We start from the raw sequence: 227913 nt of genomic DNA on the forward strand, positions 1-227913 counted from the left end.
TGCTCCTCGGGGGCGTCGATCGACAGGCGCTCGAACGGCTCGTGGACCTTGCCGTCGACGATGCGGGTGACCACCTGCGGCTTGCCGACGGTCAGCTCGAAGCCCTCGCGGCGCATCTGCTCGACGAGGATCGCCAGCGCCAGCTCGCCACGGCCCTGGACCTCCCAGGTGTCGGGGCGCTCGGTCGGCAGCACCTTGATGCTGACGTTACCGATGAGCTCCTGGTCGAGGCGGGCTTTCACCAGGCGCGCGGTGACCTTGTCGCCGCCGGAGCGGCCTGCCAGCGGCGAGGTGTTGACGCCGATGGTCATCGAGATGGCGGGCTCGTCGACGGTGATCCGGGGCAGCGCCTCGGGGTTCTCGACGTCGGCGAGGGTGTCGCCGATGGTGATGTCGGGGATGCCCGCGATCGCGACGAGCTCACCGGCGCTGGCCTCGGTCGCCGGGACGCGGGTGAGCGCCTCGGTGACCAGCAGCTCGGAGATGCGGACCTTCTGGGTGGTGCCGTCCTCGCGCATCCAGGCCACGTCCTGGCCCTTGCGGAGGTTGCCGGAGAAGATGCGGATCAGCGCGATGCGGCCGAGGAAGTTGGACGCGTCGAGGTTGGTGACCAGCGCGCGCAGCGGGCCTTCCTTGTCCGCGAAGGGCTCGGGCACGTGGCGCAGGATGACGTCGAAGAGCACGTCGAGGTTCTCGGCGTCGGGGACGTCACCGTCGGCGGGCTGCTCCATGCTCGCCTTGCCCGCGCGGGCGGAGGCGTAGACGACCGGCAGGTCGAGGATCGCGTCGTGGTCGGCGTTCTCGATGTCGCTGGCCAGGTCGAGCAGCAGGTCGTGGGTCTCCTCGACGACCTCGGAGATCCGGGCGTCGGGGCGGTCGGTCTTGTTGACCAGCAGGATGACCGGCAGGCCCGCCTCGAGGGTCTTGCGCAGCACGAAGCGCGTCTGCGGGAGGGGGCCCTCGCTGGCGTCGACCAGCAGGACGACACCGTCGACCATGGCGAGACCGCGCTCGACCTCGCCGCCGAAGTCGGCGTGACCGGGGGTGTCGATGACGTTGATGGTCACCGTGCCGTTCTCGGTCTCGCGGTGGATCGAGGTGTTCTTCGCGAGGATGGTGATGCCTTTTTCGCGCTCCAGTTCCCCGGAGTCCATCACGCGGTCGACGACCTCGGCCCGCTCGGCGAAGGCGCCGGACTGGCGGAGCATGGCGTCGACCAGAGTGGTCTTGCCGTGGTCGACGTGTGCGACGATGGCGACGTTGCGCAGGTCGGGCCGGGTCTTACCGGACGTCGACTTGCCGGTTTCGACCGCGAAGGCGCTGGCTGCGGGCACGCGTGGGCTCCTGAGACTCTTTTGAAGTGCGGGTGTGTTTGGCCGCGCAGCCCGGAGGCGGGCATACCGCGGCCGACTTTGGCCACACGCGGACTACACAAGGATACCTGTTGCCCGATTGTGAGCAGGCCCACGCCCCAAGATCGGTAAGCCTCACCTAACCTGGGTCGACTGCTCAGAGAGGCGACACGTGGGTAAGAAGACCCCGCAGGACATCGTGCGGAAGTGGATGAAGGCCGGCAAGGTCAAGAAGAAGTGCTGCCGGTCGAAGTCGCGGTGCAAGAAATGCCCGGTGCTCGCGCTGAAGAAGGCCAAGACGAAGCTGGCCGCGGCTGCTTGACGTTTTCGTTTCTGGCCGCGGGGCCGCCAAGTGTCCCCGCGGCTCTCCCCTAGCTGGCCAGCGCCTCGTTGATGATCCGCAGTTCCGGTGCGGTCTTCGTCGGTGAGAATTCGATCACTTCGTATTTCGCCAGGTGCTGGACGGAGAACGGATCCGTCGCCAGCAGGGCGTCCAGCTTTCCTCGCAGCATCGGCCTGGTGATGATCACCCCGCCGATCCGGGGGTTCCGCCTGCCGGAGGCGAGGAAATGGCCGTGCTCATACTGTTTGGCCAGCCATTCGACATGGTCTGGGAGCACGTAGTCGATCTCTTCGATGGGGGCTGTGTAGTTGAGCAATACGACGAACATCCCCCGACGGTAACCCCGATTTACGCCTTCGGCACACGGTCACCGGCGTGTCGATACGGTTTATTGACGCCTGGTGCCCGGAATGAGTGAAGTGATCGATTTTCCGTTGCGGCGCTTGACTTTTCCATTACTGACACGCCGGGGTCTTGCCAGTGCCGCTATGCTGGCGATCATGCGCACCGCAGGTACCCAGTGGTGGCCGTCACCAGGCGGCCCTTCGACTGTGCGCTGAACCAGACCACAGGCCGCCCGATCGGGCGGCCTTTTTCGTGTCCCCGCTCGGGCAACACCGAGAGGAACGACCATGACCCGACTGTCCGGTGTCACCCCGTCAGGCCACATCACCCTGGGCAACTACCTGGGCGCCATCCAGCGCTGGGCCGCCGAGGGCACCGAGCACGACCTGTACTTCATGTCGGATCTCCATGCGATGACGACGAGCCATAACCCAGGACGGCTCCGATCACTGGCGACCGAGGGACTCGCCGTGCTCATCTCGGCCGGGATCTCGCCGGAGCGGCTGTTCGTGCAGTCCGACATCGCCCGCGAGCTGGGCGCGCTGACCTGGATCCTCGAGTGCACCTGCAGCTACGGCGAGGCCGCGCGGATGATCCAGTTCAAGGAGAAGGCGAAGGGCCAAGCCGGCGTGCGGCTCAGCCTGCTGACCTACCCGACGCTGATGGCGGCGGACATCCTGCTCCAGGGCGCCTCGGAGGTCCCGGTCGGCGAGGACCAGCGTCAGCACGTCGAGCTCGCGCGGACGTTGGCCCGGCGGTTCAACACCACCTACGGCGAGGTCTTCACCATGCCGCAGGCGGTGCTGCCCCCGGCGGCCGCGCGCGTGCGCGACCTGAGCGACCCGACGCGCAAGATGTCGAAGTCCGCCCAGGACACGGCGGGCGTGGTGTCGGTGCTCGACGAGCCGGACCTGATCGGCCGCAAGATCCGCCGCGCGGTCACCGACGGCGGCTCCGAGGTCGTCTACTCCCCCGAAGACCGCCCGGGCCTGGCGAACCTCCTGGAGATACTGGCGGGCTGCACGGGCGGTTCCCCCGCGGACCTCGCGGCGGAGCACACCACCTACGGCTCGCTCAAGAACGCCACGGCCGAAGCGGTCATCGAAACCCTGCGCCCCCTGCGCGAGGCCACGAACGCCCTGCTCCAAGACCCGGCCGAGCTCGACCGCGTCCGCAAGGCGGGCGCGGCCAGGGCCTCGGAGCGCGGCGACCACCGCCTGACCAGCGCCCTCCGCCTGGTCGGCGCCGGCTGACCCCAGCTAAAAAAATCCCAATGCGGCATTGGTCAGTTTTCAACCCGCCAATGTGGCTTTCGTCAGCTCAAACCTGACGAAAGCCACATTGGGATTTTTTTAGCCGGGCGGGGTGAGGAGGAGGCGCAGGTCGGGGAGGAGTTCGCGGTCGGCGGGGAGCCAGTCGACGTCGGCCAGGTCGTCGGGGGTGAGCCAGCGTAAGGCTTTGTGCTCGACTGGGCGGGGCTCGCCGCTCAAGAGCGAGGCCGCGTAGATCCGCAGGACCTTGCCGCCCGGCAGCGCGATGTCCTGGCCGACGCGGGCGCCGACGAGGATGTCGACGTCCAGCTCCTCCTGGCATTCGCGGTAGAGGGCGACGCCTTCGGTTTCGCCGGGCTCGACTCGGCCGCCTGGGAGTTCCCATTGGCCCGCGTGGTCCGCGGGCCAGGCGCGTTGCTGGGCCAGCAGGGCGCCATCACGGACAACGGCGGCGCCGACGATCACAGTCACCCCGGAAAAGTACAGCCCTCCGACCAGGGCGGCGGCCGCGCCTAACGACCCGCCCGCCAGGTCACCTGGAAGCGGGCACCGCCTTCGGGTGACTCCCCGGCTTGGACCTGGCCGCCGCGGCGGCGCACGGCCTCGGCGACCATCGCGAGACCGAGGCCGGTGCCGCCGGACGCGCGCGCCCGGTCGCCCGAGACCCGGTAGAAGCGGTCGAAGACGCGTTCGCGGTGCTCGGGCGGGATGCCGGGACCGTCGTCGTCGACCACCAGGCGGACCATCGACGGCCGGGCCAGCACCGACACCACGATCTGGCCTTCGGCGTACCGGCACGCGTTGCGCAGCAGATTGCTGAGCACCAGCTCGACCTCGGCGTGCGTCGCCCAGGCCCACACCTGGCCGGTGACGCCGCTCAGGCGCGCGTCCGGCGAGCCCGCGGGCAGGCGGTCCAGCGCGGCGCGGGCTTCGGACACCAGCTCGACCGGCTCGGCTGGCGGCAGCTCGCCCGCGTCGGACCTGGCCAGCGAGAGCAGGCCGTCGAGCAGCGCGGACAGCCGCTCGGCCTCGGTGAGGATGTCGACCAGCGTCTCCTGCGAAAGCTCGGGATCCGGATTGGCGACGGCCACCTCGGCCTGCACCCGGATCGACGCGACCGGCGAGCGCAGCTCGTGCGCGGCGTCCCCGGTGAACCGCCGCAGCCGGTCGTTGGCCTCCTCCTGGCGTGACAGCAGCGCGTTGAACTCGGTCGCCAGCGCGCGCAGCTCGTCGTGCGCCTCCGGCAGCGGCAGCCGCTCACCGGAGGGCAGCGTGTGCAGTGTCCGGCCCATCCGCGCGACCGGGCGCAGCGCCGACCGGACGACCAGCCAGGTCGTCAGCGTCGCCACGAGCGCGCCCAGCAGTGCCGTCATGAGCAGCCAGAACGTGCCGCTGCGCACGGCGGACGCGAATCCGACCCGCCCCGCGTACGCGGCCACCAGCCGCTGCGAACCGTCCGGCGCGCTCACCACCGTGCCACGCCAGCGTGAGCCGTCGGTCTCGACCCGATCGCCCGCCTTCAGGTCGTGCACGACCCGCGAGGACAGCCCCGGCGCGGACTGGCCGTCGACCGGGTCACCCGCCGTGTCGAGCACGCGCACGGTCACCCCGGGCGGCGCCTGCGGCCGTTGCCCGGCGCTCACCGAGGCAGACGCCGAAGCGACCGCGGCCGCCAGCTCGTTGTCGACCGACCCCGTCAGCAGCGGCCCGAGTCCCTTGCCCGCGAGCAGGGACAGGCCCAGCAGGCAGGCGAACGTGATGGCCGCAGCCATCGACGCGATCCGGAACCGCAGCGACCTCCGCCACCACCACGTACGGATCAACCCGGGCTCATCACTTCGTCCAATTGCGCATCGGAAGCAAGATAGCCGTGACCCCGGACGGTCCGCAGCAGGGAACCGGCGCCCACCGCGTCCAGCTTGCGCCGCACATACCCGACATAGACCTCGACCACGTTGCGCGTCGCCGCCTGCTCGTCACCCCACACCGCGCGCAGCAGCTCGTCCTTGGTCACCACGGTCCCCGCGCGCCCGACGAGCACCTCCAGCAGCGCGAACTCACGCGGGCTCAGCGCGACCGGCTCGTCGTTCCACCGCACCTCGCGGGTGGCCCTGTCGACGACCAGCGCGCCGATGCGCAGCGGCCCGCGCGCGCCGTCGGAGCTCGCCCGGCGCAGCACCGCGCGGATCTGCGCGACCAGCACGACGAACGAGAACGGCTTCACCACGTACCCGTCCGCGCCGAGGTCGAGCCCGTCGGCCTGGTCGATCTCGCCGTCCTTCGCCGACACCAGCAGCACCGGCGTCCGCACCCCGCCCGCGCGCAGATGCTGCAGGATCCGGTACCCGGACAGGCCGGGCAGCATGATGTCGAGCAGCAGCACGTCGAACGAGCCGGTCTGGGCGAGCCGCAGCCCGCTCGGCCCGTCCGCGGCGGTGACCACGTCCATGCCCTCCGCGCGCAGCCCGCGCTGCAGCGCCTTGCGCACGCCCAACTCGTCGTCGACGACCAGCACCCGAGGTTTCACGTTTCTCAGCATGCCCGGTTCGCGCTGCTCACGCGCGCCCTCTCAGCGCCATCTCAGTTCGAGGCGCTGAGACTGAGCGGTATCTCAGCCTCGGGAGGGAAGCGTCGTGGCTGGGAGGCGAGCACACTGGAGCTCGTCGGACACAGGGAGAAACGATGAAACCGAAGACGAAGGCACTCACGGCCGCGGTCGTGGGCACCGCACTGGGGGCCGCGGGACTGGCCTTCATCGCGATGCCCGCCAGCGCGGGGGACGCGCCCACCCTTCCGGCGGTCAGCGCCGACGAACTCGTGCAGTCCGTGCTGACGGCGAAGCAGCCCGCGTTCGACGGCACCGTCAAGGTCTCGGACAACCTCGGCCTGCCGATGCTGGCCGCCGTGCCCGGCGCCGGCTCGCTCAAGTTCGACGAGGCGCGGCTGTTCAACAGCGGCACCGGCAGCACGAAGCTGTCGGTCAAGCAGGGGAACACCGAGGACACCACGGTCAACGACGGCAAGACCGTCTGGCACTACAGCTCGAAGACCAACACCGCCAGCAAGATGGTGTTCCCTGCCGAGCCGGGCAAGGTCACCGACAAGGCGGCCACCGACCCGACGGCCGCGACCGCCGACCTGCTCGGCAAGGTCAGGGAGAGCAGCACGGTCGCCGTCGACGGCACCGCCAGGGTCGCCGGCCGCGCGGCGTACGAGCTGGTGCTGACCCCGAAGCCGACGGAAAAGACGCTGCTGCGCGAAATCCGCGTCGCCGTCGACTCCGAGACACGGCTCCCGCTGCGGGTTTCGGTGCTCACCAACGGTTCGAGCGAGCCCGCGCTGCAGATCGCGTTCAGCGACATCGAGTTCACCGCGCAGCCAGCGGAGCTGTTCCAGTTCACCCCACCGAAGGACGCGAAGGTGACCGAGCAGCAGCCGAAGATCGACGACAACACCTTGGCGCAGGCCGAAAAGGCACGCCAGGACTTCAAGGTCGTCGGCGACGGCTGGGACACGGCGATCACCGGCAAGTTCTCGCCCGACCTGCTCAAGCCGCAGCAGCTGAAGTCGAAGGACGGCAAGACCGCCGACCCGAAGGCGCTGCTGTCGAAGATCGGCAAGCCGGTCAGCGGCGCCTGGGGTTCCGGGGTGCTGATCACCACCAAGGTCGGCACCGCGCTGGTGACCGACGACGGCCGCTTCGCCGCGGGCGCGGTGCCGGAGCAGGTCCTCTACGAGGCTCTGGCCGCCAAGTGACCACTGGCACGACGATGAGCGGCGCGGGCGTCTCGCAGGGGGCGCCCGCCCCGTCGGTCCCGCTGGCCGCGCGGACCAGGGGGTTGCGCAAGGTCTACCGGGGCACGGTCGCGGTGGACCAGGTCGATCTGGAGGTGCCGGAGGGCGCCGTGCTCGGCATGCTCGGGCCCAACGGCTCGGGCAAGACGACCACCATCCGGATGCTGCTGGGCCTGGTCCGCCCGACCGAGGGCGAGGTCGAACTGCTCGGCCACGCCATGCCGGACGGCGCCGCGCACGCGCTGCCGGACGTCGGCGCGCTGGTCGAAGGACCGGGTTTCCACCCGTTCTTGTCCGGGCGCGAGAACCTGCTGCGGATGGCGGCCGCGGAACCCCGGCTGACTTCGGCGGGGATACCCGGCGCGGTCGAGCACGCGATCGAGCGCGTCGGCCTCGCGGGCGCCGCGCATCGCCGGTATCGCGGTTACTCGCTCGGCATGAAGCAGCGTCTCGGGCTCGCGAGCGCGCTCCTGGTGCCCCGCAAGATGATCGTGCTCGACGAGCCGACCAACGGCCTGGATCCCGCCGGCACCAGGGAGATCCGGCGGATCATCGGCGAGCTGCACGCCGAGGGCGTGACCGTGCTGGTCTCGTCGCACCTGCTCGCCGAGGTCGAGGCGACCTGCACGCACGTCGCGGTGCTGCACGACGGCACCGTGGTCGCCCAAGGCGAGCTCTCGGAGCTGCTGGAGTCCGGCAGCCCGGCGCTGCTGGTGTCCACTCCGGACACCGACAAGGCCGTGGAAGCGTTGCGGGAGCACAGGATCACCACCAAGCTCAGCCCGGATGGCGTCCGCGTCGACCTGTCGTCGGCGACCGCGCCCGAGGTGCTCGCGATGCTGATCCGCGCGGAAGTCCAGGTGTACGAGGCGAAACGCGCGCGCACCGGCCTCGAGGACCTCTTCGCCAGGCTCACCCAGCACGATCCAGCCACCCCCGACGGGCTGCCCGTCATCGACGAAGGAGTGACGTCATGACGTCCGCCGTCGCTCCCGCGCGCACGGGACATGACACGGTCGGCCTGGTCCGGCTGCTGCGCGCCGAACTTCGCTGGATCTTCCGGCGCCCGCGCACGTTGATCGTGCTCGGGCTGCTGGCGGCGATCCCGGTGGTGATGGGGGTCGCGCTCACGCTGGTCGACCCGGCCGCCGCGGGCGGCGGCCCGGACAACAGCTCGGGCCCGCTGCTCTCGGCCGCGGTCGGCAACGCCTACGTGCTCCCGATCGCCGCGCTGACCATGACGCTGGCACTGCTGCTGCCGCTGGCGTCGGCGATGGCGGGCGCCGACGCGATCGCGGGCGAGGCCGCGCACGGCACCCTGCGCGGCTGGCTGCTCGCGCCGGTCAGCCGGGGACGGCTGCTGGGCGTCAAGGCCTTCGGCGTCGCGACGGTCTCGCTGGTCGCGACCCTCTCGATGGCCGCGACGGCCACGATCACCGGCCTGATCATCAACGGCTCCGACGCGCTGTTCACCCTCTCCGGCACCACGCTCTCCCTGTCGGAGGCGCTGGGCCGGGTGCTGATCGCGGTCGCCTGGGTGACCTTGCAGCTGTGGGCGGTCGGCGCGGTGGCGCTGGCGATCTCGGCGTGGACCGAACACCCGATGCTGGTGGTCGTCGCCGTGCTCGCCGGTGACGTGGTGTTCACCATCCTGACCTTCCTGTCGGCCGTGAAGTGGCTGCACCCGTTCCTGCTCACGCAGAACTGGTCCAGCGCGCTCACCGAGACACTGCAGGACCCGATGCCGAGCGGCCAGCTGGCCGAGGGCGCGCTGCGCGCGGCGTGCTACATCGTCATCGCGCTTTCACTGGCCTACTCGCGGCTCACCACCAGGGACGGCTGAACCGCCACTAGATCACCAAGGGTCGTGCGCCGTAAGGTCGGCGCACGGCCTTTTGTTCGTTTTGCCCGCGAATACGACAGTGGCGTGACAGCGGAGAGCGCTAACTTCCGAAATGGGGGTATTACCGAATACTGGGAGGAAACGCATGTCCATCATGGCGAAAGCACTCATCGGCGCCACCGGCCTCGGTCTGCTCATCACACCCTTGGCTTCCGCGGGCGTCGAAGCCAAAGGCACGTTCGTGTACGGCGAGACCGTGTATTCCGACCCGGCCAACGGGACGTGCCTCGGCCTGTTCAGCAGCAGCTCCACCCTGGTGAACAACGGCACGGACGCCACCGCGCGCGTGTTCACCGGCAGCGGCTGCACCGGAGCCTTCGCTTCGGTCCCCGCACACAGCCTCGGCGATTTCCCGCGCCAGAAGCTGTTGTCGGTTTATTTCACCTTCTGACGACCCAGTCTCAACAGGCCTTTTAAATCCAGCCTGAAATGAATACGGGGAGGAAATCACCTATGTCCTTGCGCAGGTTCATCCCAGTGCTCGCCGGCGCCGCCGGTCTCGGCCTGCTCATCGCGCCGCTGGCGAACGCGAGCACCGACGCGACCGGAACCTTCCGGTACGACGGGCAGACGATCACCAATCCGGTCGACGGCCACTGCTACCAGCTGACGTCGGGGACCGCGGGCGCCCACCGGATCGCCAACGCCACCAACAAGGTGGCGACGCTGTCCTCCGGGGCGAGCTGCCTCGGCCCGCGCATCACCAGGGTGGCTCCGGGCACGGGGGAGATCGCCACTCAGGAGGCGTACGGCTCGGTCATCTTCCGCTAGCTCGAACCGGTCTCCCTGGCCCGATCACCGCGATCCCATCCGGGTCGAGGGCCAGGGAGACCCGGTCGCCCACCTTGACGTCCGCGGTCACCGGCGCGACCGCGTCGACGGTGGCCTCACCGGTCACCACCACCAGCCGCACATGCTCGCGCCGGTGCACGACGGCGGTCACGTCACCCTGGATCCCCTTGTCGGCCAAGCGAAGCGCGTTCGGCCGCAGGCCGAGCTCCACCTCGCCGTCCCGCACACCGGGAAGGGTCGTTTCACCGAACGCGCACCGGACGACGCCGTCGGCCGCGGTGCCGCCTGCGATCGTCGTGACGCCGAGGAACCGCGCGACCGTCTCGTCGGCCGGGCGGCTCCAGACATGGCGGACCGCGCCCTCCTGCCGGATCTCGCCGCGGTCGAGCACCGCGACCCGGTCGGCGAGCGTGAACGCCTCCTCCTGGTCGTGCGTCACCAGCAGCGCGGTGATCTTGGTGCGGCGCAGCAGATCCGCGACATCGATGGCCAGCTGCTCGCGCAGCCCGGCGTCCAGCCCGGAGAGCGGCTCGTCCAGCATCAGCAGCCGGGGCTCCGGCGCGAGCGCGCGGGCGAGCGCGACCCGTTGCGCCTCACCACCGGACAGCTCGGTGACCCGGCGCCGCTCGTAGCCTTCGAGACCGACCAGCTTGAGCAGCTTCGCGATCCTGGCCGCGTGCTCGGCCTTGGGCACCTGATGCATCCGCAGCCCGAACGCGAGGTTCCCGGCGACGTCGCGATGCGGGAACAGCTGCCCGTCCTGGAACACCAGCCCGAAGCCGCGCCGGTGCACCGGCACCCCGCCGAGGTCCTCGCCGTCCCAGCGCACACTGCCCTCGACCTGCGGTTCCAGCCCGGTGATCGCACGCAGCAGCGTCGACTTCCCCGAGCCGGACGGGCCCAGCAGCGCGAGCACCTCGCCGTCGGCGATCTCCAGCTTGGCGTCGCGCACGGCCGTGAATGTTCCATAGTGGACGGTCAGGCCCTCGACCTCAAGCGCCATCAGAACTCCCCTACGGCCGTGTGCCCGCGCACGGCGCCGAGCCGGTCGATCGCCGCCACCGCCAAGGCTGTCACGATCATGAGCAGCGCGCACGCGGCGTAGGCCATCTGGTTGTTGAGCACGCCGGGCCTGCCGATCAGCGTGGCCACCGCGACCGGCAGCGTCGGCGACTCCGGCCGCGCCAGGAAGCTGGTCGCGCCGAACTCGCCGAGCGCGACGACGTACCCGAATCCGGCGGCCGCGACCAGTGACCGCAAGGTCAGCGGGAGGTCGACCTCACGCCACACCCGCGACGGGCTGGCGCCGAGCGTCGCGGCGGCCTGGCGCAGCCGCTCGTCGACCGAGCGGAGCACCGGCAGCACCATCCGCACGATCAGCGGGATGATCACCAGCGCCTGCGCGAGCGGTACCAGCAGCGGCGACGTCCGCAGGTCGCCGGGCAGCGCGTCCAGCGTCACCAGGTAGCCGAAGCCGACCGTCACCGCCGAAACCCCGAGCGGGAGCATCAGTGCGGCGTCCATCGCCTCGCCCATCCCGCGCGCGACCCGGCCGGGCGTGCGGCGCAGCGAAACGAGCACGACCGAGGCGAGCACGCCGATGATCATGGCGAGCATGGTCGCGTCCGAGGCCGTGCGCAGCGAGTTCGACGCCGCCTGCCAGCCGGTGACCTGCAGCGCGCCTTGCGCGCCGCGCCCGGCCAGCCCGGTGTACCCGGCGAAGCTCCAGCCGTCCACAGTGGACACCGAACGGACGAGCAGCGCGATGATCGGCGCGAGCAGGAAGCCGACCACGGCCAGCGCGGCCGCGACCACCCACCACTCACCGCCGACCGGCCGCCGCGCGGTGTCCTTGCCGGAGCGGAGCTTGAGCGCGGTCTCGCGGCGTTTGCGCGCCAGCGCGCCGACGAGCAGCGCCGCGAGCACGGCCGCGAACTGCACCAGCGAAAGCGCGGCGGCGCCCGAGAGGTCGAGCAGATTGACCGTGCGGAGGTAGATCTCGGTTTCCAGCGTCCGGTACTTCGCGCCGCCGAGGATCAGCACCACGCCGAAACTGGTGGCACAGAACAAGAACACCACAGCCGCGGCGGACGCGATCGCGGGCGCGAGCGTCGGCAGGGTCACCGAGCGGAACGCGCGCCACGGCGAAGCGCCCAGTGCGCGGCCGGCGTCGGCGGCGCGGGAGTCGAGATGCGACCAGAGCCCGGCGACCGTCCTGGCGACCACGGCGACGTTGAAGAAGGCGTTGGCCAGCACGATCGACGCGAGCCCGCCGTCCGGCCACAACGCCTTGAAGGCGAGCCCGACGACGACCGTCGGCAGCACGAACGGCACCAGCACCAGCACCCGGACCAGCGCCAGCCCCGGCAGCCGGACCCGGGAGAGCAGAAACGCGACGGGCAGGCCCGCGGCCACGGCGAGCACCGTGGACGCGGCCGCCTGCGCGAGGGTGAAACCGGCCAGTTTCCAGGTCTCCCCGGACGCGATGGCCGTCGCGACCCCGCCGCTCGTGAAGCCGCGGCCGATGATCGCGAGGACGGGCCACGCGAAGAACACCACCAGGAAACCGACCGGTACCAGCGCGAGCAGCGCCAGCCCGGTCGTCTGGCGGGTCAGCCCTCGAGTAGCGAGCGCCACTGGCCGATCCACTTTTCGCGGCCCGCCTGCACCTGGTCGGGCGTCAGCGACGCCGCCTTGTCGGGCAGCGGCGCGACCTGTGCCCAGCCGGGCGGCAGCTCGACGCCCTGCCGCGAGGGGTAGACGTACATCTTCTGCGCGACGGTGACCTGGAACTGCTGCGAGAGCAGGAAGTCGATGACCTTGCGCGCCTTGTCGGCCTGCTTGCCGCCCGCGAGCACGCCCGCGTACTCGACCTGGCGGTAGCAGGTGTCGAGCAGCGCCTTGCTGCGCGACTTGCCGTCCTGGCCGATCTCGGCGGCGGGCGACGACGCGTAGGAGACGACGATCGGCCGCGGCCCCTTGCCGGAGGAGCCGGAGAACTGCTGGGTGTACGCCTCTTCCCAGCCGCTGACCGACTTCACGCCGTTTTCCTTCAGCCTGGTCCAGTAGTCCGGCCACGCCGTCTCGCCGTACTTCGCGATCGTGGCGAACAGGAACGCCAGGCCCGGCGAAGAGGTGGCCGGGTTCTCGACGACGAGCAGGTCCTTGTACTTCGGGTCGGCCAAGTCCTCAAAGGACGCGGGCGGGGTGAGCCCCTTGCCGGCAAAGTAGCCGGTGTCGATGTTCACGCAGACGTCACCGAGGTCCACAGCGGACAGCCGATGCTCCTGGTCGACGGCGTAGCGCTGCGGCCCGCGGTCGGCCTCGGGGCTGGTGTAGGGCTCGAAGACGCCTTCGCCGAGCGCGCGCGACGCGAACGTCGAGTCGACGCCGTAAGCGACGTCGCCGATCGGGTTCGCCTTGGTCAGCACGAGCTTGTTGGTCAGCGCGCCGGCGTCGCCCGACTTCTGGACCACGATCTTGATCCCAGACTGCTTCTCGAAGGCGTCGAGCACCTCCTGCGGCGCGTCGAACGAGTCGTGGGTGACCAGGGTGACCGTGACCGGGCCCTGTGCGTTGTCCGACGAGCCGCCGACCAGCGTGCATCCACCGAGGGCACCCGCCAGGCAGACGACCGCCGCGGCACGCGCGGCACTGCTTTTCATTTCCCCTCCAGCGAATTCCTGTGGCAGGGGTGCAGCGTAGCCGTCGCTGTCCCACCATGGAGTCATGGCGGAACTATTGAGTGACTCAGAGGTCGACCAGGCACTCGCGCGGTTGCCCGAATGGCGGCGTGACGGCGACTCGATCGGGCGAAAAGCACAGCTGGCCAGCTTTCCGAAGGCGATCGAGGTGGTCGACCGGGTGGCCGACCTCGCCGAGGCGGCCGACCATCATCCGGACATCGACATCCGCTGGCGGACGTTGATCTTCCGGCTCAGCACCCATTCGGCGGGCGGCCTGACCGAGAAGGACTTCCAGCTCGCGGGCCAGATCGAGGAGCTGCTCGCGGCACACGGGTGATTTAGCGCACAGGCGCTAACGAAAGCGGTGATCAAGGCGCTGTGTACTGCGGAAACTCCCCCGTGGTTAAGGATCTGTCATGCACGCGCTCTCCCCCGCCCAGCGCACCTGGGTCACCTTCATCGCGACCGCGATCACCCTGCTCGCGCTCGTCGCGCTGGGCTTCGCCGCCTGAGCTACTCGGCCGTCTCGAAGGCGGCCCGGGCGGCCATGATCTCGGGCAGGTACTTGGCCGCCCACTCCCGGCAGGCCGCGATCGGCTCGAAGAGCGTCCGCCCGAGCGGCGTGAGCTCGTACTCGACCCGAGGCGGGATCTCCGGGTACGCGGTGCGCGTGATCATGCCATCGCGCTCCAGCGCCCGCAGCGTCTGCGTGAGCACCTTGGGCGTGACGCCCTTGATCGGCCCCTGCAGCTCCGAGAACCGCCGCGGCCCGTCCTCCAGGCAGATGATGATCATCCCCGACCACTTGTCGCCGATCCGGAACGGCGTGACGCTCGACGGGCAGGCCGGGTCGAACATGTCGGGATCGAGTGGCTCCAGCACTCTCCCGAGCGTAGTCAAGTATCGTTGAAGTAACCAGTATCCCGTGGATAGCGTCATGCTCAGAAGCAATTTTTCGAGCAGATGGGGTGTCCACACATGAGCAAGATCGCGATACTCGGAGCGGGCGGCAGGGCGGGCCGCCGCCTGGTCGCCGAAGCGGCCAACCGCGGCCACGACGTCACGGCCTTCGTCCGCGACCCGTCCCGGCATTCGTTCGACGTCCCGGTCCACGCGGCCGACGTGACCCAGCCACTCGACCTCTCCGCCTACGACGTCGCGATCAGCACGGTCGGCGACCTGAAGGCCGACGCGACCGAGTTCTACACGGCCGCGTCGCGCACCCTGCTGGGATCGGGGGTCGACCGCATCGTGGTCATCGGCATTTCGGTGCTCCTCAACGACACGGTCCACTCACCCGAGTTCCCGGCCGAGTACAAGCCGTTCTGCCTCGGCCACCTGGCAGGCTTGGACGTGCTGCGCGCGTCGACCGGCCCCGACTGGGTCTGGCTGGCACCGGTCGGCGACTTCGACCACGACGGCACGCCGCGCGGCGGCTACCGCTTCGGCGGCCTCCAGTACGTGCCGGACGAGCGGATCACGTACGAGGACTTCGCGCTGGCGGTGCTCGACGAGATCGAGACGCCCAAGCATCACCGCCAGATCGCCTCGGTGCTTTCCACTTAAGCGGAGCCCCACCAGCGACTTTTCGGTGTAATCATGTAATCATGAAGACTCTGTACGAGTGGGCGGGCGGCGCCGAAGCGCTGGACCGCCTCACCGAGGTGTTCTACCGCCACGTCCACCAGGACCCCGTGCTGGCGCCGGTGTTCGCGAACATGAGCCCCGACCACCCGCATCACGTGGCGCTCTGGCTGGGCGAGGTCTTCGGCGGCCCCGCCACCTACACGGCTTCGCATGGTGGTTACTCGGCCATGCTCGGCCACCATCTCGGCCTCTCGATCACCCCGGAGCAGCGAGCCCGCTGGGTCGGCCTGATCTCGGAGGCCGCGGACGAGGCCGGCTTGCCTTCGGACCCCGAATTCCGCTCGGCCTTCGTGGCCTACGTGGAATGGGGCTCCCGCATCGGAATGGAGAACTCCCAACCCGGCGCCACACCACCGCCGCACGCTCCGGTTCCGCGCTGGGGCTGGGGCGAAGCCCCGCCCTACGAGGGCTAGCTCGGAGCTTCGGCGAACCAGGGTCGTGAGCGTTGCGGGCGGTTCTAACCGCCCGCAACGCTCACGACCCCTTCCCTCGCCCGCCCGGGATAAAGCAGGCTTTATCCCGCCCCCCCCGGACGCCCGAGTGCGGAACACGCGGTGCCCGAGCGCGGGACACGGCATGTCTGAGTGCGGGACACGCGGTGCCGGGGTGTGGGGCACGGCCAGGCGCCGTGTCGACCTCTCGGGCACCTCGTGTCCCACGCTCGGGTACCCCGTGTTCCACGCTGGGGTACCTCGTGTTCCACGCTGGGGTACCTCGTGTTCCACGCTGGGGTACCTCGTGTTCCACGGTGCGGTGGGCCCGGGATAAAGCGGGCTTTATCCCGGGCGCGGGGTTGCCTCGACGTTGAGGTCGTGAGTGTTGCGGGCGTTTCTAGCCGACCGGCACTCGACAACCTCCCGCTCGCTCACAGAAGCGAAGTGAGGGGACCCCCGGGTGCGAACCACACACTCAAGGGCCCCCTCACTTCGTTGAGCCGAGCCCACGACGACGCAGGTCACCACATGCGCTCAGCCATGCAGCCAACCAAGAACATCGTCCAGCGCAAAGCAAAGCGCCGAACTCAAGTCGTCGGCGACATCCCCGACCACACCGTGCACGCCGAGCGAACTCCCGAGCTGGCAATAATTACTATGCTCACACCCTCTTGGCTCAGCCTGCGCGCTCGCACCGCCCACGAAGGCGAGCCCGGCGGCGAGTGCGGCGACGGTCAGCATCCTGCGGATCATGATCTCTCCCTGTGACGGCGGCGGACGATCTGCCCGGCGGCTCATCGATCATGACCGTGAAAACGGTATTCATCGCCGAGTTGCCCCGGATCGGTGGTCACCCTCAGGAGCACCAACCGGCCAGCAGGCCGGCCGCGTCTTCGTAGCTCATCGAACCGGTGGCCATCGCAATCACGAAGTCGTACGCGTCGTCCTCGGGCGCGTCCACGTCGAGGCCGTTCAAGCCGTAGAAAACGAACATCGCCATCCACGACAGCCGCTTGTTGCCATCGATCAGCGGATGGTTACGCACGATCGATTCGAGCAGCACCGCGGCTTTCTCATGAATGGCCGGATAAGCGTCCTGTCCCATCAGCGACGATTGCGGCCGATGCGCCGCCGCGTCGAGCAACCCCAGATCACGAACCTTGGACACGCCGAGATCGGACGCGAGCGTCAGCAGATCATCCAGCGTGAGGTACTCGATCGTCACTGCGCCAGGCGATCAAGCAAGGAGGCGTAGCGAGTGCGCCCATCCTGCGACAACGCCCGTACCCGTTCATCGCGCACGGAACGCGCGGCCGCCTCGGAAATCGCCCGGACGATGGCCTCATGCTTGCTCACGCCCTGCGCCTCGGCGAGCATCGCGAGCGCGCGCTCCTGCTCGTCGTTCAGCCTCAAGGTCATAGCCATGCGGTCGACGGTACCACTCTGGTATCAAGATCAACCCGCTCCTCCGGCTGGCCACACTTAGAGTCGGGGCATGCCGAGCAAGGCCTTGATCGCGTGGCTCCGCGACTCAGACCCAGCCCTACGCTGGCAAGTCGAGCGCGATCTCCTCCACGAACCGGCTTGGCAAGCCACCCGAGCCCGCGTTGCCACAGAAGGTTTCGGCGCACGTCTCCTCGCGCTCCAGGACCCCGATGGCCGGTGGGCGGGCGGCGCGTTCTTCCCGGCGGACTTCGACTGTTCCGAACCGGGCCAGCCCTGGACTGCGACCACCTGGTCCCTCAACGCGCTACGCGAGTGGGGCCTCGATCCCGCGGTCCTGCACGGGACAGCCGAACGACTCGCCGCGAACTGCCGCTGGGAGTACGAAAACCTGCCGTACTGGGGCGGCGAGGTCGACTGCTGCATCAACGCCTGGACCGTCGCGAACGACCTGTGGCTCGGCGCCGACATCACCGGCATCGTCGACTGGTTCCTCGAGCACCGGCTCCCCGACGGCGGCTGGAATTGCGAGTGGATCGAGGGGTCGGCGCGTTCGTCCTTCCACTCGACCCTCAACTCGCTCAAGGCTTTGCTCGCCTACGAAGCCGCGACCGGAGACTCGGACACGGCCCGCGCCGCCCGGCGATCAGGCGAGGAATACCTCCTGCGCCGCAACCTTGTCCGCCGCCTCTCCACGGGCAAGGCACCCGGGCCATGGGTGAACAACTTCGCGTACCCGTTTCGTTGGGCTTACAGCGCGCTCAACGCGGCCGAGTACTTCCGCCGGGCTTCGCTGCTCGACGGCACGCCACGCGACCCGCGCATGGCCGATGCGATCGAGCTGATCCGGGCGGCACGACAGCCGGACGGGACCTGGCTTCAAGGCGATCCGCACCCCGGGCGGGTGTGGTTCGAGGTCGATGTCCCGCCCGGCGAACCGTCGAAGTGGCTGACGCTCTTCGGAACCCGGGTACTCGCTTGGTGGGACCAGGGGTCGTGAGCGGTATCGCCGGTTCTAACCGGCCGCGCCACTCACGACCAGCCTAGTAACGCGGCATGTTCGGGATGGCTTTCTCCGCGACTCCGATGACTGCCTCCACTTTGGACAGATCGGTTGCCACATCCTCCGCCGTCATGGCAGGCGCTTCGGACGACCGGTAAGCGACTTCGTTGCGCCGGGAGCGCATCCGGTTGAACGGCCGCAAAATCGTGCCCAGCGGCGGATCGAGTTGCGCGAGAACTGCTTCATAGATGGCGATGTGGCCGCCACGGCTCGTCGCACGCAGTCCCTGATTCTGCAGAATCGCCGCCAACGCACGACGTGCGCCGTCATAGGCGAGCGTGTAAGCGCCTTCCGGATCCATTTCCAGCACTTGCCGTGCCGAAGCGACATGGGTGCGAGCCCTGGCGAGTTCAGCCTCGGCAGCCTCTTGGGAAGCCGGAACGTGTTCGATGGCGCCGCGCGCGATAAGAGCGTCAATCGTGGCGCGCCCTTGGTTCCACGAAGTCATCGGGTCTCCTGATCAAGATTCAACTGGACCAGCGGACGCTCACGAACGCTGGTCAGGAACGGATCCGTCGTGCTTGCCGCCCATGACTCCGGAGAGATCCGATGGACGTTCACCTCACGACTCAACCGGCGGCCGACCTGTTCGGCGAGATCGAAAAGCGCGTCCGCGTCGGGCGAGCCGACGACCAGGACGTCGATATCGCCCGGCGGCGGTCCCGGCTCGCCGTTGTAGCGTGCTGCCCAGGATCCGTAGATATAAGCCTGGTTGACTCCTGCGAGCTGGGACAAAGCATCGGCCAGCAGTGGCATCGGCCCGAACGTGACCGCGATGAGATCGCTCAACGGCCGATAGACGGGAGTGTTCGTACGGGCTTTGACGAGCCGGTTCCGCCCCATCCGCCGATCGTCGAGAATACCGCCGACGACCAGGCGATCGACCTCGCGCACGATGGCCGTGTGCGTGACGCCGCAGGCTTCGGCGAGCTCGGTGATGCTGTACTCGCGCTCAGGGTGAAGCAAAAGGAGCGCGAGCAGCTCACCCTGCGTACGTGAACGCAGCAGCGGCAGCATACTCGGCGTTACTTTCATTGGACGCACTATATCGTGCGCCCAATGAAAGTAACAACCAGTTACAAGCGATCACTTAACAGGACAATGGCCTGTTCGAGCTAACCGGCCAGGGACAGGTCCAGCAGCATCACGTGCAGGCCGACCAGGCCGTGGTCTGGATGGTCGAACCCCTCGGGAACCGTCCCGATGACGCGAAAGCCGAGCGACCGCCACAGGGCGACGGCAGCCAGGTTCGTCTCGACGACGGCGTTGAACTGAATGCTGCGATAGCCCGCGGAACGAGCCCAGTCGACGACATGGGCGCCGAGCGCACGCCCGATCCCGCGTCCCCGGTGCCGTGGATCGACCATGAAACTGGCGGTCGCGACGTGAGCGCCCCGCCCAGGACGGTTGAGGCCCATCTTGGCGCTGCCCAGCACGACCGGGCCGTCGGCGGCGACGACCGTGCGTCCCGGCGGCGACTCCATCCACCAGCCACGAGCCTGCTCCTGGCTCAGGCCGTCGGGATACGCGTACGTCTTGCCCTCGGCGACGATCGCCGAAAAGAAGGGATAGATCAGCGGCCAGTCATCGTCCGTGGCGTCTCGGATCAACACCGGGCACGGCTCAGACGTTGAACCGGAACTCGACCACGTCGCCGTCGGCCATGACGTAGTCCTTGCCTTCCATCCGGACCTTGCCTGCCGACCGCGCCGCGGCCATGGAGCCGGCCGCCGTCAGGTCGGCGAACGACACGACCTCGGCCTTGATGAAGCCGCGCTCGAAGTCGGTGTGGATCACGCCCGCGGCCTGCGGGGCGGTCGCGCCCTGCGGGATCGTCCAGGCGCGGGACTCCTTGGGACCGGCCGTGAGGTAGGTCTGCAGGCCCAGGGTGTGGAAGCCGGCGCGGGCGAGGGAGTACAGGCCCGGCTCCTCCTGGCCGACCGACTCGAGCAGCTCGCGGACGGACTCCTCGTCGTCGAGCTCCAGCAGCTCGGCCTCGACCTTGGCGTCCAGGAACACCGCGTCGGCCGGGGCGACGAGCTTGGTCAGCTCTTCGCGGCGGGCGGTGTCGGTCAGGACGGCCTCGTCGGCGTTGAAGACGTAGAGGAACGGCTTCGTGGTCAGGAGCGAGAGCTCGCGCAACGCCTCGAAGTCGACCTCTTTCTGGGCCTGGAACAGGGTGCGGCCCGCGTCGAGGATCTCCTTGGCCTTGACCGCGTTGTCGAGCGCGGGCTTGGCCTCCTTCTTGGTCCTGGCCTCCTTCTCGAGGCGGTGGAGCGCCTTTTCGAGGGTCTGGAGGTCGGCGAGGATGAGCTCGGTGTTGATGGTCTCGATGTCGCTGGCGGGGTCGATGCGGCCGTCGACGTGGATGACGTCCTCGTCGTCGAACACCCGGATGACCTGGCAGATGGCGTTCGCTTCGCGGATGTTGGCGAGGAACTTGTTGCCGAGGCCAGCGCCCTCCGACGCGCCCTTGACGATGCCCGCGATGTCCACAAAGGACACCACAGCCGGCACCGTCTTCTCCGAGCTGAAGACCTTGGCGAGCTCGTCCAGCCGGGGGTCCGGGAGCGGCACGACGCCGACGTTGGGCTCGATGGTGGCGAACGGGTAGTTGGCCGCGAGCACGTTGTTGCGGGTCAGCGCGTTGAACAGGGTGGACTTGCCGACGTTGGGCAGGCCGACGATACCGAGGGTCAGACTCACGGCCGCAAAGTCTACGGGCCTGTGTGAATCACCCGGCAGTGAGCCTGGAACGCCGTGGCGGATTTCCGCCAGTCAAGGCCTGGACCTGCTGGCATAGTGAATCGCATGACCGAACTGACACTGTGGCGCGACACCGAGCGCTGCTACCGCGCCGTCGCCTCGCGCGACTCGCGGTTCGACGGGCAGTTCATCATGGCCGTGCGCACCACCGGCATCTACTGCCGTCCGTCCTGCCCGGCCCAGACGCCCAAATCCAAGAACGTCAGCTTCTTCCCGACCTCGGCCGCGGCGCAGGCGGGCGGGTACCGCGCGTGCCGCCGGTGCCTGCCGGACGCCGTGCCGGGGTCGCCCGAGTGGAACGTGCGCGCCGACCTGGCCGCGCGGGCCATGCGGCTGATCTCCGACGGGCTGATCGAGCGGGAGGGGGTGCCGGGGCTGGCCAAGCGGCTCGGCTACTCCGAACGCCAGCTCGGCCGGGTGCTCACCGCCGAGCTCGGCGCCGGTCCGCTCGCGCTGGCCAGGGCACATCGGGCGCATGCCGCGCGGCTGCTGATCGAGATGTCCGAACTGCCGCTGACCGATGTCGCGTTCGCCGCGGGCTTCGCCAGCGTGCGGCAGTTCAACGACACCATCCGCGAGGTCTTCGCGACCACGCCGTCCCAGCTGCGGACCGGCAGGCGGGGTTACGTCGAGGGCGGCACCAAGCTCACGCTGCGGCTGCCCTACCGCGAGCCGTTCGACGACGGCGTCTTCGGCTTCCTCGCCGAGCACGCGGCGCCCTGCATCGAGAGCGGCGCGTACGGCCGCACGCTGCGGCTCGCGCACGGGACCGGCACGGTCCGCGTGGCGCCCGCCGACGGGCACGTGCGCTGTGAGCTGCGGCTTTCCGATCTGCGAGACCTCAGCAGCGCCGTCTCGCGGGTGCGCAGGCTGCTCGATCTCGACGCCGACCCCGAAGCCGTGCGGCGCGTGCTGCGCGCCGACCCGGCGCTCGCGCCGATGGTCGAGGCGGCGCCGGGGATCCGGGTGCCCGGCGCGGTCGACGGCGAGGAACTGCTGCTCCGCACCATGATCGGCCAGCAGGTCTCCGTCGCGGCCGCCCGCACCACGACCGCCCAGCTCGCCGAGGCGCTCGGTGAGCGGCTCGCCGAGCCCGACGACGAGCTGACCACGCTCTTCCCCACCTCCGCGAAGATCGCCGAGAACAGCACGGTCCTGCATGGCCCCCAGCGCCGCGTCGACGCCATCCGCGCGGTGGCGGAAAAGCTGGCAGGCAAGGAAATCGAGGTCCACATCGGACGCGACCCGGACGAGCTACGCGAGGAACTGCTCGCTTTGCCCGGCGTCGGCCCCTGGACCGCGGACTACGTCCTGATGCGCCTGCTCGGCGTCCCGGACGTCCTGCTCACCGGCGATCTGGCGTTGCGCAAGGGCGCCGAAAACCTCGGCATCACCGACCTCGGCGAGCGAGCGCAGGCCTGGCGGCCGTGGCGCTCGTACGCCGGAATGTACTTGTGGCGCAAGGCCACCGAGAAAGGAACGGCATGACAGCGCACTGGTCCACAGTGGACACCCCGATCGGCCCGTTCACGGCCGTCGTCGCCGACGACGGGGCCGTGCTGGCCTCGGGCTGGACGGGCGACGCCGGGGAGCTGACCTCCCTCATCTCCCCGGCGCTCCTCCCCGCCTCGGTCACCGAAAAACAAGACCTCGGTGAAGTCACCCGTGCGATCGTCCGCTACTACGACGGCGAACTCGACGCCGTCAGCGAGATCCCGGTCCGCCAAAAATCCGGAGAGTTCCGCGAACGCGCCTGGGACGTCCTGCGCACCGTGAAAGCAGGCCACCCCGTCTCCTATGCCGACTACGCGACCCTCGCGGGCAACCCCGCAGCGGTTCGTGCTGCGGCATCAGCCTGCGCCCGCAACGCGGCGGCGTTGTTCGTGCCGTGTCACCGGGTGGTCAAGTCGGGCGGCGGGCTCGGCGGCTTCCGCTGGGGCGTCGACGCCAAGCGCTGGCTGCTCAATCACGAGTCCAGCTGACCGTCAGGCCGACCTCGAGCAGGTCGCCGATCACCGGGCGGCCGTTCGGCACGCCGAGCGCGGACCGGCTGACCTGGCCGTGCGCCCGCACATCCACCCTGGGTCCCTTCGTCCGCACCTCGTCGACGATCAGCTCGATCTCGGCCGAGTCGCGGAACGAGAGCACGCCGGACACCATGTCCCCCGTGACCGTGCCTTCGAAGATGATCTTCGGGTGGCGCGCCGAGTCGAGAAAGCTCCGGCCGCGGACCTGCTTGTCCCGGTGCTTGTTGCCGGTCACGAAGCTCGCGGCGTCGATCTCGGCGAAGACGGTGACGCCTTCTTCGCCGACCACGCCACGGCCGGAGCGGACCTCGAAACCGCCGTGAATGGTGAAGATCCCGAGCTTCTTGATCGCGAACGTGATCGAGGACAGGCTGGGGACCAGCTGATAGGTGCCCACCTGGGGCAGCGTCGCGGCGGTCATGACTCGACCCGGTACAGCTCGACGTGGTCGGGGCCGGGCAGCAGCGCGGGGTCCTCGCCGGGCAGCAGCGGCAGCTCGGCGATCCGCTTGCCGCCCTCTTCGAGCGACTCGAGGGACGTGGTCAGCACGACCACCAGCTGCCGGCGGGCGCGCGGGTCCCACAGGCCCAGCACCCGGACGGTGCCGGGGAAATCCGCCATCGCGGGCGCCACCCGCTCCCGGTGCGCCCGGTCCCCGGCCTGCTTGACCGCGTCGCTCGCCGGACCGGCGAAGGTCAGGACACTGGCGAACGACGGCCGCTCGCCCGCGTCGCGCATCGGGGTGTCGTCGTCCACCCGGTAGCCGCCGCCCTCGGGCTCGTTTTCCCACAGCCGCAGCGTTTTCTCGCCCGGTCCGGCCACCTGCCGCAGCCGGATCTCCTCGGCGGCGCCGCCACCGGATTCCTTGCCGAATGTCGCGTACATGGTCCTCCTCCTTCGACGAGGACCACGATCTCCGTTCCCGCGCGCGGGCGGATCCGGGTAAGTACGGAGGCGGCTACGTAAGTCCGTGCGTGGCCGCCCACGCGGCCGCCTGCGTGCGGTTGGCGAGGCCGAGTTTGCCCAGCACGTTGGCCACATGCGTCTCGACGGTGCGCTCGGACAGCACGAGCTCGCCCGCCATCTCCCGGTTCGAGCGGCCGTCGGCGAGCAGTGCCAGCACCTCGCGTTCGCGCGGCGTGAGCTTGATCGAGTGGTCCTTGCGCAGCTCGGCGAGCAGCTCCTTCGCCTGGCGCGCGGCCGGGCGCATGCCAATGCGCTCCGCGGTGGCCAGCGCGCGTTCGGCGTACCCGGTCGCGCGGGTCAGGTCGCCGCGCGCTCCGCGTTCGCGCAACACGTTCGCCAGCCCGATCTCGGACAGCGTCCGGTACGGCAGCGCGCCGACGCGGTCTTCGAGCGCCACTGCGTCGGTGAAATGCCGGTCCGCCTCGTCGAGACACCCGAGCGCGGCCGAGAGCAGGCCGACGACACGGGACACCGAGCCAATGCACAGCACCGCCCCCGAGCCGCCCGCGATGCAGAGTCCGGTGTGCGGCAGCAGGAGTTCGAGGCAGAGTTCCATCGCGTCACGCTCGCCGAGCGAGGCGGCGAGGTCCGCGGAGTACGCGACCGTCGCCAGCCAACGGCCGTCGCGATCCAGTGAGCCCAGCACCGGGCGCAGGTCTTCGAAGTTCTCCCGAGCGGCCACCAGGTCACCCATGTCCGCGAAAAAGCGGCCGACCGAAGACCAGAAGATCGGCAGCCGGACGACCGGGCGCGCCGCCCTGACCGCGTCCACGATCTCGTCGTGGCGGCCTTGCAACAGCAGCATCTCCACACGGAACGCGGTGTCGACGCCGATCGCGCTCCAGTCCTCGGTGCGCTTGGCCCAGTCGAGCGCCTGGTCCGCGGCGGCGGCCGCGTCGGCGAACCGGCCGGCCACCAGCGCGCGCATCGCGCTCAGCCGGTGGAGGTGCCAATGCGCGAGCGGCCAGCGGATCCGCTCGGCCAGCACCTTGAGCGCGGCCAGTTCGACGTCGACCACCGCGAACGTCCCGAGCTCGCAGGAAGCGTCGATGCGCCACAGCCGTCCCCACAGCTCGGCGTCCTCCGGCTCGGGCAGCGCGATCATCCGGCGCGCCAGGTCGAGCCGTTCGCGGAGGCCTTCGGTGCCGCTGATCGCGTGCTGCCGCGCGCGGAACGCGTCGGCCAGCGCCAGCGCGTCGCCACTCGACTCGGCGAGCCGCAACGCCTCTTCGCTGCCTTCGATCACCTCGGCGAAACTCAGCGCCTCCGAGGCCGCGAGCGCGCGCTGCGCGACCACCCGTGCCCGGCAGGCCACCGCGTCTTCCGGCAGCATCGCGAGCGCGCGGTCGCAGAGCCCGAGCAGGTCGAGGTTCGCCGGGCCGCCGACCCCGTGCACGATGAGCGCCGCGCGGACCCACTGGTCGGGCCGCGTCGCGAGGTCCATCGCGGCGCCGCACCTGGCCAGCGCCGCGTCGATCCGGCCGCCGCCGTACTCGGCTTCGGCGGTGGAAAGCAGCAGCTCGCAGCGCTCCTCGTCGGCGATCCCCGGCAACGCGAGCGCGGCTTCGAGGATCGTCACGGCCCGGTCAGGGGCGAGCCTGACGGCATCGGCGGCGGCGCGGCGGCAGGCGGCGACGGCGAGTGCCCGGCTCGCGTCGTCGGTGGCCGACCGCAGCCGGTGCGCCGCGGATTCGCCCGCCAAACCGTTGGCCTCCATGGCTTCGGCCGCACGCCGATGCCACGCCAGGCGTTGCTGGACGGGCAGGTGCGTGTAGACGGCTTCGCGCAGCAGCGCGTGAGTGAAGCCGAACTTGGCGGGCATGTCGTCGACCAGGGTCAGCAGACCGGCGGCAGTGGCTTCTTCGAGTGCCGCGAGCGCCGTTTCCGGGTCCTCGCCGAGCGCCGCGATCTCGGCGTGCCCGCAATCGGTCCCCAAGACGCCCGCGATGGCCACCGCGCGCTGCGCCGCCGGGGACAGCTCCGCGACCCTGGCGCTGGTGATCGCGGCGAGGGTTTCGGGGATGCCGAAGGGCCAGCTGCCTTCTTCCGGCGCCGCTTTTCCCGCGATACCAGCGTGTTCGAGCGCGGTCAGCAGCTCGACCACGAAGAGCGGGTTGCCGCCGCTGGCTCGCAACAGCATCGGATGCCAAGTCGGATGCGCGGAGGCGGCGGCTTCGGCGACCTCCCCGGCTTGCCAGGCACGAGGGCTGATCCGGGTGACCGCGCCGGTCCTGTCCAAAGTGGTCAGAGTTTCGCGAAGTGCCGGGGCCGGCCGGTGAGTACCTACCAAGAGCAGGCCCGGTTTTCCGGCTCCCTGGCAGAAAAGCGTCAGCGTCGCCTCGTCGGCCCATTGAAGGTCTTCGAGGATCACGACAAGGCCTTGAGCCGCGGACGCGCTCAACGAGGCGAGTACCGAAGCGAACGCGAGCATGCGCTGGACACGGTCCTCGCCGACTTCGCGGAGGAGATCCAGCTCGGGGCGGCCTGCCAGCGCCTCCCACCACGGCCAGAGCGCCGGAGCGGTCTCTTCCTGCAACGTGCGGCCGAGCAGGACCGGGACATCCCGCGCCGCGGCGAGCTTGGTCAGCTCGGTGACCAGGCGTGTCTTGCCGATGCCCGGCTCGCCACCGACCATGACCACGCGGCCTTCACCACCGCGCGCCGCGTCGAGCGCTGCGCTCAACGCGGCCAGCTCGGGGTCTCTGCCGACCAACATGGGGTCAGTATTGTCTAGTCGTGAGTCTTGTTGCCGGTTCTGGCCACCCGGCAACCCGTTGCCTTCGGCGAGGACTGGCGGATGTGGACAAACCGAGCAGCCCGCGTCCCATTTTGGCGGATGCCACTGACCTGGGACAGCCTTTCGTGATCTCCGCTGGCAGGTCGTGAATCAAGAGGCTGACGCACCCCTTCAAGCGACTCAGCGGTGGCTGATTGCGCGTTGCCATGGCTGCTGCCTGCCGCGAGAGGTGCACTGCTCTGAACGCCAGGCCAGTCTCCTCCGCCTGTCCACTCGCCGATAGCTAACCAAATCTCGTAGTAGTAGAGCCACTCGATCGCCCATGGCAGGACCGTGCTGGCAAGAAGCATGTTGGACTTCCACTCACCAGGTTCATACAGGCACAGGCGGTTGCCAGGGTAGACATGCGGCAGCCCTTTTGCGTCGCGATGGAGACGCAGGATCGGTGCCAGGACCTCGACGTCTGGATCGAAAGGCGGCTGGTGAGCGATCTTGACGGTGTAGTGGCGAGACACGGGTGTCGGCTGAAGTTCCACTACACATGTCAATACACCGCGACGGATGCGGCATCGGCAGTCCGCTATGGCCCTGCGGAGCCCCAGAGCCTGTTGTGCTGCCGTGAGAACCGCCCTACCGCTGCGTCTGACCATGGAACGTATGGAAAGGGACGGGAGAGGTTGAGCGGCTGGCAACGGTGAGTGCTCCGGCGTTGCGGGTCATCCCAAGTTTGCCCGCGTCGCGGAGTTGCTTGGTCTCCAGTCCCATGCGTCGAGCGGACTTGCGGAGCAGCCCGAGGTCGAAGGCTTCACCGAGGCGGTTAACGAGGTAGTCGAGGCCCCTGCCTGCGGAATCGCCAGCGCTGTCGAGAACAGTCGCGAGGGTGTCGAGCCACGAGAGGAACTTTTCGTGGCGCTCAGGGTATTCGTGCCACTTGTCAGCGAAGTTCTCCAACTCGTGAGCAGGGTTGCGCACCCACAACTTGTCACTTTCCTCAGTGATGTGCTTCGGCATGTTCCCAACGGCGTTAATGGTCGCGGTGAACAGGTCGTTCTCGCCAGAGTACGCGTGCGCGGCGAGCGTGGTGATGATGATCGACGGCGGCCGATCGTCGAGGTCGTCGGCAAAATGGAGTGCGCAATGCCACTTCATCACCTGCACCATGCGCTGGAGCGTGCTGCGCACCGTCCAGTTCGGGACGATAGGAACCCCGATCTCCTCAGCCTTGGCCTCCAGGGCGCGGAGCATTTCCGGAGACCGGTCTCGGAACCAGTCCGCGTAGCCCTTCGGGTTGCTGTGGTGCCACGGGCGCAACTTCAAGTCGGTGACCAGAATGCTGGTGGGCGGATACTCCTCGTCGGACACGCACGGCACCACGTCAAGGTGGAAGTTGTCGTAACTCAGGGTCCAGCAGCGCCGACTCTCGTTGATGGACAGGATAGGGCTTTCATCGGTGTCGTCGTCGGCCTTCTCCTTCTCGTAGGCCTCGAGCATGTCGCCAACTTCGTTCTTGAGCTTCTCCTGGGTGGTGCTGGTCTTCTTGACTGCCTTGTGGCAGACGATGTCGATGTCGTACTCGCCATCCTCGTTCGGAGGCCGAGTGACCGTACCGAGGGTGAACGACCCCTGCGGGTAGACCGACCAAAGATCGCCGCCCTGTTCGAGCAGCGACTCACCCACGTCTCCGTAACAGCTGACAGTCTTGTCACGCAAGCTCTCGGGAATGTCGAGGTGCTCAACGGCTCCGGTGAGCAACGTGGAGACAATGTCCTCCGTGGAGTCGGTCATGGACGTAGCGCTCCCTCGTAAAAGGTCAAGCTTCGGTGCTGGCGGTGAAGAAGTAGCCGGGCGAACTGGGCGCGCGGTCGTAGATGTGCAGCGGAGGGTGCGCGGCACGCAGGAGGTGACGGCCGATGGAGATGGCCGCGGCAGGTGGCACCGCAGGGAAGATCGGGATAGCCGACACACCGGGGTGATCTACCTCGATGGTGGACAGCAGGATGCGCCAGGCCTGGGAGAACTGATCCAACGCTGCCTTAGTGCTGATCAGTTCTGGGGTAGGCAGCATCGTGTTGGGGCGCAGTTCGTAGATCGTGTGGGAGTCGAGCACTTCGGGCGGGAGCCGGTTGATGTCGATGCTCCCTGAGATCGAGCACAGGATCGCGACTCGCGTGGGGTCTTTTCCGACGCGGAGTATTTCCGAACCGAAGCGGACCGTTGCGCCGAAGTCGTCAAAACCCCAGACCTTCTTGCCCTCGCGGCGTTTTGGATAGATGTCAACTTGAAGCATCTTGTCGAGATAGGTCCCCAACAGGACCAAGACCGGGATGCGCGCGAGCGCGAACACCGAAACATGGTTGACCGCTTCCTTGCGCACCTGCGTACACAAATGCCTCAAACCATCTTCCAAATGATTGCGAGCGGCCGCCCAGTAAGCCAGGCTGCTGATAGGTTCGCCGGGAATCGCACGAAGATCGATCTCGAACTCGTCGGCGCCCCGTAGAATCGAGTCCGGAAACCGGTTATTAGCCAGCAGCGCGGTCGTCACACTGGCGGAGGTGAGCTCGACCGGCCTACCATGGATATGCCCAACCACCCGTAAAACAGTAGTTCGGCTTTCGTGCCCGAGGCCCGTCAGCTTGCGGATGCGTTCCTCGTGCCTGCGCTTCATCGCAAGCAGCGTGTCCACATCAAATACCTCCCACAAACTCTTGTGGTCAATGACGCGGTGCTGGTCGTGGCACAGCAGCATTAGGTTCTCTGCTGAATTGCGTTGCTCAACAGGGAAATCGTGATCACCACGTGGTGAACCAGGGGCAGTGGACCAGCCCACGATGTGAGCCAGCTGTCCAATTGGGACCTCTTGGCCGGTGACGTTGTCCGCCAGCAGGTACCGGTTGCATATGGTGCATCGCCCTCCGGCTGCAACCCAAACCTGTCGCGCTACGGTGTCGGGAACCGTGCGAGTCTCGCCCTTCGGGCCAAACGCCCTCGTCGTGGCACCGCCGGGCATGGATCTTACCTCTTGATCGATCTGTTCTTGGTCTACGGCGTCGCGCGAAAGCGACTCTCAGCGGCCCCAGTGCAGGTAATACCGAGGCCGCACAGGTTCATTTGCGGTCGCGCGGCGGATTCGGGTCGTTGCCGGGAGCGATAGTGTCGGAGTCGCGGAGGCGGCCGTCACGGCCATGAATCCGCAGTTCACCGCCACCTGCATTGCCGACGATCTCCCTGCCGCGCGTAATGGCGTCGGCTTGCCGCTCGTGGTGGCTGCTCGCCCGCGAGGCTCCTGGGGCGACTACGTCCCAGCCGCCCCGTTCCTTGTTCGGCACGACGTGCCGTTCGTTGTCGTTGGCCACGTCAGTGACCTCCTAACCTAGGTATGGGCGTTCAGCTCGCGCCTTGAGCCCAGCCTATCAGCAACCGAGAAGTTTTATGAACCTGCCAGGTACATGAGACTGACCATCAAGCAAGATGGTTAACATGGGGCCTACTGGTTTACGAAATGCCGGGAGGCCGAGGTGCCGGTTGAAGATCTTTTTCATCAGCCCTGAGCTCGCGCGTGTCTGCAACGACGACCGGGAGCGCGTGCAAATTTACGGCGAGCCACTCGCCTCTAGGCTGCGTCAGCGCCTCGGGGAAATCTCCGCCGCTCCTCGCCTGGCCGATCTGCGTCGGCTCCCGGCGGCACGGTTGAGGCACGACTCGACGAGCCTTGACGGATCGATGCTCATCGCAGTCGGGCGCCTAGCCGACCTGCGCGTGCGACCTCGGTATGATCCACTTCCGATCTTGCCCGACGGCCGACTGGACGAAGTCGAGGTGCGAGAACTCGTGGTGGCCGCTGTCGCGATTGCGTCATGACGATGCAAGCACGTCTCTGCCTGGAAGGTATCCGATGACACTCGGCGCCGAATCGCTCGAGTACTCCCCGCATACGTCGGCCCCACCGGGGGAAACTCTGAAGGAGACACTTGAGGCCCTGGGAATCACTCAAGTTGACCTGGCCCGACGCACAGGATTCTCGACCAAGCATGTCAACCAGATAATCCAAGGCTCCGCTGTTCTGACGCCTGAGACCGCGGAAGTCCTGGAGCGAGTAACGGGCGTGCCCGCAGCACTGTGGAACACACTTGAAGCAGCGTGGCGAACTCAAGCCGTACGAGAAGAGGAAAACAAAAAACTCAGAATACACCTTGACTGGCTAGACAAGTTCCCACTCGCCGAACTGGTCACCCGAAAAATCCTGCCCGATAGAAGTAAGTCCGTCGAGAACCTGCGCCTTCTACTCAATTTTTTTGGCGTCGCGAACCCTGAAGTTGCGGAAGAGCTGTGGGCGGGTTATCGAATCGCCTTCCGTCGATCTGGAAATATCGAGCCGAACGACTACTCGGTGTCCGTCTGGCTCCGCCAGTCGGTGCGCGCCGCCCGAAAAATCGAATGTCAACCGTACCGGCGACATGAATTGATTCGCCTCCTGCCCGAGCTGCGAGCCCTCTGTAGGCGCAACCCGGAGACTTGGCTCACTGAACTGCCACTACTGTGTGCTCGTGCGGGCGTTGCAGTCGTCTTTCTACCTGCCTTAAAAGGCACTCACATCTCCGGGGCGACTAGATGGCTCACCACGGAAAAGGTCCTGGTCGCACTGACCGACAGACACAAAAAGGACGACCGATTTTGGTTCTCATTCTTCCATGAAATCGCGCATGTTCTTCTCCACGGAAAGCGGCTCACGTTCCTTGATGACGATCCGATGAAATATGATGAAGATCCCGCAGAGGACGAAGCTAACCGCTTTGCCGCCGAGATGCTAATACCGTCGAAGTACTCGTACGACTACGAGCGGCTGAGAATTAGACCAAAGCCTTTCGTGAAGATCGAGGAATTTGCTGCGATGGTCGGAATTTCGCCAGGGGTCGTTGTTGGGAGACTCCAGCACGACGGGGCGCTACCTTGGTCGGAGGGAAACGGCCTCAAACAAGGTTTTAAGCTGACTCTCGACGAACTTCGTTGAGGCGCCTGGGGAGAGCCAAAGCGTACTTGAGAAGTCACGACTCCATGGGGTTCAGGCGGTCTGGATTTCCAAGGTGGAGCCGGTCCGGGCCTTGCGGACGCGCAGGCGCGTGGGGATCCGGTGCCGGAGTTCCTCCACGTGGGACACGAGGCCGACGACCCGGCCACCCGCCCGCAGCTCGTCGAGCACGTTCATGACGATGTCGAGTGTTTCGGCGTCCAGGGTGCCGAAACCTTCGTCGACGAACAGGGTGTCGAGAAGCGCTCCGCCCGTCTCGGCGGCCACGACGTCCGCGAGGCCGAGTGCCAGCGCGAGCGAGGCCAGGAAGGACTCGCCGCCCGACAAGGTCTTGGCGGGGCGGACGGTGCCCGAGTAGTCGTCGAGCACGTCGAGACCCAGTCCTCCACGGGTGCCACGCGACCCCGCGGCGTCCGAGTGCACGAACGAGTAGCGGCCCTGGCTCATCGTGCTCAGGCGGAAGGTGGCCGCGAGCGCGACCTCCTCCAGGCGCGCGGCGAGCACGTACGAGCGCAGCGACATCTTGCGCGCGTTCTGACCGCGGCCGTTGACCACCTCGGTCAGGGCCTTGAGCTCTGCGAACTCCTCCTCCACCGGTGCCAGCTCCGTCATCGCCTCACTCATCTTGCCCGCGAGGTCCGACAATTCCCGCGACCGCAGCTCGGCGGCCTGGAGCGTGGAGACGGCGATCTCGGCTTCGGCCCGTGCGCGGCGGGCGGCGTCCATCGCGGATTCCAGGTCGACCACGGCGTCGGGCTCGACGCCGGCCAGCTCGGGTTCGGCGAGCACGGACCGCACGTGCGCCTCTTCGGTCTGCGCGGCGGTGAGCCGGGCTTCGAGGTCCGCGACGACCTGGGCGGGCTTGGCCGCGGCCTGTGCCTCTTCGAGCGTGGCGAACTCGGCCTGGCGCAACGCGGCGTCGACGGCCTCGCGCTGTTCCTCGCACTCACGCTCGGCGGTCGCGACGGCCGTCCTGGCCTCGGCCAGCGCGTCCAGCGCGCTGACCACGGCCAGGAGGTGCGCACGCCGGGCGCCGACGTCCGCGTGCTCGCCGCGGGCCACCTCCAGCCGCCGGTCGCGCTCGGCGATCTGCTCGGCCAGCGAGTTCTGGCCGGTTTCGGCCTTCACCAGGTCTTGCTCGGCCTGGTTCAGCTGATCGGCGAGCTGCCCTGACTCGGCCTCGGCCTGCCGCGTTTCGCGTTCCCATCGCGCGCGCTGCGCCGCCAGCTCGGACACCGAAGTCAGCTCGGCGCGGGCGGCCGCGACCTCGGCCGCGAGGTCTTCGCGGGTGCGGCCACGTAAGCGTTCTTCAAGCGCCGCAACGAGTTTCTCCGCGTCAAGCTTCGCGAGCTGCGCTCGCTCGCGAGCGGCTTCAGCACGCTTCTCGGCGTCTTCGGCGGCCTTCTCCTGCTTCTCTTCGACCAAGGCCAGCATCGGCATCGCAGGCGCGGGGTGCTCGGCGGACCCGCACACCGCGCAGGCCTGGCCCGGCACCAGATCGGCGGCGAGTTCGGCCGCCATGCCGTCGAGCCGCCGCTCGCGCAGATTCTGCCGGTGCTCGCGGGCGTGCTGGTGTGCGTCGACAGCTTCACGCAAGGCGGATTCGGCTGCGGCCAAGGACTTCTGCGCACCCGGAAGCTCTTCCGCGTCCCGCAACGCCTTGGCGAGTTCTTCGGCGGTCAGGCGCAATCCGTCGAGCTTCGCTTCGGCCGCGAGAGCGTCGTTCGCCTTGCCACGCAAGCGTTCCAGCCGCGCGGGAAGCTCCTCGATCTTGCCGGTGAGCTCCTCCACGCGCTTGCCCGCGTACCGCGCGGCGTCCGCGAGTTCGCTGACACGCACGCGATCCTGGCGCTGCTGCTCGGCTTCCGCGACGAGACCGGCGAGCGTGCCCGCCTCCTCGCGCAGCGCGCCCGCGGTGGCGCGGAGTTCGACCGCGGTCCCGGTCGCGGCCTGGCGCAGCGTCGCGAGCGCGCGCTCCTGGACCTGCTCGAGACGACGGGACTGAGTCAGCTGATCGACGCGCTTGCGCAGCTGGATGGCGGCATCCGCGACCCCGGCGGCCCGTTTCGCCGCCGCGACCTCGGCGCGCCACAACTCCCGCTGGCCCGCACCGGCGGCCAGCTCGGCCAGCTTGGCGTGCGCGGACTTGACCCGGCGGACGCGTTCGGCCATCGCCTTGCGCTCGTCGAGGACGGCCTCCGCCTTCTCACGGACCCCGCGCACCTGGTACTCGGCCAGCTTGGCGGCTTCGACCTGCGAGACGGCGTCGAGGCAGATGCCCGCGACCCAGTCGATCTGCTCGTCTTCCGGCGCCTCGGCCTTGGCGACCTGGGCGAACCGGGTCACCCAGTTCTGTGTGGCCTGCCGTTGTTTCTGCAGCTCCTGGAACCGCTCGGTGCGCAGGTTCACGAACCAGCGCTCGATGTCGCCGAAGCGCTCGGTGCTGAAAAGCCGTTCCAGCAGGTCCTCGCGCTCGGCGGTGTCGGCGCGCAGGAACCGGGCGAACTCGCCCTGCGGCAGCAGTACCACCTGGAAGAACTGCTTGTGGTTCATGCCGAGCAGCCGCTCGACGGTCCTGGCGACCTCGTCGTTGCGGGTGACGCCGTCCGCCGCGTAGCCGCTCGGCGCGGCGCCGACCCAGGTCAGCGACACCTTGGCCTGCTGCTTGGTGAAACCGTCGCCCCGGCGCTTCGGGCGGAGGTACTCGGGGTTGCGGACGATGCGCAGGCGCTGGCCCTGGACGGTCAGCTCCAGCGCCACCTCGGTGACCTGGTCGGGGTCCGCGAGATCGCAGCGCAGCCGCTTGGTCTCGCCGCGCGCGCCGGGCACGGAGTTGAACAGCGCGAAGGCGACCGCGTCGAGCAAGGTGGTCTTGCCCGCGCCGGTGTCGCCGTGCAGCAGGAAGAGGCCATCGGCGCCGAGCACGTCGAAGTCGACTACCTCGCGCCCGGCATACGGGCCGAAGGCGGTGACCTCCAGCCGGTGCAGCCTCATTACGACTCTCCTCTGCCCGAAGCGTCCATGGCCATCCGTAACAGGCCTTGCTCCCTCTCGTTGGGAGGCGCGCCACGGCAGTCGTCGAGGAAATTCCGGGCGATCTCCTCATCCGTCCGGTTTTTGACGGCTTCGGCGTACTTCAGCACCGAGCCGATGCCGCCGCCCTCTGGCTGCCAGTCGAGGTGGACCGCGTGCGGGAAACGCTCTTTGAGCTTGCGCATGGCGTCGATCGGGCGGACGCGGTCGGTCAGCGTGACCGACAGGTAGCACTCGACGAGATCCTCGAGCTCGGGGTTCACCAGCAAGTCCGCGAGCTCCCCGGTGGTGGTGGCGAGCTTGCGCGGGACGGGCAGCTCGTGCCGCCGGACCTCGCGCAGACCATCGGCGTTGAAGTCGATCAGCCAGACGGATTTGCGGTGCCGCGCTTCGGAAAACGAGTACGCCAGCGGGCTGCCGGAATACCGCAGGTGCTCGGCGAGCACCTGCGGGCCGTGCAGGTGTCCCAGCGCGACGTAGTCGATGCCGTCGAAGATCGCGCCGGGCACGTGCTCGACCGTGCCGACGGAGATGGGGCGCTCGGAATCACTGCACTCGCCGCCGATGACGAACGCGTGCGCGAGCACGACGGATCGGGTGTTTTCCCTTGCCTGAAGGTCTTCTTTGATGCGGCGCATGGCTTCGGAGAGCACGGCGACGTGTCCCTTGGCCTCGATGCCGAGCGCGTTGCGCGCCGGATCCGGCTCCAGGTAAGGGATTCCGTACAGCGCGACCGGGCCGTGCTCGTCTTCGAGCAGCACCGGCTCGTGCAGCCCGGCGATGGTGCTGCACAGGTGCAGCCCGCCCGCCCTGGCGAACTCGGCGAACGCGCCGAGCCGCGCGGCGGAGTCGTGGTTCCCTGGCGTGAGAACGATCTGCGCCCCGGCCTCGTGCAGCCTCGCGAGCGCCTGCGCCGCGACACGGACCGCTTCCGCCGACGGGACAGCGCGGTCGTAGACGTCACCCGCGACGAGCACGACGTCGACCCGCTCGTCGGCGACGACCTCCGCGAGATGCTCGAGGACGGCCTGCTGCTCGGCGAGCAGATCGGCGCCGTGGAAGGTGCGGCCGATGTGCCAGTCGGAGGTGTGCAGCAATCTCACGGGCATCACGGTAAGCGGCCGGAGCGACAACATGTGGGAGGCGGGCACCCGCGTGTCCCCCACATCATGTGCTACGCCGGAGTGTCGGCCAGGTTTTGTCGGTGGGCTGCGCCATGATGCGTAGGCGGTCGGACACGGATGGGAGTTGTTTTCGGGTGACGGTGTTTACCACGGCCGCGGTCGTGGTCGCGGTGCTGCTGGCGGTGGCGGTCGCGTTGCTGTGGCGGCTCTACAACGACGGCATGCGGCGGGCGGACGCGGCGGCCAAGCAGGTCGAGGCCGAGCGCGCCCGCGCGAACGAGCAGCAGCTGTCACTGCGCCGGTACGAGGTGGCGTTCGCGTCGATCAGCGGGCGCGGCGAGCTGGGCGAGCAGGTGCTGCTGGAGACGGCGCGTGCGCTCGGCCTGCGCGAGGAGCTGCACTTCACGCTGCAGACGGACCTGGCGGGCGGCGGCTCGGTCAAGCCGGACATGGTGCTGCACGTCGGCGGCGGCCGGAGCGTGCCGGTCGACGCCAAGGCCTCGATGGCCTGCTGGGCCGAGGCGGTCGAGACCGACAACCCGGACGAGCGGCTCGACGCGCTGCGGGTGCACGTCCGGCACCTGCGCTCGCGCGCCGCCGAGCTGGCCGGCAAGGGCTATCAGCGCTGGGCGGACGCCATCTACGGCACGATCATGTTCGTGCCGTCGGACGCGGCCGTGGTCGCCGCGCTCGACACCGACCCCGAGCTGCTGCGCTGGATGCTCGACCGCCGCGTCTTCGTCTGCGGCCCGACCGGCTTCGCCGTGCTGGCCTCGGCGGCCCTGTTCGCGGCCAGCGACCGCGCGCTGCTCGAGGACGTCGAGCAGGTCCGCGCGGGCGCCGCCGCCGCGCACCGCGCCGCCGGCAACGCGGTGGACGCCGTCAACCTGTCCAGCACCCACCTCCAGCGTTTCCTCTCGGCCCGCCGCCGCGAACTCGACGCCCTCGAGACCTTCCGCTCCACGGTCGGCCCGCTCACCGACGCGGCGGCGGCCCCAGCCCCGGTCACCCAGATCCGGCGTCCCGACGAACTCACCGGCTGACCGCTGGTCAGCCTCACCAAGGAGTGAATCCGGCAGGGGTGTTACCCAACCAGGAAGGAGTGCTAGCAGGATCTTCACAACCAGGGGATACGGTGTGGACTTGTGACCGCGATACGCGATCGCCAGAGCGATCCTGATGCCGACGACATCCCCGTTCCGTGGGACGAGCGTCCCATCATCAGCGACCGGCGCGGTCTGCCCTGGTGGGGGGCGGTGCTGGTCGGTTTCGGCATGGCCGTCCTCGGCGCCTTCATCGACCAGAAGCTGCAAGGGCACCTGACCCTGCTGTTCCAGGCTTGCTACTGCCTAGGCGCCGTCGCCGCCGTGTGCGCCGTGCAGCGCCGCGGGCTGTTCGGGCCGATGGTGCAGCCGCCGCTGGTGCTGGCCGTGACCGTGCCGGGTGTGGTGCTGCTGGCCGCCGACCTGTCCCAGGACACCGACATGCTGTCGAAGGCGCTCAAGATCGGCCGCCCGCTGATCGACGGGTTCCCCACGATGGCCATCACCACCGGCGTGACGCTGGCGATCGGGATCTTCCGGATCTTCCGCGAGCGCGACCCGGACGCCGGAGTCAAGGTCAAGAAGGGCACCAAGCCCGCCAAGCGCGACGACGACGAGGAGCGCCCCGCGCGCAACACCGCCGCCTCCCGCGTCCCGGCGGGCGCCGCGAAGACGCCGGAACGCCGCCCGCGCCGCCCGGCTTCGGAGACCGGCTCCGCGCCCGTGCGCCGCCCGCGCCCGGCCGACGACGCCGCGCCTCGACGCCGCACGCCCCGCGAAGAACCCCGCCAGCGTCCGCGCGCGCCCCGTGACGGCGACGAGCCGCCCCGCCGTCGCGAGCCTCGCGGCGACACCCCGCCACCCCGGCGCCGCACCCCGCGCGCCGAACCACCCCGGGGCGACAACCCGCCGCGTCGCGCGCCCCGGCGCGAGCCGCCGCAGCGCCGCCCCTGGGACGAGGACTAGGACCACACAAAGGGCCCCCTTGGAACGTTGAGCGTTCCAAGGGGGCCCTTTGTGTGGTGCTTACTTGGCCTTTTCGGCGCGCCGGATCTCCGGGGGCAGCGCGAAGGCGATCTTCTCGTTGGCCGTGGTGACCTCGTCGACGTCGGAGTACCCGTGCTTGTCGAGCCACGCGAGCAGGTCCATCACCAGCACCTCGGGCACCGAGGCGCCGCTGGTGACGCCGACCGTGGTGACACCCTCGAGCCACGCCTCGTCGACCTCGTGCGAGAAGTCGACCAGGTGCGAGGCGCGGGCCCCGGCCTTGAGCGCGACCTCGACCAGGCGCTTCGAGTTGGACGAGTTCTGCGAGCCGACCACGATCACCAGGTCGCACTCGGCCGCCATCGCCTTGACCGCGACCTGGCGGTTGGTCGTGGCGTAGCAGATGTCGTCGCTCGGCGGGTCGGCCAAGCCGGGGAACCGGTCGCGGAGCTGGTCGACCCGCTCCATGGTCTCGTCGACCGAAAGCGTGGTCTGGGACAGCCAGATGACCTTCGACGGGTCGCGCACGGTGACCTTGTCGACGTCCTCGGCGGTGTCCACCAGCTGCACGTGCTCGGGCGCCTCGCCCGCCGTGCCCTCGACCTCTTCGTGGCCCTCGTGGCCGATCAGCAGGATGTCGTAGTCGTCCTTGGCGAACCGGTTGACTTCCTTGTGCACCTTGGTGACCAGCGGGCAGGTGGCGTCGATCGTCTTCAGGTTCCGCTCGGCGGCCTCGGCGTGCACCATCGGCGAGACGCCGTGCGCGGAGAACACGACCAGCGCGCCCTCGGGCACCTCGGTGGTCTCGTCGACGAAGATCGCGCCGCGCTCGCGCAGCGTCTCGACCACGTGCCGGTTGTGCACGATCTCCTTGCGCACGTAGACCGGCGGTCCGTACAGCTCGAGTGCCTTCTCGACCGCGATCACCGCGCGGTCGACGCCGGCGCAGTAGCCGCGCGGCTTGGCCAGGAGCACCCTTTTGCGCCCGTCGGCGCGCGGGACGTCGACGGTGCCTGCGGGCTCGATTCCGGGGCTTGAGGAGCTCATGACCTCTAGGGTACGGGCTCACTTCGTGTGCGCGGAGTCACGTCCGTGCCCCCGACACACCCATTCGGTTGGGCAGGATGGCGTAGATGCGGCAGGCTAGGGGGATGAAGCCACTCCCGCTCCCCCTCCGGGTCGCCGCGGGCCTCGCCGTCACCACCGCCGAGCGGGTTCGTGAACTTCCCAAGCAGCTGCTGGGCCTGCCGGTCACGGCCGTGAGCCAGGTGCTGCAGTTCTCCATGCGCGTCCAGCAGCACGTCACCGAGCTGGCGATCAAGGGCGACGACGCGCTGTCCGCGCTGCGCCCGGTCGAAGACACCCCGAGCTGGGCGACCTTCGACGAGGACGTCGACGTCCCGGCGCCGCGCCCGGAGACCAACGGTCACGCTCAGCCACTACCCGAGTTCGACGAGTCACCTGATCCGTGGGCCGAGGAGGAGCGCGCGCTCGCCGAGGACCACCGCGACGGTGAGAACGACAGCGCCGAGGGGCCCGCGGGCATCGCCGGCTACGACGAGCTCACCCTGCCGCAATTGCGCGCCCGCCTGCGTCAGCTGTCGCTGGAGCAGCTGGAAGAGATCCTCGCGTACGAGCACACCCACGAGGCGCGCGCGTCGTTCATCGGCATGCTCGCGCGCCGCATCGGCAACGTCCACAAGACCGGCGACGAAGAAGGCCAGTGAGCGAAACCACCGCGGAAAACCCCTGGCCGGTCCGCACGGTCGCGCGCAAGATCGGCGATTGGGTGCACCGCCTCGGCGCGGTGTGGGTCGAAGGACAGGTCACCCAGATCTCGGCACGGCCGGGCACCTCGACGGCGTTCCTGACGCTGCGCGACCCGTCGGCGGACGTGTCGATGACGGTCACCTGTCCGACCGGGCTGCTGCGCACGGTCGAGCCGCCGCTGCGTGAAGGCGCGAGCGTGGTCGTCTTCGCGAAACCGGCGTTCTTCCTCGGCCGGGGCACGATCAGCCTGCGTGCCACCGAAATCCGCGCCGTCGGCATCGGCGAGCTGCTCGCCCGCATCGAACGGCTGCGCAAGCTGCTCGCCGCCGAGGGCCTGTTCTCCGCGCAGCGCAAGCGCAAACTTCCCTTTCTCCCCAAGGGGATCGGGCTCATCACCGGCCGCGCCTCCGCGGCGGAGCACGACGTGCTGGTCAACGCGCAGGCCCGGTGGCCGCATGTCGCGTTCAAGGTCGTCAACACGGCCGTGCAGGGCCCGACCGCGGTGCCGCAGATCATCAAGGCTTTGTCCACATTGGACAAAGACCCCGATGTCGAGGTGATCGTGATCGCGCGTGGCGGCGGCAGCGTCGAGGACCTGCTGCCGTTCTCCGACGAGGCGTTGTGCCGCGCGGTCTCCGCCGCGGGCACGCCGGTGGTCAGCGCGATCGGCCACGAGCCGGACACCCCGCTGCTCGACCATGTCGCCGACCTGCGCGCGTCGACGCCGACCGACGCGGCCAAGCGGATCGTGCCCGACGTCCGTGAGGAAACGCAGCGAGTCCGGCAGATGCGGGACCGGGGACGCCGCGCGCTGCACGGCTGGGTCGACACCCAGGCCCGCCTGCTGAACCAGCTGCGCAGCCGCCCGGTGCTCGCCGACCCGCTCGGCCCGATCGACCGGCGCGCCGATGACGTCGAGATGCATCGGGAACGTGGCCGACGCGCCGTGCTCACCACACTTTCGAGGGAACAGGCGGCACTGGCGAGTGCCCGGGCGCGACTCACCGCGCTCGGCCCGGCCGCCACGATGGCCCGTGGTTACGCGGTCGTGCAGTTTTACGACGAAGCAGGCAACCCGCACGTGCTCCGATCGGTCTCTGAAATCAAAGACGGCGCGAAACTTCGCATCCGCGTCGCCGACGGCGCGGCCAAGGCGGCCGTCCAGGGTGATCCGGAAAGCGAGTAAGGGTGCGGGAAACCACGTTCCTCCCGCTCACGGTCGACGCGGCCATCACCGCGCAGGCGGCCGCGGTGCTGCGCAAGGCGCTGGAGACCAACAACGCCGCGCTCGACTGCTGGACCTCACTGCTGGCGGGCTGCACGCAGGGCCGCGACCTCGGTCCGCGGCTGCGGCAGCTGTCGGCGGCGACCTCGGAGCACGTCGGTGCCCGCTGGTGGGCGGCGGAAGGTTCCGCCTATCGGCGCAAGGTCGCCCGCGCGCAGTCCGAGATCGAGGACGCGATCGCGGACGGTGACGGCAGCGAGTTCGCGCGTGCCTTCGTCGGCTACGACCACGCGATGGCCAGCGCGGTAGTCTGCGCGAACACCGCGAAGCACAGGAGCCCGAACGCGTGAGCAATGCAGAACTCGGCTACGAGCAAGCCCGCGACCAGCTGGTCGAGGTGGTCCGCGAGCTGGAAGCAGGCGGCAAGTCGCTCGAGGAATCCCTTGCGCTGTGGGAAAAGGGCGAACGGCTTGCGAAGATCTGCGAACACCACCTCGAAGGCGCGCGCGAGCGGATCGAGACCGCGCTGGCGTCGGTCGAGGAAGGTGACGACGACTCCGAGTGACCTTCGCCATGCGGGGATCCGGCCGGTATCTGAGAGACTGGGATCCCCCCGAGCACGGTGAACCCGGAGGCAAGGCATGTCCAGCGGCAACGAAGCCAGCACGACCAAGGAACTCCCCGACCGCAACCTCGCGATGGAGCTGGTGCGGGTCACGGAGGCCGCGGCGATGGCCGCGGGCAGGTGGGTCGGCAAGGGCGACAAGCTCGGCGGCGACGGCGCGGCCGTCGACGCCATGCGCCAGCTGATCAGCACGGTCTCGATGAACGGCGTCGTGGTGATCGGCGAGGGCGAGAAGGACGAAGCGCCCATGCTGTACAACGGCGAAGAGGTCGGCAACGGCGACGGGCCCGCGTGCGACGTGGCGGTCGACCCGATCGACGGCACCACGCTGATGGCCAAGGGCATGCCGAACGCGCTGGCGGTGCTCGCGGTCGCCGAGCGCGGCGCGATGTTCGACCCGTCCGCGGTGTTCTACATGGAAAAGCTCGCCGTCGGCCCCGAGGCAGCCGGGCTGGTGGACCTGTCGGCGCCGATCGCAGAGAACATCCGCCGGGTCGCCAAGGCCAAGCACAGCGGCGTGTCCGACGTCACCGTCTGCATCCTCGACCGGCCGCGGCACGAGCAGATCGTCAAGGAGGTCCGCGACGCGGGCGCCAGGATCCGCTTCATCTCCGACGGCGACGTCGCGGGCGCGATCGCGGCCGCGCGGCCGACCACCGGCGTCGACATGCTGATCGGCATCGGCGGCACGCCGGAGGGCATCATCGCGGCCGCCGCGATGAAGTGCCTCGGCGGCGAGCTGCAGGGCCGCCTGTGGCCGAAGGACGAGGCCGAGCGGCAGAAGGCGCTGGACGCCGGCCACGATCTCGACCGGATCCTGTTCACCGACGACCTCGTGACCGGCGAAAACGTTTTCTTCTGCGCCACCGGCGTCACCGACGGCGACCTGCTGCGCGGCGTGCACTACCGCTCCGGCGGCGCGACGACCCAGTCGATCGTGATGCGCTCGAAGTCCGGAACCGTGCGGTTGATCGACGGTTATCACCGCTTGAACAAGCTGCGCGCGTACGCTTCCATCGACTTCGACGGCCACCTCGACGCGGTGCCGGGCGATGAGGCCATCGTCCCGCCACTGCCTTAGGAGACCCTGTTTCATGAAGAAGCGTGCGCTGGCACTCCTTCTCGCTCTCGTCGCAGCAGTCGGCCTGGTGCAGCCCGCCTCGGCGGCGCAGCCGGACATCGTCGGCGGTGGTGAGGCCGACCAGGCCTATCCGTTCGCCGTGGCGTTGCTGCGGGCCTCTGGCAAGCTGTTCTGCTCGGGTTCGCTGGTCGCGCCGACCTGGGTGCTGACCGCCGCGCACTGCGTGGACGGCAAGAACCCCGAGGTGCTCAGCGCCCGCGTCGGCAGCCTCGACGCGACGCAGGGCGGCGAGATCGCGCAGCCGGTCGAGTTCGTCATCCACCCCGATTACAACGCGGTCGCAGGCGGCGACGTGGCGCTGGTCCGCCTCGACAAGCCGGTGCTCGCCGCGCCGGTCACGCTCGGCGCGGTCACCGTGCCCGGCACGCCGACCCGCCTGCTCGGCTGGGGCCAGACCTGCCCGACGCTGAGCTGCGCGCCGACACCGGCGAAGCTGCAGCAGCTGGACGCCACGATCGTCGAGGCAACGTCCTGCACGGCCGCCTTCGACCTCGACCACGAGCTGTGCGTCGAGAATCCCGGCGGCGACAAGGGCACCTGCTACGGCGACTCCGGCGGCTCGCAGGTCGCGAACGTCGACGGCGCCTGGGTGCTACTGGGCGTCATCAGCCGCCCCGGCAACGGGGACCCGATCTGCGCGACGGCCCCGTCGATCACGTCCTCGGCGGTCGCCTACGCGGACTGGATCAAGCAGAAGATCACCCCGCCCGCCCCGTAAAGACTCGTGAGTGTTTTGGCCGGTTAGAACCGGCCGCAACACTCACGACCCCCACCGCCGAGGCACCCCCGCGCCCGGCATAAAGCCCGCTTTATCCCCACCCCACCCCGCCCGGCAACACGGGATACCGGAGTGGTCACCACACCCCACCGGACCGTGGGACACGACCTACCCCAGCGTGGGACACGAGGTGCCCGAGAGGTCGACACGCCGCCTGGCCGTGTCCCACACCCCGGCACCGCGTGTCCCGCACTCCGGCATCGCGTGTCCCGCGCTCAGGCACGCCGTGTCCCGCGCTCGGGTACCTCGTGTCCCGCACTCGGGCGTCCGGGGGCGGGATAAAGCCCGCTTTATCCCGGGCGGGCGAGGGAGGGTCGTGAGTGTTTAGACCGGTTCTAACCGGCCGCAACACTCACGAGTCCTTACTCGGCGTTGGACGAGTGCCCCGGGAAGAGGTGGGCTTCGGGGTCGAGCTTGACCGCGATGTTGTTGACCGCCGTCGCCGCCTCGCCGAAGCCGGTCGCGATCAGCTTCACCTTGCCCGGGTAGGACGCGACGTCGCCAGCCGCGTAGACGCGATCCCGCGCCGTCGCCATGGTCGAGTCCACCGCGACCGCGCGGTGGTCGATCTCCAGGCCCCAGCTTTCGATCGGCCCGAGGTCCGCCGTGAAGCCCAGCGCCGCGACCACCGACTGCGCGGGCAGCACGACCGGCTCGGCGCCCTTGACCGCGATCTCCACCGAGTCGAGCGCTCCGTCGACGTCGATGAACTTGGTGACCTCGGCGTCGGTGATGATCCGGACGCCCAGCGCCTGCGCCTCGCGCACGATCGACTCGGCCGCGCGGAACTTGGCGCGCCGATGGACCAGTGTCACGCTCGCCGCCACCGGGTGCAGCGCGAGCACCCAGTCGAACGCCGAGTCGCCGCCGCCGACCACGACCACGTGCTGCCCGGCGTGCGCCTGCAGCGAGGGCACGAAGTGCACCATGCCGCGGCCGAGCCAGCCGTCACCCGCCGGGAGCGGGCGCGGGGTGAACTCGCCGATGCCCGCGCTGATCAGGATCGACCTGGCCTTCACGATCTCGCCGCCGTCGAGCACGACGTCGAAGCCGTCGCCGTTCTCGGTGACCGTCTCGGCCTTGCGCCCGAGCAGGTACGTCGGCTTCCACGGCGCCGCCTGGTCGACTAGGCCCTGCACGAGGTCACGGCCGCGGACCGCGGGGAAGCCGCCGACGTCGTAGATCATCTTCTCCGGGTACATCGCGGTGACCTGCCCGCCCGCCTCCGGCAGCGAGTCCACGATCGCCGTGGACAGTCCGCGGAACCCCGCGTAGTAGGCGGCGAACAGCCCGGTCGGCCCGGCGCCGACGATCAGGATGTCGAAAGGATCCCCCGTGGGCATGGGTGTGCCCCTCTCAGCCAGTGGTGGTCGGCGCTGTGATCGAGAACACGGCAATCCTATAGTGGCTAGGGGTGCTCAAGGCCACCACGCACCGCCCCCTAACTTGCGCGAAACTTGTGTCATGGCTGAACAGGACTACCGGATCGAGCACGACACGATGGGCGAGGTGCGGGTGCCCGCCGACGCCCTCTACCGGGCACAGACGCAGCGCGCCGTCGAGAACTTCCCCATCTCCGGCCGGGGCCTGGAGCGCGCCCAGATCCGCGCGCTCGGCCTGCTCAAGGCGGCCGCCGCGCGGGTCAACGCGAAGCTCGGCGTGCTCGACGCCGACGTCGCCGAGGCGATCGCCGCCGCCGCGGACGAGGTCGCCGAAGGCCGCCACGACGCGCATTTCCCGATCGACGTGTTCCAGACCGGGTCCGGCACCTCGTCGAACATGAACGCCAACGAGGTCATCGCGACGCTCGCGTCCCGCGCGCTGGGCCGCGACGTGCACCCGAACGACCACGTCAACGCCTCCCAGTCGTCGAACGACACCTTCCCGACGACCATCCACGTCGCCGCGACCGAGGCCGTGCTGAGCGACGTCATCCCGGCGCTCGAGCACCTCGCGTCGACGATCGAAGCGCGGGCCACGGAGTGGGCCGATGTCGTGAAGTCCGGCCGCACGCACCTGATGGACGCCGTGCCGATCACCCTCGGCCAGGAGGCGGGCGCCTGGGCCTCGCAGGTCCGCTTCGGCATCGAGCGGCTGCGCTCCGGCCTGCCCAGGCTGGGCGAGCTGCCGATCGGCGGCACCGCGGTCGGCTCCGGCCTCAACGCGCCCGACGGCTTCGGCACCGCGGTCGCGCTGGAACTGGCTTCGGTCACCGGGTTGCCGCTGACCGAGGCACGCGACCACTTCGAGGCGCAGGCGACGCAGGACAGCGTGGTCGAGACCTCCGGGCACCTGCGCACGGTCGCGGTGTCGCTGAACAAGATCGCGAACGACCTGCGCTGGCTGGGTTCCGGCCCGCGCACCGGCCTCGCCGAGATCGCGCTGCCCGACCTGCAGCCGGGTTCGTCGATCATGCCCGGCAAGGTCAACCCGGTCATCCCGGAGGCCACGCTGCAGGTCGTCGCCCAGGTCATCGGCAACGACGCGGCCGTCGCGTTCGCGGGCGCGGCGGGCAACTTCCAGCTCAACGTGAACCTGCCGGTGATCGCGCGCAACGTGCTCGAGTCGGCGCGGCTGCTCTCGGCCGTCTCGCGCCTGCTGGCGGACAAGGTGTTCGCGGGCATCACCGTCAACACCGACCGCACGCGCACGTACGCCGAGGGCTCGCCGTCGATCGTCACGCCGCTCAACAAGTACATCGGCTACGAAGAGGCCGCCGCCGTCGCGAAGCAGGCGCTCAAGGAACTCAAGACGATCCGCGAGGTCGTGCTGGAACGCGGCCACGTCGCCAGCGGCAAGCTCACCGAAGCTCAGCTGGACGAGGCACTCGACGTGCTCCGGATGGCACGCGGCGGCAACTGAGGTCGTGAGTGGTATGGCCGGTTAGAACCGGCCATACCACTCACGACCCCGAGCGAGACCAGCGCGACGCCGACCAGCTGGGCCGGCCGGAACCCTTGTGTGCCAAGGATGAGCGCGACCGCCAGGCCCGACGCGGGCATCAGCCCGATCAGCAGGCCCGCGCGATCCGCGCCCAGCTGCGACACCGCGAAGTACCAGAGACAGAACGCCAGCGCGGTGACGATCACGGCGAGCACCAGCAGCGCGGCGAGTTCGCGGCCGTCCGGCACCCGCCAGCCACCGATGAAGGTGCCCAGCACCGCGGCGCCGAGCGCGGCGGTCAGGCAGCTGCACGCGGCCGTGCCGAGCGGCCCCATCCGCCGCACCAGCACGGCCGCGAGCAGCGTGAACGACGCCTCGCACAGCATCGCGAGCACCGCCAGCGCCAGGCCGGGACCGTGGCTGGCGCCGCCACCGGCGAGCACCACGATCCCGGCGGCGGCGAGCACGGCGCCCGCCACGGGCGCCGCGGCCGGACGCCTGCGTTCGAGCACCGGCGTCACGAGCGCCAGCACCAGCGGGCTGCCGCCGAGCAGCGCCGCGACCAGCCCCGGTTCCGCGTACCGCTGCGCGAGCAGCAGGCAGGCCTGGAACCCGACCATCCCGGTCACCCCCAGTGCGACCAAGATCGGCAGATCCTTGAGGCCGGGCAGCGGCAGCCGGATGCCCCTGAGCCACGCGTACCCGAGCAGCAGCACCCCGCCGAGCGCGTAGCGCAGCGCTTGGCCGGTGAGCAGCGGATACGCGTCGAGCAGGCCGGTCACGGGCACCGATCCCCCGACGATCACCGCGGCGGAGATCCCGGCGAGCAGTCCTCGTGCGGCAGGCGTCATGCGACCAGCCTGGCCTGTCGAGTGGTCGAGGTGTCAGTGCCAGTTGGCGTGCCGGAAAATGGACCACTTAGCGGCGGCGCAACGCCTTGTCCGCCAGCGCCGGCGGTGTGTAGTCGGCGTCGAGACGGTTGAGGTCGGTGCCGGGCGGCACGATCTCGTCGATCCGGTCGAGCACGTCGCCGCCGAGTTCCAGATCAGCGCCTTCGAGCAGGTCGGCGAGCTGCTCCTGGGTGCGCGGGCCGATGATCGCGGACGTCACGCCGGGGTGCGCGCGCACGAACGCGAGCGCGAGATGGGTCAGCGGGCGCCCGAGGTCGCTCGCCAGCTTCTTCAGCTCGGCGACCACCTCCAGCTTGATCGCGTTCTCCGGCAGCGACGGGTCGAACTTGTGCTGCTGCAACGCCTTCCGGCCCTCATTAATGTCCACATCGGACGCTTTGTCGTACCGGCCGGAGAGCCAGCCACTGGCCAGCGGGCTCCAGGTGAGCACGCCCATCCCGTACTTCTGGGCCGTCGGCAGCACGGCGGATTCGATGGCACGGTTGAAGATCGAGTACGGCGGCTGCTCGGTGCGGAACCGCACGAGCCCGCGCTTCTCCGAAACCCATTGCGCTTCAACGATCTGCTCGGCCGGGAACACCGAAGAGCCGACCGCGCGCACCTTGCCCGCCCGCACGAAGTCGGTCAGCACGGACAGCGTCTCCTCGATGTCGGTCGTCGCGTCCGGCCGGTGGATCTGGTACAGGTCAACGTAATCCGTGTCGAGCCTGCGCAGACTGTCGTCGAGCGCACGGGTCAGCCAGCGCCGCGAGTTGCCGCCGTGGTTGGCGTCCGGGCCCATCTGGAAGTGCCCCTTGGTCGCGAGCACCACGTCGTCGCGGCGGCCCTTGAGCGCCTTGCCGACGATGCGCTCGTTCTCGCCGTCGGAGTACATGTCCGCGGTGTCGATGAAGTTGATGCCGCCGTCGATCGCGGCGTGCAGCATGTGGACGCCGTCCTCATGATCCGGATTGCCCCATTTGCCCAGCATCATCGCGCCGAACGCGTACTCACTGACGGAGATGCCGGTACCACCGAGAATTCGTCGTTTCATGCCACCGACTTTGGGCCGCGCGGCGGACCCGGACCAGGTCACAGTCAACCTGGGTCTGTCAGTACCAGGCAGGCGGCCGTCGTTTCCTGAATACTCGGAGCCATGAAAGAACTGGGTGATTTCCTCAAGGCACGCCGCGCGGCGCTCGACCCCGCCGAGCTGGGCCTGCCCCAAGGCGTCACCCAGCGTCGCGTGGCCGGGCTGCGCCGCGAGGAGCTGGCCCAGCTGGCGGGCATCAGCGTCGACTACTACACGCGGCTCGAACAGGGCCGCGCCCGCAACGTGTCCCCCGCCGTGCTCGAGTCGCTCGCCCGCGCGCTGCGCCTGCACGCGGATGAGGAGAGGTACCTCACCAACCTCGCGACCCCGAAACGCGGGCGCGCCACCAAGCCCAAGCCGCAACGCGTCCGCCCCGAGCTGCAGCTGCTGCTCGACACGATCCAGGCGCCGGCGTTCATCTTCGGCCGCTATATGGACGTGCTCGCCTGGAACGCGCTCGGCGCCGCGATCGGCTTCGACTTCGCTTCGGGCGAGCGCAACATCCCCAAGGCGTTCTTCTTCGACGAGGCCGCCCGCGACCTGCACCCCGAATGGGAAGCGGTCGCCAAGGAGGTCGTCGCGAACCTGCGCTCGGAGGTCGGCAAGTACCCGGACGACCCGCGCCTGGCCCAGCTGGTCGGCGAACTTTCCATGCACAGCGCGGATTTCCGCAAGCTGTGGGCCGGGCAGTCGGTGCGCGAGAAGGCCAGCGGCGTCAAGGTGATCAACAACCCCGTCGTCGGTGAGCTCCGGCTGAACTACGAGACGATGCGGCTGCAGGGCGACCTCGACCAGGGCATCGTGATCTACACGGCCGACCCCGGTTCCGAGTCCGAGAACGGCCTGCGCCTGCTCGCCAGCTGGATCGCTTCCGAGGACGCACCCAGCCCGTCGGCCCGCGAGACCGCCCGCTGACTTGCGCCCGCTCCTCCTGCTCGACATCGACGGCCCGCTGAACCCGTTCGCGGCGCCACCCGGCGCGCGCCCGGCGGGGTTCACCGAGCACCGGTTCCGCCTGTCCGGGTGGAGCAGGCGCACACCGTTGCGCATGTGGCTGAACCCCGATCATGGCCCTGATCTGCTCGCACTCGCCGAGCGCACGGGTCTCGAAATGGCTTGGGCGACCACCTGGGAGCACCGGGCGAACACCATGATCGGCCCCGCGATCGGGCTGCCCTCGCTGCCGGTGATCACCTTCGCGGGCGCGTCCTCGTCGTGGAAGTACCCAGCCGTCGCGCGCTATGCGTACGAGCGCCCGCTCGTCTGGCTGGACGACGATTTCGATCTCTATCCGGCGCCGCGGGACGCCTTCCTGGCCAAACGCGCGCCTCTCCCGACCGAGCTGATCCCGGTGAATCCCCGCGAAGGCATGTCCGCCGCACACCTGGCCGCCGTCGAAACCTGGGCCCGGACTTTGCCAGGGTCGTGAGTGCTGCGGCCGGTTCTAACCGGTCTAAACACTCACGACCCCAGGTGGTCCAAGAGTAGGGTCAGCATTGATGGGTACTGAGTGGACCACTTTGCGTGAGCTTCTGCTCCCGGCCGCGACGGGCGGCAGGCGGGGCAAGGCGGTCGAGTCCGCGCTCCGGGAAGCCGTGCGCTCCGGCGTGCTCGCCGCGGGGACGCGGCTGCCGTCGAGCCGCGATCTCGCCGGGCAGCTCGGACTGTCCAGGGGCACCATCACCGCGCTGTACGAGCAGCTCGTCGCCGAGGGGTACCTGCTCAGCAAGCACGGCTCAGGCACGACCGTGGCCACGCTAGACCAGCCAGAACCCAGTGGTCAGGCCGCCGAAGAACCGGCGCCCACCTGGGAGTTCGACCTCAGGCCCGGGCTGCCCGCGCTGTCCGCGTTCCCCCGCGCCGAGTGGCTGTCCTACGAACGGGAGGTGCTCGCCGCGGAGCCGGACCGGGCGCTCGGCTACCCCGATCCTGCCGGGCATCCCGGGCTCCGCGCCGAACTCGCGAGCTACCTCGGCCGGGTGCGGGCGCTCCCCGCGACGGCTGGCGACATCGTGATCACCAACGGCGCCGCGGAGGCGTTGAGCCTGCTCGCCAAGACACTGCACGCCCGCGGCCAGCGCCGGATCGCCGTCGAGGACCCCAGCCATCGCGGGCAAGCGGAACTCCTTGCCGCGCAAGGACTCCGGCCGATCGGGATCCCGGTGGACGACCACGGCATCCAGCCGGACCTGCTGTCCACATCGGACTGCGCCACGGTGATGACGACCGCGGCGCACCAGTTCCCGCTGGGCGTGCCGCTCGACCCGGAACGCCGACGCGCGCTGCTCGCGTGGGCGCGGGAGACCGATGGGCTCATCGTCGAGGACGACTACGACGCCGAGCACCGCTACGACCGGCCCGCGCTGGGCGCCGTCCGTGCGCTCGATCCCGACCGGGTCGTGTACCTCGGAAGCGTCAGCAAGGTGCTCGCGCCCGCGCTGCGGATCGGGTGGCTGGTGCTCCCGCCGGACCTGCGGCAGGAGATCGTCGCGGCGAAGTACACCCACGACCTCGGCTGCGCACCGCTGCCGCAGGCCGCGCTCGCCAGGATGCTGCGCTCGGGTGGCTACGACCGCCATCTCCGGCGGACACGGCGGCTCTACCGGCAGCGCCGCGACGCGCTGCTCGACGCGCTGAGCAGCCGGTTTCCCGGGTGGCGGCCGATCGGCATCGCCGCAGGACTGCACGTCGTCGTCCGGCTCCCTGACGGCACCAACGACGTGCAGCTCAGCCGCGAGCTGGCCGGACGCGGCATCAACGCTCCGAGCCTGGCGAGCTACGCGACCGGCAGGCTCTTCCCCGGCCTCGTGCTCGGGTACGCCGCCCTGACCCCGGACCGGCTGCGCGCCGCCGTCGACGCGATGGCTTAACAAGCGTCTTCGATGAGCACCTTGGCGACCGTTTTGGCGTGTGCCACCGCGCCGGGCACGACGCCGAGCGAAGCGGTCACCGTGGCGCCCTCCATCAAGATGAGCAGCGAATACGCCAGCCGCCGCGGGTCGCGGGCACCGGCTTCGCCCGCCAACGAGCGCAGGCAGGTGAGCATCCAGATCTTGTTCGCGCCGATGACATGCCGCCCCGGGTGCGCGCCGTCGGGCAGCTCGGCATGAGCGTTGACGAAGCCGCAGCCACGGTGGTTCTCGAGCGCCATCCAAGCGTCGAGCGCGTCGAACACGCGCAGCAAGCGGCGGATGGGCGGATCGCGCGGGTTGCGGTCGAGTGTCTTCGCGACGTGCTCGCGCCAGCGCTCGTCGCGGCGGGCGAGGCACTGCTCGACCAGTTTGTCCTTGGAGCCGAAGCGCGCGTACAGGGTCTTCTTCGTGACCCCGGCGCGCTGGGCGATCAACTGCACCCCGACCGCATGGATCCCGTTCTCGTAGAAGAGCCGTCCAGCGACGTCGAGCACCTTTTCCGCCGCCGGAGTGAGAGCCGAGCGCTTCATGGCGCACCTCCGGTCCCCTGAAATTGTCGGTCCCGAGGCGCATGATGTCGAACATGCTGCTCACCGACGTCGTCTCCGCGTCAGCCGCGATCGCCGCCACCCGCTCGCGCAAGACCAAGGTCGAGGTCATCGCCGGGGTGCTGCGGGCCGCCGATGCCGCCGAGCTGCCCGCGGTCACGGCGATCCTCACCGGCCAGATCCGCCAGGGCCGGATCGGCACCGGCTGGCGCACGCTCGCCGAGCTGGGAGTGACGCCTGCCCAAGAGGCGTCGCTGACCATCGGCGAGGTCGACGCCGCGCTGGCGGAGCTGTCCGTCACGGCGGGCGCTGGCTCGGCGAAGCGGCGCGCCGAGGTGCTCGGGGAGCTGTTCGGGCGGGCCACGTCCGAGGAGCAGGACTTCCTGTTCCGGCTGATCACCGGGGAGCTGAGGCAGGGTGCGCTGGAAGGCGTGATGGTCGACGCGGTGGCCGCCGCGGCCGGCGTCGCGGTGGACGTGGTGCGCCGGGCGTTCATGCTCTCGGGTGAGCTGCCGGTGACCGCCGAGGCCGCGATCAACGGCGGTGAGGCGGAGCTGGCGGAGTTCCGGCTTCGGCTCGGCAGGCCGATCCGGCCGATGCTCGCGTCACCGGCCGAGTCGATGGACGAGGCCGTCGCCGAGCACGAGGGCAAGATCGTCGAGTACAAAATGGACGGTGCGCGGATCCAGGTGCACCGCGACGGCGACGAGATCCACATCTACACCAGGACCTTGCGCGAGATCACCGGCAGCGTCGCCGAGCTGGTCGAGCTGGTGCGCGCGCTGCCGTGCGAGTCGGTCGTGCTCGACGGCGAGACGCTCGCGCTCACCGACGACGGCAGGCCGAGGCCCTTCCAGGAAACGCAAAGCCGCTTCGGCAGCACCCGCGAGGAGCAGGTCCGCGCGCTCCTGCTCCGGCCGTACTTCTTCGACTGCCTGCACCTCGACGGCGTCGACCTGCTCGACGCGCCGCTGGCCGAGCGCAACGTCGCGCTGCGCAAGGTCGCGGGCGAGCACGTCATCCCCGGCGAGATCAACCCGCCCGACCCGCAACGCGTCCTCGACGACGCGATGACCGCGGGCCACGAGGGTGTGATGGTCAAGGCACTCGACTCGCCGTACGCGGCCGGGCGCCGAGGCCGCGCCTGGCTCAAGGTGAAGCCGGTGCACACCATCGACCTGGTGGTGCTCGGCGCCGAGTGGGGTCACGGCAGGCGCACCGGCACCCTGTCCAACCTCCATCTCGGCGCCCGCGACCCCGACGGCGGCCCGCCGATCATGGTCGGCAAGACGTTCAAGGGCATGACCGACGAGCTGCTCGCCTGGCAGACCACCCGCTTCCAGGAGATCGAAACCAGCCGCACCGACTGGGTGGTCCACGTCCGTCCCGAGCTGGTCGTCGAGATCGAGCTCGACGGCGCCCAGGCCAGCACCCGCTACCCGGGCGGCGTCGCGCTCCGCTTCGCTCGCGTCGTCCGCTACCGCCCCGACAAGGACCCCGCCGACGCCGACACGATCGACACCGTCCGCTCCCTCCTCAAAGGCACCTAGTCTCCGGCGTGTCGTCCATCTGTGCACGCGTGTCGTCCAGCGGCGTACGCGTGCCGTCCATCTGTGCACGGCTGCCGTCCATCCGCGTCCGCGAAATCCGCGGCATCGGGCCGTACGGGAACGGACGGCACGCGTACACAGACGGACGACACGCGTACCTGGATGGACGACACGCGGGGGCGGGGTCAGCCGAAGAGGCGGTGGATGTGGTCGGAGATCTTGGCGATCAGGTCGGTGAACTCCGTGAGACCGCCCAGCAGGCCCTTCACCTTGGTCCAGCGGCTTTGGACGACCGCGGGGATGGCGACCTCGGGGGCTTGGGCGTCGGCGATGAGGTCGTCCAGGTTGTCCTCGACGACCGAGGCCTTGTCCAGCTGGGCCTGCGCGGCTTGGGAGCGCAAGGCGATCAGCAGCGCGGCCAGGTCTTGCGCGGCGACCGTGGCCTGGGGGCTGCCGACGATCAGGGTTCCGCTGTTGTGGCCGGTCTGCACGATCGGCCCGTCCGAGCTGCCGCTGATGGTGACGCGGTTGTTGATGCGGTCGCCCACTGGCGTTCTCCTCAGTCCTTGGCCCGCGCGGGCGGGGCCATCTTGGTGGTGATCGAGCCCGAGTTGGGGCCGGTCTGGGTGATCGGCGCGTTGTTGATGCCGATGACGTTCACGTTGTTGGTGGTGACGACCGCGGCCTGCTGCTCGAAGCGCGCCTCGGAGTACCCGGACTCGCGCAGGATCCGGGCGATGGCGGGCAGCAGCCTGCTCTCGATGATCTTGTCGTAGCGCTCCACGTCGAGCAGCTGGAAGTAGTTGCTGACGTTGGCCGAAGCCGCCAGCTCACGCAGGCTCAGGAGCGAGCCGTAGCGATCCGGGTCGAGCACACCCGCTTCCCGCTTGGGCTGGCGGACCCTGCTGAACAGGTTGACCAGCCTGCCGGGCACCGTGATCGGCAGCTTCAGCCACTCGAGGAGGCCGTCGAACAGCGGTCTCGGCGAGTTCGGGCGCATCTTGTCGACCACCTGGTACTGGGACCGGATCGGCGGCAGCACGCAGGGCGTCCATTCGAGATACAGCGTCGACTCGGTGACCGCCACGTGCAGATAGGTGGACACCACCAGCTCGCGGTTCCAGGTCTCGACCTGGAAGCAGAGGTAGTAGCGCGCCCATTCCTTCGGCTGCAGCCGGACGCGCTCGGCCTCGTCGTGGGCGAGGTGGCCGTACGGCGGGCGGTCGGCCGCCGGCAGGTACGCCAGCGCGTCCGGGGTGTGGAAGTGGTGGATCAGCTCGGTCGCCGGGGTGTACACGGCGCCGTCGACCTTCAGCTCACCCAGCCTGCCGTCGGGCGAGAGCACGCCGTCGCGGCGCAGATCCTCGACGGCGGCACGGATTCCGGCGTACATCGAGGCCGTGGTCAACGGCTTGTCGCCGGTGCGCTGGTCCTCCGGCAGCCGTTCCAGCGGGATGGCCATCGACCACGACTGGCGGCGGACGCCGGAGCCGACGAACGGGTTGTAGCCCCGGTGCACGATCAGCGGGGTGTCGCCGGCCGCCTGCCTGCTCACCTGCTGGTGCCGCTGCAGCTCGGCGCGGAAGTCCTCGGCGAACATGCTCGGCGCGAGGTCGTGGTCGGCAGGCCGCGGCGCGGCGCCCCGGCTGAACCGGCTGGTGAGCAGCTGCCAGGTGCTGAACCGCTCGCCGACCAGCACCGCCAGCACGATGAACACGAGGATCCAGGCGAACACCGACCGGACGGTCTCGCCGGTGGTCGAGCTGTACTCCGCCGCCGTGCGGTAGTAGCCGGAACTGCCGCCGCCGAACAACTCGCTGCCATACTGGGAAATCAGCCACAGCACCAGGCCGACGACCACCGCGGCGCCGATGATCTTCACCGTGCGGGAGCCGGAGTTGGCGCTCGAGCCCATCTTCGTGACGAAGTCCGCGCCACCGACGAAAAGGCCGAACGCGATCCAGCCGTAGAGCAGCGGGTTGTCCCACGACAGGATCACGAAGACCGCCATCAGGAAGAGCAGCGTCGCGTCCAAGACCTTCCGCCGGACCCGCGCGCGCACCGCTTCGGCGAGCACCCGCACCGAATCCAGCCCCGGTGACGGCGGGATCGGCCGGGTCGGTTCGACCAGGAACTCCTTGAGCGCGCTGGTCGCGTACGACGGGTCCAAATAGGACGCCGCGCACAGGTAACGCGTGGTGTCGTCGGGTCTTCCCGGTCTTCTGACGGGGATTTCGGTCATCTCGGATGGCCCCCTCAGGGCGTCGAACCACTGACCATCGCGGCGGCGATGGCGGCTGTCTCTGACCAGGTCGCGAGCGGGCCGTGCGCGTAGACGTAGTACTCGATCCCGCCTGCCCGCCAGTAGACGGACCGGACATGGCGGCGGCCTTCCGGGGCATTCCATTCGAATTCCCAGTCGACCGCCTCGTGCCCGCGCACGGAGGTGGGCCGCAGCCCGAGCAGCACATATCCGGATCGCTGCGCGACCTGGCGCTCATAGCGTTGATGGAACGTTTGGATATCGGCCGGATCCGCGGGCTCGGCGCCGCCGAATTTGAGAATCCGCTTCGGGTCACCCGGATCGGTCGCCTGCATGCTGCCGGGTTCCGGGACCGTTTTCGTCGGCCAGCCACGCGGAATGATCATGTCCAGCCCGGCGGGCGCGGAAATCCTTTCCCACTCCGGCGGTAACGTTTCCGTGCTCCGCACCGTCACAGTAGGCGGATAACTCGGCAAGGTGGTCACCGTCGTGATCGGTGGCGCGAAAGTCGTTGCGGGGGAAGGGGTTGACGGCGACACGAGCGACAAACCCTCCGGCGACGCCGAGGGTGAGTCGGGCTCATTCCCGGTTTTCCCGATCAGCACCCACGCCAGCCCGAGCAGCGTGCACAGCATCAGGTTCGCGATGACGGCGATGATCGCGAACCGGCTCGAACTGAGCTGGGCTGAACCCGACATGACGACCCCTGCGATTTTCTTCGACCAGGATTCCCCTTATGCAATTTGCAGACCGTATCATGCAGAACCGACCGGCCGAAGTAACGGTTGAAGGAGGTTTCGGGTGCCCGAATACGATTCGCAAACGATTCACGAATTAGAACGGTTATTAACCGTCAGCCCTTTTGATCAACAACTTCGGCTGCGGCTGGCGACCGCGCTCTACGCGCAGGCCTGCGCCGCCTGCAGTGTCACCAGGGACGGAAAGCTGGTGATGACCACACAGGCCCAGCGCGACACCTGCGGGCGCGCCGCGTGGCGGGTGCTCGAACTCCAGGTCGCCGATCCCGCGCTGGTCCAGGCCGCGACCGAGTTACAACGCGAGGTCCGCGAGGGTGATGACTGGATCTGGCATCCACGCGGCACCGGCACCCTGCTCACCGCCGTCGTGGTGCTCGCCGGGCTGGCACTGGTTTCGATCATGGTGCGGGCCGACGACTTCGTGCTGGCCGGGGTCGCCGCGGCGCTGAGCAGCGCGCTGCTGGCCTTCGTCGTACTGCGTTTCCGGCGGCAGAGCTGGCGGATCCGCGCGGAGCAGGCCCAGACCTCGATCTGGGAACACGGGATCTAGGCGCGTACCCGCCGAAAGGCATTCAACGGATCGCTGACGCCCGCGGTGATCAGCGACCGCCAGGCGCCGCGCCGCTTGTCGACCGGCTTCCCGGCGGCGACGCGGTGCATTTGCTGGGTGTGCCACTGGATTTCCAGCAGGCTGTCGGCGAGGCGGATGCCAGTCTTGGGGCACAGACGTTCGGCGCGGACGTCCGCACCGGCGAGCAGCCGCCGGGGCAGCTCCGGGTCGACGATCATCGGCCTGCCGAGCCCGATGACGTCGAGCGCGCCGGACCGCAACGCCTCGTTCATGCCGTCCACCGTGGCGAACCCGCCGGTCACCATCAGCGCGACATCGGAAACCTTGCGCGCTTTCGCGGCGTAGTCGAGGAAATAGGCCTCGCGGCGCACCGAGCTCGCGCGCGTCACCCCCATCATCGCGGCCTTCTCGTACGTGCCACCGGAAATCTCGAGCAGATCGAGCCCGGCCTCGCCGAGCTCGCGCACGACCTCCAGCGACTCCTCCTCGGTGAACCCGCCACGCTGGAAGTCGGCGCTGTTCAGCTTCACCGAAAGCGGGACACGCGCGGGCAGTTCGGCCCGGATCCGGCGGACCAGCTCCAGCAGGAATCGGCGCCGTCGGACGGCGTCGCCGCCCCACTCGTCGGTGCGCTGGTTCGTCAGCGGCGAAAGGAACTGCGAGATCAGGTACCCGTGCGCGCCGTGCAGCTGGATGCCCGCGAACCCGGCGTCCGCGAAGGTCGACGCGGCCAGCACGAACCGCTCGACCAGCGCCTCGACCTCCGCCGAGGTCAGCGCGCGCGGCGTCGCGAACACCGAGCGGATGCCGCGGTCGGCGAACGGGACGGCGGACGGCGCGACCGGCTGCCGAGACAGGAATCGAGGGCTCTGCCTGCCGGGGTGGTTCAGCTGCGCCCAGAGCTGCGCACCGGTGCTCGCGACCGACTCGGCCCACGGCTTGTAGTCGACCGGATCGGGCACGACCGGGATCGCGACGTTGCGCGGCTCGCCGAGCGCGGTCGGATCGACCATCACGTTTCCGCTGATCAGCGCGCCGGCGCCGCCTCGCGCCCAAGTACGGTAAAGGGAGATGAGGTCCACGCTCGGCCGGTTGTGGCGGTCGCCGAGCTGCTCGCTCAGCGCCGACTTCACGATCCGGTGCGGGAGCACGGCGCCACAGCGCAGCTCGAACGGCTCGGCCAGCATCACGACCCCTTTCTTACCGTCAGTAAGTCTACTCTCCAGTACGTACCGACGGTATGTCAAACGGTCGCTAAAGTCATATTTATGGCGGCAGTGGTACAGAACGTGGTCACTTCGGGCACCTTCGAGCTCGACGGCGGCAGCTGGGCGGTCGACAACAACGTCTGGCTGATCGGGGACGACACCGAGGTGCTGGTGATCGACGCGGCGCACGACGCCGAGGCCATCGCCGACGTCGTCGGCGACCGCAAGCTGGTCGCGATCGTCAGCACGCACGCGCACAACGACCACGTCAACGCCGCGCCCGCGCTCGCCGAGCGCACCGGCGCGCCGATCCTGCTGCACCGCGAGGACCGGGTGCTCTGGGACCTCACGCATCCCGGCCGCGCGCCGGACGGCGAGCTCACCGACGGCCAGACGCTGACCGTCGCGGGCACCGAGCTCCGGGTGCTGCACACCCCGGGCCACGCGCCGGGCGCGGTCTGCCTCTACGCGCCGGAACTCGGCGTGCTCTTCACCGGCGACACGCTGTTCCACGGCGGCCCCGGAGCCACCGGACGGTCCTATTCGGACTATCCGACCATCGTGAAGTCCATCCACGACAAGCTTTTCGCACTACCCGACGGCACCGAGGTCCGCACCGGCCACGGGGAGAGCACGACGATCGGCGCCGAGAAGGCCGCCTCGACCGGGTGGGACTGAGCGTTTGTCCCCGGACCTGGCCGAACTGCTCCGCGCCGCTCGACGCACGGCCGGCTTGACGCAGGAAGAGCTCGCGGAGCGCTCGGGCATCAGCGTGCGCGCGATCAGCGACCTCGAACGAGGCCGCGCCCGCGCGCCGCAGCGGCGCACCGTCGAAGCGCTCGTGACGGCCGCCGGGCTCGGGTCCAGCGAACGCCTGCTCATCCACCGCATCGCGAAGACCGCCAGGACCGGCCAGGAGAACGCGCTTCCCGGCTTCACCAAGGCCTTGTGCGAACCGCCGTGCGCGATCGGCGACTTCGCCGGGCGCGACGCCGAGCTCGACTGGCTGGTCGAGCTCGGCAAGGATCAGACGACGTCGACGGCCGTGCTCACCGGCCCGCCCGGCATCGGCAAGACCAGCCTCGCGATCCGCGCGGGCGCCACGCTCGCGCCGATCTTCCCCGGCGGCTTCCTGTTCCTCGAACTGGACGGGCTCGCCGAACGGCCACCGGCGCCGCCCCAGCTGCTGCGACGGCTGCTCGGCGCGCTGGGCGTCGAAGAGGACCAGTTGCCTCAGCAGCTCGACGACCTCGTGCCGCTTTACCGTGCGCTGCAACGGGAACGGCCGGTGCTGGTGCTGCTCGACAACGCCGCGGACGAGGCGCAGGCCCGGCCGCTGGCGGCCACCATGCCCGGTTCGTTCACCATCATCACCAGCAGGCGCGGGCTGACCGGGCTGGAGTCCGCGGCCTGGCAGACCCTCGACGGCCTGGACAGCGCCGAAGCGCTCGACCTGCTGGCGAGCATCGCCGGACAGGCGCGGATCGACCAAGAGCCGCTGGCCGCCGCGCAGGTCGCCGAGCTGTGCGGCCGGTTGCCGCTGGCGCTGCGCATCGCGGGCAACCAGCTGGCGAGCAGGCCGCGCTGGTCGATCCGCCAGCTCGCCGACCGGCTCGGCGAGAGCCGTTTTCCCGCATTGGAAGCCGGTGACCTGCGGGTTCGCGCGGCGTTCGACGTGTCCTACCGGCAGCTCAGCGAACAGGCCGCCACCGTGTTCCGCAGGCTCGCGCTGGTCGACGGCGAGCTGTCGGCCGAGGTGGCCGCCGTCGTCGCGGACTTGCCCGAATGCGTTGCCGCGGACGCGATCGAGGAGCTCGCCGACGCCAGCCTGCTCACCCCGATGGCGTCCGACCAGCACTACGAGTTCCACGACCTGCTCCACGCCTTCGCGCGTGCGCTGCTCGCCGACGATCCGCACGAAGACGCCCAGCGCCGCTTCACCGACTGGCTGCTCACCAGCGCCACCAAGGCAGGACTGCACTTCCTGCCGCCGACCATCCGTCCACATCGGACTGTCCGATCAGCACCGGTAGCGGCTATCGGAACCCGGCAGGAAGCCTTCGCCTGGCTGCAAAGCAGGCAGCGCGACTGGATCGCCGCGTTGCGCGTCGCCGCGAGTGAGGGCCGTCACGACGACGTGCTCGCGCTGACCGAGGCGATGCACTGGTACTCCGACCTCGGCGTCGCGCCCGAAATCTGGCCGGAGGTCTTCGAACTCGGCGTCGCCGCCGCGCGCGCGATCGGCAGCACGCGCGACGAGGCGGTGCAGCTCAACCTGCTCGGCTGGGCGGTCGGCGTGCTGCTCGAACGACGCGAGGAAGGCGTGCGGCTGTGCCGCCTGGCGCTCGCCGCGAGCGACAAGGCCGGTGAGCACGCCGAAGCGGGCTGGTCGCTGTTCTACCTGGCCTCGCTCGACCGGTCCATCGGTGACCTGGCCGCCGCGTCGGCGACCATCGACCAGGCCATCGACCGGTTCCTCGCCGGAGCCGACCCGCTCGGCGAGCACATCGCCAGGTCGGCGCGGGCCACCCTGCTGCTCGCCGAGGGCAGGCCGGACGAGGCCATCGACACGCACCGGCGCGCGGTCGCCTTCTTCCGCCGCCCCGAGCATCACCCCGAGACCGGCGGCGGCGCCATCCTGCTCGCCCACCGGCTGCTCCCGCTCGCCAACGCGCTGAGCGCGCGGCAGGAGTGGGAGCAGGCGCTGGCGGTGTTCACCGAGGCCGTCGGCCTGTTCCGCGAGGCGGGCATGCGCAGCGGCGAGGCACGCGCCCGCCACGGCCTCGGCTCGGCGCTCCGGGGCGTCGGCGACCTCGAAGCCGCCCGCGACGAGCTGGCCGCCGCGGTCAAACTGCTGCGCGAGACGGGCGCGGGCCACACGCGCGTGCGCGCGCAGCGCGACCTGGCCGCGGTGCTCGACGACCTCGGCGAGACCACGCAGGCCCGCGAAACCCGGGCGAACGCGCTCGAGTTCTGCCTGGCCTGGGGCACCCCGGAAACGCGCGCGCTGGCCGAGGAGCTGCGCGCCGAGACCGGCAGTTTTTGACCGGCGGATCTTGCCGGTCGTTCCACGTGGGCATCCGGTCGCTTTCACGGTGGACTCGGTGACGTGCCGCTCCCGATCGGGAGCGGTATCCGTGCACTGAGGAGAAACTCGACGTGAAATACGTCAGACCGGTACTGATCGCGCTGGCCGTCCTCATGGCCAGCACCGGCTTCAGCACGTCCGCACAGGCGGCGTCGCCCGGCTCGCACTGCGTCGCCGACACCGGCACCCAGTCGGTGCGGTGCTTCGAAACGGAACAGCGCGCGCTGAGCGCGGCCGCGGGCGTCACCGTCGCGACCTTCTACGAACACGGCAACTTCGGCGGCGCCAGCCTCACCGTCACCGGTGACACCTGCCGTGACGGCCAAACCCAGAACCTGAACTTCTGGCAGGGCTGGTGGAACGACAAGGTCTCGTCGTTCAGGACCTACGCCGACTGCTACGTCACCTTCTACGAACACGGCGACCTCCAGGGTGCGACCCAGGAGTGGTACGCCAACGACGAGGCCAACTTCGGCAGCGACTTCAACGACAAGGCCAGCTCCGCGTCCTTCAGCCGGGGCCCGTCCCGCGCGGAGCTGCTCAAGGACTGCGACCGCGCGACCAAGTCCTGTGACGCCAAGGTCGGCTGGAAGGGCAACGACTTCTGGGGTGACTGGCGCCGCGTCGACACCGCCTACAACTGCAGCTCCAGCGAGTCGACCCAGGTCGTCGGCAGCCGCGACACCCGTACCGGCAAGAACTCCGTCTCGCACGAGATCGGCGTGACCGCCGGCTTCCAGTTCCTGGTCGACTGGTCGGTCTCCTACAAGGCGACCTTCGGCAGCGAATGGGGCTGGGAGACCAGCGACATGGTCGAAACGCGCACCACGATCAAACCGGGTCACTGGGCCGGGCTGGACCGTTCGCCGGTCATGCGGGTCTCCGGTGGCGAATACGAACTTTGGTACGGCTCACGCAAGTGGGGCCACTACAACTGGTTCGTCCGCAACTTCAGCGGTGAAGGCCCCGCGCCCGGCGTGGTCGGCCAGACGAAGATCGTCGGCGCGAAGATGACCGCCGCCGAGAAGAAGAAGGTCTGCGGCAAGTCCGCGAACGAGGTCGTCCGGTCCGCCGCGGCGCCGGTCGCTCCCGCCGCTGCTCCCGCACCGGTCGCCACGGCCGCGGGCGCGCTGCACAGCTGAGCCGGGAGCGGGGCTGGACCGCCTCCCAGCCTCGCTCCCCTCCCCAGAGCGGAACTGTTCCCCCCAACAGTGCCGCTCTCCCCCGCTGAAGCGGTGGGCTCCACTGACCCCGGAGCTCACCGCTTCAGTTTCGGCGGCACCGGTGCCGGCCTGGCCTTGACCTTGGCTTCCTCGATCAGCGCGGCCGCCCACCCCGTCAGCCCGGCGATGTCGACGCCGTGCGGCGGCTCGGCGGCGAACGGCTCCAGATTCTCCGAGCCACGCCGCAGCAGCGCGGCCCCGCCGACGGCGTTGCCGCGCGCGATATGGGTCAGCCCGACCGCCAGCTGGGCGAGCGCGCGCCAGAGCTCGCGCTCGGGGCCGTCGGTCGACTTCCAGGAGTCCTCGAACACCTCGTGCGCGTGGAACGGTTTGCCGTCGTCGAGCAGCCGCTGAGCCTCGGCGAGCGCCTGGTCCGGGGTCCGCTCGATGCCCTCCGGCTGGCGTTCGACCCCCTCGGCGTCGTACGGGAGCGGCCTGCCGAGACCGTCCCGTGGCCTGGCGTTACGAGCCCGTCCCACTTCGTCACGATCGCGGTCGGCCATGCTTCGAGTCTGCCATGCGGTTACAGTGGTGACTCGTGCGCTTTCTTGATGGACATACCCCAGCTCACGACCTGACCTACGACGACGTGTTCCTGGTGCCGGGCCGCTCGGACGTGGAGTCCCGGTTCGACGTCGACCTGTCCACTGTGGACGGGACGGGCGCGACCATTCCCCTCGTGGTGGCCAACATGACCGCCGTCGCAGGCCGCCGGATGGCCGAGACGGTGGCCCGCCGCGGCGGCCTGGTCGTGCTGCCGCAGGACGTCGACCCGGCGGCCGTGCACGACATCGTCGCCTGGGTGAAGAGCCGCCACACCGTGTGGGACACCCCCGTCGTGCTGACCGGCGGTGACGCCGTCGCCGACGCGCTCAACCTGGTCAGCAAGCGGGCGCACGGCGCGGTCGTGGTCGTCGACGAAAACGGCAGGCCGGTCGGCATCGTCGACGAGAGCGCCTGCGCCGGTGTCGACCGCTTCGCGCGGCTAGCCGAGGTGGCCGAGCCCGCCGCCGTGACGCTCCCGCTGGACACCGCGCCGCGCGAGGTGTTCGAGCGGCTGCACGACCACGGCGCCAAGCTGGCGCTCGGCGTCGACGCCGACGGAAGGCTCGCCGGCGTCCTGACCAGCGTCGGCGCGCTGCGCGCGGAGATGTACACGCCCGCGGTCGACGCGGGCGGCAGGCTGCGCGTCGCCGCGGCCGTCGGCGTCAACGGCGATGTCGCCGCGAAGGCCGAGGCGGTGCTCGCGTCCGGCGTCGACGTGCTCGTGGTCGACACGGCGCACGGGCACCAGGAGAAGATGATCGCCGCGCTGAAGGCGGTCCGGTCGGTCTCGCCGAAGGTACCGGTGGTGGCGGGCAACGTCGTCACGGCCGAGGGCACGCGCGACCTGATCCACGCGGGCGCCGACGTGGTCAAGGTCGGTGTCGGGCCGGGCGCGATGTGCACCACGCGGATGATGACCGGCGTCGGGCGGCCGCAGTTCTCGGCCGTGGCCGAATGCGCCGCCGCCGCCCGCGAGCTGGGCAAGCACGTCTGGGCCGACGGCGGTGTGCGGCATCCGCGCGACGTCGCGCTGGCGCTGGCCGCGGGCGCGTCGGCCGCGATGGTGGGCTCATGGTTCGCCGGCACCCATGAATCGCCGGGCGACCTGCGCTACGACGAGCAGGGGCGGCCGTACAAGGAGTCGTTCGGGATGGCGTCGAAGCGGGCGGTCGGCGCGCGGACGCGGACCGACAACGTCTTCGACCGGGCGCGCAAGGCGCTGTTCGAGGAGGGCATCTCCGCGTCGCGGATGGCGCTCGACCCGCAGCGTCCCGGCGTCGAGGACCTGCTCGACTCGATCTGCGCCGGCGTGCGGTCGTCGTGCACCTACGCGGGCGCGCGCTCGCTCGAGGAGTTCCACTCGAAGGCCGTGCTGGGCGTGCAGAGCGCGGCGGGCTTCGCCGAAGGCCGCCCGCTGCCCGCGGGCTGGTGACATAAAGCGGGCTTTATCCCGAAACGGGATAAAGCCCGCTTTATCCCGTTTCTATGCGCCGTGGTCCTCCAGCATCTCGGTCACCAGCGCCGCGATGGGCGAGCGCTCGGAGCGGGTGAGGGTGACGTGCGCGAAGAGCGGGTGGCCCTTCAGCTTCTCGATGACCGCCGAGACGCCGTCATGCCTGCCGACCCGCAGGTTGTCGCGCTGGGCGACGTCGTGCGTCAAGACCACCCGCGACGCGGTGCCGAGTCGCGAGAGGACGGTCAGCAGGACGTTGCGCTCCAAGGACTGCGCCTCGTCCACGATGACGAACGTGTCGTGCAGCGAGCGGCCCCTGATGTGCGTGAGCGGCAGCACCTCGAGCATCCCGCGGTCGAAGACCTCGTCCAGCACGTCCTGGCTGACCAGCGCGCCGAGGGTGTCGAACACCGCCTGCGCCCACGGCGACATCTTCTCGCTCTCGGAGCCGGGAAGATAGCCGAGGTCCTGCCCGCCGACCGCGTAGACCGGCCGGAACACGACGACCTTGCGGTGCGCGCGCCGTTCCATGACCGATTCGAGGCCCGCGCACAGCGCCAGCGCCGACTTGCCGGTGCCCGCGCGCCCGCCGAGCGACACGATGCCGACGTCGGAGTCGAGCAGCAGGTCCAGCGCCACGCGCTGTTCCGCCGACCGGCCGTGCAGCCCGAACGCCTCCTTCTCACCGCGCACCAGCCGGATCCGCTTGTCGGCCGTGACCCGCCCCAGCGCGCTGGAGCTGCCCGCGAGCAGCCGCAGCCCGGTGTGACAGGGCATCTCGGCGACCTCGTCGAGCCCGAACTCGACCGGGTCGACCGAGCTGGTGTGGAACAGCGCGTCGAGCAGCGTCTGCGGCGCGTCGACATCGGCCATCCCGGTCCAGCCGGACGGCGTGACCTCCTGGGCGCGGTACTCGTCCGCGTCCAGGCCGACCGCGCCCGCCTTGACCCGCAGTGGGACGTCCTTGGTCACCAGGGTGACCCCGGGACGCTCCACGGCCAGGTTCAGCGCGCAGGCGAGGATGCGGTGGTCGTTCGAGTCAGTGCGGAAGCCGACCGGCAGCACCGACGGGTCGGTGTGGTTCAGCTCGACCTGGATGGTGCCGCCCTCCTCCCCGATCGGGAGCGGCGCGTCGAGCCTGCCGTACTGACGGCGCAGGTCGTCGAGCATGCGCAGGGCTTCACGGGCGAACCAGCCCAGTTCGGGGTGGTGGCGTTTCGCCTCCAGTTCACTGATCACGACGAGCGGAAGCACCACACAGTGCTCGGCGAATCGGGTCACTGCCCACGGGTCTGAAAGCAGTACCGACGTGTCGAGCACATAGGTGTGCGGCTGGGACTCGGATGAGGCTTTCTCAGTGCCAGAGGCACCGGTCGAAGAACGGCCAGAGGCCTTGCGGGGTAAACGCTGCGCAGTCACGACGGCATCTCCCTCGTGGGCGTGGGCACCACGCCCGCCACTCGCTGGGCCGGGCACTTCCCTGGCTGTCCGTTCTCCCTGACGGTTTGTCAGGTCGTACGGCCACGAGGGCCGGGTGCCGGCCCCCTCGCGCGCTTCATGAGTGGCTTCGCCACCCGATCTGCCACAGCCACGACCAGGGCCTCCCGCGAGGATCCGCATGGGACGCGAACCCTCACTGCGAAAGTTACCTGCGTTCCGGATTTCGTGCAGGCAGCCACACAGGTGATTCGCCGAACTGTCATCTCACTGTTGGTCGCGGGACATCAACCCGGGGTGGAAGTTACTCTGCGTGATGGACCACCCGTATCGGGAACACTCGTTCGAATGGATCATGGGACACTTGTGTAAACAATTGCGGTAAACAGGCGTTAGCACGCGACGATCATGACCGCATTCTTACGCGCCGAAAATGAACCCGAGCGAGTGAAGGACGCCATTCCAGCCTCACACAATGGTGTCATCGGAGCAGCATGACGGGGGAATCACTAGTAATTTTCGTGTTGCGGGACACACCACCGGACCTCCGGTGCCCCGGACCCCGATTCTCAATCTAGGAGTGTGTGCATAGTGAAGAAGGTTGCTGGCATCGTTGCCGCTACTGCAATTGGCCTGTCGGTGTTCGGCGGGACGGCGCTGGCCGCTCCGGCCGGCGAGCCCGCCGCCGCGACCCACAGCGACGACTGGCCGTCGTTCGGCGACGCCGCCTCCTGGTTCATGGATGGCGGTGGCGCGCTGGGCTACGGCGCGGCCGCCGTGGTCGCGGGTGCCTACACCGGCATCGCCACCACCCCGGCGCTGATCCTCCACTCGCTGAGCAAGCACTGAGCGCTTAGCTGAAAGCAGGGCCCTGGGCACCAGCCCGGGGCCCTGCTTTTTGGTTTCCTTCACGTTGATCGATAACAGCGTTACCGGAAACCGTTTCGCGATTAGCGGCGCCGCGCCGAATCAGTTGCCGAACCGGCGGTGTCGCCAAGCGTAATCACGCATCGCACGCAAGAAGTCGACACGGCGGAATGCGGGCCAGTAGGCCTCCGTGAACCAGAATTCGGAGTGCGCCGACTGCCAGAGCAGGAATCCGGAAAGCCGCTGCTCCCCCGAGGTCCTGATGATGAGGTCCGGGTCCGGCTGACCCGAGGTGTAGAGATGCTCCGAGATGTGGTCGACGTCCAGTATCTTCGCGAGCTCCCTGATCGACGTGCCCTCGTCGGCATGCTGGAGCAGCAGCTTCTTGACCGCGTCGGCGATCTCCTGCCGCCCGCCGTACCCGACGGCGACGTTGACCTCCATGCCCTTGCGGCCCTCGGTCTGCTCCGCCGCGGTGATCAGCCGCTTCGCGATGTCGTCCGGCAGCAGGTCGAGCGCCCCGACGATCCGCAGCTGCCAGGGGTTTTCCGGCTTGGCCAGCTCCTCTGTGACGTCGGCGATGATCTGCAGCAGCGGCCCGACCTCTTCGGCGGGGCGGTTGAGGTTGTCGGTGGACAGCAGCCACATGGTGACCACCTCTACCTCGGCCTCGTTGCACCAGAGCAAGAAGTCGGAGATCTTCTGCGCGCCGGCCCGATGCCCGTCCGCGACATCGGTGAAGCCTGCTTCCCGCGCCCATCTGCGGTTGCCGTCGAGCATGATGGCGATATGCCGGGGATGCCTGCCGGCGGCCTGCTGGATCAGCCGCCGCCCGTAGGCGCTGTAGACGATGCTGGACATGAAGGACCGGAGACTCACGCCAGAGGAGCCTACGCAAGTTAGTCCGTCGAGTGTGACTCGCCACGAGTACTGCCATTGAACCTACGGTCCCGTAACCTGGTCGGGTGACCTCAGTGACAGAGACCGATCCCGTAGTAGACACGCGTCCGCGCCTGCGCGGACACCTCCACTTCTGGTCGTTCTTCATCTCCGTCGCCGGTGCCGCCACGCTGATCTCGCTGGCCGCGTCCACTGTGTCCGCGCGAGCGGCGCTGGCCACCTCGATCTACGGCCTGACGGTGCTCGGCCTCTTCGGCGTGAGCGCGCTGTACCACCGTCGCATTTGGAGCCCCCGGGCGTACAAGTGGATGAAGCGCGCCGACCACTCGATGATCTTCCTCTTCATCGCGGGCACGTACACGCCGTTCGGCCTGCTGGCCATGTCACAACCGGCTGGCTACATCGTCCTCGCGGTCGTCTGGGGCGGCGCCATCGCCGGCGTCGCGCTGAAGATGCTCTGGCCGCACGCGCCGCGCTGGCTCGGCGTCCCGATCTACATCGCGCTCGGCTGGGTCGCGGTCTTCGTGCTGCCGGAATTGGCCGAGCATGCCGGGATCGCCGCTTTGGTCCTGCTCTGCGTGGGCGGGCTGTTCTACACGGTCGGCGCGATCTTCTACGCCTCGCGCTGGCCGAACCACTGGCCGGACACCTTCGGGTACCACGAGTACTTCCACGCCTGCACGGTGCTGGCGGCGACCTCCCACTACATCGCCATCTGGCTGGCCATGTACTCCTAGCCCGCGCTCGGGGGTCGTGAGTGTTGCGGCCGGTTCTAACCGGCCAAATCACTCACGACCCCTTTTTCATGCCGCCACTGTCCACCTCGGACGTAACGGATGCGTGCCTGCTCGCGTTTTCACACCAACGAGGAGGAGTGGGCCGATGTGGGAAAAGCGCATGGAGTGGCCACTCAACCTCGCCGCGCTACTTTTCCTCGTCGCCTACGCCTGGCCGATCCTCGACCCCACGCTGAGCGACACCGCGCGGCTCTGGTTCGAGATCATCACCTGGGGCTCGTGGGCGCTCTTCGCCTTCGACTACGTCGTCCGTCTCTCCCTCGCCGACGACAAGCGGACGTTCCTCAAGACCCACATCCTCGACCTGCTGATCATCGTGCTCCCGCTCATCCGCCAGCTCCGGCTGCTGCGCCTGGTCGCGGTGCTCAGCATCCTCAACCGCAGCGCCGCGCTCTCGCTGCGGGGCCGGGTCGTCGTCTACACCGTCGGGTCGACCGCGATGATCGTGTTCTGTGCGGCGCTGGCCGTGCTCGAAGCCGAGCGCGCCGCGGAGAGCCCGACGATCAAGGACTTCCCCGACGCCGTGTGGTGGGCGATCACCACGGTGACCACCGTCGGCTACGGGGACCGCTATCCGGTCACACACACCGGGCGGATCGTCGCGGTCGGGCTGATGATGGCCGGGATCGCGTTGCTGGGTGTAGTGACCGCGACGCTGGCGTCGTGGCTGATCCGCCGGGTCGCGGAGGCCGAGGAGACCGCGCAGGCGGTCACCCGTGAGCACCTCGACGAGCTGGGCAGGCAGATCGCGGAGCTACGCGAGCTCATCGAGCATGGGCGCGGCCAGGAACTGCTCGGGAACGGCGAAGGCGTCCACCAGCCGCCTGGCGTCCGGGCGGAGTTCCGCGCATAGCTTGTTGACGGCCGCGGTCACCGCCTTCGAGCCGGACGGTGTCAGGCGGCCATGTTCCATGAACCAGGCTCGATCGGCCTCGATGCTTGACAAGGCGTAGAGATCGCACACCTTGGACAGCAACGGGTCGTCGGCGCGCGCCGCGAAAGACTCCAGCACCAGGCGCTCGACGTGGGCGCGGCCCGCGCGCAGGACGTGGTCCTGCGCCGCGTTGAACGTGTCGAACGGGGCTTCACCCGCTTTCCGCAGGCGGCGGGCGAGGCTGTCGATGACGTGCTCCTCCCGCTCTTCGAACATCTTGCGCTGCCAGTCACAGTCGAGGAGCGCGTCGGCGTCGGCACCCCGGAGCATCGGGGCCTTCTCCCTGACCGAGTCGACGAACTGCTCGACGACGAACCGCGCGACCGCGACCGGGCTCAGCTCCTCGAAATACTCCTTGTAGCTGGTCAGCAGGCCTTTCGCGACCAACTGCAGCAGCACCGTGTTGTCGCCCTCGAAGGTCGTGAACACGTCCGTGTCCGCCTTCAGGTCGGCCAGCAGGTTCTCCGCGAGGTAGCCCGCGCCGCCGCACGCCTCGCGCGCGGTCTGGATCGTCGACGTCGCGTGCCACGTCGCCACCGCCTTGAGACCGGCGGCGCGTGCTTCCAGCTCACGCTGCTCTTCCTCGGGCGCGTCGGAGCCGAGGTCGTTCAGCTTGCCGACGAGATCCTCTTGCGCGAAGTGCAGCCCGTACGACTTCGCCAGTGCGGGCAGCAGTTTCCGTTGGTGCGCAAGGTAATCCAGCAGGACGACCTCGTCGCCGCCCGGCTTGAAGAACTGGCGGCGGCCCTCCGCGTAGCGCACGGCGAGGGTCAGCGCCCGTTCCGTCGCGGCCCCGGCACTCCCCGCGACGCTCACCCTGCCGCGGATCAGCGTGCCGAGCATGGTGAAGAACCGCCGGTTGTCGCTCTCGATCGGGCTCGAATACGTGCCGTCCCCGGCGACGTCGCCGAACCGGTTCAGCAGCGCTTCCCTCGGCACGCGGACGTGGTCGAACGACAGCCGTCCGTTGTCGACGCCGTTCAGTCCCGCCTTGCGCCCGCAGTCCTCGATCGTCACGCCGGGCACCCGGATCGGCACCACGAACGCGTGCACGCCACGGGATTCCCCGCCCGTGATCAGCTGTGCGAACACCACGGCCATTTCGCCGTCGCGCGCCGCGTTGCCGATGTACTCCTTTTTGGCGGACGCGTCCGGGGTGTTGATGACGAACGAGCCATCCTCGTAGGTCGCCGTCGTCCGCAGATGCTGGACGTCGGAGCCGTGCCCGTGCTCGGTCATGGCGAAGCAGCCCAGCAGGTCGAGGCTCATGATCTGGCGCAGGTACCGCTCGTGGTGCCGCGCGGTGCCCAGCAGCTGCACGGCGCCGCCGAACAGTCCCCATTGGACACCGGCCTTGACCATCAGCGACAGGTCACCGAACCCGAGCATCCCGAACGCGGTCACCGCGCCGCCGACGTCCGCCTTGCCGCCGTACTGGGCGTCGAAGCCCAGCGCGGGCAGGTCCGTCTTCGCCAGCGACTGAAGCTGCTCGAGCACCTGGGCGCGGTGCGCCTCGATCCCGAGGTCACCGGGGGCACGCACATCCGCGAAGTCGGCGACGTGCGCTCGCGCGGCCTGGCGGATCTCGGCCCAGCGGCCATCGAGGACGGTCGTCAGCGGATCGGTCTGGGGTTCGGACACGGCGCCTCCAAGGTCGTGCGGCAGAGTTACCCTGCCGCACGACCGGGAAAACCGCAGTGTGACCTAGATCGGCTTTCCGTTGATGGTCACGTTCGTGAACTTCAGGTTGTCGATGTACTTCAACGTGTTCGTCGTGTTCGAGACACCGGTGAACTTGCAGTTCGTCGCGGTGAACCCGTGCACGTGCGAGTTGGACAGGCCGCTGACGTTGAACGCCATCTGCCCGCACTTCGTCGCCGACGAGTTGGTGATCGTGAACGGCCCGAACGACGGGATGTGGTTACCCGTCTGGCTGTTGTAGGTCGGCAGTACGTACGCGATCGAGCGAGCGAAGGTCCCGGAAATGCTGTCCAGGTTGATGTTCTCCGAGAAACCGCCACGCTTCGTGTTCGACTTCACGTACAGCGCGAACTTCGTTTCACCCTTCACGGTGAGCTTGTACGCGTAGACGTTGCGGATGCCGCCCGTCTGCTCGCTGCCGCAGGTGATCGCGCCCCAGTTGCCGTTCATGACGCAGTTCGCGACCACCAGGTTCTGGCACGGCACGTTGACCCGGCGGCCGTCGTCGTCACGGCCCGACTTGATCGCGATGTTGTCGTCGTGCGCGCCCAGGTTCGAGTTCACGATGACCACGTGGTCGCACGACTCGGGGTCGCACGCGTCGGTGTTGGAGTGCGCGGTGCTCGCGTCGGTGGTGACGCCGTCGACCGTGACGTTCTTGCACAGCGTCGGGTGCAGCTGCCAGAACATCGAGTTCTTGATCGTGATGCCCTGGATCAGCACGGTCTCGCACGAGTACGGCTCGACGAACGCCGAGCGCATGGTGTGGCCGGAGCCGGGCACGATCCGCTTCTCCGGCGGGGTTCCCTTGGCCACCAAGGATTCCAGGTACGCGCGGTCGGTGCCCTTGTTCCACGAGGAGGTGCTGTTGGCGTCGAGCGTGCCGGTGCCGGTGAGCGCGATGTTCTTCTCTTTGAACGCGTAGATCATCGGCGAGCGGTTCATGCATTCGATGCCCTCGTACCGGGTCAGCACGGTCGGGAACTTCGACGAGTCGCCGCTGAACTTCAGCACCGAACCGGTTTCCAGGTGCAAGTCGACATTGCTCTTGATGTACACCGCGCCGGTGAGGAAGGTGCCCTTCGGCACGATCACGTGCCCGCCGCCCGCGGCGTTGCAGGCGTCGATCGCCTTCTTGATCGCGGCCGTGTTGTCGGTGCTGCCGTCGCCCTTCGCGCCGTACGCGGTGATGTCGAACTTCGCGTCGGGGAAGGTGGGAAGCGTGGTCTCCGCGACGATCTGGTTCGCCGCGGGCCAAGGCAGGTCGGGGACGTTGACGGTGTACTGGGCGGGTGCCGCCGCGGCCGAGCGGGCCAGCAGCGGGGCGGCGGCCGCCGCGCCCGCCACCGCGAGCCCGCCCTTGATCAGCTGCCGACGGGTGATCCTGCCGTCCATGAACGCCTTCTTTCGCATGCGAAGAAACGTGTTGTCATGACGGCGGAGTCACTACCGAAAGCACTGTATGCGGTGAGCCGACCGGTGGTCCATACCTCAGCCGAGGTCCGGTCCCTTCGCGCGCAGGTCGTCGACCTTTGACATGGCTTCCCGCAGCTCACCGAGCCAGCTGTCGGCGTGCTGGCCCACGAGCCGGACGGCCCACGCGAGCGCCTCGGACCGCGAGCGCGCGACGCCCGAGTCGACGAGCGTGTCCAGCACCAGGCGCTCCGGCTGCCGCAACCGGGTCATCACGGGCGCCGAAAGCGTCGTGAACAGCTCGGTCGTGCCGCCGATCTTGGCGCCCCAGGCGACCTTGCGCTGGTAGCGGTGCTCGGCCTGCCTGGCGATCTCGATGCGCGCGTCGCGGGTCTCCTCGCGGAACCGGCTGATCCGGCCCGACTCGGCGGCCGCACGCGCGGCGTCGTCCTCGTACTCGTCCGTCAGCGCGGGCAGCTCGCCGACGACGACGATCTCCTCGCGGTCGACCGTGACCTGGGCGGCGCCGGTGAACCAGCCGTCGGGCAGGCGCCCGCCGAACCAGCCCGCCGCGTCGTCCGCCGAGGGCACCTCACCCTGCTGCCAGCCGCCTCGGCCTTTCCAACCTCGTCCCATGGGGTCCTCCTGTAGCGATTACATGATTACATCGCTACTCACGCTACGCCGGAATCACCCGTTCAGGGGGTGCGTTCACCGTCGGCGGACAGCCTCGGCCAGCTCCTCGACGCTGGTGACCGGGCGGTCGCAGACGTACCCGCGGCAAACGTATGCAGCTGCGGCTCCGTCGATGAGAGGGCGGTCGTGCAGCAACGGGACACAGCCCGGTTCACCGCCCAGGACGATGCCGCCGCCATGGATGCCGCGGGCGGCCGTGGTGACCAGCGCCTCGCGCTCGGGACCGACGACGGCGACCTGGACGGGCCCGGACTGCATGGCCTCGGCGACGGTCAGCCAGTGGCCCGCGAACCTCGGCACCTTCGCCGCCAGCTCGCCGACGCGGCTCAACGCCTGCTCAGCGGCTTCGCGGTACCGTGCCGCATGCTCCGGGCCGGTCAGCGCCGAGGCCGTCAGCAGCGCCTCGGCCAGCGCCGACGCGCCGGCCGGGCTGGCGTTGTCCGTCGGGTCGGCAGGCCGCTGGACCAGCGCCTCGGCGTCGTCGGCGGTGTCGTGGAACGCACCCGGCTCGCCTTCGACGGCGAACCTGGCGAGCGCGACGTCGAGCAGCTTCGTCGCCTGGGTCAGCCAGCGCGGCTCGGCCGTCGCCTGGTGCAGCGAGAGGAAGCCCTGCGCGACGCAGGCGTAGTCCTCGAGCACGCCCTGCGCGTCGCCGACGACGCCATCGCGCGAGCTGCGGCGCAGGCGGCCGTCGACGAGGTGCACGCCGACCAGCAGCTCGGCGGCCCGGTATGCGGCGCCGATCCAATGCTCGTTCTCCAGCGCGACACCCGCCTCGGCCAGCGCGGTGATGGCGAGGCCGTTCCAGGAGGCGATGACCTTGCTGTCCTTACCCGGCTGCGGGCGGCCCGCGCGCACGGCGAGCAGGGTGGACCGGACCCGCTCGAAGCGCTCGTCGTCATCGGGGTCGCTGAGCAGGCGCAACGTGGACGCGCCCTCCTCGAAGGTCCCCTCCGCGGTGACGCCGAACAGCTCGGCCGCCCAGGCGCCGTCCTCGTCGCCGAGGTGTTCCCGCAGCTGAGCGGGGGTCCACACGTAGGTGAGGCCTTCGACGCCGTCCGTGTCGGCGTCCAGCGACGCCGCGAAGCCGCCCTCAGGGGTCACGAGGTCGCCGAGCAGGAAGGCGCCGGTGCCCTTGGCGACGCGCAGCGCATTCGTGTCGCCGGTCCGGCGTGCGAGGTGGGCGTAAAGCCTGAGCAGCAAAGCGTTGTCGTACAACATCTTCTCGAAGTGCGGCACGACCCAGCCCGCGTCGACCGAGTACCGGGCGAACCCGCCGGCGAGCTGGTCGTAGATGCCGCCACGGGACATCGCGCTCGCGGAATCCTCCACAATGGACAGAGCGTCGACCGAGCCGGTGCGCTCGTAGTGCCTGAGCAGGAATTCGAGGACCATGGACGGCGGGAACTTCGGCGCGCCGCCGAAGCCGCCGTGCACCTGGTCGACGTCCGCCGCCAGTTTCTCCGCCGCCGCCTTCAGGGTTTCGGCGTCCACAGTGGACGCGGGCAGCGGGCCGGTCCGCTCGGCGAGGTGCGCGATGATCTGCCCGGCGCCCTCGCGCAGCTCATCGGGGCGGTCCTTCCAGGCTTCGGCGACCGCGACCAGCAGCTGCGAGAACGACGGCATGCCCTGGCGCGGCGACGGCGGGTAGTAGGTGCCGCAGTGGAACGGTTTCCCGTCCGGGGTGAGGAAACAGGTCATCGGCCAGCCGCCCTGGCCGGTCATCGCCTGGGTCGCCGCCATGTACACGGCGTCGATGTCGGGGCGCTCCTCGCGGTCGACCTTGATGTTGACGAAGTTCGCGTTCATCAGTGCGGCCGTGCCCTCGTCCTCGAACGACTCGTGCGCCATCACGTGGCACCAGTGGCAGGCCGCGTAGCCGACCGAGAGCAGGATCGGCACGTCGCGCCGCTCGGCCTCCGCGAGTGCTTCGGGACCCCACTGCCACCAGTCGACCGGGTTGTCGACGTGCTGCAGGAGGTAGGGGCTCGTGGCGCTCGCGAGGCGGTTCGGCATGGGCCCAGGGTCCCACGGATCGCGTCGCCCAAAACTGTCGTACCCCTCTGAGAGACTTGTCTTGAGTGAAGGGGGAACCATGATGAATCCGTCGGAAACCGCCCTGACCAGCAAGAACGATCGCGATCTTCTCGCGGCGCTCACCTCTACGCACGGCCGCACCGTCCGGGAGGCGGCGGCCGTGCTCGGCGAGCCGGGCCGCCCGCTGGACGTGGCGGCGTTCCTGTCCACCGTGCCCGCCGCGTTGCTCCATCCGGAGAAGATCACGGCGCGGGCGGTGCTCACCCTGCTCGAAAAGGTCGGCGAGGAGGAGCCGATCGGCGCCGCGGTGGCCGCCGCGCGCGCGTTTTCCCATCCCCACGAACAAGTTCAGCGGCACGCGGTCGGCCTCGTACGGCGGCTGGCTGGCGAAACGTGGCCGCCTGAAGTCCGAGCCCAGGTCGGCGCGCTGTCCACGCCGGTGCGCCGCGAACTGGGCCTGGCGCCTGCCGAACGTGACGTCCCGATGGCCTTCCCGCCACCGCCCGCGCCGCGGTCACTGCCGCCGATTCCCCGTACCGCAAGGGAAATCGCCGACGCGGTGACCGAGATCCTCAGTCACACAGCGGATCCGCTGCTGCTGGAGGTCACCGTCACCGGCCTGCTCGGCGCCCGTGACGCCGATCTGGCCGAGCTGCGGCGGCTGCTCGAGCCGTCGTCGCGGGCGCGCCGGGACCACGATCCGGGCTGGAGCTGCCCGGTCGAGCCGTTCATGGATCTGGTGCGGGCGGTGGTCGACGGCGTCGCCCCACCAGCGCCACCGTCGTCGGCCATTCGCGGGGCCCGCTGGTGGCACAGCACGGTCTTCCTGCCACCGAACCCGTTGTCGATCGTGCTGCTGCGTTTGCACGAGCTGGCGAAGATCGTGGCCGAAGGAGGGCGGCCGCTGGTGACGGCGCAGCCGTCTTCGCCGGACGGCAGCGTCGAACCGGGAAGGCGGCTGCCCGGCGCCGAGCAGCCGCTCGAACGGCTGCTGACGTTGCTGCGGACGCCGCCGGAGCATCGCGCCGAGTCGCCGCTGCCTCGCTACGGGATCCAAGTGGTGTGCGGCGAGGTCGCCACGCATCGGTACGCGTCGTCGACCGGCCTGCCCGAGCGCATGGCGGTCGCGCGGCTGACGGCCGGGCTGGGTTCACCGACGCCGTCGGACCCGCGGACATTGCTGGTCGAGTCCGACGATCCGTTGCAGGAGGCCGAACTGCGGCTGTCGCCGAACCGATCGGCGCTGCTGCCGTCGGCGCTGGCGTACTGGCCGCTGGTGCTGCCGTTCGAGCCGGATCTGCTGGCGGCCCATTGGCTGCCGCACGTGTCGTCGGCGGCAGGCGACCGGGACGGTTACGGCGCGGCGACCGCGCTGAACTGGCTCGCCACGGCTCCGGTCGAGCTGGGACCGGCCGGCCCCGCCGCCTTCGCGGTCTCCTTGGGCGCCAAGGAGGTCGCGGCCAGGGTGGCCGCGGCGGAGGCCATCGCCGCACGCTCCGCCGTGTCCACAGTGGACGATATCGGCCTCTCGCTCGCCGAGCTGGTCGGCCGGGGCGTGATCAAGCCGAGCCGGGCGGGCCGGGCGCTCGGCGAGGTGGTCGAGATCGCGCCGAAGGCGGCGTGGCAGATCGCGGCGACGGCGCTGCCGCAGCTGCTGGCGGCGAACACCAGGGACACGCATTTCCTGCTCGCGGCGGCGACCGAGGCCGCGGCGAAGCTGGGCAGCGTAGCCGTGACCAGCGGCGAGCTGGAGGACCTCCTCCTGCGGACCGCGCAGTTCCCCACCCAGCGCGGCCAGGCCGCGCGCAACCTGATCGCCGAGGTGAGCGCATGAGTTTCGACCACACCCACCGCTACCAGGGCGCTTCATCGATCAACGACGACAAGCTGCTGCTGTCGACGGCGGAGCGGGGAGGCGGCCATCCCGAGTTCTTCTCGGGCAGGCTCACCAGCCCGGCCGAGTCGGCGACGGCGCTGCTCGCCGTCGCCGAGGTCGCGGGCAAGCGGTACTACACGCCACCCGCGATGCTCGCCGCGCTCCGGCGGCCCGCCGACCCCGTGGTCACCAGCGACGGGGAACGGCTGCGGTTCGAGTCGTTTTCCGCCTGCTGCGGGGTTTACGCCCGCTACGACCTGCTGGCGGACGGGCTCGACGGCGAGGTGCACGGCACCGGGACCACGAACGTCGACGTCAACGAGCCGCTGCGGAAGGCGCTGACCAGGGTCGGCGCGGCAGGCGAGCTGCGGCTGCACGTCGGGCCGGATCGCATGGTCGCGGTGACCGGTGAGGAGGCGCTGATCGAGAAGCGGGTCCCGCTCCCGCAACGCTGGCTGCGTGGCTTCGCCGAAGTCCAGGCCGCGTCCGCGCGCACCTCGCCGCGGATCGAGGTCAGCTCGGCCGAGGCGGTGCGGTTCCTGCGGGGCCTGCCCCGGCATTCGGGCCGGGCGCCGCTGTGGGCGGTGCAGGCCGGAAGCGGGCTGCGGCTGACCTCCAGGCCGTCACCACGCGCGGTCTGCCTCGCGGGCACCGAACGGCTGCGGGGGCTGCTCCCACTGCTGCGGTTCGTGCGCGGCCTGGTCGTGCACGGGCCGGAGGTCGACGCGAACAGCCAGCCGGCGCCGAGCGTGTGGGAATGGCGGCTCAGCACCGGCCGGGTCGTGCTGGCGCTGAGTCCGGAGCTCTCGCGCGGGTTCTCCGGTGAGGGCGGCGTGCTGTCGTCGTTGAGCGCGGAGGGGCTGACCGACGACGCGGAGCTGATCGCGGCGCTGCGGATCGGCTATGACGTGGCGGAGTCGGCGTACTTCCCGCGTGAGCTGCCGTTCGACCCGGCGAAGATCGAGTCGAAGCATCCTCGGCTCAAGCACGCGCGGCAGCTGGTCGCTGGCGGCCTCGTCCGGTCCGAAGTGGACGGAACGGCGTACGTCCGCAGCGGCGAGCTCGAACACCGGGTGACCGGCACCCGGTGCACGTGCCAGTGGTGGACGCATCACCAAGGCTCGCGCGGCCCGTGCAAGCACGTCCTGGCGGCGAAGATCTACCTCCGTGGAGGACCGATGCAACAAACCGCATGACGGGCGGGTGGTGATCAGTCAGGATCACTGGGTGCTTCTGACGATCACCACCACCCACGGGCCCGCGACGGACCTGGGTTTCCTCCTGCACAAACACCCGGAGAAGGCCCAGTCGTTCACGATCGCGGCCGGCACCGCGCACGTCTTCTACCCGCGGGCGACCGCCGAGCTCTGCACGGCGGCCCTGCTGGTGGAGGTCGACCCGATCGAACTCGTGCGCGGTGGCGCGACCACGCTCACCCAGTACGTGAACGACCGGCCCTACGCCAGCGGCTCGCATCTGGCGGTGGCGCTGCGCGCGGTCTTCGCCACGGCGATGTCGGGCCGCTGCGATTTGCGGCCCGGCCTCGCCGGGCAGGCGATCCCGCTGACGATCCGCGTGCCTTCGCTGACCGCCCGAGGCGGCGCCGAGCTGGTGCACCGGTTGTTCGAGCCGCTGGGCTGGACGGTCGAGACGAAGCCGGTCGTGCTGGACCCGTCGTTCCCGGAGTGGGGCGACTCGCGCTATGTCGACATGTCGATCATGGGCACGGTCCGGCTGGCCGACGCGCTGAAGCACCTCTATGTGCTGATGCCGGCGCTCGATGGCGACAAGCACTACTTCGTCGGGCAGGACGAGGCGGACAAGCTGCTGAAGGTGGGCGAGGGCTGGCTCGGTGAGCACCCGGAACGCGAGCTGATCACCAACCGGTACCTGGAGCGCCGCCGTACCTACGTCCGGTACGCCCTGGAGCAGCTCGCCGAGGCCGACGACATCCCGGCCGAAGCCGAGCCGAAGGTGACCGAGGCCCCCGAGCAGCGCCAGCCGCTCGCGGTGCAGCGCCAGGGCAGCGTCCTCGCGGCACTGCGGGCGGCGGGCGCGCACCGGGTGCTCGACCTCGGGTGCGGTGGCGGCGCGCTGCTGCGCGTGCTGATGGACGACCCGTCGTTCACCGAGATCGTCGGGCTGGACGTCTCGTCGGGCGCGCTCGATTCGGCGGAGCGGCGGCTGAAGCTGGACCGGCTCCCCGAGTTCCAGCGTGCGCGGATCACGCTGCGGCAGTCGGCGCTGACCTATGCCGACCCCTCGCTCGCCGGGTACGACGCGGCGGTGCTGATGGAGGTCATCGAGCACGTCGACGAGGAGCGGCTGCCCGCGCTGGAGCACGCCGTCTTCGCGGTCGCGCGGCCGCGCACGGTCATCGTCACCACCCCGAACTCCGAGTACAACAAGCACTTCGAGTTCTTGCCGGAGCATAGTTTCCGGCACGACGACCACCGGTTCGAATGGACGCGCGCGCAGTTCCGCGAGTGGGCCGAAGGCGTCGCCGCGCGGTGTGGCTACGACGTCCGGTTCCTGCCGGTGGGACAGGAAGACCAAGTTTCAGGACCGCCGACCCAAATGGCGGTCTTCACCGTTCGAGAGGAGGTGGCGGCGTGAAGCTGACCATTCCCGACATGTCCCTCATCGTGCTCGTCGGCGCCTCCGGCTCCGGCAAGTCGACGTTCGCGCGCACCCATTTCAAGCCGACGCAGGTGCTCTCGAGCGACACTTTCCGCGGCCTGGTCTCCGATGACGAGAACGACCAGTCCGCGACGGGCGACGCGTTCGACGCGCTGCACTACGTCGCGGCGAAGCGGCTCGCGGCGGGTCGTGTGACGGTCATCGACGCGACCAACGTGCAGAAGCCGTCGCGGGCGAGCCTGGTCAAGCTGGCCAAGGAACACGACGTGCTCCCGACCGCGATCGTGCTGGACCTGCCCGAGCGGGTTTGCCTGGCGCGCAACGAAGAACGAGCCGACCGGGCCTTCGGCGAGCACGTGATCCGGCGGCAGCGCAACGACCTGCGCCGCTCGCTGAAGTTCCTGCAGAAGGAGGGCTTCCGGCGCGTCCACGTGCTGCGCTCCGAAGAAGAGGTGGCCGAGGCGGAGATCGTCATCGAGCCGCTGCTGAACGACCGGCGTGAGGTCACCGGGCCGTTCGACGTGATCGGTGACGTGCACGGCTGCCGCGAGGAACTCGAAGAGTTGCTGGCGGTGCTCGGCTATGTCCAGGGAGCGGATGGCCTGGCGCACCCCGAGGGCCGCGTCGCGTTGTTCGTCGGCGACCTGGTCGACCGCGGCCCGGACACGCCCGGTGTGCTGCGCCTGGTGATGGACATGGCCGCGAACGGCAGCGCCATGGTCGTCTGCGGCAACCACGAACAGAAGCTCGTCCGCGCGCTGCAAGGCAAGAAGGTGACCGTGCGGCACGGGCTCGCCGAGTCACTGGAGCAACTCGCCGAGCAGGACGAGGAGTTCCGCGCGAAGGCGACCGCGTTCTGCGACGGCCTGGTGGCGCACTACGTCCTCGACGGCGGCAAGCTCGTCGTGGCGCACGCTGGCCTGCCCGAGCGGTTCCACGGCCGCGCTTCGGGGCGGGTGCGCAGCACCGCGCTCTACGGCGACACGACCGGCGAGACCGACGAATACGGCCTGCCGGTCCGGCTGCCGTGGGCGCGTGACTACCGGGGCGCCGCGACCGTCCTCTATGGACACACGCCGACGCTGGACGCCGAGTGGGTCAACAACACCATGTGCCTGGACACCGGGTGCGTGTTCGGCGGCAAGCTGACCGCGCTGCGCTACCCCGAGCGGGAAGTCGTCTCGGTCAAGGCCAAGAAGGTCTGGTACGAGCCGGTGCGGCCGCTCGGCCCCGGCACTCCGACCCGTCCGCACGCCGTGCTGGAGCTGGGCGACGTCACGGGCAAGCGGATCGTGGAGACCCGGCACCACGGCCGGGTGGGAGTGTCGGCCGAGCAGTCGGCGGCGGCGCTCGAGGTGATGAGCCGGTTCGCGCTCGACCCGCGCTGGCTGCTCTACCTGCCCCCGACCATGGCGCCGAGTGCGACGTCCGAGCAGGACGGCTACCTCGAGCACCCGGAGGAGGCGTTCGCCGAGTTCCGCGCGGCCGGCGTGCAGTCGGTGGTGTGCGAAGAAAAGCACATGGGCTCGCGTGCCGTCGTGCTGGTGTGCCGTGACGAGACGGTCGCGCCCGCGCGCTTCGGCATCGAGGGCGGCGGCGCCGTCTACACGCGCACCGGCCGTCCGTTCTTCGCGCCGGACCAGAACGCCCAGCTGCTCGACCGCGTCCGCGCGGCCGTCGGCGCGGCCGGTCTCTGGGAGGAGCTCGAGTCGGACTGGCTGCTGTTCGACGCCGAGCTGCTGCCATGGAGCGTCAAGGCGGGCTCGCTGATCGCCGACCAGTACGCGTCGGTCGGCGCGGCCGCCCAGGCCGTGCTGCCCGCCGCCGTCAGCGAATTGGCCGCGGCGGCCGAGCGTGGCGTCGACGTCACCGCACTGCTCGACCGCACCCGCCTGCGTTCGTCGGACGCGGACGCCTACCGCGACGCTTATCGCCGCTACTGCTGGCCGACGAACGGTCTCGACGGTGTCCAGCTGGCCCCGTTCCAGCTACTCGCCTCGGAAAAGGCCGCGCACCAAGAGCGTCCGCACGCCTGGCACCTCGCACTGGCGACCCGGCTGGCGGAAGCGGACGGCGACCTGTTCAAGCTGACCGGCACCCGCCTGGTCGACACCACCGACACCGCCTCCGTCGCCGAAGGCACCCGCTGGTGGCTGGACCTGACCGAAGCCGGCGGCGAAGGCATGGTCGTGAAGCCCGCGGCCAACCTGACTCGCGGCACCCGCGGCCTGGTGCAGCCGGGCGTGAAGGTCCGCGGCCGCGAATACCTGCGCATCATCTACGGCCCCGACTACACCCTCGAGGAGAACCTGACCCGCCTCCGCAAACGCGGCCTCAACCGCAAGCGTTCCCTCGCCCTGCGCGAATACGCCCTCGGCCTCGAAGCCCTGGACCGCGCCGCCCGAGGCGAGCCACTGTGGCGCGTCCACGAGTGCGTCTTCGCGGTGCTGGCGATGGAGTCGGACCCGGTCGACCCCCGCCTCTAAACCCCCGTCTACCAGCCAAAACCGCCCAACCCCAGCCCCCACCCTCCCGGGGGCTCCCCTGCAACCATCGTATCGCGCCGGGGAGCGGGAGTCGGGTTTCAAGATCAACATTGGGCCGGTTGTCCACAGTCGGCGAGTCTTGTGGACAACCGGCATAAGTTGATCTTGGATGGCCGGAACTGTCGGAGGTGCGAGATAGCGTGGATCTCGGGGGACCTTCAGCGAGGAGGTCGGCCAGTTCTGGCCGGAACGAGCGGGGCTTATGTCACGCTCAGCGTCACATGAGTGGCGTTTGTGTGGTCAGCGAAGGCGTGAATGGAGGAATCTGGTCGCCCAGCGGCCAGATTCCTCCACTCACGACCCACCGCTAGGGCGAGCAGCGGAGCGAGGCTGCGCCCCAGTCCGCGTGGTCCCAGGCGTTTCCGTCGCCGCCGTCGGTCACGCGCAGGCGCAGGGTGCGGACGCCGGTGACGTCGACGGAGACCGGGAGCGCCGCCGCGCCGCCCGCGATCGGGTCGGAGGCGAAGCGGCGCTGGTCGTCGCCGTAGACCTCGAAGGTGACCCGTCCTTGGCCGCTGGTCTCGTCGTCGATACCCGCCGAGGCCGTGAAGGACGTGCAGCGGCCGCCCAGGTAGACGTCCACAATGGACTCCGCGTGGACGCCGACACCGGTCGGGTAGGCGACGCCCGCGATGCGCATCGGGGCGCCGTCGCCGCCGGAGTTCTCGCCGTTGCTCTGGTCGCGTTCGACCGGGCCCCAGCCGTTCTGGGCCGTCAAGAACTCCAGCTTGGAGACGGCGACGTCACCACGCGGCGCCGGTGGCATGCCGGTGAGCTGCAACTCCGCGTTGGCCGTCACCTTTCGGCCGGAGACCGAGCCGGTCACTTCGGCGGTGACCGGACGGCGGCCGCCCGGTGAGTCGGGGCCGCGCGTGACGGTGACCGGCACCGAAGCCGAAGCGCCCGGCGCGATGCGGCCGAGCGTGCCCGACGACGACGCGGTCCAGCCCTGCGGCGCCTGCACCCGCGCGGCCGCGTTGTCGAGCGGGACCGGGCAGGGATTGGTGACGGTCAGCGTGGCCGTCGCCGTGCCGCCCGCTTCGATCGTGTCGGACGAACCTGCGAGCCGGGCGTCGGGTACGCAGACGAACGGGCCGGACGGTGTGCCGTCGCGGACCTCGGCGCGGGACAGGGGCCGCAGGGTCACCGAGTAGGCGTACTCGCCGTCGGGGCGGGTGCGGTACTCCGGCAGCGGCGGGTGGAACGTCTCGCTGACACCGCTGACCTCGTGGCTCACGTGCAGCGTGGTCCACCCGGGATTGCGCCGCAGCGCGAACGGGTACGCGGCGCGTTCGAGATCGTCGTACGGGCTGACCGCGACCTGCAGATCACCCGCGACCATCAGGCCGCCGGTGCGGCCGTCGGTGAGGGTGGCCCAGCGGACGTCGCCGTGGTTGCCGTAGTCCTGCGGGCGGTAGTAGTCGACGTACTGTTCGTCCACTGTGGACGAGTAGACGCCGATCGGGCTGCCTTCGGCGCGGTCGTTGTAGTTCTCGGCCGGCCCGCGGCCGTAGTAGCCGAACCGCTGGAACTCCGCCGGAATCCGCAGCGAGAAGCCGACACGCGGCAGATACGGCACCCCGCGCACGTCGCCCTGCGGGTCGACGCGGTGCTGGATGCGCACCTCACCGGTGCCGGAGACGCGATAGGTCATCGTCTGCGCCACCGAGGCGCCGGGCACCGCGGACGCGGACGACTTCACCGTCACCGAGACCTCGTCGCGGCCAGGCTCCACCTTGACGTCCGAGACGCTGGTCGTCAGCCGGTCGAGACCGGCCTTCCGCCACGACGCGTCTTCCGAATACATCTCGTTCGCGACCGGCGCGCGCCACACGTCCAGCGCGGGCCCGCCCTTGAGCAGTTCCGTGCCACGGACCCGCATCGACGTCAGCGAGCCCTTCTCGAAGCGGTACTGGAAGTCCTTTCCGGACACCACCGCCGTGTCGCCGGTCTGCTTGACGTCCACCGCGCCGCCCGGCTCCGGCGACGCGACGCCGGTGATCTGCTTGCCGTTGACGAACTGTCCGAACGCGACGATCGATCCGGCGGAAGACCAAGCGGTGGCTGACTTCTGCACCGCTTGAACGGTGACCGTGCGCTCGATGTTGTCCGGGTTCGGCGGCAGCGCGGGCCGGCGCACGACGGCGGTTTCCCCGGCGGCGAGACGCAAGGGCAGCGTTCCGCTCGCGATCACGCGGCCCGCTTCCTCCGCCTTCCAGGCGAACCGCAGATCGTCGGTGCCCGCGAACGCGCGCTCGTTGGTCACCTTGATGCCGTCCGGGGTTTCGGCGAACCGGATCGGCGCGTGCACCCACGCCAGCTGCGCGGTCTCCGGCTGCAGCGACCGCTCCGGCCCGACGACACCGTCGACACCGCCCATCCCGGCGCCGTAGGACAAATACGTCCCGCGGTCGTCAACACGGTCGAAGTCCAGTGCCAGCAACGCATTTGACTTTGGATCCGCAGCGAGCTCGGCCGGGGTCAACACCTTGTGGTAGACGCGGACCTCGTCGATCACGCCGTGTGCCATGCGCGTGGTCGACCATTCCTGCATGGAGTCGGCGTTGCGGCCGACGTTGACCGCGTGCGGGTCGCGGCCGATCGTGCCGGTCCAGTCGGCCGACGCGACCTCGGCGCCGTCGAGCAGGAGCCGCACGGTCTTGCCGTCGAAGGTGCCCGAGACGCGGTGCCAGTTGTCGTACCAGTTCGCGGGCACGGTCACGCGCGCGGCATGCCCGGCGACCGTGAATTCCAGTGTCTTCGCGTCGGCCATGCGCAGCGAGTACTGATTTCCCTTTGCCAGCACCGTGAAATCGCCGGACCAGGCGACGGGCTTCACCCAGGCGTCCGCGGTCAGCGCGTCCGACACCTCGTCCAGCCGCCGGTCGCGGTAGACCTCCACGAAGTCGTCGAGACCGGACAACGACAGCGCCTTGCCACGATGACCGTCCACTTGCGACGGCATGCCGGTCAGCCAGGAGAGGATCCCGCTCGGCGACGAATCCGGAGTGGTGCGCAGCGGCAGGCGGATGTTCTGCTCGGCCCAATCCCAGATGAACCCGCCCTGCGCGGACGGATTGCGCCGGATGACATCCCAGAACTCACGGAAACCACCGAGACTGTTGCCCTGCGCGTGCTCGTACTCGCCCATGATGATCGGCTTGGTGGTCGTCTTCACCGCTTCTTCGAGACCGGGACGCCCCTCGCCCGTCTTGAACGGCGTCGAGTACCGCGGCCCCGCGATGTCGGCGAACGGCGCGTCGCCATCCGGCCAGTTCGACTGGTGATACAGCGGGCGGCTCGGCTCGTTCTTGCGGGTCCAGTCGGCCATCGCGAAGTGCGCCTTGCCGAGCCCTGCCTCGTTTCCGGTGTCCCACATGAAAACGCTCGGGTGGTTCTTGTCGCGCTCGACCATCGCGACGTAGCGATCCATGAACGCCGTCTGCCACTCGGGGCGCTCGGCCAGGCAGTCGTTGGGGCAGCTGTCGTGATGATGCGTCTCGATGTCGACCTCGTCGTCGATCCACATCCCGTGCCGGTCGGCCATGTCGTACAGCGACGGGTCGCTCGGGTAGTGCGAGGTGCGGATGGCGTTGACGTTGAGCTGCTTCATCAGCTTGACGTCTTGCCAGGTCTCCTCGCGTGTCACGTGCCTGCCGCCGCGCGCGCTCGTCTCGGCGCGGTTGACGCCCTTGACGAGGATGCGCTTGCCGTTGACCAGCATCTGCTTGTCGCGGATCTCGATCTTGCGGAATCCGGCGGGCTGACTGGTCACCTGCGTGACCTGGCCGTTCGGATCGAGCAGTTCGACGACCACGGTGTAGAGGTCGGGTGTCTCGTCGGACCACTTGGCCGGGTTGGCCACGGGCGCGCTCAGCTTCGCCGTCTCACCCGCTGCGTCCGCGGTCGTGCTCACCACGGGTTTGCCCGCGGCGTCGTGCAAGGTCGCCCGCACGCGATAGGTACCCGTGTCTTTACGGCGCAGTTCGACGTCGACGCCGAGCGTGCCGCCGCGGTACTGCGCGTCCAGCTCCGCGCGGACGCCGATGTCCTGCACGAAGGTCTGCGGCGTCGAGTAGACGTTCACCGAGCGGAAGATGCCCGCGAAGCGCCACTGGTCGTAGTCCTCGAGGTGCGCGCCGGAGCCCCAGCGGTGCACCTGCACGGCGATCGTGTTGCGCCCCGGGTGCAGCTTGTCGGTGATCTCGAACTCGGCAGGCGAATAGCCGCCCTGGTCGTAGCCGGCGTACTTGCCGTTGACCCAGACGAAGTAGCCGCTGGTCACGCCCTCGAACCGGAGGAACTCGCGGCGGCCCCGCCAGTCGGCGGGCAGGTCGAAGCCACGCACGTAGGCGCCGGTCGGGTTGACGTCGTGCGGCACGGCCGGCGGCTTGTCCGGCCACATCTCGGTGGGGATGTTGCGGAAGATCGGGTGGTCGAGGCCGTCGGTCTGCCAGGTGTGCGGCACCGACACCGTGCGCCAGCCGGAGGTGTCGTAACCCTCCGCGTAGAACCCCGCGGGCACCTGCTCCGGCCGGTCGGACATGTGGATGCGCCACGCGCCGTCCAGCGACCGGGACCAGCGGCCCGCGCTGACATCGTTGTCGGCGGCCATGGCTTGCCGGGTGTCGTCGTATTGACGAAGCCCCGCGTGGTGCGGCTCTTGACCCTCGCCGACCATTTGCGGGTTTTCGAGGTAGTCGTAGACATTGCCCGGCGGGCCGGCGGCGGCGACCGACGGCAGCACGGGCGCGGCGGCGATCAGGATCGCGGAAAGTACGGGCAGGGACCATCGGCGGCGCATGGACGAACCTCGATTCCCACAGTGTCACCAGATTCGCACGCTCAGTAAGCGCACAAAAAGCGACATTAGGGAACCGAACTGATCAGAATCAATGATCAGTCCGCGTTCTGTCCGTTTTCTGACAGTCCTTATGACCCCGATGGCCGGTCAGGACTTGTGGTCGGTCTTCTCCGAAGGCTCAGCAGAGTCAGCGGGCTCGGCCTGCTCCTCCGGCTTGTCGAAGCTCTCCGGCACGCGCTTGAGGTGCTTGGTCATCGACCGCACCAGGAACGCGACCGCGATGAGGAACAGGATCAGCACCAGCAGCCCGACCGGTGACGACTTCCCGAAGTCCTCGCCCTGCCCGCCCTTGTCGCCGCCGCCCGGCTGCTGCTGGGTGAACACCAGCGCGGCCGAGGTCAGCGGCAGGACGGCGAAGGACGGCAACGCGGCACTCATGTGCCCACCTTCTCCCTGATTCCGGCGAACAGATCATCCTCCGGCAGTGTGCTGTCCACCAGTGAGCGGACCAGCTCGTACTCCTCGGTCGGCCAGGTCGCGCGCTGGATGTCACGCGGGACGGCGAACCAGCGGCTCTCCGGGTCGATCTGGGTGGCGTGCGCCTTGAGCGCCTCGTCACGCGCCTCGAAGAAGTCCCCGCATTCGACGCGGGTGGTCACGCGCTCCATGACGTCGGCCTTGTCCGGGTCCCACTTCTCCAGCCACTCCGCGTACGGCGACTCGATGCCCGCCTCGGTCAGCGCCTCGTGGAAGGCGACCATCCTGGCCCGCGAGAAGCCGTGGATGTAGTAGAGCTTCAGCGGCTGCCACGGGTCACCGGCGCCGGGGAACCGGTCCGGCTCGGCGGCGGCGTCGAACGCGGCCATCGAGATCTCGTGGGTGCGGATGTGATCCGGATGCGGATAGCCGCCGTTCTCGTCGTAAGTGAGGATGACGTGCGGGCGGAATTCGCGGATCGCGCGGACGAGCGCCTCGGTGGACTCCTCGAGCGGGACCACCGCGAACGAGCCCTCGGGGACCGGGGGCAGCGGGTCGCCCTCCGGCAGGCCGGAGTCGACGAAGCCGAGCCACTTGTGCTGCACGCCGAGGATCTTGGCGGCGCGCGCCATCTCCTCGCGGCGGATCTCGGTCATGTTGGCGAGCACTTCCGGCCGGTCCATCGCCGGGTTGAGCACGCTGCCCGCCTCGCCGCCGGTGCAGGTGACGACCAGCACCTCGTGTCCCTCGGCGGCGTACTTCGCCATGGTGGCGGCGCCCTTGCTCGACTCGTCGTCCGGGTGTGCGTGCACGGCCATCAGGCGCAACTTCTGGTCAGTTCCCACCACGACGCCAACGACCCCTTCTCTTCAGGTATTCCGGCACCCCCATGGGCACCCGCCCGCCCCCGCGCGGATACTCGGGGCAGACGTTTCAGCTCCATTGTCCTCATCAGTACGACAACTTCGATCGGAGGCCCTGGTTGGGCGCCGAAACCGCCGTCCCGGCCCGGCCGGAAGGCCGCTACGGACCCACGCGCGGCGCGAAACCGCGCCCGTGGGGACGACGGCTGTTCGGGATCATCGCGGTGGCGGTCAGCCTGGGTGTGGCCTATGTCGCTTACGCCAACCTCGGCACGGCGCCGATCGAGGCCCAGCGGGTCGGCTTCTCGGTCAAACCGGACAACGCGATTGAAATCGTCATGGATGTCACACGGGACGAGCCCGGCAGGCCGGGGGTGTGCATCGTGCGCGCCCGCGACCTGAGCGGGGCGGAGAGCGGACGGCGGGAGGTCCTCGTCCCGGCGGGCGGCGGGACCACGCGCCTCACCGCGGTCATCCGCAGTGTCGGCGAGCCGGTCACGGCGGATATTTTCGGCTGCTCATACGACGTACCACGCTACCTGTCAACCTCATAGCGGCCAACGGGGTGAAACGCGCGCTCAACGCCTGAGAACAGGCCAATGGAGCGGCGTCGGACAGTCGCGTCGTGTTATCCTGATCTACCGGCACGGCCCACGACGGGCCGTGTTTTTCCTTTATCTCAGCCACGCGTGCAAGCCATGCGCGCGTGGAGGCCGGCTTGTATACCCAAGCCTGGCAGGCCCAACGAGGAGATGGTGACCGTGAGCGACACCAAGGTGACCTGGCTGACTCAGGATGCCTACAACAGGCTCAAGCACGAGCTCGACGAGCTCATCGAGCAACGTCCGGTCATCGCAGCGAAGATCAATGACAGCCGGGAAGAGGGCGACCTCAAGGAGAACGGTGGCTACCACGCCGCCCGCGAGGAGCAGGGCCAGCACGAGGCCCGGATCCGCCACCTCCAGGAACTCCTGCGCGCGGCCAAGGTGGGCGAAGCGCCCGCCAACGACGGCATCGCCGAGCCCGGCAAGATCCTGACCGTCCGCTACGAAGGTGACGACGAAGACGAGCAGTTCCTGCTCGCCACCCGCGAAGAGGGAGCTCAGGGCGAGCTGGACGTCTACTCGCCCGAGTCGCCGCTCGGCAAGGCGCTGCACGGCGCCAAAGAGGGTGAGACCCGCGAATACGCACTGCCCAACGGCAGCCTCCAGAAGGTGACGCTGGTCAAGGCGGTGCCCTACACCGGTAACTGATCCGGTAACCCACACCTGCGATGCCCGGCCATGGTCTGACCATGGCCGGGCTTGCATGTGCACCTGGGTTTGGCCCAGGCCGAAAGCAAAGCCAAGCGTGCATGTGTATGGCTAATCTTTCGCTGTGAACCTTCCGATCTGCGCTACCTGCGGGATGCAGTACGCCGCGCCGCGGGCCGACTGCCCCATCTGTGAAGACGACCGCCAATGGGTGCCCGAGTCCGGGCAGCAGTGGACCGACCTCGAGACGCTCCGCGCCGGCGAGTACCGGGTCCGTGCCGAAGAAGAGGGCGAAGGCGTGATCGGCCTCGGCGCCGAGCCGCGGTTCGCGATCGGCGAGCGCGCGCTGCTGGTCAAGGCCGAGGGCGGCAACTTCCTCTGGGACTGCTTCGCCTACCTCGACGAGGACGTCGTCGCCAAGGTGGCCGAACTCGGTGGCATCACCGGGATCGCGGTCAGCCACCCGCACTACTACACGACCATGGTCGAGTGGGCGCACACCTTCGACGTGCCCGTCTACCTGCACGAGAACGACCGGCAGTGGATCGGCAGGCCCGATCCGTCGCTCGAGCTGTGGAGCGGCAGCAAGCTCGACGTCGCGCCCGGGCTGACGCTGCTCAACCTCGGCGTGCACTTCGCGGGCGGCACGGTCATGCACTGGGACCGCGGCGCGCTGTTCAGCGGCGACATCGTGCAGGTCATCCCCGACCGGTCGCACGTCGGGTTCATGTACAGCTACCCGAACTACATCCCGGAGCGGCCGGAGATCGTCCGGCACGCGGCCGAGCTGCTGGAACCGTACGAGTACGAGCAGATCTACGGCGCCTGGTGGGGCGCGGTCGTGCGCTCGGACGGAGCCGCGATCGTGCAGAAGTCCGCGCAGCGCTACCTCAAGCACGTCCTCTGACGACCGGGGGTCGTGAGTGTTGCGGCCGGTTAGAACCGGCCGGAACACTCACGACTCGCGCGCGGTGCGTTCGAGGAGGGGGCGGACGCGGGGCGGGACCGGGGTCGACAGCGCGATCGAGGTCGAGGTGCGCAGCACGTCGGGGACGCTGACCACCTCGTCGATCACGCGCTGGAGGTCGTCGTGGGTGCGGGCGACCATGCGGACGAAGAGGTCGCCCTGGCCGGTGGTCGCGTGGACCTCGCAGACCTCGTTGATCGCGGACAGCGCGGCGGACACCTCCGAGCGGCGGCCCTGGGCGATTTCGAGTACCGCGAACGCGGTGAGGCCGTAGCCCATCGCGGCGAGGTCGAGGTCCGGCGGGAAGCCCTTGAGGATGCCGCGGGCGGTCAGCCGGTCGAGGCGGGCTTGGATGGTTCCGCGCGCCACCCCGAGCCTGCGCGCACATTCGAGCACGCCCAAGCGGGGTGAGTCGGTGAGCAGCAGCAGGAGGCGCGCGTCGAGCGCGTCCAGTTCGGGCATACGCAGATTGTCCACTATGACAGCGTTTCCCCCAACCAGACTGGGCAGATTGCCCAGTGAAATCGACAGCCATTGCCCATCCTGACCGGTGGTCTCATCCTTCGGGTATGACGCACACACTCGATCCCGCCAGCGAAAGCGCCGCCGTTCTCGACGACGTCAGCTACGACCAGCTGCGTCAGCTCGTCGGACTCGTCGATCACGACGAGTCGCGTGACCCGTTCCCCGTCAAGGCGATGGACGCCGTCGTGTTCGTCGCGGGCAACGCGACCCAGACCGCGTGGTTCTACCAGGTCGCGTTCGGCATGCGGCTGATCGCGTACTCCGGCCCCGAGACCGGCCACTACGACCGCAAGTCGTACGTGCTGAAGTCCGGCTCCGCGCGCTTCGTGATCAGCGGCGGCGTGCGCCCCGACTCCGCGCTGCTCGACCACCACCGCCGTCACGGCGACGGCGTCACCGACCTGGCGCTCGAGGTGGCCGACGTCGACAAGTGCGTCGAGCACGCCCGCTCGCAGGGCGCGACCATCCTCGAGGAGCCGCACGACGTCTCCGACGAGCACGGCACCGTCCGCATGGCCGCGATCGCCACCTACGGCGAGACGCGCCACTCGCTGATCGACCGGTCGCGCTACACCGGCATCTACCTGCCCGGCTACGAGCCCCGCGAGAGCGCGGTCAAACGCCCCGAGGGCGCGCCGAAGCGGCTGTTCCAGGCCATCGACCACTGCGTCGGCAACGTCGAGCTCGGCAAGATGGACTACTGGGTCGACTGGTACCACCGCGTCATGGGCTTCGTGAACATGGCGGAGTTCGTCGGCGACGACATCGCCACCGACTACTCGGCGCTGATGAGCAAGGTCGTCTCGAACGGCAACCACCGCGTCAAGTTCCCGCTCAACGAGCCGGCGATCGCGAAGAAGAAGTCGCAAATCGACGAGTACCTCGAGTTCTACGGCGGCGCGGGCTGCCAGCACATCGCGCTCGCGACGAACGACATCATCGCGACCGTGAACGCCATGCGCGCGGCGGGCATCGAGTTCCTGGAGACGCCCGACTCCTACTACGACGACCCCGAGCTCCGCGCCCGCATCGGCGAGGTCCGCGTCCCGATCGAGGTGCTCAAGGAGCACCGCATCCTGGTCGACCGGGACGAGGACGGCTACCTGCTGCAGATCTTCACCAAGCCGATCGGCGACCGCCCGACCGTGTTCTACGAGATGATCGAGCGCCACGGCTCGCTCGGCTTCGGCAAGGGCAACTTCAAGGCCCTCTTCCAGGCGATCGAGCGCGAGCAGGAGCGTCGCGGGAACCTCTAAACCACCGTGTACCCCGCGGCCTGGAGCGCACGCGCGACTTCTTCGCAGTGCTCCGGGCCGCGGGTTTCCAGCGCGAGCGAGATGTCGACCTCGCCGATCGCGAGCGCGCCCGAAATCCGGGAATGCTCGACGTCGATCACGTTGACGCCCATGGAACTCACCCGCGACAGCACCGCGACCAGTGAGCCCGGCCGGTCCGGGACCCGCAGGCGGAGCTTGAGATAACGCCCGCCGTCGGTCATGCCGCGCTGGATGATCTGCAGCAACAGCAACGGATCGACGTTCCCGCCCGACAGGATGGCCACGATCGGCGGCGTGAACGCGCCGGGGTGCTGCATCAGGGCGGCGACGACGGCCGCGCCAGCCGGTTCGACGACCAGCTTGCGGCGCTCCAGGCACAACAGCACCGCGCGGGACAAGGATTCCTCGGTCACCGTCACGACTTCGTCGACCAGATCGGCGACGTGTGCGTAGCTGACCTTGCCTGGCTCACCGACCGCGATGCCGTCGGCCATGGTGTGCATTTCCTTGAGTCGTATCGGTTTTCCGGCCGCCAGCGACGCCGGATAAGCCGCGGCGTCCTGCGCCTGGACGCCGACCACACGCACTCCGGGCCGTGTCGCCTTGACGGCCGCTGCGACGCCGCCGACCAGGCCACCACCGCCCGTCGCGACCAGGATGGTCTCGACGTCGGGGACCTGCTCGAGGATCTCCAGTCCGACCGTGCCCTGCCCGGCGATGATGTCCTCGTGGTCGAAGGGGTGGATGAAGACCGCGCCCGTGCGCTCCCCGAACGCGATGGCCTCGGCGAGCGTCTCCTCCAGCACCGCGCCGTGCAGGTGGACGTCGGCGCCGTAGCCCTTGGTCGCGGCCAGTTTCGGCAGCGGCGCGCGCTCCGGCATGAAGACCGTCGACTTGGCTCCCAGCAAGGAAGAAGCCAGCGCGACACCCTGCGCGTGATTGCCAGCGCTCGCCGCGACGACGCCGCGCGCACGCTCCTCTTCGGACAGTCCGTGGATGCGGGTGTACGCGCCCCTGATCTTGAACGAGCCGGTGCGCTGGAGGTTCTCGCACTTCAGGTACACCGGGCCACCATGCAGGCTCCGCAGGTCGCTGGCGTGTTCCATCGGCGTTTTACGGGTCACTCCCTCGAGCAGCTTCCTGGCTTGAAGGATCTGCTCGATGCTCACCAGTCGCATGGGGCGGATCATGCCATTTCACAGGCTCCTCACATAACAAGGAAGTGAGGTCCGGGTATCCTTGGCTACGGCAACGATCGGTGATCCGGGAGTGACAATGGCACGGGGGAACGAAACGGGCGTACCGCGCCGGCTGCGCACGACCCGTTCGGCCGGTGTCGTTCCCCTGGTCGCGGCGGTCGCTTCGGCACTCGCGCTGACCGGGGCCGCCGTGTACACCGTCGACCACGCGACCTGCGGGGTTCCGGCCCAGTACATCCGCCACGACAACCACGTCGAGCTGGTCGGCGGCTGCGTCGACGGCTCCGAGGTCGACGCGCCCGCGCACCCCGCGCCCGCCGAGAACGCGTCCGGCGACTACAGCCGCTAGACACCACGAAGGCCCCCTTTCGCCTGGCGAAAAGGGGCCTTCGTCTGTCAGGTCTGGTTGAGGGAAAACCCATATGTGGCGTGCTCGTGGACTCGGCCTGGGTGAGGCCCTGGGGTCGTGAGTGTTGCGGGCGGTTCTAGCGGACCGGCGCTTGGCTACCTACCGCCCAAGTCTCAGTGCGAGTGGAAGGTTTGCTGCGTTGGATGCAGAAAATCTTCCACTCGCTCGGGCTCGTCCGCCGTGGCACGTGACAACCCACGCACCCAACAGGTCGTGAGTGTTTTGACCGGTTCTAACCGGCCGTACCACTCACGACCCCCATGGCCCTTGCCCTCAAGAGCCCAGCGCGGCGCGCAGGTCCGCGACGAGGTCGCGGCCGTCTTCGATGCCGACCGAGAGGCGCAGCAGGTTCGACGGGACCTCCAGCGTGGAGCCCTCGGTGCTGGCGTGGGTCATCTTGCCGGGGTGCTCGATCAGCGACTCGATGCCGCCGAGCGACTCGGCGAGGATGAACAGCTTCGTCCGCGCGGCGACGTCCAGCGCGGCCTGCTCACCGTCGACGTGGGTGAACGAGACCATGCCGCCGAACCGGCGCATCTGCTTGGCGGCGATCTCGTGCCCGGCGTGGTCGGTCAGGCCCGGGTAGTAGACCGTCGACACCTTCGGGTGCGCGGCCAGCATCTCGACGATCCGCTCGGCGTTGTCGCTGTGCCGGTCCATGCGCAGCGCCAGCGTCTTCATGCCGCGCAGGGTGAGCCACGCGTCGAACGGGCCGGGCACGGCGCCTGCGGCGTTGCGGATGAAGAACAGCTCCTCGCGCAGCTCGTCCTCGTTGATCACCACGGCGCCGCCGACGACGTCGGAGTGCCCGCCGATGTACTTGGTGGTCGAGTGCAGCACGATGTCCGCGCCCAGCGCGAGCGGGTTCTGCAGGTACGGCGTGGCGAAGGTGTTGTCGATGACCAGCCGCGCGCCGGCACTGTGCGCGACACCGCCGAGCGCGGCGATGTCGGCGATGCCGAGCATCGGGTTGCTGGGCGTCTCGCACCAGATGAGCTTGGTCTCGGGCCGGATAGCGGCCCTGACCTCGTCGATCTTGGACAGGTCGGCGACCGTGTGCTCGATGCCCCAGAGGCTCAGCACCTTGTCGATCAGCCGGAACGTGCCGCCGTACGCGTCGTTGCCGAGCACCAGGTGGTCGCCGGGGCGCAGCACGGTGCGCAGCACGGCGTCGGTCGCGGCCATGCCGGAGGCGAACGCGAGCGCGTGGCGTGCGCCTTCGAGCGCGGCCAGTGCCTCTTCGAGCGCGCTGCGGGTCGGGTTCGCGGTGCGCGAGTACTCGAAGCCGCCCTCACGGAGACCGCCGACGCCGTCCTGGGCGTACGTCGAAGTCTGGTAAATCGGCACGATCACCGCGCCCGTCCTCGGATCGGGCGCCTGACCGGCGTGGATGGCGCGCGTTTCGAAACCGAGCGCCGAGAAGTCATCGACCATACGGACCAGCGTACGGCCCGTGACCCGTCATCCCGACAGGTGGGATGACTACCAGGGCCGCGGGTTCTCGGGGTAGTGGGGCGGCTGCTGGAGCTGATAGCCGGGAACGCCGTAGGGCGGTGGCGGGCCCACCGGCCGTGGAGCCAGCCAGCGCGCGGTCGCGTTCAGCGAGGCGAGCACGACCGTGGCGACCGCGGGCAGCGCGGCGAGGAGCATGACGAACGCGGCGGGCATGATCCCGTGCGCGTAGACGCCGACCGCGCCGAATCCGATCGCGGTCGCGTACACCACGATCGCCAGCGCGGCGCCGATGATCACGTTGATCCGCCCGGCCGGTTTGCGCAGGAAGATCATGATCCCGCCGCCGATCAGCAGCCCGGCGAGTATCGGGTTCACGCCGACCGAGATGATGATCGACATCACGTTGGCGAAGGCACCGAGGTTGACCGCGCCCGCGATGGCGCCGACCAGGTGCACGAGGCCGCCGAGGATGGCGAGGACGGCCGCGGTGATCGCGGTGCCGCCACTCGGGGCGGACGGCGGCGGCTGCTGACCCGGGTACTGCTGGCCTGGGTACTGCTGCCCGGGATATTGCGGTCCCGGGTACGGCTGCCCCGGGTATTGCTGATAGGTCATGTCCCGGTCACCACTGTCCCGGCGGCGGATAACCGCCCTGCTGCGGCGGCGGTCCCTGCTGCGGGTAACCCTGCTGCGGATAACCGGGCTGCTGGGGATAACCCGGCTGCGGCGGGTAGCCCGGCTGCTGCGGGTAACCGGGCGGCTGGCCGTAGCCCATGGGGCGGCGCTTCATCGCGTACATGGCCTTGGCGTAGGCCGCCGAGCCCGGCAGCACCGCGAAGATCGCCGCCACGACGCCGACGATCAGGCCGAACCCGTAACAGGCATTCCACGGGCCCCTGCCGCTGAAGATCCCCTCCAGGTAGATGCCGTACGGGAAGTCATAGATCGCGGGCTTGAGCAGCACCACGATCTCCCAGACCGCCGCGCCGCCCATGATCAGGAACGCGCCAGCCGCCCGATAGGTGAGCAGCATGATCGCCCCGGCCAGTGCCGCGCCGGTGCAGATCAGCTCGACGAACCAGAGCGCGATGCCACTGCCCGGCATCACCGGCAGATCGGCGATCGCGGAGACCACCCCACCAGCCGCCAGCAGCACGAAGGCCACCGCCGCGATTCCTGCCACCGTGTGCGTCGCCGCGCCGGGCGGCCTGCCCTGCGGCGGCCCGTACTGCTGCGGCGGATACGGATATCCCATGTCTCCCCCTCCGGTTGATCACCAGCCCTGGGGATTGTATGCCGGTGGCTGTCCGTACACCTGAGGCGCGGAGGGGCGGAAGCGCAGGTACTTGAACGTCGGCGGCAGCACGGCGAGCAGGAGCACGAGCGGCGCGCCGATCACGGCCGCGGCGCGCACGATGTCCTCGGTCAGGCTGAAGCTGAACACGGCGGAGAAGTACTCGCCGAAACTGAGGTACAGCGTGGCTTCCAGCAGGATCGCGGCGATGGCCAGCAGCGAGCCGACGATGAGGACGATGGCACCGGCGAATGCGCGGAAGAACGTCATCAGCGAGCCGAGCAGCAGGCAGAACGCCGCGGTGAGCGCGACGCCGATGTAGATGAGCGCGCGGGTGTCCAGGTCACCGATGCTGAAGCCGGACGGCAGTGAGATGAAGACCCGGATCGGCAGGTAGGCGATGGCGCCGGCGACGAGAAGGCCCAGCAGTCCCGCCAGTATGGCCGTCGCCCCGCTCGGGCGGCGTTGCGGCGCGGGCGGGCCCTGCTGCTGCGCGTAACCATAGGGACCTGACACAACTCCCCCAACTGGCGGCAAGAAGACGGTGAGCGCCCACCCTAACGCTCACAACGCCCCTGCGGAGTAGGGAAAACCTCATCACAGCGAAAAAGTGATGCCCCGGTCGCGAGGCGACCGGGGCATCACTTTCGGTGATCAACTCACCACTGCTGCGGGGGCTGCTGCCCCGGCTGGCCGAACTGGCCAGGCTGCTGCGGCGGCTGCCCGAACTGACCGGGCTGACCCGGCTGCCCGAACTGGCCCGGCTGCGGCTGGCCGTACGGCTGCTGCGGCGGCTGGCCAGGCTGCCCGAACTGACCGGGCTGGCCCGGCTGCTGCTGGGGCTGCCCGTACTGCGGCTGCTGGAAGCCACCGCTGGCCGGGTTCGGGCCGCCAGGCTGGCCGAAGCCACCGCTGGGCGGGTTGAACCCACCCGGCTGGCCGAACTGCTGCTGGCCGGGCTGGCCGAACTGGCCCGGCTGGCCGAAGCCGCCGCTCGGCGGGCCGCCGAAGCCACCGGGGGCGCCACCGAGCGCCGAGCCGGAGCCGATGCCGACGAACTGCTGGGTGGCCGGGATGAGCCCGAGCGCGCCGACCGCACCGATCAGCAGGCCGAAGATCAGGGTCATCACGGCCCTGGTCAGGTTGCCGAGGTCGATGAGCAGGATGAGCGAGAAGAGCAGCAGCACGGCGCCCGCGCCGACGATCACCCAGGTGGCGAGCTTGTTCTTGAGGAACAGCAGCACGCCACCGCCGATCCCGGCGATGCTGCCGAGCAGCAGCATGATGATGTAGAAGTAGGCACGGCCGGGCACGCCGCTGCCCGCTTCGCTGGCCCGCTCGGCCGCGGCCTCACAGGTCGACCTGGGTACGCCGTTGGCGACGCACTGGTCGACCAGGCTGCTGGTGCTGCCGCCGCCCAGGTCGCCGAGGACCGTGATCATCAGGATCGCGCCGATCAGGCCGAGCAGCGCCACGACGCCGGCGGCGATCATGCCGAACAGCGCGTTCTGGCCGCCCGCGGCGCCGCCGGGAGGCGGGCCGAAACCGGGAGGCGGGCCACCGAAGCCCTGCTGCGGCTGGCCGAAACCACCCTGGCCCTGCGACGGGTCGAAGCCCTGCTGCGGGGGCGGGAAGCCCTGCTGCTGGCCACCGAAGGCGCCCGGGTTCTGGCCGTAGCCGCCGTAGCCACCGGCCGACGGGTTGTCCGCCGCGCTCGGCGGCGGGGCGTACGGGATCGCGGCAGGCGGCTGCGAGCCCGGCGGGACCAGCTGGGTCGACTCGCCGGGAGCCTCACCGCCGCCACCGACCGGGTTCACCATCTGCGTCGCGTTGGGGTCGCCGACCGGGGGCACCACCTGGGTGGCGCCGGCGTCGGCCGGACGCTGCGGCTGGACCACCTGGGTCGGCTCCGGGCTGTCGCCGAACGTGCCGCCTCCCTGTGGCTGGCCCGGCTGCACGACCTGGGTCGGCTCCGGCGAACCGAAGGGATTGTCTTGCTGCGGCTGGGGACCACTCGGCGGGCCCTGCTGTGGCTGGCCGCCACCCCAAGGCTGGTTCGGTGGCTGCGGAGCACTCATGTGGGACTTCCCCCTTGACGAGGACCTGAAAGTTCTGCTCGCCGGACACGCTAGTGCATGCCGAGGTAGGGCGCTGGTAACGCCCCACCCCGGTCCCGCGATCTGATCTGGTTACCGTCCTGCCAGAAAGCCCAGCAGGTCGTGCCTGGTGACCACCCCGGCGGGCTTGCCGTCGATGAGCACGAGCGCGCCGTCCGCGCCCGAGAGCGCCTTCATCGCGGAGCTCACCTGCTCACCGGCCCCGATGGTGGGCAGTGGCGGCGACATGTGCTTGTCCAGGCGATCCGCGAGCTGCGCCTTGCCGGTGAACAGCGCGTCGAGCAGGTCGCGCTCGTTGACCGCGCCGACCACCTCGGCCGCCATGACCGGCGGTTCCGCGCTGACGACGGGCATCTGGCTGACGCCGAACTCCGAGAGGATGGCGACGGCCTCGGCGACGGTCTCGTTCGGGTGACTGTGCACGAGGCTGGGCAGGCTGCCGCTCTTCTTGGTCAGCACGTCGCCGACCGTGGCGCCGGAGGACTCCGGCGGGAGGAAGCCGTAGGACGACATCCAGTCGTCGTTGAACACCTTGGTGAGGTAGCCGCGGCCGCCGTCGGGCAGCAGCACGACGATGACGTCTTCGGGGCCGCAGCGCTCGGCGAGCTTCAGCGCGGCGGCGACGGCCATCCCGCACGAGCCGCCGACCAGCAGGCCCTCTTCGAGCGCGAGGCGGCGGGTGATGTCGAACGAGTCGGCGTCGGAGACGGCGATGATCTCGTCGGCGACGCCGCGGTCGTAGGTCTCCGGCCAGAAGTCCTCGCCGACGCCCTCGACCAGGTACGGGCGGCCGGTGCCACCCGAGTAGACCGAGCCCTCGGGGTCGGCGCCGATGACCTTGACGCGGCCTTCGCTGGCCTCTTTGAGGTAGCGGCCGGTGCCGGAGATGGTGCCGCCGGTGCCCACGCCCGCGACGAAGTGCGTGATCTTGCCTTCGGTCTGCGTCCAGAGCTCGGGCCCGGTCGAGTGGTAGTGGCTCGCCGGGTTCTCCGGGTTGGCGTACTGGTTCGGCTTCCACGCGCCCTCGATCTCGCGCACGAGCCGGTCGGACACGTTGTAGTACGAGTCGGGGTGCTCCGGCGCGACCGCGGTCGGGCAGACGACCACGCGGGCGCCGTAGGCCTTGAGCACGTTGCGCTTGTCCTCGCTGACCTTGTCAGGGCAGACGAACACGCACTTGTAGCCCTTGCGCTGGGCGACCATGGCCAGCCCGACGCCGGTGTTGCCCGAGGTCGGCTCGACGATCGTGCCGCCGGGCTTCAGCTCGCCGGAGCGCTCGGCCGCCTCGATCATGCGCAGCGCGATGCGGTCCTTGACGCTGCCGCCAGGGTTGACGTACTCGACCTTCGCGAGCACCAGGGGTTGTAGCCCCTCGGTGAGCGCGTTCAGCTTGACCAGCGGGGTGTTGCCCACGAGATCGACAATATGCTCGACGTAATCCACGCCGACAGCCTAATCCGAGCGCGAGTGCGCTGGGGGTCTCCAGGTGCGCGTCGGGACGGCGGGCGGCGTGGCGCGAGGTCCGGCGGGACCCCGCGTGAGGAGTTATGCGACAGCCAAGCCGCTGTTCACGCCGAGTGCCCGCTGAAGGGCCGCAGCCACGCCGAAACGCCGTCCCGCCCTGGAAACTTGACCCAGCGCGAGGTCGCGCTTGATGAGGTTCAAGCAACCGGTGACCATTGTGGTCCCTTTCGGGGTTCGGTGTTTCACGGACTGGATTCAAGGCGCAGTCTATCGGGTAATTCGGTTGCGCTGGAAGGGTTCAGCACCAACTCGGCGTACCCGGGACGGTCCGGGATCGGACGTTCCGAATAACCCTGCGGCCATTTCCGGCGATGGCCGTGATCTGTCCGGGTAATGACGCCGACGAGCTTCGCTTGTGTTTTCTCGCCGAAGTCGACTTCGTTTTCAAAAGTCGCCCCGGTGAAGGTTTCTCCCATTCCCGAGAAGGTGACCGAGCGGAAGTCGGTCCCCCCGGTGAACTTCGCGCCCTTGAAGTCGGCCTTGCTGGTGAACTCGGTGCCGCGGAACAGGGTGTCGCCGATGAAGGTCGCCTCGTGGAACACCGCCGAGCGGATCCGGCAGTGCGTGAGCTTGAACTTCGTCAGCGTCGCGCTGACCAGGTCGAGGTCGATGTCCGGCCAGAAGAAGGCGTTGTCGTCGTCCTTGCCCGGCTGCAGGTGCAGGTGCAGCAGGCGCTCCGCGGTCTGCCTGACCTGGAGTTCCTGCCGGGCTTCGTCGTTCTTGTCGTCCGGGGTGAACGGCATGCGCAGGTACGCGCAGATGACGTTGACGATGGTCTGGCGCTGCGGCTGGTAGTCCTGCGCCAGCCGTTCGAGCGAGTAGAGCCCGGCGAGCCGCACCGGCGCCTTGTCGCTGCCGAGCTGGTCGGCGGCCTTGCCGTAGATCTCCGTGATGCGTTTCTCGGTGGCGTCGTGGTCCTTCTGCGCCAGGTCGAGCTCGGCCGACCGCTGCCGCCGCGCGGACAGCAGCAGGGCCGCCGCGCCGCCGGTGCCGACGACGATGGTCGCCGCGGTGCGCAGCGCGTCGAGGCGCGCGACGTCCTCCGGCCTGCCGCCGCCGAGCCGCCAGAGCAGCAGCATCGCGGCGAGGCCCGCTATTACCAGCAGCCCGGCGCTCCAGAGCACGATCGCGCGAATGGTCAGCACACGGTGCGAGTGACTCCCCACAGCCGGTGATTCTGCCACCGGGGAAGGTGGTGTGAGGTGTCTTCCTTTGACCCGCGCGACGTGGTGGACAAGTATGAGGTGAGCAACCGCTTAGCACGAAGGAGTGTTTCGCCATGCCCGAAGCCGTCATCGTCGCCACCGCGCGGTCCCCGATCGGGCGCGCCGGTAAGGGCTCACTGGTCGGCATGCGACCGGACGACCTCACGGTGCAGATGGTGCGGGCAGCGCTGGCCAAGGTGCCGCAGCTGGACCCGACCGCGATCGAAGACCTCATGCTCGGCTGTGGCCTGCCCGGCGGTGAGTCCGGGTTCAACATGGGCCGCGCGGTCGCCGTCGAGCTCGGCTACGACCACCTGCCCGGCTGCACCGTCACCCGCTACTGCTCGTCGAGCCTGCAGACCACCCGGATGGCCCTGCACGCGATCAAGGCGGGCGAGGGCGACGTCTTCATCTCCGCGGGCGTCGAGACCGTCTCGCGGTTCGCCAAGGGCAGCTCGGACTCGTGGCCGGACACGCACAACCCGCTGTTCGCCGACGCCGAGGCCCGTACCAAGGCGACCGCCGAGTCCGGCGCCGACAGCTGGACCGACCCGCGCGAGAACGGGCAGCTGCCCGACGTCTACATCGCGATGGGCCAGACCGCGGAGAACCTGGCGCGGCTGAAGAACGTCTCGCGCGAGGAGATGGACGAGTTCGGTGTCCGGTCGCAGAACCTGGCCGAGAAGGCCATCGCGGACGGTTTCTGGGCCAAGGACATCACGCCGGTGACGCTGCCGGACGGCACGGTGCTGTCGAAGGACGACGGGCCGCGCGCGGGCGTCACGCTCGAAGGCGTTTCCGGGCTGAAGCCGGTGTTCCGCCCCGACGGCCGCATCACCGCGGGCAACTGCTGCGCGCTGAACGACGGCGCGGCGGCGCTGGTCGTCATGTCGGACGTGAAGGCGCGCGAGCTCGGCATCACGCCGCTGGCCCGCGTCGTCTCCACCGGTGTTTCCGGGCTGTCGCCGGAGATCATGGGCTACGGGCCGGTCGAGGCGTCCAAGCGCGCGCTGGCCCGCGCGGGCCTGGGCATCGGCGACATCGACCTGGTCGAGATCAACGAGGCGTTCGCGGCGCAGGTCATCCCGTCGTACAAGGACCTCGGGATCGACATCGACCGGCTGAACGTCAACGGCGGCGCGATCGCGGTCGGCCACCCGTTCGGCATGACCGGCGCGCGGATCACCTCCACGCTGATCAACTCGCTGCAGCACCACGACAAGCAGTTCGGCCTGGAGACCATGTGCGTCGGCGGCGGCCAGGGCATGGCCATGGTCATCGAGCGCCTCAGCTAGCCAAAACCTGGTCGTAAAAGCCCGAAAGCCACTTTCGTCAGATCGGATCTGACGAAAGTGGCTTTCGGGCTTTCAACGGGTCAGTGCATGACCACGGGCTGGGGCGCCTCGTGGCCCTCGGGCAGCGAGGGACGCTTGGCCGGGAGCAGCAGCGCGGGCACCGCGCAGAGCGCGAGCAGCACGAGCGACCACAGGAACGTGGTGCCGAACGCGTCCGCGGCCAGTCCCGTCGCGACCGCGTGGGTCTGCGGGTTCATGATCGCGGCGGTCGCGGCCAGCTGGCCCTGGCTGGTGGGCACCTCGAACTTCCCGGCGAGCAGCGCCGCCAGGATGATCGACATGACCGCCGAGCCGATGGCACCCGCCGTCTGCTGGACGATGTTCGTCGCGGTCGACGCCCGCGCCATGTCGGCCGGGGTGAGCGTCTGCAGCGCAGCCGTGGTGATCGGCATCATCGTGCAGCCCATGCCGAGGCCCATGACGAACAGCGCGGCCATCAGCTGCCAGTACGGCGTGGTCGCGCTGACCTGGGTGAAGGCGATCAGGCCCGCGAGCATCAGCACGATGCCCGGCAACACGATCTTGCGGACGCCGATCCGGTCGGCGAGCTGGCCGCCGACCGGCATGGTCAGCATCGCGCCGATGCCCTGCGGGGCGAGCAGGAGCCCGGCCGTGAGCGCCGATTCGCCGCGCACCAGCAGGAAGTACGTCGGCAGCAGCAGCATCGCGCCGAAGAAGGCGACGCAGAACAGCGACATGGTCGCCATCGAGACCGCGAACGTCCGGTTGGTGAACAGCTTCAGGTCCATCAGCGGGTTCGGCACCTTCAGCGTGCGGAGCACGAAGGCGACCAGCAACACGATGCCCGCGAGCCCGGGCAGCCAGACGTCGACGGAGCCGACGCCACCCGCCGCGGGGACGTTCGAGACGCCATAGAGCAGCGCCGCGAGACCCGGCGAGACCATCAACATGCCCCAGAAGTCGAAGCGCTCAGCGGGCTCCGGGGCGTCCTTCGGCAGCAACCGCCACGCCAGCAGGATGGTGATGATGCCGATCGGGACGTTGATGTAAAAGATCCAGCGCCAGCTCACCGCGTCGACGAGGTAACCGCCGAGGATCGGGCCGCCGATCGGGCCGAGCAGCATCGGCACGCCGAGCACGGCCATCACGCGGCCGACCCGCTGCGGTCCGGCCGCCCTGGTCATGATCGTCATGCCCGCCGGCATCAGCATGCCGCCGCCGAAGCCTTGCAGCACACGGAAGATGATCAACGACTCGACGTTCCAGGACAGCCCCGCGAGCATCGAGCCGACGAGGAACAACGCGATCGCGATCATGTAAAGGCGTTTGGTGCCGAAGCGGTCGGACGCCCAGCCGGTGACCGGGATGACCGTGGCGAGCGCGAGCATGTAGCCCGTCGCGACCCACTGGATGGTGTCGAACGAGGTCTGGAACTCCAGGGTCAGCTTCTGTAGTGCGACGTTCACCACAGTCGTGTCCAGAATGGCCATGATGGCCCCTAGGACCACGACGCCGGCGACCTTGAGCACGCCCGCGTCGAGTTTGTCGTTATCCGGCCATTCGGAAGACATGCACGTCCAATCCTGCGGGCGCGGCGGACCGCACCACGAATTACTGAGAGCCCCCATGAAGGATGTGCACCCACAGTAACCAGAAACTGCTTGCAGACGCCAACGAATTCTCGGAGAACGAACGCGGGCCGGCACTTTCGGGCAAGCCCGCGTTCGCAGCGTGACTCAGCAGATGCTGTCCGTGGGCGCCGGGTTGCCCAAGCCGAACAGTGGCCGCAGCTTCAGCCCGATCCAGGTGCCGCCGAGCGCGAAGATCCCCCACAACCAGCCGTGCAGGCTGCCGACGGAGATCCCGCCGAGGTACGCGCCGATGTTGCAGCCGCCCGCCAGCCGCGCGCCGACGCCCATCAGGATCCCGCCGAGCACGGCGGCCAGCGCGGTGCGCCACGGAATCGAACTGTGGATCTTCCACGCGCCCGCCGCCGCGGCCGCCGCTCCCGCGCCGAGCACGATGCCGATGTCGGTGAGGCTGTTCTTGTCCTTCCAGATGGTGGTGGACAGCGACGCGGCGTTGGCCTTGATCCGCCAGAACTCCCAGGTCTCGGGATGCAGCCCGAACAGCTGCAGGATCTTCGCGCCCCACAAGGAGAACGCGCTGGTGATGCCCCAGATCCCGCCGGAGACCAGGTAGACCGCGCCAGCCAGCACGCCGAGCACCACGGCGCCGACGAGGATCGGCCACGAGCCGCGAATGATCCGCGCGGCGCCCTTGGCGGTCGGCACGACGTCGGTCGGCGGCGGCACGCGGCGCTTCTGCACGGCCTTGGTGACGAACACGATCCCGACCAGCACGGCGATGGTGATCGCCCACGAGCCGAACCAGCCGACGTGGTCGGCCAGCAGCACGCCCTTGACCTGCGGCCAGTTCTTGAGCAGCGGGTACGCGTAGGTGTAGAGCACCGAGCCGGTGATGAACCCGCCCAATGTCAGCACGATCGTCGACTGCCCCGAGCCGACCGCGAAGAGCGTCCCCGACGCGCACGCCCCGCCGAGCTGCATGCCGATCGCGAACAGCAGTGCCCCGACGAACAGCGCGAGCCCGATCGGGCCGACGTTCGTCACCGGTGTCGGCTTGCTGCCGAACAACCCGGCGCCGGTGCCCGCGATCAGCGCGATCAGCGTCGCGGCCGTGCCGAGCAGCAGGGTGTGCGCCCGCAGGCCCTGCCCGTTGCCGACCGCGATCAGCTGCCGCCACGCGGAAGTGAAGCCGAACCGGGAGTGGAACAACGCGAGCCCGAGGCCCAGCCCGAGCAGGAGCAGCACCCCGAATTTGGGTCCGTAACTCGCCCAGACGAACCAGTCCAAGCCGATGGAGACCACGACGGCGACGGCCAAAGGCACGACTTTGACGGGGTCCTCCGGCTTGGGCACCGGAGCGGCGCACGAGGTCGGGAAATCTAGTAGTTTTGTGTTCTCTGAGGGGATTTCGGTCGTCGCGGCCACCAGGACTCCAGGTCTTGATCGGCGAAGTGGGACGATCAAGGTTAGGGTCGCGAATCCCCTGGTCGCAGCTCGTCTCAAGGAGTGCGACGGCTCCCGTGGAATGGGACGTCTCGCGGGCACGAAAAAGCGGGCGCCCGCTTTTTCTGGACGCCCGCTTTCCGGTGGTTCTACTTGCTCGCCGCTTTCCAGCACAGCGAAGTCGGCGGAGTCGGGTAGGTGACGTACTTGTCGCCTTCCGTGCCCTCGCAGACGTTCTCGTTGACGGCGGACTCGACCTTCACGAACTCCACCTCGGCGGTGGGGTCGGTGCAGGCGACCTTCTTGTAGCCCTTGTCGCCGGTGCCGAAGTTCGCGACGCAGTCACCGGTCTTGACGTTGATGATCATGCACAGCTTGGCCGACGGCTTGAGCAGCGTCAGCTCCTCGTAGCCCTGCCCGGGGCACTGCGCGGTGCTGCTGTCGAGGCGGACGGCCACCTTGACGTTGGCCGTCGGGTCGTCGCAGCCGATCTGCTTCGGCATGTTGCTGGCGTCGATCTGCTTGAACTCCGTGATGTTCATGCAGTCACCGGCCTGCGCCGTGAACGGCGAGTCCTTGAGCGCCTGGAAGATGACGACACCGACGCCGATCGCGCCGAGCACGACGACGATCAGGATCGGCAGGCCGATCTTCAGGAAGAGGCGGCGCTTCTTGGGCGGCTGCCCTGCCGGGCCCGCGCCGAACGGGGCGGGCGCGCCCACCGGTGGCGGACCGTACGGACCCGGCTGTCCGACCGGCTGCTGACCCGGAGCCGGCGGAGGAGGAACGCTCACTATGACCTCACGAAGTTAAAGAAGTGTTTGTCGAGCGACATTGAACACGGCGGAGCGCGTCTCCCCTTCGCGGGCCACTCGTTGAGGCGAAACACCTACGGGCGACACACGCCCGGTCACGGACCGTCCACAAAGGCTCAAGCCCGCCTTCAACCCTGAGGGGGTCGTGAGTGGCGTTGCCGGTTCTAACCGGCCGGAACACTCACGACCCCCGGATGCGGAAAGCCCCCGCCGGGCGGACCCGGCGGGGGCTTTCGGAGCGCTGGAGATCAGTCGCTGTTGAGGTAGGACAGCAGACGCAGGATCTCGAGGTACAGCCAGACCAGGGTGGTCATGAGCCCGAAGGCGGCATACCAGGCCCACTTGGCCGGAAGACCCTCGCGGATCATCTTGTCGGCCATGTCGAAGTCGAGCAGGAAGCAGAACGCGGCGATGCCGATGACGACCAGGCTGAAGACGATCGACAGCGTGCCACCGGAGCGGATGCCCATGTCGACGCCGAAGGCCCAGAGGACCAGGTTCAGCAGCGAAAGGATCAGCACACCGACGACCGCGCCGATGATCCACTTGGTCAGCTTCGGGGTCACCTTGACCGCGCCGGTCTTGTAGACCACCAGCATCGCGACGAAGACACCCGCCGTACCGAGGATGGCCTGCAGCGCGATTCCGGGCAGGAAGTACTCGAGCACACCCGTGAGCGCGCCGAGGAACACACCTTCCGCGGCGGAGTACGCCAGCGTGAGCGGGCCGCTCGCCTTCTGGCCGAACGAGATGATCAGCGACAGCACCAGGCCGACGATCAGCCCGGCGATCCCGACGCCGATCAGCGCGCCGGTGAAGCCGGTCACCTTGCCGAAGGCGTTGGTGATCAGCTGGGTCTGCGCCCAGATCGCGGTGATGACGCCCGCGACCAGCGCAACGCCGAGGCTGATGCCGGTCTTGACGACGACGTCGTCGACGGTCATCGGCCGGTCGTCACCGCGGTCGGTCGGGGCCGGGGCATAGCCGGGGAAGCCGCCCTCTGGCTGGTTGAAGCCCGTGTTGGGCCCGTATTGGCCGTACCCCACATTGCCTCGCGGCAAGTTGCGGAACGCCGGATTGCTTGTGGAACGCACCTGATCCTCCTGGATCTCCTGGCACCTGCATCGGGACAACGAAGGGGAGGGCCCCGCAGTTCCCGTCGAGTAAAGCCGACTTTACTCATATCGGACACCGCCCGTCCCGCACATACCGTATGTCGCGTGGCGGCGGCGCCGATCATCCCCCTATTAGTAAACCCGTGAGTAACTTAACCCCGTAGCGGTGTGGTCACGCTAGGCCTTATGCAGCAGAATGCCCTAGGGACCTGGGCAGTGCGGCGGAAGGCGAGCGACATGGCGACTTATCTGGTGACCGGCGCGACCGGACTGATCGGGCGCCACTTCACCCAGCTGCTGCTCGCCAGGGAAGACGTCGACAAGGTCTCGCTCGTCGTCAGGGCGTCCTCCCAGGACAAGCTGGCGAAGCTGACGAACCAGTGGCCGCACCCCGAGCGCGTCCAGCTCGTCATCGGCGACCTCAACGAGCCGCTGCTCGGCGTGAGCGAAGACGCCCGCGAAGACCTGCGCGGGAACGTCGACCACATCGTGCACCTCGCCGCCCTCTACGACATCGAGGCCGACGACGAGACCAGCATCAAGGCCAATGTCGAGGGCACCCAGCACGTCATCGACCTCGCCGCCGACCTGCGCGCGGGCGTGCTGCACCACATCTCGTCGGTCGCCGTCGCCGGTGACCACGAGGGCATGTACTCCGAGGACGCCTTCGACGTCGGCCAGCGCCTGGTCACCCCGTATCACCGCACCAAGTTCGAGGCCGAGAAGCTCGTCCGCGAGCAGCACGAGGTGCCATGGCGGGTCTACCGCCCGGCGATCGTGCTCGGGAACTCGCAGTCCGGCGAGATGGACAAGATCGACGGCCCCTACTACCTCTTCCCCGCGATCAGCAGGCTCGCGGCGCTGCCGAACGTGCCGCTCGTCGGGCCCGACCTCGGCGACACGAACGTCGTCCCGGTCGACTACGTGGCCAAGGCGCTGCTCGCGCTGGTGAACAAGGACGGTCTCGACGGCCGCACGTTCCATCTGGTCAACCCGGAGCCGCAGCCGGTCGTGTCGGTGTACAACGCCTTCGCGAAGGCCGCGGGCGCACCGACGATCAGCGGCCAGCTCAACGAAGGCGTGTCCAAGGGCATCGTCTCGCTGGTGAAGCTGAGCGAGCACATCCCCGGCTTCACCATCGCGCGCGACGCCGTGCTCGAACGGCTCGGCATCCCGCCGGTGCTGCTGGAGACCATGTCGTTCCCCTCGGTGTTCTCGTCGAGCGCGACGCGCAAGGCGCTGGCGGGCACGGACGTCGAGGTCCCGCGCATCGAGGACTACGCCGCGACGCTCTGGCGCTACTGGCGTGAGCACCTCGACCCGTTCCGCGCGCGCAAGCACGGCCCGCGCGGTGAGCTCGACGGCCGCCGCGTGATCATCACCGGCGCTTCGTCCGGCATCGGCCGCGCGACCGCGCTGAAGGTCGCCGCGGAGGGCGGGATCCCGCTGCTCGTCGCCCGCCGCCAGCACGAGCTGGAGGAGGTGCGCGACGAGATCATCGCCGCGGGCGGGCACGCGTCGGTCTACCCGGCCGACCTGACCGACGAGGAGTCGGTGCACAAGGCGGTCGACGCCATGCTCGCCGAGCACGGCCGGATCGACATGCTGGTGAACAACGCGGGCCGCTCGATCCGCCGGTCGATCAAGCTTTCGTACGACCGTTTCCACGACTACGAGCGCGCGATGGCCATCAACTACTTCGGCGCGGTGCGGCTCATTCTGGCGGTGCTGCCGCATATGTCCGAGCGCAAGTTCGGGCACATCGTGAACGTCTCGTCGATCGGCGTGCAGGGCATCGCGCCGCGCTTTTCCGCTTACGCCGCTTCGAAAGCCGCGCTCGACTACTTCTCGCGGATCGCGGCGACCGAAACGCATGGCGACGGCATCACGTTCACCACGATCCACATGCCACTGGTGCGCACGCCGATGATCCGCCCGACGAAGATCTACGACGCGTTCCCGACGAAGTCGCCGGACCAGGCGGCGGACATGGTGCTCAAGGCGCTCAAGGACCGGCCCAAGCACATCGGCACGCCGGCGGGCCAGGCCATCGGTCTCGCGTACACGCTGACGCCGGGTCTCACGGATGCGGTGGCATATCAGGGTTTCCGCATCTTCCCCGACTCCGCGGCGGCGGGTGGCAGCGGCGGGCTGAAGATCGGGCGTGGCGAAATGCATCTGTCGAAGGCGGCGCAGGCGCTCGCCAGGCTGAGCCGCGGCTTCCACTGGTGATCTAAGTAACACAGAGCGATGAAGATGCGGCCGAACAGGCGACGGCTTACTGGAGCGGGTGAAAACCGGGTCCTATTTACCCATACCTGTGGCCGATAACAGCGGGTGCGCAGGTACCGTCGTCGCCATGGTTTCCGAGCGCGACAACGGCCTGCTTCCGCTACGCCGCGAATACGCACACGCGTGGCAAGGATTCGACCGGAACGAGGTCCGTCAGTACCTGGATCATCTCGAAGCGCATCTGCGGCGGATCGTCACCGATCGGGATGCCGCGATGGCGCAGGCGAGCACTTTGTCGCGCGAGCTGGAAAACGCCAGACGTGAATTGGCCAAGGCGACTTCCCGCATCGACGAGCTCATGAAGCCGCCGGAGCGGCTCGAAGATCTCGACGAGCGCATGCAGCGCACCGTGCAGCTCGCGCAGGCGCGCGCCGAGGAGATCACCAACCGCGCGCAGGCCGCGGCGGAGAAGACCTGGGCCGAGTCGACGCAGGCCTCGACCAAGCTCCGCGACCGCTACACCAAGCTGGTCGAGGCGCTCGAGGTGCACGCGGACGCGTTGCACGGCGAGCACGAGGCGGCGCTGGCCAGCACCCGCGCCGAGGTCAAGAAGCTCACCCTCGAGGCGGCGGAGCGCCGTGAGGAGCTGGACAAGGCCGCCGAGGCGAAGCGCCGCAAGATCGAGGCCGAGTTCGAGGCCTCGATGGCCGCGCAGCGCGCTGCGCTCGAAAAGCACATCGCCGATCAGAGCACGGCGAGCAAGAACCAGGCCGAGCGCCGCATCGCGGAGGCCACGGCCGAAGCGAAGCGCCGCGTCGACGAGGCCACCGCGGAAGCCAAGCGCCGCATCGACGAGGCGACCACCTCGGCCGCGCAGACGACCAACGCCGCCGCACGCAAGGTCGAGCGCCTGGCCGAGCTCCGCGAAAAGGCGCGCGCGAGCCTGCGCGAAGCCGACGAGGTGCTCAAGCAGAGCGAAGCGGCGCTGCAGCCGTTGAAGGAAGAGTCGTCCATCGCGGCCGCCTCGAAGCTCGTCGGCGCCGAGCCGGTCAAGCAGGCCGCCGCCGCTCCCGCCGCCACTGACAAGTCGAAGCCGTCCCCGGAACCCAAGGCGAACGGGCACAAGCCCGCTCCCGAGCCCGCCAAGGCGTAGCTCTTTCGCGAAAAGCCGTTTTCTGGAGTTGATGCGTCCGGGAAACGGCTTTCGCATGCCCGGGCCTCGCGCTTGGCGTGCGCGTTTTGAGCCGCTGGGCGGCCCGAAACGCACACGCCACCCGCGCAGTCACGGCTCACTCGGTCGCGAGGGGAAACCCTGCTCCGTCAGATGCAGCAGGGTTTCCCCTCGCCCAGCGATCAAGTCGGTCGCACCCCCACCGCGTAACCCCAAGCCCACCCTCAAGCCCCCATCGAGGCACGCCCGAAACTGTCGGACCCCAGCCGTACCTTTGATTTGGGGGGGTCCCCAGGGACCCCAAGGGGGACGAAGGTCCCCTGGATCAACGTTACCCAGGGGCACCGACAGTTTCGGGGTGCTGACGGGTGGTTATCGCCGCAGGTAGCCGAATGCGGCGCTGCGGCTCCCCTGGCAAACCCGCGAACTCGGAGCGAGTGGAGGAATCTGGCCGCTCAACGTCCAGATTCCTCCACTCGCTCCGAGTTCGGGACGGGCCTCGCTAGGAGTCTTGGGTGCGGGGCCAGGGTTTGCGTGACTCGATCTGCGCGGCGACGCCGAGCAGGCGGGCTTCGCCGCCGGGGGCGGCCACGAGTTGCACGCCCAGTGGCAAGCCCGAGGAGTGGCGGCCCGCCGGGATGGACATCGCCGGGTAGCCTGCCAGGTTCCACAGGCCCGCGAAGGGGGCCAGGCGCATCGCCGGGATCGCGTTGGCGAGCCAGGTCTGCTCGTGCCAGCGGCGGGCGCGGGGCGGGAGGGTCGCGAGCGTCGGGGTGACGAGGATGTCGTGGGCGGCGAAGAACTCCTCCGCGCGGGTGAGCCAGTTGAACTTGGTGTCGTCGCGGATGCGGCCCGCGCGGACCAGCGCGCGGCCGAGGCGCAGGTGGGTGCGGGTGCGGGGCTGGAGCTTGGCCGGGTCGAAGTCGTGGGCTTGCAGATGCGGGCCTGCGAACCAGCGTGCGAGGATGCCGCCGACCGCCGCGGCGCCGTAGCGCGGGGTCGCGTGTTCGACAGTGTGGCCCGCGGCGGAAAGCAGCGTGCCGATCTCGTCTACCGGGGCCGTGAGCTGGCGCGGGACCGGGGCACGGGTCAGTGGAACGCGCGTCGACAAAGCGATCCGGAGGTCGCGGGGTGGCTTGACCTCGGCCAGCAGCGGGTCGTCGGCGAGCACCGAGAGCAGCAGGGCCGCGTCGGCGACCGTGGTGGCGAGCGGGCCGTGGGTGGACATGCCGAACCAGCCCGCGTCGCCGGGTGTGGAGATCACGCCGTAGCCGGGTTTGACGCCGACGAGGCCGCACATCGCTGCGGGCAGGCGGATCGAGCCGAGGCCGTCGCTGCCGTGCGCGATCGGGACCAGGCCGGCCGCCACCGCGGCCGCGCTGCCGCCGGACGAGCCGCCGGAGGTGCGCGAGGGGTCCCATGGGTTGCGGGCGACACCGTCCGCGGTGTCGCTGAACGGCCAGATGCACAGCTCGGGCACGCGCGTGATGCCGACGATCACCGCACCGGCACGACGGAGGCGGCGGACGATCACGTCGTCGGCAGGCGCGGGTTCGCGGCCACCGGCCGCCGAGCCCCATTCGACGTATTCGCCGCCTATTTCGGAAACGTCCTTGACCGCGACCGGCACACCGGCCAGCGGTAAATCACCCAAATCGTCCCGCTGAGCGAGCAAGGCGGCCTCGGCGAGCGCCTCTTCGGCGCGCACTTTGCGGAACGCGCCGACCAGTCCGTCCGCCGCCGCTATCCGCGCCAGTGTCTCCTTGGTGACCTCGACCGGGTCGTTTTCCTTCGCACGCACCGCTTCCGCGAGCTCCACTGCCGTCAACGCCATGATCGCAGCTAACTACGAAACCGCCGCGCGGGGAAGACAAGTCACCCGTGTCCTGAATTGTCCTCCGAAATCCGTTTCCACAAAGGATCATCGGTGCGGTATTGACGCACAGCGTGACCCGAACCTACCGTTTTGGTTCGTTAGTAAAGTTTCCTAACCGACGGAGGCTGATATGCGCAGATTCCGGGTCGCCGCCATGGCGATCGCGATTGCCGGCAGCTATCTCGTACTACCGTCCGCACCCGCGATCGCGGCGACGACCACCTACCAGGCCGAGAACGCCACCATCGCCAACGGTGTCGTCGAGGCCAACCACGCCGGCTTCACCGGCACCGGCTTCGTCAACTACGACAACGCGGTCGGCTCCGCGGTCCAGTGGTCGATCACCGTCGCCGCGGGCAGCACCTCACTGGTGTTCCGGTACGCGAACGGCACCACGACCAGCCGTCCGATGACGATCGCGATCGACGGCGCCACCGCCGCGACCCCGTCCTTCGCGGGCACCGGCGCCTGGACGACCTGGACCACCGCCTCCGTCACCGCCACGCTGACCGCGGGCACGCACACCGTGCGCGCCACCGCCACCACGGCCAACGGCGGCCCGAACGTCGACGAGCTCACCGTCACCGACGCGGGCGATCCCGGCCCGCCGGGCACGGGCGCGCCGACCGCGGCCGAGCTGCTCGCGAAAGTCACCTCCTGCAGCCAGATCTCCAACGGCCTGTACAAAACGGACAGCGAGACCGGCAGGACGATCCCGGTGTGCGGGAAGAACGGCGCCGTGTTCTACAAGGCCGACATGGACATCGACTGCGACGGCCAGCGCACCACGCAGTGCAACGAGAACACCGACTGCTGCTTCCAGCCGGACACCGCGTTCCACCAGTCCGACGGCAAGCCGCTCAACGCGGCGACGCTGCCGTACGTGGTCGTGCCCAGCTCCAGCAGCACCTGGGACTACACGAAGTTCGGCATCCAGGGCGGCGGCGTGGTCGCGGTGATCTACAACAACCAAGTGCTCTACGCGGTCGTCGGCGACACCGGGCCGAGTTCGATCATCGGCGAGGCCTCGTACGCCACGGCCAAGGCGCTCGGCATCAACCCCGACCCCAGCAACGGCGGCACCGACTCCGGTGTCACCTACATCTACTTCAAGAACTCCAAGATCTCCCCCATCGAGGACCACGCCAAGGCGACCACGACCGGCGAACAGCTGGCCCGCACCTTCATCAACAACAACTGACCGACGGGATAAAGCGGGCTTTACTCCGCGGCGGAGTAAAGCCCGCTTTATCCCGGGGTCCTTTCGACCCATCACATCGTTCGATCTCCCCCGTTGGCATGACATCGTTGTCCGAAAGCCGACAGGCTTACCCGGAGCACCTTGACTCCCTTGTGCCACAGGGATTCCCCTGGTTGACCCCACCCAGGTGAAGGGCGAACGAAATGGCCTCATCCCTGTCGCGCACACTCGCCGTGGCGGTACTCGCCCTCGGCGTGCTCACCCCCGCCACGGCGAGCGCCGCCGCCGTCGCCGATCCGGCGTCCGTGGTGAATCCCTTCATCGGCACCACGAACCTCGCCGACGACTTCCCCGGCGCCGACGCGCCGTTCGGCATGGTCCAGTGGAGCCCGGACACCCCGAGCCGTCCCGACGGCGGCGGGTACGACTACAAGGATTCGAGCATCACCGGGTTCAGTTTGACCCATATGTCCGGCCCCGGCTGCGGCGCGAACGGGGACGTCCCGATCATGCCGACCACCGGCTCGATCAACACCGGCGCGACCGCCGGGTTCGCGCACAGCGGCGAATCCGCCGACGCCGGGTACTACTCGGTCGGCCTGAACTCCGGCATCAAGACCGAGCTGACGGCGACGACCCGGTCGGGCATGGGCCGGTTCACCTTCCCCGCCACCACGAACGCCAACCTGATCTTCAAGCTCAACGGCAGCCAGAACGGCACGTTCGGCACCAGCTGGCAGGTCGTGAGCACCACCGAGGTGTCCGGTTCGGTCACTTCGGGGCATTTCTGCGGCGCGGGCAACACCTACACCGTCTACTTCGACATGGTCTTCGACCAGCCGTTCGTGTCCAGCGGCAGCACCGCGGGCCCGAACGCCGGGTACGTCACCTTCAACACCACGGCCAACCAGGTCGTGCAGGCGAAGGTCGGCATTTCCTATGTCTCCAAGGCCAACGCGGTCGCGAACCGTGTCGCCGAGAACCCGAACTGGAACTTCGCCGCGACCCGGCAGGCCACCCACACCGCGTGGAACGCGCTGCTCGGCCGGATCCAGATCACCGGGGGAACCGCCGCCCAGCAACGCGTCTTCTACACCGCGCTGTATCACGCGTTGCTGCACCCCAACGTCTTCTCCGACACCAATGGCCAGTACATCGGCTTCGACAAACAGATCCACACCGTCCCCAGTGGACACGCGCAGTACGCGAACTTCTCCGGCTGGGACACCTATCGGACGCAAGCGCAACTATCCGCGCTCGTCGCGCCGCACGAGTCCAGTGACGCCGCGCAGTCCATGGTCAACGACTACGCGCACAGCGGCATGCTCCCGAAATGGGCGCAGAACAACGGCGAGAGCTACGTGATGGTCGGCGATCCGGGCACCGCGATCATCGCGAGCTATCACGCGTTCGGCGCGCGTGACTTCGACACCACCGCCGCGCTCGCCGCGATGGTCAAGGAAGCCAGCACCACCAACAACATCCGGCCGGGGCTGAACTACCTGACGAGCCACGGTTACCTGCCCAGCAACGGTTCCTACGGGTGCTGCAACTTCTACGGACCCGTCGCCACGCAACTCGAATACGACAGCGCGGACTTCGCTTTGTCCGCGTTCGCGGGCGCGCTCGGCGACACGGCGAACCAGAACAAGTTCGCCACCAAGGCCCAGAACTGGCGCAACACGTTCAACCCGGCCAGCGGGTTCATGCAGCCCAGGCTGCTCAACGGGGCATGGGCGGCCGGCTTCAATCCCAGCAGCGGCAGCAACTTCGTGGAAGGCTCGTCCTGGCAGTACACCGGGATGGTCCCGTTCAACGTCGCGGGCCTGGCGGCGGCCAAGGGCGGCACCGCGGCGATGATCTCCTATTTGGACAGTGTGCTGACCTCGTTCGACGGCGCGGGCGGCAGCCGGTCCGACATGGGCAACGAGCCGAGCCTGTACTTGCCGTGGGAGTACGACTACGTCGGCCAGCCGTACAAGACACAGCAGGTGGTACGGAAGATCCAGAACCAGATCTGGACCGACACACCGGGCGGGCTCGCCGGGAACGACGACCTCGGCGAGATGAGCGCCTGGTACGTGTTCTCCGCTCTCGGCATGTACCCGGAGACGCCGGGCACCGCGGACCTCGCGCTGGGCAGCCCGCTGTTCACCCAGGCGGTCATCACCCTGCCGACCGGCAACACGCTGACGATCAACGCGCCCTCGGCCGCCACCAACGCGCCGTACGTGCAGAGCGCGAGCTGGAACGGCGCCGCGTGGAACAACGCCTATCTCCCCAAGGCGGCGATCACCGGCGGCGGCACGATGACGTTCAACCTGGGCACGACCGCCAACACGTCCTGGGCGAGCGCGCCGTCGGCGGCTCCGCCTTCGTACGGCGGCAGCGCCAATGTCGTGACCGTGACGAGCCCGGGTGACCAGGCGTCGGATGTCGGCGCGGCGGTCAACCTCCAGATCGCCGCGAAGGACTCGGCACCCGGCCAGACGCTGACCTTCAGCGCGACCGGGCTCCCCGCCGGGCTGTCGATCAGCTCGTCCGGCCTGATTTCGGGGACCACGTCGGCCGCGGGCCGGTTCAGCGTGGTGGTCTCGGCGTCGGACGGGACGGGCGCGTCGGGCTTCACGTCGTTCGGCTGGCGGGTCGGGACGAGCGCGGGGGTCGGGCCGATCGTGTCCGGGGTGTCGCCCGATCTGTGCGTCGACGACAACAACTCGGGCACCGCCAACGGGACCAAGATCCAGATCTGGGCCTGCAACGGCACGAACGCTCAACAGTGGACGATCGCGGGCAGCACGCTGCAGGTGCTCGGCAAGTGCATGGACGTCTCGAACTCCGGCACCGCCAACGGCACCAAGGTGCAGCTGTGGGACTGCAACGGCACCGGGGCGCAGGTCTGGGAGAGCGACGGCGGCGCGCTGCGCAACCCGCAATCCGGGCGCTGCCTGGACGATCCGGGGTCGAGCACCACGCAGGGCACGCAGCTGCAGATCTACGACTGCAACGGCACCAACGCCCAGAACTGGACCCTGCCCTAGGTGGTCGTGAGTGTTCCGGCCGGTTCTAACCGGCCGGAACACTCACGACCTATCCTGGCGCCATGCGGATGATCGGGTTGCTGGGCGGGATGAGCTGGGAGAGCAGCGCGGAGTACTACCGGCTGCTCAACGAGCTCGTCCGCGACCGGCTCGGCGGGCTGCACTCCGCGAGGTGCGTGCTGACCTCGCTCGACTTCGCGGAGGTCGAGCGGCTGCAGGCCGAGGCGCGCTGGGACGAGGCTGGCGAGCTGCTCGCCGAAGCCGCGCGAGGGTTGCAGAAGGCGGGCGCCGACGTGGTTCTGTTGTGCACCAACACCATGCACAAGGTGGCCGCCGCCGTCGAAGCCGCGATCGATGTCCCGCTGCTGCATCTCGCCGACGCGACGGCGCGCGCGGTGACCACGGCGAACCTGCGGACCGTGGGACTGCTCGGCACCGCGTTCACCATGGAGCAGGATTTCTACCGCGATCGCCTCGCGCGGCACGGGTTGACCGTGCTCGTCCCGGACGAGCACGACCGCGCCGTCGTCCATCGCGTCATCTATGAGGAACTCTGCCTCGGGATAGTCCGCGAAGAGTCGCGCGAGCACTATCGGAAGATCATCGGAAAGCTGGTCGCGGACGGCGCGGAGGGCGTTATCCTCGGCTGTACCGAGATCGAACTGCTGATCTCCGCCGAAGACAGCCCGGTTCCGGTCTTCCCGACCACCCGGCTGCACGCCGAAGCCGCGGTCGCCTTCGCGCTCGAGACAGGAAACGCATGACACTCACCGGCGCGATCGCGCTCCCGGACGGCACCCTGATCCGCGGCCGGGGGCGGCGCGAGAAGTTCCCCGAGGGCCCGCTGCCCGACTATGGCCTGTACTTGGGTCGCGACCCGGACGCGCCCCAGCGGTTCAGCCTGCGGCGCCGTCCGGCCTGGCGTCCTGAGTGGCCGTCCACTTGGCTCGACTGGCCCGATTTCCGGGTGCCACGGGACAACGCCACGGCCGTCGCCGCGATCAAGCGCGCCTACGCGCTCGCGCGTTCCGGTGAGCAGGTCGAAGTCGCGTGCGTGGGCGGCACCGGGCGGACGGGGACGGTCATCGCCTGCATGGCCGTGCTCGCGGGATGTCCGGGCGACGAGGCGCTGGCGTGGACGCGGGAGCACTACCGGCCGCGCGCGGTCGAAACCCCGGGGCAGCGCCGCTGGATCACCTGGTTCGCGGCCCAGCTCGATGACGGCGGGGTGATCGAGCCGGGCCACACATCCGATGTTTAGTCGGCCAATTGGTGTCCCGTCAACAACGAATACCTGATCAGCGCATTCGGAAAACCTGTACTCGGTCAGCAAACATCTGATATATGACACACCGCTGGCCGGGACATCGACGTTTTGGCGGTGCCGCCGGCGGCCGGTGCCGACCTAGATTCGAGCGGTGAAATTAGACATCTTCACCGAAATCCAGGACCCCGGACCGAGACAGGCCGAGCGCGAGCACGCGCGCTTCACGCAGGCCATCGAACAGGCGAAGCTGGCCGACGAACTCGGCTATGACTGCTGGTGGCAGGTCGAGCACCACGGCGCGGACGAGTTCAGCCTGTCGTCGGCGCCCGAGCTGCTGCTCACCGCCATCTCCCAGCAGACGAACCGGCTCAGGCTCGGCCATTCGGCCGTGCTCGCCCCGGCCAAGTTCAACCATCCGATCAGGATCGCCGAGCGCGCGGCCACCCTCGACCAGCTGAGCAATGGCAGGCTCGAGATGGGTCTCACCCGCTCGACCATCCCGGAGTGGCGGCTGTTCGGCATCGACCCTGCCGACGCGCGCACGCAGACGCAGCAGGCGTTCGAGATGGTGCCGCGCATGTGGACCGAGGAGCTTTTCTCGTACCAGAGCGAGTTCTTCGACATCCGCGACGTGCCCGTGCGTCCCAAGCCCGTCCAAACGCCACACCCGCCGCTCTGGCAGGCCGCCGCCAGCCCGCCCGCGTTCGAGGAGGCGGGCAAGCGCGGCGTCGGCGTGCTCGGGACCACGCTGTGGGAGCCGATCGAGCGGGTCCGCCGCCTGATCGGCCTCTACCGTGACGCCTCCGCCGCGTGCCGGAACCCGGTGGGCGCCTTCCAGAACGAGCAGGTCGCGTTCTTCACGTTCGTCCACTGTGCCGACACCGACGAGGAGGCGATGCGGCACGGCGCGGCGACGGCGGCCGCCTGGTACACGGTGAAGGCGTTGACCTTCTTCGACGCCAAGACGATGTTCCTGGAGGCGATGGCGCGCGGCGAGGAGGCGATGAAGGACCCGGCGAACCTCACCGGCCAATTCGTCCGCGACGACCTCACCGCGGCGCCGACCGAGGCGCAGCTCGTCATCGGCAGGCTGCTCGAAGGCGAGCAGGTGCCCGACGACGAGATCTTCGAGGCGCTGAACCAGCAGGACTCGCTCATCGTCGGCAGCCCCGACACCTGCCGCAAGAAGCTGCGCGCGTACGCGGATCTCGGCGTCGACCGGCTGATGTGCTTCCACCAGGTCGGCTCGCTGCCGCATGATCAGGTCATGAAGAGCATGCGCCTGATCGGCGAGCTGATCCCGGAGTTCGCGTCATGACCGGCGTCGCGCTGGTGCGCCGGCCCAGTCCCCGGCTCGCCGAGGGGCTGGTCACGCACATCGACCGCGCGCCGGTCGACTTCGACCTGGCGGTCAAGCAGCACGACGCCTACCGCGCCACGCTGGCCGCGGCGGGCTGGGACGTCCGCGACGTCGAAGCCGCCGAGGAGCATCCCGACTCGGTCTTCATCGAGGACGCCCTGATCGTCTGCGAGGACCTGGCGATCCTGCCTCGGTCCGGCGCGCCTGAGCGCCGGGGCGAGCGGGCAGGCGCCGAACGCGCGGCGCGCGAGCTCGGGCTGCGGATCGCGTCCATAGACGGGTCCGCCACCCTCGACGGCGGCGACGTGCTCCAGGTCGGCGCCACGATCTACGTCGGACGCGGCGGGCGCACCAACGCCGACGCGATCCGGCAGCTGCGCGCGCTCGTGGCGCCGCTCGGCCGCACGGTGGTCCCGGTCGCGTTGCGCGGCGTGCTGCATTTGAAGTCGGCCGTCACGGCATTGCCGGACGGCACTTTCGTCGCCTTGCCCGAGCACCTCGAACCCGGCGTGTTTCCGTCATTCCGGCCGGTGACCGAGGAAGGCGGTTGCCATGTCGTGGTGCTCGGCGAGGAAACGGTACTGATCAGCGCGAGCGCGCCACGCACCGCCGATCATCTGACCGATCTCGGATTCGACGTGCACACGGTCGATATCAGCGAATTCGAGAAACTCGAAGGCTGTGTGACCTGTCTCAGCGTGCTCGTCTGAGCAAACGCCGACGTGCCGGGGATGGCTCCCCACCACCCCCGGCTCGTTCGCAACGGTTGGAACACTCACGACTGCGACGCTGCGTGATACCGGGCTAGAGTCAGCGGATGGGCACCGAAGCTCCCGCCACTCCCGCTCCGCAGGAGCAGCGTGAGCTCATGCAGGCGATGCTCACGAGACTCCCGGAGTTCGCCGACCGGCTGGCGAAGCTGCTCAGTGAGAAAGACGAGTTCTACCACCAGGTCGACGCCGTCGCGCCCGAGGAGCTGCGGCAGGTCTGCCGGGCGAACCTCAAGCGGGCGCTGACCTCGTTCGCGGACGGGCGGGAGCTCTCGCTCGACGCGGCGCGCAAGACCGGGCTCGCCCAGGCTCGGCAAGGGATCCCGCTGCCCGCCGTGCTCCGGGCGTTCCGGATTGGTGGGATGTTCGTCTACGAGGCGCTGCTCGGGCTGGCGGGGCCCGGGTTCATCAGCTCGGCGCAAACGGCCGCGATGAGTTCGACCGTTTGGCGCACCATCGACCTCTACTCGGACGCACTCGCCACCGCATATGACGAAGTGGCGGCCGAGCCGTCGCCGGAGCGGCGCGAACTGCTCGAAGACCTGCTGCAGGGCAGGCTGGACGACCCGCTGGAGCTGGAGGAGACCGCCGCGAAACTCGGGCTGCCGCCCGCGGGCATGTTCGTCGCGGTCGTCAGTGAAACCGTCGAGCCCGACTGGCACAACGCCGTCGAACTGCTGCTGCGCGCGCGGCGGTGGCGGTCGGTGTGGCGCCACGGCGCCGAAGCCGGGCTGGTGGCCATCGACCGGCTCGAAGACGTGCGGCGGGTGCGGGACGTGCTGGGCTCGATGCCGCTGGCCGTCGGGATGAGCAAGCCGTTCACCGGGCTGGCCGAGATCCCGGACGCGCTGAGCCGCGCGCGCGTCGCCCGGCTTTCGCTGCCGGCCGGCACGCCGGGGGTCGCCGTCTTCGGTGATTCGCCGGTGACGACGCTGGTCGCGGGCGCGCCCGCGATGACGCGCGAAGTCGTGCGGTCGAGCCTGTCCGGGGTGCTCGTTTTGCCTGCGACGGAACGGAAAGTGCTGCTCGACACGCTCGCCGCGTGGTTCGCCGGGCATGGCTCGGCGAAGCAGGCGGCCGACCGGTTGTTCGTGCATCCGAACACCGTCCGCTACCGGCTGCGGCGCGTGCAGGAACTCACCAAACGCGATCTGACGGACCCGGTCGACATCGGGGAGCTTTACGTGGCACTGGAATCCGTGCGGCTGGAGGCCGAGCCGGACTGATCGGCGTCGATGATCACGGCCAGCCGCAACAACTCGCGGCCGAAGCCGGGACGCGCGGTGAGCCGGACCGCGAGCGTGCGGCCGCGCCGGGTGGTGCCGACCGGCAGCGTCACCTCGGCGCCCGGCGTGCGCGTCCACAGTGGACGATGACCTGGCACGGACACGACGATGTCCGGTCTCGGCGCGCGGCCGGCACGGCGCCAGCGTGACTTTCTCGCGTCGAGGTCACGGATGACGTTGCCGTGCAACGAAAGCAGGGCGGCGACGTCCGCGACCGCGTCGCGGAGCTCGGTGTCGGCGATCGAATCGGAGTAAGCGCCGATGTCCATGGGCAGATGGTCGCCGCACCGGCGTTGTCCCTGGGAACAAACATTTTTGGCCGCTTGACCCGAACGGTGGTTCGCGTACGACCTTACGGGCGAATCGGATACCTGCGACGCAGGGTCACAATTTGACCCCGGCTGACAAGAAGGGACACTATCTTGCAGCCGGTTACCGTCGGGTAGTTACGGTGTTCGCAGCCTCACCGAGGAGGACCGTTGCGACGTGTTTTCAGCCTGATCTTGCTGGGACTGGGCGTATTCGCGATCGCGATCGCGGTACTGCTGCCCACCTTCGTCTATGCCAAGCTGGCGAAGGTGCCGCTCGATCAGAGTTCGACGTCCGTGCTCGAGGGCTCGAACATCCAGGTACTGGCGGTGACCAGCAAGGGCGTCGAGCTGCGCAAGGGCGCGACGCTGGCCGCCACCGCCAAGGTGCAGGCCAACTTCGAGCCCGCCGAGATGAAGGCGGGCACCGACGTGGCCGTCTGGCTGCTGGCCGTGCAGGTGGTCGACACCAAGGACAACACCATCGTCAGCGCGAGCAAGCGGCAGGTGTGCTTCGACCGCCGCACCGCGGAGGGTTACGTGCCGAAGAACGGCGAAGAGCCCAAGTGCCAGGCCAAGAGCTCCTTCGTCACCAAGCTCGACGAAACGGCGAAGGTTCCCGCGAACTCCAAGCCGCCGGAGAAGAACATCGAGCGCACCCAGCCGGGCCTGCAGTTCAAGTTCCCGTTCGGCACCGAGCAGAAGACCTACCCGGTCTACGACGACAACACCGGCACCGCGGTGCCCGCCGAGTTCAAGGGCACCGACACGATCAACGGTGTCGAGGTCTACAAGTTCGTCCAGAACATCGGTGACACGCAGATCGCGACGAAGACGGTCCCGGGTTCGCTCATCGGATCGTCGGAGGATTCGGTGAAGGACGTGCCGCTGTTCTACCAGGGCACGATCACCATGTGGGTCGAGCCGGTCACCGGCGTGCAGGTGAAGCAATCGCAGCAGCAGCACCAGGAACTGCGGCCGCCGGTCGGTTCCGGCGAGACGACCGTGGTCTTCGACGGGACGCTCACGTTCAACCAGAAGACCATCAACGGGCTGGTCGACCAGGTCAACGCGAACAAGGGCAAGCTGGACTTCATCACCACCATCGGCCCGATCGCGTTCGGCATCGGCGGTGGCGTGATGCTGCTGGCCGGGCTGTTCCTGCTGCTGCGCGGCCGCAAAGCCGAAGCCGAGCCGGGTGACCGCGCGGCCCCCCAGCACGCACTCAGCAGATAGTCAGTTCTTCTCCAGCACCAGCACGAGGTTCCAGGACGCGATTTCACGAAGTCCTGGAACCCGCGCGATCCACATCGCCCAGCTCGGGTGATAACGCGGATAAGCCCGGCGCAAGCGCGCGAGCGGTGTGGTTTTCGCCCAGCGGATGGCCGCGCCGACCGACAGCGGGAACAGGGATTCACCGAATTTGTTCTTCGGTTCCTTGCCCATGGTCCGCAGATAACGCTGTCGCGCGTAATGGCCGCCGAAGAAATGCCAAGGCGCGGTCTCGTGACCGCCCCACGGCGAATACCACGGCGTGAAGGAGAGGAAAACGGTGCCGCCTGGCTTGGTGACCCGGCACATCTCGTCGAGCATCACCCAGGGCTCGCCGACATGCTCCAGCACGTTGGACGAGTAGCAGATGTCCACGGATCCGGTGCGTACCGGCAGTTTCGTGCCACTGGCGCGCACCATGTTCTCGCCGGGCGCGCCCCGCGCGGACAGCTCGCCGACGTCCGGATCGACACCGAGGTAATACGCGCCCGCCGCACGGAAAGCGTCGGAGAAATAACCGGGCCCGCCACCGACATCGACGATCGTCCGGCCGTTCAGCGGCGTGTGAGCGGCCAATTGCCGGACGGAATCCTCGGCGAGCGTCCGGTAAAAACCGTCCGGGTCAGTCTGTTCGGTGAGAAATGATCGGAACAACGTCACGGAACGACGCAGGGTGGCCCGATGATGACCCGGTGCTGAAATGATACCTACCATCGAACCATCGCTTTCTGAGAATGATTCGCCTACTGTGTACGCACCGGTAACGTAGCACCGCCGCCCGAGGTTTGGAGAACATCGATGTGCCGACCCCGTGTGCTCCTGGTCAACTGGCGTGACACGGGTCATCCGGAAGGCGGCGGCTCGGAGCGCTACGTCGAGCGGATGGCCGAAGGGCTGGCCAAGTCCGGGTACCGCGTCGAGATCCAGTGCGCCGAATACCCGTCGGCCGGTGCCGGTGAGTGGCGTGACGGCGTCCGCTATCGCAGGCGTGGCAACAAGTTCGGCGTGTACCCGCACGCGCTGCGCGCCATCCGCAAGGCCCGCGCCGACCTGGTGGTCGACGTGCAGAACGGGATGCCGTTCTTCGCCAAGCTGGTCGCGGGCTGCCCGGTGCTCGTGCTCGTCCACCATGTGCACCACGAACAGTGGATCAGCGCGCTCGGGGAGACACTCGGCCGGATCGGCTGGTGGATCGAGTCCACACTGGCGCCATGGCTGTTCCGGAAGTGCCGCTACGTCACGGTTTCCGACGTCACCAAGGACGAGCTGGTGACGCTCGGCGTCGACCGCTCGCGGATCGCCGTGGTGCCCAACGGGATGGACGCCCCGCCCCGCCGCGGGGTGACCCGCAGCAAGGAACCTACGCTGGTCGCGGTCAGCAGGCTGGTGCCGCACAAGCGGATCGAACACGCCATCGACGTCGTCGCGAAGCTCGCGCCCCGCTGGCCGACGCTGCGGCTCGAGGTCGTCGGGCAGGGCCCGTGGCACGAGGTGCTGCGCGAGCACGCCGTCAAGCGCGGCGTCGCCGACCGCGTCCGGCTGCACGGCTGGGTCGACGAGCAGGGCAAGCACGAAGTACTGGCGCGCTCCTGGGTGCATCTGTGCCCGTCGGTCAAGGAAGGCTGGGGAATCGTGAACATGGAGGCCGCCGCGCACGGCGTGCCTTCGGTCGCGTACCGGTCGGCCGGTGGTGTCACCGAGTCCATTGTGGAAGGTGAGACCGGGCTGCTGGCCGACGATTTCGACGATTTCGCGGCCCAGGTGGACAGTCTGCTCCGGGACCGGGGCCGCCGCGCCGCCATGGGCACGGCCGGGGTGGCCTGGGCGGACAAGTTCAGCTGGGAGCGCAGCGCCGATCAGTTCGAGTCACTGGTGCGCGACGTCGCCGGGCTGCCCGCTCCGCGCCCGCGCACCCTGGCGGCGCAAGGCGTCGACCACGCCGTCGGCCAGCCTGCCCGCGGCCGCGCCGTCGAAGTCCTTGCGGCGGGCGCGCACGGTCACCGTGCTGGTGCCGCCGACGGTCGCCGCGCCGAACGCCACGCCTGAGCGTCCGCTGGCGGCCGGGTAGAACGCGATCGACCGCACGCACTCGGCTTCGATGACGCCGAGGTTCGAAACGAGGAAGGTCGACCCGAGCCTGCTCGCGAGCAGGCGGGTGCCGAGCCGGGCGATCGTGCTGCTGCGCGCGGGAAAATCCGGCTCCGGCGCTTGGGCGGCCAGTGATGTCCCGACTTCGCTCGCGACCGGTGCACTGCTCACCCGCAGCCGGAAGAACGCGCTGTCGCGGTCCGGCTCGGGTGCGGCGCCCGCCCGGCACGAGGCGCCGATCGCGGCCACCACGCGCGCGGCGGACCTGCCGTGCTCGCCGTTCCAGCGCTCGGTCGCGTGCGCGGCCGCCGCGACGAGTTCCGCCGTGCCGCACCGCATCCGGGGTTCGTTCCTGGCGCTGAAGACGTCTCCAGGCGACGGCGAGCCGCCGCCCGGCGTGATCCTGGCCGGTGGCGCGAAAAGGGCCTCAGCGAGCCGCTTGGCCGCCGAGGCGAGAAAGGACGTGCCCGCGGACCGGGCGCCGATTCCCTTGGCGCCGGAGGAAAGGGGACTGTCCACAACGATCCCGAGCACGGCCAGCAGGCCGAGCCCGTCGAGCGCGCCGTGATGCGCGGCGACGAGCACCACCGGCTCGTCCGTGCACACGGCGACGCGGATCAGTGGCGCACCGCGGTCATAGGGCCGCTCCGCGAAACGCGCGCGGGCCTGAGGAATCTCGGCGGCGCGGATCGGCTCGACCGCCGGTGGCGCACCGAGATGGGGATACCGGACCGTCGCGTCACGAAGCCGTTCGCGCACCGCTTCGGCAGGCAGCACCGAAAACAGGCATGCCTCTATCAGGATGCTCCAGGAAACGGTGGGGTCACCGTAGAGCCCGACGACGCTGTGCGCCTGGTCGGAAGCTGACTGGGACATCGGCCGAAGGCGTCAGCGATTGCCGTAGATGGTCGGCAGGTTGTCGAGCGGGTTGTACTTGTCCTGGAACCTGGCCTCCACCGTGGTGGTGGTGTCCGGGTCCGAGGTGCTGACCAGTGCGAGGCTGCCACCCGCCGCGAGCCCGAGCCCGGCGAGGATGGCGGCGACGGCGCCTACCAGGGTTGCCAAGGGTTACTCCTTCTGCGGCAGGGAAATCCGGCCGGGGCTCAATCTACGCATCGGTAACATGCTGCACAACAGTGCGGCCATGATCGTTGTCAGCGCTACTCCATTCGCCAGCAGCACCCCGGTCCACGACACCTCGCGCACGGCGGGCGCGACCGGCGTCCGGTACAGCGTGAGCCACGGCCCCGACCACACTGGCACCGCGCCCTCGAGCAACGCCGGATCGACGCGTCCGGGTGTTCCATGCTCGACGAGAATCCAGCCGATGCCTTCCAAGGCCAGCTCGCGCGCGGATTTCGCCTGGCGGATCCGCGCGAGCCGAGTGTCCTCACCAGAGATGACCTGGTCGCCGACGCGAAGCGTGTCGTCGATCAGCACGGTCTTCGGCAACGCACGCGGCGCCGGGTCGAACTGTGTCCGGAAATCATTCCACCGGAAGACGCGGAATGTCGAAAACGGCACTGCCAGCACATCGCCTGGCCGGTCATCGGCGGCGAGCAGGTCGTGCACGGCCCGCCAATCATCCGGGTACTGCACGGTTTCCAGCCTGCCCCAGCCCGCGAACGCGAGATCCGGCATGACGATCAGCGGGAACACGGCCGCCACCACGACGACACCCTTGGCGCGCCGCGCGGCCGTCTCGACGGCGAGCGCGAACCCCAGCGCGAGCGGCAACGCCAGCCAAGCCACCCACTTCTGCGCGTCCCGCAGCAATCCGGCGCCGGGAACGTGCGACACCGCCCAGGTGAGCACGGGCTCGCCCAGCGGCAAAGTCGCGAGCGAAGCGAGCAGCACCCCGCAAACCCCGAGCAGCACCAACGATCTCGCCGGCGCCACACCCCAGCGCCGGGCCAGCGTCTTCACTCCGAACGCCGCGATGCCCAAGGTGATCAGGATCAGGACCGGCGCGATCGGCCCGCTCCGGCTCTCCGGCACGACATCGCCGTTCCAGATCCCGCCCAGCCCGAGAACGCTCAGTATCGCCGGGCCCCAGCTTTCCGGCCGCGCGCTGAAAGCGGCGACCCCGGCGGGATCGGACAGTGAACTACCCGGGCGCGTCAGCGTCGGCACCAGCCAAGGCAGGTTGAGGAGGACAGCGACACTCAGCGTCTGCCAAGCCTTACGAGGCCCAGCGGCGACGACAGCAGTGGCTGCGGCCAGCACGCCGCCCGGCGGGGTAAGCATCGCGGGCGCGCATGCGAGCACAAGGTGTGCGAGCGCTTTGGGCTGTTCTCTGAGCTTAAGACCCGCTTGGACGATCCAGGGCAGGCACGCGTATGTGATCAGCAACGGCCAGTGCCCGATGAACAGCCGTTCCGCGAAGTACGCGGTCCACGCGTAACCGGTCGCGGCGACGACCCGGATCCCCAGGCTTTCGGTCGGCACCAGCCTGCCCGCTCCGTAAGCGGCGAAGAAGACCGACAGCACCAGCACGAGCTTCTGCACGACGTCGCCGGGCAGCACGGCCGTCGCGAGCGCGGCGACAGCGTCGGCTGGAACGGACCGAGCCAGCGACGACCCGAGCCCGAAAGCATCCGGCACCAGCGCTTGCCGCGGCGCGAACACCATGTCGTAGCTCAGCACGAACCCGCGTCCGAGCAAGGGCGCCAGCATCAGCAGTGCGAGCCCGGCCGACACCGCGGGCAGGGCAAGTCGCCTGGTTACTCCCAACGGCCCTCCCTTTCCGCTTCCGGCCGGGCTATGGTCGCTCGATTACTCGCCGGTAATAAAGGAGCGGGTCTTTGACCGTAGCCGAAGCACGGACGGACGAGCGCGTCTCGGCGATCCTCGTCTCGCTCGCTTTGGCATGCAACAACGCGGGCAGCTACGCCTTGAGCCTCGTCGCGGCCCGCCTCCTCGCCCCCAGCGCGTTCGGCGAGCTCAGCTCACTGCTCGCGGTGCTGGTCATCGGCGTCGTCCCCGCGATGGGCCTGCAAACGGTCACCGCGCTCCGCGTCGCCCGCAAGTCCGACACGTCCCTGATGGCACTCGGCCTGACCACGGCGGCCATCGTCGCCGGACTGGGCCTCCTGCTGGTGCCGGTCCTGGTCCTCGTGCTGCACCTGGGCTCCTTCGTGCCCGCGCTGCTGCTCGCGGCCACTCTCGGCCCTCTGACGCTCCTAGGATTGTTTCACGGCCTCTTACAGGGCAGCAGACGTTTCTCGGTACTGGCAGGCCTTATCGCGCTCGAAGGCGTCGGCAAGGTGGGAGGCTCGCTCGTCGGCCTGCTCATCGCGGGAAACGCGACCGGCGCGCTGGCAGGCACGGCACTGGGCTCGCTCCTGGTCGTGACGGTCAGCTGGGTCGTCTGCGGCAAACCCCGCCCGATCCGCGGCGCCCGCGTCGGCGAGGTGCTGCACACCGCGCAGGCGATGCTGGCGTTGGTCCTGCTGGTCAACCTCGACCTGGTGCTGGCCAGGCACACCCTGCCCGCGGCGGTCGCCGGCGAGTACGCGCTGGGCTCGATCGTCACGAAGATCGCGTACTGGCTCCCCCAGGCGGTCGGCGTCCTGGTCCTCCCCCGCTTCGCGCACGGCGGCTCCCGGCGACGGGTGCTGCCGATCGCGTTGCTGGTGTGCGCGGGGCTGGATGCGGTGGTCCTGGCGGTGGCGCTGGTTCTCGGTCCTGGGTTGCTGACGATCATCGGCGGCACCGGCTACTCGGGCAGCACGATGGCGGTGTGGCCGTTCGCGCTCACCGGCTCGATGCTCGCTCTGGTCCAGATCCTGCTCTACGCCCGGCTCGCCGACGGTGACCGCCGGGTGACGGCCTTGCTGTGGGCGGCCGTGGTGGTGGAGGTCGTCGTGGTGACGGCGTGGCTGCACGGGTCGGCCGCGCAGGTGGTTGGGGTTTCGGCCTGCTGCGTCGGCGGGCTTGCTCTGGCTGGGGCCTACGTCGAGATTCGGGCTTCGGGGCGGGGACGGGCCTGAGCGGTCCGGTAGGCCGCGCGGAGTTCGGCTCGCACCTTGTCTGGCTCGGTGCGCAGTCTCGCGGGCGCGGTCTGGAGTAGGACTATCCCGGCTTGCGTGTAGCGGGTGTTTCTCGCGAGCGTTTCGAGGTAGTCGTCGCCTTGGCCGTGGTGCTTGCGGGAGTCGATCTCCCAGGCGAGGGCGACTTCGTCGGCCCAGGCGTCGGGTGTGGCGATGTGGTGACCTTGTCCGTCCACGATCTTCACGTTCCAGTGGCAGGGCGGGAGGCCTGCGCGTTGCCAGAGGCGCCATGCGTCGGCTTCGGCCACTGAACGGGCTCCGCCGAGCAGTGGGATGAGGGCGCGCCTGGGTTTCGCCGCACCCCGCGAGCAGCCTTGGTCGAGTTCGCGGGCGAGCATGTCGACTGTGCATCGGCCGCGCTGAACCGCCTCGGCCATGATCGCGAGGATCGTGTCGTCGCCCTTGAGCCGCCGGACGGCATCGAGTACCGCCCGGTGCACAGGAGCACAGGGAATTCCCTGGCGTGTTCGCGGGCTCGGCAAGCGAGTGGTCGTTTCGACGTGGACGAACCTCGCACTGCTGATCTTGCGATCGGGTGGGAGGAGGATATGCACGTCCTTCGGGGCGGGGAGATTCTCGAGGCCGTACCTGCGGAGTGCCCAGATGCCGGTCAGCATCGCTTCTTCGCGGCCATGCAGGATCGCCGCTTGGACGAGGTGTTCGTCGGTCGGTTCGCCGTTGCTGAGGAGAAGAATCCCACGCAACAGCATTTGCCACACCCCGCGCTCACACCGGTGGTTTATCGTCCGCCGGGGTACGCCCAGGCTTTCAAGCGTTTCCGCCCGAATCACGATCGGCTTGCCCAGCAGGGGGTTCTCGGCCCAGCTCCCTCTTCGCACCGCACCAGCCTGGGCCCGCCCGCTCACGTTGCCTAATCGCTGGCGAACCGGGTGGACCATTCGCGCGCGAAACCCTAGTTTTGGCCATTCAATGGCCAAAACTAGGGTTTCGCTCACCTCCGGCTCGACCCGAACCACTCCACGCAACACGCGACCACCGCGGCGGCCGCCAGCAGGAGCGCGCCTTGGGTGACCAGGCCGTAAGCCCAGTCCTGCCCATGCCCCAGCAAGCGCCCGGTCACCGCGACCCCGGTCCCCACGGCCATCCCCCCGAAAGCCAGCACCCTGGGCACCCGTTCACTGAACTGCCGCCCCAGCAGGCACACGATCAGCAACACCACCGGCAGCATCCCGCCCAGCACCACCAGTACCGCGATCATCCCCACCGCGGCCACACTCGCCCCGCCGGGCTCGACCGTGATGCGGCGCCGCCGCGCGGGCAAGAACGCGCCCAGCAGGAACAGCGCGACCGCGATGGCCCCGGCCAGGAGCGCCGTCCGATACGTCGTGTCCGGCGTGAACGCGAGCGACACCACCCCGCCCGCCCCCGCGGGCACGATCCAGGCCTGCTGCCATCCGTCCACCCGGGTCTTCGCCAGCGGGCGACCGTCCAAAGTGGCCACCCACCCGGCGTTGGCGTTCTCCGGAACCGAGAGCACCGCTTCCGCACCAGGGGCGACCGTCACCTCCCGCGCCGTCGCGTCCCATTTGGACACTTGGACCGCGCGATGCTCGACAGGCCGGGCCACGGCGTCGGCCGGGCGGAACCACAAGTCCTGCACCACGAACGCGTCCGACCGGTCGGTGCGCACCTCGTGCCCGCCCGGCGCGAGTTCGACGCCGCCCTCGGAGTCGGGACACGTGCGCAGCGCGAGCGGCCGGTGCGCCGTCAAATCGGCCAAAGTCCCCTGCACGGAGGTGTGATAGTCCAGCCCGTCCAAGTGGACGTTCGGCCCGGCCCCGCACGGCACGGTGAACGAGGGCTCCGCGGCAGGCAGCCCGTCGAACGACAACGTCCCGATCCCGAAAGCGATCCGCCGGTCGTCGTCCGAGGCGATGATGCTGACCTTGAGCTGCTTTGTCTCAAGTGGACTGAACGTCGCCACCCCGTCGACCAGCTCGACGACCTGGGTCCCCGAATCGGACGCCAGCTCCAGCCGGGGCGGCGCCTTGGCCGTCCCCTGGGGATCGACGGCGACCCGGAGCGACGAGATCCGTTGCTCTTCCTGCCACTCGAAGGTCAGGGTCGGCCGAAGATCGGTCAGATCGGGGATCCACGCCGTCGCGGGATCACCGTCGACCGCCGCGAAGCCCGAGGCCGCGATGTCACCGCCGAGCTGCGAGGTCGCCGAAACCTTGACCCCCGGCAAGGTCAATGGGCTCCGCGCGTCGAAGGCCGGGACCACCGTCCCACCGAACACAAAGGACGTTCGCGCCGAGGTGCCGAACAACCGGTGCACACCACCGGGTTCCTCGCCCTGGCGTGCCAAAGCCGGGTCGCAGCGGACATGGCCGTCGTCGGTCACGCAGGCGTAGCGCGGCTGCGCGCCTCGCGTGAACGCGAAACCGGGGACGTCGCCAGGAGGCAGGTCGGACGGCACTTCGAGGGCGCGCTGCGGGTCTGTGCCGGGGATCTTCAACTCGGCGATGCCGACGTTGCCGTCCTGCCTGCCGACCACCAGCGACAGCAGCGTGATGCGGACCTTGCGGGTCAGGCCGGGCGACGTCGGGTAACTGTGCGGGCCCGCGCCGCGCGCGACCTGCTGCTCGACCGAGCCGGTGTCGGTCGTGATGCGGATGCGGGTGGCTGGCCAGCCGACGCGGATGTCCTCCACCATTTCGAGGTCGATCGCGTTGACCAGCCTCGGGGTGTCGAGTTCGACCTCGAGCCATTGGCCGATCGGGCCGGTGAACGACGACGAATGCCAGGCCGTGCGCGAGTCGCCGTCGATCGCCGCGAACGGCTGATGACTGGGGTCCGCGCCGCCGAACGCGTCGGCGAACGAGGCCGCCGTCGACGCGGTGACCGAGCGGATCCCGCGATACGCCGCGACGGTCTGGTGTTGCCGCCCCGGGAACGGCAGCACGTCGCTGGCCGCGCGATCCAGTCGCGGCGGTTCGGACGCGGTCAGCGTCTGGCTGAGATTGTCGCGCACACCGGCGACATTTCGCTCAGCTCGGCGCAGTCCGTCGGTGACATACCGAGGACCGCCGGGTGAGCCGCCGTCTCCGGTGAGCACGGTCGGCACCGACGGATCGAGCTGACCCGAATTCAGCAGTGGCAGCAACGACTCCGGCCCGCCGCTGACCGTCGGAACGTCCTTTGTGGACGTCGCGGTGACCGTCGGGACCTCGCGCCGCACCTCGTAGATCTCCAGCGGCCCGAACGTCGCCGCCTTGCCGATGCCGGGCGAGCCCGCGAGCCCGGACCGCAGTGTCGACACCGCGGGCGCGTCGAGCTTGCGGCGATCAATGTCGTTACGCAGCAACAAGAACCGATACCCGGATCGCGCGAGCAGCGGCGCCAGGCCCGGGTCTCCCCTGCCGTCGGCGAGCGCGGCGTCGACGGTGTCCATCAGCCGCGTGTTGCCCTCGGAGCCGAGCGGGACCTGGTTGCGCACGGCCCACGGGCTCGACGCGAGCGCCTGCGCGGGCTCGTCCACCGTGCGGCCCCAGTCGTACTCGCCGAAGCCGGTCGCGGGCAGCATCAGCGTGCGGGCGCGCGCGTCGGCCTTGGCGACGTACGCGAGCGCGTCGTGCCAGTAACCGGGTACCGCGTCCCAGCCGGGGCCGGGGCGCAGCGTCAGCATGAACGCGGGCGCCGCCATCCCCAGCACCAGCAGCAGGCCGAGCGCCGGTCGGACCCAGCGGCGGGCCGCGTGCACGGGACCCGAAATGCCGTAGACGAACGCCAGCATGAGCGGCAGGCGCAGCACCGGCTCGAACTTGTGCACGTTGCGCAGCGGCGCGAGCGGCCCGTCGAGCAGGTGCCGCACCGGTTCCGCGAGCGGGCTGTCGAGCGTGCCGACGTACCCGACGGTGAGCAGCGTGAGGCCGACGAGCACACCCAGCACGAGGAACCGGCGTTCCGGCAGCGCCGCGCGGGTGAGCCCGAACAGCCCGACCGCGGCGACGAGCCCGGTCACGGCCATCAGCACCGGATTGTCGATCAGCGTCCACCCGGCTGGCCACCACGGCGTTCCCTGCACGACGTAGGCGACCCATTGGTTCGTCCCGCGCAGCACCTCGAACAGCGACATCGGCGCGGTCGTGTTGGTCGCGGACTCGATGTAGTTCAGGAACGGCAGGCTGTATTCGCCGAGCAGCAGCAGCGGCAGGATCCACCAAAGCGTCGCACCGGCGACGAACACGATCCACCACAGCACCAGCTTCAGGTGATCCGTCGTCCAGAACCGGGTCAGCAGCCACAAACCGGGCAGCACCAGCGCCATGACCACCATGGCGCCGTTGACCCCGCCCATGCACAGCACGGCGAACGCGGACAGCCCGGCGGCGCGGCGCGGCGATCCGATACGCCCGGCGCGCACCAGCGGCAGCATCACCCACGGCAACAGCACCGCGGGCAGCATTTCCGCCGACAGCGGGCCGATTTCGGTGAGCATGCGCGGCGCCAGCGCGTATCCGAGCGCGCCGACCAACCGCGCCCGCTCGGTGCCGATGCCCATCGCCCGCGCGAGCAGCAGCGCGCCGCCGAACGCGACCGAGAGCAGGATCGCGCACCACAGCCGTTGCGAGATCCACACCGGCAGGCCGACCGCGCGGCACAGCGCGAAGTACGGGCCCATCGGGAACAGGTAGCCGTACGCCTGGTTCTGCAGTTCCCCGCTGGTCGCCTGCGGGTTCCACAGGTGCAGCGCGCGCACCAGGAAATTCAGCGGATCAACCGACAAGTCGAGCTTCGTGTCGAAAGTCGTCTTGCCCGGCCGTTGCACGAACGACAACACGGTCAGCCCGAGCACGATCCAGGTACTCGGGCCGCGCAGGAACCGGCGCGGCGCCGAGCCTTCGCGCTCGACGCTGTCCTCGGTCCGCTCGGCCGTTGTTACCATCCGGTAGATCCTAAGCGGAAACGTGGCTACGATGGGCCGACGATTTTTTCCCAGCGGCCTAGGCAGGTGCGCTATTTCTTCTGAGCGAACACAGACAGCGGACGAATTCGGCCACGCGTGGGCGCTCGCGGAACCGGTCAAGGGCTGGATGACCAGGGACCAAGGGCTCGCGCTGTGGAACGCCGCACGCCGGCTCGGCAAGGGCGACGTGATCGTGGAGATCGGCAGCCACCAGGGCCGGTCCACGGTCGTGCTCGGCTCCGCGGCGCGCACCGTCGGCGCGAAGGTGATCGCGGTCGACCCGTTCGTCGACGGCAAGCTGTTCGGCGGATCCCCGACACGCCAACGGTTCGAGGCGAACATCACGGCCGCCGGGCTGGACGACGTCGTCGAACTCGTCAGCGGGTACAGCACCAAGCTGCGGCCGGACTGGGACCGCCCAATCCAGCTGCTCTACATCGACGGCAAGCACGACTACTGGACCTACACCGACGATCTGCTGTGGTCGGAGTATCTTCCGCCGGGCGGAGAAATCCTGGTCCACGACTGTTTTTCGTCGATCGGTGTCACGCTCGGCACCATCGCGAAGGTCCTTTTCGGACGGCGATACGCCTATGTGGACCGCGCGACTTCGCTCGCCCGCTTCCAATTGCGCAAGCCGACTTCGGCCGATCGGCTGCGCACATTAGCCCAATTGCCATGGTTCTTCCGCAACGTCTGCATCAAGGTGCTGCTACGCCTGCGGTTGCGTGCCGTGGCCAGGCTGGTCGGCCACGACAGCCCGTACGACCCTTACTGAGTGATCGGCTTCCCGATCTCGAGCTTCGCGGCGCAGATCGGCGCGCCCTTGCCCGAAAGCTGCAGGCCGACCTTGTCGTAAAGCCCTTCGATGGGCACGTATACCGCGTGCACGCCCGGCGGGAACCACACCGGCGTGCGGACGCCGTCGTGGTCGACGAAGCCTTCGCCGCCGTCGGAGGTGAAGTACTCGATCTTGAGCAGGTTGCGGCCCAGCACCGGCTTGTCCAGCGGGATCCGGACGAGGTCCTCGCCGACGACCGTGCCGCAATCCGGCACCGGGCCGGGCAGGCCGCGGGCGACCGGGTCGACGCCGATGATCCGTTTCGGCCTGCCCAGGTCGTCGAGCAGGTGCATCTTCACGGTGGCCTGATCGAACCGGGTGCCGGGAATCAGGCCGACCACCCGCGAGGCGCGTGAATTGTCGGCGAACCATTCGTGCATCACGTCACGTGGCACGAAAGTGTCGTACAGCACCAGTTCCGCGTCGTTCGCGACGGCGGCGCGGACGTTCGCGATGTACTGGCGCGACTGATCGAACCGCAATGCCGGCGCGAGCCGTGGGAAAGTCACGGCCGAACTCGCCAGCAGCAGTACACAAAGGACGATCGCGACCGGCCGTTCCCGCGCGCCACCGGTCTCGCCGGGTGTCAGCAACGCGAACGAGCCGCACAGCGCCGCGATCAGCGTCAGCTCGGCGACGTACCGCGGATCGTTGCCGAGCCCCGGTCCGACATCGGTGAGCCGCGTCGCCGCCACCAGGCCGACGTCCACCGCGAAGGTGAACCCCAGCAAGGCCCAAGCCTGCCAAGCCCGCCGCCCGGTGCGGCGCCCGGTCGCGATCACGAGCACCAGCAACCCGATCAGCAACCCGACGCTCACCAGGATCGGCGAAGGCGCCCACGTCGCGCCGGGCCCCGGCCCGGACCATGGCCCGCCGAGCAGTCCCGGCAGGACCGTGTCCGCGAGCATCCGCCCGGTCAGATCGGCCACCGTGCCGGCGGACACCGTCCCGGTGCCGTGCGCGACCTGGCTGGACGTCAACGACAGCAACAAGATCACATAGCCCGCGAGCACCAAGCCCAGGCAGGCCCACAACTTGAGGTACTTGCGCAGCGGTTCACCGAGCAGCACGGTGACGCCGACGACGAGCACCGGGATGAAAACGGCCTTCTCGTAGAAGGCGAGCCCGAACACGGTCCACGCGATCGTGCCGATCGCCCAGCGCCCGCCCTCGCGCAGATACCGCACATGCGCGTGAAGCGCGCCGACCATGCCGAGCAGCACGGGAAGCACCTGCACGCCGTACGCCCACCACACGGTCGGGACGAGCAGCAAATTCGACGCGGTGACCACGGTGAACGGCACCAGGATCGCCCACCGCCGACCGAAACACCGCACCAGCAGCGCCCAGAACAACGCCGACGCGGCCGCCTGCATGAGCAGCAGCGGAATCGTCAAGACCGCGAAGTTCAACGGTGCCAAGGCGGTCAAGAACCAGGTGAGCAGAAAACATCCCGGCGCGAGATGCCCTTGGTAATCCTGGAAAAGATAGCCAAGATCGAACGGACTGGCATGCCCCGCCCGATAGGTGATCAAGAAGTCGTCCTGGCCGAGACTGCCATGCAACGCCGCCCAGGCGTGAAAAGCGAACGGCACCGCGGCCGCGACGAAGGCCGCGACGGTGAGCGGCGACAGGACCTTGACCGCGGGTCTTTCACGCACCAGCACGGCGCCTCACTTCTTACAGGCGGGAGGTTGACACATGATCTTGCTCAACGCCTGATAGAAGACGTCGGAGATCTTCCGAGGATCGGCCGTGGTGAACGACTCCCCGCCGGTGGCGGCCGAAACGGCCTGCAACTCGGTCGCGTCGATGTCCGGCCCGATACCGATTCCGATGAACGGCAAGGGTTTACGCGGATCCTGCAGCCTGCCGAGCTCACTCTTGAGCTGATCGAGACTGATCCCGTCCCGGTCCTCGTTCCGCCCGTCGGTGAGCACGACGACCAGGTTGATCCGGCCAGGCCGCCAATTCTGGCGCGCGCTCTGATAAGCGGCGAGTATCGAGTCGTACAGTCCCGTCGCGCCACCGGCTTTGGGCCGCACCGCCTTGAGCTTGTCGACACCGCCCGCCGCTAGCTGCTCGGCGATCGTGCGCATCGGCAGGAGTTCCTGGTAGTCCTTGTCACCGTCGAGCTTGGTGGAGAACAACCACAATCCGAGCTCGGTCGTCAGCTTGAACAGCCTAAGCCCTTGCGTCGCCGCCTCGAGCGTGAGATCCATCCTCGATCGCCCGGTGCCGGGCACGACCGCGGCCATCGAACCGGAGACGTCGAGCAGAACCTGAATGCGCGCACTGAGATTCACCCCGGCCCAGGCCTGCAGCACGGCGTACATGGCATCGGGGGGCAGCGGCGGAGCCGCGCCCTTGAACCCGGCGTCGGCGATCGCCTTGACCGCGGGCGGCGCGAGCAAGGTCCGCAGAAACCGCTCGGCGCCGGACCTTCCGGCCTCGGAAGCCTTGGGCAGCACCACATACGGGTAGTCGAGGCTCGGCGTGTTCGCGTAGACCGGAACCCGCTTGCGCCCCAGCGTGACCTGCTCGGACGCGGGCAGCACCTTGGGATCCGGTGCGGCCAGTTTCCGCATGGCGGCGATGAAGGAGGCGTCGTCCTTATTGAGCTCTTTGACCCCGAGCAACGCCGAGATGCTAACTGGATCACGGTTCGGATCGGGCAGCCCGACCGCCTCCCCGTCGAGGATTTCCTGCCACCCAGGCGCTTTTTCGGGCCAGCCGTACTTACGCGCGGTCTCGTCATCGAGCGACAGGACGACGGGCGAACTCGCCACCGATTGACCGGATTCGGGCAGATTCCAGGCCCCGGCATCCCTGGCCTGCAACAGCCAAGTGCTCGACTCAGGCACCCAGACATCAAGCCCGCTCGACCCGCCCGCGAGCGCCTCCGCGGTTTCGGCGGACCCGGCCGACGCGACGTCGACCTGGAAACAGTCCTGCTCAGGCAGCGTACGGGCCAATTCCGTGAGCACCGGCGCGATGTCCGGCGCCGCGGCGATCCTGACCTGCGAGGTGCTCTCACACCCGCCGTTCGCCAGCCGCGCCCGCAGATATTCGACGCCGACCCACCCGAGCAGCGCGATCACCAGCAGCGCGCTCAAGATGACGACCGGCGAACCGAACCGCCTCGCGTCTGCCCGCATGCACCTGCCTCCGTGTCACCGAAGGCGTCATTACTTCACAGTAGCGCCGGTTTGGCAACGACGAGCCATTCGTCGTAACCGGCTCCGCCATGTGCGCGACTTGGCTTATGTGCCGGCCACGCGCATCCTGCTCGCAGCGGCCGCCGTAGCGCTTTCGCGTGCACGGCCCCGCACTCTCCGCCTGCCCCGACAACGGCGCCGATCCCGGCGCCGGCCCCGGTTTCGTCATCAGCGGTTCCGCCGCCACCTGCTCCCCTGACCGCGACGCTCAAAGCTTCCGCGAAGAGAACGGTTTCGGCGTCCGGCCCGGGGTGCGGCCTGCGGGCGGTCACGGCGGGCAAGTTCAACCCCGCTTGCCCCGAATATCAGGGTTACCTGGATCCCGGCGGCCCCGGCCGCGGTCCCACCTCCGGCGAGCTGCAGCACCGATACGGCTGCGAGCAGGGCTACATCCCCAAGTCCGAATGCTGAAAGAGCGGGGAAGCGCCGAGCGCTCCCCCGCTCGCCCTGTCAGCGGGTGCAGCTGATCACCGCGGTCCCGTAGTAGTAGCCCGGCCCCCACCGGCTGGAGTCGGTGAACGTCGTCACGCACTGCGCGGGCGGGATGTAGCCCGCGACCGCCGCCTGCCGCTGCGCGTCCTTGACGGCCTTGTTCTTGGCCTCGTTCGGGCTGTTCCCGAAGTCCCAGCCGCTGAAGGTCCGCGTCTCCTGGATGACGGCCGCGTTCGCGGTGGCCACTCCCACCTGGATCGCCGGAACCACGGCGCCGGCGCCGACGAACGCCGCCACGACCAACCCGCGCTTGATGAGCTTGTGCATCAGTCACACACCCGGAGGTTGAACGACCGACCCATGTACGAGCCGTAGTAAGCGTTGCCGATCGACGAGCTGTACTGGTAGACGATCACGCCGCCCACGTTGCTGTAGCCCTCGTAGCTGTAGCGCACATATCCGCAGCCCGCGGCGTCGGCCTGCGCCAGCGGGACCATCGTCGCGGCGCCTGCCAGCGTCAGCGCGACCGCGGCACGCTTCAAGACGTTCTTCATTCTTTCTCCTGTCCGAAAATCGCTACTTGACGCAGAAGACGGAAGCCGACCCCTGCCACCACGGCGAGGTGGCCGGATAGGCCGAGTACGAGCTCGGGCTGCACTGGTAGCGCGCGTACCCACCGGTGATGGCGTTCCGGTAAGCCGCGTCCAGCGCCCTGGCGATGGCGTCATCCCGGCCGAAACCCAGGCTGCTGCCATAGAAAAACGAACTCGACGGCACGGCGGCCGTCGCGATCGGCGCCGCGGCGACCAGGCCCGTCACCGCCAAAGCGGCAGCGCCCATCAACTTCTTCATCTGCTTCTCCCCTCACAGTTACCAGCCAGTGTGAGCCCGGAACTCACGTTCATTCATTTCAGCTGATGCGGTCATCATGGCCGATCCCACGTCGTCGTGTCAACTGAGATGAATGAGCGAGGGGTTACATCCACGCGGGCTTACGTCGCCAGCAGGCTGAACACGTAGGTCTCATCACCGGGCGCCCGGTCAAGCACCCGGACGGTCCCGAGCACACCCTGGTAAGCCTCGGTGCCACCGAGCACAACCGCCGGGTAGTCATGCTGCGAGGTCATGAAGACGGCATGCCCGTCGATGGCACCGTCGAGCAGCTCGAAGTGAGCCCGGCAGTCCAGCACAAGATCAGCGGTGGTGAACGCCACGACCACGCAGTCGATGGCAGCCAAACCCGCGGGCCCGCCATCGAGATCTCTAAGGTTTTCCCTAATGGTGAGCGGCTGCCCCGGAAGCGGCGGCGTGGTGATCCCGCCGAAGTCGACCACGGCCGTCCCGGGATCACTGGCCACCGTGAACCGCTTGACCGACAAGGCATCGGCGGCTCCAGGCAGTATCGCCATCAGCAACGCCGAGCAGAGAATCGCTTTTGAATACCGGTTTTTCACGATAAACCTCTCCATCAGGCGACTGGTTCGCTGTTAGTCGCGCAGGAGAGGAAAAGTGTTGCGATAAAAAGGAAGGTGCCCATCCCTTCCCGGGACGGACACCTGCCGATCAGGCGTCGCAGCCGATGAAATCCGCGCTCGGCCCCAGGTAGACGTTGCTCCAGCCCCAGATGCCACCCGGGCTCACGTAGATGTACCAGGTCCGGCCGGCCCTGAACTCTTCATGGTCGAACGTGTAGCGAATGTGCCCGCAGGCACTGGCCTGCGCCGTCGCGGTCGCCACGACCGCCGGAACCGATCCGAGCGCTCCGACCAGCAGCACCGCGGCCGCCGTGCGTTTGATGATGTTCCCCAAGATGAACCTCCCCTATCTCGGTTTATTTGCTGATATGAACATCACTGCAACATGCGTTCATATCAGCTGACACTCAGAGCATCTCGAACGTAGGCACATCTTGTCAACTGAGATGAACGAGAGGCCAGGCAGCCTTCACGACCGCAGGTGACGGCTCACATCGCCCACGTGCGAGATGCGCACCTGACGTTCCACGAACCGCCATCGCCCGCCGTGCCGCTCGAATCGATCCCGATACCGGCCCGCGGCGATAGCCTGCAGCGGAAAGCCAGGCAGCGCCTGGAAAACGGTCACATACGAACGCGCGGCCGCCGTTCCGCCCTCCTCGTCGACCTCGACCACGAGATTGCTCGTCGCGTGATGGGTCCGCGGCGTGCCGTCCGCATAGGTGATCAGCGTCGCGCGAAGCATCTCCTCGATGGCTTCCGCACCGCTCACGCCCGCGCCGCTGCCGATGAACGTCGCGTCGGCGAGCAACGCCCCGACGCCCGCGAAGTCCCCGTCGTCGACGAGTTCGGCGTAAGCGGCTATCAAATTCGCAATCGCCGAGCTGCTCGACACACGATTCCTCTCCGGCCGAGCCATATCTGGTGCCCCCGACGGGTCTCGAACCCGCACTGGGTCGATTTTAAGTCGACTGCCTCTGCCAATTGGGCTACGGGGGCACCGACCACCCTAAGCGATGCGGGACTAGGACGCCCCGTCTGCCTGGCGGTATTGGATCCAGCGGGTGCCGACCTGGTCCCAGATCGCCTGGTACTCATCGAACTTGGCCCGCAGGACCGCCACGTCGATCTCGTCGGCCGGCGTGGTCGCGACGTAGAAGGCGACGTCGTCGCGCAGGCGGTAGAAGCGGTGCTGGATCTCCTCCATCAGCACCCAGAGCGAGCGCCACGCGAAGAACGGCTCGAGTGCGCCGATCACCGTCACCACCGCCACCAAGGCGAACGCGGTGCCGGTCCAGCCGTCGAGGTTCTGCAGGCCCAGGATGATCGTCGAGGTTGCCGACAAGGTCAGCGCGAGCAGTTTGACCACCACCGAGCGGCGGCGGAAGCGGGTCTTGCGGCCGCGGGCGTACTCGTTGCCCTTCTCGATGCGGGACAAGAGGTCCTGGGCCAATTCCACGGGTGTGAGACCGGGCTTGGGCAAGTCGGACTGGATCGGCTGCTTCGTCACCTGAAGACCCTAAACGCGACGAAGGCCCCCTTCGCAAGCAAAAGGGGCCTTCGATCGAAGCGTCAGGACTTCGAGACGCGTGCGAACTCTTCCTTCGGGTTGTTGATCTGCCCGAGCGAGATGACCTCGCGGCGGAAGAGGCCACCGAGCATCCAGTCGAAGAGGATGCGGATCTTGCGGTTCCAGGTCGGCATCGCCTTGAGGTGATACGCGCGGTGGAACAGCCAGGCCGGGAAGCCCTTGATCTTCAGGTTCAGCGCGTCGGCGACGCCCTTGTGAAGGCCGAGGCTGGCCACCGCGCCGAGGTTCTTGTGGTAGTAGTCCTTGGGCTTGCCGCCGCGGATCACCTTGATGATGTTCTTCGCGAGGTGGCGCGCCTGGCGCACCGCGTGCTGCGCGTTCGGCGGGCAGGTCGCGGTCGGGTCGGCCTCGGTGCGCGAAAGGTCGGGCACGGCGGCGTTGTCGCCTGCGGTCCAGACGTCCGGGTGGCCGACGACCTGCAGCGCCGCCGTCGCCTCGACGCGGCCGCGCTTGTCGATCGGCAGGTCCGAGTTCGCCAGCACCGGGTTCGCCTTGACGCCAGCGGTCCAGATGATGGTGTCCGAGTCGAACTCGGTGCCGTCCGAGAGCACGACGTGGCCGTTCTCGAACGACTTGGCGGCCGTCGAGAGGTAGACCTCGATACCGCGCTTCTCAAGCTGCTCGACCGTGTAGACACCGAGCGTCTCGCGGACCTCGGGGAGGATGCGGCCCGCGGCCTCGACGAGAACCCAGCGGATGTCCTCCGGCTTGATGTTCTCGTAGTACCGGGTGGCGAAGCGGGTCATGTCCTCGAGCTCGGCGAGCGCCTCGATGCCCGCGAAGCCGCCGCCGACCACCGTGAAGGTCAGCAAACGCTTGCGCAGCTCGGGGTCCAGCGTGCTGGCGGCCTCGTCGAGCTTGGTCATGACGTGGTTACGCAGGTAGATCGCCTCGCCGATGGTCTTAAAGGCGATGCCCTCTTCGACCAGGCCGGGGATCGGGAGCACGCGGGCGACGGCGCCGAGCGCGACCACGAGGATGTCGTAGTTCAGCGCCTCGACGTGCCCGTCCGCCGCTTCGACGGTGACGGACTTGCGCTCGTGCTCGATCTTGGTGACACGGGCCGTGAGCACGTGGCACCGCTTCAGCACGCGACGCAGGGGGACGACCACGTGCCGCGGCTCGATCGCGCCCGCCGCCGCCTCGGGCAGGAAGGGCGCGTAAGTCATGTGCGGCTGAGGGTCAACGACGGTCACGGAGGCCTCGTTGGCGCGCAGCATCTTCTGAAGGCCGAACGCCGTGTACAGACCGACGTAGCCACCACCGAGAACCAGGATCCGAGTCGGTTCCGACTTCCTTGCAGCCATGCGTCCATACTCGCACCCCCCTGCGGAAATCGCGCGTGGACCCCATCCGGCTGTGACCAGCGTCGCTGCCCCTTCGGCACCGATTCAGTAGAGCCCCGCCGTGTCACCCGCCCGAGTGAGAACGGAGCGCAGCATCGCGGGCGTCAGCCTGCCGGTTTGGACGTTGCGCTGCGACACGTGATAGCTGCCGAGAACGCGCAGCTCAGACCGGCCGGACAGGACCAATTCGGCGCCATGGCCGAACACCGGGCGCGGCGAGGGCACCACCCAGCCGATCCGGCCGAGCACCGGCAGTAGCGCCTGCCAGCCGAAGGCGCCGAGCACGACGACGGTCCGCAACGTGGGGGCCAGTAAGTCAAGTTCGGCCTCGAGCCAGGTGCGGCAAGTGTCCCGTTCGGACGGTGTGGGCTTGTTCTGTGGCGGAGCACACCGCACCGGCGCGGTCATCCGGGTGCCGCGCAGCTCCAAGCCGTCACCTGGATGAGTGGACGTCGGCTGGGACGCGAGGCCGACGTCATAAAGCGCCTTGACAAGGAAGTCGCCGGACGGATCGCCGGTGAACATTCGCCCGGTCCGGTTGGCTCCGTGCGCGGCGGGCGCGAGGCCGACGATGCCGAGCGCGGCGTCGGCGGGGCCGAAACCGGGGACCGGACGGCCCCAGTACGTCCAGTCGCGGAAGGCCGCGCGCTTGGTGGCCGCGACCTCCTCGCGCCAGGCGACCAGGCGCGGGCAGGCGCGGCAGCTCGTGACGGCCGCGTCGAGGTCCGGAAGCGTGTCAAATTGGCCCACGCCTCATTCTTACCTCGGCTAAGTTGTTTTGTATGCCGGACAACACCGCCGACGAGACCCCCGCACCCGAGGTGAAGGCCGCCGAACCCGCCGACACCCTGGTCTCCAGTCAGCACACGATCACCGTCAAACGCCGCAAGCTCGCCTATACCGCGCAAACCGGGCGCGTCGTCCTGCGCCAGGAGGTCACGACCGACGGCAAGTCGGAGGGCCACGTGGCCAAGGCCGAGGTGTTCCTGACGACCTACACCCTCGACGACGCCGATCCCGCCACCCGGCCGGTGACCTTCGCCTTCAACGGCGGCCCCGGCTCGTCGAGCATCTGGCTGCACCTGGGCCTGCTCGGCCCGCGGCGCGTCGTGTCCGGCGACGTCGACGACCCGGCGCCGCCGCCGTACGACGTCGTCGACAACCCCGAGACCCTGCTCGCGCACAGCGACCTCGTGTTCATCGACCCGGTGTCGACCGGCTTCTCCCGGCCGCGCCCCGGTGAGAAGGCCAAGGAGTTCCACGGCTTCACCCCCGACATCGAGTCCGTCGGCGAGATCATCCGGCTGTGGACCTCCCGCAACCAGCGCTGGCTCTCCCCGAAGTTCGTGGCCGGTGAGTCGTACGGCACGCTGCGCGCGGCCGCGCTGGCGGCGCACCTGCAGGAGCGGCACGGGCTGTACCTGAACGGCCTGATGCTGATCTCGTCGGTGCTCGATCTGGCCACTTTGGACTTCACCGAGGGCAACGACCAGCCGTACAGCCTCTTCGTCCCCACTTACGCGGCCATCGCCCACTACCACGGCTTCCACGGTGACCGCCCGCTCGACGACGTACTCGCCGACGCCGAGGACTTCGCCGCCCGCGACCTCCCCTGGGCACTGCAGCGCGGCGCCCGCCTGTCCTCCGCCGAACGCGCCGAGGCCGTCGCGACGCTCGCATCGCTGACCGGGCTTTCCGAGTCCTATGTGGACCGTGTCGACCTGCGCATCGAGCACGTCCGCTTCTTCACGGAGCTGTTGCGCGACAAGGGAAAGGTCACCGGCCGCATGGACGGCCGCTTCACCACCTGGGAGCCCGACGGCGGCCGCGAGCACATGAGCGACGACCCGTCCATTTCCCGCATCATCGGCGCCTACTCGGCAGGCTTCAACCACTACGTGCGCGCCGAGCTCGGCTACGAAAGCGACCTCCCGTACGAAATCCTGTCCATGGACGTCAACAAGGCCTGGTCCTATTCGGACTTCGAGGGCCGCGCGGTGTCCGCTGTGGACGCTCTGAGCAACGCGATGCGCGCCAACCCCCACCTCAAGATCCACGTCGCCTTCGGCCACTACGACGGCGCCACCGCCTACTTCGCGGCCGAGCACGTCCTCGCCCACCTCAAGATCCCCGAGGAGCTCCGCGACAACATCGAGTCGGCCTACTACCCGGCCGGCCACATGATGTACGTCCACGAACCCTCCCGCATCCAGCAATCCAAAGACCTAGCCGCCTTCATCCGCTCCTCCTCCAACCGCTGACGGCAGCCCGAAAGTGGCTTTCGTCAGATAGGACCTGCCGAAAGCCACTTTCGGGCTACTCATGACGACTCAGCGGGTGCGGATGTCCGACCGGGGACGACGGCAGGCCGCCGCATAGCTCGCTTTGAGCTGGGCGATCACCTTGTCCGGGTTCGTGCGCAGATCCGACGGAAGCGTCTGGAGGAACACAATTCCAGCAGCCGCGTACCGAGCATTACGAGCCAACGTCTCCTTGTACCGATCACCTTCGGCGTGGTAACCGCGCGAGTCGATTTCCCAGGCGAAAGCGACCTTTTCAACCCAGACGTCGGGCATCGCGATGTAGTTGCCGTCGGCGTCGAAGATCTTCACATTGCGTTGGCACTCAGGCAAACCCGCACGTTCCCAAACCAGCCGCGCATCGGCTTCCGCCACCGAATACGCGCCGTCCAGCAGGCCTTCGAGCGCGATCCGAGGCAGTGCCCTGCCGCGTGGACTGCCCGCCGAGAGTTCCCGGGCGAGATCCTCCACAGTGCACTTACCACGCTGAACCACCTCAGCCAGCATCGTCTGGATCATGTCGGGATCCGACAGCCGCCGGACGGCGTCAAGCACCGCACGCCCTACTGGTGCGATCGGCGTTTCGCCTCGGTGCTCCGCGTCCGGTAATCGGATGGTCCTTTCGACCAACAGGAACCCCACCGATGAGACTTTGCGGTCGTCCGTCAGCAGAATATGCACATCACCCGGCTCCGGCATACTCCGAAGACCATGAAACCGTAAGGCCCAGAGCCCGGTCAGCATCGAACGAGGCCCGGCTCGGAGCAGCGCGGCTCGGATACGTATTTCCGGCACCGGTTTGGCACGGCTCAGATAGATGACGCCGGGCAGCAGTTTGCGCCATGGCCCTTCTGGCCGGCACCTCCGATAGATGGTCTCCCGGCTGAGGCCGAGATCTTCGAGCTCCGCCGTCCGAACGACGACGTCCGCTCCTCGCATAGCGCCAATTATCAGGGGGTGGCGAACCCATGCTCCTTTTTCCACGTCGCCAGGCTGGCGACGCGCACCGACAAACTTGTGAGGCGGAGCCCCGAAAATCGAGCGACTGGACCGTTCACGCCGAAAATCGCACCTACCCGTCCACTTGCTCGCAAAAGCCCGAAAGCCACTTTCGTCAGGTGGCATCTGACGAAAGTGGCTTTCGGGCTATCAAACGTGGGTTAGGGGAGGTAGGGCTTGCCGTGGGTTACGGCTGACCAGGCGTCGACCGCTCCGTGGCCGTAGAAGCCGTTGAAGTCGGGGGTGCCGACGCAGGTGGCGGTGAAGTCGGCGTCGCGGCCTTCCTTGAGGTAGTCGACCGTGGCCGGGACCGGGCAGGCGATGTGCGCGGCCGTGCCTTCGAGGACGCGCTGGACCTTGTCGGGGTCGAGGCCGAAGCCGGCGCCGGATCCCTTGCCGTACTGGGAAACGATGAGCGCGGCGACACCGGCCGCGTGCGGGGTGGCCATCGAGGTGCCCTGCAGGAACTGGTAGTAGCCGACGCGGCCGTCGGCGGCGACGGCCTTCTGGATGCCCGCGGCCACGCCGTCGGGGGTGAGGTTGCCCGCCGCGTCGATGTTGCCTTCGGCGACGCCGACGTTGCGGGGGTAGGCCGAGAGGATCTCGTTCTGGAGAGTGCGGAACCAGTCGGTGCCGTAGCCGTCACGGAAGTAGCCGCCCGGCGCGGAGACCGAGATCTGCTCGGTGCCGTAGTTGGAGTAGTCCGCCTTGGCCTGAGACGGGCCGAACGACGAGACGCCGATCGTGTAGTCGCCCTCGACCGGCAGCGAGAGGCACGACGCGTTGTCGACCTGACGCGGGTGCGTCGCGTTGGCCGGGTAGTCCGGGCTGGTGGCGTCCGGCTTCGGCGCGCCGAGGTCGCTGTGCTGGTTGCCCAGCGCCACGACCTGGGTGACGCCCTTGCGGTGCGCGTACCGCAGCGCGCGCTGCGTGGCCTCGATGATGGTGCGCTGCTGGGCCTGCTCGGCCGCGGAGTCGGCCGGGTTCGCCGTGCAGTTGTACAGCCACGGGTCCGTGTAGAACGACATGTTCACCACGTCGATGCCCGCGTCACCCGCGTAGGTCAGCGCGTCGACGGTCGGCTGCAGGAAGAAGAAACCGGAGTCCTGGCCGGCGCGGACGTTCACCAGCGTGACGTTCGGCGCGACACCGGAGATGCCGAAACCGTTGGCGGCGGCGCCGATCGTGCCCGCGACGTGCGTGCCGTGGCCGTTGTCGTCGTGATCGGCCGGGTCGACACAGCCGCGGTACTCACACGGGCCATCGACGACCGCGCCGGTCTCGTCGTTGGGGATGTCGCGGACGAAGTTGCGGGACGCGGCCTTGTCGAAGTTCGGCGCGATGTCGGGGTGCGAGCCGTCGACACCGGTGTCGATGATGCCGACCTTGACGCGCTTGTCGCCGGGCTGCACGGTGCGCGCGAGGTCGGAGCGCACGGAGGACAGGCCCCAGAGCTGGTCGTCCAGCGGGTCCATGCCGACCGGCTTCTTCGCGGCCGGGCTCGCCGTGGAAGCCGTGCCACCACGGGCTTCCTTCTCGACGGCGTTCGGCTTGGCGGCGTCGCTCTTGGGCGCGCGGCCGATCGGCTTGGCCTTGGCGGCGCCGAAGATCGAGCGATTACGCGTGACGCGCTCGGTGAACCCGTTCGCCGGGGCCGTCGCCGTGACCAGGCCGACCGCGGCGTTGCTGGCGACGACCGTGCCACCGGCCGCGCGGACCGCCTGCTCGGCGGCGGCGACACTTTGCCCTTCCGCGGCCAAAACGGTGAATTCGGTCGACGGGCCCGCGAGTTGTGGTTGCGCGGAAGCGACCGGACCCGCGACGACTCCGCCGATCAGCGGTACCGCGAGCACCGCGAGCACCGCGACGACCATTCTGGATCTCTTCACAGATTCCTCCTCCGAAAACCGGTGAATGCAACCTACGAGGAGGACATCGCGTTTACAAGGAAAACACTACTTAAGTCAGGGGACCACAGAACGCTGTTCAGCGAAGTGGCACGCGCTCAGATGTCCGCCGTCACGCATGAAAAGGCCCGGTTCCTCGGTCGCGCAGATGTCCTGCGCTTTCCAGCACCGTGTGCGGAACCGGCAGCCCGACGGCGGATCGATGGGGCTCGGGACGTCGCCTTCCAGGCGGATGACCTGGCGTTGCCCGCGAACCGACGGGTCGGCGACGGGCACGGCCGACAGCAGCGCCTGCGTGTACGGATGCGCCGGGCGGTTATAAATTTGATCTTCGGTGCCGATTTCGACGATCTTGCCGAGATACATCACCGCGACCCTGGTTGACAAATGTCGTACCACGGACAAATCGTGTGCGATGAACACATACGAAAGCCCGAATTCCTTCTGCAGTTCATCGAGCAGGTTCATCACCTGTGCCTGAATCGACACGTCGAGTGCCGAAACCGGCTCGTCGCAAATGATCACCTTCGGCTTCAGCGCGAGTGCGCGCGCGATGCCGATGCGCTGCCGCTGCCCGCCGGAGAACTGGTGCGGATACCGGTTGATGTGCTCAGGGTTCAGCCCGACCACGTCGAGCAGCTCGCGCACCTTGGTGGCACGCGAACCCTTCGGCGCCACCTCGGGGTGGATCTCGAACGGCTCGCCGATGATGTCGCCGACGGTCATTCGGGGATTCAGCGAGGTGTACGGGTCCTGCAGCACGATCTGGATGTTGCGCCGCAGCCGCCGCAATTCCGCGCCACGCAAGGTGAAGATGTCACGGTCCTCGAACACGGCCGCGCCCGCTGTCGGCTCCTCGAGCCGCATCAGCACCTGCGCGAGCGTCGACTTGCCGCAGCCCGACTCGCCGACCACGCCGAGCGTCTCGCCCTTCATGAGGTCGAACGAGACGCCGTCGACCGCCTTGACGTGGCCGATCGTGCGCTTGAACAGGATCCCGCTGCGTACCGGGAAATGCTTGACGAGGCCGTTCACCGCCAGTATCGGCTCAGGCACGGCTCACCACCTCTTCCGCGAAATGGCAGGCACTGACCCGCCCGAAGCCCAGCCCGAGCGGCTCGGGGCGTTCTGTCCGGCATTTGTCCTGAACCCGTTCGCAGCGCGGGTGGAACGGGCACCCGGGCGGGATGTCGAGCAGGCTAGGCGGCAGTCCCTTGATGGTCTGCAGCGTCTGTCCTTTGAGGTCCAATCGAGGTAAGGACCGCATCAGCGCCTCCGTGTACGGATGGCCCGGCGCGCGGAACAGCTCGGCCACGTCCGCCTGTTCGACGATGCGCCCCGCGTACATCACCGCGATCCGGTCGGCGACCTCCGCGACCACCGCGAGGTCGTGCGTGATGAGGATGAGCCCCATGTTCCGCTCGGCCTGGATCTCCGCGAGCAGGTCCATGATCTGCGCCTGCACGGTGACGTCCAGCGCGGTGGTCGGCTCGTCGGCGATCAGCAGCTCCGGGTCGAGCGCCAGCGACATCGCGATCATCGCGCGCTGGCGCATCCCGCCGGAGAACTGGTGCGGATACTCGCGAACCCGTTGCTTGGCACCCGGAATCTTCACCAGCTCCAGGAGTTCGATGGCACGCTGGCGCGCCTCGCGCCGGTTCATCCCGCGCCGCACGCGCAGCTGTTCCTCGATCTGGAACCCGACGGTGAACACCGGATTCAGCGCGGACAGCGCGTCCTGGAAGATCATCGCCATGCTCTCGCCGCGGATCTCCGCGCGCCGCGCGGGCGTGGCACTGAGCAGCTCTTCACCGTGGAACCGCACGGAACCTTCGGTGACCACCGCGGGCGGCATGTCGAGGATGCCCATGATGGTCTGCGCGGTCACACTCTTGCCGGAGCCGGATTCTCCCAGTACGGCAACGGTTTCCCCGGCACGAACGTGGTATCCGACTCCATTGAGGACATTCGCCACCCCGTCCTCGGTGCGGAATTCGACATGGAGGTCCTCGACCTCCAGCAGCAGCTCGCCGTCCACAATGGTCACCGGCCCTTCGGGTCGAGCGCGTCGCGCACCGCGTCACCCAGCATGACGAAGGCGAGCACGGTGACGGTCACGAACGCCGCCGGGAACAGCAGGATGTGCGGTGTGTTGCGGAAATAGTCCCGCGCGTCGCTGATCATCACACCCCACGAGATGACCGGCGCCCGCACGCCGATGCCCAGGTACGCCAGCGTCGCCTCGGCGCCGATGGCCGCGCCCAGCGCGATGGTGGCGTAGACGAGCACGGGCGCGAGCGTGTTCGGCAGCAGGTGCCGGAAGATGACGCGTGGCGTGCTCGCGCCCAGTCCCCGCGCGGCTTTCACGTAGTCCAGCTGCTTCGCGACCAGCGTCGCGCCACGCATGATGCGCATGGCCACCGGCCACGTCAGCACCGCGATCGACAGCACCACCTGCGAGATGATCGTGAACCCGCCGGGACTGCTGCCCGGCACGTTGAACGTGGTGAGGATGACGATCGCGCCGAGCAGGAACGGCAGCCCGGCGAACACGTCCCCGAGCCTGGACAGCAGCGTGTCCACGAACTGCCCGTAGTACCCGGCGAGGATGCCGATGAACGAGCCGATCAGCACGGTCAGCAACGTCGCGAAGACCCCCACGAGCAGCGACGCGCGCGTGCCGTAGATCGCCCTCGCGTAGACGTCCTGGCCCTGGTTGTCGTAGCCGAACCACGCGTCGGCCGACGGCCCCTGGTTGGCCAGCGTCAGGTCGCTGAAGCCGGCGTCACGGGAGCTGAACAGGCCGGGCGCGATGGCGATCAGCACGATCACCACGATGATCACCGCCGAGGCGATCACCGTCGGCCGCGTGCGCAGCCGCCGCCACGCGTCGCCCCACAGGCTGCGCGAGCGCTGCGGCCCCGCGTCCAGTTGCAGGCTCGCGGCGCTGGGGTCAGTCATAGCGAATCCTCGGATCGAGAACGGCGTACAGCAGGTCGACGACCAGGCTCATGAACAGGTAGACCAGCACGAGCAGCACGACGATGCCGGTGACCGTGGCGCTCTCCTGGTTCTGGATGCCCTGGAAGATCAGCCCGCCGATGCCGTTGATGTTGAACACGCCCTCGGTGACGATCGCGCCGCCCATCAGCGCGCCGAGGTCGATGCCGATGAAGGTGATCACCGGGATGACCGAGTTGCGCAGCAGGTGCACCCACACCACGCGCCGGTGCGGCTGCCCCTTGGCGATCGCGGTGCGGACGAAGTCGGCGCGCCGGTTCTCCGCGATGCTCGTTCTCGTCAGCCGCGCGATATAGGCCATCGAGAGACTGCCCAGCGCGAATCCCGGCACGATCAGTTCGCCGATCGTGGCGTCGGCCGAGACGCTGGGGGTGATGATCCCCCACTCCGTGCCGAGCACGATTTGCAGCACGATGCCGGTGACGAACACCGGCAGCGAGATCAGGAACAGGGTCGACATCAGCACGAGGTTGTCGAGGAAACCCTTGCCCCGCAAGCCGGTCAGCACGCCGGCGCCGACACCGATGAGCGCCTCGATGCAGATCGCGACGAGCGCGAGCCGCAGCGTCACCGGATACGCGTCGCCGATCAGGTCACCGACCGGGATCTCGTTGAACGTCTCGCCGAAATCGCCGGTCAGCAGCTTGCCGATGTACTTGAAGTACTGCTCGAACAGCGAATCGTTGAGGTGGTAGCGCTCGGTCATCTTGTCGACGAACGTCTGCGGGCACTTGACCTGCCCGCATTTCCCGGCGAACGGGTCGCCGGGAATCGACCACACCAGCGTGTAGATCAGGAAGGTCGTCCCGAAGAAAACGGGAATGAGCTGGAGAAGCCGCCGAAGTACATAGCGGATCATGGTTCTCGAGTCCCTTTTACGACGGCTTCTCCGGCTTCACTCAGCGGGCGACTTCGATGGACGAGTAGTCGGCGTACCGGCCGAAGTCGAGCTTCGCGCTCTTCAACCGGCTCGACTTCGCGCCGACACCCTTCTCGTCCCACACCGGGATCTGCGGCAGGTCCTTCGCGATCATGTCCTCGACCTGCTGGTACAGCTTGATCGCCTCGGCCTTGTCGGCGGTCGAGTCGGCCTTCTTGAGCGCCTCGTCCACCGCGGGGTTGGAGTAGCCGGAGTCGTTGGAACCGGCGCCGGTGCGGTAGATCGGGTTGAGGAAGTCCTCAATGGACGGATAGTCCGCTGCCCAGTCCGAGCGGCTCATGCCGGTCAGCTTCTTGCCGGTGACGATCTGGCGGTGCTGGTTGAACCCGGCGGCAGGCACGAAGTCGCACTCGACGCCGAGCGCGTTCTTGATGCTGTTGCAGGCCGCGACCAGCGGCTCCTTGCGCCCACCGTCCGCATTGGACTGAATGGTCAGCTTGCCCTTGAAGCCGGACTTCGCCAGGTACTCCTTGGCCTTGGCCGCGTCGTACTTGCAGAACTCGCCACAGGTGCCGGGGCGGTAGCCCTCGATGCCGGCGGAAACCCAGCTGTCGGCCGGAGCGTAGGTGTCGTTCATGACGGTCTTGGTGATCTGCTCGCGGTTGATGGCCAGCGAGATCGCCTTGCGCAGGTCGAGGTTGTTGTACTCGGGCACGTAGTACGGCACGCCGAGCGTGCTGATGCCGAGCAGGTGCCCCTCGACCACGCGGTCCTTGAGGTCGGTCTTGTACTTGCCGCCCGCGGTGGCCGACGGCGGCAGCGTCTCCATGAAGTCGAGCTTGTTGCTCAGCAGGTCCTGGTACGCCGTCTCCAGGCTCGAGTAGATGCGGACCTCGAGGTCCTTGAAGTGGACCTTGTCCTCACCCTGGTAGTCGTCGTTCCTGGTCAGCTTGACGTTGACCTTCGGCTGGCGCGACACGAACTTCATCGGCCCGTTGCCGATCGGATGCTCGGCGAAAGCCTTGGGGTCCTTGAAGAACACGTCCGGCAGCGGCGCGAACGCGAGGTACCCGATCTTCGACAGGAACACCGAGAACGGCGCCGACAGCGTCACCTGGAACTCGTAGTCGCCGAGCACCTTGAGGCCGCTCATCTTGTCGGTCGTCGGCTGCTTGTCCTTGCCGGGGTTGACGGCCTCGTAGCCCTCGATCTGCGCGAAGAAGTCGCCGCTCAGCTGGCCGTTGGGGCCGTAAGCGCCGTAGTTCCAGGCATCGACGAAGTTGTGCGCCTTGACTTCGGTGCCGTCGTGGAACTTCCAGCCCTTCTTGAGCTTGATGTCGTAGACCTTGGCGTCATTGGTGGTGATCGATTCGGCGACCAGGTTGAACGGCGCGCCGGTGTCCGAGCGGTACTCGATCAGCTGGGAGAAGACGGGGTTCAGCACCTTCGAGCCACCGAGTTCGGTGGTGTTCGAAGGGATGAAGGTGTTCTGGGGCTCGGTGCCGTAGACGGACACCGCGCCATCCGGATTGGTTTCGCCGCCTGCCTGCTGGCCCTTGTCCTCGGTTTTGCCGCCGCCACCGCCACAAGCGGCTAGCACCAGCACCAAGGATGTCACCGCCGCGGCAACACCGGAAATTCTGCGCGATCGCCCCATCTTTCCGCCTCCACCTCTCCCCTCCGGGGCCTCCCGGAAGTGAGACGACCGTAGCGGTATCAGTGAGTGCGGTCACATAGCCAAACGGATGACAATGAGGGCAGAAATCAAGTTGGGACACGACTTTCGTAGGTATTGGGACTCCGGCGAACGGCCTATTCCATACCTGAAGTCATCGCGCGCTCACCAGGGGTTAAACGAGTGAAAGCGCGATACCGTCGAGAATGTCGTGCTCGCTCACGACCAATTCGGACGGTCCGCCTCGCGCCGCGAGCTGCTCCGCGAGCGCGCGCACGATCACCGCGCCGCCACCGATCACGTCGACCCGGCCGGGGTGGATGACCGGGTTCGCGGCGCGCGTCTCGTGGTCCGACGTGAGCAGGCCGTCGGCGAGCCGGTCGATGTCCGCGCGCGAAAGCTTGGACAGGTGCACGGCCTCGCTGTCGTACTCCGGCAGTTCCTGCGCGATCGCGGACAGCGTGGTGACCGTGCCCGCGACACCGATCCAGGTCTTGGCCTTGGACACGTCCACGGCTTCGAAGGCGGCGGTGAGGACCCCGGTGGCGAGCCCGTCGGCGGCCGCGATCTCGTCGGCGGTCGGCGGGTCGGACTTCAGCGCGCGCTCGGTGATCCGGACACAGCCGATGTCGACGGACTTGGCGGCCAGCACCTCGGCCCGCTTGCCGTCCCAGGTGCCGAGCACGAGCTCGGTGGAGCCGCCGCCGACATCGACGACGACGAACGGGCCGTCGTCCGGGTCCTGCTCGCCGACGGCGCCGGTGAACGACAGCCTGGCTTCCTCGTCGCCGGAGATGACTTCGGCCTCGACACCGAGCACCTCACGCGTCATCGCGAAGAACTCGTCGCGGTTGCTGGCGTCGCGAGTGGCCGACGTGGCGACCATGCGCACCTTCTCGGCGCCCTTGCGGCGCGCGGCGATCGTGTAGTCGGCGAGTGCCGCGCGGGTGCGCTCCAGCGCCTCCGGCGCGAGCCGCCCGGACGCGTCGACACCCTGGCCGAGCCGCACGATCCGCATCTCACGGTGCAGATCACGCAGGTCGTAGGTGCCGTCGTGGCGTTCGGTCAGCTCGGCGACGAGCAGGCGGATGGAGTTGGTCCCACAGTCGATCGCGGCAACACGAGGCATGCCGCCCAGCCTAACGAACAGCCGCGGGACGACTACTTGGTAGTAGTGGTCCCGCTGCCACCGCTCGGCGGCGTGGGCGAGATCGAACCCTGGCACGGCGGCAACGTCGTCGTCGGGGTCGTCGTGGTCGGGGTCGTCGTGGACGTGGAACAGGTCGGCGTCGTGGTCGGCGGTGTCGGAGTCGTCGGCTTCGTCGTGGGGCTGCCCGACGACGACGTAGTGGGCGAACTCGGCTTCGAGCTGCTGTTGGTGCCCGTGCCCGGCGGGATGGTCGCCGTCGCGGTCGGCGACGGGGTGGTCGTCGGCACGGTCGGGGTCGGGACCTCGCCCGGGCCCGGCGTCGCGCCCGCGTCCGGCGCGCCGACCGGGACCTTGCTGTCCGGCGTCGGGGTGACGCCCCTGCGGTACGCCTCCGCCCACATGATCACGGTGTTCACGTAGTAGTCGGAGTGGTTGTACCGGTAGATCGCCGCGCGCAGCTGGCCAGGGTCGGACAGGTTGAGGCCGCCGGAGCACAGGTACTTACCGGTGGCGAGCGCGGCGTCGAAGATGTTGTTGGGGTTGGACTGGCCGTCGTCGTTGCCGTCGGAGGCGTAGCCCCACCAGGTCGACGGGATGAACTGCATCGGGCCGACGGCGCGGTCCCAGACCTTGTCGCCGTCGAACTTGCCCTGGTCGGTGTCGGGGATGGCGGCGAACGGGCCCTTGCCGTTCAGCACCGGACCGAGGATGGGCTCGAGGGTGTCGCCGTTGGCCGCGACATAGCCACCGCGCGCGTGGTTGGACTCGATGCGGCCGATGCTGGCGATGAGCGCCCAGTCGATGTGACAGCCGGGCTGCTGCTCGGTGAGCTTGTCGGCGGCGGCGCGATAGGCCCTGAAGACGGTCTCGGGGACACCGAGCGGGCCGTTGGGCAGCTGGTCGCTGGGCAGCGGGACGGGCACGGGGGCCTGCGGGAGCGAGCCGTCGACGGCGATCTGCTCGATCTCGGGGTTGTAGCCGCCTTGCAGTGGCGTGTCGTACGTGTGAATGGAGCTGGCCAGGTTCACCCATCCGGCGGCGGTGTCACTCACGGCGAAGGCGGGGAGAACCGCGAGCGCGCCCCCGGCCACGGCCACGAAAGTCCGGTGACGCAGGCTCAATCTTCGAGCCGCTCCGCCGATTGCGCCTGGCAGTCGCAGTACGCGCACGCCTCAAGCCTCCCCGTCGAACCACCCGTGTGGCCCGATACTCGTCCACCGCGTGTGAAGATTCCGTGTCCCAGGCTGTCAAACCTCGCGTGAGGTGCCCACCCCCAATGGGACCAAATCGTCGAAAACAGCCGAATTACTTTGCGTATCCGGTTTCGGCGCTTGATCGTTACTGGCGGTGACCCCCGTCACGTGACGGCATCCACGATACGCGAGGCCGTCCGGATCTTCACGATGTCCTAATTGGACACTGCGGCGCAGTCGCCGGAGGGCCAGCCTTCCGACTTGAGGATCGCGAGCGTCTCGTCACCGAACGGATTCACCCCGGCACCGCGCGCGAGCGTGTCGGCGAGGTGAACGTGCAGGCACTTGACGCGGCCCGGCATCCCGCCCGCGGTCACCTGGGTGCCGAGCGACTCGATCGCGTCACGCTCCGCGAGATACGTCTCGTGCGTGCGCAGGTAATGCGCGGCGAGTTCTTCATCCGTCGTGAGGCGCTCGGTCATCTCTTTCATGATCCCGGACGCTTCGATCGTGCCGACGAGCGAGTTCAGCCGCGGGCACGTCAAGTAGTACAGCGTCGGGAACGGGGTGCCGTTCTCCAGCCGGGGGCTGGTCTGCACGACGGACGGGTGCCCGCTCGGGCAGCGGGCCGCGATGGCCCGCAGCGCGCGGGGCGGCCTGCCCAGCTGCTCCGCGATGATCGCGCGATCGGCCTCGGTGACCGGCTCGAAGTTACTCACGGCGAGCAGCCTAACGACCACCCCGAAAGCCACTTTGGTCAGGTAAGAAAGCCCGAAAGCCACTTTCGTCAGATGAGACCTGACGAAAGTGGCTTTCGGGCTTTTACGAGCTCAGCCGCCGACCTGGGACCAAAGCCTTTCGTACCAAGAACCTTGGGGTCCCGCGTCCGGCGCCGGGGCGGGCGCCGCGTCGGGCGCCTTGTCCTCGGGGAGCTGGACCATGTACGGGGTCTCGCCCGGCATCACGTAGCGCAGCCGCCGCCGGGCCTCGGCCTCGATCTGCGCCGGGTCGGACAGCTCGGCCTTGCGGGCCTGCAGGTCCGCGACGTCCTTCAGCAGATCGGCGCGCCGCTTCTCCTGCACCGCGATCTCCGACCGCTGGCTCAGATAGGTGCGCAGCGGCACCGCGATCGTGAAAGCCAAGGCGCACACCACGATCGCGACCACCGCCGCGCGCCGGGTGTTCGACATGCCGAGCACTTTCGCCGCGCCTGAAGCGCGTTTCGCGTTCAGGCCGCGGCGGAAGCTGCGTGCCTTGCTCGGCGACTCGCGGCGCGCGCGTTCAGGGCGGCGGGCACGAGAAGATCCCGTGCCCTCCACCCGTCCGCCTCGTCGGCTACGCGCGCGCCCCCGGTCGGCCATGCTTTGTCAGGCGTCCTGCGAGAAGCGCGGGAACGCGAGGTCGCCCGCGTAGCGAGCCGCGTCGGCGAGGGTCTCCTCGATGCGCAGCAGCTGGTTGTACTTGGCGATGCGCTCGCCGCGCGCCGGGGCGCCGGTCTTGATCTGGCCGACACCGGTGGCGACCGCGAGGTCGGCGATGAAGGTGTCCTCGGTCTCGCCGGACCGGTGGCTCATCATCGACTTGTAGCCGAACGAGGTCGCCAGCGAAACCGCGTCGAGGGTCTCCGAGAGCGTGCCGATCTGGTTGACCTTCACCAGCAGCGCGTTGGCGGCGCGGCGGGAGATGCCCTCTTCGAGGCGGTCGGGGTTGGTGACGAACAGGTCGTCGCCGACGAGCTGGACCTTCTCGCCGAGCTCGGCGGTGAGCCGGACCCAGCCGTCCCAGTCGTCCTCGCTCAGCGGGTCCTCGATGGAGACCATCGGGTAGTCGCGGACGAGCTCGGCGTAGTAGCCGGCCATCTGCTCGGCGCTCTTCTTGGTGCCCTCGAAGTTGTACGCGCCGTCGGTGTAGAACTCGGTCGCGGCGACGTCCAGCGCCAGCGCGACGTCGCGACCCGCGGTGTAACCGGCCTTCTCGATCGCGACCAGGATCAGGTCGAGCGCCTCGCGGTTGCTCTTGAGGCTCGGCGCGAAGCCGCCCTCGTCGCCGAGGCCGGTCGAGAAGCCGCGGCTCTTCAGCACGCCCTTGAGCGCGTGGTAGACCTCGGTGCCCCAGCGCAGCGCCTCGCGGAACGACTCGGCGCCGATCGGCGCGATCATGAACTCCTGGATGTCCACGTCGGTGTCGGCGTGCGCGCCACCGTTGAGGATGTTCAGCATCGGCACGGGCAGCACGTGCGCGTTCGGCCCGCCGAGGTAGCGGAACAGGTCCAGCTCGGCCGACTCGGCCGCGGCCTTCGCGACGGCCAGCGAGACGCCGAGGATGGCGTTCGCGCCGAGGCGGGACTTGGCCGGGGTGCCGTCGAGGTCGACCAGCTTCTGGTCGACGATGCGCTGGTCGACCGCGTCGATGCCGACCAGGTCGGGGCCGATCTCGTCGAGCACGGCGGCGACCGCGCGCTCGACGCCCTTGCCGTTGTACCGGCCGGTGTCGCCGTCACGCAGCTCGACGGCCTCGTGCTCACCGGTCGAGGCTCCCGACGGCACGGCGGCCCGCGCCAGTGTCCCGTCGTCGAGTGCCACCTCCACTTCGACCGTCGGGTTGCCGCGCGAGTCAAGAATCTCGCGCGCGCCTACCTGCTCGATGACCGCCACGCCATGCTCCTCATCACCGGTTGTGCCTGCGTCGACGGCCCCAGACTAGCCGTTTGGCCGGTTCACCCGTTGGAGGCACGCGCTTAGCTACTAGATCGATCCCGAGGCTTTGACGCATTGCCAGCCGGGCGGCAGTTCGACCTCGTCGGTCACCTGCTGCCAGAACGTCCAGGTGTTGCCGCCGGGATCGGGCACGGTGAACACCCGCGCGCCGTACGGCTGGTCCTGCGGCAGCGACGCCTCGGCGCCCAGCGCGGCCGAGATCCGGGCGTGCAGCGCGTCCACGTCGTCGACGTAGACGATGGTCAGCTGCCCGACCGGGCCGTCGACACCCTTGGCTTCCCAGTACTCGTCACCGACGCCGGCGATCTGCACCTCGCAGGAGCCGACCCCGAGCACGGCCTGGAACACCTCGCCAGCGGAATCGACGTACCGCACCTTCTCGGTGAAGCCGAAGACGCGGGTGAGCCATTCGAGTGCCTCGGTGGCGTTCGCGTAGTACAGGTACGGGGCAAGCCCCAGGTACGGCTGGTCACTCATGACAGGAGAGTGCATCATGTCGATTTCAAGCAGCGGGAAACACCCCGAGTACCGGGTAAAGTCGGGGGGACCATGATTGACGAGACGGCGGGACCGGAGCAGGCCGGGGAAGCCCGGTTTCTAGCCTTTCGGCGGGCGGAGGCCCTGGTCGAAAGGCGGCGTCCGCTCGACGCCTTGAAGGCGCTCGAACCGCTGCTCGACGAAGAGCCCGACAAACCGAGCGTGCAGCTGCTGGCCGCCCGCGCGTACTTCCACTCCGCGCAGCTGGGCCGCGCCGAGCGCGCGTTCACCAAGGTCCTGGAGCTGGACCCGACCGATCACTACGCGCGGTTCGTGCTCGGCAGGACGCTGCAGCGGATGGCGCGGTATCCCGAGGCACTCACCCAGATGCGGATGGCGGCGGCGATGCACCCCATCCCCGAGTACCTCGAGGCGATCGCCGAGGTCAACGCGAGGATTGCCCTCGGCGGGCCCTAGCCTTCAGGTGGGCTTTCTCACCCTGCTTGCCGAACAGCACCAGCACCTCGGCGGGCCCGCCGTCGGCGCCGAACCAGTGCGGGAAGTGCGTGTCGAACTCCGCCGCCTCGCCGGGGCCCATGGTGAAGTCCTGATCGCCGAGTAGCGCCCGCACCCGGCCGCTGAGCACGTACAGCCACTCGTACCCCTCGTGCGTGCGCTGCACGGGCGGGTCGTTTTCGGGGTGCATCAACAGTTTCAGCGCCTGCGGCTGGCCCGGCTGCGCGGTCAGCCGCCACGCGGTGAACCGGCCGAACTTCGTCGCCTTGATCTGCACCCGGGGGTCGTCGGGCGGAGGCGCGCCGACCAGGTCGTCGAGCGGGACTTGATAAGCCCTGGCAAGCGTCAGCAGCAGCTCGAGCGTCGCGCGGCGCTGCCCGGACTCGAGCCGCGACAACGTGCTCGACGAGATGCCCGTCTGCTCGGCGAGCGCCGCCAGCGTGGTGCCGCGCTCCCGGCGGAGCCGCTTCAGGCGCGGGCCGACCTCGTCGAGCACCTCTTCGATGTTCATGTTGCCAAAATAGCAAGTATCTTTGCCAGTTTCGGGCGTTCGTGCGGAACCTGGGGTCATGACTTATGACGTGGTGATCATCGGTGGCGGCCCGGCGGGCCTGAACGCGGCGTTGATGCTGGCCAGGGCCCGGCGGCGGATCGTGGTGGTCGACGGTGGCAGCCCGCGCAACGCCCCTGCGACCCATCTGCACGGCTATCTGACCCGCGACGGCCTCGCGCCATCGGAATTCCTGCGCCTCGGCCGGGAGGAGGTCGCGGGCTACGGCGGCGAATTCATCGACGACGTCGCGATCCGCCTGCGGCACGACCGCGCGGTCGAACTCGCGGGCGGCCGAGTGCTCCAGGCGCGGCGGGTACTGGTGACGACAGGCCTGATCGACGAGCTGCCGGACATCCCCGGCGTGCGCGAGGGCTGGGGTTCGACGGTGTTGCACTGCCCTTACTGCCACGGCTGGGAAGTGCGCGACCGCCCGCTCGGGGTGCTCGGCGGGCACGAGCGTTCCGCGCACCAGGCCTTGCTGGTCCGGCAGTGGTCGGCGGATCTGGTGTTCTTCCCGCATACCGGCTCGTACGAGCTGGAACCCTTGGAGCGCAACGGAATCCGGGTCGTCCCGGGCAAGGTGGAGCGCATCGCCGACGACGGCGTGCACCTGGCGAGCGGCGACTTCGTGCCGCGCGAAGCCGTCTACGTGGCTCCGGAGTTCCGGCCCCGTGACCGGCTGCTCGACCAGGTCGGCTGCGCACGCGGCGCCGACGGCCTGGTGACGGTCGACGCCAACGGCAGGACCAGCGTCGGCTGGGTCTGGTCGGCTGGCAACACGGTCGACGCCTTCCTCCAGGTCATCGGCGCGGCCGCCGCAGGCGCCCAAGCCGGCGCCTACCTCAACGCCGACCTGCTCACCACCACCTGACCCCCTGCTCGGCCTGGGAAAAAAATCCCAATGTGGCTTTCGTCAGCTTCCGTCTGACGAAAGCCACATTGGCACGCTGAGACCTGACCAACGCCACATTGGGATTTTTTTCCCGAGGCCGGGGCGGGTCCGAGAGCCCGAAAGCCACTTTCGTCAGGTGAGATCTGACGAAAGTCACTTTCGGGCTTGGGCGGGTCAGGGTGGGCTGGCGGCGGCGAAGGCGTCGGCCGCGATGAAGACGTCCTGGCCGTAGGCGGTGGCCCCGTTGTAGGCGAAAAGTGCCTTCCACCAGCCGGCCGGGGTGGCGAGGTCGTCGCCGGAGCCGCACAGGATGCGGGCGGCCGTGAAGGCGGAGTCGTCGATGTTCTGCGGGTCGGGCCTGGCGCCGTCGCCGTCGGCGCGGGCGGCCCAGCGTTCCCAGGTGGACGGGAGGATCTGGAGCGGGCCGACGGCGCGGTCCCAGTGCGGGTCGCCGTCGAGCCTGCCGCCGTCGGAGTCGGGCACCGACGGGACGCCGGGCGAACCGTCGAGTACCGGGCCGGTGATCGGCAGCGCCGCGCGGCCGTCCGCGCCGATCACCACGGCGGTGAAGTTGCCGCGCTGCGCCTCGACCCGGCCGATGCCTGCCAGCGTCGGCCAGGTCAGGTGGCACCCGGACTTCTGCGAGCGCATCCACATCTCCGCGCGGCCGTACGCGGCGAGCACACGCGCGGGCACCTGGCTCTGCGCCGCCACCTTCGCCGCCCAGGCCTCGAGTTCGACCTGGTCGGAGATCTTCGGCCGGTCCTCCGGGGCGGCGAGCGCGGCGTGCGGGACGGCGGCGCCCGGCTGCGGCCTCGGATCCGGCGGCGGCAGCGGCGCGGGCGTCGGCGCCGCGGTCTGTTCACCGCCCGGCCGGGTGACGCCGACGGTCAGGATGAGGATGAGCGCGGTGAGGATCAGCCCCACGGTGAGCGCGATCCGGCCGAGTAGTCGCCGGGCAGGCGGCTGTGACGACGGAGGCAGAACGTCAACCGGGGGCTCGACCACCCGAACAGGTTACTTCCACCGTCACACGTAAGAGTGATCACCGCAGGTCATGGCCAACGGAAGGTAAAAATGCCAGGTCCGCCACACCGTCCGCCGAATTCGTTATGGAAGCCACAAAGTGGCCGCTGACCTGCGGTTACCCTAACCTAACTCGGCAAAACCGCCTGATATGCGCGTTTTGTCCCATCGCCGCGACTGGACTTACAGGCAAGCCTTACCTAAAAACATCTGGACATGTGTTGGCGGTGAGGAGGAACGACCGTGGTGTTCTCGAGCGCGCTCATCGGGCTCCGCGAGGGTCTGGAAGCGGCTCTCGTCGTCAGCATCCTGGTCGCCTTCCTGGTCAAGACCGACCGCAAGCACGCGCTGCGCTGGGTCTGGCCCGGCGTCGGGACCGCGGTGCTGCTCTCGGTCGCGGTCGGCGCGATCCTCACCTACACGACCGCGCAGCTGGGCTTCGAGCAGCAGGAACTGCTCGGCGGCGCGCTGTCGATCGTCGCCGTCATCTTCGTCACCGCGATGATCTTCTGGATGCGCAAGGCGTCGCGCAGCATCGCCGCCGAACTGCGCGGCAAGATGGACGAGGCGCTCAACGTCGGCCCGCTCGCGGTGCTGCTGCTCTCGTTCCTCGCGGTCGGCCGCGAAGGCCTCGAGACCGCCGTCTTCTTCTACTCGGCCGTGCAGACCGCGCAGTCCGGCACCGCGCAGCCGCTGATCGGCTTCTCGATCGGCATCCTCGTCGCGGTCGTGCTCGCCTACCTGCTCTACCGCGGCGCCGTCCGCTTCAACCTGGGCGTGTTCTTCACGGTCACCGGCGTGCTGCTGGTGTTCGTGGCCGCCGGCGTGCTCGGCTACGGCCTGCACGACCTGCAGGAGGCGCGTTTCCTGCCCGGCATCGATTCCCTCCTCTTCGACGCGTCGGCAAGGCTGCCGGAGACCTCCTGGTACGGCGCGCTGCTCAAGGGGATCTTCAACTACTCGCAGCAGACCACCAAGCTGCAGGCGATCGCGTGGCTGGCCTACGTCGTGATCGTCCTCCCGCTGTTCCTCAGGCCGACGACGAAAACCGTGCAACCCCCCGCGAACGCGGGCGTGAAGGAGTGACCGTGTTCAAGAAGACTCTCGCCGTCGTAGCCGGTGTCGGCGCCATGACCGCGCTGACCGCTTGCGGCGGCAAGGAGGACACGGGGGCCGCCGCGGGCGGCCCGGTCAAGGTCGACGCCTCGGACACGGCGTGCGCGGTCTCGGCCAACACGGCCGCCGCGGGCAACGTGACGTTCGAGATCACCAACAAGGGCGCCAAGGTCACCGAGTTCTACCTCTACGGCGAGGGCGACCGGATCATGGGCGAGGTCGAGAACATCGCCCCGGGCCTGAGCCGCAGGCTGATCGTCGAGGTCACCGAAGCGGGCAAGTACCAGGCGACCTGCAAGCCGGGCATGGCCGGTTCGGGCATCCGCAGCGACTTCACGATCACCGGCGGCGCGGCCAAGCAGAACGACACCAACGCGCAGAAGTCCGCGGCGACCAAGAGCTACGCGGCCTACATCGCCAACAACGTCACCGCGCTCGAAGAGGAGACGGCCAAGTTCGTCGCCGCGGTCAAGGCGGGCAAGGCCGACGAGGCCAAGACGGCGTACGCGCGCACCCGGACCTACTACGAGCGCATCGAGCCGGTCGCCGAGAAGTTCGGCGACCTCGACCCCGCGATCGACATCCGCGAGGCCGACGTCGAAGCCGGGCAGAAGTTCACCGGTTTCCACCGCCTGGAGAAGGACCTGTGGACCACCGGGCTGCAGCCGGACAGCGGCGAGATCGCCGACAAGCTGCTCGCCGACGTCAAGGAGCTCGGCACGAAGGCGAAGGCGCTCGAGCTGACCGCGCTCGACCTCGCCAACGGCGCGAAGGGCCTGCTCGACGAGGTCGCCACCGGCAAGATCACCGGTGAGGAGGAGACCTTCTCGCACACCGACCTGTGGGACTTCCAGGCCAACCTCGACGGTTCGAAGGGCGCGATCAACGCGCTGCGCCCGCTGCTGCAGGACAAGGACGCCGCGCTCGTGTCCACTTTGGACAAGGAGTTCAACAACGTGCAGGCGCTGCTCGACAAGCAACGCGCCGGCGACGGTTTCAAGCTCTACACCGAGCTTTCGAAGGACCAGATCAAGGAATTCGCGTCGGCCGTCGACGCGCTGTCCGAGCCGCTGAGCAAGGTCGCGGAGGTAGTGGCGAAATGAGTGAGGTTTCCCGTCGCAAACTGTTCGGCATGGCAGGCGCCGGCGCCGCCCTCGTGGGCACGGGCGCCGCGGTCGGCTTCGGCATCGACCGGCTGAACGGCGGGAACCCGGCGCAGGCCGCGGTGACCACGGTCCCGTTCCACGGCGAGCACCAGGCGGGCATCGTCACGCCCGCGCAGCCGAACCTGCATTTCGCCGCGCTGGACGTGAAGACCAAGGACCGCGAGAAGCTCGTCAAGCTGCTGCGCACCTGGACCGAAGCGGCCAAGCGGATGACCGCGGGCGCCGAAGTCGTGCCGGGCGGCGCGTACGGCGGCGCCAAGGAGGCGCCTCCCGGCGACACCGGCGAGGCGCTCGACCTCCCGGCCTCGTCGCTGACGCTGACCATCGGCTTCGGCCCGTCGCTGTTCGACGACCGCTTCGGCCTCGCGGCCAAGCGCCCGGCAGGCCTGATCGACCTGCCGCTGTTCCCGAAGGACAAGCTCGACCCGGCGCGCGGCGGCGGCGACCTCTGCATCCAGGCCTGCGCCGACGACCCGCAGGTCGCCGTGCACGCGATCCGCAACCTGGTGCGGCTGGGCTTCGGCGTGACCGAGGTCCGCTGGTCCCAGCTCGGCTTCGGCCGCAGCTCGTCCACCTCGGTCACGCAGACGACCCCGCGTAACCTGTTCGGCTTCAAGGACGGCACGCGCAACATCAAGGCCGAGGACACCGACGCGCTGCGCGACCAGGTGTGGCTCACCGCGGAAGACGGCCAGCCGTGGATGGCGGGCGGGTCGCTGCTGGTGGTCCGCCGCATCCGGATGCACATCGAGACCTGGGACCGCGAGCCACTGGCCGGCCAGGAGGCGATCATCGGCCGCACCAAGGGTTCCGGCGCCCCGCTCGGCCAGACCAACGAGTTCGACGAGGTCGACCTCCACGTCGGCGGCAAGGACGGCGAGAAGCTCGTCGCCGAGGACGCGCACGTCCGCCTCGCCTCGCACGAGACGCTCAACGGCGCGAAGATCCTGCGCCGCGGCTACAACTTCGTCGACGGCTCCGACGGCGTCGGGCACCTCGAGGCCGGGCTGTTCTTCCTGGCCTTCAACCGGGACACGCGCAAGCAGTATGTCCCGATGCAGCAGGCGCTGTCGGCCAAGGACGCGATGATGGAGTACGTCCAGCACACCGGCTCGGCGCACTTCGCGATCCCGCCGGGCGTGCGCGAAGGCGGTTTCTGGGGCGAAGGCCTCTTCTGATGGCTCGGCCTGGCCCGGGAATCCCCGGACTCCCAAGCCAGGCCGAACCTGCCCCACTCTGCCCCGCGTCGTTTCGCAATCAAGCCCCGCGCGAGGACGAACTTCAATTCCGACGCGGAGCCGCCGCTACCGGGAACATCGAAGTTCATTCCGAACTCACATCCGGGCTGTGGACACCCGTGGCATCGACCTCGGGTCTGCTTCGGGGGAATCAAGCTGTCAAAACTGCTTCAGAAGCGGGTTGCCGCACGTCGGCTCATCAGTGAAACTCGCAGAAAGAGCAGCCACCGACAGAAAGTTGACTCCCATGAACATCCAACTCTGGCTCGACGCGAGATGTATCACGATTCCGCCCCTTCCGACACTGAAGCGGCTTGTACTACTCATTGTCATCATCTGGGTTTTGGTCGGAAACATCGAGATGGCATTGTTTCAGGCCATCGTGAACCAATCGCACTGACCTCACCGCTTCAAGACACACCGATAGTCGGAGAATTCAGGGTCGGGCGCGTTGAGTACAGCCACTCCCTTCACCTCAGCCCAAGCGTGAAATCGGTATGGGTCATCGGCCACCCCGATGACCCAGTCAACTCGTCGCCGCGCGAAACAGGCTGCGACCACGGCCGCGAGCGAAAGCTCCAGACAGGCAGCCCTGCCCGGGTACCGCCGTGCGGCTCGCTCGGTGGCGACGACGGCACGGGCAAGGTCGGCTTCGGTCGCATCCGCTCGACACCACCGGCGTTTGCCTGTGTCCACGAACCACAGTGCCCACCGAAACGGCAGCATTGTCAGCACCAACGCGACGACGAACGCCGTCCGAGCGCCGCGGTGCCGGGCCCGCCCCGCGAGATCCTCCGCGCTCACCGATCTCGGGGTCGGCTGTGACGATCCAGTCGGATTGGGTCGCACTTTGCTGGTTTTGACAACCAGTCCCCGATCGAGCAAATCGGCCAGCAGCCCATGGGCGTCGTCTTTGATCCGCTGGCGCAAGTCCGTGGAACATCCTTCTTGCATACCGCGGACAGCCAGGTCGAAATCACCGGTCCGGCACAGTTCCTCCCACAGCGTCTGTGCGGCGTCGTTGAAGGAGTACCAGCATCCAGAACGGATATCGAGCACGACGGTCCCGCCATTCGCGGTGTGCCCGCTACGAACATGACTCGGCACGCACAACAGATCCACGTACTGTCTCCTCGTCACGGTGGGAGGTCTGTAACCACAGGTCGACACCAAGCAGCCGGTTGAGCGCCGGAACAGGGGCCCGCACACGGGCCACGATCGCGTCGAGCGAGCCACGGACCGCGACTGGATCGATCACTCGTTGTTCGGCCAGCTTCAACGTGGCCACCCTGCGCCGCAGGCTCGCGGCAGCCCGCTTGGCACCCCGGTAGTCCTCGATCGTGTAGCTGCCCTTGGTGGTACGAGAGAAAATCTCACCGGGTACCAAGCCCGACAACGCCTGTCGCAGCAGAGGTTTGAAAGCTCCCTTGCGGGCCCGCTCGTGCGCGGGCACCAGCAGACAGGCTCGAATGACGTTGTTGTCGAGAAACGGCGCATGCGGCCAGACTCCGAACTCCCTGGCGTTCTCTCCGAGCTGGCGATGAAACGCGCCAGCTGCCCGCAGCTCCCCCAACGCGGCGAAGTCACCGGCGGCCAAGCCTTCGTACGGTTCCACGTTCGCCGTGGCCGCTCTCACGAGTTCGGCGAGTTCTATTCGAGCCTGCTCGGTGAGCCAAGCGAGTTCCGCACCTGGTTCCGGCCACCAGCCAATCGCGTCCGACCATTGGGTGTTGCGATCCAGCGGTCGCTCGATCCTGAGGGCGAGCCGACGCAGCGCTCGTTCCAAAGAGGTCAAAGACAACCGCACCGACCTCGCCATGACATCCGCCCGCGAAAGCCTTCTTGCCTTGGCCTGCAGCCTGCATTCATCCACCAGGCGTCCGAAGGCACCAACTTGGGCCAGTCCAGCCAAATACGCGGGCGGTGGCACCAGGAGAGCGTCGCCGCCATCGCCATCGAGGTGAATACCACGCCCGGTCTCGGCTACTCGGGCAAGCCTCGTTCTGGTGCGTGCGCTGGCCGCTACGGCAAAGTCCGGCAGATCACCGTGGGCCGCGGACAGCGACTGATAGCTCAGCGTGTCCTCGGAGCCGTGGACGACCACATGCCTGAGCCGCTCGTCCAGCGACACATATCGTTCGGCATGGACAAGGTCATCCGCAGGAGAGTCAGGATTGTGGTAGGTGAACACGTCGAGTGGCCTGTTCAGACGACCTGAGGCCAGAAACGCCACCGATGATGAGTCCAGGCCTCCGCTGAAGTCTGCTGTGAGATGCCCTCCGCTGTCGACCCTGGCATTGACAGCCTCCGACAACGCGGCACGCAGGGCTGTCGCCGCATCATCAAAATGAGCGTCAGGGTGCGGCACGAGCCGGTCATAAGTCCACACAGAACAGCTACCCGTGGCCGATACTCTGAGGGCCTGCCCTCCACCCAGTCGTGAAACGCCCGAGTAGACCGACCGCGGTTCTGTAAGTGGTGGGACAGCCGGGCAGAAGACCTGAGCAAGCAAGGTCAACACATCCGGTTGCGGCCGCATCTTCGCGACTTCGGCCACACCACGAGGCCGCGTGCCTATGACCGTCTCGCCCTTGCCCTCGCAGTAGTACAGCGGGTACTGACCAGCCAGGTCGACTAGCGCGGTAAGACTGTCCTCGCGTACTAAAATGGCCAGGTAGGAGCCTGGCCAGCAAGTCAGCGAGGTGAGGTCGCCCGACCTCAAGACCTTGTCCAGGTCAGCTCTCATCCGAGCCGATGTCGCGAGGCATTGTCCGGCAACGATCAGCAGGCCGTCATCGCGAGAAACCACGCGAAGCTCACCTGGGCGCCAGCTACCGCTCACCCACTGAGAGACGAGGTCGCCCCATGACGGCCGACACCGGGCGTCGGGTCGGGGCATGGAGCCCGCAGCGAACGGGAACGCACCGAGAATTCCAGGCAACGGCGCGCGCACTAGCCCTACCAGTAATACTGCGAGTTCGAATCCGCGTTCCCACTGGACGAACTGCCGAGGGTCACCTTGCGGACACTGCCGAGCGTGAACAGCCGCGGCGGCTCGTACTCACAGAGTCGATCTGTTGTACGCGTGGCCGAGCGGGACAGGCGAACCTGCCACAGTCGTGCGCTGATCAGCTTCACGGCTTGAATCCCTGTAGGTCCCTATAAAAACGGTATCCCCCCGGGCCAACGAGACCAGGAGGGAACAGTCCGGTGGTGCACCCGGCTGCGTTCTGCAGCATAAACCTGCGACTGTTGGCTGCGTCACTCGGGCTGGGCAGAGCTCCGTCAGCGCGAGGCGGCAAGACTCCGGTCAGTGCGACGGCAGAGCGCCGGCTGGGTGCGACTGCCGCCAGCGTAATCCCAGTATCAAGGCACCATAGGCCTCAGCGAGCGCGTCCAGCCGGCTCCGACGCAACGTGAAACCCTCGGCGCCGCTGACCGCCGCAGCGAGACCGTACCGACGCAACTCGTGTTCGCAAGGAGTGAGTACGAGCTCGTCCGCCGAAGAGAGTTCGCCGCCAAGGACGATAAGCCGAGGATTTATCAGGTTCACCAGCTGAGCCAGCGCGAAACCCAGCGCACGACCGGCGTCGGCAAGCACTCGCGCGCACACCGCGTCACCCTCCCGCGCGCGCTCGATCACCGAGGTCAGCGAACGGGGCACATCGTCACTGCCATGGCGAAATGCTCGACGAACCTGAGACAGCAAGGCTTCCGCACCGGCGGTCGCGTCCAAACAACCCCGGCCGCCGCACAAGCAGATCGCTCCGTCACGGTCTACCGTCAAATGGCCGATTTCGCCGGCAACACCGCGGTCACCACGATGGAGTTTGTCACCGATCACGATTCCCGCACCGATTCCCGTCGATGCCTTCACGTAGACCACGGTCTCGATCGGCTCCTCGAGCCCGTAAATCTGCTCCGCGAGAGCGCCGAGGTTGGCATCGTTGTCGAGAGCGACGTGCAGGCCGAGTAAGTCACTCAAGCCTGCCGCGGGACGATCGTCGAGGCTCCAAGGCGGGAGGACCGGTGTCGTGAGCCAGCCGGTCCGCGGATCGATCATCCTCGGCACCGCCATCCCCGCTGACACGACATCATCTACACGGAGCGAGGTTTCCGTGGCCGCCTCATTGATCATCTCCCAGATGATCGGGACGATACGGCCCAAACCTTGTTCCGCGCCGTCCGCTCTGCGCCGCACCACGATCTCATCAGGCCTGGCGTCGACCCGTCTGATGATGACCGTGGTCCGCCGAAACCCGACGTCGATTCCGACAGCCAAACCTCGGACAGGCCGCAGACGCACTTTGCCGCGCCCTTTACCTCGCTCGGCTTCACCTCGTTCACCGTCGACGATGCCGGCCTCGACAAGTTCCTGGACCGCAGTCGAAACCGATGCAGCGGACACGCCCATCCGATAGGCGATCCGAGACTGTATGTCGGCCTTGATCATGATTTCGATGATCAATTTCCGGCGGTTGATTTCCCGCGTTCCGGCAACTGCACCGAGGAGTTCATGAGCTTCGAGCATCTCCCCCTCTTCCCAGCAGTCGCCGTCACCGTCAACCTGAAAATGAAGACATTAATCCTATCATGCAAAAGTTCAATTCGAACTCAGCGACCGCCAGTCGTTAGCCTGGTACAACGAATACCGAAGAGGAGGTCACACGAATTGTGGCGATCGGCAGTCAGCAACCATCCATCTGCGTGAACAGCCTTACCCGAAGAGAGCAAGCCTGAGCCTACGAACGGACCACAGTGTGGACATCGTTGACCTTGACGGCGGGCAGTCGGCAAGGTCAACGGCCATGCGGCCGAAATTCGGGGTCTGGGCACTGGTTTACGGCTCGTGGGGCCCGTTCGATCATCCCGAGGATCCCGTCGACGCGTCGTGGGAGCGCAATCGCGATCTGATCGTCGAGGCGGACAAGCTCGGCTTCGACTCGACGCTGATCGCGCAGCATGTCGTGAACCCGTTCGGCGATGAGCTCGACCAGCTCGAGACTTGGACGGCCGCGGCCGCGCTCGCCGCGCTGACCGAACGCATCGAGATCATCGCGGCGATCAAGCCGTATCTCGTGCACCCGGTCGTGCTCGCCAAGCAGGCGTCGCAGATCGGGCAGATCAGTGGCGGGCGGTTCGGGTTGAACCTGGTCAACGCCTGGTTCAAGCCCGAACTGGAGCGGGCGGGCATCGCGTTCGCCGAGCACGACGAGCGGTACGCGTACGGGCGTGAGTGGATCACCGTCGTGCGGGAGCTGCTCGAAGGCAAGCGGACTTCCTTTGACGGCAAGTACTTCCAGGTCGAGGACTACCAGCTGCGGCCGGTCGCCGACCCGCGTCCGACGATCTACGTCGGCGGTGAGTCGGACCCCGCGAGGGCGCTTGTCGCGGACAAGGCCGATCTCTGGTTCATAAACGGCCAGCCGCGCGAAGAGGTCGCAAGGCTTATCAAGGACGTCGCCGCGCGACCGCGTGACGGCGATCCTGTGCGCTTCGGGCTCTCAGGGTTTGTCATAGCGCGAGAGACCGACGAAGAGGCCGAAGCCGAACTCGCCTCGCTGTGGGAGCTCGCCGAGGCGGGCAAGGCACGCTGGGAATCGTTGGTGGCCAACGCGGATCCGAAGGCCGTCATGTTCCAGACGTTCGCGAAGTACCCGCACATCGGCACGAACGGCGGCACCGCGGCGGGCCTCGTCGGCAGTTACGAGACCGTCGAGCGGCGCATCCGTGAGTGGGTGGAGCTGGGCATCGAGACGTTCCTGCTCCAGTTCCAGCCCTTCGAACACGAGATGCGCCGCTTCGCCGAACACATCTTTCCGCGCTTTCGCTGACCGCGGCAGCCAGTCACGACCCCGGGGCCGGCCAGAAGCGGCGCCACCCGTCGGCTTCCAGTGCACTGGGTTCGACGCCGGCGGCACGAGCCGCGTCTTCGGCGGCGCGCAGGTCCGCGACGAAGGCCTTGGCCACCGCGCGCAGCTCGCCCTCGGGGTCGACGCCGGCGCGGCGAGCTGTGGCCGCCACCCGGAAAAGCTGCTCAGCGGCCGAAGTACCACCGGGGAAGAGGTCGAGCGGGACGCCCGCCCGGCCCGAGCGCTGGCCGAGCTTGCCTGCCAGCGCGACCGCCGGCTGGCCGAGCGCCACGCCGTCCACAATGGACTGGCGGCGTTTCTCGGCCTGCTTGAGCTCTTCCCACTTGAGTTCCTGGTGCTCGGCCGTGTGCACGCGATCCGCGTCGGCGAAGACGTTCGGGTGCCTGCCGACCAGCTTGCCGACCAGGTCGCGGGCGACGTCGTCGACGTCGAACGGGTCGGCCGGGTCCTCGGCCGCGACGCGCGCGTGGAACAGCACCTGCAGCAGCACGTCGCCGAGCTCCTCGCGCAGGGCGGCGCGGTCGCCGGTTTCGATCGCGTCGAGCAGCTCGTAGGTCTCCTCGACGAGGTACTGCCGCAGCGACTCGTGCGTCTGCACCGCGTCCCACGGGCAGCCGCCGGGCGAACGCAGCCGGTCCATCACGGCGACCGCTTCGACCAACGGCGGCTTCGGCACGTCGATGACACGCGAACCGGCCGCGATCATCGCCGCCGCTGATGGATCGGTGACGGAAGCGGTCAGCAGCACCACCGACCCGGTCAGCAGCTTGTCGACGTTCGGCGCGGGCTCCAGCCCGTCCACCGGGACCGTCGAGTAGACGGCGTCCGCCGCGCGGACGGCGGCCAGTGCCTCGGCCGAGAGCACGCCGTCGCGCGTGAGGACGACGGTCACGGCTTCGGCGTGGTTCCGCTGATCGGCAGGACCGCGCCCTGGGTGGTGGCCTCGTTCTCGGCGAGCCCCATCGCGATCGGGTCCCACACGCCGTAGCGCGGGCTGATCTTGGCGTTGAGCTCGGCGAACGCGGGCTGCAGCAGCCGCAGCCCGTACAGCGCGACCTGGTCGCGGCCCGGCGCCTGCTGCGGGTCGACCGGGGCGGGCGCACCGATCGCGCGGGCACGGACGACCACCACGACCCAGCTCAGCTGCTGCGGGCTGAGCTGGAAGGTCAGCACGGAGTTCACGGGCGCGCCGAACACCGGGTACGCGCCCGGCTGCGACTGGGACGCGATCAGCTTGAGGCCCAGCTGCGGCTGCTTGTCCTGCTTGATCTCGTTCGCCGCGACCTCCGGCGAGGACGCGAACCGCTTCGCCGTCGCGAAGGCCTTGTCACGGGCCGTCTTCGCGTCGACGGAGCCCGCGGCGTCATCGCCGCCGATGCTCATCGCGTCGATGGTGACGGTCTGGGTCGAGAACGACTTCTGGCCGATCTTCTCCTGCAACAGCAGGTCGGTCAGCACCTGCGCACGGTCGCGGACCCGCGAGACCAGCTCGGGCGCGACGTTGCCGGTCTCGCCGGCCGAGGCCATCGGCTGGGCCAGCGGGTCGTTCTGCATGGCGGCGGCCAGCTCGGCGGCGCTCACGGAGACGTTCTCCCGCTTCGCGACCAGCGTGGTCAGCTCATGCAGCACCTCCTGCCGGACCACTTCGCGGCCGACCAGCGAGAGCTTGTGCTGCTGCGCCAGCTGCTGCGCGGCAGGCTGCTCTTTGACCGCCTTGTCGATGAGCCGCTGCACGTCGTCGACCGAAATCGTGCGCCCGTTGATGATCGCCGCGGCGCCGACCTGACCCGGCCCGGAACCACATCCGGCGAGCAGCAGGCATCCGGCGAGGACGGCGACCAGCGCACGTGGGCGCCCCATGATCCGTATCACAGGCCTTACCCTCTCATATCCCTTCCCCCGGAACGCAACATCGGGCCGCCTGACACGCGTAGCCTGGGGCTCATGGACCACTGGCTGTCCATCGAAGTCGGGAACGGCGCCTTCCCCGCGTCAGCCTGGAAGCGTGCCCACGGTGACGACCTCATCGAAGCGGCGCTGACCAACGGCGCGCGGCACTGGATGTGGCACGACCACCGCCAAGGCGTGGTGCTGGAGATCGAGTTCAGCTCCGAGGAGCAGCGCGACCGCTTCCGTCACCTGCCCGCGGTGCTGGCCCCGCTCGACGCGGTCCCGGATCCTGAGAACGCGCTCTTCGTCTATCCCGGCCGCGGCGGCGGCTCCGGCTCGCGGGTGCCGCACCGGCCACGGCCCCGGCCTTCCTCCGGCGCGGGCGCGCTGCCGGAGCCGAAGGAAGAGCTGACCATGGGCCTGGCGCAGGCCGAGCCGCCACCGGTTCGTTTCTGACCAAATAAACTTCGGGAAACGCTTCCCCGGGCGGATCACTTCCCCATAACATTGAGCTCTGCAATGCCATTCCCACTCAGCGTGAACTCACCCGAGCGCGCCCGAGAACAGAAGGGAATCGAGACGCGTGAGATCGATGGAAAGAAGTGATCCGCGCTACCTTACGGGTGGGAAAACGCAGATAGGGGTTGACCGGGGTGCCGAGCTGGCCCTGGTCACGCACCTTCTGAGCGAGAGTGTCAGGTCGGTACCCGGAATTGGTTGCATTGAGGGAAGCATCGGCCTCGGTAAAACATCGGTTCTCCAGGAAACCATCCGAACCGCAAAAGATTTCGGATTTCTCATACTGAGCTCGCGTGCTTCGGCCACCGAGACCGGTTTCGGGCTCGGCGTTGTCACGCAGCTTTTCGAACCTTCATCGGCGAATCCGATGAATCCGCCGCCCGACACCGTCCTGTGCTGTGGCGAGGTCGGCTCGTGCCCGCATCAGGGTGAGCTCAGCGAGCAGCGGATCCTGCAGGGCCTGTACCGCGCGGTCCGCAGGCTGGCCGAAACCTCGCCCGTGCTGATCGCCGTCGACGACGTCGAGCACGCCGACCTGCCCTCGCTCAACTGGCTCGCGTACCTCCGCAGGCGCTTCGACGAACTGCCGGTCGCCGTGGTCGTCACACGCGGCTCGGCGCACGACGACCACGACCCCGGGCCGCTGCGCGAGGTCATCGGCGGCGCCACGCGCATCGGTCTCACCGGGCTCGATCTCCAAGCGTGCGCTCGGATGCTCGTCTCCGCGTACGGCGGCCCGGTCGCGAACGAGTTCGCCGCCACCTGCCACGAGGCCACCGCCGGGAACCCGCATCTGCTGCGCGAGCTGCTGCGTGAACTGCGCGCCGCGAACCTGCCGCCGTCCGCGCGCACGGCCGCCGACCTGCTCACCCACGCGCCCGCCGAGATTTCCCGCGAGATGCTTTCGCGCCTGCGTCAAGGCGGGCCCGAGGCGCCGGAACTGTTCCGCGCCGTCGCCGTGCTGACCACCGCGAGCCTCGAACTCGCGACGGCCGCCGCCGGGATTCCCCGTGAGAGCGCCGGAAAAGCCGCGCAGACGGCGGTCGGGCTCGGGCTGTGCACGCCGGGCGAGCCGATCGCGCTCGTGCATCCGCTCGTCCGCGGCGCGGTCGTCAACGGGATGACGGCCGTCGAGCGCAGCCGCATCCACGCGCGCGCCGCCCAGTTCCTGCGCGAGGGTTTCGCTCCCGCCGGCCACATCGCGCGCCACCTGCTCGAAGCGGAACCGATCGGCGAGCCGTGGGCGCAGGCGTCGCTGCGCGAAGCCGCCGAACACGCGATGGCCGACGGCACGCCCGTCGAGGCGATCCGCTATCTCAACCGGCTGCTGCGCGAGCCGCTGCCCGAGGACGTGCGCGGCGAGATCCTCGTCCAGCTCGGTGAGGCGCAATGCCATGTCGACCCGCAGGCCGCACTCGGCTACCTGACCAAGGCCGCCGACCAGAACATGGAAGCGCCCGCCGAGGGCCGCATGGCGCTCGCGCTGGCCTACGGGCTCGGCCAGCGCGAGATGCACGGCGAGGCGGTCGCCACCCTCGAAAGCGCCATCATCCGGGTCGCCGCCGTCGACCCGGACCTGGCGCAACGTCTCGATCTCGCCGCCCTTTGCCTTGGCATGGAGGAGTCCTACGTCGCGCCCGCCGTCAAGGCCCGGATGCGGCGCCTGCTCACGACGCCGATGACGTCCGCGCAGAACGAGCGGCTGTTCACCGTCATCCGCGCCTTCCACACCAGCATGACCGGCGGGCACGCCGGCACCGCGATGCGGCTGCTGCACGCGTCGGGCGCGGTCACCCCGCGCAAGTCCGGTGAGGGGAACGGGCGGCAGATCGTCGACCAGTGGAGCTTCGCGTACGCGGTCGTCACGCTGCTCTCGCTCGACGAGCTCGAACTCGCGCGGCGGCTCTGCGCTGACGCGATCGCGACCACCGCCGACCGGGACCTGCCGGTGGCCAGCGCGCTCATCCTGGGCCTGCAATGCCATGTCGCGGGACGCCTCGGGCTCCTCCGCGAGGCCGAAACCGCGGCCGTCACCTCGCTGAAGCAGCTCGACAGCCTGGGCATCGAGCATGGCAGCAGTGTGATCGTCGCGGTGTCCGGCCTGGTCGCGGCGCTGATCGGGATGGGTGAGCTGCGGCGCGCCGCCGAGCTGCTCGCCGAGCGCGGGCTCGACGACGAACTGCCCGAATTCGCGCACTACGACACGGCGCTCTATCAGCGCGGCAGGCTGCGTGCGGCACTCGGCGACGACGAGGGCGCACTGCACGACCAGCTCGAGTGCGGGCGGCTGATGGAGAACCGCGGCGCGCGCAACGCCGCCCAGCCGTGGCTGGGCGAGGCAGCGCTCGCCTACGCGCGGCTCGGTGACCGTGATTCCGCGATCGCGTTCGCTCAGGAACAATTGCAGATCGCTCGCGACTGGGGAAAGCCGACGGAATTGGGAATCGCGCTCCGGGCGGCCGGTTTGGTCACCGGCGGTGAGAGCGGAGCCGAATTACTTTCGGAATCGGTGGCCGCGTTGCAGCGCTCACAGGCGAAAACGGAGCTCGCGCATTCTTTGATCGAATGGGGTGTGAGCCTGCGCGACCGGGAACGCCGCGCGGAGGCGTGCGCGTCGCTGCGTCGCGCGCACGAACTGGCGAAGGCGGCAGGCGCGATCCCGCTGATGAGCCGCGCGGCCGCGGAGCTGCGCGCGGCGGGTGGCCGGTCGTCGCGAGCGGGCCACGCCGACCCGACGACGCTGACCGAGCAGGAGCAGCACGTGGCGTCGCGCGCCGCGCAGGGACTGACCAACCGGGAGATCGCGCAGGAGCTGTTCGTCAGCTCGCGAGCGGTCGAGATGTACTTGACGCGTGCGTATCGCAAGCTCGGGATCCAGGGCAGACGCCAGCTCACCGACGCGCTGAATGTCGTTGCCCCGTAAGCGAAAGGTGTGGCACTGGAGCCCGGCGCCCCAGTGCCACACCCTTGCCGGAGCAGGATGGATCAGGCGGAGACGACGAGGCCCGCGACCAGCTTGCCGTCGACCTTGATGCCCACGGCCTTGACCTTGATGCCCGCCTTGATGGCGACCTTGACCTCGGTCAGGCTGTTGACCTCGACGTCGATCGACCCGCCACCCGCGAGGGCCAGCTTGAAGCCGCCGTTCACGGTCGCGGAGACGGTGCCGGTCAGCGCGACGACGAGCTGCTCGGAGGAGGCGGGAGCGGCCGGAGCCGAGGAGGCGGGTGCGGCGATGGCCTGGCCACCGGCCAGCAGCAGGCCAGCGGAGACGAGACCGAGGACGGCACCGGCGACACGACGGTTGTTCGAGATCATTGCATTTCCTTCCACGAAAACTACGGGTATCGGAGAATGAATGGGTACTGCGGGGTTTCGTGAACCGCCGGCCTGCTTTGTTCCGCTGACTCGAAGTGTTAGTTGCTGTCAGGGACTTTCTGCTTGCCTCGGTGCACTGAAACCAATTTCGCGGATTTCCGGGCCAATGTAAAGACGTACGTCTTAAACGTTCGTTGTACCGAACTTGCGCCCGATTTGTACTAGTTCACTTCGGGCCCGCTCACCGATACCGAGCGTCATTTCCCGCAGCCGGCCTTCGCTTTGGCGAACAGGTTCGGTGTTCAGAGGACCGAAAGCAGCACCCGCTGCGGCCGAATGGCCCACCAAACCCGACAACTTCACACTCCTTGACAAACGAACTTGTCGGTGCGACGGTGGTCCCATGTTCGAAGTTGCGGTGATCGACGATCCGGCCGCTGCCGAGGTCTCCCTGGATCCCATCCGAGCCCGGCTGCTGGCCGAACTGGCCGAGCCCGGCTCGGCCACCATGCTGGCCGCGAAGGTCGGCCTGCCCCGCCAGAAGGTGAACTACCACCTCAAGACGCTGGAGAAGCACGGCCTGGTCGAGCTCGTCGAAGAGCGCCGCAAGGGCAACATGAACGAGCGGCTGCTCCAGGCCACCGCCGGCGCGTACGTGATCTCGCCGACGGCCTTGTCCGCGGTCCAGCCGGACCCCGCGCGCTCACCGGACCGGCTGTCCGCGAGCTGGCTGCTGGCCGTCGCGGCCCGCCTGGTCCGCGACGTCGGCGACCTCATCACCGGCGCGTCCAAGGCGGGCAAGCGCGTCGCCACCTTCGCGCTGGACGGCGACGTCCGGTTCGCCTCCGCCGCCGACCGCGCGGCGTTCACCGAAGAACTGACCACCGCGGTCACCGCGCTGGTCGGCAAGTACCACGACGAGAGCGCCACGGGCGGGCGCGACCACCACCTCGTCATCGCCATCCACCCGAGCGTCAAGGAGTAGAGCAGATGGGCCGCGAATTCGAGCTGAGCAAGGAAGTCGAACTCGAAGCCAGCCCCGAAGTCGTCTGGGAGGCCATCGCCACCGGCCCTGGCATCGACTCGTGGTTCATGGGACCGCACACGGTCGAGCCGGGCATCGGCGGCAAGATGTCGATCGACCTCGGCGGCTTCCACGAGGAGTCCACGATCACGGCCTGGGACCCGCCGAAGCGCTTCGCCTACAAGACCGAGCCCGGCCCCGACGGCACGTTCCACGCGATGGAGTACCTCGTTGAGGGCCGTGAGGGTGGCAGCACGGTACTTCGCTTCGTGCACAACGGTTTCCTGAGCGACGAGTGGGGCTCCGAGTACGAGTCGCAGACGAGTCACGGCTGGGACATGTACCTGCACACCCTGGGCCAGTACGTGAAGTACTTCCCCGGCAAGCCGGGCACGTACGTCTTCCTCCAGACACCGGAAACCACCGACGCCTGGGACAAGCTTCTCGCGGGCCTCGGCCTCGAAGAGCCCTACGCCCAAGGCGATCCGGTCCACCTGACGCTCGACGGCCTGCCGCCCATCGACGGCGTGATCGACTTCGCGGTCCCCGGTTTCCGTGAGCTGCTGGGCATTCGCGGCACCGAGGGCCTGTACCGCTTCCACGGCGGCGGCGCGTCGATCGGGCTCGGGCACCACGCTTTCGGCGAACCGCACGCCGAAGCCTGGCAGGCCTGGGCCACCCGCACCTTCTAGGTCGTGAGTGTTCCGGCCGGTTAGAACCGGCCGGAACACTCACGACCCCTGGTCTAGGAGACGGGGGCCGGTGACTTGGTGAGCTGGGTCAGCAGCTTGGCGCACCAGGACAACAGCTCTTCGTCGCGCAGTGCTGGCGCGCCCATGCGGCCGCCCGCCGGGCCCTCGGTCGGCTTGGGCACCGAGACCGTCTTCGTGATCGCCTTGTAGAGCGCCTTCGGGTAGAGCCGCTTGAGACGGACCAGCTGGGAGTCCATCAGGGGCAGCGGGGCGAAGCGGATGGTGTTGCCCTGGACCGCGACCTCGGTGACCCCCGCCGCGCGGCAGGTGTGCCGGAACGCCGCGACCGCGAGGAGGCGGTTGACCGGCGCCGGGGGCTGGCCGTAGCGGTCGACCAGTTCCTCACGGACCGCGTCGAGGCCGTCGGCGTCGGGCGCGGCCGCGATCTTGCGGTAGGCCTCCAGCCGGAGGCGCTCGCCGGGGACGTAGTCGTGTGGGATGTGGGCGTCGATCGGGAGGTCGACGCGGACTTCCGCGAGCTCCTCCTCTTCGGTGGGCTCGGCGCCCGCGTGGCGGCGGAAGACGTCGACGGCCTCGCCGACCAGGCGGATGTAGAGGTCGAAGCCGACGCCCGCGATGTGCCCGGACTGCTCGGCGCCCAGGATGTTGCCCGCGCCGCGGATCTCGAGGTCCTTCATCGCGACGGCCATGCCCGCGCCCAGCTCGGTGTTCTGGGCGATCGTGGCGAGCCTGTCGTGCGCGGTCTCGGTCAGCGGGGCCTCCGGCGGGTACAGGAAGTACGCGTACCCGCGCTCGCGGCCACGGCCGACCCGGCCGCGGAGCTGGTGCAGCTGGGCGAGCCCGAGCATGTCACCGCGCTCGACCAGCAGGGTGTTGGCGTTCGAGATGTCCAGGCCGGTCTCGATGATCGTCGTGCAGACGAGGACGTCGTACTCGTTCTCCCAGAAGCCCTGGATGATCTTCTCGAGCTTCTCCTCGTTCATCTGGCCGTGCGCGGTGACCACGCGCGCCTCCGGCACGAGCTCGCGAATGCGCTTCGCGGCCTTCTCGATCGAGGAAACCCGGTTGTGCACGTAGAAGACCTGGCCGTCGCGCAGCAGCTCGCGGCGGATGGCCGCGCCGACCTGCTTGTCGTCGTACGCGCCGACGTAGGTCAGGATCGGGTGCCTGTCCTCCGGCGGGGTGAGGATGGTCGACATCTCGCGGATGCCGGCCAGCGACATCTCCAGCGTGCGCGGGATCGGGGTGGCCGACATGGTCAGCACGTCGACGTGCGTGCGCAGCGCCTTGATGTGCTCCTTGTGCTCGACGCCGAAGCGCTGCTCCTCGTCGACGATCACCAGCCCGAGGTCCTTGTAGCGGATTCCGGTCTGCAGCAGGCGATGCGTGCCGATGACGATGTCCACGTCGCCGTCGGCCAGGCCCTGCAGTGTGGCGTCCACTTCGGACTTGTCGGTGAACCGGGACAGGCCCTTGATGGTCACCGGGAACGCCTGCATCCGCTCGGCGAACGTGCTCAGGTGCTGCTGCGCGAGCAGCGTGGTCGGCACCAGCACGACGACCTGCTTGCCGTCCTGCACCGCCTTGAACGCCGCGCGCACCGCGATCTCGGTCTTGCCGTAGCCGACGTCGCCGCAGATGACGCGGTCCATCGGGACGCCGCGCTCCATGTCGGCCTTGACCTCGTCGATAGCGGCCAGCTGGTCGTTCGTCTCCTGGAACGGGAACGCGTCCTCCAGCTCGTTCTGCCACGGCGTGTCCGGCGCGAACGGGTGCCCGGGGGCCGCCTGGCGCGCCGCGTACAGCTGCACCAGCTCGGCGGCGATCTCCTTGACCGCCTTCTTCGCCTTGGCCTTGGTGTTCTTCCAGTCGGAGCCGCCGAGCTTGTTCAGCGTCGGCAGCTCGCCGCCGACATAGCGGGAGACCTCGTCGAGCTGGTCGGTCGGGACGAACAGCCGGTCGCCGGGGTGCCCGCGCTTCGACGACGCGTACTCCAGCAGCAGGTACTCGCGCGTCGCGCCGGCGACCGTGCGCTGGACCATCTCCACGAACCGGCCGATGCCGTGCTGGTCGTGCACCACGTAGTCACCCGCCTTGAGCGCCAGCGGGTCGACCGCGTTGCGGCGCCGCGACGGCATCTTGGCGTTCAAGTCCCTTGTGGACGCTCCGGCCGACGCGCCGCGCCCGGTCAGGTCCGACTCGCTGAGCACGACCAGCGCCAGCTCGGGCGAGACGAAGCCGTCCGACAGCGCGCCGCAGGTCACCGTCACCACGCCCGGCGCCGGCGCGGCGGTGAGCCCGTCCACCAGCGCGGCGGGCACCTCGGCCGCGGCGAACTGCTCGACCGCGCGGGTCGCGGTGCCGTGCCCGGCGACCACGACCACACAGGTCCCGCCGGCCGCGACGTGCGCGCGGATGTCGGTCATCGCCCGCTCGAGCTCGCCCCGGTACCCGGGCGCGGCCTCGATGGAGACCTGGTAGACGTCCTCGTGGGTCAGCTGCGACAGCGACCACCACGGCCGTTTGGTCTCCTGGGCGTGCGCCGCGACCTCGGCGAGATCCCGGTACGCCGAGGCGCCGAGGTCGATCGGCGCCTGGCCGCCGCTCGCGGCCGTGGTCCACGACGCCTCGAGGAACTCCTGCCCGGTGCGCACCAGGTCGTGCGCCCGCGCGCGGATCTTCTCCGGATCCGCGAGCAGGACGTGCGTCCCGGCGGGCATCGCGTCGGTGAGCAGCTCCAGCTCGCCTTCGCAGAGCACCGGGATGAGCGCTTCCATGCCCTCGCAAGGGATTCCCTCGGCGAGCTTGTTCAGCATCTCGGCGAGCTGCGCGTCGGCCGCGTACGTCTCGGCCAGCACCGCCGCCGTCTTCTTGACCGACGGGGTGAGCAGCAGCTCCCGGCACGGCGGCGCGGTGACCCGGGCGATCTCGCCGGGCAGCGAGCGCTGGTCGGAGACCGCGAACGCGCGGATCTCGCTGACCTCGTCGCCCCAGAACTCGACGCGGACCGGGTGCTGCGCGGTCGGCCCGAACAGGTCGAGTATGCCGCCGCGCACCGCGAACTCGCCGCGCTTCTCCACCATGTCGACGCGGGTGTAGGCCAGCTCGACCAGCCGCTCCAGCAGACCCTCGAAGCTCTGCTCCTCGCCGACGACCAGGTCGATCGGCGCGAGCGAGCCCAGGCCGGGCGCCATCGGCTGGATCAGGCTGCGGACGGTCGAGACGACCACCTTGAGGCCGTCGGAGCCCTGGTGCAGCCGGTGCAGCACCTCGAGTCTGCGGCCGACCGTGTCCGCGCGCGGGGACAGCCGCTCGTGCGGCAGCGTCTCCCACGACGGGAAGTCGGCGACCGCGTCCGCGCCGAGGAACGCCGAGAGCGCGGCCGTGAGCTCGTCGGCCTCGCGGCCGGTCGCGGTGACCACGAGCACCGGCTTGCCCTCGGCGGCGAGCGCGGCCGCGACGAGCTGGCGGGTGGCGACCGAGCCCTGCAGTTCGAGCAGCGGCGCACCCGCCCGCTCGAGCACTCCGCGCAGCGCGGGGTCGGGAAGGATGGCGGAAAGAAGTCCGGACAATGGAGCGTTTGTCACCGGACCAGACTACGGCGCTGGTACGACACTTCGCGGAAGAGCCTCTACGACCAGCGGAAGCTGTGCGGCCTGGACGTCCGGATCGACGCTCGCGATCCGGATCGGGATGTGCGTCGCGCCCGCGTCCGCGAACTCGCGCAACCGCGCGGCGACCTGCTCACGGCTACCGGTGATCAGCACCTGCAACCCCTGAACGAACTCCAGCGGCACGCCGTAGTTCCGCGCGGCGAAGTCCTCCAGCGCGTGCCGCGCGAGCACGGGGTCCTCCTCGACGTACACCGTCGCGAACAGCGCACCCGTCACCGGCCGGTCCTCACGCACGACGGCCAGCCCGCGCGCGTAGTCGGCCACGTCCGGCGGATACGGCAGCCAGCCGTCGTAAAGCCGGCCGACCCGCCGCAGCACCGGCGGCGTGAAGCCGGCCGCCAGCCAGATCGGCGGGCCGCCGTCCTGCTGCGGCGCCATGAATTCGGGCAGCGTGTCGTAGTGCAGGACCTTGCCGTGGAACGAGCGCGCGCCGCGCCAGATCGCCTTCCACAACGCGACGATGTCGTCGAGCCTGGCGTTGCGTGCCTGCCAAGGAACGCCGGCGAACTCGAATTCCGGCTCGCTGCGGCCAGGGAATCCGCCGCCGACCGCGAGCGTCACCCGGCCGCCCGAAAGCAGGTCGAGCGAGGTGATCGCGTTCGCCGTGAGCACCGGGTCACGCAGCGCGGCGAGCATGGCCGCGGTGCCGAGGGTCACCCGCTCGGTGACGCCGGCGAGCGTGCCGAGCAGGGTGAGTGCGTCGATCGGCGCCTTCGCGAGCGTGTCGCCGACCCACAGCGAGTCGAGGCCGAGGCGTTCGGCCTCGACGCCGAGTCCGACGATCTGGCGCGGGCTGCCGGTGAACGACTGATAGGTGGGAAGAACCAGGCCGAATTTCGTGTTCATGGTGCGAAATCGTGCTTGGCTGCACGGGCACGCTCAATTCCCTGGAAGGTATGACGCGATGGAGACTTTCGCGATCGCGTTGCGCGATTGGCGCACGCGCAGGCGGCTCAGCCAGCTGGAACTGGCGCTGCGCGCGGGCACCACCCAGCGGCATGTGAGTTTCATGGAACGTGGCCGCTCGGTGCCCGGCCGCGGCATGGTCGTGCGTGTCGCCGAGTCGCTCGAGCTGCCGCTGCGCGAGCGCAACGGCCTGCTGCTCGCGGCGGGCTACGCGCCGTCGTACCCCGAGACCACGCTCGACGATCCGCGCCTGCGCCCGATACTCGACGGAATGCAGCGGCTGCTCGACGGGCACCGGCCGTATCCGGCGATCGTGGTCGACAAGTACGGCACGCTCGTCGCGCACAACGACCGGTTCACCGTGCTCACCGAGGGCGTCGACGCGGATCTGCTGCGCGCGCCCTGCAATGTGCTGCGGCTGGCGCTGCATCCGCGCGGGATGGCGCCGCGGATCCACAATCTCGGCGACTGGGCGCGGCACATCCTCGAACGGCTCACCCAGGAGATCGCGCGCACCCCGGACGACCGGCTGTCCGAGCTGCTCGCCGAACTCGAAGGCTATGTGCCCGCGCCGAGTTTGCCAGAGGACGGCCATCTCGGGTTCGCGGTGCCGGTGCGACTGTCGTCGAGCCTCGGCGAACTGCGGCTGCTGACGGCGATCACCACCTTCGCGACGGCCGTCGACGTGACCGTCTCGGAACTGAAGCTGGAGACATTCCTGCCCGCCGACGACGCGACGGCGGCCGCTCTCGGCGCACCGTGACAAATGTAATCCGGGACCGGTGACATTCCTTCCCTGAGCGCGTCCCGTTTCCTCCGTAGCGTTTTGAGCATCGGAAAACGCAAGGGGGAAAAAGAAATGCGGAACAAGGTCATGGCGATGCTGCCGTCCATCCTGCGCGACGTGGTGCCGCCGACGGCGGCTTACTACGTGCTGCACGCGGCCGGCGTGGACGACCGGCTGGCGCTACTTTCGGCTTCGCTGGTGGCGGGCGGGATGGTGGTCTTCGAGGCGGTCCGGCTCAAGCGGCTGGAGATCTTCTCCGCGGTGATGCTGGGGGTGTTCGGCATCGGCCTGGTGTTGTCGCTGCTCAGCGGTGACCCCCGGTTCATGCTGGTCAAGGAGTCGTTCGGCACCGCCATACTGGGCAGCGCGTTCCTGGTCAGCTGCGTCGTCGGCAAACCGCTGCTCTACCTGGCCGCCCGCCGATTCAGGGCGGACGACCCCGTGAAGACGCGTGAGTTCGAGCAGCTCTACCACGACAACCCGGCAGCCAGGCGGCGGTTCAAGGCGCTCAGCTCGGTCTGGGGCGTCGGCCTGATCGTCGAAGCGGTGGTGCGGGTGGTGCTGTGCTTCAAGCTGCCGATCGACACCATGGTCGCGGTGTCGCCGGTGCTGATGATCGGCACGATCGCGCTGCTGCTCGCCATCACCGCCAGGTACGTGCGGCGGTTCAAAGCGGCCGAGCGAGTCGGCGAAGTGCTGACGTAGGACACTGGCGGGTATGCGCGTACTGGCAGCGGTGCTGCTCTGCCTGGTCACAGCCTGTTCTACCGCAGAGACCACCGCACCACCCCCGACGGGCAAGTTCAAAGTCGAGCAGCTCGCCAGTGGGCTCGAGCATGGCTGGGATGTCGGGTTCCTCCCGGACGGCAGGCTGCTCGTGCCGCAGCGGCCCGGCAGGCTCGCGCTGATCGACGCGGGCAAAGTGTCCACAGTGGACGCCGACTTCGGCGATGTGCTCGTGGCGGGCGAGGGCGGGCTGATGGGCCTGGTCGTGCATCCGGACTTCGCGGCGACCGGCGAGTTCACCACCTGCCAGACCCACCGGGACCCCGACGACGTGCGGCTGGTGACCTGGAAGCTCGACGGCGCCCGCGCGACGCGTGTGCGTGACCTGCTGACCGGGCTGCCGGTCAACCCGAGCGGGCGGCATTCGGGGTGCCGTCCGACCCTCGCGCCCGACGGCGCGCTGCTGGTCGGCACCGGCGACACCGCGCGGCCGTCGATCGCGCAGGACCGGCACAGCCTCGGCGGCAAGGTGCTGCGTATCGACCTGAAGACCGGGAATCCCTTGCCAGGTAACCCTTTCCTCGGTTCGGCCGACACCGACCCGCGCATCCTGTCGTACGGCCATCGCAACGTGCAGGGTGTCGCCGTGCGGGACGGCGGGCAGGTGTTCACCGCCGAGCACGGCCCGGCGTTCGACGACGAGGTCAACCTGATCAAGCCGGGCGCGAACTACGGCTGGGACCCGTCGAAGGGCGGGACGACCGCGGACTACGACGAGAGCGTGCCGATGACCGACACCTCGCGGTTCCCCGACGCGATCCCCGCGGTCTGGTCGACCGGCAAGATCACCGAAGCCATCTGCGCGGCGGACTTCCTCCACGGAAAGCAGTGGGGCGCCATGGAAGGCAAGCTGGCCGTGGTCGCGCTGAAGGGCCAGAAGATGCTCCTGCTCGGCCTCGATCCGTCCGGCGTGCTGGTGGACGTCACCCTGCCCCCGGAGTTCGACGACAAGTTCGGCCGCCTGCGCGCGGTCCGCTCCGGCCCCGACGGCGCCCTCTACGTCACCACCTCGGACGGCACCGACGACAAGCTCCTGAAAGTCACCCCGGCCCCGTAAAAAAATCCCAATGCGGCATTGGTCAGTTTTCGGCCAGCCAATGTGGCTTTCGTCAGCTCGAAGCTGCCGAAAGCCACATTGGGATTTTTTCCCCAGGTCAGCGGCCTGAGTAGGCGCCGCCGTTGATGTGGATCACCTGGCCGGTGATGTGCGCGACCCCGGGCGAGGCCAGGTAGAAGATCGCGTCCGCGACCTCCTCCGGGCGGCCGGCGCGCTTGTTCAGCGCGAGCGCGACGCGTGGCTTGAGCCATTCGTCGGTCAGCGTGCCGTGGAAGAACTCGGTGTCCGTGGTGACGCCGGGCGCGATCACGTTCGCGCTGATGCCCCGCCCGGCCAGCTGGCGCGCGAGGTCGATGTTCCACGCCTCGACCGCCGACTTCGCCGCCCCGTACGAGCCGGAGCCCTGCTTGGCGGCGATCGAGCCGACCGTGACGATCCGCGCGTTGTCGGCGAACCGCGGCTTCAGGCCCGCCGTGACGAGCACGGCGGTCAGCACGTTCGCGTCGAGGTTCGCGTGCCAGGCGTCGGCCAGCCCGGCGAGGTCGCCTTCCGCGGGCGCTTCACGCTGGCGGTCGGTGTTCCCGCCCGCGTTGTTCACGAGCACGTCCACGCGCTGCGGCAGCTCGGCGAGCGCGGCCTGCACCGCGGCGGGGTCGGCCGCGTCGAAAACGACATAACGGGCACCCAATAACGTCGCCGCTTCCGACAGCACCTTTTCCCGGCGTCCGGTGATCGTGACATTGTCGCCCGCCTTCGCGAACAACGCGGCGGCGGCGTACCCGATTCCGGTGCCCCCGCCTGTGATTACAACTTCCCTCGGCTCCGTCATGCCTAGATCATGAGTGAACGCACACCCCTACGGCAAGAATTCCCGAAACCCGGTTTGACCTGCACATATATGTGAACGCGGATCCACATACGTGAACATCGGCAGACCAGCGCAATCCGCCGAACGGCGCAATTGAACCTTGTCGTCCCACTCGCCGGAGTACTACCGTGTGTGACGGGGAGGACGCTCGATGGATTTCCGTTTGCTGGGGCCGGTCGAACTCAGGATCGGCGACCGGCGGGTGGAGCTGGGCACCGGCAAGCAGCGCTGCGTGCTGGCCGTGCTCTTGTTCGGCGCCGGCCGGACCCACCCGATCGAGTCGCTGATCGACAAGGTGTGGGGCGAGGATCCGCCGACCCAGGTCCGCACCGCGCTCTACAGCTACGTCAGCCGGGCCAGGCGGGTGCTGCGGGAGGCGGGCAGCGAGTGCACGATCACGCAGGAACCCGGCGGCTACCTGCTGGACGTGCCGCGCGAACTCGTCGACGTGCATCGCTTCGAAGCCTTGTCCCGCAAGGCTTTCCAGCTCGACGACGCGGCCGCGCGGGCGGACGCGCTCGCGACGGCGCTCGACCTCTGGCACGGCGAACCACTGCAGAACCTGACCGGCCGCTGGGCCGACGAGGTCAGGCATCAGCTGGGGCGGCGGCGTGTGCGGGTCTGCGCCGAATGGGCGGGCGCCCTGTTCGAGCTGGGCGAGCATGCCGCGGCTGGCGACCGGCTCGAACGCGAACTGCTCGATCAGCCGCTGGCGGAGCCGCTCGCCGGTCAGCTGATGATCTCCCTGTACGCGCAGGGAAGACAGGCGGAAGCGCTCGGCCATTTCGCGGCGCTGCGTGAGCGGCTGGCCGAGGAGCTCGGTGTCGAACCCGGTCCGGCGCTCGGCGAAATACATTTGCGGGTGCTCCGCGGCGAGCCGGTCGGCGCTTATACCGAGCCGCCCGCGGCACCCGGCATCAAAGCCGCGCCGAAAGCGAAACCCGCGCGACGCCCATTGCCCAGCGCGGACGTCTCAGCGCCTTATCTCGGTCTCGAAACCTTTCAGGAGAACGACGCCGCCCGATTCTTCGGCAGGCGGGCACTGGTCGACGAAATGGTCGCCCGGCTGGACGGTCACCGTTTCCTGGCCGTATTCGGACCGTCCGGCAGCGGCAAATCCTCGGTGCTGCGTGCCGGGCTGCTGCCCGCGTTCCGTGACGCGGACACCGTGCTGCTCACCCCCGGCGAGCACCCGCTCGCCGCGCTCTCCACCGCGTTGGTGACCACGGGCGCCGTGCCCGAGTCGATCCGCGGTGAGCTGGCCGTCGACCCGGCTTGCCTCGCCGACCTGCTCCGCTACAGCGACGGCGAACCACGGGAGACGCCGATCCTGCTGCTGGTCGACCAGTTCGAAGAGATCTTCACCCTGTGCCAGGACGTCCGCGAACGCGCCCAGTTCGTCGAAGCGCTCGTCTCGCTCGCCGATCACCCGTCGGTACCCGCCAGGGTCGTCATCGGGATCCGCGCCGACTTCTACCCGGCGTGCGCGGACTTCCCCGCGCTCGTCGCCCTGCTGCGTGACCGGCAGCTGCTGGTCGGTCCGATGGCCGAGCCCGAGCTGCGCACGGTCATCACCGGGCCCGCCGAACTCGCGGGGCTGAGCGTGGAACCCGCGCTGGTCGACGCCGCGCTCGCCGACGTGCTCGGCGAACCGGCCGCGCTGCCGATGCTTTCCCACGCATTGCGGGAAACCTGGCTCCGCCGCACGGGCGACCGGCTCACCGCCGAGTCGTACCACGCGGCAGGCGGTGTCCGCGGCGCCGTGGCGCAGACGGCCGACGAGGTGTTCGGCGGCTTGGACACCCATCAGGCCCGCCTCGCCCGCGAGGTGTTCCTGCGGCTCACCGCGCCGGGTGAGGAGTCGGCCGACACCAGGCGGCGGCCGCGCCTCGACGAACTGCTCGACACCCCGGACGCCCCGGAGATCAACGCGATACTCGGCAAGCTGGCCGAGGCCCGGCTGGTCACCGTCGACGAGGACACCGTGACCGTCGCGCACGAATGCCTCATCCGCGGCTGGCCGAAGCTGCGCGGCTGGCTCGACGAGGACCGCGAGTACCTGCGGGCCCGCCACCGGCTGACCGGCAGCGCGCGGGAATGGGAGCGGCACGGCCGGGACGAGGACCTGCTCTACGCCGCGTCCCAGCTGGCCGCCTGGCGCGACCGTGACAAGAATCGGCTGACCGAACTCGAACGCGAGTTCCTCGACGCGGGCGTCCGCAAGACCGAGCGTCTGCGCCAGGCCAGGCGCAAGCGGCTCCGGCTGACACTGGCCGGGATGAGCGCCGCGCTGGTCACGCTGCTCGTGCTCACCGTCGTCGCCGTCGTGCAAGCGGGACAGGCGGACCGGGAGCGGGATCGCGCGCTCGCGGGCAGGCTGGTCGCCGACGCTCGCGGCCAGCTGGCGCTCGACCCCGAGCTGGCGCTGCTGCTGGCGAGGAACGCCTACGCGATCGACCAGGACGCCCAAGCCGAGTCCGCGCTGGCACAGGCGTTGGTCAGTTCCCGGGTCCGCGCCACGTTCACCGGGCACGTCGGCCCGGTGACCCAGGTGCGGTTCAGCCGGGACGGCAAGCATCTGATCAGTGGCGGCGAAGACGGGACCGTCCGGCTCTGGCCGGTAGGCGGCGGCCCGCCCACCATGCTGTCCGAGCGATCCGTGCTGACCGGGCCTGGCGCAGGAGTGGTCGCGCTGGCACAGAGCGCGGACGGCGAGCGGATCGCGGTCGCGCACGCGCGCGGCGAGGTCGAAATGCTGACGGCGTCAGGCGCGGGCGAACCGGTCCGGCTCGGCCGGATCCCGACGGACATCCTGGCGCTGGCTTTCGCCGCCGACGGGCGGGTGCTGGCGATCAACGACTACGGCACGGTGGCGACGTTCGCCGCGGACGGGGCCACGCCACCCGCTCTGCGTGTGGTCGCACCGCACGAAAGCACGGTCGCGGCGTTCAGCCCGGACGCCGGGAAGGTCGCCGTGACCGGCAAGGACAAACGGGTCCGGCTGTGGGATCTGGCCACGGACACGGCCACCGAACTGCGCGGACCGGACGTCGAGGTGACCAGCCTGGCGTTCGGCCCGGACGGCCTCGCGGTGGCCGGTGGCCGGGCCGACGGCAAGGAAGAGGTGTGGCGGCCCGGTCAGCCGCCACTGGTGCTGTACCCGCACCGGGACCGGATCCAGGCGCTGGCGTTCAGCCACGACGGCAAGGCCCTGCTCTCCGGCGGCCGCGATCGCACCGGCCATCTCTGGCTGCTGACCTCGCGACGGGACTTCATCGCGTTGCGCGGGCAAGGCGGCCCGCTGCGCGCCGTCGCCTTCGGCCAGGACGACCGGCAGGTCGCGACCGCCGCCGGCGACGGCACGATCCGGCTGTGGGAACCCGCCGCCCGGCCGGAGCACCGGGTGCTCGAAGGTCACACCCAGACCGTGCTCGACACGGCGTTCAGCACCGACGGCGCCCGCGTCGCCAGCAGCGGGACCGACGGCACGGTCGTGGTGGCCGCGGCGGACGGCACCGGGAAACCGGTGGTGCTGCGCGGGCACCAGGGCCCGGTCGAGGCGGTCGCGTTCAGCGGCGACGGCAGGCTGGTGGCGGGCGCGGGCGACGACGGGACCGTGCGGGTGTGGCCGTCGGGCGGTGGCGACGCGATCGCCGTCCACACCGGGATCGGGATCGCCTGGGGCGTGGCGTTCAGCCCGGACGGGAAGTTCGTCGCGATGGCGAGCGAGGACGGCGCGATCCGGAAATGGCGGCTCGGCACCACCGAACCGCCGCGGGTGCTGCGCGGCGGCACGGCCGCGGTGCACGACCTCGCGTTCACCCCGGACGGCAGGATCGCCGCCGCCGCGGACGACGGGACCGTGCAGGTGTGGACCGAGGGCTCGGCCGAGCCGGTGCTGCTGCGCGGCGCCGACGGCATGCGCACGGTCGCGGTCAGCCCCGACGGGACGCGCGTCGCGGGCGCGGGCAACGACGGCGCGGTGCGGGTCTGGTCCAGCTCGGGCGGCGAGCCGCTGGCCACGCTCGCCGGGCACTACGGGCTCGTGTTCGGCGTGACGTTCAGCCAGGACGGCTCATACCTGGCCAGCGTCGGCAACGACAAGAAGCTGCGCGTCTGGAACTGGGCGCGCTGGCGTGACCCCGTGGTGTTCGACGACTACAACACGACCGTGCAGAGCGTCGCGTTCGGTCCGGGCAACCTGCTCGCGGTCGGCCGCGGCGACACGAACAGCACGGTGGACGTCTGGCGCTGCACGTTCTGCCTGCCCGCCGACCGGCTCGGCGAACTCGCGGAGCTGGCCAAGTCGCGGACGACCCGCGAGCTCACCACCGCCGAACGCGACCGCTACCTGGGCCCATAGCAGGCCCGCGCGATCTCCTGCAGAGCCGGCGCGTACCCGGCCCGGCTCTGCAGGACATCGACCGGCGCGGTCACCGGTTTCGTCGCGCTGGCGAAAATCATGGGGTAGTTCGGCTCGGCCTTCGCGCAGTCGTACGGGATCAGGTCCGCGTTGGCCCCGCTGGCAGGGAAGTTCCGGAACTGCCCGGCGAGCGCTCGCGGCCCGAGCGGGGTGCCGAGCACGGCGGCGACCGTGGGCGCGTTGTGCCAAGCGTCCTGCAGCGGCGAGGAATTCGCCTGATACGTCCAGCCGCCCAAGTCGTCCCGATAGTTCGCGACCACATCGGCCAGCCAGGTCCGGACCTTCGCCCCCGCCTCGCGCCGTTCCCATTCGGGGACCAGCCCGCGCCGGAGCGCCTGCCCGAGGAACCAGGCCGCGGCCGCGGACACGTTCCACACGCACGGCTTGCCGAGGTCATTGACGTGCTCCGAGTACGCCGGGCACCGCTCCCCCGCGGACGCCCCGACGGTGTTGAGCATGCTCGCGGCCTCCCGCACCGCCGAGGCAGGCACGCCGCCCCCGTCGTACCCGGCGATCAGCGTCCGCCCGACATGCCAGGCCACGGTGATCGAGTACGCGGTGTCCGCCGGATTGACGGTCTTGTCGCCGAACGCGTCGAACGGCGCGCCGAGCCCATAGCCACCCGTCGGCGTCCGCAGCGCGTAGAGCCGCCGCAGCCACCCCTGCGTCCGCTCATCCCTCCACCCGAAACGCGTCCCCGCGTACCACGCGAGCGGCGCCACGAACTGAACCCGGACGTACACCCCCGACGAGTCGGCCGCGGCCACCGCCGCGACCGACTCGGTGTACGTCCGGTCGGCGAGCGACACCCACTTGTCCTCAGCGGCCGACGCCGCCGGAGTCATCGTCAGCAGCAGCGCCACGACGACGGCCCACCTCGAGAACCGCATGGGTGTCTCCCCCTTTCACTCGCCTGACGCCAGCCTCGCCGGGGCACCTTGCACGGACCTTGCAGCGGCGTGACCAAGGTTTTCGCAAGGCGCGGCCCCGACGGTGGAGCCCGGACAGTTCAGCCACACAAGGGGAGACCATGAATCTTCTACGCAAGATCACACTCGGCACGGCCGCACTCGCGGCACTGTCGCTGGGGGTTCCAGGACCGGCGAACGCCACAGCCTCGGCGGCGGATGTCATGACGGCCCCGTGCGGAACCAGCGGAGCCACCAACGCGTACGGCAAAGGCCGCAAGGACATGACCGTCCGCGCGGAGCCGAAGCTCGCCACCAATCCCTGCGGCAGCGTCTGGTGGCTCACGGACTTCGCGAGGCCGGTGCACTGCTGGAAGTACGGGCAGGACGTGGACGGTTCCGTGCTCTGGTACCGCGTCCGCAGTGACACGGGCCAGTGGGGGTACGTCCCCGGCGGAGCCTGGGAACTCGTGGGACCGCACGGACACGTCCCGCGCTGCGGGTAGCGGCGAAACCACAGGTCACCGCCTCGCGTCAAGGTCCTCGCAAGCTCGGATGCCGACGGTGACCGCGAGGAAGTCGTTCAACGAGGAGGGAACATCATGAAACGCTTGATCACCGCCGTACTGCTGACCCTGGGCCTGTCCGCCATGGCCATCGCGCCCGCGAACGCGGCGACAACCGAGGACCATTGCGGTGGCTTGTTCTGCCTCAAGGTCTACAACGGCACGCACCACGAGCTGATCGTCAACCAGATCCCGATGGGCTGGGACATCGCCGTGCCACCGGGCCAGTGGTCCCCGCTGCAGGACACCGACCTGATCAAGTCGAACTATTGCTCGGTTGTCTACGCGGGCTGGCCCTACCCACCCCGCACCTGGGTCCAGGTTCACGGCGTCGTGCCGACGTTGACCGTCGTCGGACTGAACGGCTGCTGACCGTATCGCCGGGATCGTGAACGTTGCGGGCGGTTAAAAGGCAGAAAGCCCAGCCGCGCGAGCTGGGGAGCGTGAGCGAGGGGATCCCCCGCTGCATTGAACGCAGCGGGGGATCCCCTCGCTCCAGCCTGACAAGGCTTGCGCGAGTGGTACCTCTGCTCCGTTAGATGCAGCGGAGTTACCATTCGCACGGGCACAGTCCCCGAATCCGAGTTTGATCGCGAAGCCAGCGCCGTCGGCCTCCCCCTCGGGGTGGAACCGCCCGCAACGCTCACGAGTCACTTCAGGGTGAGCTTGGGTTTGTGCTCCAGGTTCGACAGCCCGTTCCAAGCCAGGTTCACCAGATGCGCGGCGACCTCGTCGCGTTTCGGTTTGCGCGCGTCGAGCCACCATTGGCCGGTCAGCGCGACCATGCCGACCAGCGCCTGCGCGTAGAGCGCGGCGAGCTTTTCGTCATATCCGCGGGCGGTGAACTGCTGGCCGAGAATGTGCTCGACCTGGCTGGCGATGTCGTTCAGCACGGTCGAAAACGTGCCGGTGGAACTCGCCACCGGGGAATCGCGGACCAGGATCCGGAATCCGTCGTGCGAATCCTCGACATAACTGAGCAACGCGATCGCTGCCTGCTCGAGCATCGCCTTCGGGTGGCCACCGTGCAAAGTGGACACCATGCGGTCGAGCAGCAGCTGGGTCTCGCGGTCGACGACGACCGCGTAGATCCCTTCCTTGCCACCGAAATGCTCGTACACCACCGGTTTGGACACATTGGCCCGATGGGCGATCTCTTCGATCGACGCGCCGTCGAAGCCCTTTTCGGCGAACAGGGCTCGCGCGACGTTCAGCAACTGCTGCCGGCGCTCGGACCCGGTCATCCTGACCCGGGTCACCGGAGCGGCCGGGCGTGCTCCGGTGACCGTTTCACGTTTCCCCCGCCTCCTGGCTGACACTTACACCACAGTAGTCGGCGGGCCGGACTCAATTCGTCTCAGTCGCCAATTTGGCGAGCCGCTGCGGCGTCGGCCAGCGGACACTGTGCGCCCAGCCGAGCTTTTCGAAGATCCAGATCACCCGCGCGGAGATGTCGATCTGGCCGCGCTGGACGCCGTGGCGCGCCGAGGTCGGGTCGGCGTGGTGCAGGTTGTGCCACGACTCGCCGAAGGAGAAGATCGCCAGCGGCCAGAAGTTCGCGGACTTGTCGCGCGCGGCGAACGGGCGCTCGCCGATCATGTGGCAGATCGAGTTGACCGACCAGGTCACGTGGTGCAGCACGCAGATCCGCACCAGCCCGGCCCAGAAGAACGCGGTCACGCCGCCCCAGACCGACCAGGTGACCAGGCCGCCGATGATGCCGGGCAGCGTCAGCGTGAGCAGGCTCCACAGCCAGAACAGGTCGTCGACCTTCTGGATGGCCTTGTCCTTGACGAGGTCAGGCGCGAAGCGCTCGGCGTTGCTCTGGTCGCGGTCGAACAGCCAGCCCATGTGCGCGTGCCAGAAACCCTTGGCGATCGCGACCGGCGAGGTGCCGTACGCCCACGGGGAGTGCGGGTCGCCGTCGCGGTCGGAGAACGCGTGGTGACGGCGGTGGTCGGCGACCCAGGTGATGACCGGGCCCTGCAGCGCCATGCTGCCCGCGATCGCCAGCAGCACGCGCAGCCACGGCTTGGCCTTGAAGGAGCCGTGCGTGAAGTAGCGGTGGTACGAAACCGTGATACCCAGCCCGCTGATGCAGTAGAAGACGACGAAGATGGCGACATCCACCCAGGTCAGGCCCCAGCCCCAGGCGAAGGGCACGGCCGCGAGCAGCGCCAGCAGCGGGGCGATGACCCCGAAGTAGACAGTGGCCTGGACACCGAAGCCCCGCTGCCCGCTGATGACGGGTTTCGGTCCGGTGGAGGTGGAACGGTCAAGGGTGGCCGTCATATAACTTCGCTCCTGATTGCTCTAACTGCAGGTAGGAGCCCTAGATAGGACGACCTTACCTACGATTCCGTAAGTTACGGTACCGGAGGTTTCGCCGCTTGGGGAGAGCCGAACACCCCGCCTGACGGCGACGGTGTCAGGTCTGGATATCCTGACCAGGATCGATCCGCCGTAGTGTAATCGGCAGCACTTCAGATTTTGGTTCTGACAGTTCAGGTTCGAATCCTGGCGGCGGAGCAAGCTCAGCATCACCCGGCAAGCAGAATCCGGTAAGCGACGACCCATGGGGGTGTGTGCCGCTGCACGAAGAGGCGATCGAGCCCAGGAACGCTGCCAGACGTCAGACTCTCGCGGACATGTCCGACGCCTGGCTGCTAGGCCGCGCGCGCGAGCTGCTCGCGGCCGTGCAACGCGTCGAGCACACCGAACAGCTGGAGATCGTGTCGCATCTCGACGAGATGCTCAGCGAGACCCAGCGCCGCGGTGAACCGCTGCTCGTCGCCCATCTGCTGCGCGCTTCGGCGGCCGCCAGGCTGGTCACCCGCGGGCTGGCCGAAGAGGCCGAGCCACGCCTCGACGAGATGCTCGCGCACACCCGCCGCCACGGCTTCGCGCTGCTGCGCGCCGACGCGCACGCGCTGCGCGGGCGCCGCCTCATGCTCGCCGAGCAGGAGGACGCCTCGCTCACCGAGATCGCCAGGGCGCTCGCCATCCTGGACGACTCCGAGACCCCCGACATGCAGTTCGGCAGGCGGGAATGGGCGCGGATGCAGTCCGGCGCGCTCATCGACTGCTTCATCGTGCTCAACCAGCTCGGCGTGTACGAAGCCGCCGAGGAGGTCATCGGCCGCGCGCACCAGTCGATCCGCGACACCGCCAGCCCGCACGAGATCACCCTGCAGCTGATGAACCGCGTCAAGATGCTGCTCGGCTGGGGCCTGCGGCTCGAACGCGTCGAGTCCTACGACGAGGCCGCCGAGAAGTTCCGGGTCGCCGCCTCGATGGCGCTGGCCGCCGAGGGCCCGTTCACCGAGTCGCTGTTCCCCCGGCTGACCGGCGTCTCCGCGGTCGACCAGGTCGGCGTGCTCGCGGCCGCGCTCGCGCTCGCCACCCCGGACGGCGTGCACATCGAGCGGCTCGAAAAGCTCAACACCGAACGCTTCTTCCCGCACGAGCACGAGATCGTCGTGATCGCGCTGGCCCGCTGCTACGACAAGGTCGGCCGCCGCGCGGACGCGCTCGACCTGCTGCGCAGCACCCGCTCGAAGCTCGCCGAGACGATCTCGTCGCCGTCGATGCGGCTGAACCTCGCCCGCGAGCTGGCCAGGCTGGACAACGTGCCGGACGTCGAAACCGGGATCACCCAGTCGCTGATCGACTACGCGACCACGCTGGAGACCGAGATGTGGTCGCTGCGCGAGTCGCAGATCGCCACGCTCAACGCGCGCCGCGAGCACGAGCGGCTCTCCGCCGAGCACGGCGCGATCACCCAGCAGGCGCTGCAGGACCCGCTCACCGGCCTGCCCAACCGCCGCGCGCTCGACGAGCGGCTCCGCACGCTGGCCGCGTCCGCCGACGCCCAGCCGCTCGCGGTCGCGCTGGTCGACCTCGACGGCTTCAAGGGCGTCAACGACAAGCAGTCGCACGCGGCGGGCGACGACGTGCTCCGCATCGTCGCGAGCACACTGCGTGACGCGCTGCGGGGTGACGACATCGTCGCCCGCTACGGCGGCGACGAGTTCATCGCGCTGCTGCCCGGCGCGCCGGTGTCGGCCGCGAAGCAGGCGCTCGGCCGCGCGGTGTCGAAGGTCGCGGCGCTGCCGCACAGCCTGAGCCACGGCGTCACGCTGTCGGTCGGCCTCGTGTCGCTGCGGCCGCAGGAGCGGGCCGAGCAGGTCCTCTCCCGTGCGGACGCGGCGATGTACGAGGCGAAACGCGGCGGCGGCAACCAGGTCGCGTCGGCCAACTCGATGGCCGTCGATGCGGCGGTCAGCAAGCCGACCGGCAGCGGACTGGATGACCCTTCATGGGGCTTCGAGCCCCCCACGTAGGATGAACTCCCGGTAGGAACCCCCCGTTTCCTTGTTGGGAGAGCTGTGACCGGCCCGCTGAGCACGTTGATCCTCGCCGCGGGTGAGGGCACCCGCATGCGTTCGTCCACCCCGAAGGTGCTGCACCCGATCGCCGGGCGCCCGCTCGTCGAGCACGCGGTCCGCGCGGCCGCCGCGCTCGACCCCGAGCACCTCGTGGTCGTCGTCGGCCACGGCCGTGACGCCGTGGGCGCGCACCTGGAGACCGTCGGCGCGGCACTCGGCCGCACGGTGACCACCGCGGTGCAGGAAGAGCAGAAGGGCACCGGCCACGCCGTCGGCTGCGCGCTGGAGAAGCTCCCGCCCGCGCTCACCGGCACGGTGCTGGTCAGCTACGGCGACGTGCCGCTGCTCGACACCGCCACCCTCGCCGCGCTGCTGAAGTCGCACACCGAGGCGGGCAACGCGGTCACCGTCCTGACCGCGACCGTCGCCGACCCGACCGGCTACGGCCGCATCGTGCGCGACGGCTCCGGCGCCGTCGCGGCGATCGTCGAGCAGAAGGACGCCACCGAAGAGCAGCGCGCGATCCAGGAGATCAACTCCGGTGTGTACGCGTTCGACGCGGCGGTCCTGCTCGACGGCCTCTCGCGGCTCTCGACCGACAACGCGCAGGGCGAGCTGTACCTGACCGACGTGCTGGGCATCGCGCGCGGCGACGGTAAGCACGTCGGCGCGCTGGTGGTCGACGACCCGTGGCTGACCGAGGGCGTCAACGACCGCGTGCAGCTCTCGGTGCTCGGCGCCGAGCTGAACCGGCGGATCGTGCGCGACTGGCAGAAGTCGGGCGTCACGGTCACCGACCCGGCGTCCACCTGGATCGACGCGGGGGTCACCCTGTCGCGTGATGTCGTGATCGAGCCCGGCGTGCAGCTGAAGGGCTCCACCTCGGTCGGCGAGGGCGCGAAGATCGGCCCGGACACGACGCTCGAGAACGTGACCGTCGGCGCCCGCGCGTCGGTCGTGCGCACGCACGGCTCGGACGCGGTGCTCGGCGACGGTGTCTCCGTCGGCCCGTTCGCGTTCCTGCGCCCCGGCACCGACCTGGGGAACAAGGGCAAGATCGGCACTTTCGTCGAGACGAAGAACGCGAAGATCGGCGAAGGCTCGAAGGTGCCGCATCTCACGTACGTCGGCGACGCCACAATCGGGGACCACTCCAACATCGGCGCGGCTAGCGTCTTCGTGAACTACGACGGCGTGAACAAGCACCACACCACCATCGGCTCACACGTGCGCATGGGGTCGGACAACATGTACGTCGCCCCGGTGACCATCGGCGATGGCGCTTACAGTGGGGCGGGCACGGTCATCCGGCGCGATGTGCCGCCGGGCGCGCTGGCCGTGTCCACCGGGCCACAGCGCAACCTCGAAGGCTGGGTCGTCCGGCGCAGGCCGGGCACGCCGGCGGCGGAAGCAGCGTCCGCCGCACTCGATGAAGAGAACACCGACGGGGAGTCGAAAGAATGAGTCCGAAGTCCGGTACGCCGAAGAAGAACCTCATGCTCTTCTCCGGCCGCGCCCACCGGGAACTCGCGGAAGAGGTCGCCAAGCACCTCAACGTGACGATCACCCCGCAGACCGCGCACGATTTCGCCAACGGTGAGATCTTCGTCCGGTTCGAGGAGTCCGTCCGCGGTACCGACGCCTTCGTCATCCAGAGCCACACCACGCCCATCAACGAGTGGGTGATGGAGCAGCTGATCATGGTCGACGCGCTCAAGCGCGCGAGTGCCAAGCGGATCACCGTGGTCATGCCGTTCTACCCGTACGGCCGCCAGGACAAGAAGCACAAGGGCCGCGAGCCGATCTCGGCCCGGCTGATCGCGGACCTGTTCAAGACCGCCGGCGCGGACCGGATCATGACGGTCGACCTGCACACCGCGCAGATCATGGGCTTCTTCGACGGCCCGGTCGACCACCTGCTCGCGCAGAACGTGCTGGCCGAGCACATCAAGAAGACCTACGACAACGCCGACATCACCGTGGTCTCGCCCGACTCGGGCCGGGTCCGGCTGGCGGAGAAGTGGGCGCAGCAGCTCGGCGACAAGCCGATCGCGTTCATCCACAAGACCCGTGACCCCGACAAGCCGAACCAGGCCGTCGCGAACCGCGTGGTCGGCCGGGTGCGCGGCAGGCTCTGCGTCCTGATCGACGACATGATCGACACCGGCGGCACGATCGTGAAGGCCACCGAGGCGCTGCTCGACGAGGGCGCGGCCGACGTCGTCATCGCGTCGACGCACGGCATCCTGTCGGACCCGGCGACCGAGCGCCTGTCGAACTGCAAGGCGCGCGAGGTCATCGTCACCAACACGCTGCCGATCCCGCCGGAGAAGCGCTTCCCCGGCCTGACGGTGCTGTCGATCGCCCCGCTGCTGGCGCGCGCGATCCAGGAGGTCTTCGAGGACGGCTCGGTCACGAGCCTCTTCGACGGCGCCGCCTGAGCCAACGCCCCGAAGCCACTTGCGGTCCCGTAAGTGGCTTTGGGGCGTTTTGCGTCTCCGCCCTGGGCGAAACGGCGGATGATTCCTCGGCCGAGAGCGCTAGCGTCGGTCCATGGGGAACTTCAAGTTCGGGGTGAGCCTTCGCGCGGTCGAAGGCAGCGCCCAGTGGATCACGAAGTGCCGCCGGGCCGAAGAGCTCGGCTACCGGGCCATCACCGTGCCCGATCATCTCGGCGAGCGCTGCCCGGCGCCGCTGCCCGCGCTCGCGGTGGCGGCGGCCGTCACCGAGCACCTCCGAGTCGGCCCGCTCGTGATGAACGTGCCGTTCTACAACGCCGCGCTGCTCGCCCGCGACGTCGCCACCACCATCCAGCTCACCGGCGACCGGTTCGATCTCGGCCTCGGCGCAGGCCACATGAAGTCCGAGTTCGTCGAAGCGGGCCTGCCATGGCAGCGCGCGTCGATGCGGATCGCGATCCTCGACAAGACGATCACCGAGCTGAACCGCCGCCTGGTCGAGGACGGCACCACGCCCCCGCCGCTGCTGCTCGCGGGCAACAGCGACGGCGTGCTGGAACTGGCCGCCAAGCACGCGGACATCGTCGGTTTCGCCGGCCTGCGCCAGGCGCCCGGCCAGTCACCGGGCACCTTCCAGCTCGACGACGCCGAGGCCGTCGACGAGCGCGTCGCGTTCTTCCGCTCGCGCGCGGGTGATCGCGAGGTCGAGTACAACATGCTGATCCAGAAGGTCGAGATCACCGAAGACCGGCGTGCGGCCGTCGAAGCGTGGCAGGACTCGATCCCGCGGGACATCCTCGACACCGACCGGCTGCTCGACGCTCCGCAGCTGCTGTTCGGGACCGTCGAGGAGATCACCGCGCAACTGGTCGCCCGGCGTGAGCGCTACGGCTTCTCGTACATCAGCGTGTTCGAGCCGGAAATGGAGAAGTTCGCACCGGTCGTGCGGGCGCTCGCCGGTACTTAGCCGCCGATCGCCTTGAACTCGGTGTCCAGCTTGCCCTTGAGCGCCGGGAAGTCGATCGCCGCCCGGACGTCGGCGGTGGCCGACGGCTGCGACAGGACCTTGTAGTTCGCGGTGCGGTTGGGCAGGTTGAACTTGACCGTGCACGCCATCGTGCTGGAGGTGTTCGGCGCCGCGGTGGCCTCGGCGCTGCAGTTCTGCCCGGCGAGGCCCTCCGCGGTGACCTGCACGGTCAGCACCAGGTGCACCTGCGAGCCCGAGGAGTCGCCGCCGACGAGCACGTTCGCCACGGTGACCGTCGTGGTGCAGGAGGCGTTGCCGCTGTTGCAGTCGAACTTGTGGTCCGCGATGGCCGCGCTCGCCTGCGCGACGGAGTCGGCGGGCTGGCCGAAGGCGTCGAGCTTCGCGTTGAGGTCGTCGTGGAACTTCTTGGCGACGTCGGGCGCGGCCGGGTCGATGGTCAGCTGCGTGCCGAGCGCTCCGGCGGCGGCCGGGTCGATCGCCGCCGCGGCCACGCTGACCAGCCGGTTGGGCTTGGCCGTGCTCACCTGCAGCGAGCCGGTCGGCGTCTTGATGTCGAACACCTCGGTGCCGTCGGGCAGCTTGGTGCGCACCGGCTCGGCCAGCTGGTCCACAGTGGACAAGGTGGCGCGGATCTTCTCGGCCGCCTTGGCCGGCACCAGCAGCGTCGCCGGGTTCACCGGCAGCTCGGAGGCCTCCGCCTTGGCCCAGCCCTTCGCGTAGAGGTCGCCGAGTTCCTGCTTGATGCCGCGGGACTTCCAATACCCCGCGCCCGCCGAGAGGTAGAGCTTGCCGTCGGCGATCACCAGCTGCGCGCCCTGGTTGTCGAGCAGCAGCGTGCCGAGCGAGGTGCCCGCCTTGGTGACACGCAACGTGAGGTCGACGGGCGCGCCGGCCGAGTCCTTCGCGGTGCCGTGGTAGACGGCGATGGGCTGGTCGGCGAAGGTCTTCAACGCGGTTTCGACGGCGTCGCGCTGCTCGGCGCGCCGGTCCGCCTTCTGCTGGTCGGCGGCGGAGACACCGGCGGACCCGGTCACCGAAACCTGGCAGCCCGCGAGCAGCAAGCCCGCCATCGCCGTCACCAACGCCACCCTGGCCCGCATACGTCCACACCCCGTCATCTAGGAGTCCCACCTCACCGCAGGGACCAGTCTGCCGCTAGCGCAATTCCGCCGACAGCCAGACCCCATACCGATTTCGGAACCCCGCCGCAACCGGACGGGATGTGGCTGGTCTACACTTTCGGGGATTGTCTCGGCGAGGCGGGCTCACCAGTGTGCCCGACGTGATCGACGCGGCGGCTTGAGTAAGGCCATGCGTCCACGTACTCGCCGCCGGCACCCGAGAACCAGTTCTTAGTTGAAGGAGTGCACCACCGTGTCCGAGGTACGTCTGACCGTCGAGCCGCGCACCGAATTCGGTAAGGGCGCCGCGCGCCGTACCCGCCGCGCTGGCAAAATCCCCGCAGTCCTCTACGGCCACGGCTCGGACCCGCGCCACCTGTCGCTGCCGGGCCTGGAGTTCGCCCGCGTCGTCCGTGAGCACGGCCAGAACGCCGTCATCACCCTCGAGGTCGAGAACTCGACCGAGCTGGCGCTGACCAAGACCGTCGTGATCCACCCGCTGCGCAACTACATCGAGCACGTCGACCTGCTGGTCGTCAAGCGCGGCGAGAAGATCTCCGTGGACGTCCCGGTCGTCGTGACCGGCACCCCGGCCGCCTCCACCCTGGTCAACCAGGACGTCGACACCATCACCGTCGAGGTCGAGGCGCTGCACATCCCGGAGCAGATCGAGGTCTCGATCGAGGGCGCCGAGGCAGGCACCCAGATCCTCGCCTCCCAGGTGACGCTGCCCGCGGGCGCGACGCTGGTGACCGACGGCGAGCACCTGATCGTCGCCGTCAACGAGGCGCCGACCGAGGCTTCGCTCGAGGGTGGCGAGGGCGACGAGCCCGCCGCCGAAGAGCCCGCCGCCGAGTAACTCCTTTTCGTGACTGAAGAACTGCCGGGGGCCGGCGAGCAGGTTCTGCTCGCCGGCCTTGGCAATCCAGGACCCCAGTACGCGGGCAACCGGCACAACGTCGGTTTCATGGTCCTCGACGAGCTGGCCGCCAGGGTCGGCGGCAAGTTCAAGGGCCACAAGAGCGGCGCTGAGCTGCTCGAAGGCAGGCTGGCCGGTCGTCGCGTGGTGCTCGCGAAGCCGCGGTCCTTCATGAACCTCTCGGGTGGGCCCGTGGTCGGCGCCGCCCGCTTCTACAAGATCGCCCCGTCCGGCGTCGTCGTGGTGCACGACGAGCTGGACCTGGAGTTCGGCGCGCTGAAGATGAAGCTCGGCGGCGGCGACAACGGGCACAACGGGCTCCGGTCGATCACCAAGTCGCTGGGCACCAAGGACTATTACCGGGTGCGGTTCGGCGTCGGCCGCCCGCCCGGCCGCCAGGACCCCGCCGATTTCGTGCTCAAGGATTTCTCCACGGTCGAGCGCAAGACGCTCGCGCTCGAGGTCGACCGCTGCGCCGACGCCGTCGAAGCCCTGATCGGGTCCGGCCTTTCCGCAGCTCAGAACACCTTCCACGCAGGGTAACCTACATTTCGCTCGATGGAGTTAACCAGCTCTCACGATGGGTTTAACGACCGAGCGAAGCCTTTGCGTTAGATCTCAAAACGGTTAAGACGGTTACGGAAGTTATTTCGTCCGTCAAAAACTGGAGAGACTTTCATGTCGTTCAGCACCGAAGTCGAATTCGGCAATTCGCCCATCGGCAGACGCGGCTACGCGAAAGCGGACGTCGACGCCTTCGTCGGGCGTATCGCGAAGACCTTCGCAGGCGAGGACGACCTGACCGCCGCCGAGGTGCACCACGTGATGTTCGCGAAGCCCCTCATCGGCAAGCGCGGCTACGACGAGCGCGAGGTCGACGAGTTCCTCGACGCGGTCGAGGAGGAGCTCATCAGCCGCACCGGCGTCCGCGTCCACCGCCTCCCCACCCAAGCCGCCGACGAACGCAACCCCGCCCAGCAACTCCAAGACAGCTAAGCGGATAAAGCGGGCTTTATCCCGGGTGCTTTCCCCGGGATAAAGCCCGCTTTATCCCGTCCCTCAGCTCTTGGCCGCGTTGGCGGAGATCTTCTCCGCGTACTGGGTGGCCGTCGCGGCCCGCTTGACCTTGCCGGAAGGCGTCTTGGGCAGGCTGCCCGCCGGCAGCACGACCACGGCGAACGGCCGCATGTCGACGGCGTCGCGCACCCTGGCCGCGACCTCCTTCGCCAAAGCCCGCTCGACGTCGGCGTCACCGGCCAGCTTCGACTCCAGCACCACCGCGAACCGCTCACGGCGGCTGCCCGCGTCGAGCCGGACCGCGACCGCGTTGCCTGCTCGGACACCCTCGACGGACATGGCCGCGCGCTCGATGTCGGTCGGGTAGATGTTCCGGCCGCCCATGATGATCACGTCCTTGCGGCGGCCGCAGATGATGATCTGGCCGTCGACCAGGTAGCCGAGGTCGCCGGTGTTGAGCCAGCCTTCGGCGTCCTGGGTGGCGAGCGGGCCGTCCATCGTCAGGTAGCCCGGCGTCACGGCCTCGCCGCGCAGCCGGATCTCGCCGACCTCGCGGTCGCCGAGCACGTCACCGGCGTCGTTGACGATCTGCGCCTCGAGCCCGTCGAGCGGGCGGCCGAGAAAGGCGAACGACCGTGCGGCTTCCGTACCGCGGCGCTCGTCGCCCTCGGGGATCGGCACCGCGCGGTTCTCGGCTTCGAGCGCGTCGGCTTCGACGACGTCCAGCGTCAGGCCGGTCATGAGCGGCGCGAACGACACCGCGAGCGTCGCCTCGGCCATGCCGTACGCGGGGAAGACCGCACCCGGCGACATCTTGAACCGGGTCGCCGCGTCGACGAATGTCTTCACCGCGGCCTCGTCGATCGGCTCGGCGCCGTTCAGCGCGATGCGCAGCGACGACAGGTCGTACGCGTCGCCGGAGTCGACGCGCGCCATGCGGCGGCCGACGATGGCGTAGGCGAAGTTCGGGGCCGCGGTGGCGGTGCCGCCGTACTTGCTGATCAGCTGCGGCCAGATCAGCGGCCCGGTGAGGAACTCGACCGGGGTGATCTTGACCAGCTCGACGCCGAAGGTCATCGGCACGGTCAGGAACCCGACCATCCCCATGTCGTGGAACGTCGGCAGCCACGACACCATCACGTCGGTGTCGAGGTCGAACTCTGCGCGGTCGATCATGGCCTTGACGTTGCAGTACAGGTTGCCGTAGGTGATCTGCACGGCCTTCGGGTCGGCGGTCGACCCGCTGGTGAGCTGCAGCAGCGCGAGCCCGTCCTCGAAGGTCGGCACCGGCTCGGCGAGCGGCTCGCCGTCGAGGTCGGCGATGACCCGGTAGCCGATGCCGTGCTCCGCGAGCACCGGGGCGAGCTGGTCGAACGGCGCGCCGAGCAGCACGGTCTCCGACCCGATCATCCGCAGCACCTTGACGGTGTCCTCGGCCCACTCGGCCAGGTCCGTGCGCGGGGTCGGCTGGTGCAGCATGGTGACACTGCCGCCTGCCAGCCACACGGCCTGCACGGTAGGCGCGATCAGCGCGGGCTCCGCGGCGAGCACCGCGACCGCGCTCTTGGGCTTCAGCCCGCTCTTGACCAGCCCGCCCGCGATCCGGCGTGCGTGCTCGTGGATCTCCGCCCAGGTGCGGCGCACCGGTTCCTTGGGCTCCCCGGTGACCATTCCACGCTGCTGGCCACGGCCTGCCGCGGTGGCGACAAGCGTGTCTACAAACCGACTCATGCGTCAGACAGTAGCGAACTACTCCGCGGCTTCAGACGTTTCCAGCCATCGCGCCTCGACCTCGTCCTTTTCCGTTAGGACGGCCTTCAGCTCGGCGTTCAGCGCCATCAGCCTGTCGGGGTCGGTGGCGGCTTCGAGCAGCGCGTCGTGGAGCTTCGTCTCCTTCGCGTGCAGCTGGTCGAGCTTGCGCTCCAGCCGCGAAAGCTCCTTGCCCGCCGCCCGCTTCTCGGCGGCGGTCAGTTTGGCCTCCGCCGAGGTCGCCTTCGGGCTGCCCTCGATCCGCTTCGGCGCGTCGGCGGTCTTCGCCCGCCGCGTGAGGTACTCCTCGATGCCGCCGGGCAGGTGCGTGATCTTGCCGTCGCCGAACAACGCGACGATCGTGTCGCAGACGCGCTCGACCAGGTACCGGTCGTGCGAGACGACCACCAGGCTGCCCGGCCACGAGTCGAGCAGGTCTTCGAGCTGCTGCAGGGTGTCGATGTCCAGGTCGTTCGTCGGCTCGTCGAGCAGCAGCACGTTCGGCTCGCCCATCAGCAGGCGGCACAGCTGCAGCCGCCGCCGCTCACCACCGGACAGGTCCTCGACAGGCGTCCATTGCCGCGCCGCGGGGAATCCGAGCTTCTCAAGCAGAGACGACGCCGAGAGTTCTTGCTTGCCCAGCACCACACGGCCCGCGATGTCCTCGACCGCCTGCAGCACGCGGCGATCACCCGGCAGGTCGTCGAGCTCCTGTGAAAGGTGCGCCAGCGCGACCGTCTTGCCCTGGATCCGCTTGCCGGAAACCGGCTCGGTCTCCCCCGCGAGCAGCTTCAGCAGGGTGGTCTTGCCGGAGCCGTTGACCCCGACCAGGCCGACCCGCTCGCCGGGGCCGAGCCGCCAGGTCACGTTGTCCAGCAACGGTTTGTCGCCGGCCTTGAGCGTCGCGTCCTCGATTTCGAGCACCGTCTTGCCGAGCCTGCGCTTCGCGAACGCCATCAGCTCGACGGAGTCACGCGGCGGCGGCACGTCGGCGATCAGCGCCTCGGCGGCGTCGATGCGGTACTTGGGCTTCGACGTCCGCGCCTTCGCGCCGCGCTGCAGCCACGCGAGTTCCTTGCGCACCAGGTTCTGCCGCTTCTCTTCCAGCGTCGCGGCGAGCCGCGCGCGTTCGGCACGCGCGAAGACCCAGTCCGCGTAACCGCCTTCGTACTGCTCGACGCGGCCGTTCGCAACCTCCCAGGTGAGGCTCGCGACCGTGTCGAGGAACCACCGGTCGTGCGTCACGACGACGACGGAGACGCGGCGCGCCAGCAGATGGTCGGCCAGCCAGCGCACACCTTCGACGTCCAGGTGGTTGGTCGGCTCGTCGAGCACGATCAGGTCGAGCTCACCGGTCAGCGCGGCCGCGAGCGAAACCCGCCGCCGCTCGCCGCCGGACAGGTTCTTGGTCGGGGTTTCGAAGCCCAGCGCGGAAATCCCCAGTCCGTCCACAATGGACCGGACGCGCGCGTCGGCCGCCCACTCGTGGTCGGCCTCGTAGCGCTCCAGCACGACGTCGCGGATGGTGCTGCCCTCGGGAAGCTCGGTCCGCTGGGTGACCACGGCCATGCGCAGGCCGTTCATCTGGCTCACCCGGCCGGAATCCGGCTCGGCGAGCCCGGACAGGACCTCCAGCAGGGTGGTCTTGCCGCCACCGTTGAGCCCGACGACGCCGATGCGCTGGTTCTCACCGACACCGAGCGAAACACCGTCGAGCAGCGGGCGCACCCCGTAGGACTTGCTCACCGACTCCAGATTGACCAGGTTGGCCATGGCTTTCAGCCAATCCTTTCGTTAGAACTCACGCGTGCACTTTGGGCGGGCTGGGGCGCGGCGCGTCGTCGCCGCCGATCACCCTGGCACCGGGCACCGGGCCGTGCGCGACGCGGACGGTCCGGCAGACCCCGGCGCCCGACAGCTCCGCCGCCACCTCCAGCGCGGACTGCGCGTCACTGCACAGGAAGGCACAGGTCGGCCCCGACCCGGAGACGATGCCGGACAACGCGCCCGCGTTGACGCCGGCGCGCAGTGTGCGGCGCAGTCCCGGCCGCAGCGAGACGGCGGCGGCTTGGAGATCGTTGCCGAGCAGAAGGGCCAGCTGCCGGGGGTCGCCGGAGGACAGCGCTTCCACGACCGGCGCGTGCGAGCCGATGCGCGGCGGGTCGCCCTCGGCGCGCAGCCGGTCGATCTCGCCGTAGACGCGAGGCGTCGACAGGCCCTTCTGGTCGAAGGCGATGACCCAGTGGAAGGTGTGGCGGGTGAGCACCGGCACCAGGCGTTCGCCGCGGCCGGTGCCGAGCGCGGTGCCGCCGTAGAGCGCGAACGGGACATCGCTGCCCAGCTTCGCCGCGATGGTCGCGAGCTCGTCCCTGCCGATGTCGAGCTTCCAGAGCGCGGCGAGCCCGACCAGCGTGGCGGCGGCGTCGGCGCTGCCGCCCGCCATCCCGCCCGCGACCGGGATGCCCTTGCGCAGCACGACACGGACCTTCGGGTCGTCGCCGGACTTGCCGACATGCGCGGCGAGCGCCTGCACGGCGCGCCAGGCCAGGTTGTTCGCGCCGGTCGGCACGGTGCCCTCGCCCTCGCCGTACACCTCGACGCCGGGGTCGTCGGTGGCCGCGACCGTGACCTCGTCGGTGAGCGAAAGTGCCTGGAACACGGTCACCAGTTCGTGGAAACCGTCGTCACGGACGTCGCCGACGGACAGGTGCAGGTTGATCTTCGAAGGCACCCTGACGGTCACTGGTGGCGGTACGACTGCGAGCACCGGTCCAGCCTACGTTGCCGCCTTCGGGGCGCCGCCGGTAGGAGAAGCGAGCTCCAGTGCGACCTTGAGCGCGACCTCGAAATCCGGGCGGACGAACTCGCCGCCGCCGAAGAGCGGGTTGTTGCCCATCACGAGCGCGACCAACGCGAGCCGCGCCCGCAGCTGGGTCTCGGCGTCCTCCTCGGACGCGCACAGCAGCTCGAACAGGGCCTGCATCTTCTCGCCGAGGTTGTGCTGCAGCCCCATCTCCTTCAGCGCCGGGATGTTCTGCTGCATGAACCGCATCACCTGGCCCAGCCTGCCCTCGATGAGCTTGGCGAACCGCTTGAGCACCTCGACCTTGGCCTCGGCCGGGTCCAGCGCGCGCCCCTGCTCGACGATCTCCGTCAGGCCTTCCGCGGCGTCGCCGATCAGGCCCTGCACGATGTCTTCCTTGGTGCGGAAGTGGTAGTAGAGCGCGGCCTTGGTGACGTCGAGCCGCTCGGCGATCTCGCGCAGCGACGTCCCGTCGTAGCCCTTCTCGCTGAAGAGTTCGAGCGCGACGTCCTGGATCCGGTCGCGCGTGTCGGTGCGCCGCCCTGCCATGTGTGTCCTTCCTGAGGTTCCTCTCAAGCTTACTTGACGCCCGGCTAGCAATGACTTACCTTACGACCGGCTAGTTAACTTACCGGTCGACAAGTAATGGGGGTTCTCATGACCGCGACACTCGAAACCACAGCCGAGGCTCCGCCCGATCGCCGCAGATGGTGGGCGCTCGGCGCGCTCGCGCTCGCCCAGCTGCTGGTCATCATCGACACCACGGTCGTCAACATCGCGCTGCCGTCCACCCAGCGCGACCTCGGCATGTCCGACGTCGCGCGGCAGTGGACGATCAGCGCGTACACGCTCGCGTTCGGCGGGTTGCTGCTGCTCGGCGGACGGCTGGCCGACCGGCTCGGCCGGAAGAACACGCTGCTGATCGGGATAACCGGGTTCGCGCTCGCGTCCGCGGTCGGCGGCGCGGCGGGCAGCTCGGCCATGCTCATCGCGGCCCGCGCGGCGCAGGGCGTGTTCGCGGCGCTGCTCGCGCCGTCGACGATCTCACTGCTGACGCTGACGTTCACCGATCCGAAGGAGCGGGCGAAGGCGTTCGGCTACTTCAGCGCGATCATCATGTCGGGCGCGGCGGTCGGGCTGATCCTCGGCGGCGCGCTCACCCAGTACCTCAACTGGCGCTGGTGCCTGTACGTGAACCTGCCGATCGCGGTGCTCGCGGGCGTGGCGGGCTGGTTCGTGCTGCCGCGTATCCCCGGCCACCGGGCGGCGAAGCTCGACTGGCTCAGCGGTTTGCTTGGCAGCGCTGGCATCGTCGCGCTCGTTTATGGACTTTCCGAAGCGGCTTCGCGGGGCTGGGGTTCCGCTCTGGTGCTCAGCTGCCTGGGCATCGCGGTCGCCACACTGGTGGCGTTCGTTGTGCGGCAAGGAAAATTGCCGAACCCGTTGCTGCCGCTCAGCGTGGTCACCGATCGGCAGCGCGCTGCTGGCTACCTGACGATCGGCGTGGCGTCGTTCGGCATGTTCGGGATGTTCCTTTTCCTTACTTACCAGATGCAGGCGATCCTGGGCTATGGCGCTTTGGCAGCAGGGCTGGCGTTCCTGCCGCTGCTCGGCGCGAATTTCCTTGTGTCGTCCCAGATCTCGCGACGCCTGTTGCCCCGGTTCGGACCACGTCCTTTTTGGACGGCCGGGCTGGCGCTACTGGCATGCGGACTCTTCCTGCTCGTCTGGCTGACACCGGGCGCGTCCTACTTCGGGCTGATCCTGCCCGCCGAGGTGCTGCTCGGCGCCGGTGTCGGGCTGGCGATGCCGGTGGTGATGAACGTTGCCACGTCAGGGATCGAGCCGAAGGACGCGGGGGTCGCGTCGGCGTTCATCACGACGTCGCAGCAGGTCGGCGCGTCACTGGGCACGGCGTCGCTGAACACGATCGCGGCGAGCGCGACCGCCGGCACGTCGGCGACCGCGATCGTGCACGGCTACGCGACCGCCAGCGGCTGGGCGGCCGGGATCGTGCTCGTGGTGGCCGGTGTCGTCGGCGCTCTCGCGCGGAAGTGATCAAGCGGGCTTTATCCCGTCGCCGGGATAAAGCCCGCTGAATCCCTTAAGCCGCAACGATCGCCTGCGGGGTGCGGGCGGTGTGGACGTGCGCGCCGCGCTCGGCGATCCAGCCGAGCGCGCCCTCGGCCTGCTCGCCCCGGATGCCGAGACGGAAGCGGGCGACCGGCGTGTCGCCGACCCGGGTGACGCCGCCGCCGATGGTGGCGAGCTCGACGTCGAACCGCGTCGCCGCTTCGGGAAGCAGCGCGCCGATGGCCGCGAAGCCGACCAGCACGACGTCCACCGAGCGCTCATACTTGGCGGCCTGCGCGCGAGTGGTCTCGATCGCGGGAAGCAGCGACTGCGCGGTGCGGGTGGCCGGGTTGGTGATCAGGTCGAGCACGGAACCGCGCTCGATCAGGCTGCCGGCCTCGAGGACGGCGACGTCGTCGCACACGCGCCGGACGACACCGGCGTCCGGCGTGGTCAGCACGACCGTGACCCCGAGCTCGGCACGCGCGCGGTCGAGCACGGCGAGCACGGCGCCGGACTCCTCGGAGTGGATGCCCGCGGTCGGGTCGTCGGCGAGCAGCACCGACGGGCTGGAGGCGAGCGCGCGGGCCACGGCGACGCGGCGGCGCTGACCGGCGGTCAGCTCGGCCGGGCGCTGGGTGGCGCGCTGGGTGAGCCCGACCAGGTCGAGCAGGTTGCCGACGCGGGTGCGGCGCGTCGGGCCGTCGAGGCCGAGCTGCTCCAGCGGGGAGGCGATGTTGCCCGCGATGGTGCGCTCGGCGTGCAGCTCCGGCTTGGCGTCGAGCACGCCGACCTGGCGGCGGATCTCGCGGAGCCTGCGGCCGTCGAGCGCGCCGGTGTTGAGGCCGTCGAGGCGGACGACGCCCCGGTCGGGGCGCTCCTGCAGGCCGACGACGCGGGCGAGGGTGGACTTGCCGGAACCGGCGGGGCCGACGACGCCGAACAGCGAGCCGGCGTTGATGTCGAGGCTGACGTCGCGCAGTGCGACGACCGGATTTCCGTTGGCGGAAAAGGACTTTGACAGGTTTTCAAGCGTGATCACGAAAGGGCTCCCCAAGGAAGCGCGCAGCGTTCAGCAGGCGCGCAGAACCGTCACCAAAGAAGGCGTCCGAAATGGACTTCAGATCAGAAAGGGTTTAGGCAGAGACGGTTGAGCGTCGACACGCGGAGACCGTACGGCGACCCTCATCGACGACACGTCGCCTGGTGAGCATTCGCGAGCGGTACATCAGTTCCTCCATCGGTCCTGGCGGTAGCACCTGCCCCGGAGGGGTGGTTGCTGCGACTTCAGCGAGCCAGGTCTCTCAGTCGCTCGGGATGGCAAGTTGAGTAAAACCGATCCCAAGGTGTGAAAGCAAGTCCATTGGTGCAGATCACACGACTGGACGTGTCCAGAGCACGGGAGGAGATTTCCAGATAGCGGAACCGGGATGACCCGTCACGCTACGAAGCGGCCAGCGCGATCTGCTCGAACGCACGTACATCCAGTTGCTCACCGCGCGTCTTCGGATCTACTCCCGCCTTCGTGAGAATCTCACCCGCACGCTCGGCGGAACCGGCCCATGTCGCGAGCGCGGCCCGCAAAGTCTTCCTGCGCTGGGAAAACGCGGCGTCGACGACAGCGAAGAGGGTTTTCCGATCCACAGTGGACTCAAGCTGAGCACGTTCGAAGGAAACGAGCGCCGAGTCGACATTGGGCACCGGCCAGAACACGGCACGCGGCACGGCGGCCACCTTCTTGGCCCGGCCGTACCACGCGAGCTTGACGCTCGGCACCCCGTAGATCCGGCTGCCCGGCTGGGCGGCCATCCGGTCGGCCACCTCGGTCTGGACCATTACGAGCGCCCGCTGCAGCGACGGCAGCTCGGCCAGCAGCTGGAGCACGACGGGCACGGCGACGTTGTACGGCAGGTTCGCGACGAGCGCGGTCGGCTCGGCCGGCAGATCCTCCGCCTTGATCTTCAGCGCGTCCTGGCCGATGACCGTCAGCCGCTCCGCGGCCTCCGGCGCCCGCTCGGCCGCGGTCCGCGGCAGCCGGGCGGCGAGCTTGGGATCGATCTCGATGGCGACGACGCGGCACCCGGGCGCGAGCAGCCCCAGCGTGAGCGAGCCGAGCCCCGGCCCGACCTCCAGCACGACGTCGTCCGCGCCAACCCCGGCCAGCTCGACGATGCGGCGCACGGTGTTGGGGTCATGGACGAAGTTCTGCCCGAGCTTCTTGGTCGGGCGCACATCCAGCTCAGCGGCCAGCCCACGGATCTCGGCAGGCCCGAGCAGTTCAGTCACGCCCCCACCTTAGTAAGGACACCCCCCGCCCGCCCTGGGGGCTCCGCCCTGCACCAGCCTACCCGCCCCCACCGACAGTTGATCTTGCCAAGCCGACCTGCCCCCAGCCTCGCCCAACCGTGGACAACCAAGCCGAGCGAGGCTGCACCCACCGAACGTTGTCGGTGCCCCGTGCTAGCGCGGGGGTCGTGAGTGACGCGGCCGGTTCTAACCGACGTAAACACTCACGACCCCCGCGCGAACGGCCGCCTCGCGTACCCCGAGGGTCGGCCGCCCGACGACCCTTCAGGCACGCGTGCCGACCGCCCAGGCACGCAAGCCGCCCCAGGTCAGGGTGGGTCGTGAGCGTTGCGGGCGGTTAGAACCGCCCGCAACGCTCACGACCCCCGCGCACCACCACACAAAAGCCCCGCTTGTCACCCTGAGCGTGACGAACGGGGCTTTCGTGTGACGCCCGGCGAGCCAAGGCCACCCGAGGTCGTGAGTGGCGCGGCCGGTTCTAACCGGCCTAAACGCTCACGACCCCCGCGCGCCACGACCCCGAGCAAAACCAAAGCGGCGCCCGACGCGAAAATCGCGTCGGGCGCCGCTGGAAACCGAAACCTAGCCGAGGCCGAGCTTGCGGGAGCAGGCGGGCCAGGCGGAGTACGAGCCGCCACGACCGGCGCGGACCTTCTCGGCGATCGAGATCTGCTCTTCGCGGGAGGCCTGGCTGGGCAGCGAGGCGTACGCGGAGCCGCCGTAGGCGTCCCAGGTCGACTTGTTGAACTGGAGGCCGCCGTAGTAGCCGTTGCCGGTGTTGGCCGCCCAGTTGCCGCCCGCCTCGCACTTGGCGAGCTGGTCCCACACCGAGCCGTCGCCGATGCTGATCGGGGGCTTCTTGGTGCCGACGTGGATGATCTTCGGCTTGGCCTCGGTGAGGATCTCCTCGGAGACCTGCTCGCGGCCGACCTCTTTGTCGTTCTTCTTGGTGACCTTGTAGGTGACGATCTTCTCGCCCGCCTGGCCCGGGTCCTCGACCGAGGTCTTGCCCTTGTCCAGCTCGGGGTCGTCGACCTTCTGCTCCGGCGGAGCGATGGTCTCCTTCTCCTTGACCATGGTCACGCCGGTGCGGCTGACGTGCACCTCGGCGCCGTCGGTCAGCTTGAGGTCGAGGCCGCCCTCGGCCTCGTCCTCGGGCCCGAGCGCCAGCTTCAGCTCGCCGAGCAGCTCCTTGGTGGTGACCGCGTTGGTCTTGAGCTGCTTCGCCTCGGTGCCACCGTCGTAGAGGACGATGTTCTTGAGGGTCTTGACCTCGACGGTGGCGCCCTCGAGGGGCAGCGCTCCGTTCGAGGCCATGGAGGTCCAGGTGCCGGGCTTGAGCAGCTCGGTCATGCCCAGCTGGCCCAGCGCGTCGCCCAGGTTGGTGGCGCGGACCCAGTTCTGCTTGGCGGGAGCGCCGTCGACGACCAGGTTGAGCTGGCGGCCGCGCTCCAGGTGGATGACGCCGCCGTCGCCGACCTCGGCCTGCGGCGAGGGGGACAGCGAGTCGTGCGCGCCGACGGACAGCTCGGCGTCTTCGAGCACCTCGCCGACGGTGTCGCCGTAGGTGTGGACGGTCTGCGAGACGCCGTCGACCTCGACGGTGACGCTCTTGTTCATCGCCAGCGCGGCGGCGCCGCCACCGGTCAGGGTGAGCAGCACGGCGACGACGGCGCCCTTGAGGAAGCGCTTCTTCCAGGTCTTGGTGGCCGCGACCACCGGGTCGACCTTGAGCGGCTGCTCCTGGCGGGCGACGCGGTCTTCGGAGACCTCGTCGGGGATGACGATCGGCGGGAGGTAGGTCGTCTCCGCGTTGATCAGCCGGATCAGCTCGTCGACGTCGACGTCGATCTCGTTCATCAGGACCTCGGCGTCGGGGCCGAGTGCGGCGAGCACGTCCTGGTGAGTGATCGCCAGATCGTCGGAGAAGTCGAGCTCGCCGTGTGCGGGCCGGTCCAGCGTCGCCAGCGGACTGCCGTGGGCGTACGTGTCCTCAAGACGCGCGTCAGCGTGTCTATAAGTGCCAGTCACAGGGTCGATCCCTTTCGAAAGAGGTCGTTGCTCCTCGATCCGCACCACGCCCCGACGCGTGTTGTACGTGACCAAGGGTGTGCGCTCCGGCAAGGCCAAAGCGGCACGATCACGGGACAGTAACGAAGGTCGGGAGGTTGCGCAAACACCCCCCGGAGTGTTGTGACTTGTGTCACTCCATCGAGTGGGTTAACCAAGATTCCTTATGTAGCAACGCGTTCAACCCCCTGTGACGCTGAGGAGTCGGAACACCCGCTCGGCGTTGCGCCGCGCCGACTCGGCGATCTCGTGCACTCCGACGCCCCTGACCTCGGCGAGGTTACGGACCGTGTAGGCCGCGCAATACGGTTCGTTGGGCTGCCCGCGGAACGGATGCGGCGTCAGGAATGGCGCGTCGGTTTCCACCAGGAATTGCTCCGAAGGGACCAATCTCGCCGCTTCGCGTAAAGAACGGGCGTTTTTGAATGTCACGGTCCCCGCGAAGGACAGGACGTAGCCCGCGTCGACGCAGCGCCGCGCGATCACCTCGTCGCCGGAGAAGCAGTGGAACACCACGTCGTCCGGCGCGCCCTCCTCCTCCAGCACGCGCAGGACGTCCTCGTGGGCGTCGCGGTCGTGGATCATCAGCGGCTTGCCGACCCGCTTGGCGAGGTCGATGTGCCACCGGAACGCCTCCTGCTGGGCGTCGTGCGGCGAGTAGTCCCAGTAGTAGTCGAGGCCGGTCTCGCCGACCGCGACCACCCGGGGCAGGCGCGCCAGCCGCTCCACTTCGGACCGCTCGGCCTCGCCGAACGCCTTGGTACGCGTGGGATGCACGGCGACGGCCGCGAACACCCGCTCGTCCCAGGTGGACGCCTCGGCGGCCCACTGGGCCGAAGCGAGGTCGTCGGCGACAGTCACCACCCGGCCCACCCCGGCGCGCTCGGCACGGTCGACGATCTCGCGCACGTCGTCGGCCGTGACCGCGCCGCACGCGTCGAGGTGGGTGTGCGAGTCGACCACCGACGCCGGCAGCCTGTCCGGCACCGGTGGCTTCTCGCGAGGTGGCTTGCTCACTTGACGATCGGGGCCCACTCGGGGCCCGTCTCGCCCAGTTCGGGGTCGAGCTTGGTGAACAGCGGGCTCGGCTTCTGCAGCGGCCTGCCGACCTCGATCGGCACCGACTCCCAGCGCGCCTGCTCGCTCGCGTAGTCACCGGTGAGGATCGGGTTGATCCGGCCGGGGATGTCGAGGTCCTCGACCTCCTGAAGCTCCGGCTGCGACGCCCAGACGCCCGTGCCGCCCAGCGCCTCGTGCACCTTCTGCGCCGAGTGCGGCAGGAACGGCGTCAGGAGCGTGTTGGCGTCCGAGACGACCTGCAGCGCGGTGTGCAGCACGCTGTCACGCCGCGCGGGGTCGTCCTTGAGCTTCCATGGCTCCTGGTCGGACAGGTACCGGTTCGCGGCCGTGACGACGCGCATGGCCTCACCGGCGGCCATCTTGAACCGCGAGCGCGCCAGGTGCCCGCCCGCGATCTCGAACGCCTTGCGCGAGAGGGCCTTGAGCTCCTCGTCGGCGGCGGCGGGCGCGTCGGGGCGCGGGATGGCGCCGACGTTCTTGTGCGCCATCGAGATGGACCGGTTGACCAGGTTGCCCCACTCGTTGGCCAGCTCGAAGTTGGTGCGCCGGACGAACTCGTCCCAGGTGAAGTCGGTGTCCTGGGTCTCGGGGCCCGCCACCGAGATGAAGTAGCGCAGCGAGTCGGGCCCGAAGTCGCGCAGGAAGTCGTTGACGTAGATGACCGTGCCGCGTGAGGTCGAGAACTTCGACCCGCTCATGGTCAGGAACTCCGACGACACGATCTCGCCGGGCAGCGCGAGCTTGCCGTACGGGCCGGGCTCGCCGCCGTGGTCACCCTCGCCGTTGTGCCCGAAGAGCAGCGCGGGCCAGATCTGGGCGTGGAAGGTGATGTTGTCCTTGCCCATGAAGTAATAGGTCTGGGCGTCCGGGTTGAGCCACCATTCCTGCCACGCGTCCGGGTTTCCGGAGCGGCGCGCCCACTCGACGCTGGCCGAGAAGTAGCCGATGACCGCGTCGAACCAGACGTAGAACCGCTTGAGCGGCTGATCGCGCCAGCCGTCGAGCGGGATCTTGACGCCCCAGTCGATGTCGCGGGTGATCGGCCGCGGCCGCATGTCGTCGACCAGGTTCTTGGTGAAGTTGAGGACGTTCGAGCGCCAGTCGGTCTTGGTCGACAGCCACTTGCCCAGCGTCTGCGCGAAGGCGGGCAAGTCGAGGAACAGGTGCTCGGTCTCGACGAACTTCGGCGTCTCGCCGTTGATCCGCGACTTCGGGTTGATGAGCTCGGCGGCGTCGAGCTGGTTGCCGCAGTTGTCGCACTGGTCGCCGCGCGCGCCGTCGTAGCCACAGATCGGGCAGGTGCCCTCGATGTAGCGGTCGGGCAGCGTGCGGCCGGTCGACGGGCTGATCGCGCCGGTCGTGGTCCTGGGCACGACATAGCCGTTGCGGTGCAGCGCCAGGAAGATCTCCTGGACGACGTGGGCGTGGTTCCCGGTGGTGGTGCGGGTGAACAGGTCGTAGGTGAGGCCGAGACCCTGCAGGTCCTGCCCGATCTGGCGGGTGTACTTGTCGGCGGTCTGCTGGGAGGTGAGGCCTTCCTTGTCGGCCTGGACCGTGATGGGGGTGCCGTGCTCATCCGTGCCCGAGACCATGAGGACCCGGTTGCCGGCCATTCGCTGGTAACGGGAGAAGACGTCGGACGGGACGCCGAATCCGGACACATGGCCGATGTGGCGGGGGCCGTTGGCGTACGGCCAGGCCACCGCTGTCAACACGGAGGTACTCATGCTTATTTAGCCTACGGATGCTGTCTCGTGCATTGTTGTCAGGTACTGCCTTGGAGGTCACTCTTGTCCGCGACGCGACTGCTCGTGCTCGGGGTCGTACGGATGTACGGCCAGGCGCACGGCTACCAGGTGCGCCGCGAACTGCTGTCGTGGTCGGCCGACAAGTGGGGCAACGTGCAGCCGGGCTCCATCTATCACGCGCTCAAGAAGATGACCGGCGAGAACCTGCTCGAGCAGGTCGCCGATGCCGGCGAGAGCGGCGGGCCGGACCGGACCGCGTACCGGCTGACCAGCGAGGGTGAGGAAGAGTTCGAGACCCTCCTCAGCACGGCGCTGTCGACGAACGACCCGAGCCCGTACACCCTGGCCGCGGCCGTCACCTTCATGACCGCGCTCCCCCGCGAGCGTGTCGTAAGCCTTCTCAAGCACCGGCTCATGCAGATGGAAGGCCAAGCTCAAGCTTCCCTCTACGCCCGCGAGCACTTCACGGACTTCGCCAAGCCCGCGCATGTCAGCGAGCTGTACCGGATGTGGCACGCGCACGCCGAGACCGATGTGCGCTGGCTGCGGGACATGATCGGCCGCTTGGAGCAGGGCGAGTACGTCATGGCGGGCGAAGACGAGGCCGTGTTCGGCGAGCCCACCGGCTAATCAAATTTGACTAGCGCACCCTTCTAGGGCACAGTTTGCCCGTCAAACTAGTCAAGTTTGATTACGAGAGGGGTTCTCATGATCAAGGCACGCGGCCTCGCCAGGCGGTTCACCGCCAGGGGCCGCACGGTCGACGCCGTCAAGGGCGTCGACATCGACGTCGAGGCCGGCGAGCTCGTCGGCTTCCTGGGGCCGAACGGCGCCGGCAAGACCACCACACTGCGCATGCTCACCACGCTGCTCAAGCCGACCGCCGGCGAGGCCATGGTCGGCGGCGTGGACCTGCTGAAGGACCCGCTGGGGGTACGCAAGCGGATCGGCTACGTCGCGCAGGGCGGCGGCACCGCGCCGGAGTCCAAGGTCGGCGAGGAGATCGAGCTGCAGGGCAGGCTCTACGGACTGTCCAAGGCGGACGCGCGCGCCCGCGGCGCCGAGCTCACCGGCCAGCTCGACCTGTCCGGACTGGACCAGCGGTTCACCAAGACACTGTCGGGCGGCCAGCGCAGGCGGCTCGACATCGCACTGGGGCTCATTCACTCACCCGGCCTGATCTTCCTGGACGAGCCGACCACCGGGCTCGACCCGCAGAGCCGGGCCAACCTGTGGGAGCACATCCGCAGGCTGCGCGCCGAGCAGGGCGTGACCGTCTTCCTGACGACGCATTACCTGGACGAGGCCGATTCGCTCTCCGACAGGCTGATCGTCATCGACAACGGCGAGATCGTCGCCGAGGGCAGCCCGGACGCCTTGAAGGAACGGGTCTCCGGCGACGGCGTGGTCGTCGGCGTGCCCCGCGAGTCCGTGTCACGGGCCGCGGAGATCGCCGGACGGTTACCGGGCGCGCACGAGATGTCCATTGTGGACGACACGATCCGGTTCCGGGTGCCGCGCGGCGACATCGCCATGCCGGAGCTGCTGCGCGCGCTCGACGCCGAGAGCATCGCCATGCGGTCGATGGAAGTGCACCGCCCGACGCTCGACGACGTGTTCTTCGTGCTCACCGGGCGCAGCCTGCGCGACGCCGAGGAAGGCGCGCAGGCGCCGGCGCAAGAGAAGGAGGCCGCCGATGTTGCGTGACACCTGGTTGATCTTCCGGCGCGACATGGTCGCGGCGCTGCGCAACCCGACCTGGATCATGATCGGGATCATGCAGCCGCTGTTGTACTTGTTCCTGTTCGGCCCGCTGATGGTGAAGGCGATGCAGGCGCAGGGACTGACCGAGGTGGACGGCTGGATGCTGCTCACCCCGGCGCTCATCGCGCAGCTGGCGTTGTTCGGCAGTTCGTTCGTCGGCTTCGGGCTGCTCGCCGAGTACCGCTCCGGCGTGGTCGAGCGGATGCGGGTGACCCCGGTCAGCCGGGCCGCGCTGCTGCTCGGCAAGGTGCTCGCGAACGCGCTGCAGGCGGTGTTCCAGGCCGTGCTGATCATCGCGCTGGCGTACTTCGTGTTCGACCTCAACGCGCCGTTCGTCGGCGTCGTGCTGAGCCTGGTGATCGTGTTCCTGCTCGCGGTCACGCTGGCTTCGTGTTCGTACGCGCTCGCGTTGACACTGAAGAGCGAGGAGTCGTTCCCGGCTCTGCTGAACGCGGTCCTCATGCCGCTGCTGCTGCTCTCGGGGATCCTGCTGCCGATCACCGCGGGCGTCGCGCCCGCCTGGTTGTACAACGTTTCCCGCATCAACCCGTTCCGGCATGTCGTCGACGTCGAGCGGAACACGTTCAAGGGTGACTTCGCGATGGACGCGGTGTTCACCGGCAGCGTGGTCGTCGTCGTGATGGCGGTTTTGGCGGTTTGGTGGGGCGCTCGGACGTTCCAGCGCGAAAACGCCTGAGACACGCTGACGTGAAAGGTCACCTTGCGGACGCAGTACGCACGTAAGGTGACCTTTCACTGCATGCGAGGGCGGTGCGAAATGACTGAGCCGGAAGCCGAACTGGGAATCACCCTTTCCCATCGGGAGACCGTGGACGACTGGGCCGCGGTCCGCACCGGCGATTTCAGATTCGCGTCGGTGACCCTCACCGAGAACACGAACTGGAGCGCGCTGGCCGCCGAACGCCTGCTGGCCGGCGCCCAGCAAGCCGGGATCCACACGGGAGCGCGGCATTACGCGCGGCCTGGCGCGGTGTACGACCAGGCCGAGTTCTTCGTCCGCACCGCGAGCAAGCTCGGCGCGTTCGCGCCCGGTTCGCTGGCGCCCGCGCTCGAAGTCGAAGCGGCGAGTGTGGACGACAAGTTCATCAAGGCCTGGATCAAGGCGGTCCGGCACGCGGCGCGGATCAAGCGGGTGCTGATCTACGCCGACTACGACTGCTGGGTGAGCCAGCGGCTCAACCCGGACCGCTGGGCCGACAGCGAGGTCATCCTCTGGCTCGTCCGGCACAACGGCATCCCCGGGCGGCCCGGCTGGTTCCACTCGAGGCTCGGCCTGCACCAGCACGGTTTCTCGCCCAAGGTGCCCGGTGTGCGCGGGCAGGTGGCGCAGGACGCGGTCGTGTATCCGTTCACATTGGGCGATTTACTGCTCTAGTAGCTGCGACAATCCCCCGCATGCGGTTGGTGGTGCGCGCGCTCTCGTCATCGGTGACGCCTGATTCGGCGTTGCTGCTGCTCGGTGCGCGTGCCCGCGAGCTGGGGATCGCGCCGCCGGCGGCGTTGAGCGGCGAGTGGTTCGGCTCGCGCGCGGTACTCGCGCCCAGCGTGTCTTTGAACGCTTTCGACGCCTCGCAAGCGTTTTCGGTACCCGACGAGCAACCGGCTGTGCATGACCCGATACCGGGCGCGGTCGGCGGCGGCTGGTTCGGGTACCTGTCGTACGACCTGACGGACCCGTCAGGCCGGTCGACCGGGCTGCCCGTGGCGGCCTGGGGCTGGGCGGATCACGTGCTGCGCCTGGACGCCGACGGCCACTGGTGGTTCGAAGCACTGGATCCCGCCCGTCTCGCGCTGGCCGACGAACTGGAAGCACTGCTCTCCCGTCCCGCGCCGGCGCCGCGCTGGCGAGCGGCCACTTTGGACCGTCCGCTGCCGTCGGATCATCACACCGCGGTGAAGTCCTGCGTGCACGCGATCGAAGCGGGCGAGCTGTTCCAGTCGAACATCTGCACCCGGTTCACCGGTGAGTTCACCGGCTCACCCGAAGCGTTGTTCGCCGAAGGGATCCGGCGGATGTCGCCGCGCCGCGCGGCTTTCCTGAGCGGTTCCCGGGGTTCGCTGGTGTCACTCTCGCCGGAGCTTTTCCTTGCCCGTCAAGGAGATCACGTTCGTTCTACACCGATCAAGGGCACACTGCCGCGACGCGGCGCACAGGACGACGAGCTGGCGTCACGGCTTCGCGAGTCCACAAAGGACGTCGCGGAGAACGTGATGATCACCGATCTGGTGCGCAACGATCTCGGCCGGGTGTGCGCGGTCGGCAGCGTGCGGGTGCGCGAGCTGCTGCGCGTGCGGCCCGCGCCGGGCGTCTGGCATCTGGAGTCGACCGTGGAGGGGCGGCTCGACGCTTCCAACGCGGAACTGCTCGCGGCGACGTTCCCGCCGGGTTCGGTCACCGGCGCGCCGAAGATCCGCGCGCTCGACCTGATCGCCGAGCTCGAGCACACCCCGCGCGGCGTCTACACGGGAGCCATGGGGCTGACGTCGCCGATCGCCGGGATGGAGCTGAACGTCGCGATCCGGACCTTCGAGATCGCGGACGGGCGCATCGCGCTCGGCGTCGGCGGCGGCATCACCGCGGACTCGGAGCCGGGCGCCGAATGGCAGGAATGCCTGCACAAGGCCGCACCACTGGAACACCTGCTGGCGAACCCATAACCCGGCCGGTTACTTCTTCACGCAATTCGCACATGACCGGGCAGCCTCAAACCAAGATCGACTCTTGAGGAGCGGCCTGCGTCGTCGCCACGCTCGTCAGCTGATCCCGCGATAAAGCGGGCTTTATCCCACACCGGGATAAAGCCCGCTTTATCCCGTTCTAGCGAGACGGGTCGAGCAGGAGCTTGCCGACGGTCCCGCGCGACCGCAGCGCCTCGTGCGCCTTCCGCGCTTCCGAAAGCCCGTACTCGCCGCCCGCGACCGCGCGGATCTTGCCCGCGACGGCCAGCTCGAACAGCTCGGTCATCGCGCGGCCGTAGACGTTGCCCGGCAGCGAGAGCGCGTGCGGCAGCCACATGCCCGCGACCGTCGAGCTGTGGCCGAGCAGGTTGCGCAGGTCGATCTCCTTCGGCAGCTCGCGGCTGGCCATGCCGTAGAACGCGAGCCTGCCGAACGGCGCCAGCGCCGCGATGCTCTGGTCGGTGGTCTTGCCGCCGGTCATGTCGAGCACGATGTCGACGCGCTTGCCGCCGTTGGCCTCGCGCAGCGCCGCGGTCATGTCCTCGGACCGCGAGTCGATCGCGACGTCCGCGCCCAGCTCCAGCGCGAGCTCGCGCTTCTCCTCGCTCGACGCGGTCGCGATGACCCGGCCCGCGCCCCACACCTTGGCGAGCTGGACGGCGATGCTGCCGACACCACCGGCGGCCGCGTGCACCACGACCGACTCGCCCGCCTCGAGGTGCGCGCTCTTGCGCAGCAGCAGCCAGGCGGTCGCGCCCTGGACGATGAACGACAGCGCGGTCAGGTCGTCGACGCCCTCGGGGATCTCGAACAGCCCGCCCGCGTTGGCGACGGCACGCTCGGCGTAGCCCGCGCCGTTCAGCAGCGCGACGACGCGCTTGCCGTCCGGGGTCCGGCCGGTGACCTCGCCGCCGGGCACCAGCGGCAGCTTGCTCGGCGCGAGATAGGAGTTCTCGGCCTGGTGCGTGTCGGCGTAGTTGACCCCGATACGGTCGACCTCGATCAGCACCTCGCCCGCCCCGGGCACCGGGTCCGGCAGCTCGACCGGGGTGAGGACCTCGGGCCCGCCGAACTCGGTCACCTGTACTGCACGCATATGCCACCTTCCGTCAGCTGGATGAAACATTTTTGCATATGTCTCACGCTTGAGACAGGACGTGATATGTTTCACCGATCGAAACCGAACTGAGCCGCCTGTTGAGAACCGAGCGCCCCGAACGTCCGGACGCGCTGTACGCGTTCGCCATCGCGCGGTCGTGGTTCCTCCAGGGCCGCCGCGTCGACCTGCGGGAACTGTCCACCGAGCTGGAGATCAGCCGCGCGACGCTGTTCCGCTGGGTCGGCAACCGCGACCAGCTCCTCGGCGAGATCCTGTGGTCGATCACCGAGGACGTCTTCGAGGCGCGCTCCAAGTCCGCGACCGGCACCGGCGCCGAGCGGCTGGCCGACGCCATCGGCTCCTTCGTGCGCACGGTCAACGAGGCCGAGGCCTTCCGCGAGTTCGTCCGCCGCGAGCCCGAGCGCGCGCTGCGCATCCTCACCACCAAGGCCAGCGTCGTGCAGAGCCGGATCATCGCGAAGCTCGAAGAGCTGCTCGAAGCGGAAGTCCGCGAGGGCGGCCTGAACCCGCCGCTGCCGGTGCCCGACCTCGCCTACCTGATCGTCCGCATCGGCGAGTCGTTCATCTACACCGACATCATCACCGGCGAGGAGCCCGACGCCGCCAAGGCGCAGGCCGCGATCGAAGCGCTACTCCGCTAGCGGCGTGACGCGAGCACCGCGTCGTACAGCTCCTTCTTCGACACCCCGGCTGCCGCCGCGACCTCGGCGGCGGCCGTCTTGAGGCGCTCACCGTCGGCGACGCGCTCGGCGACCTCGCTCACCAGGTCCGCCACAGAAACCTCACGCGGCTCACCCGGCCCGAGCACCACAGTGATCTCACCGCGGACGCCTTCAGCCGCCCACTCCGCCAGCTCCGCGAGCGTGCCGCGCTTGATCTCCTCGTACGTCTTCGTCAGCTCGCGGCAGACCGCCGCGCGCCGGGAACCGCCGAGCACGGACGCGGCGTCCTCCAGCGTCGAGGCGATCCGATGCGGGGATTCGAAGAAGACCACGGTGCGTGGTTCCTGCTTGAGCTCGCCCAGCCACTTGGCCCGCTCGCCCGGCTTGCGCGGCGCGAACCCGTCGAAGCAGAAGCGGTCGCACGGCAGCCCTGACAACGCGAGCGCCGTCGTCACCGCCGACGGCCCCGGCAGGCAGGTGACCGGCAGGTCCGCCTCGACGCAGGCCGCGACCAGGCGGAACCCCGGATCTGAGACGCTCGGCATCCCGGCGTCGGTCACCAGCAGCACGGTCTCGCCGTCCCGCAGCGACTCGAGCAGCTTGGGCAGCCTGGACGTTTCGACGTCCTCGTAAAAGCTGACGATCCGGCCGGACGGGGTCACGTCCAAGGCCGACGCGAGCGCGCGCAGGCGCCTGGTGTCTTCGGCCGCGATCACGTCGGCGGTGCCGAGCGCCTCGACGAGCCGGGGCGACGCGTCGCGGGAGTCACCCAGCGGGGTCGCCGCCAGTACGAGCCGACCGGTCATACGCTCAAGCTACAGCGGCATGCCGAATTCACTCGCGCGCCCGTAGGATCGTCACCCGTGACCGCCTTGCTGACGCGCCCTGACGACGAAAACGCCGTCGAGGACCTGAGGCCGCCGTCGGATCGCGAGGCCACGCTGCTCGGCAGGCCGATGCCGGCCGACCGGCTGCGCGGCTGGGTCGTCACCGCGGTCGTCACGCTCATCGGCGCCATCGTGCGCCTGCAGGACCTGGGCTTCCCCACCGACAAGGGCACCCCGGTCTTCGACGAGAAGCACTACGTCCCGCAGGCGTGGCAGGTGCTGCGCAACGGCGGTTACGAGGACAACTACGGCTACGAACTCGTCGTCCACCCGCCGCTCGCCAAGCAGCTGATCGCGCTCGGCGAATGGCTGGTCGGCTACAACGGCTGGGGCTGGCGGCTCTCGGCCGCGCTGGCCGGCGTCCTGATCGTCTTCCTCACCGTGCGGATCGCGCGACGCCTCACGCGCTCGACCCTGCTCGGCGCGATCGCGGGCGTGCTGGTCATCTGCGACGGGGTGCTGCACCTGCAGGCTCGGATGGGGATGCTCGACATCTTCATCGCGTTGTTCGTGCTCGCCGCGTTCGGCTGCCTGCTGCGCGACCGCGACCAGGTCCGCGAACGCCTCGCCGTGGCCGCCGGTGAAGGCTGGGCCGACGAGTCCAAGTTCGGGCCCCGGCTCGGCTTCCGCTGGTGGCGCTTCGCCGCCGGGCTGATGATCGGCCTCTCGTTTTGCGTCAAATGGTCCGGCCTCTATTACATCGTCGCGTTCGGCCTGCTCTGCGTGTTCTTCGACGTCGCGGCCCGCCGCGCCGCCGGGGTCGAGCACCCGTGGCTCGGCACGATCGTGCGCGACGTGGCGCCCGCGCTGTTCGCGATCCTGGTGATCCCGTTCCTGATGTACCTCGGCAGCTACTGGGCCTGGTTCGCCAGCGAGACCGCGACCGACCGCAACTACGTCGAGATGAAGAACATCGACCCCGGCTTCTGGGGGTTCGTGCCGGACGCCTTGCGCTCACTCGGCGACTACACGGCGAACGTGCTGCATTTCCACGCGAACCTGAACACGCCGAAGGACAACCCGCATCCGTGGGAGTCGAAGCCGTGGACGTGGCCGATGGGCCTGCGGCCGATGCTCTACTACTACGAGTCCGGCGCGGCCGCGACCGGCTGCGGCGAGTCGAACTGCGTGCGCGCGACCATGCTGATCGGCACGCCCGCGATGTGGTGGCTCGCGCTGCCGATGCTCGGCTGGAGCATCTGGCGCTCGGTGTTCCGCTCGGACTGGCGCTACGCGGCGGTGCTCGTCGCCTACCTCGCCGGGCTGCTGCCGTGGTTCATCAACCTCGACCGCCAGATGTACTTCTTCTACGCGACCCCGATGGCGCCGTTCCTCATCCTCGGGCTCACCCTGATCCTCGGGCAGATCCTGGGCAGCGCCCAGCGCGGCTTCGAACGACGCGGCACCGGCCTGCTCGTGGTCGCGCTGTACGTCGGGCTCGTGGTCGCGAATTTCGCGTGGCTCTGGCCGATCCTCAACGGCGACTCGATCACCAGCGGCCAATGGCAGGCCGAAATGTGGCTTCCGTCGTGGCGTTAACCCGTTTGGCCTAGACTTCACCCCAAACCTACTGGGGGTTGAAATGTCACGTTGGCCAGCTTTACTCGCCGGTCTCCTCTTATTGACCGGCTGCTCCACCACCGTCACCGGCTCCGCGTTCCCGCAGGGCAGCGCCCCGCAAGCCCCGTCGGCGGACACACCGGTCTACAAGGCGCCCGCGAACGGATCGGGGTTCAGCACCGACCCGCTCGACCAGCCGCTCCCGCTGCGCTCCGAGATCAGCAAGGCGGCCTGCGACTGGCTGCCGCTCGTCACCGAAGAGATGAAACCGCTCGGAACGATCAGCTCGGAGGCCGTGCTCAGCGGCTGTCAGTTCGTGCTGCCGAACAACAAGGGCGCGCAGGTCCACGTCTACGGGCCGTACAACCGGATCACGCAGACGACCTCCTCGGTCGAGCCAGTGCAGATCGCCGGGCTGAAGGGTCGGGTCTACACCTTCGACCCGCCGCCGGTCACGTTCTGCTCGGTGCTGCTGGACGTCCGCGCGTACGCCGCGCTCGCCGTCGACGGCTACGACATCGGCGGCGACGAGGCAGGCAACCGCGCCGAGCACTGCGAGGTCGCCAAGAAGGTCGCCGAGGTCATCGCGAAGAAGTTCGTGCCGCTGGCAGGCGGCACACCATGGGAAGGCGTCGTCCAGGAGCCGCCCGCCGACGCGCTCGCCAAGATGCCGGGCGGCATCTGCGAGATCGTGAAGTTCACCCACGTCAACTACGCGGGCATCTCCGTCCCGCGCGGCGGCGGCAAGGAAGGCACGACTCCGCTCGGCCCGAGCTGCAGCTACGAGAGCAAATACGCCAA

The 227913-nt window shown here is 68.9% G+C and carries 206 protein-coding genes, 2 tRNA genes, 2 pseudogenes and 1 riboswitch (2 of these 211 running past the window's edge); of the genes and pseudogenes, 94 read left to right on the top strand and 116 right to left on the bottom strand.

What is annotated here, in order from left to right; genetic code table 11:
- Positions 1–1334, bottom strand: the 5' portion of a protein-coding gene (gene typA / locus BLV57_RS17340; protein WP_091289812.1) for a translational GTPase TypA. Its footprint begins 598 nt before the window's first position; only the first 1334 of its 1932 coding nucleotides appear in the window; the start codon lies at positions 1332–1334; its stop codon lies beyond the left edge, outside the window.
- A gap of 190 nt (positions 1335–1524) precedes the next feature.
- Here typA and BLV57_RS43285 point away from each other — a divergent pair, with 190 nt between their 5' ends.
- Positions 1525–1674, top strand: a complete 150-nt coding sequence (locus BLV57_RS43285) for a hypothetical protein (protein ID WP_176968655.1) — start codon at positions 1525–1527, stop codon at positions 1672–1674.
- 49 nt (positions 1675–1723) lie between these two features.
- Here BLV57_RS43285 and BLV57_RS17345 read toward each other — a convergent pair whose 3' ends face one another.
- Positions 1724–2023 (bottom strand): YciI family protein, encoded by a 300-nt coding sequence (locus BLV57_RS17345; protein ID WP_091289814.1) that lies wholly within the window; start codon positions 2021–2023, stop codon positions 1724–1726.
- Between the two features lie 304 nt (positions 2024–2327).
- On the opposite strand from BLV57_RS17345, the gene trpS reads away from it, so the two are divergent.
- On the top strand, positions 2328–3293 hold the full coding sequence (trpS, locus tag BLV57_RS17350; RefSeq protein ID WP_091289816.1) for a tryptophan--tRNA ligase: 966 nt from the start codon (positions 2328–2330) through the stop codon (positions 3291–3293).
- Between the two features lie 99 nt (positions 3294–3392).
- On the opposite strand, the gene BLV57_RS17355 is transcribed toward trpS, so the two are convergent.
- Genes BLV57_RS17355 through BLV57_RS17365 form a run of 3 tightly spaced genes read right to left on the bottom strand, consistent with a single transcriptional unit; the run spans position 3393 to position 5850 of the window.
- The gene (locus BLV57_RS17355; protein ID WP_091289818.1) at positions 3393–3776 is read right to left on the bottom strand and encodes a (deoxy)nucleoside triphosphate pyrophosphohydrolase; all 384 of its coding nucleotides are present in this window, start codon (positions 3774–3776) and stop codon (positions 3393–3395) included.
- A 47-nt stretch (positions 3777–3823) separates the two neighbouring features.
- Positions 3824–5083 carry a sensor histidine kinase gene (locus BLV57_RS17360; RefSeq protein WP_091290454.1) on the bottom strand — a complete coding sequence of 420 codons (1260 nt, stop codon included), beginning with the start codon at positions 5081–5083 and terminating at the stop codon, positions 3824–3826.
- A 47-nt stretch (positions 5084–5130) separates the two neighbouring features.
- Complete coding sequence (locus BLV57_RS17365; RefSeq protein WP_176968656.1) at positions 5131–5850, bottom strand: response regulator transcription factor; 720 nt, start codon at positions 5848–5850, stop codon at positions 5131–5133.
- A gap of 143 nt (positions 5851–5993) precedes the next feature.
- On the opposite strand from BLV57_RS17365, the gene BLV57_RS17370 reads away from it, so the two are divergent.
- The 5 genes from BLV57_RS17370 (at position 5994) to BLV57_RS17390 (ending at position 9780) form a co-directional block, all read left to right on the top strand.
- Positions 5994–7067, top strand: a complete 1074-nt coding sequence (locus BLV57_RS17370; protein WP_091289821.1) for a LolA family protein — start codon at positions 5994–5996, stop codon at positions 7065–7067.
- 14 nt (positions 7068–7081) lie between these two features.
- Entirely contained in the window at positions 7082–8083 is a 1002-nt protein-coding gene (locus BLV57_RS17375) for an ABC transporter ATP-binding protein (protein WP_091290455.1), read from the top strand.
- Positions 8080–8949 (top strand): ABC transporter permease, encoded by an 870-nt coding sequence (locus BLV57_RS17380; RefSeq protein ID WP_091289823.1) that lies wholly within the window; start codon positions 8080–8082, stop codon positions 8947–8949. The genes BLV57_RS17375 and BLV57_RS17380 overlap by 4 nt, the downstream gene beginning before the upstream one ends.
- Before the next feature lie 145 nt (positions 8950–9094).
- Positions 9095–9400, top strand: coding sequence for a hypothetical protein (locus tag BLV57_RS17385; protein WP_091289825.1), 306 nt, complete (start codon positions 9095–9097; stop codon positions 9398–9400).
- Between the two features lie 62 nt (positions 9401–9462).
- Entirely contained in the window at positions 9463–9780 is a 318-nt protein-coding gene (locus tag BLV57_RS17390) for a hypothetical protein (protein WP_091289827.1), read from the top strand.
- Here BLV57_RS17390 and BLV57_RS17395 read toward each other — a convergent pair.
- The 3 genes from BLV57_RS17395 to BLV57_RS17405 are packed head-to-tail and all read right to left on the bottom strand — an operon-like array spanning position 9767 to position 13466.
- Positions 9767–10804, bottom strand: a complete 1038-nt coding sequence (locus BLV57_RS17395) for an ABC transporter ATP-binding protein (protein WP_091289829.1) — start codon at positions 10802–10804, stop codon at positions 9767–9769. The genes BLV57_RS17390 and BLV57_RS17395 overlap by 14 nt on opposite strands.
- The gene (locus BLV57_RS17400; protein ID WP_425426003.1) at positions 10804–12438 is read right to left on the bottom strand and encodes an ABC transporter permease; all 1635 of its coding nucleotides are present in this window, start codon (positions 12436–12438) and stop codon (positions 10804–10806) included. The genes BLV57_RS17395 and BLV57_RS17400 overlap by 1 nt, the downstream gene beginning before the upstream one ends.
- Positions 12414–13466, bottom strand: coding sequence for a thiamine ABC transporter substrate-binding protein (locus tag BLV57_RS17405; protein ID WP_091289830.1), 1053 nt, complete (start codon positions 13464–13466; stop codon positions 12414–12416). Before BLV57_RS17405 ends, BLV57_RS17400 begins: the two co-directional genes overlap by 25 nt.
- Positions 13467–13530: 64 nt before the next feature.
- On the opposite strand from BLV57_RS17405, the gene BLV57_RS17410 reads away from it, so the two are divergent.
- Positions 13531–13824 (top strand): 4a-hydroxytetrahydrobiopterin dehydratase, encoded by a 294-nt coding sequence (locus tag BLV57_RS17410; protein ID WP_091289832.1) that lies wholly within the window; start codon positions 13531–13533, stop codon positions 13822–13824.
- A gap of 176 nt (positions 13825–14000) precedes the next feature.
- On the opposite strand, the gene BLV57_RS17415 is transcribed toward BLV57_RS17410, so the two are convergent.
- Positions 14001–14345, bottom strand: coding sequence for a winged helix-turn-helix transcriptional regulator (locus BLV57_RS17415; RefSeq protein ID WP_176968691.1), 345 nt, complete (start codon positions 14343–14345; stop codon positions 14001–14003).
- 120 nt (positions 14346–14465) lie between these two features.
- On the opposite strand from BLV57_RS17415, the gene BLV57_RS17420 reads away from it, so the two are divergent.
- Positions 14466–15053 (top strand): NAD(P)-dependent oxidoreductase, encoded by a 588-nt coding sequence (locus tag BLV57_RS17420; RefSeq protein WP_091289835.1) that lies wholly within the window; start codon positions 14466–14468, stop codon positions 15051–15053.
- A gap of 41 nt (positions 15054–15094) precedes the next feature.
- Entirely contained in the window at positions 15095–15547 is a 453-nt protein-coding gene (locus tag BLV57_RS17425; RefSeq protein WP_091289837.1) for a group II truncated hemoglobin, read from the top strand.
- Positions 15548–16102: 555 nt separating this feature from the next.
- Here BLV57_RS17425 and BLV57_RS17430 read toward each other — a convergent pair.
- The 3 genes from BLV57_RS17430 to BLV57_RS17440 all read right to left on the bottom strand — a co-directional run bounded on the left by BLV57_RS17430 (position 16103) and on the right by BLV57_RS17440 (position 16993).
- Positions 16103–16321, bottom strand: a complete 219-nt coding sequence (locus BLV57_RS17430; RefSeq protein ID WP_091289838.1) for a hypothetical protein — start codon at positions 16319–16321, stop codon at positions 16103–16105.
- 103 nt (positions 16322–16424) lie between these two features.
- The gene (locus BLV57_RS17435; protein ID WP_091289840.1) at positions 16425–16793 is read right to left on the bottom strand and encodes a type II toxin-antitoxin system death-on-curing family toxin; all 369 of its coding nucleotides are present in this window, start codon (positions 16791–16793) and stop codon (positions 16425–16427) included.
- Positions 16790–16993, bottom strand: a complete 204-nt coding sequence (locus tag BLV57_RS17440) for a ribbon-helix-helix protein, CopG family (protein WP_091289842.1) — start codon at positions 16991–16993, stop codon at positions 16790–16792. Before BLV57_RS17440 ends, BLV57_RS17435 begins: the two co-directional genes overlap by 4 nt.
- A 70-nt stretch (positions 16994–17063) precedes the next feature.
- Here BLV57_RS17440 and BLV57_RS17445 point away from each other — a divergent pair, with 70 nt between their 5' ends.
- Complete coding sequence (locus BLV57_RS17445) at positions 17064–18011, top strand: squalene cyclase (RefSeq protein WP_091289843.1); 948 nt, start codon at positions 17064–17066, stop codon at positions 18009–18011.
- A gap of 43 nt (positions 18012–18054) precedes the next feature.
- Here the strand turns inward: BLV57_RS17445 and BLV57_RS17450 are convergent, their stop codons facing one another.
- The 4 genes from BLV57_RS17450 to ychF form a co-directional block, all read right to left on the bottom strand.
- The gene (locus BLV57_RS17450; RefSeq protein WP_091289845.1) at positions 18055–18522 is read right to left on the bottom strand and encodes a hypothetical protein; all 468 of its coding nucleotides are present in this window, start codon (positions 18520–18522) and stop codon (positions 18055–18057) included.
- Complete coding sequence (locus BLV57_RS17455) at positions 18519–19091, bottom strand: MarR family transcriptional regulator (protein ID WP_245757359.1); 573 nt, start codon at positions 19089–19091, stop codon at positions 18519–18521. Before BLV57_RS17455 ends, BLV57_RS17450 begins: the two co-directional genes overlap by 4 nt.
- A 98-nt stretch (positions 19092–19189) precedes the next feature.
- Complete coding sequence (locus tag BLV57_RS17460; RefSeq protein WP_091289848.1) at positions 19190–19687, bottom strand: GNAT family N-acetyltransferase; 498 nt, start codon at positions 19685–19687, stop codon at positions 19190–19192.
- A gap of 10 nt (positions 19688–19697) precedes the next feature.
- Positions 19698–20780 (bottom strand): redox-regulated ATPase YchF, encoded by a 1083-nt coding sequence (ychF, locus tag BLV57_RS17465; protein WP_091289850.1) that lies wholly within the window; start codon positions 20778–20780, stop codon positions 19698–19700.
- Positions 20781–20885: 105 nt separating this feature from the next.
- Here ychF and BLV57_RS17470 point away from each other — a divergent pair, with 105 nt between their 5' ends.
- Together BLV57_RS17470 and BLV57_RS17475 are read left to right on the top strand one after the other, a co-directional pair.
- On the top strand, positions 20886–22328 hold the full coding sequence (locus tag BLV57_RS17470; RefSeq protein WP_091289852.1) for a DNA-3-methyladenine glycosylase 2 family protein: 1443 nt from the start codon (positions 20886–20888) through the stop codon (positions 22326–22328).
- A complete protein-coding gene (locus tag BLV57_RS17475) occupies positions 22325–22822 on the top strand; it encodes a methylated-DNA--[protein]-cysteine S-methyltransferase (protein ID WP_091289853.1) in 498 nt (165 codons plus the stop codon). Before BLV57_RS17470 ends, BLV57_RS17475 begins: the two co-directional genes overlap by 4 nt.
- Here the strand turns inward: BLV57_RS17475 and BLV57_RS17480 are convergent.
- From BLV57_RS17480 to BLV57_RS17510, 7 genes are all read right to left on the bottom strand, one after another.
- Positions 22803–23288 (bottom strand): YceI family protein, encoded by a 486-nt coding sequence (locus BLV57_RS17480; protein WP_091289855.1) that lies wholly within the window; start codon positions 23286–23288, stop codon positions 22803–22805. The genes BLV57_RS17475 and BLV57_RS17480 overlap by 20 nt on opposite strands.
- Entirely contained in the window at positions 23285–23752 is a 468-nt protein-coding gene (locus tag BLV57_RS17485; protein ID WP_091289857.1) for a hypothetical protein, read from the bottom strand. The genes BLV57_RS17480 and BLV57_RS17485 overlap by 4 nt, the downstream gene beginning before the upstream one ends.
- 73 nt (positions 23753–23825) lie before the next feature.
- A complete protein-coding gene (locus BLV57_RS17490; RefSeq protein WP_091289858.1) occupies positions 23826–26549 on the bottom strand; it encodes an AAA family ATPase in 2724 nt (907 codons plus the stop codon).
- Between the two features lie 14 nt (positions 26550–26563).
- On the bottom strand, positions 26564–27220 hold the full coding sequence (locus tag BLV57_RS43290) for a type II CBASS E2 protein (protein ID WP_483860465.1): 657 nt from the start codon (positions 27218–27220) through the stop codon (positions 26564–26566).
- The gene (locus BLV57_RS17500; RefSeq protein ID WP_091289860.1) at positions 27201–28355 is read right to left on the bottom strand and encodes a nucleotidyltransferase domain-containing protein; all 1155 of its coding nucleotides are present in this window, start codon (positions 28353–28355) and stop codon (positions 27201–27203) included. The genes BLV57_RS43290 and BLV57_RS17500 overlap by 20 nt, the downstream gene beginning before the upstream one ends.
- 25 nt (positions 28356–28380) lie before the next feature.
- The gene (locus BLV57_RS17505; RefSeq protein ID WP_143047082.1) at positions 28381–29580 is read right to left on the bottom strand and encodes an SAVED domain-containing protein; all 1200 of its coding nucleotides are present in this window, start codon (positions 29578–29580) and stop codon (positions 28381–28383) included.
- 97 nt (positions 29581–29677) lie between these two features.
- Positions 29678–29926 (bottom strand): DUF2188 domain-containing protein, encoded by a 249-nt coding sequence (locus BLV57_RS17510; protein WP_091289863.1) that lies wholly within the window; start codon positions 29924–29926, stop codon positions 29678–29680.
- A 539-nt stretch (positions 29927–30465) separates the two neighbouring features.
- On the opposite strand from BLV57_RS17510, the gene BLV57_RS17520 reads away from it, so the two are divergent.
- Complete coding sequence (locus tag BLV57_RS17520) at positions 30466–31581, top strand: ImmA/IrrE family metallo-endopeptidase (RefSeq protein ID WP_091289866.1); 1116 nt, start codon at positions 30466–30468, stop codon at positions 31579–31581.
- Between the two features lie 51 nt (positions 31582–31632).
- On the opposite strand, the gene BLV57_RS17525 is transcribed toward BLV57_RS17520, so the two are convergent.
- Both BLV57_RS17525 and BLV57_RS17530 read right to left on the bottom strand, forming a co-directional pair.
- Positions 31633–34593, bottom strand: coding sequence for an AAA family ATPase (locus BLV57_RS17525; protein ID WP_091289868.1), 2961 nt, complete (start codon positions 34591–34593; stop codon positions 31633–31635).
- Positions 34593–35735, bottom strand: coding sequence for an exonuclease SbcCD subunit D (locus BLV57_RS17530; RefSeq protein WP_091290457.1), 1143 nt, complete (start codon positions 35733–35735; stop codon positions 34593–34595). The genes BLV57_RS17525 and BLV57_RS17530 overlap by 1 nt, the downstream gene beginning before the upstream one ends.
- Before the next feature lie 116 nt (positions 35736–35851).
- Here BLV57_RS17530 and rmuC point away from each other — a divergent pair, with 116 nt between their 5' ends.
- Both rmuC and BLV57_RS17540 read left to right on the top strand, forming a co-directional pair.
- Complete coding sequence (gene rmuC / locus BLV57_RS17535; protein WP_091290458.1) at positions 35852–36799, top strand: DNA recombination protein RmuC; 948 nt, start codon at positions 35852–35854, stop codon at positions 36797–36799.
- Between the two features lie 102 nt (positions 36800–36901).
- Positions 36902–37765 (top strand): DUF6542 domain-containing protein, encoded by an 864-nt coding sequence (locus tag BLV57_RS17540; RefSeq protein ID WP_091289870.1) that lies wholly within the window; start codon positions 36902–36904, stop codon positions 37763–37765.
- Positions 37766–37825: 60 nt separating this feature from the next.
- Here BLV57_RS17540 and BLV57_RS17545 read toward each other — a convergent pair whose 3' ends face one another.
- Positions 37826–38833: a 4-hydroxy-3-methylbut-2-enyl diphosphate reductase gene (locus BLV57_RS17545; RefSeq protein WP_176968658.1), complete on the bottom strand. Its 1008-nt coding sequence runs from the start codon at positions 38831–38833 to the stop codon at positions 37826–37828.
- A gap of 104 nt (positions 38834–38937) precedes the next feature.
- Here BLV57_RS17545 and BLV57_RS17550 point away from each other — a divergent pair, with 104 nt between their 5' ends.
- The 6 genes from BLV57_RS17550 to BLV57_RS17575 all read left to right on the top strand — a co-directional run bounded on the left by BLV57_RS17550 (position 38938) and on the right by BLV57_RS17575 (position 43265).
- Positions 38938–39513, top strand: coding sequence for a lipid droplet-associated protein (locus tag BLV57_RS17550; protein ID WP_091289872.1), 576 nt, complete (start codon positions 38938–38940; stop codon positions 39511–39513).
- Entirely contained in the window at positions 39510–40742 is a 1233-nt protein-coding gene (gene xseA, locus BLV57_RS17555; RefSeq protein ID WP_091289874.1) for an exodeoxyribonuclease VII large subunit, read from the top strand. Before BLV57_RS17550 ends, xseA begins: the two co-directional genes overlap by 4 nt.
- Before the next feature lie 2 nt (positions 40743–40744).
- Positions 40745–41131 (top strand): hypothetical protein, encoded by a 387-nt coding sequence (locus tag BLV57_RS17560; RefSeq protein ID WP_176968659.1) that lies wholly within the window; start codon positions 40745–40747, stop codon positions 41129–41131.
- Positions 41128–41346: an exodeoxyribonuclease VII small subunit gene (locus BLV57_RS17565; protein WP_091289877.1), complete on the top strand. Its 219-nt coding sequence runs from the start codon at positions 41128–41130 to the stop codon at positions 41344–41346. Before BLV57_RS17560 ends, BLV57_RS17565 begins: the two co-directional genes overlap by 4 nt.
- A 76-nt stretch (positions 41347–41422) precedes the next feature.
- Positions 41423–42487: a class II fructose-bisphosphatase gene (gene glpX / locus BLV57_RS17570; RefSeq protein WP_176968660.1), complete on the top strand. Its 1065-nt coding sequence runs from the start codon at positions 41423–41425 to the stop codon at positions 42485–42487.
- A gap of 13 nt (positions 42488–42500) precedes the next feature.
- Positions 42501–43265: a S1 family peptidase gene (locus tag BLV57_RS17575; RefSeq protein ID WP_091289879.1), complete on the top strand. Its 765-nt coding sequence runs from the start codon at positions 42501–42503 to the stop codon at positions 43263–43265.
- A gap of 422 nt (positions 43266–43687) precedes the next feature.
- Here the strand turns inward: BLV57_RS17575 and BLV57_RS17580 are convergent, their stop codons facing one another.
- Positions 43688–44668 carry an NAD(P)/FAD-dependent oxidoreductase gene (locus tag BLV57_RS17580; RefSeq protein ID WP_176968661.1) on the bottom strand — a complete coding sequence of 327 codons (981 nt, stop codon included), beginning with the start codon at positions 44666–44668 and terminating at the stop codon, positions 43688–43690.
- 121 nt (positions 44669–44789) lie between these two features.
- Between BLV57_RS17580 and BLV57_RS17585 the strand changes: the two genes are divergently transcribed.
- Positions 44790–46187, top strand: coding sequence for a class II fumarate hydratase (locus BLV57_RS17585; protein WP_091289881.1), 1398 nt, complete (start codon positions 44790–44792; stop codon positions 46185–46187).
- Here the strand turns inward: BLV57_RS17585 and BLV57_RS17590 are convergent.
- Both BLV57_RS17590 and BLV57_RS17595 read right to left on the bottom strand, forming a co-directional pair.
- A complete protein-coding gene (locus tag BLV57_RS17590; protein WP_091289883.1) occupies positions 46136–47059 on the bottom strand; it encodes a DMT family transporter in 924 nt (307 codons plus the stop codon). The genes BLV57_RS17585 and BLV57_RS17590 overlap by 52 nt on opposite strands.
- Positions 47060–47126: 67 nt before the next feature.
- Positions 47127–48152: an aldo/keto reductase gene (locus BLV57_RS17595; RefSeq protein WP_091290463.1), complete on the bottom strand. Its 1026-nt coding sequence runs from the start codon at positions 48150–48152 to the stop codon at positions 47127–47129.
- Between the two features lie 102 nt (positions 48153–48254).
- On the opposite strand from BLV57_RS17595, the gene BLV57_RS17600 reads away from it, so the two are divergent.
- From BLV57_RS17600 to pdxR, 3 genes are all read left to right on the top strand, one after another.
- Complete coding sequence (locus BLV57_RS17600) at positions 48255–49106, top strand: helix-turn-helix transcriptional regulator (protein WP_091289885.1); 852 nt, start codon at positions 48255–48257, stop codon at positions 49104–49106.
- A gap of 1 nt (position 49107) precedes the next feature.
- Complete coding sequence (locus tag BLV57_RS17605; protein ID WP_091289887.1) at positions 49108–49620, top strand: HAD domain-containing protein; 513 nt, start codon at positions 49108–49110, stop codon at positions 49618–49620.
- Between the two features lie 70 nt (positions 49621–49690).
- Complete coding sequence (gene pdxR / locus BLV57_RS17610) at positions 49691–51061, top strand: MocR-like pyridoxine biosynthesis transcription factor PdxR (RefSeq protein ID WP_091289889.1); 1371 nt, start codon at positions 49691–49693, stop codon at positions 51059–51061.
- Here the strand turns inward: pdxR and BLV57_RS17615 are convergent.
- Positions 51058–51633 carry a TetR/AcrR family transcriptional regulator gene (locus BLV57_RS17615; RefSeq protein WP_091289892.1) on the bottom strand — a complete coding sequence of 192 codons (576 nt, stop codon included), beginning with the start codon at positions 51631–51633 and terminating at the stop codon, positions 51058–51060. The genes pdxR and BLV57_RS17615 overlap by 4 nt on opposite strands.
- Positions 51634–51686: 53 nt before the next feature.
- On the opposite strand from BLV57_RS17615, the gene BLV57_RS17620 reads away from it, so the two are divergent.
- Positions 51687–53201: an ATP-dependent DNA ligase gene (locus BLV57_RS17620; RefSeq protein WP_091290464.1), complete on the top strand. Its 1515-nt coding sequence runs from the start codon at positions 51687–51689 to the stop codon at positions 53199–53201.
- Positions 53202–53386: 185 nt separating this feature from the next.
- Here the strand turns inward: BLV57_RS17620 and BLV57_RS17625 are convergent, their stop codons facing one another.
- Genes BLV57_RS17625 through BLV57_RS42860 form a run of 3 tightly spaced genes read right to left on the bottom strand, consistent with a single transcriptional unit; the run spans position 53387 to position 55913 of the window.
- A complete protein-coding gene (locus tag BLV57_RS17625; RefSeq protein WP_091289894.1) occupies positions 53387–53749 on the bottom strand; it encodes a hypothetical protein in 363 nt (120 codons plus the stop codon).
- Between the two features lie 11 nt (positions 53750–53760).
- Positions 53761–55443 carry a hypothetical protein gene (locus tag BLV57_RS17630; RefSeq protein ID WP_143047083.1) on the bottom strand — a complete coding sequence of 561 codons (1683 nt, stop codon included), beginning with the start codon at positions 55441–55443 and terminating at the stop codon, positions 53761–53763.
- 14 nt (positions 55444–55457) lie between these two features.
- On the bottom strand, positions 55458–55913 hold the full coding sequence (locus BLV57_RS42860; protein WP_143047084.1) for a hypothetical protein: 456 nt from the start codon (positions 55911–55913) through the stop codon (positions 55458–55460).
- A gap of 28 nt (positions 55914–55941) precedes the next feature.
- Between BLV57_RS42860 and BLV57_RS42865 the strand changes: the two genes are divergently transcribed.
- Together BLV57_RS42865 and BLV57_RS17640 are read left to right on the top strand one after the other, a co-directional pair.
- Positions 55942–56253 carry a hypothetical protein gene (locus BLV57_RS42865; protein ID WP_143047085.1) on the top strand — a complete coding sequence of 104 codons (312 nt, stop codon included), beginning with the start codon at positions 55942–55944 and terminating at the stop codon, positions 56251–56253.
- Positions 56254–56265: 12 nt separating this feature from the next.
- Complete coding sequence (locus BLV57_RS17640) at positions 56266–56772, top strand: hypothetical protein (protein ID WP_143047086.1); 507 nt, start codon at positions 56266–56268, stop codon at positions 56770–56772.
- Here BLV57_RS17640 and BLV57_RS17645 read toward each other — a convergent pair.
- Entirely contained in the window at positions 56769–57980 is a 1212-nt protein-coding gene (locus BLV57_RS17645) for an NADH:flavin oxidoreductase/NADH oxidase family protein (RefSeq protein WP_091289900.1), read from the bottom strand. The two genes, BLV57_RS17640 and BLV57_RS17645, sit on opposite strands and share 4 nt — an antisense overlap.
- Positions 57981–58061: 81 nt before the next feature.
- Here BLV57_RS17645 and BLV57_RS17650 point away from each other — a divergent pair, with 81 nt between their 5' ends.
- The 3 genes from BLV57_RS17650 (at position 58062) to BLV57_RS17660 (ending at position 62231) form a co-directional block, all read left to right on the top strand.
- The gene (locus BLV57_RS17650; RefSeq protein ID WP_091289902.1) at positions 58062–58679 is read left to right on the top strand and encodes an MBL fold metallo-hydrolase; all 618 of its coding nucleotides are present in this window, start codon (positions 58062–58064) and stop codon (positions 58677–58679) included.
- A 4-nt stretch (positions 58680–58683) separates the two neighbouring features.
- Positions 58684–61047 carry an ATP-binding protein gene (locus BLV57_RS17655; protein ID WP_091289904.1) on the top strand — a complete coding sequence of 788 codons (2364 nt, stop codon included), beginning with the start codon at positions 58684–58686 and terminating at the stop codon, positions 61045–61047.
- Positions 61048–61160: 113 nt separating this feature from the next.
- Positions 61161–62231 (top strand): hypothetical protein, encoded by a 1071-nt coding sequence (locus tag BLV57_RS17660; protein WP_091289906.1) that lies wholly within the window; start codon positions 61161–61163, stop codon positions 62229–62231.
- Positions 62232–62347: 116 nt separating this feature from the next.
- On the opposite strand, the gene BLV57_RS17665 is transcribed toward BLV57_RS17660, so the two are convergent.
- Positions 62348–62815 carry a DUF309 domain-containing protein gene (locus BLV57_RS17665; RefSeq protein ID WP_091289907.1) on the bottom strand — a complete coding sequence of 156 codons (468 nt, stop codon included), beginning with the start codon at positions 62813–62815 and terminating at the stop codon, positions 62348–62350.
- 35 nt (positions 62816–62850) lie between these two features.
- On the opposite strand from BLV57_RS17665, the gene guaB1 reads away from it, so the two are divergent.
- Positions 62851–64290 (top strand): GMP reductase, encoded by a 1440-nt coding sequence (gene guaB1, locus BLV57_RS17670; protein ID WP_091289909.1) that lies wholly within the window; start codon positions 62851–62853, stop codon positions 64288–64290.
- Between the two features lie 51 nt (positions 64291–64341).
- Here the strand turns inward: guaB1 and phoH2 are convergent, their stop codons facing one another.
- Positions 64342–65631 (bottom strand): RNA 5'-3' helicase PhoH2, encoded by a 1290-nt coding sequence (phoH2, locus tag BLV57_RS17675; RefSeq protein ID WP_091289910.1) that lies wholly within the window; start codon positions 65629–65631, stop codon positions 64342–64344.
- A 708-nt stretch (positions 65632–66339) separates the two neighbouring features.
- Here phoH2 and BLV57_RS17680 point away from each other — a divergent pair.
- On the top strand, positions 66340–66597 hold the full coding sequence (locus tag BLV57_RS17680) for a hypothetical protein (protein WP_091289912.1): 258 nt from the start codon (positions 66340–66342) through the stop codon (positions 66595–66597).
- A gap of 120 nt (positions 66598–66717) precedes the next feature.
- Here the strand turns inward: BLV57_RS17680 and BLV57_RS17685 are convergent, their stop codons facing one another.
- Positions 66718–67476: an isoprenyl transferase gene (locus BLV57_RS17685; protein WP_091289913.1), complete on the bottom strand. Its 759-nt coding sequence runs from the start codon at positions 67474–67476 to the stop codon at positions 66718–66720.
- A gap of 104 nt (positions 67477–67580) precedes the next feature.
- On the opposite strand from BLV57_RS17685, the gene trhA reads away from it, so the two are divergent.
- Both trhA and BLV57_RS17695 read left to right on the top strand, forming a co-directional pair.
- Positions 67581–68252: a PAQR family membrane homeostasis protein TrhA gene (gene trhA, locus BLV57_RS17690; protein ID WP_176968662.1), complete on the top strand. Its 672-nt coding sequence runs from the start codon at positions 67581–67583 to the stop codon at positions 68250–68252.
- A 145-nt stretch (positions 68253–68397) separates the two neighbouring features.
- Complete coding sequence (locus BLV57_RS17695) at positions 68398–69165, top strand: potassium channel family protein (protein WP_091289915.1); 768 nt, start codon at positions 68398–68400, stop codon at positions 69163–69165.
- Here the strand turns inward: BLV57_RS17695 and BLV57_RS17700 are convergent.
- The 4 genes from BLV57_RS17700 to BLV57_RS17715 form a co-directional block, all read right to left on the bottom strand.
- Positions 69067–70887: an acyl-CoA dehydrogenase family protein gene (locus BLV57_RS17700; RefSeq protein ID WP_091289917.1), complete on the bottom strand. Its 1821-nt coding sequence runs from the start codon at positions 70885–70887 to the stop codon at positions 69067–69069. The two genes, BLV57_RS17695 and BLV57_RS17700, sit on opposite strands and share 99 nt — an antisense overlap.
- Positions 70888–70950: 63 nt before the next feature.
- The gene (locus tag BLV57_RS17705) at positions 70951–72342 is read right to left on the bottom strand and encodes a glycoside hydrolase family 28 protein (RefSeq protein WP_091290466.1); all 1392 of its coding nucleotides are present in this window, start codon (positions 72340–72342) and stop codon (positions 70951–70953) included.
- 96 nt (positions 72343–72438) lie between these two features.
- Positions 72439–72996, bottom strand: a complete 558-nt coding sequence (locus BLV57_RS17710) for a hypothetical protein (protein WP_091289918.1) — start codon at positions 72994–72996, stop codon at positions 72439–72441.
- 75 nt (positions 72997–73071) lie between these two features.
- Entirely contained in the window at positions 73072–75072 is a 2001-nt protein-coding gene (locus tag BLV57_RS17715) for a thioredoxin domain-containing protein (protein WP_091289920.1), read from the bottom strand.
- A gap of 79 nt (positions 75073–75151) precedes the next feature.
- Here BLV57_RS17715 and BLV57_RS17720 point away from each other — a divergent pair, with 79 nt between their 5' ends.
- From BLV57_RS17720 to BLV57_RS17735, 4 genes are read left to right on the top strand one after another with little or no spacing between them, the layout of a single operon-like run.
- Positions 75152–76927: a hypothetical protein gene (locus tag BLV57_RS17720; protein WP_143047087.1), complete on the top strand. Its 1776-nt coding sequence runs from the start codon at positions 75152–75154 to the stop codon at positions 76925–76927.
- Entirely contained in the window at positions 76924–78165 is a 1242-nt protein-coding gene (locus BLV57_RS17725; RefSeq protein ID WP_091289923.1) for an SWIM zinc finger family protein, read from the top strand. Before BLV57_RS17720 ends, BLV57_RS17725 begins: the two co-directional genes overlap by 4 nt.
- A 31-nt stretch (positions 78166–78196) precedes the next feature.
- Entirely contained in the window at positions 78197–79585 is a 1389-nt protein-coding gene (locus BLV57_RS17730) for a 3' terminal RNA ribose 2'-O-methyltransferase Hen1 (protein WP_091290467.1), read from the top strand.
- Positions 79582–82095: a polynucleotide kinase-phosphatase gene (locus tag BLV57_RS17735; RefSeq protein ID WP_091289925.1), complete on the top strand. Its 2514-nt coding sequence runs from the start codon at positions 79582–79584 to the stop codon at positions 82093–82095. Before BLV57_RS17730 ends, BLV57_RS17735 begins: the two co-directional genes overlap by 4 nt.
- A 367-nt stretch (positions 82096–82462) precedes the next feature.
- Here BLV57_RS17735 and BLV57_RS17740 read toward each other — a convergent pair whose 3' ends face one another.
- The 3 genes from BLV57_RS17740 to mca form a co-directional block, all read right to left on the bottom strand.
- Entirely contained in the window at positions 82463–86959 is a 4497-nt protein-coding gene (locus BLV57_RS17740; protein ID WP_091289926.1) for a glycoside hydrolase family 2 TIM barrel-domain containing protein, read from the bottom strand.
- Between the two features lie 147 nt (positions 86960–87106).
- Positions 87107–87397: a hypothetical protein gene (locus BLV57_RS17745; RefSeq protein ID WP_091289928.1), complete on the bottom strand. Its 291-nt coding sequence runs from the start codon at positions 87395–87397 to the stop codon at positions 87107–87109.
- Entirely contained in the window at positions 87394–88254 is an 861-nt protein-coding gene (gene mca, locus BLV57_RS17750; protein ID WP_091290468.1) for a mycothiol conjugate amidase Mca, read from the bottom strand. Before mca ends, BLV57_RS17745 begins: the two co-directional genes overlap by 4 nt.
- 164 nt (positions 88255–88418) lie before the next feature.
- On the opposite strand from mca, the gene BLV57_RS17755 reads away from it, so the two are divergent.
- The 3 genes from BLV57_RS17755 (at position 88419) to BLV57_RS17765 (ending at position 90459) form a co-directional block, all read left to right on the top strand.
- Positions 88419–88853, top strand: a complete 435-nt coding sequence (locus tag BLV57_RS17755) for a DUF4307 domain-containing protein (RefSeq protein WP_245757363.1) — start codon at positions 88419–88421, stop codon at positions 88851–88853.
- Between the two features lie 198 nt (positions 88854–89051).
- Positions 89052–89552 (top strand): transcription elongation factor GreA, encoded by a 501-nt coding sequence (gene greA, locus BLV57_RS17760; RefSeq protein WP_091289931.1) that lies wholly within the window; start codon positions 89052–89054, stop codon positions 89550–89552.
- 154 nt (positions 89553–89706) lie between these two features.
- Positions 89707–90459: an MBL fold metallo-hydrolase gene (locus tag BLV57_RS17765; protein ID WP_091289933.1), complete on the top strand. Its 753-nt coding sequence runs from the start codon at positions 89707–89709 to the stop codon at positions 90457–90459.
- Between the two features lie 48 nt (positions 90460–90507).
- On the opposite strand, the gene BLV57_RS17770 is transcribed toward BLV57_RS17765, so the two are convergent.
- On the bottom strand, positions 90508–90981 hold the full coding sequence (locus tag BLV57_RS17770; RefSeq protein ID WP_091290469.1) for an Lrp/AsnC family transcriptional regulator: 474 nt from the start codon (positions 90979–90981) through the stop codon (positions 90508–90510).
- Positions 90982–91088: 107 nt separating this feature from the next.
- Here BLV57_RS17770 and hppD point away from each other — a divergent pair, with 107 nt between their 5' ends.
- A complete protein-coding gene (gene hppD, locus BLV57_RS17775) occupies positions 91089–92300 on the top strand; it encodes a 4-hydroxyphenylpyruvate dioxygenase (RefSeq protein WP_091289934.1) in 1212 nt (403 codons plus the stop codon).
- Here the strand turns inward: hppD and ilvA are convergent.
- Positions 92297–93499: a threonine ammonia-lyase gene (ilvA, locus tag BLV57_RS17780; RefSeq protein WP_091290470.1), complete on the bottom strand. Its 1203-nt coding sequence runs from the start codon at positions 93497–93499 to the stop codon at positions 92297–92299. The two genes, hppD and ilvA, sit on opposite strands and share 4 nt — an antisense overlap.
- 97 nt (positions 93500–93596) lie before the next feature.
- Between ilvA and BLV57_RS17785 the strand changes: the two genes are divergently transcribed.
- Complete coding sequence (locus BLV57_RS17785; RefSeq protein WP_091289936.1) at positions 93597–93869, top strand: hypothetical protein; 273 nt, start codon at positions 93597–93599, stop codon at positions 93867–93869.
- A 333-nt stretch (positions 93870–94202) separates the two neighbouring features.
- On the opposite strand, the gene BLV57_RS17790 is transcribed toward BLV57_RS17785, so the two are convergent.
- The 7 genes from BLV57_RS17790 to BLV57_RS17820 form a co-directional block, all read right to left on the bottom strand.
- A complete protein-coding gene (locus BLV57_RS17790) occupies positions 94203–95363 on the bottom strand; it encodes a cystathionine gamma-synthase (protein ID WP_091289938.1) in 1161 nt (386 codons plus the stop codon).
- Between the two features lie 48 nt (positions 95364–95411).
- On the bottom strand, positions 95412–95999 hold the full coding sequence (locus BLV57_RS17795; protein ID WP_091289940.1) for a hypothetical protein: 588 nt from the start codon (positions 95997–95999) through the stop codon (positions 95412–95414).
- Positions 96000–96006: 7 nt separating this feature from the next.
- Entirely contained in the window at positions 96007–96639 is a 633-nt protein-coding gene (locus BLV57_RS17800; protein WP_091289942.1) for a hypothetical protein, read from the bottom strand.
- 18 nt (positions 96640–96657) lie between these two features.
- Positions 96658–97194, bottom strand: coding sequence for a hypothetical protein (locus BLV57_RS17805; protein ID WP_091289943.1), 537 nt, complete (start codon positions 97192–97194; stop codon positions 96658–96660).
- A 143-nt stretch (positions 97195–97337) separates the two neighbouring features.
- Positions 97338–98756 carry a hypothetical protein gene (locus tag BLV57_RS17810; RefSeq protein WP_091289945.1) on the bottom strand — a complete coding sequence of 473 codons (1419 nt, stop codon included), beginning with the start codon at positions 98754–98756 and terminating at the stop codon, positions 97338–97340.
- Between the two features lie 111 nt (positions 98757–98867).
- The gene (locus BLV57_RS17815) at positions 98868–100238 is read right to left on the bottom strand and encodes a cystathionine beta-synthase (RefSeq protein WP_091289947.1); all 1371 of its coding nucleotides are present in this window, start codon (positions 100236–100238) and stop codon (positions 98868–98870) included.
- A 263-nt stretch (positions 100239–100501) separates the two neighbouring features.
- Positions 100502–101464, bottom strand: a complete 963-nt coding sequence (locus tag BLV57_RS17820) for a pentapeptide repeat-containing protein (protein ID WP_091289950.1) — start codon at positions 101462–101464, stop codon at positions 100502–100504.
- A 134-nt stretch (positions 101465–101598) separates the two neighbouring features.
- Here BLV57_RS17820 and BLV57_RS17825 point away from each other — a divergent pair, with 134 nt between their 5' ends.
- A complete protein-coding gene (locus tag BLV57_RS17825; protein WP_091289951.1) occupies positions 101599–102819 on the top strand; it encodes an acetyl-CoA C-acetyltransferase in 1221 nt (406 codons plus the stop codon).
- Positions 102820–102899: 80 nt separating this feature from the next.
- On the opposite strand, the gene BLV57_RS17830 is transcribed toward BLV57_RS17825, so the two are convergent.
- From BLV57_RS17830 to BLV57_RS17845, 4 genes are all read right to left on the bottom strand, one after another.
- On the bottom strand, positions 102900–104411 hold the full coding sequence (locus BLV57_RS17830; RefSeq protein WP_091289953.1) for a DHA2 family efflux MFS transporter permease subunit: 1512 nt from the start codon (positions 104409–104411) through the stop codon (positions 102900–102902).
- A 165-nt stretch (positions 104412–104576) separates the two neighbouring features.
- Positions 104577–105854 (bottom strand): YeeE/YedE family protein, encoded by a 1278-nt coding sequence (locus tag BLV57_RS17835; RefSeq protein ID WP_091289955.1) that lies wholly within the window; start codon positions 105852–105854, stop codon positions 104577–104579.
- 167 nt (positions 105855–106021) lie between these two features.
- Positions 106022–106594: an LppU/SCO3897 family protein gene (locus BLV57_RS17840; protein WP_245757364.1), complete on the bottom strand. Its 573-nt coding sequence runs from the start codon at positions 106592–106594 to the stop codon at positions 106022–106024.
- Positions 106595–106935: 341 nt separating this feature from the next.
- On the bottom strand, positions 106936–107781 hold the full coding sequence (locus BLV57_RS17845) for a Bax inhibitor-1/YccA family protein (RefSeq protein WP_091289958.1): 846 nt from the start codon (positions 107779–107781) through the stop codon (positions 106936–106938).
- A 258-nt stretch (positions 107782–108039) separates the two neighbouring features.
- Here BLV57_RS17845 and BLV57_RS17850 point away from each other — a divergent pair, with 258 nt between their 5' ends.
- A complete protein-coding gene (locus BLV57_RS17850) occupies positions 108040–110034 on the top strand; it encodes an SDR family oxidoreductase (RefSeq protein WP_091289959.1) in 1995 nt (664 codons plus the stop codon).
- Positions 110035–110161: 127 nt separating this feature from the next.
- A complete protein-coding gene (locus BLV57_RS17855; RefSeq protein ID WP_091289961.1) occupies positions 110162–111187 on the top strand; it encodes a cell division protein DivIVA in 1026 nt (341 codons plus the stop codon).
- A 520-nt stretch (positions 111188–111707) separates the two neighbouring features.
- On the opposite strand, the gene BLV57_RS17860 is transcribed toward BLV57_RS17855, so the two are convergent.
- Entirely contained in the window at positions 111708–113039 is a 1332-nt protein-coding gene (locus BLV57_RS17860; protein ID WP_091289963.1) for an amidase family protein, read from the bottom strand.
- A gap of 196 nt (positions 113040–113235) precedes the next feature.
- Here BLV57_RS17860 and BLV57_RS43950 point away from each other — a divergent pair.
- From BLV57_RS43950 to BLV57_RS17895, 8 genes and pseudogenes are all read left to right on the top strand, one after another.
- Positions 113236–113655: pseudogene (locus BLV57_RS43950) on the top strand (carbohydrate-binding protein); the annotation flags it as partial.
- A 45-nt stretch (positions 113656–113700) separates the two neighbouring features.
- Positions 113701–114282 (top strand): annotated as a pseudogene (locus tag BLV57_RS43675) (glycoside hydrolase family 75 protein); the annotation flags it as partial.
- Positions 114283–114485: 203 nt separating this feature from the next.
- Positions 114486–117323: a lectin gene (locus BLV57_RS17870; RefSeq protein WP_091289965.1), complete on the top strand. Its 2838-nt coding sequence runs from the start codon at positions 114486–114488 to the stop codon at positions 117321–117323.
- A 62-nt stretch (positions 117324–117385) separates the two neighbouring features.
- Complete coding sequence (locus tag BLV57_RS17875; RefSeq protein WP_091289967.1) at positions 117386–118087, top strand: aspartate/glutamate racemase family protein; 702 nt, start codon at positions 117386–117388, stop codon at positions 118085–118087.
- Positions 118084–118584, top strand: a complete 501-nt coding sequence (locus BLV57_RS17880) for a protein-tyrosine phosphatase family protein (RefSeq protein WP_091289968.1) — start codon at positions 118084–118086, stop codon at positions 118582–118584. Before BLV57_RS17875 ends, BLV57_RS17880 begins: the two co-directional genes overlap by 4 nt.
- 157 nt (positions 118585–118741) lie before the next feature.
- The gene (locus BLV57_RS17885) at positions 118742–119908 is read left to right on the top strand and encodes an LLM class flavin-dependent oxidoreductase (RefSeq protein WP_091289970.1); all 1167 of its coding nucleotides are present in this window, start codon (positions 118742–118744) and stop codon (positions 119906–119908) included.
- On the top strand, positions 119905–120660 hold the full coding sequence (gene ddaH, locus BLV57_RS17890) for a dimethylargininase (RefSeq protein ID WP_091289972.1): 756 nt from the start codon (positions 119905–119907) through the stop codon (positions 120658–120660). The genes BLV57_RS17885 and ddaH overlap by 4 nt, the downstream gene beginning before the upstream one ends.
- A gap of 107 nt (positions 120661–120767) precedes the next feature.
- The gene (locus BLV57_RS17895) at positions 120768–121946 is read left to right on the top strand and encodes a PucR family transcriptional regulator (RefSeq protein WP_091289974.1); all 1179 of its coding nucleotides are present in this window, start codon (positions 120768–120770) and stop codon (positions 121944–121946) included.
- On the opposite strand, the gene BLV57_RS17900 is transcribed toward BLV57_RS17895, so the two are convergent.
- Positions 121901–122275 (bottom strand): hypothetical protein, encoded by a 375-nt coding sequence (locus BLV57_RS17900; protein ID WP_091289976.1) that lies wholly within the window; start codon positions 122273–122275, stop codon positions 121901–121903. The two genes, BLV57_RS17895 and BLV57_RS17900, sit on opposite strands and share 46 nt — an antisense overlap.
- Positions 122276–122485: 210 nt before the next feature.
- On the opposite strand from BLV57_RS17900, the gene pgfA reads away from it, so the two are divergent.
- The gene (pgfA, locus tag BLV57_RS17905; protein WP_091289978.1) at positions 122486–123550 is read left to right on the top strand and encodes a cell envelope lipid trafficking protein PgfA; all 1065 of its coding nucleotides are present in this window, start codon (positions 122486–122488) and stop codon (positions 123548–123550) included.
- On the opposite strand, the gene BLV57_RS17910 is transcribed toward pgfA, so the two are convergent.
- Positions 123551–124246 (bottom strand): class I SAM-dependent methyltransferase, encoded by a 696-nt coding sequence (locus tag BLV57_RS17910; RefSeq protein WP_091289980.1) that lies wholly within the window; start codon positions 124244–124246, stop codon positions 123551–123553.
- A 153-nt stretch (positions 124247–124399) separates the two neighbouring features.
- Between BLV57_RS17910 and BLV57_RS17915 the strand changes: the two genes are divergently transcribed.
- Complete coding sequence (locus tag BLV57_RS17915; RefSeq protein WP_091289982.1) at positions 124400–125632, top strand: glycosyltransferase; 1233 nt, start codon at positions 124400–124402, stop codon at positions 125630–125632.
- A 930-nt stretch (positions 125633–126562) separates the two neighbouring features.
- On the opposite strand, the gene BLV57_RS43295 is transcribed toward BLV57_RS17915, so the two are convergent.
- Complete coding sequence (locus BLV57_RS43295; protein ID WP_176968663.1) at positions 126563–126739, bottom strand: hypothetical protein; 177 nt, start codon at positions 126737–126739, stop codon at positions 126563–126565.
- Between the two features lie 3 nt (positions 126740–126742).
- Positions 126743–128407: an MmpA family trehalose lipid delivery protein gene (locus tag BLV57_RS17930; RefSeq protein ID WP_091289988.1), complete on the bottom strand. Its 1665-nt coding sequence runs from the start codon at positions 128405–128407 to the stop codon at positions 126743–126745.
- Between the two features lie 71 nt (positions 128408–128478).
- On the opposite strand from BLV57_RS17930, the gene BLV57_RS17935 reads away from it, so the two are divergent.
- Entirely contained in the window at positions 128479–129666 is a 1188-nt protein-coding gene (locus tag BLV57_RS17935) for a polysaccharide biosynthesis protein (protein ID WP_091289989.1), read from the top strand.
- Here the strand turns inward: BLV57_RS17935 and BLV57_RS17940 are convergent.
- Both BLV57_RS17940 and BLV57_RS17945 read right to left on the bottom strand, forming a co-directional pair.
- Complete coding sequence (locus BLV57_RS17940; protein WP_245757366.1) at positions 129627–130436, bottom strand: hypothetical protein; 810 nt, start codon at positions 130434–130436, stop codon at positions 129627–129629. The two genes, BLV57_RS17935 and BLV57_RS17940, sit on opposite strands and share 40 nt — an antisense overlap.
- Positions 130437–130678: 242 nt before the next feature.
- Positions 130679–134635 carry an alpha-(1->3)-arabinofuranosyltransferase gene (locus BLV57_RS17945; RefSeq protein WP_091289991.1) on the bottom strand — a complete coding sequence of 1319 codons (3957 nt, stop codon included), beginning with the start codon at positions 134633–134635 and terminating at the stop codon, positions 130679–130681.
- Between the two features lie 148 nt (positions 134636–134783).
- On the opposite strand from BLV57_RS17945, the gene BLV57_RS17950 reads away from it, so the two are divergent.
- Positions 134784–135434: a class I SAM-dependent methyltransferase gene (locus tag BLV57_RS17950; protein ID WP_091289993.1), complete on the top strand. Its 651-nt coding sequence runs from the start codon at positions 134784–134786 to the stop codon at positions 135432–135434.
- Here BLV57_RS17950 and BLV57_RS17955 read toward each other — a convergent pair.
- The 12 genes from BLV57_RS17955 to BLV57_RS18010 form a co-directional block, all read right to left on the bottom strand.
- Positions 135428–137158 (bottom strand): hypothetical protein, encoded by a 1731-nt coding sequence (locus tag BLV57_RS17955; RefSeq protein WP_342741199.1) that lies wholly within the window; start codon positions 137156–137158, stop codon positions 135428–135430. The genes BLV57_RS17950 and BLV57_RS17955 overlap by 7 nt on opposite strands.
- Positions 137159–137170: 12 nt before the next feature.
- On the bottom strand, positions 137171–138655 hold the full coding sequence (locus BLV57_RS17960; protein ID WP_091289997.1) for a substrate-binding and VWA domain-containing protein: 1485 nt from the start codon (positions 138653–138655) through the stop codon (positions 137171–137173).
- Positions 138656–139165: 510 nt separating this feature from the next.
- Positions 139166–139474, bottom strand: a complete 309-nt coding sequence (locus BLV57_RS43300) for a hypothetical protein (protein WP_091289998.1) — start codon at positions 139472–139474, stop codon at positions 139166–139168.
- Positions 139474–139701 (bottom strand): hypothetical protein, encoded by a 228-nt coding sequence (locus tag BLV57_RS17970; protein WP_091290000.1) that lies wholly within the window; start codon positions 139699–139701, stop codon positions 139474–139476. The genes BLV57_RS43300 and BLV57_RS17970 overlap by 1 nt, the downstream gene beginning before the upstream one ends.
- A 22-nt stretch (positions 139702–139723) precedes the next feature.
- Positions 139724–139999 carry a hypothetical protein gene (locus tag BLV57_RS17975; RefSeq protein WP_091290003.1) on the bottom strand — a complete coding sequence of 92 codons (276 nt, stop codon included), beginning with the start codon at positions 139997–139999 and terminating at the stop codon, positions 139724–139726.
- A 140-nt stretch (positions 140000–140139) separates the two neighbouring features.
- Positions 140140–140601 (bottom strand): hypothetical protein, encoded by a 462-nt coding sequence (locus BLV57_RS17980; protein WP_143047090.1) that lies wholly within the window; start codon positions 140599–140601, stop codon positions 140140–140142.
- A 109-nt stretch (positions 140602–140710) separates the two neighbouring features.
- Positions 140711–140956 carry a hypothetical protein gene (locus tag BLV57_RS17985; protein WP_091290006.1) on the bottom strand — a complete coding sequence of 82 codons (246 nt, stop codon included), beginning with the start codon at positions 140954–140956 and terminating at the stop codon, positions 140711–140713.
- 135 nt (positions 140957–141091) lie between these two features.
- Positions 141092–141517 carry a nuclear transport factor 2 family protein gene (locus BLV57_RS17990; protein WP_245757367.1) on the bottom strand — a complete coding sequence of 142 codons (426 nt, stop codon included), beginning with the start codon at positions 141515–141517 and terminating at the stop codon, positions 141092–141094.
- Between the two features lie 27 nt (positions 141518–141544).
- Positions 141545–141621 (bottom strand) — tRNA-Leu (locus BLV57_RS17995).
- Positions 141622–141646: 25 nt separating this feature from the next.
- Positions 141647–142132, bottom strand: a complete 486-nt coding sequence (locus BLV57_RS18000) for an SLATT domain-containing protein (RefSeq protein ID WP_091290010.1) — start codon at positions 142130–142132, stop codon at positions 141647–141649.
- Between the two features lie 62 nt (positions 142133–142194).
- Complete coding sequence (locus BLV57_RS18005; RefSeq protein ID WP_091290011.1) at positions 142195–143520, bottom strand: NAD(P)/FAD-dependent oxidoreductase; 1326 nt, start codon at positions 143518–143520, stop codon at positions 142195–142197.
- 84 nt (positions 143521–143604) lie between these two features.
- Entirely contained in the window at positions 143605–144309 is a 705-nt protein-coding gene (locus tag BLV57_RS18010; RefSeq protein WP_091290013.1) for a uracil-DNA glycosylase, read from the bottom strand.
- Between the two features lie 32 nt (positions 144310–144341).
- On the opposite strand from BLV57_RS18010, the gene BLV57_RS18015 reads away from it, so the two are divergent.
- Positions 144342–145820: a S10 family peptidase gene (locus BLV57_RS18015; RefSeq protein ID WP_091290015.1), complete on the top strand. Its 1479-nt coding sequence runs from the start codon at positions 144342–144344 to the stop codon at positions 145818–145820.
- 69 nt (positions 145821–145889) lie between these two features.
- On the opposite strand, the gene BLV57_RS18020 is transcribed toward BLV57_RS18015, so the two are convergent.
- From BLV57_RS18020 to BLV57_RS18080, 13 genes are all read right to left on the bottom strand, one after another.
- Entirely contained in the window at positions 145890–146798 is a 909-nt protein-coding gene (locus BLV57_RS18020; RefSeq protein ID WP_176968665.1) for a hypothetical protein, read from the bottom strand.
- Between the two features lie 221 nt (positions 146799–147019).
- Positions 147020–148732: a S8 family serine peptidase gene (locus tag BLV57_RS18025; protein WP_176968694.1), complete on the bottom strand. Its 1713-nt coding sequence runs from the start codon at positions 148730–148732 to the stop codon at positions 147020–147022.
- 90 nt (positions 148733–148822) lie between these two features.
- The gene (locus BLV57_RS18030; protein WP_091290018.1) at positions 148823–149821 is read right to left on the bottom strand and encodes an ABC transporter ATP-binding protein; all 999 of its coding nucleotides are present in this window, start codon (positions 149819–149821) and stop codon (positions 148823–148825) included.
- A complete protein-coding gene (locus BLV57_RS18035) occupies positions 149814–150803 on the bottom strand; it encodes an ABC transporter ATP-binding protein (protein WP_425426010.1) in 990 nt (329 codons plus the stop codon). The genes BLV57_RS18030 and BLV57_RS18035 overlap by 8 nt, the downstream gene beginning before the upstream one ends.
- A gap of 5 nt (positions 150804–150808) precedes the next feature.
- Positions 150809–151726, bottom strand: coding sequence for an ABC transporter permease (locus tag BLV57_RS18040; protein WP_091290020.1), 918 nt, complete (start codon positions 151724–151726; stop codon positions 150809–150811).
- A complete protein-coding gene (locus BLV57_RS18045; RefSeq protein ID WP_091290022.1) occupies positions 151719–152645 on the bottom strand; it encodes an ABC transporter permease in 927 nt (308 codons plus the stop codon). Before BLV57_RS18045 ends, BLV57_RS18040 begins: the two co-directional genes overlap by 8 nt.
- Before the next feature lie 40 nt (positions 152646–152685).
- A complete protein-coding gene (locus tag BLV57_RS18050; protein ID WP_091290024.1) occupies positions 152686–154323 on the bottom strand; it encodes a peptide ABC transporter substrate-binding protein in 1638 nt (545 codons plus the stop codon).
- A gap of 193 nt (positions 154324–154516) precedes the next feature.
- On the bottom strand, positions 154517–155470 hold the full coding sequence (locus BLV57_RS18055; RefSeq protein ID WP_091290026.1) for a Ppx/GppA phosphatase family protein: 954 nt from the start codon (positions 155468–155470) through the stop codon (positions 154517–154519).
- Positions 155471–155502: 32 nt separating this feature from the next.
- A complete protein-coding gene (locus BLV57_RS18060; RefSeq protein WP_091290028.1) occupies positions 155503–156660 on the bottom strand; it encodes a lytic transglycosylase domain-containing protein in 1158 nt (385 codons plus the stop codon).
- A gap of 239 nt (positions 156661–156899) precedes the next feature.
- Positions 156900–157403 carry a DUF501 domain-containing protein gene (locus BLV57_RS18065; protein WP_245757368.1) on the bottom strand — a complete coding sequence of 168 codons (504 nt, stop codon included), beginning with the start codon at positions 157401–157403 and terminating at the stop codon, positions 156900–156902.
- Between the two features lie 111 nt (positions 157404–157514).
- Positions 157515–158003: an FtsB family cell division protein gene (locus BLV57_RS18070; protein WP_425426005.1), complete on the bottom strand. Its 489-nt coding sequence runs from the start codon at positions 158001–158003 to the stop codon at positions 157515–157517.
- A 48-nt stretch (positions 158004–158051) separates the two neighbouring features.
- On the bottom strand, positions 158052–159338 hold the full coding sequence (gene eno / locus BLV57_RS18075) for a phosphopyruvate hydratase (RefSeq protein WP_091290030.1): 1287 nt from the start codon (positions 159336–159338) through the stop codon (positions 158052–158054).
- Positions 159339–159428: 90 nt separating this feature from the next.
- On the bottom strand, positions 159429–159878 hold the full coding sequence (locus tag BLV57_RS18080) for a VOC family protein (protein WP_176968667.1): 450 nt from the start codon (positions 159876–159878) through the stop codon (positions 159429–159431).
- Between the two features lie 72 nt (positions 159879–159950).
- Between BLV57_RS18080 and BLV57_RS18085 the strand changes: the two genes are divergently transcribed.
- A complete protein-coding gene (locus tag BLV57_RS18085; RefSeq protein WP_091290034.1) occupies positions 159951–160355 on the top strand; it encodes a tetratricopeptide repeat protein in 405 nt (134 codons plus the stop codon).
- On the opposite strand, the gene BLV57_RS18090 is transcribed toward BLV57_RS18085, so the two are convergent.
- Positions 160324–160905 carry a helix-turn-helix domain-containing protein gene (locus tag BLV57_RS18090; protein WP_091290035.1) on the bottom strand — a complete coding sequence of 194 codons (582 nt, stop codon included), beginning with the start codon at positions 160903–160905 and terminating at the stop codon, positions 160324–160326. The two genes, BLV57_RS18085 and BLV57_RS18090, sit on opposite strands and share 32 nt — an antisense overlap.
- 58 nt (positions 160906–160963) lie before the next feature.
- On the opposite strand from BLV57_RS18090, the gene BLV57_RS18095 reads away from it, so the two are divergent.
- On the top strand, positions 160964–161818 hold the full coding sequence (locus tag BLV57_RS18095) for an NAD(P)/FAD-dependent oxidoreductase (RefSeq protein WP_091290037.1): 855 nt from the start codon (positions 160964–160966) through the stop codon (positions 161816–161818).
- Positions 161819–162013: 195 nt separating this feature from the next.
- Here the strand turns inward: BLV57_RS18095 and BLV57_RS18100 are convergent, their stop codons facing one another.
- The gene (locus BLV57_RS18100) at positions 162014–162847 is read right to left on the bottom strand and encodes a lysozyme family protein (protein WP_342741200.1); all 834 of its coding nucleotides are present in this window, start codon (positions 162845–162847) and stop codon (positions 162014–162016) included.
- Positions 162848–163108: 261 nt separating this feature from the next.
- On the opposite strand from BLV57_RS18100, the gene efeU reads away from it, so the two are divergent.
- From efeU to efeB, 3 genes are read left to right on the top strand one after another with little or no spacing between them, the layout of a single operon-like run.
- Positions 163109–163951 carry an iron uptake transporter permease EfeU gene (gene efeU, locus BLV57_RS18105; RefSeq protein WP_091290039.1) on the top strand — a complete coding sequence of 281 codons (843 nt, stop codon included), beginning with the start codon at positions 163109–163111 and terminating at the stop codon, positions 163949–163951.
- Between the two features lie 44 nt (positions 163952–163995).
- The gene (gene efeO / locus BLV57_RS18110) at positions 163996–165084 is read left to right on the top strand and encodes an iron uptake system protein EfeO (protein ID WP_176968695.1); all 1089 of its coding nucleotides are present in this window, start codon (positions 163996–163998) and stop codon (positions 165082–165084) included.
- The gene (gene efeB / locus BLV57_RS18115) at positions 165081–166325 is read left to right on the top strand and encodes an iron uptake transporter deferrochelatase/peroxidase subunit (RefSeq protein WP_091290042.1); all 1245 of its coding nucleotides are present in this window, start codon (positions 165081–165083) and stop codon (positions 166323–166325) included. Before efeO ends, efeB begins: the two co-directional genes overlap by 4 nt.
- Before the next feature lie 462 nt (positions 166326–166787).
- On the opposite strand, the gene BLV57_RS42875 is transcribed toward efeB, so the two are convergent.
- The 4 genes from BLV57_RS42875 to BLV57_RS18130 form a co-directional block, all read right to left on the bottom strand.
- The gene (locus tag BLV57_RS42875; RefSeq protein ID WP_143047091.1) at positions 166788–167507 is read right to left on the bottom strand and encodes a lasso peptide biosynthesis B2 protein; all 720 of its coding nucleotides are present in this window, start codon (positions 167505–167507) and stop codon (positions 166788–166790) included.
- A complete protein-coding gene (locus BLV57_RS18125; RefSeq protein WP_176968668.1) occupies positions 167473–169194 on the bottom strand; it encodes an asparagine synthase in 1722 nt (573 codons plus the stop codon). Before BLV57_RS18125 ends, BLV57_RS42875 begins: the two co-directional genes overlap by 35 nt.
- A 149-nt stretch (positions 169195–169343) precedes the next feature.
- Positions 169344–169523: a lasso RiPP family leader peptide-containing protein gene (locus tag BLV57_RS44400; protein ID WP_176968669.1), complete on the bottom strand. Its 180-nt coding sequence runs from the start codon at positions 169521–169523 to the stop codon at positions 169344–169346.
- 172 nt (positions 169524–169695) lie between these two features.
- Complete coding sequence (locus tag BLV57_RS18130) at positions 169696–170916, bottom strand: ROK family transcriptional regulator (protein ID WP_091290046.1); 1221 nt, start codon at positions 170914–170916, stop codon at positions 169696–169698.
- Positions 170917–171193: 277 nt separating this feature from the next.
- On the opposite strand from BLV57_RS18130, the gene BLV57_RS18135 reads away from it, so the two are divergent.
- On the top strand, positions 171194–172219 hold the full coding sequence (locus BLV57_RS18135; RefSeq protein ID WP_091290048.1) for an LLM class flavin-dependent oxidoreductase: 1026 nt from the start codon (positions 171194–171196) through the stop codon (positions 172217–172219).
- Between the two features lie 13 nt (positions 172220–172232).
- On the opposite strand, the gene BLV57_RS18140 is transcribed toward BLV57_RS18135, so the two are convergent.
- Both BLV57_RS18140 and BLV57_RS18145 read right to left on the bottom strand, forming a co-directional pair.
- Positions 172233–173150 (bottom strand): nucleoside triphosphate pyrophosphohydrolase, encoded by a 918-nt coding sequence (locus BLV57_RS18140; RefSeq protein ID WP_176968670.1) that lies wholly within the window; start codon positions 173148–173150, stop codon positions 172233–172235.
- The gene (locus tag BLV57_RS18145; RefSeq protein WP_245757369.1) at positions 173147–174118 is read right to left on the bottom strand and encodes a SurA N-terminal domain-containing protein; all 972 of its coding nucleotides are present in this window, start codon (positions 174116–174118) and stop codon (positions 173147–173149) included. The genes BLV57_RS18140 and BLV57_RS18145 overlap by 4 nt, the downstream gene beginning before the upstream one ends.
- An 84-nt stretch (positions 174119–174202) precedes the next feature.
- Here BLV57_RS18145 and BLV57_RS18150 point away from each other — a divergent pair, with 84 nt between their 5' ends.
- On the top strand, positions 174203–174604 hold the full coding sequence (locus BLV57_RS18150) for a hypothetical protein (RefSeq protein WP_091290050.1): 402 nt from the start codon (positions 174203–174205) through the stop codon (positions 174602–174604).
- Positions 174605–174740: 136 nt separating this feature from the next.
- Positions 174741–177590 (top strand): LuxR C-terminal-related transcriptional regulator, encoded by a 2850-nt coding sequence (locus BLV57_RS18155; protein ID WP_091290052.1) that lies wholly within the window; start codon positions 174741–174743, stop codon positions 177588–177590.
- Between the two features lie 62 nt (positions 177591–177652).
- Here the strand turns inward: BLV57_RS18155 and BLV57_RS18160 are convergent, their stop codons facing one another.
- Positions 177653–177985 (bottom strand): hypothetical protein, encoded by a 333-nt coding sequence (locus BLV57_RS18160; RefSeq protein WP_091290054.1) that lies wholly within the window; start codon positions 177983–177985, stop codon positions 177653–177655.
- Between the two features lie 403 nt (positions 177986–178388).
- Between BLV57_RS18160 and BLV57_RS18165 the strand changes: the two genes are divergently transcribed.
- Both BLV57_RS18165 and BLV57_RS18170 read left to right on the top strand, forming a co-directional pair.
- Positions 178389–178970 carry an ArsR/SmtB family transcription factor gene (locus BLV57_RS18165; RefSeq protein ID WP_091290057.1) on the top strand — a complete coding sequence of 194 codons (582 nt, stop codon included), beginning with the start codon at positions 178389–178391 and terminating at the stop codon, positions 178968–178970.
- Between the two features lie 5 nt (positions 178971–178975).
- Positions 178976–179701, top strand: a complete 726-nt coding sequence (locus BLV57_RS18170) for an SRPBCC family protein (RefSeq protein WP_091290059.1) — start codon at positions 178976–178978, stop codon at positions 179699–179701.
- A gap of 53 nt (positions 179702–179754) precedes the next feature.
- Here BLV57_RS18170 and mfd read toward each other — a convergent pair whose 3' ends face one another.
- Together mfd and BLV57_RS18180 are read right to left on the bottom strand one after the other, a co-directional pair.
- Complete coding sequence (gene mfd / locus BLV57_RS18175) at positions 179755–183294, bottom strand: transcription-repair coupling factor (protein ID WP_091290061.1); 3540 nt, start codon at positions 183292–183294, stop codon at positions 179755–179757.
- A gap of 24 nt (positions 183295–183318) precedes the next feature.
- Positions 183319–184242: an LLM class flavin-dependent oxidoreductase gene (locus BLV57_RS18180; protein WP_091290063.1), complete on the bottom strand. Its 924-nt coding sequence runs from the start codon at positions 184240–184242 to the stop codon at positions 183319–183321.
- A gap of 58 nt (positions 184243–184300) precedes the next feature.
- On the opposite strand from BLV57_RS18180, the gene BLV57_RS18185 reads away from it, so the two are divergent.
- From BLV57_RS18185 to BLV57_RS18195, 3 genes are all read left to right on the top strand, one after another.
- On the top strand, positions 184301–185065 hold the full coding sequence (locus BLV57_RS18185) for a helix-turn-helix domain-containing protein (protein WP_091290065.1): 765 nt from the start codon (positions 184301–184303) through the stop codon (positions 185063–185065).
- Positions 185066–185161: 96 nt separating this feature from the next.
- Positions 185162–185794, top strand: coding sequence for a VC0807 family protein (locus tag BLV57_RS18190; protein ID WP_091290067.1), 633 nt, complete (start codon positions 185162–185164; stop codon positions 185792–185794).
- A gap of 13 nt (positions 185795–185807) precedes the next feature.
- On the top strand, positions 185808–186932 hold the full coding sequence (locus BLV57_RS18195) for a PQQ-dependent sugar dehydrogenase (protein ID WP_091290068.1): 1125 nt from the start codon (positions 185808–185810) through the stop codon (positions 186930–186932).
- Between the two features lie 97 nt (positions 186933–187029).
- Here the strand turns inward: BLV57_RS18195 and BLV57_RS18200 are convergent, their stop codons facing one another.
- Complete coding sequence (locus tag BLV57_RS18200) at positions 187030–187761, bottom strand: SDR family NAD(P)-dependent oxidoreductase (RefSeq protein ID WP_091290070.1); 732 nt, start codon at positions 187759–187761, stop codon at positions 187030–187032.
- 190 nt (positions 187762–187951) lie between these two features.
- Between BLV57_RS18200 and BLV57_RS18205 the strand changes: the two genes are divergently transcribed.
- On the top strand, positions 187952–192163 hold the full coding sequence (locus BLV57_RS18205; protein WP_091290072.1) for an nSTAND1 domain-containing NTPase: 4212 nt from the start codon (positions 187952–187954) through the stop codon (positions 192161–192163).
- On the opposite strand, the gene BLV57_RS18210 is transcribed toward BLV57_RS18205, so the two are convergent.
- A complete protein-coding gene (locus BLV57_RS18210) occupies positions 192148–193113 on the bottom strand; it encodes a hypothetical protein (RefSeq protein ID WP_091290073.1) in 966 nt (321 codons plus the stop codon). The two genes, BLV57_RS18205 and BLV57_RS18210, sit on opposite strands and share 16 nt — an antisense overlap.
- 140 nt (positions 193114–193253) lie before the next feature.
- On the opposite strand from BLV57_RS18210, the gene BLV57_RS18215 reads away from it, so the two are divergent.
- Both BLV57_RS18215 and BLV57_RS18220 read left to right on the top strand, forming a co-directional pair.
- A complete protein-coding gene (locus BLV57_RS18215) occupies positions 193254–193637 on the top strand; it encodes an SH3 domain-containing protein (protein ID WP_091290075.1) in 384 nt (127 codons plus the stop codon).
- Between the two features lie 96 nt (positions 193638–193733).
- The gene (locus BLV57_RS18220; protein WP_091290077.1) at positions 193734–194069 is read left to right on the top strand and encodes a hypothetical protein; all 336 of its coding nucleotides are present in this window, start codon (positions 193734–193736) and stop codon (positions 194067–194069) included.
- 278 nt (positions 194070–194347) lie between these two features.
- Here BLV57_RS18220 and BLV57_RS18225 read toward each other — a convergent pair whose 3' ends face one another.
- On the bottom strand, positions 194348–194941 hold the full coding sequence (locus BLV57_RS18225; protein ID WP_091290078.1) for a TetR/AcrR family transcriptional regulator: 594 nt from the start codon (positions 194939–194941) through the stop codon (positions 194348–194350).
- A gap of 103 nt (positions 194942–195044) precedes the next feature.
- The gene (locus BLV57_RS18230) at positions 195045–195989 is read right to left on the bottom strand and encodes an acyl-CoA desaturase (protein WP_091290080.1); all 945 of its coding nucleotides are present in this window, start codon (positions 195987–195989) and stop codon (positions 195045–195047) included.
- Between the two features lie 165 nt (positions 195990–196154).
- On the opposite strand from BLV57_RS18230, the gene BLV57_RS18235 reads away from it, so the two are divergent.
- The 5 genes from BLV57_RS18235 (at position 196155) to BLV57_RS18255 (ending at position 201511) form a co-directional block, all read left to right on the top strand.
- Positions 196155–196226 (top strand) — tRNA-Gln (locus tag BLV57_RS18235).
- Between the two features lie 119 nt (positions 196227–196345).
- Positions 196346–198040: a GGDEF domain-containing protein gene (locus BLV57_RS18240; RefSeq protein ID WP_176968671.1), complete on the top strand. Its 1695-nt coding sequence runs from the start codon at positions 196346–196348 to the stop codon at positions 198038–198040.
- Positions 198041–198085: 45 nt separating this feature from the next.
- On the top strand, positions 198086–199549 hold the full coding sequence (gene glmU, locus BLV57_RS18245; protein WP_091290083.1) for a bifunctional UDP-N-acetylglucosamine diphosphorylase/glucosamine-1-phosphate N-acetyltransferase GlmU: 1464 nt from the start codon (positions 198086–198088) through the stop codon (positions 199547–199549).
- Positions 199546–200526, top strand: coding sequence for a ribose-phosphate diphosphokinase (locus BLV57_RS18250; RefSeq protein WP_091290085.1), 981 nt, complete (start codon positions 199546–199548; stop codon positions 200524–200526). Before glmU ends, BLV57_RS18250 begins: the two co-directional genes overlap by 4 nt.
- Before the next feature lie 112 nt (positions 200527–200638).
- A complete protein-coding gene (locus BLV57_RS18255; protein WP_091290086.1) occupies positions 200639–201511 on the top strand; it encodes a TIGR03621 family F420-dependent LLM class oxidoreductase in 873 nt (290 codons plus the stop codon).
- On the opposite strand, the gene BLV57_RS18260 is transcribed toward BLV57_RS18255, so the two are convergent.
- Positions 201508–202632, bottom strand: coding sequence for a hypothetical protein (locus tag BLV57_RS18260; RefSeq protein WP_091290088.1), 1125 nt, complete (start codon positions 202630–202632; stop codon positions 201508–201510). The genes BLV57_RS18255 and BLV57_RS18260 overlap by 4 nt on opposite strands.
- Positions 202633–202906: 274 nt before the next feature.
- On the opposite strand from BLV57_RS18260, the gene BLV57_RS18265 reads away from it, so the two are divergent.
- The 3 genes from BLV57_RS18265 (at position 202907) to BLV57_RS18275 (ending at position 204568) form a co-directional block, all read left to right on the top strand.
- Entirely contained in the window at positions 202907–203512 is a 606-nt protein-coding gene (locus BLV57_RS18265; protein ID WP_091290089.1) for a 50S ribosomal protein L25/general stress protein Ctc, read from the top strand.
- 9 nt (positions 203513–203521) lie between these two features.
- On the top strand, positions 203522–204115 hold the full coding sequence (gene pth / locus BLV57_RS18270) for an aminoacyl-tRNA hydrolase (protein WP_091290091.1): 594 nt from the start codon (positions 203522–203524) through the stop codon (positions 204113–204115).
- Between the two features lie 135 nt (positions 204116–204250).
- Positions 204251–204568 carry a DivIVA domain-containing protein gene (locus tag BLV57_RS18275; protein ID WP_091290093.1) on the top strand — a complete coding sequence of 106 codons (318 nt, stop codon included), beginning with the start codon at positions 204251–204253 and terminating at the stop codon, positions 204566–204568.
- Positions 204569–204631: 63 nt separating this feature from the next.
- Here BLV57_RS18275 and BLV57_RS18280 read toward each other — a convergent pair whose 3' ends face one another.
- The 4 genes from BLV57_RS18280 to BLV57_RS18295 are packed head-to-tail and all read right to left on the bottom strand — an operon-like array spanning position 204632 to position 209690.
- A complete protein-coding gene (locus BLV57_RS18280; RefSeq protein WP_091290095.1) occupies positions 204632–206320 on the bottom strand; it encodes a fatty acyl-AMP ligase in 1689 nt (562 codons plus the stop codon).
- Positions 206321–206338: 18 nt separating this feature from the next.
- On the bottom strand, positions 206339–208111 hold the full coding sequence (locus BLV57_RS18285; RefSeq protein ID WP_091290097.1) for an ABC-F family ATP-binding cassette domain-containing protein: 1773 nt from the start codon (positions 208109–208111) through the stop codon (positions 206339–206341).
- Between the two features lie 28 nt (positions 208112–208139).
- Positions 208140–209105, bottom strand: a complete 966-nt coding sequence (locus BLV57_RS18290; RefSeq protein ID WP_091290099.1) for a 4-(cytidine 5'-diphospho)-2-C-methyl-D-erythritol kinase — start codon at positions 209103–209105, stop codon at positions 208140–208142.
- Between the two features lie 9 nt (positions 209106–209114).
- Positions 209115–209690 carry a TetR/AcrR family transcriptional regulator gene (locus BLV57_RS18295; protein ID WP_091290101.1) on the bottom strand — a complete coding sequence of 192 codons (576 nt, stop codon included), beginning with the start codon at positions 209688–209690 and terminating at the stop codon, positions 209115–209117.
- Positions 209691–209798: 108 nt separating this feature from the next.
- Between BLV57_RS18295 and BLV57_RS18300 the strand changes: the two genes are divergently transcribed.
- A complete protein-coding gene (locus tag BLV57_RS18300; protein ID WP_091290102.1) occupies positions 209799–211199 on the top strand; it encodes a DHA2 family efflux MFS transporter permease subunit in 1401 nt (466 codons plus the stop codon).
- Between the two features lie 46 nt (positions 211200–211245).
- Here BLV57_RS18300 and BLV57_RS18305 read toward each other — a convergent pair whose 3' ends face one another.
- The 5 genes from BLV57_RS18305 to metG form a co-directional block, all read right to left on the bottom strand.
- On the bottom strand, positions 211246–212256 hold the full coding sequence (locus tag BLV57_RS18305; protein WP_091290104.1) for a methionine ABC transporter ATP-binding protein: 1011 nt from the start codon (positions 212254–212256) through the stop codon (positions 211246–211248).
- 192 nt (positions 212257–212448) lie between these two features.
- Positions 212449–212538: riboswitch (SAM riboswitch) on the bottom strand.
- A gap of 119 nt (positions 212539–212657) precedes the next feature.
- Positions 212658–213500, bottom strand: a complete 843-nt coding sequence (gene rsmA / locus BLV57_RS18310) for a 16S rRNA (adenine(1518)-N(6)/adenine(1519)-N(6))-dimethyltransferase RsmA (protein WP_091290106.1) — start codon at positions 213498–213500, stop codon at positions 212658–212660.
- Positions 213501–214103: 603 nt separating this feature from the next.
- A complete protein-coding gene (locus BLV57_RS18315; RefSeq protein WP_245757396.1) occupies positions 214104–215489 on the bottom strand; it encodes a resuscitation-promoting factor in 1386 nt (461 codons plus the stop codon).
- A 282-nt stretch (positions 215490–215771) separates the two neighbouring features.
- Positions 215772–216608, bottom strand: coding sequence for a TatD family hydrolase (locus tag BLV57_RS18320; protein ID WP_091290108.1), 837 nt, complete (start codon positions 216606–216608; stop codon positions 215772–215774).
- Positions 216605–218398 (bottom strand): methionine--tRNA ligase, encoded by a 1794-nt coding sequence (gene metG / locus BLV57_RS18325; RefSeq protein ID WP_176968672.1) that lies wholly within the window; start codon positions 218396–218398, stop codon positions 216605–216607. Before metG ends, BLV57_RS18320 begins: the two co-directional genes overlap by 4 nt.
- Positions 218399–218461: 63 nt before the next feature.
- On the opposite strand from metG, the gene BLV57_RS18330 reads away from it, so the two are divergent.
- From BLV57_RS18330 to BLV57_RS18350, 5 genes are all read left to right on the top strand, one after another.
- Positions 218462–219049 (top strand): PadR family transcriptional regulator, encoded by a 588-nt coding sequence (locus BLV57_RS18330; RefSeq protein WP_091290111.1) that lies wholly within the window; start codon positions 218462–218464, stop codon positions 219047–219049.
- A 78-nt stretch (positions 219050–219127) separates the two neighbouring features.
- Positions 219128–220126, top strand: a complete 999-nt coding sequence (locus tag BLV57_RS18335) for an ATP-binding cassette domain-containing protein (RefSeq protein ID WP_091290113.1) — start codon at positions 219128–219130, stop codon at positions 220124–220126.
- Positions 220116–220880 carry an ABC transporter permease gene (locus BLV57_RS18340; RefSeq protein ID WP_091290114.1) on the top strand — a complete coding sequence of 255 codons (765 nt, stop codon included), beginning with the start codon at positions 220116–220118 and terminating at the stop codon, positions 220878–220880. The genes BLV57_RS18335 and BLV57_RS18340 overlap by 11 nt, the downstream gene beginning before the upstream one ends.
- An 81-nt stretch (positions 220881–220961) precedes the next feature.
- Positions 220962–221579, top strand: a complete 618-nt coding sequence (locus tag BLV57_RS18345) for a GH25 family lysozyme (protein ID WP_091290116.1) — start codon at positions 220962–220964, stop codon at positions 221577–221579.
- Positions 221580–221599: 20 nt separating this feature from the next.
- A complete protein-coding gene (locus tag BLV57_RS18350; protein WP_091290118.1) occupies positions 221600–222862 on the top strand; it encodes an aminodeoxychorismate synthase component I in 1263 nt (420 codons plus the stop codon).
- A gap of 160 nt (positions 222863–223022) precedes the next feature.
- On the opposite strand, the gene BLV57_RS18355 is transcribed toward BLV57_RS18350, so the two are convergent.
- On the bottom strand, positions 223023–223979 hold the full coding sequence (locus BLV57_RS18355; protein WP_091290119.1) for a quinone oxidoreductase family protein: 957 nt from the start codon (positions 223977–223979) through the stop codon (positions 223023–223025).
- 101 nt (positions 223980–224080) lie between these two features.
- Between BLV57_RS18355 and BLV57_RS18360 the strand changes: the two genes are divergently transcribed.
- Positions 224081–224644: a QsdR family transcriptional regulator gene (locus tag BLV57_RS18360; protein WP_245757370.1), complete on the top strand. Its 564-nt coding sequence runs from the start codon at positions 224081–224083 to the stop codon at positions 224642–224644.
- Here BLV57_RS18360 and rsmI read toward each other — a convergent pair.
- A complete protein-coding gene (rsmI, locus tag BLV57_RS18365) occupies positions 224641–225471 on the bottom strand; it encodes a 16S rRNA (cytidine(1402)-2'-O)-methyltransferase (protein WP_091290121.1) in 831 nt (276 codons plus the stop codon). The genes BLV57_RS18360 and rsmI overlap by 4 nt on opposite strands.
- A 57-nt stretch (positions 225472–225528) precedes the next feature.
- Here rsmI and BLV57_RS18370 point away from each other — a divergent pair, with 57 nt between their 5' ends.
- Both BLV57_RS18370 and BLV57_RS18375 read left to right on the top strand, forming a co-directional pair.
- Positions 225529–227091, top strand: coding sequence for a dolichyl-phosphate-mannose--protein mannosyltransferase (locus tag BLV57_RS18370; RefSeq protein ID WP_091290122.1), 1563 nt, complete (start codon positions 225529–225531; stop codon positions 227089–227091).
- Between the two features lie 43 nt (positions 227092–227134).
- Positions 227135–227913, top strand: the 5' portion of a protein-coding gene (locus BLV57_RS18375; RefSeq protein ID WP_143047093.1) for a DUF3558 family protein. It continues 271 nt past the right edge of the window; only the first 779 of its 1050 coding nucleotides appear in the window; it begins with the start codon at positions 227135–227137; its stop codon lies off the right edge, out of view.

Source organism: Amycolatopsis xylanica (genome assembly GCF_900107045.1).
Lineage (GTDB): Bacteria > Actinomycetota > Actinomycetes > Mycobacteriales > Pseudonocardiaceae > Amycolatopsis > Amycolatopsis xylanica.

Excerpts from the sequence above, each read along its gene's own strand:
- BLV57_RS17345 (WP_091289814.1), bottom strand. The coding sequence starts at position 2,023 with ATGTTCGTCGTATTGCTCAACTACACAGCCCCCATCGAAGAGATCGAC.
- trpS (WP_091289816.1), top strand. The coding sequence starts at position 2,328 with ATGACCCGACTGTCCGGTGTCACCCCGTCAGGCCACATCACCCTGGGC.
- BLV57_RS17360 (WP_091290454.1), bottom strand. The coding sequence starts at position 5,083 with ATGGCTGCGGCCATCACGTTCGCCTGCCTGCTGGGCCTGTCCCTGCTC.
- BLV57_RS17365 (WP_176968656.1), bottom strand. The coding sequence starts at position 5,850 with ATGCTGAGAAACGTGAAACCTCGGGTGCTGGTCGTCGACGACGAGTTG.
- BLV57_RS17370 (WP_091289821.1), top strand. The coding sequence starts at position 5,994 with ATGAAACCGAAGACGAAGGCACTCACGGCCGCGGTCGTGGGCACCGCA.
- BLV57_RS17375 (WP_091290455.1), top strand. The coding sequence starts at position 7,082 with ATGAGCGGCGCGGGCGTCTCGCAGGGGGCGCCCGCCCCGTCGGTCCCG.
- BLV57_RS17380 (WP_091289823.1), top strand. The coding sequence starts at position 8,080 with ATGACGTCCGCCGTCGCTCCCGCGCGCACGGGACATGACACGGTCGGC.
- BLV57_RS17385 (WP_091289825.1), top strand. The coding sequence starts at position 9,095 with ATGTCCATCATGGCGAAAGCACTCATCGGCGCCACCGGCCTCGGTCTG.
- BLV57_RS17390 (WP_091289827.1), top strand. The coding sequence starts at position 9,463 with ATGTCCTTGCGCAGGTTCATCCCAGTGCTCGCCGGCGCCGCCGGTCTC.
- BLV57_RS17395 (WP_091289829.1), bottom strand. The coding sequence starts at position 10,804 with ATGGCGCTTGAGGTCGAGGGCCTGACCGTCCACTATGGAACATTCACG.
- BLV57_RS17405 (WP_091289830.1), bottom strand. The coding sequence starts at position 13,466 with ATGAAAAGCAGTGCCGCGCGTGCCGCGGCGGTCGTCTGCCTGGCGGGT.
- BLV57_RS17410 (WP_091289832.1), top strand. The coding sequence starts at position 13,531 with ATGGCGGAACTATTGAGTGACTCAGAGGTCGACCAGGCACTCGCGCGG.
- BLV57_RS17415 (WP_176968691.1), bottom strand. The coding sequence starts at position 14,345 with ATGTTCGACCCGGCCTGCCCGTCGAGCGTCACGCCGTTCCGGATCGGC.
- BLV57_RS17420 (WP_091289835.1), top strand. The coding sequence starts at position 14,466 with ATGAGCAAGATCGCGATACTCGGAGCGGGCGGCAGGGCGGGCCGCCGC.
- BLV57_RS17425 (WP_091289837.1), top strand. The coding sequence starts at position 15,095 with ATGAAGACTCTGTACGAGTGGGCGGGCGGCGCCGAAGCGCTGGACCGC.
- BLV57_RS17430 (WP_091289838.1), bottom strand. The coding sequence starts at position 16,321 with ATGATCCGCAGGATGCTGACCGTCGCCGCACTCGCCGCCGGGCTCGCC.
- BLV57_RS17440 (WP_091289842.1), bottom strand. The coding sequence starts at position 16,993 with ATGGCTATGACCTTGAGGCTGAACGACGAGCAGGAGCGCGCGCTCGCG.
- BLV57_RS17445 (WP_091289843.1), top strand. The coding sequence starts at position 17,064 with ATGCCGAGCAAGGCCTTGATCGCGTGGCTCCGCGACTCAGACCCAGCC.
- BLV57_RS17450 (WP_091289845.1), bottom strand. The coding sequence starts at position 18,522 with ATGACTTCGTGGAACCAAGGGCGCGCCACGATTGACGCTCTTATCGCG.
- BLV57_RS17455 (WP_245757359.1), bottom strand. The coding sequence starts at position 19,091 with ATGCTGCCGCTGCTGCGTTCACGTACGCAGGGTGAGCTGCTCGCGCTC.
- BLV57_RS17470 (WP_091289852.1), top strand. The coding sequence starts at position 20,886 with ATGACCGAACTGACACTGTGGCGCGACACCGAGCGCTGCTACCGCGCC.
- BLV57_RS17475 (WP_091289853.1), top strand. The coding sequence starts at position 22,325 with ATGACAGCGCACTGGTCCACAGTGGACACCCCGATCGGCCCGTTCACG.
- BLV57_RS17480 (WP_091289855.1), bottom strand. The coding sequence starts at position 23,288 with ATGACCGCCGCGACGCTGCCCCAGGTGGGCACCTATCAGCTGGTCCCC.
- BLV57_RS17485 (WP_091289857.1), bottom strand. The coding sequence starts at position 23,752 with ATGTACGCGACATTCGGCAAGGAATCCGGTGGCGGCGCCGCCGAGGAG.
- BLV57_RS17490 (WP_091289858.1), bottom strand. The coding sequence starts at position 26,549 with ATGTTGGTCGGCAGAGACCCCGAGCTGGCCGCGTTGAGCGCAGCGCTC.
- BLV57_RS43290 (WP_483860465.1), bottom strand. The coding sequence starts at position 27,220 with ATGGTCAGACGCAGCGGTAGGGCGGTTCTCACGGCAGCACAACAGGCT.
- BLV57_RS17500 (WP_091289860.1), bottom strand. The coding sequence starts at position 28,355 with ATGACCGACTCCACGGAGGACATTGTCTCCACGTTGCTCACCGGAGCC.
- BLV57_RS17505 (WP_143047082.1), bottom strand. The coding sequence starts at position 29,580 with ATGCCCGGCGGTGCCACGACGAGGGCGTTTGGCCCGAAGGGCGAGACT.
- BLV57_RS17520 (WP_091289866.1), top strand. The coding sequence starts at position 30,466 with ATGACACTCGGCGCCGAATCGCTCGAGTACTCCCCGCATACGTCGGCC.
- BLV57_RS17525 (WP_091289868.1), bottom strand. The coding sequence starts at position 34,593 with ATGAGGCTGCACCGGCTGGAGGTCACCGCCTTCGGCCCGTATGCCGGG.
- rmuC (WP_091290458.1), top strand. The coding sequence starts at position 35,852 with ATGCGTAGGCGGTCGGACACGGATGGGAGTTGTTTTCGGGTGACGGTG.
- BLV57_RS17545 (WP_176968658.1), bottom strand. The coding sequence starts at position 38,833 with ATGAGCTCCTCAAGCCCCGGAATCGAGCCCGCAGGCACCGTCGACGTC.
- BLV57_RS17550 (WP_091289872.1), top strand. The coding sequence starts at position 38,938 with ATGAAGCCACTCCCGCTCCCCCTCCGGGTCGCCGCGGGCCTCGCCGTC.
- glpX (WP_176968660.1), top strand. The coding sequence starts at position 41,423 with ATGTCCAGCGGCAACGAAGCCAGCACGACCAAGGAACTCCCCGACCGC.
- BLV57_RS17575 (WP_091289879.1), top strand. The coding sequence starts at position 42,501 with ATGAAGAAGCGTGCGCTGGCACTCCTTCTCGCTCTCGTCGCAGCAGTC.
- BLV57_RS17580 (WP_176968661.1), bottom strand. The coding sequence starts at position 44,668 with ATGCCCACGGGGGATCCTTTCGACATCCTGATCGTCGGCGCCGGGCCG.
- BLV57_RS17585 (WP_091289881.1), top strand. The coding sequence starts at position 44,790 with ATGGCTGAACAGGACTACCGGATCGAGCACGACACGATGGGCGAGGTG.
- BLV57_RS17590 (WP_091289883.1), bottom strand. The coding sequence starts at position 47,059 with ATGACGCCTGCCGCACGAGGACTGCTCGCCGGGATCTCCGCCGCGGTG.
- BLV57_RS17595 (WP_091290463.1), bottom strand. The coding sequence starts at position 48,152 with ATGAAACGACGAATTCTCGGTGGTACCGGCATCTCCGTCAGTGAGTAC.
- BLV57_RS17600 (WP_091289885.1), top strand. The coding sequence starts at position 48,255 with ATGAAAGAACTGGGTGATTTCCTCAAGGCACGCCGCGCGGCGCTCGAC.
- pdxR (WP_091289889.1), top strand. The coding sequence starts at position 49,691 with ATGGGTACTGAGTGGACCACTTTGCGTGAGCTTCTGCTCCCGGCCGCG.
- BLV57_RS17615 (WP_091289892.1), bottom strand. The coding sequence starts at position 51,633 with ATGAAGCGCTCGGCTCTCACTCCGGCGGCGGAAAAGGTGCTCGACGTC.
- BLV57_RS17620 (WP_091290464.1), top strand. The coding sequence starts at position 51,687 with ATGCTGCTCACCGACGTCGTCTCCGCGTCAGCCGCGATCGCCGCCACC.
- BLV57_RS17630 (WP_143047083.1), bottom strand. The coding sequence starts at position 55,443 with ATGACCGAAATCCCCGTCAGAAGACCGGGAAGACCCGACGACACCACG.
- BLV57_RS17645 (WP_091289900.1), bottom strand. The coding sequence starts at position 57,980 with ATGCTGGCCGAGCCGTTCGAGCTGCGCTGTGGCGCCGTGCTCCCGCAC.
- BLV57_RS17650 (WP_091289902.1), top strand. The coding sequence starts at position 58,062 with ATGGCGGCAGTGGTACAGAACGTGGTCACTTCGGGCACCTTCGAGCTC.
- BLV57_RS17665 (WP_091289907.1), bottom strand. The coding sequence starts at position 62,815 with ATGGCCGACCGCGATCGTGACGAAGTGGGACGGGCTCGTAACGCCAGG.
- BLV57_RS17685 (WP_091289913.1), bottom strand. The coding sequence starts at position 67,476 with ATGTCCAGCATCGTCTACAGCGCCTACGGGCGGCGGCTGATCCAGCAG.
- BLV57_RS17695 (WP_091289915.1), top strand. The coding sequence starts at position 68,398 with ATGTGGGAAAAGCGCATGGAGTGGCCACTCAACCTCGCCGCGCTACTT.
- BLV57_RS17705 (WP_091290466.1), bottom strand. The coding sequence starts at position 72,342 with ATGGACGGCAGGATCACCCGTCGGCAGCTGATCAAGGGCGGGCTCGCG.
- BLV57_RS17710 (WP_091289918.1), bottom strand. The coding sequence starts at position 72,996 with ATGGGACGAGGTTGGAAAGGCCGAGGCGGCTGGCAGCAGGGTGAGGTG.
- BLV57_RS17715 (WP_091289920.1), bottom strand. The coding sequence starts at position 75,072 with ATGCCGAACCGCCTCGCGAGCGCCACGAGCCCCTACCTCCTGCAGCAC.
- BLV57_RS17720 (WP_143047087.1), top strand. The coding sequence starts at position 75,152 with ATGATGAATCCGTCGGAAACCGCCCTGACCAGCAAGAACGATCGCGAT.
- BLV57_RS17725 (WP_091289923.1), top strand. The coding sequence starts at position 76,924 with ATGAGTTTCGACCACACCCACCGCTACCAGGGCGCTTCATCGATCAAC.
- BLV57_RS17740 (WP_091289926.1), bottom strand. The coding sequence starts at position 86,959 with ATGCGCCGCCGATGGTCCCTGCCCGTACTTTCCGCGATCCTGATCGCC.
- BLV57_RS17745 (WP_091289928.1), bottom strand. The coding sequence starts at position 87,397 with ATGAGTGCCGCGTTGCCGTCCTTCGCCGTCCTGCCGCTGACCTCGGCC.
- mca (WP_091290468.1), bottom strand. The coding sequence starts at position 88,254 with ATGGCCGTGCACGCACACCCGGACGACGAGTCGAGCAAGGGCGCCGCC.
- greA (WP_091289931.1), top strand. The coding sequence starts at position 89,052 with ATGGTGACCGTGAGCGACACCAAGGTGACCTGGCTGACTCAGGATGCC.
- BLV57_RS17765 (WP_091289933.1), top strand. The coding sequence starts at position 89,707 with ATGCAGTACGCCGCGCCGCGGGCCGACTGCCCCATCTGTGAAGACGAC.
- BLV57_RS17770 (WP_091290469.1), bottom strand. The coding sequence starts at position 90,981 with ATGCCCGAACTGGACGCGCTCGACGCGCGCCTCCTGCTGCTGCTCACC.
- hppD (WP_091289934.1), top strand. The coding sequence starts at position 91,089 with ATGACGCACACACTCGATCCCGCCAGCGAAAGCGCCGCCGTTCTCGAC.
- ilvA (WP_091290470.1), bottom strand. The coding sequence starts at position 93,499 with ATGCGACTGGTGAGCATCGAGCAGATCCTTCAAGCCAGGAAGCTGCTC.
- BLV57_RS17785 (WP_091289936.1), top strand. The coding sequence starts at position 93,597 with ATGGCACGGGGGAACGAAACGGGCGTACCGCGCCGGCTGCGCACGACC.
- BLV57_RS17790 (WP_091289938.1), bottom strand. The coding sequence starts at position 95,363 with ATGGTCGATGACTTCTCGGCGCTCGGTTTCGAAACGCGCGCCATCCAC.
- BLV57_RS17795 (WP_091289940.1), bottom strand. The coding sequence starts at position 95,999 with ATGACCTATCAGCAATACCCGGGGCAGCCGTACCCGGGACCGCAATAT.
- BLV57_RS17800 (WP_091289942.1), bottom strand. The coding sequence starts at position 96,639 with ATGGGATATCCGTATCCGCCGCAGCAGTACGGGCCGCCGCAGGGCAGG.
- BLV57_RS17810 (WP_091289945.1), bottom strand. The coding sequence starts at position 98,756 with ATGAGTGCTCCGCAGCCACCGAACCAGCCTTGGGGTGGCGGCCAGCCA.
- BLV57_RS17825 (WP_091289951.1), top strand. The coding sequence starts at position 101,599 with ATGCCCGAAGCCGTCATCGTCGCCACCGCGCGGTCCCCGATCGGGCGC.
- BLV57_RS17830 (WP_091289953.1), bottom strand. The coding sequence starts at position 104,411 with ATGTCTTCCGAATGGCCGGATAACGACAAACTCGACGCGGGCGTGCTC.
- BLV57_RS17850 (WP_091289959.1), top strand. The coding sequence starts at position 108,040 with ATGGCGACTTATCTGGTGACCGGCGCGACCGGACTGATCGGGCGCCAC.
- BLV57_RS17855 (WP_091289961.1), top strand. The coding sequence starts at position 110,162 with ATGGTTTCCGAGCGCGACAACGGCCTGCTTCCGCTACGCCGCGAATAC.
- BLV57_RS17860 (WP_091289963.1), bottom strand. The coding sequence starts at position 113,039 with ATGGCGTTGACGGCAGTGGAGCTCGCGGAAGCGGTGCGTGCGAAGGAA.
- BLV57_RS17870 (WP_091289965.1), top strand. The coding sequence starts at position 114,486 with ATGGCCTCATCCCTGTCGCGCACACTCGCCGTGGCGGTACTCGCCCTC.
- BLV57_RS17875 (WP_091289967.1), top strand. The coding sequence starts at position 117,386 with ATGCGGATGATCGGGTTGCTGGGCGGGATGAGCTGGGAGAGCAGCGCG.
- BLV57_RS17880 (WP_091289968.1), top strand. The coding sequence starts at position 118,084 with ATGACACTCACCGGCGCGATCGCGCTCCCGGACGGCACCCTGATCCGC.
- ddaH (WP_091289972.1), top strand. The coding sequence starts at position 119,905 with ATGACCGGCGTCGCGCTGGTGCGCCGGCCCAGTCCCCGGCTCGCCGAG.
- BLV57_RS17895 (WP_091289974.1), top strand. The coding sequence starts at position 120,768 with ATGGGCACCGAAGCTCCCGCCACTCCCGCTCCGCAGGAGCAGCGTGAG.
- BLV57_RS17900 (WP_091289976.1), bottom strand. The coding sequence starts at position 122,275 with ATGGACATCGGCGCTTACTCCGATTCGATCGCCGACACCGAGCTCCGC.
- BLV57_RS17940 (WP_245757366.1), bottom strand. The coding sequence starts at position 130,436 with ATGCTGTTGCGTGGGATTCTTCTCCTCAGCAACGGCGAACCGACCGAC.
- BLV57_RS17945 (WP_091289991.1), bottom strand. The coding sequence starts at position 134,635 with ATGGTAACAACGGCCGAGCGGACCGAGGACAGCGTCGAGCGCGAAGGC.
- BLV57_RS17950 (WP_091289993.1), top strand. The coding sequence starts at position 134,784 with ATGACCAGGGACCAAGGGCTCGCGCTGTGGAACGCCGCACGCCGGCTC.
- BLV57_RS17960 (WP_091289997.1), bottom strand. The coding sequence starts at position 138,655 with ATGCGGGCAGACGCGAGGCGGTTCGGTTCGCCGGTCGTCATCTTGAGC.
- BLV57_RS43300 (WP_091289998.1), bottom strand. The coding sequence starts at position 139,474 with ATGCACAAGCTCATCAAGCGCGGGTTGGTCGTGGCGGCGTTCGTCGGC.
- BLV57_RS17970 (WP_091290000.1), bottom strand. The coding sequence starts at position 139,701 with ATGAAGAACGTCTTGAAGCGTGCCGCGGTCGCGCTGACGCTGGCAGGC.
- BLV57_RS17975 (WP_091290003.1), bottom strand. The coding sequence starts at position 139,999 with ATGAAGAAGTTGATGGGCGCTGCCGCTTTGGCGGTGACGGGCCTGGTC.
- BLV57_RS18005 (WP_091290011.1), bottom strand. The coding sequence starts at position 143,520 with ATGGCTGCAAGGAAGTCGGAACCGACTCGGATCCTGGTTCTCGGTGGT.
- BLV57_RS18015 (WP_091290015.1), top strand. The coding sequence starts at position 144,342 with ATGCCGGACAACACCGCCGACGAGACCCCCGCACCCGAGGTGAAGGCC.
- BLV57_RS18020 (WP_176968665.1), bottom strand. The coding sequence starts at position 146,798 with ATGCGAGGAGCGGACGTCGTCGTTCGGACGGCGGAGCTCGAAGATCTC.
- BLV57_RS18025 (WP_176968694.1), bottom strand. The coding sequence starts at position 148,732 with ATGGTCGTCGCGGTGCTCGCGGTGCTCGCGGTACCGCTGATCGGCGGA.
- BLV57_RS18040 (WP_091290020.1), bottom strand. The coding sequence starts at position 151,726 with ATGACTGACCCCAGCGCCGCGAGCCTGCAACTGGACGCGGGGCCGCAG.
- BLV57_RS18045 (WP_091290022.1), bottom strand. The coding sequence starts at position 152,645 with ATGATCCGCTATGTACTTCGGCGGCTTCTCCAGCTCATTCCCGTTTTC.
- BLV57_RS18050 (WP_091290024.1), bottom strand. The coding sequence starts at position 154,323 with ATGGGGCGATCGCGCAGAATTTCCGGTGTTGCCGCGGCGGTGACATCC.
- BLV57_RS18055 (WP_091290026.1), bottom strand. The coding sequence starts at position 155,470 with ATGCCTCGTGTTGCCGCGATCGACTGTGGGACCAACTCCATCCGCCTG.
- BLV57_RS18080 (WP_176968667.1), bottom strand. The coding sequence starts at position 159,878 with ATGAGTGACCAGCCGTACCTGGGGCTTGCCCCGTACCTGTACTACGCG.
- BLV57_RS18085 (WP_091290034.1), top strand. The coding sequence starts at position 159,951 with ATGATTGACGAGACGGCGGGACCGGAGCAGGCCGGGGAAGCCCGGTTT.
- BLV57_RS18090 (WP_091290035.1), bottom strand. The coding sequence starts at position 160,905 with ATGAACATCGAAGAGGTGCTCGACGAGGTCGGCCCGCGCCTGAAGCGG.
- BLV57_RS18095 (WP_091290037.1), top strand. The coding sequence starts at position 160,964 with ATGACTTATGACGTGGTGATCATCGGTGGCGGCCCGGCGGGCCTGAAC.
- efeO (WP_176968695.1), top strand. The coding sequence starts at position 163,996 with ATGACCGCGCTGACCGCTTGCGGCGGCAAGGAGGACACGGGGGCCGCC.
- efeB (WP_091290042.1), top strand. The coding sequence starts at position 165,081 with ATGAGTGAGGTTTCCCGTCGCAAACTGTTCGGCATGGCAGGCGCCGGC.
- BLV57_RS18130 (WP_091290046.1), bottom strand. The coding sequence starts at position 170,916 with ATGCTCGAAGCTCATGAACTCCTCGGTGCAGTTGCCGGAACGCGGGAA.
- BLV57_RS18135 (WP_091290048.1), top strand. The coding sequence starts at position 171,194 with ATGCGGCCGAAATTCGGGGTCTGGGCACTGGTTTACGGCTCGTGGGGC.
- BLV57_RS18145 (WP_245757369.1), bottom strand. The coding sequence starts at position 174,118 with ATGGGGCGCCCACGTGCGCTGGTCGCCGTCCTCGCCGGATGCCTGCTG.
- BLV57_RS18150 (WP_091290050.1), top strand. The coding sequence starts at position 174,203 with ATGGACCACTGGCTGTCCATCGAAGTCGGGAACGGCGCCTTCCCCGCG.
- BLV57_RS18155 (WP_091290052.1), top strand. The coding sequence starts at position 174,741 with ATGGAAAGAAGTGATCCGCGCTACCTTACGGGTGGGAAAACGCAGATA.
- BLV57_RS18160 (WP_091290054.1), bottom strand. The coding sequence starts at position 177,985 with ATGATCTCGAACAACCGTCGTGTCGCCGGTGCCGTCCTCGGTCTCGTC.
- BLV57_RS18165 (WP_091290057.1), top strand. The coding sequence starts at position 178,389 with ATGTTCGAAGTTGCGGTGATCGACGATCCGGCCGCTGCCGAGGTCTCC.
- BLV57_RS18170 (WP_091290059.1), top strand. The coding sequence starts at position 178,976 with ATGGGCCGCGAATTCGAGCTGAGCAAGGAAGTCGAACTCGAAGCCAGC.
- BLV57_RS18180 (WP_091290063.1), bottom strand. The coding sequence starts at position 184,242 with ATGAACACGAAATTCGGCCTGGTTCTTCCCACCTATCAGTCGTTCACC.
- BLV57_RS18185 (WP_091290065.1), top strand. The coding sequence starts at position 184,301 with ATGGAGACTTTCGCGATCGCGTTGCGCGATTGGCGCACGCGCAGGCGG.
- BLV57_RS18190 (WP_091290067.1), top strand. The coding sequence starts at position 185,162 with ATGCGGAACAAGGTCATGGCGATGCTGCCGTCCATCCTGCGCGACGTG.
- BLV57_RS18195 (WP_091290068.1), top strand. The coding sequence starts at position 185,808 with ATGCGCGTACTGGCAGCGGTGCTGCTCTGCCTGGTCACAGCCTGTTCT.
- BLV57_RS18200 (WP_091290070.1), bottom strand. The coding sequence starts at position 187,761 with ATGACGGAGCCGAGGGAAGTTGTAATCACAGGCGGGGGCACCGGAATC.
- BLV57_RS18205 (WP_091290072.1), top strand. The coding sequence starts at position 187,952 with ATGGATTTCCGTTTGCTGGGGCCGGTCGAACTCAGGATCGGCGACCGG.
- BLV57_RS18210 (WP_091290073.1), bottom strand. The coding sequence starts at position 193,113 with ATGCGGTTCTCGAGGTGGGCCGTCGTCGTGGCGCTGCTGCTGACGATG.
- BLV57_RS18215 (WP_091290075.1), top strand. The coding sequence starts at position 193,254 with ATGAATCTTCTACGCAAGATCACACTCGGCACGGCCGCACTCGCGGCA.
- BLV57_RS18220 (WP_091290077.1), top strand. The coding sequence starts at position 193,734 with ATGAAACGCTTGATCACCGCCGTACTGCTGACCCTGGGCCTGTCCGCC.
- BLV57_RS18225 (WP_091290078.1), bottom strand. The coding sequence starts at position 194,941 with ATGACCGGGTCCGAGCGCCGGCAGCAGTTGCTGAACGTCGCGCGAGCC.
- BLV57_RS18230 (WP_091290080.1), bottom strand. The coding sequence starts at position 195,989 with ATGACGGCCACCCTTGACCGTTCCACCTCCACCGGACCGAAACCCGTC.
- BLV57_RS18240 (WP_176968671.1), top strand. The coding sequence starts at position 196,346 with ATGTCCGACGCCTGGCTGCTAGGCCGCGCGCGCGAGCTGCTCGCGGCC.
- BLV57_RS18250 (WP_091290085.1), top strand. The coding sequence starts at position 199,546 with ATGAGTCCGAAGTCCGGTACGCCGAAGAAGAACCTCATGCTCTTCTCC.
- BLV57_RS18255 (WP_091290086.1), top strand. The coding sequence starts at position 200,639 with ATGGGGAACTTCAAGTTCGGGGTGAGCCTTCGCGCGGTCGAAGGCAGC.
- BLV57_RS18260 (WP_091290088.1), bottom strand. The coding sequence starts at position 202,632 with ATGCGGGCCAGGGTGGCGTTGGTGACGGCGATGGCGGGCTTGCTGCTC.
- BLV57_RS18275 (WP_091290093.1), top strand. The coding sequence starts at position 204,251 with ATGTCGTTCAGCACCGAAGTCGAATTCGGCAATTCGCCCATCGGCAGA.
- BLV57_RS18280 (WP_091290095.1), bottom strand. The coding sequence starts at position 206,320 with ATGAGTCGGTTTGTAGACACGCTTGTCGCCACCGCGGCAGGCCGTGGC.
- BLV57_RS18285 (WP_091290097.1), bottom strand. The coding sequence starts at position 208,111 with ATGGCCAACCTGGTCAATCTGGAGTCGGTGAGCAAGTCCTACGGGGTG.
- BLV57_RS18295 (WP_091290101.1), bottom strand. The coding sequence starts at position 209,690 with ATGGCAGGGCGGCGCACCGACACGCGCGACCGGATCCAGGACGTCGCG.
- BLV57_RS18300 (WP_091290102.1), top strand. The coding sequence starts at position 209,799 with ATGACCGCGACACTCGAAACCACAGCCGAGGCTCCGCCCGATCGCCGC.
- metG (WP_176968672.1), bottom strand. The coding sequence starts at position 218,398 with ATGAGTACCTCCGTGTTGACAGCGGTGGCCTGGCCGTACGCCAACGGC.
- BLV57_RS18335 (WP_091290113.1), top strand. The coding sequence starts at position 219,128 with ATGATCAAGGCACGCGGCCTCGCCAGGCGGTTCACCGCCAGGGGCCGC.
- BLV57_RS18340 (WP_091290114.1), top strand. The coding sequence starts at position 220,116 with ATGTTGCGTGACACCTGGTTGATCTTCCGGCGCGACATGGTCGCGGCG.
- BLV57_RS18345 (WP_091290116.1), top strand. The coding sequence starts at position 220,962 with ATGACTGAGCCGGAAGCCGAACTGGGAATCACCCTTTCCCATCGGGAG.
- BLV57_RS18350 (WP_091290118.1), top strand. The coding sequence starts at position 221,600 with ATGCGGTTGGTGGTGCGCGCGCTCTCGTCATCGGTGACGCCTGATTCG.
- BLV57_RS18355 (WP_091290119.1), bottom strand. The coding sequence starts at position 223,979 with ATGCGTGCAGTACAGGTGACCGAGTTCGGCGGGCCCGAGGTCCTCACC.
- rsmI (WP_091290121.1), bottom strand. The coding sequence starts at position 225,471 with ATGACCGGTCGGCTCGTACTGGCGGCGACCCCGCTGGGTGACTCCCGC.